This window comes from Reyranella sp., from assembly GCF_004297405.1.
Classification (GTDB): domain Bacteria; phylum Pseudomonadota; class Alphaproteobacteria; order Reyranellales; family Reyranellaceae; genus Reyranella.
The window spans coordinates 54678-276786 of sequence record NZ_SCVC01000011.1; the positions used below are offsets into that span (position 1 = coordinate 54678).

Here is a 222109-nt window from a genome sequence, read left to right on the forward strand (position 1 = left end):
ACGAGATCCTGCGCAACATCGTAGCCGAGCGCGTGCTGGGCATGCCTGCCGACATTCGCGTCGACAAGGACATCCCGTTCAATCAACTCGGTAAAAAGTAGTTAGCGACCTCCTCCCCTTCGCGGAGCCCGCGAAGGGGAGGTGCCTCGTCCTGCGAGGGCGGAGGGGTCATGGGGCCGCTAGCCTCGACAGTCTCGTCTATTCTGAACCGTGCGGGCTCCCGCGCTTGATTACAAGCGCTGCCGCCCGCCAGCGCCTATGAAGGCGCTATCTCTGCTTCAGCGCCCAGTCGGTGTACTTCTTCGCCTGGGCCTGGGTGTCGGCGTAGTACTTCGCATACGTCGCACCGACCATCGGCTTCAGCGCCAAGCCGACAGCATCCATCTTCTGCTTCATCTCGGGGCTTTCGATCGCCTTCAGGAAGGCGGTCTCCACGACCTTGATCACATCGGCCGGCGTGCCCTTGGGCGCGCCGACGCCACGGGTCGATGAGGAGATGACCGTCGCCATGCCTAGTTCCTTGGTGCAGGGCACGTCGGGCAGGAACTTCGAGCGCTCGACATCGGTGACGGCAAGGCCGCGGACTTCTCCCGACAGCACGCGCTTGAAGACGCCGCCGACATTGTCGAAGGCGCAATCAACATGGCCCCCCATCACGCCGGTGAGCTGCTGTGCGCCGCCATCGAAATGGACGATGCGGAATTCGCACTTGGCCGCCTCCTGCACCATCAGGATGGCGAGGTGGTCATCGCTCAGGATACCGGTGGTGCAGGCGCTGATCTTGCCGGGTGCCTTCTTCGCCGCGTCGACCAGATCGGCCAGCGTCTTGTAGGGGCTGTCGCCCTTGACCCAGATCAGGCCGGGATCGAGCACCTGGTTCACGATGGGAATGAAACTGTCGATGTTGAACGCTGCCTTGCGCTCGGGATCGAGAGTGATGGTGTTGAGGCCGGGTAGGTTGAGGAAGCCCAGCGTATAGCCGTCGGGCTTGGCACGAGCGATTTCGGTGAAGCCGAGCTGGCCACCGGCGCCGCCTTTGTTGACCACCGTGATCGGCTGGCCGAGATCCTTCTCGGCGGCGGCCGCCAGGATGCGCGCACCGACGTCGGTGCTGCCGCCCGCGGGAAAGGCCACGATCAACTGCACCGCCCTGCGCGGATAGTTTTGGGCCCGAGCAGGGCTCGCGATGGCGGCGGCGGCTGAAGCAGTAAGCAGAGTACGACGGCGAATGAACATGGTTTCCTCCCTTTGCTTTATTCGGCTGCTTTACTCGACGTCGCTCTCCCTGAGAGGAGAGAGCGAACGGGGCTTGAAGATGAGAAAGCCGATCACGATCACCGGCACCACCAGCATCGCCAACGCCAGCGGCCGGTCGAGGAAGATGGCGAAGCTGCCGCCGGAAATCTCCAGGGTCGTGCGCAGCGACTTCTCCATCATCGGCCCCAGGATCAACGCCAAGATGGCTGGCGCGATCGGGAAGTCGAGCTTGCGCAGCAGGTAGCCTAGGATGCCGAAGCCTAGCATCACCCAGACATCGAACAGGCTCTGCTTCAGCCCGTAGGCACCGATCACGCAGAAGATCAGGATGCCGGTGCACATGTAGCTGAAGGGTACCTTCAGCAGCTTGGCCCACAGTCCGACCAACGGCAGGTTGAGTACCAGCAGCAGGGCATTGCCGATGAAGAAGCTCGCAATCACCGTCCAGACGAGGGCTGGCTGCTCGGTGAACAAGAACGGACCTGGTGTGATGCCATTGATGATGAAGGCACCCATCAACACCGCGATGGTGGGCGAGCTTGGAATGCCCAACGCCAGTAGCGGGACCATGGCGGCATTGGCATAGGCATTGTTGGCGGTCTCGGCGGTCGCGACGCCTTCGATGGCGCCCTTGCCGAACCGTTCGGGCGTCTTGGAGATCCGCTTCTCCAGCACGTAGGCCATGAAGGTCGGCACGATGGCGCCAACGCCGGGGATCAGGCCCAGCACGAAACCCACGACGGTGCCGCGGCCGATCGCTCCAGCGGATTGGCGGCATTCCTTGGCCGTCGGCAGCCAGGTCTTGAGTTCGGCATTGATCATATGCGTCTGGCGCTTCTCCGCGGCGAGCAGCAGTTCGGCTATGCCGAACAGGCCCATGACGACGGGCACGAAGCCGATGCCGTCGTAGAATTCCTCGACGCCGAAGGTGAATCGCGGCGCGCCGCGCACCGGATCGACGCCGATCATCGCCAGCAAAAGGCCGATTACCGTCATTAGCAACGCGGCCAGCATGTTGTTGCCGGCGAGACCGACGACCAGGCAGAGCCCCGCCACCATGAGCGCAAAGAACTCGGCTGGCCCGAACTTCAGGGCCAGCGACGCGAGCGGCATGGCGACCGCGACCAGCGCGACAGTAGCGAGCGTGCCGCCGACGAAGGAGCCGATGGCCGCGATCCCTAGTGCAGAACCGGCACGGCCCTGTCGCGCCATCTGATGGCCGTCAATACAGGTCACGACTGAGGCGGCTTCGCCCGGCACGTTGATCAGCACCGAGGTGATGGTGCCGCCATACATGGCGCCGTAGTAGATGGCGCAGAGCATAATGATGGCGCCGGTGGCATCGAGGCTGAAGGTGAGCGGGATCAGGATGGCTGTTCCCGCGGCCGGTCCCAGCCCTGGCAGCACGCCGATCAGGGTGCCCAGCATGCAGCCGGCGAAGGCAAAGAGCAGATTGTTAAGCGAGAGGGCTGCGGCGAAGCCGTGGAGCAGATGTGTCAGTGCCTCCATGGTCTAGAACTCCAGCCAGCCGGTGGGCAGCAGCACATCGAGCCAGGTGGTGAAGACATAGTAGACGCCGAAGCTCCCCAGCACCGCGAACAGGGCGATCGCCCACCAGCGGCGCTCGCCGAGGGCGATCACCAGCGCGGCGTTGAAGACCAGCATCGTGATCCTGAAGCCCACGACGGCCATGGCGACGGTCGCGGCCGCCAGCAGCGCGACGATGGCGAGCCAACGCAGCGCGCCCGGACCATGCGGCAGGATACGGGTTTCGTCGTCCGAGGGATCGCGGGGCTCGCGTGCCGTCGCGATCAACAGCGCCACGGCGAGAACGATGCCGATCAGCGCCAGCCAGAACGGAAAGAAGCCGGGGCCGGGGCCGAGGCGATCCGTCAACGACAGAAGCAGAGATTGCCAGAGCGCGAACAGGCAGAATGCCAGCATCGCACCCGTCGCGATAAGCCGACCCTGGCGCATGCCGGTTGGCCCTCCCTGTTTTCTTTCCTTGTTCTGAAGGGCAGCATAGCCGCAAACAGGTCGGCGGCAAGTCGCTGTCCGATGGGAGGAAAGGTTCGATGAACAGGCTTGATGGTAAAGTAGCGTTTCTGTCAGGGGCCGCACGCGGCATCGGTGGGGCGGCGGCGACACTGATGGCAAGCGTCGGCGCCAAGGTGGTGATCGGCGATGTGCTGGAGGAACGCGGCCGCCAGACGGTGCGCGAGATCGAAGCGGCCGGCGGGCAGGCGACCTTCGTGCCGCTCGACGTCACGCAGGAGGCGAGCTGGGCGGCCGCTCTGGATACAACGGTGAAGCAATATGGCGGGCTCGACATCCTGGTGAACAATGCCGGCATCTTTGTCGGCAAGGGCGTCGAGGATGCCTCGATGGATGATTGGCACCGGCTGGTCGCTGTCAATCTGACGGGCGTGGTACTGGGCACGCGCGCGGCGCTGCCACACCTCAAGGCGCGCGCCAAAGACAGTCCGCACGGTTCGGCGATCGTCAATCTCGCCTCGGTCGCCGGCCTGGTCGGTTCGCAGATCGACCCGCTCTATTCGCTGACCAAAGGTGGCGTCACCTTGTTCACCAAGTCGACGGCGCTGGAGTTCGGCCGCAAGGGCTATCGCGTCCGCGTGAACTCGATCCATCCCGGTGTTATCGACACCGACATGGGCCAGCAGACCTTCGCCATGCGTGCCCAGGCGCTCGGGACCAACGACACCGAGGCCACACGCAAGCTCTCGACCACCATGCACCCGATCGGCCGACTGGGCGTGGCCGATGACATCGCCAAGGGCATCGTCTTCCTGGCCTCGGACGATGCCGGCTTCATGACCGGCGCGGGTCTCGTCGTCGATGGCGGGTATACCGCTCAGTAGCTGTCAGAAGATCCCGGCGGCCAGTCCGGCCGCCATCGCCGCGCCGAGCTCCTCGCATTGCTCGACGAAGGCGGGTTGCCAGGGGCCCTTGCAGATCAGGGGCTCCTGGACGGCGCGCCAGCGCAAGCCGGTAACGATGGTCTCGACGCCGCGCCGCGTGCCAGTGCCATCGCTGCCGGCGCGGATATAGAGCGCGTAGGGCAGGCCCTGCGTCCGCTCCAGACAAGGGTTGTAGCTGCGGTCGAAGAAGTCCTTTAGCGCGCCGCTCATGTAGCCGAGGTTTTCCGTGGTGCCGAGGATGACGGCCTGCGCTACCAGCACATCGTCGGGCCCGGCCTCTAGCGGCGCCACGACCCGGACGTTGAGGCCCGTTTCGCTCAGCGCGCCGCGTTCCACGGCCTGCCGCAGGGAAAGGGTGTTCTCCGACGGCGCGTGCGCCACAATGAGCAGCCTTTTCGACATGGAGGGGGTTTTACCCCGAGACGCGCCGACATGCTCAAGAAACTCCTGATTGCCAATCGCGGCGAGATCGCCATCCGCATCGCCCAAGCCGCCGCCGAGCTCGGTATCGCCACCGTCGGCATCCATTCGGAGGACGATGCAACGTCGCTCCATGTGCGGCGCGTTGATGACGTCCAAGCCCTGAAGGGGCGAGGAGCGGCGGCCTACCTCGACATCGCCGGCGTCATCGCAGCCGCGAAGGCGGCGGGCTGCGACTCGGTGCATCCCGGTTACGGCTTCCTGTCGGAGAATGCTGCATTCGCGAAGGCTTGCGCCCAAGCCGGCTTGGTCTTCGTCGGTCCGACGCCCGAGCAGCTCGACCTCTTCGGCGACAAGGCGCAAGCCCGCGCCCATGCGATCAAGACATTGGTTCCCTTGTTGCCCGGCACGGACGGCGCCGCCGATCTCGCGGGCGTTCGTGCGTTCTTCGAGAAGCACGCGAAATCGGGGGTGATGATCAAGGCCATCGCCGGCGGTGGCGGGCGTGGCATGCGGCCGGTGCGTCAGGCGGGCGAGATTTCCGAAGCCTTCGAGCGCTGCGCCGCCGAAGCGAAATCCGCCTTTGGCAATCCGGCACTCTATGCCGAGCGGTTGATCGACCGTGCGCGCCACATCGAGGTGCAGATCGTGGGCGATGGCGAGGGCGGCATCGTGGCCCTCGGCGAACGCGACTGCACGGTGCAGCGCCGCAACCAGAAGATCGTCGAGCTGGCGCCCAGCCCGCATCTCAGTGCCACGCTGCGCTTACGGATCGTCGATGCGGCGATCGCCATGGCGAAGGCCGTGAAGTATCGCAGCCTCGGCACCTTCGAGTTTTTGGTCGACGATGCAGCGCAGGAATTCTTCTTCATCGAAGCCAACCCACGACTGCAGGTCGAGCACACCGTCACCGAGGAGGTCTATGGTGTCGATCTGGTGAAGGCGCAGCTTCGTCTTGCTGCCGGAACAAAGCTGGCGGAAACCGGCCTCGCGGCGGCGACGCCCCGGGGGCATGCGATCCAGCTTCGCATCAACATGGAGACCATGACCGCCGACGGTTCGGCAAAGCCAGGCGGCGGCACACTCACTGCTTTCGAGCCGCCGTCAGGGCCAGGCGTTCGCGTCGACACCTACGGCTATGCCGGCTACCGCACCAATCCCAACTTCGATTCGCTGCTGGCCAAGGTCATCGTGCATGCACCGTCGCCTGACTTCGGCGATGCGCTGACGCGGGCAGAGCGGGCGCTGGCGGCCTTCCGGCTGGAAGGCGCGCCGTCGAACATCGCCTTCCTGCGGGCTCTGATCGCCCATCCCGATTTCCGCGCCGACAAGGTCTACACGCGCTTCGTCGACGACCATGCCGGCGCGCTGATCGAAGCGGCCGCGAAGCAGAAGGGTGGCCTCTACTTCGAGCCCGCAGCGACCAGCGCCGCTCCGTCGGGACGTCAGGCAGGGGCACGGGTCGACAGTGTCGATCCACTGGCCGTGCTGGCGTTCGGCAAGGCCCGCGCCGACACGGCGGCGTCGGGCGATGCCGGCAGCGATGCGCCCGAGGGAACGGTTGCCGTGCCGGCGCCGATGCAGGGCACGATTGTCAGCATCGCGGTGAGGGAAGGCGATGCCGTGGCGGCCGGTCAGGCGCTGCTGATCATGGACGCCATGAAGATGCAGCACGAGATCAGGAGCCCCGCGCGCGGCTATGTTTGGCGTATTGCCGTCGAGGCGGGCGAGACGATCTACGAAGGCCATTCGCTGCTCTTCGTCGAGGAAGCCGATGTCGAGGTGAAGGGCGCGGCCGCCGAGGAGAAGATCGACCTCGACCATATCCGGCCGGACCTTGGCGAATATCTCGAACGCCGGGCCATGACGCTCGACGAGAAGCGGCCCGATGCCGTGGAGCGCCGACGCAAGACCAACCAGCGTACGGCTCGCCAGAACCTCGACGATCTGGTCGATCCCAACAGCTTCGTCGAATACGGCGCCTTTGCCATCGCGAGCCAGCGCTCGCGGCGCACGATCGAGGACCTGATCGAAAAGACGCCGGCCGACGGTCTGATCACCGGCATCGGCCGGGTCAACGGCTCGCTGTTCGGGCCGGAGCGCAGCCGGGTCGCGGTGGCGCACTACGATTACACGGTGCTGGCGGGAACGCAGGGCAAGAACAACCACCATAAGAAGGACCGGCTGTTCGAGATCGTGGAGAAGCAGCGCATCCCGCTGGTGTTCTTCACCGAGGGCGGTGGTGGCCGGCCGGGCGACATCGACGTGCAATCGGTTGCAGGCCTCAACACGATGGCCTTCCACATCTTTGGACGGTTGAGCGGCGTGGCGCCGCTGGTCGGCATCAACTCCGGCCGCTGTTTCGCTGGCAATGCGGCAATCCTGGGCTGCTGCGACGTAGTGATTGCTACGAAGAACTCCTCGATTGGCATGGGTGGCCCGGCGATGATCGAAGGCGGCAATCTCGGAGTCTTCTCACCCGAGGAAGTGGGGCCGATGTCGGTCCAGGTACCCAATGGCGTGGTCGATATCGCTGTCGAGGACGAGGCGGAGGCCGTCGCCGTCGCCAAGCAATATCTCTCCTACTTCCAGGGATCGTTGCCAGAGTGGCGGGCGGCCGACCAGCGTCTGCTGCGTCGCGCCATCCCCGAGAACCGGTTGCGCGTCTACGATGTGCGCGACGTCATCGCCACGCTCTGCGACGAAGGCTCTGTACTGGAGCTGCGCCGCGCCTTCGGGCCGGGCATGGTGACGGCCTTTGCCCGCATCGAAGGCAAGCCGCTGGGTATCGTCGCCAACAATCCGGTGCATCTCGCGGGTGCGATCGACAGCGACGGCTCGGATAAGGCCGCCCGCTTCCTGCAGCTTTGCGACGCCTACGACATCCCGATCCTATTCCTCTGCGACACGCCCGGCATGATGGTAGGCCCCGAGATCGAGAAGACCGCGCTGGTGCGTCATTGCTCGCGCCTGTTCGTGACCGGCGCCAACCTCACCGTGCCGTTCGGCACCATCGTCCTGCGCAAGGCCTATGGGCTGGGTGCCCAGGCGATGGCAGGCGGTTCGTTCCATGCGCCGGCCTTTGCACTCTCCTGGCCGACCGGCGAGTTCGGCGGCATGGGCCTCGAAGGCGCGGTGAAGCTCGGCTATCGCAAGGAACTCGAAGCGGTGACCGATCCGGCTGAACGCCGCGCCCTGTTCGACGAGATGGTCGCGGCGGCCTATGCCCGCGGCAAGGCGCTGAGCACGGCGACCTATTTCGAGATCGACGAGGTGATCGACCCTGCCGATTCCCGCCGCTGGATCACCACTGCACTCCTATCGGCCGAGCGGCCACCAGCTACCGGCCACAAGAAGCGACCGAACATCGATACCTGGTGAGACCGGCCGCGCGTCAGCCGGTCTCGATCTCGCCACTGTCGGGCGGCGGCGGCGTCGGCTTTGTCGGCACCCGCCGCGGGCGGCTGAGCTTCACCGCAAGGCCACGCATCGTCACATAGAAGACCGGCGTGAAGATCAGGCCGAAGCCGGTCACTCCGAGCATGCCGAAGAACACCGTCGTTCCCAGCGACTGGCGCATCTCGGCGCCCGCGCCTGCGGCGATGGCGAGAGGCACCACGCCCAGGATGAAGGCGAAGGAGGTCATCAGGATCGGCCGCAGCCTCGTGCGGGCCGCCTGGACGGCGGCGTCGAAGCGGGTCGCCCCTTCGGCTTCGGCCTGGCGGGCGAACTCGACGATCAGGATCGCGTTCTTGGCGGCGAGCCCAATCAGCACCACGAAGCCGACCTGCGCCAGGATATTGACCTCCAGGCCGCGCATCAGAAGGCCGCTGACGCCTGCCAGCAGGCACATGGGCACGATCAGGATGACGGCGAGCGGCAGCGACCAGCTTTCGTACTGCGCCGCCAGCAGCAGGAAGACGAAGACCACCGACGCCGCAAAGACCAGCAGGCCGGTATTGCCCACCAGCTTCTCCTGGTAGGCGAGCTCGGTCCATTCGAAGCCGAAACCGTCGGGCAGGCGGTCGGCCGCGAGCTTCTCCATGGTGACCAGCGCATAGCCGGTCGAGTAGCCGGGCAGGGTGGTGCCCTGCAACTCGGCTGCCGGGAAGAGGTTGTAGCGCGGCACGCGATAGGCGCCGGTGATGTCCTGGAAGGTGGTCACTGCGCCGATCGGCACCATCCGTCCGGCACCATTGCGGGTCTTGTAGTTGGCGATATCGCTGATCGACTGCCGGAACGCGCCGTCGGCCTGCGCCGTGACGCGATAGGTGCGTCCGAGATAGTTGAACTCGTTGACGAAGACCGAGCCGAGATAGACTTCGAGCGCTTCGAAGACATTGTCGGCCGAGACGCCCAGGATCTCCGTCTTCACGCGGTCGATGTCGGCATAGAGCTTGGGCGTGCGCGTGTTGAACAGGGAGAAGACCCCGGTGAGGCCGGGCGTCTGGTTGGCGGCGGTGACCAGATCCGTCGTCGCGGCCTCGAGCTCGGGTAACCCGCGGCCGCGCTTGTCCTGCACCATCATCTTGAAGCCGCCAGCATTGCCGATGCCGCGTACCGGCGGCGGCGGGATGACGATGATGAAGGCTTCTTCGACGGTGCTGAGCTTCGTGCGCAGATTGGCCAGAACCTTGTCGGCTGACAGCCCCTTGGGAATGCGGTCGGAGAAGGGCGCCAGGGTCGCGAAGATAGCACCGGCGTTCGGCGCCGAAGTGAAGGTCGCACCGTCGAGGCCGGTGAAGGGTACGGCGTGTATCACTCCTTCGGTCTCGAGCAACGTCTTCGTCACCTTGCGCACCACGGCGTCGGTGCGGTCCAGCGACGCGCCGGGCGGCAACTGGATCACGGTGATCAGGTAACCCTGGTCCTGGGCCGGGATGAAGCCGGTGGGAGCCCGGACGAACTGCCAGCCGGTCAGCGCGATCAGCACGGCATAGAGGCCGAGGAAGATCAGGCTGCGGCGCACGAATAGGCCGGTCCAGCGGCCGTAGCCGTTCGAGAGGCGTTCGAAGCCGGTGTTGAATGCCCGGAAGAAGGCGGCAATCCAGCGTGCGATGAAGAAGCGGCTGGCACTGGCATGCTCGTCGTGCGGCTTGAACAGTAGGGCGCAAAGGGCCGGGCTGAGCGTCAGTGAGACGATGCAGGAGATGATCGTGGCCGAAGCGATGGTGACGGCAAACTGGCGGAAGAACTGACCGGTGATGCCGGTGATGAAAGCCGCCGGAATGAAAACCGCCGAGAGCACCAGGGCGATGGCGACCAGTGCTCCGCCGACCTCGTCCATGGTCTCGTGGGCGGCTGCGCGCGGCGACAGGCCTTCGCGCATGTTGCGCTCGACATTCTCGACCACGACGATGGCGTCATCGACCACGATGCCGATCGCCAGCACCAGGCCGAACAGCGAGAGATTGTTCAGCGAGAAGCCGGCGGCGGCCATGACCGCCAGGGTGCCGATCAGCGACACCGGAATGGCGATGATCGGGATCAGCGAAGCCCGCCAGCTCTGCAGGAACAGGATGACCACGAGAACGACCAGGACCACCGCCTCGAACATCGTCTTGTAGACCTCGTCCACCGACTGGGCGATGAACTCGGTCGGGTCGTAGACGATGTCGTACTGCAGCCCGGCGGGGAACGACGCCGACAGCTCGTGCATCGCCGTCTTCAGGCGCGCCGCCGTAGCGAGTGCATTGGAGCCTGGCCGCTGGAAGATCAACATCGGTACGGCTGTGCGCTCGTCGAGATAGGCGTTGGAAGTGTAGTCCTGGGCGCCGAGTTCGACCCGGCCGATGTCGCGGATGCGAGTGACCCGGCCGTCGGGGTCGGTGCGCACGATGATGTTGGCGAACTGCCGGGGATCGGTCAGCCGGCCGAGCGTTTCGACATTGATCGAGAAGGCGCGCGGCTTCGGAACGGGCGGCTGGTTGAGGACGCCGGACGCCACCTGCACGTTCTGCGCCCTGAGTGCCGCCAAGACTTCCCCGGCTGTGAGATTGCGGGCCGCGACCTTCTCCGGATCGAGCCAGATGCGCATCGAATAGTCACGGGCACCGCGGGTCTGCACGTCGCCGACGCCGTCGAGGCGCGCCAGCACGTCCTTCACCTGCAGAGTCACGTAGTTGGAGATATAGAGCTGGTCGCGCGAGCCGTCCGGCGAACTGAGATGGATCACCATCATCAGGTCCGGTGAGTTCTTGCGCACCGTGATGCCAAGCCGACGCACCTCTTCCGGCAGGCGCGGCTCGGCCACGGCGGCGCGGTTTTGGACCAGCACCTGCGCGATGTCGAGATCGGTGCCGAGTGCGAAGGTGATGGTGAGCGTCAGCTTGCCGTCGGCAGTCGCCTGCGACGTCATGTAGAGCATGTTCTCGACGCCGTTGATCTCCTGCTCGAGCGGCGTTGCGACCGTTTCGCTGACAACCTGGGCCGAGGCGCCGGGATAGGTCGCGCTGATCACGATCGTCGGCGGCGCGATCTCGGGATACTGCGCCACGGGAAGGGAAAAGTAGGAGATTCCACCGACCAGGGTGATGAGGATCGACACGACCATCGCGAGGACCGGTCGGTCGATGAACAGGTGTGACAGCTTCATGACCGGCGGGGCCTAGTCGGTCTGGGGCTCGGTCTCGATCGTGCCCGGCTTCGGCGCCACCTTGGCACCGGGCCGCGCCCGCATCAGGCCGTTGATGACAATCTTGTCGGTCGGCTGCAGGCCCGAGCGCACGATGCGCAGGCCCTCATAGCTCGGTCCCGGACGGATGATCTTCGGGACGATCACGTTCTCGTCGTTGACGGTGAGCACGATCTTGCGTGACTGGTCGGTGACGACGGCGGCATCCGGGATCAGAATCGCCTGGTAGGGCTCGGAACCTGGAATGCGGATGCGGCCGAACTGGCCTGGCGTGAACAGGAGATTCGGATTGGCGAAGACCGCGCGCACACGGATCGTTCCCGACAGGCGATCCACTTGGTTTTCGACGAAGTTCATGCGGCCCTCGTGCGGCCAGCCTTTCTCGTCGGTGAGGTGGAGCGAGACGGCCACGGTATTGTCGCGCGTCGAGCGCATCAGCCCCTTGGCACTGGCGCGCTGGTAGGCGAGGTAGTCGGCCTCGCTCATGTCGAAGTTGAAGTAGATCGGGTCGAGCGAGACGATCGTCGTCAGCAGGGTCGCCGCCCCGCCGTCACCGCCGCTGATCAGGTTGCCGATGCTCACCTGATGGCGGCTGATGCGGCCTGTGATCGGCGCGGTGATACGGGTGAACTCGACATTGAGCTCGGCGGTGCGGATGGCGGCCTTGGCGGCTTCGACGGACGCCGTGGCGACCTTGAGGTCCGAGACGCGCTGGTCATACGCGCTGGCAGGCTCGAAGTCGCGCTTGCGCAACTCGGCGGAGCGATTGAGCTGGGCCTGCGCCAGGCCGACCTGGGCCTCGGCCTGGCCGAGCTGCGCCCGCATCGAGGCCAGCGCCGCCTCGTAGGGGCGCGGATCGATCACGAACAGCAGGTCGCCTTTCTTGACGGTCTGACCGTCTTGAAAGTGGATTTCCGTCAGGTAACCGGCAACGCGCGCACGGATCTCGACGAAGTCGACGGCCTGAAACTGGCCGGTGAACTGATCCCACTCGACGATTTCTTTCTGCAGCGGCGGGCTGATCGTGACCGTCGGCACAGCGGGTGGTGTCGTTTGCGCTGCCGCAGGGCCGCTCGCGGCAATTGCTGCGGCCGCCAGGGCCGTCCAGAACCGCAGTCGCCATGCGCTGCGGGCCTCGCCAAAGTCAGGCATGGTCGCAAACTCCAACCATTGACGATGGGCCGACGATACACCCCGAGGTGCCGTCGTCACCGTCTAAAGTTTTCGTGAGCGACTATCTTCACAAGCTCCGCGAAGTTGGCTTTCCAATTCGCGGACGTTTTTTCCGAGTTCGTGCGTGCCCTTCCTCCCCGGATGACGGGGGAGGAAAGGGGCAATTAACGCTACTGCGCGATCCAGAATGTGTCGGGCTGGTAGAGGCCGATATATCCGCCCGGATCCCAGGCGTAGTAGCCTTCCTTGGGCACGTTGCGAACCTTCGGGCCGACCACGATGGGCTGGCGGATGCCGTTCACCGTGCCGATCGAGAAGACCTCGTCGGCATTGGTCTGGAGGATCTTCTCCCACGCCTTGCGCCGGTCTTCGGGCGTCGCACCGGTCTCCCATTCCTTCACGTAGTCGAGCAGCTTGCAGGCCGATTCCATGTCGCACTTCTCGCCCTGCCGGCCCTTCGACTCGACGAACATGCCCCAGCGCGACCATTGCAGGCCGCCCAGCATGGTTGGCGCGAACTCCTTGGGGCTGGTGTTGACCGTCGGCACCGCGGTCACGGCGCCGGCGAAGGCGGTCATCACCGCTTCACCCGAGAAGGTCCGAAGCCGGAAGTTCTCGCGTGTCTGCGGCTTGGTCAGCATCTTGATGCCGATTTTCTTCCAGTTGTCGGCGATCAGGGCCAGCGCGTCGGCATCCTCCGTCTCCTCGCTGGCATGTTCGACGACGATGGTCGCAGGCCTTCCGTCGGGCAGCAGGCGAATGCCCTGGCTGTCCTTCTTGGTGAGGCCGATCTCGTCCAGGAGCTTGTTGGCGAGCTTCGGATCGTAGTTCGCCCACTTGGTCGCGTACTCCGGCTTGAACAGCTCGGAGCGCGGCATGATCGTGTTGTTGGAGGGCTTGGCGAGGCCGATATAGACGACCTGGTTCAGCTCGTCGCGATCGATGGCGAGAGACAGGGCTCGGCGGAAGCGCACATCGCGCATCAGCTTGCGCCACTCCTCGTCGTTGGCCGTCAGGTTGGGGTAGAGCGCGATCTGCGAGCCCGACCCGGATTCCCAGAGGCGGACGTTCACGCCGGAGGTCTGAGCGCTCTTCTGGAGGAAGGTGTAGTCACGCATGTTGAGGTAGCGTGGCTGCAGGTCGGCTTCACCGAGTCCGGCCTTGGCGGGCACGAGGTTGGCGGCGGCAACCGTGAAGATCACGCGGTCGACATAGGGGAGCTGCTGCCCCTTGGCGTCGATGCGGTGATAGAAGGGGTTGCGCAGATAGACGAAGCGCTGCGCCGGCGATGCCGTAGTGTTGACCCACGGGTTGAGCGTCGGCAGGTCGGGATTGTCGTTGGCATACATCACGTCGAGGCGCTTGTAGACTTGGACCCAGCTCTGCTGGCCGCCCTTGGCCGCCTTCAGGATCTCCGCCTCGGGCGTGTACTTGGTGTGGAATTTCTTGAGGTAGTGCGCTGGCCGGAACAGGAAGAGCGGCGCGGCGCGTGCCTGGCTTTCGATGAAGTAGGGGTTGGGTTTTTCCCAGGTGTACTTGATCGTCAGCGGATCAATGATCTCGACCTTGGGGGGCTTGCCGTCGACCAGCAGCTCGACCGACGGACCAGAGCCCGAGAGTTCCTTGTTGTTGGCGACGTCCTCCCAGAAGAAGCGGAAGTCTTCGGTGGTGAAGGGCTCGCCATCCGACCATCTGTGGCCGGCGCGCAGCTTGAAGGTGAATTCCCGCCCATCCTTGTCCTCGTAGCTCTCGAGGATGTCGGGCTTCAGCTTGAACTTGTCGTCGTGAATGATGAGGCGCGTGTAGCTGTAGATCGTCATCAGGCGCGTGTCGCGCGCACTGGCGACCAGCATGTTGAGCTGGCCACCCTGCTGGCCCGGCCCGTCACCGCCGGCAAATTGCGTGACCACCCAGGGCTGCTGGGGAATGCGCTTGCCGATCGGGGGGAGAGCGCCCGATTTCACCTGGTCGGCAAGCATCGGGGTTTCCCTGAGCTCCGGCAGCGGATCGGCAGCCAAAGCAGGGCCTGCCATCCAGCCGAACAGGAGTGCCGTCGTCAGTGCGCGTCTTTTCATCATCAGCCTCACCTTTGCCCTTGTTTGTACGCGGGCTCTTCTTGTGGGTTCCGCCGAGCGGATGCCCTATGACGATCAAATCGCTGAAAGCCGCTATCGTCAATGCCAGCGGCCTTTATTGGCCGCTGTCCGTGACGTCTCGTTGACGCACCGCACCGGACGCGCAAGAAAACGCCAATCGGCTTTGGATCGGGGGAAAGATGGCGAGCGGCCTTGAGAGTGAATTCGTAACGCTGCACGAGATCGTCAAAGCAGCCAAAATCCGCCTCAATCCCAACATCTGGGACTATCTGATCGGCGGGACGGAGACCGAAACGACGCTGCGGCGCAACCGGATGGCGTTGGACTCCATTGCTTTCAAGCCGCGCGTACTGCGCGATGTTTCGACAATCGATCCGTCGTCGGAAATCTTCGGTCGTAAGATCCGGCTGCCGGTGATGCTGGCCCCGGTGGGCTCGCTGGAATCCTTCGAGCCCGGCGGTGGCATCACCGTGGCCAAGGGCGGCGGTGCAGCAAATGTGCCAATGCTGATCAGCTCGGTGACAACGCTCAAGCTCGAGGACATCGTGAAGGGCGGCGCTGCGCCCAAGATCTACCAACTCTACGTCCGTGGTGACGATGCCTGGGTCGCAGACCGAGTGAAGCAGGCGATGGATGCGGGATACGATGCCTTCTGCATCACCGTCGACACGCAGGTCTACAGCCGGCGCGAGCGCGACATCGCCAAGCGCTTTGTGAAGTCGTGGCGCACGTCGGCCACAGGCCAGGATTATCAGGCGTCCTTCTCGTGGAAGAACTTCACGGCGGTGCGGGAGAAGTTTCCCGACGTGAAATTCATGCTGAAGGGCATCGGCACCGGAGAGGATGCCGAGATCGCCTGCCAGCATGGTGTCTGGTCCGTCTATTGCTCGAACCATGGCGGTCGCCAACTCGACCATGGTCGCGGCTCGGCCGAGGTGCTGCCGGAGATCGTCGAGGCCGTGGCCGGCCGCGCCAAGATCGCGGTCGACGGTTCCTTCAGCCGAGGCAGCGATATCGTGAAGGCGATCTGCATGGGCGCCGATTGGGTCGGGCTCGGTCGGCTCTATTGCTATGGCCTCGCGGCTGCAGGCGCGGCCGGCATCGAGCGCGTGATCGAACTTCTCGAGGAAGAGATGAAGGAGGTGATGGGCCTGCTGGGCGTCACCTCCCTGTCACAGCTCGACAAGAGCTACATCAGCCGCGGTATGCCGACCAACATGCCTGGCGTGCACAGTGCCTTCCCGCTGCTGAACCTTCGCGACGAAGGTTACTGATCGAAGTCAGTTGTAAGACGGTCACCAAAAAATTCACAGATGCTGCGGACGTCGCAATGAATCCGTAGCCGAGCGTGACTATGGAGTCCGCCTGCGAGTGACGTAGGCGGCCGGCAATCGAAATCACCCGCTGATCTTTTTCACTGCCCAGTTGCAGCGCGATGACGCGCGCCTTCATCAGCGGAGGTTTCGTCCAGATGTCCACCACGTACCATTCGTTGGCTTCGGGTCCGCTTACGCAAAACTGGTCCAGTCTCGGCCAGATCACCAGCAACGACAGTTGGGCGGGCGTTCCGAGTATCACGGGGTATCTTGGTGACACCGACGCGGCCTCGCCCACGGGCGTTGATCCACGCACGTTGACCGGCGCCGCGCTGGGCGCGATCGACGTCATCGCCAATCAGAGCAATCCCAATACCTTGACCAGCGGCGGCGTCGCCGAGTTCGAGATCACCGATCCAACGGTAGCGTTGAATGGCTCCGGCACGGCCGACGCGCCATCGTTGGTGCTCTACCTCGATGCCAGCGGCCGCCAGGACGTTCGCGTGCAGTTCAACGCCCGCGATGTCGACGGCAGCACGGACGATGCGCAGCAGCAGGTCAATGTGCAGTACCGCATCGGCTCGTCCGGTGCTTGGACCAACGTGCCGGGCGGCTATCTCGCGGATGCGACGACCGTGAATGCTGCGAATCAGGTGACGGCAATCGACGTCACCTTGCCGGCCGCGGCCAACAACCAGCCGCAGGTCGAAGTCCGCATCCTGTCGACCAATGCGCTCGGCAACGACGAATGGGTCGGCATCGACGATATCAACGTCTCGAGCGCCACCTTCACCGGCGGCGCGGACGTGACGGCGCCGACGCTCACCTCGTCCAATCCGGTTGACAACGCCACCGGCATCGCCGCCTCTGCCGATATCGTACTCACCTTCAACGAGGCGGTGAAAGCCGGCACCGGTGACATCACGGTCACCGACGGGGCGGGCGACGTGCGTGTCATCACCCTGGGGGCGATCGATCCCGACGGTACGGTCACGATCAACGGCACGCAGGTCGCGATCGACCTCGCGACGAACCTAGCGAGCAACAAGGCCTACGACGTGGTCGTTGCTGCTGGCGCGATCAAGGACGCTGCCGGCAATAACTTCGCGGGCATCGCCCTCGACGCGCTCGATTTCACGACCGCGGCCGCGGTGCCGCTGACCGCTATTGGCGCCATCCAGGGCGCCGGCCACACCTCGGCTCTGGTCGGCAATACGGTCGCCACGCAAGGTGTCGTGACGGCGATCGACAGCAACGGCTTCTACATTCAGGACGCCACGGGCGACGGCAATGCGGCCACGTCCGACGCCATCTTCGTCTTCACCAGTGGTGCGCCCACCGTGACGCTCGGCCATCTGGTGAAGGTCACGGGCAAGGTGAGCGAGTTCACCGACCCTGCCGCTGCGCCCGGCAGCCTGTCGATCACGCAGCTCACCGCCCCGGTGATCGAGGGTAAGGGCGTGGGTCCTGCGATCGTCGCCACGCAGATCGGCGGCTCGGCCGGCCTCAAGCCGCCAACCTCGAACCTCGATGATGATGGCCTCACGACCTTCGATCCGGTCAACGATGGCATCGACTTCTTCGAAAGCCTCGAAGGCATGCTGGTCACGGTGAAGACGCCGGTCGCGGTCAGCCCGACCAACAGCTTCGGCGAGATCTACACCATCGTCGACAACGACGATAATCCAGCCAACGGGCTGAACACCAACAGCCCGACGGAGCGCGGCGGTGTTGGTATCTCGGGCGGCGCCACGTCGTTCGGCAACACCAACACGGTGGGTGGCGATTTCAACCCCGAGCGCATCCAGATCGACGACGACAGCGGCATCTTCGCCGCCGCGAGTCCGTTGGTCAGCGTCGGCGCCAAGCTGAGCGACGTCACGGGTGTGGTGAGCTACGGCTTCGGCAACTACGAGATTTCGCCGACCCAGGCCTACACTGTGACCGCGCCGAGTGCGCTCACCGCCGAGGTGACGACCTTGGTGGGCAGCGCGCAGCGTCTCACCATCGGCAACTACAACGTCGAGAATCTCGACCCCGGCGACGGCGCCGCCAAGTTCAACGCCTTGGCGCAGCAGATCGTCACCAATCTCAAGGCGCCGGACATTCTTTCGTTGCAGGAGGTGCAGGACAACAACGGCGCCACGAACGACACTGTGATCTCGGCGGCAACCACCCTGCAGATGTTGGTCGATGCGATCAAGACGGCATCGGGCGGTGCTGTCCAGTATGCCTTCCAGGACAATCCGTTCATCGGCGACGACCTGAACGGCGGTGAGCCGGGCGGCAATATCCGCAACGCCTTCCTCTATCGTGTGGATCGCGGCGTCGATCTGATCGAGTCCTCACTGCGCACCATCGACGCCAACGGTGCGCCCACCACGGCCGTCGGCGGCAACGGCGCGGCCGGCCATCCATTCAATGCCTCGCGCCCACCCCTGGTCGCTGACTTCACCTTCAACGGTCAGATCGTCACCGTCATCGACAACCATTTCTCGTCGAAGGGCGGCAGCGGCGCGCTCATGGGCACGCAGCCCCCGATCAACGGCGCCGAACCGGCACGTGCCGCCCAGGCGCAAGCGGTCAACACGTTCGTCGACTCGCTCCTCGCCACCAATTTGGCTGCCAAGGTCGTGGTGGCGGGCGATCTCAACGAGTTCGAATTCGAAGAGCCGATGCAGGTGCTCGCCGGCAAGGCGACCTATCTCGACGGCCCGGATGCCGACTCGGTGCCGGAGTTCACGGCGGGTGGCACGGCCGTGCTCAGCTCTCTGTCCGACATGCTGCCGGTCAACCAGCGCTACGACTACGTGTTCGACGGCAGTTCGCAGTCGCTCGACCAGATGTACGTCACCAACGCCGCGCGTGCTGGCGCGCAATACGACATCGTCCACATCAATGCCGAGTTCGCCAACCAAGCCAGCGACCATGACGCGCTGGTCGGGAGTTTTGATATGTCGACACCGATTTCAACCACACCGACCGGCGCGATCGATATCGCGGTCAAGGGTTCCTTGACCCTGGCCGGCGCGGAAATCTCGGCCTTCGATGCGGCGAGCGGCCGGCTGTTTACGACCTCGAACGCGGGCCTGCAGGTCGTCAACCTGGCCAATCCCGCGGCCCCCAGCCTGATCGCCACGGTGGACTTCAAGACCCTGGGCTTTGCCACCACCGACGTCACGAGCGTGACCGTCAAGGACGGCATCGTCGCCGTCGCCCTGCCTGCCGCCGACAAGACGCAGCCGGGCAAGGTCGTCTTCCTCAAGGCCTCGGACCATACGCTGCTGGGTTCGGTCGCGGTCGGCGCGTTGCCCGACATGGTGACCTTCACGCCCGATGGCAAGAAGGTCCTGGTCGCCAACGAGGGCGAGATCGATGCGTCGGGTGCCGACGCGCCGGGCTCGGTCAGCATCATCGACATCTCGGGCGGTGTTGCTGCTGCCACGGTGCAGACGGCGACCTTCGACAGCTTCAATGGCCAGGAAGCGGCCCTGCGAGCGGCCGGCGTGCGTATTTTCGACGGCAAGTCGGTTTCGATGGATGTCGAACCGGAGTACATCGCGATCTCGCCGGATGGCACTACGGCCATGGTGACCCTGCAGGAAGCCAATGCCGTAGCCATCCTCGATATCGCGACGGCAACGTTCACCAAGATCGTGCCGCTTGGTCTCAAGGACTGGAACGGCCTGCAGCTCGACATCAGCGATCGGGACGGCGCGGGCGGCACGGCCTCGACGAAGCTCGTGTCCGACTCGCATCTCTTCGGCATGTACATGCCTGACGCCATCGCCAGCTATCGGGCGGGCGGCCAGACCTACTATGTCATGGCCAACGAGGGCGACGATCGCGACGACTTCCTGAACCCCGACGAGACCATCCGCGTCAGCTCCAGCTCGTACGATCTCGACAACGCCCTGTTCCCCAACGAAGCCGCGCTGAAGGATCAGGCGGCGCTTGGCCGCCATACCGTCTCCAACTCGCCGGGCCTGCGCGGTGATACGGACGGTGATGGCGACATCGACCAGATCCTGACCTATGGCGGACGTTCCTTCTCGATCGTCGACCAGCAGGGCAATCGCGTGTTCGACAGCGGCGATGCGATCGAGCGCATCATCGTGGAGAAATTCCCGGCGCTGTTCGACGATACGCGCAGCGACAACAAGGGCGCCGAGCCGGAAGGCCTCACGATCGGTTCGGTGGGCGGTACGACCTACGCCTTCGTGGCCCTCGAGCGGTCCAATGTGACGCTTGCCTTCGACATCACCAATCCGGCGAACGTCACCTATGCAGGTGCAGCACGGAACGCCAGCGACGTGAGCCCGGAGGGTCTGCTGTTCATCCCGGCGGCCCAGTCACCCAGCGGCAAGGATCTGCTGGTCTCCAGCAACGAGGTCAGCAACAACATCACCGTGTTCGAGCTCGCGGCCAAGGCGCCGGCGCCGGCTTTCACCCTGCAGCTCCTGCATCTTTCCGACGGTGAGGCGGGCCTCCTGGCCGGTGACACCGCGCCTAACCTGGCGGCTCTGGTCGATGCTTTCGACGGCACCTACACCAACACGCTGATCCTGTCCGGTGGCGACAATTTCCTGCCGGGTCCCTTCATCAATGCCGGCACCGACCCCTCGCTCAATGCGGTGGCCGGCATCGGCGCGACGGCGGCCGGCCGTCCCGACATCGCGATCCTGAACGCCCTCGGCGTCGAGACCTCGACCATCGGCAATCACGAGTTCGACATGGGGTCGACGGCGTTCCGCGACGCTTTCACGCCGTCGGGCGCCTGGGGCGGTGCGTTGTTCCCGTACCTCTCCTCGAACCTCGACTTCTCCGGCGACAGCGCGCTCAACCCGCGCTTTACCAACACCTTGGACGGCGGCACGGGAACCCTGGTCGCGGAAGCCAGCACCCTGAAAGGTCGCATCGCGCCGGCGGCGATCGTGACCGAAGGAGGCCAGAAAATCGGCATCGTCGGCGCCACGACTCAAATCATCGAGTCGATTTCCTCACCCAATGGCACCGAGGTGAAGGGCTTCCCGACCGGGCCCGGCGCCAATGGCGAAGTCGACAACATGGATCTGCTGGCGGCGCAGCTTCAGCCGATCATCAACGAACTGATCGCCGAGGGCGTCAACAAGATCGTCCTGACGTCGCATCTGCAGCAGATCCAGAACGAGCAGCTTCTCGCGACCAAGCTGCAGGGCGTCGACATCATCCTCTCAGCGGGATCGAACACCCGGTTAGGTGACGCCGACGACCAAGCGGCGACCTTCCCCGGCCACGAGCCGACCTTCGCCAACACCTATCCCATCGTTACCCAGGGCACCGACGGTAAGACGACGGTGATCGTCAACACCGACGGCGAATACACCTATCTTGGTCGCCTCGTCGTCGACTTCGACGCCAATGGCGACATCATCCTGGGCAGCCTGGCTGCCAACACCGCGGTCAACGGTGCCTATGCTTCGACGGCGGCTAATGTCGCCAAGGCCTGGGGCGTCACCGAGGCCCAGTTGGCGACGACGGCCTTTGCCGACGGCACCAAGGGCGATCAGGTGCGCGACATCACCCAGGCGGTCGATGCGGTGATCTCGTCCAAGGACGGCAACGTCTTTGGCTTCACCGGTGTCTACCTCGAGGGCGAGCGGGCTTTCATTCGGTCCCAGGAGACCAACCTCGGCAGCCTGTCGGCCGATACCGGCATCTACGCCCTGCAGAAGATCCTGGGCGACGCCGCTGACGGCCAGTTCATCGTTGGCCTGCGCAACGGTGGTGGTGTCCGCGCCCAGATCGGTTCCGTCGATGATGACGGCAACAAGGTGGCGCCGATCGCCAACACTGACGCCAACAAGCCTACCGGTGGCGTGTCGCAGCTCGATGTCGAGAACGCGCTGCGCTTCGACAACAAGCTGATGGCCTTCGACACCACTGCTGCCGGCCTCAAGTCCATCCTGGAGCACGGCGTCGCGGCCGGCGCCAACCAGGGCCGCTTTGGTCAGGTCGGCGGCCTCCGCTTCTCCTACGATCCCGACAATGCCGCGGGCTCCAAGGTGACCAGCGTCTCCTTGGTCGACAAAAACGGCGTCGTGATCGCGAAGCTCGTCGAGAACGGTACTGTGTTGGCCGATGCGCCCGCAACGATCACGGTGTCGACCACGGCCTTCACCGCCAATGGCGGCGACGGCTATCCCATCAAGGCCAACGGCAGCAACTTCCGCTTCCTGTTGACCGACGGCACCTTGGGGCTGCCGGTCGACGAAGCGCTCGACTTCACGGTTGCAGCGAACGTGCCGGCCAACGCGATGGGTGAGCAGGCCGGCTTCCAGGCCTATATGGCGGCCAAACACGGTTCGGCTGCGACGGCCTTCGATATGGCTGACACGAGCGAGGCGCTGGATATCCGCATCGAGAACCTCAATGTCCGGTCCGACGGCGTCTTCGGAGCGTCGGGCACGGCCACGGACGGCAACGATACGGTTGCGGGAACCCTGGCCGCTGACACGCTGAGCGGTGGTGCCGGCAACGACCGGATCAGCGGCGGTGCCGGTGCCGATTTGATCGACCTCGGGCTCGGGGCCGACATTCTTCGCGACAAGCTCGCCGACCTGCACGGCGACAAGATCGCGGGCTACGGTCTTGCCGATACACTCGACATCGACGGTTCCCTCGTGGGCCGCTCAAGCCTCGGCGTTACGAAGACGGCAGGTGGGGCGACCCTCAATGCCGGCAGCTCGACGTTCGAGATGAGTGGTGACTTCACCGGTGGCGACTTTATGGCGGTGGCCCGCGGCACCGGCGTCGATGCCCACACGGTGGTGACCTTCGAAAACTTCCTGCCGACCTTGCGGGAAGGCGCCCGGGTCAATCCGGCCGCGATCAACGGTGTCGCCAACGAGTCGTTCCTCGTCGGCGACGGCGCGGTCCGCTTCTCGGTGGAGATGAAGTCCGCGGTTTCGGCGCACAGCAATACGCTCGGCACCTACAAGGTGGCGGCGGACGGCACGATCTCCGATGTCCGTATCGTGTTCTCCAACACGTTGGCGACATCGGCCGGCACGACGGTCGACCTGGGTACGGCGGCAAGCAACCAGAAGGTCGGCTTCTTCCTGATCCAGGATGGGTTCGACGTCTATGGCAGCTTGCCGAACAACCTGTCGTTCGTGGTCCCAGGCACCAGCACGGCGGCGGATATCGACACTGGCCTGCCGCCGGCACTGCTGAGCGCGACGCGCGGCGAGTTGACCAGCGCACCGATCTTCCATTCCTTCTCGACGCTGAACCCGGGCGATGCCAACCAGGTCCTGTCGGGCACCTCGGCGGGTGGCCGCGAACTGCTGATGGGTTTCGAGGATCTGCCCAGCGCCACCGGCGACAACGACTTCCAGGACGTCGTGTTCAGCATCAAGGTGAACAACGACGGCTTGTTCGTCATCTAGTCCGACGGCACCGAGAAATCAGGGAGAGGCTCAGCCTCTCCCGATGAACGGCATCTTGGTCGCCATCACGGTCATGAACTGCACGTTGGCGTCGAGCGGCAGGCTGTCCATATAGACGATGGCCTGGGCAACCGCGTCGACGTCCATACGCGGCTCTGCGATGGTCGTGCCGTTGGGCTGCAGCACGCCCTTGGTCATGCGCTCGGTCATCGGCGTCACGGCATTGCCGATATCGATCTGGCCGCAGGCGATGTCGTAGGCGCGGCCGTCGAGCGAGGTCGACTTGGTGAGGCCGGTGATGGCGTGTTTGGTCGAGGTATAGGCCACCGAGAACGGCCGCGGCGCATGGGCGGAAATCGAGCCGTTGTTGATGATGCGGCCGCCCCGTGGCGTCTGGTCCTTCATGATCTTCATCGCTTCCTGCGTGCACAGGAACGGGCCCGTCAGGTTGGCGGCGACGACGCTCAGCCAGGTTTCGTAGGGCAGCTCCTCGAGCGGAACGGGCGGCGCGCCGCCACCGGCATTGTTGAACACCAGGTCGAGGCGGCCCCAGGTCTCCTTGACCTTGGCGAACAGCGCCACGATGTCGTCGCGCTTGGCAACGTCGGTCGGGACCGCGAGTGCATTGGATGTGTTGTTGCCGGCCATCTTCGCCGTCTCGTCCAGCGCATCCTTGCGCCGGCCGGCAAGCGCCACCTTGTAGCCGTTCTTCAACAGGGCGAGCGCCGAGGCGCGGCCAATGCCGCTGCCTGCGCCGGTGACGACTGCAATCTTTCCGCTCATGGATTCGTTCCTCCTCGAAGGAGCGGACCGTAGCAGACCTGCGCACTACGGTTGAAGCGCAGCTTTGGCCGTCGCAGAGTTGCACCATGCATCGCCGTTCCTTCGTCGCTGGAATGGGGGCCGCCGGGATCGGCGGTCTCTGGCTGCCAGCCGCCGCGCGTGCCGAGCTGCCATTGGCGGACGATCCCTTCGCATTGGGCGTCGCCTCCGGTCGCCCGATGCCGGGCTCCGTCGTCTTGTGGACGCGGCTGATCGCGGCGGGCGAGCCCGGCGAGCAGCTCAGCGCGCCGATCCCCGTCGATTGGGCGATCGCCGAAGACGAGGCGATGCAGCGCATCGTCGGGCGTGGTCAGGCCATCGCCGAAGCGCGCTGGGCTCACTCGGTTCATGTCGAGGCAGGCGATCTGAAGCCGAGCCGTCCCTACTGGTATCGCTTCACCGTGCGCGGCAAGGCCAGTCCTGTTGCCCGTACGCGCACTGCGCCGGATGCCAGCGAGCGCCTGGCAGCACTCCGTTTCGTTTTTGCCTCCTGCCAGCAATACGAGCAGGGTTACTACACGGCGTTCCGCCATATGGCCGCGGAGGACGCCGCGTTCGTCCTCCATCTCGGCGACTACATCTACGAGAAATCCTGGGGCCGCGAGCTGGTACGCCATCACGAGGGCGGGCGTACGACGACGCTCGACGAATATCGCAACCGCTACGCCCAGTACAAATCCGACCGCGACCTGCAGGCCGCGCATGCGGCCTTTCCGTGGATCGTCACCTGGGACGATCACGAGGTCGACGACGACTACACCGACGATATCTCTCCTCAGGAACCCAGCCGCGAGCGTTTCCTGGCGCAGCGTGCGGCGGCCTATCAGGCGTTCTGGGAGCATATGCCGTTGCCGCTGTCGTTCCGGCCGCAGGGACCGTCGCTGCGTCTCTACGATCGCTACCGCTTCGGCGATCTCGCGGAGCTCTATGTGCTCGACGAGCGGCAGTATCGCTCGCACCATGCCTGTCGCGCTGCGCTGCCGCGCAACAAGGTGATGCGCGAGTGTGCCGAACGCCTCGAGCCGGCGCGCACCATGCTGGGGGCAGCGCAGGAGACGTGGCTCGCCGACGGCCTGGCCCGAGGCTCGACAAGATGGAACGTGATTGCGCAGCAGACCCTGATGGCCCAGGTCGATCGCGGTGAGGGAGAGCATCGCGCCTTCTGGCATGATGGCTGGGACGGTTATGCGCCGGCCCGGCAACGCCTGCTCGATGCCGTGGCGGCATCGTCGGTGCGCGACACGCTGGTGGCGAGCGGCGACGTTCATTCCTTCTGGGCCGCCGATCTCAAGCGCAACTTCGATGCCGCGGACGCGCCGACAATCGCGACGAAGTTCGTCGGCGGCTCGATCACGTCCCAGGGGCCGTCACCGGCGCGCGTGAAGGCGCTGCTGGCCAGGAATCCCGACCTTCGCTACGGCCTCGGTGGACGTCACGGCTACACCCAGGTGGCGCTGGCGCCCAAGGCGGCCACAGTCTCGTTCCGTGTGGTCGATACGGTGAAGGAGCCGACGTCCGGCATCGCCACGATCCAGAGCTTCACCGTCGAAGCCGGCCGCCCGGGTGTGAGTGCGCCTTAGCCAGAGGTCGAGAGCGCCAACCTTGTTGCGGGGCTCCACACTTGCGCGTCAGGGGGCTGGCGCGGCAGGGTGCCTGTCACTTCGCTTGAGGAGGGGACGTGGCCAAGGACAAGCCTGATGTTGCGCGCCTGGTCGATGAGGCCGCCAAGGCGATCGGCTTGCCGATTGCGCCCGAGTATCGAGCGAACGTGATCCTGAACGTCGAGCGTTCGATTACGATCGCTCAGCCGTTGCTCGACGTGGAACTCGACGACGAGCTGACGCCCGCGCCGGTGTATCGGCCATGAGCGATCTGCTGTCGAAAGCGGCAACCGCGGGCGAGATCGCGCGTGCGGTCGCGACCCGCAAGGTAAAGGCCTCCGCCGTCATCGCGGCCGCGTTGGAACGCATCGAGGCGGCCGAGCCGACGGTCAATGCCTTCACCGACATCGTGGCCGAGCGGGCGAAGAAGCGTGCGGCCGAGATCGACGCCAGCAAACATCATGGGCCACTCGCCGGCGTGCCCTTCGCAGTGAAGAACCTGTTCGACATCGAAGGCCTGCCGACCCGTGCCGGCTCCAAGATCAATGTCGATGGCCCGAAGGCCGTCCGCGACGGCGCGCTGATCCGCAAGCTCGAAGCGGCTGGAGCGATCCTGGTGGGCGGCCTCAACATGGGCGAATACGCCTACGACTTCACCGGCGAGAACGCCCACTACGGACCCTCGCGCAATCCGCGGGACCCCTCGCGCATGACCGGCGGCTCGTCGGGCGGGTCGGGCGCTGCCGTGGCGGCCGGCGAGGTGCCGTTGTCGCTGGGCTCCGACACCAATGGCTCGATCCGCGTGCCGTCTTCGTTGTGCGGACTGTTCGGCCTGAAGCCGACCTATGGGCGGCTGAGCCGCGCCGGGTCGTTTCCCTTCGTCGATTCCTTGGATCACCTGGGGCCGATCGCACGCTCGACCGAGGATCTGGCGCTGTCATTCGACGCCATGCAGGGGCCCGATCCCGACGACCCGGTCTGTACCCATATGCCCGCCGATCCGACGCTGCCGCATCTCGGCGAGGGCCTGGAAGGGCTGCGCATCGCCATTGCCGGCGACTACTTTGCGAAGGGCGGCGAGCCTGAGGCCTTCGAGGCCGTGGCGACAGTGGCTAAGGCGTTGGATGCCGATAAGACCGTCGTGCTGCCGCAAGCGGCGGCGGCGCGGGCGGCAGCCTATGTGATCACCGCCATGGAAGGCGCGCAGCTCCACCTGCCGCGATTGAAAGCGCGTCCGCAGGATTTCGATCCCGATACGCGCGAGCGCTTCATGGCGGGCGCCCTGCTGCCGGGCTCGTGGTACGTAAAGGCGCAGCGCTTCCGCCGGCATTACCGCGCCAATGTGCTGAAGCTCTTCAGCGAGGTCGACATCGTGCTGGCGCCGGCGACGCCCTGCACCGCGCCCAAGCTCGGTCAGATCATGATGACGCTGGGCGGCGTCGAGCTGCCGGTGCGGGCCAGTCTCGGCCTGTTCACACAGCCGATCTCCTTCATCGGCTTGCCCGTCGTGATGGTGCCCCTGCAGCGCCGCCGCGGCCTGCCGATCGGCGTCCAGCTCATCGCCCGACCCTATAACGAGAAGGCTGCCCTGCGCGTCGCGGCCTTCCTGGAAAAGCAAGGTGTCGCCAGCGCGCCGCCCGCCTGAGGAGGCACTTCTGCGACGTCGGTTTGCAGGCGAGCCACACTTGGATGCGCACGCCTGACGGCTGGCGTATCGTGGCAATGCACGTCTCGCTTCTCGGTGAGACGACGCCCGATGAAGAGCTGGGGATGCCTTGAAACTTCTTCTCACTCATGTGCCTCAGGCGCGGCGGCAGTATTATGGTCCACGGGCGCTCAAGCGGCTGCAGGAGCTGGTCGACGTCGTGTTGCACGAAGGCGATGCGCCGCTCGATTCCGCTGGCGTGATCGCCATGGCGCGCGGTACGGCCTTCATCATTGCCGATCGCTCCACACCGGTGCCTGCCGAGGTCTTTGCCGGCCTGCCGGGACTCAAGGTCGTGATGCGCAGCGCCATCGACATCCGCAACATCGACGTAGCGGCAGCATCAGCGGCCGGCGTGCTGGTCACCCATGCCGAAGCAGGCTTCGTGAAGTCAGTGGTCGAGCTGACCCTGGGGTTCCTGGTCGATCTTTCACGCGGCATCTCGCGTGCTGCGGCGGACTATCACGCGGACCGGATGCCCGAGATCAAGGTCGGCCGGCAGTTGAGCGGTGCCACCGCAGGCATCATCGGCTATGGCCGCATCGCACGCGATCTCGCGCCGTTGTTGGCCCAGATGGGCATGACGGTGCTGATCGCCGATCCCTATGCCCAGGTCGACGACCGACGTTTCCAGAAGCTGCCTCAGGATGAGCTGTTGGCGGGTGCCGATTACGTGATCTGCCTCGCCATCGCCAATGAGGAGACCGAGAACCTCCTGGGCGCGGCGGCGTTCGCACGCATGAAGCCGGACGCCTTCTTCATCAACATGTCGCGCGGCAACCTGGTGGACGAGGCGGCGCTCGCGCGGGTGTTGGAAGAGGGCCGGATCGCCGGCGCCGCCATGGATGTCGGTCGCGCACCGGACCAGATGCCCTCGCCGGAGCTGGCGCGTCTGCCCAATGTCATCGCCACGCCGCATATCGGTGGCCTGACGCCACCCGCCAGCGAAAGCCAGGCGATGGATACCGTCCGGCAGGTCGAGGCGCTGGTGAAGGGCGAGGTGCCGCCGGGCGCGGTCAATCTCGCGAACTGGTCACGGCGGGGTTGAAAAGCCCTGCCAGAGGGCCATGTGCGCTACATGCGCACGCCCAAGGACCTGATCGCCGTTCATGTGCCTGCCGAGGATCTGGGTGACTATAACCTCACCCAGTGCGGCTGGTATGCCATGGACGATGGCGACCACGTCATCCTCGGGCCCTTCGAAAGCCTCGCCCAGTGCGACCGCGCGATCCGCGATCGGCTTCAGGCCACGAAGGACGTCTAGCCGCCCCTTAGTTCGCTGGTCTTAGTTCCCCGGCCCGCGTTCCATCGAGAAGGGCTGCCAGCGCAGCAGGCTGGACTTCTCCAGCACCATGGGATTGACGCAGGCGCGCGGCCACTTGCCGCCGAGCACCAGCGACAGCTCCGCGCCAACGCGGCGCTTGCGGGCGAGGTCGAAGCGGTTCGAGGCCGAGGCGACGTGCGCCGTCAGGATCACATTGTCCATCCCGAGCAGCGGATTGTTGTGGCCGACCGGCTCGGTCTCCAGCACGTCGAGGCCGGCGCCGGCGATCCAGCCTTCCTGCAGCGCCTTGATCATGGCGGCCTCGTCGACGGTCGAGCCACGGCCGGTGTTCACGAACAGCGACGTCTTCTTCATCAGGCGGAAGTTGCGCTCCTTCATCATGTGGTGCGCGTCCTTGGTGCCGGGCGCGTGCATGCTGACGATGTCGGAGCGCTGCAGCAGCTCGTCATAGCCGACCGGCTGCACGCCGTACTCGGACATGACCAGCTCCTCGATATAGGGATCGTAGGCCAGCATCTGGAAGCCGAAGGGCGCCGCGCGCTTGGCGACGGCGCGGGCGACATGGCCGAAGGAGATGAAGCCTAAGGTCATGCCCATGAGGCGCGGGAACTCGTAGAGCATCGGCCGCGCCTTGGCCCAATCACCCTTGCGCACCATCTGGTCCTGCACGACCAGCCGCCGCCAGCTCGCCAGGATCAGGGTCATGGCGTGGTCGGCCACTTCCTCGATGAAGGTGTCGGGCACGTTGGTGACCGGAATGCCGAGCTTGGTCGCGACATCGACATCGACCGAATCGACGCCGACGCTGCCCAGCGACACAACTTTCAGCTTCTTGCCAGCCTCGATCACCTTGGCGGTGATGCGTGGGCGGCCCTTGCCGTAGATCGCGTCGGCGTCGACCACTGCCTTGGCAAGATCGTCCTCGCTGCCCGAAACCTCGACGATTTCCGCGCCGATCCCCGCCAGAGTCTCCATTTCCAGGGAATGGTCCGAACTTCCTGGGCCGGTCGTCACGATCTTGAAACGCGCCACGTGTTGTCTCCTCGGTCGATTTGACGGCACTCTAGCGCAATCACGCGCCCTTCCAACCTCGGTGATCTTGAAATGCCTGCGCCCAAGAACGTTTTGCTCATCGTCGTCGACCAGTGGCGTGGTCTGATGCTGCCCAAGCTGGGCGCAGACTATCTGAAGCTGCCCAACATCGACCGGCTGTGCGCCGAGGGCGTGACGTTCCGCAATCATTTCACCCAGGCAGTCCCCTGTGGACCGGCACGCGCGAGCCTCCTGACCGGTCAGTACGTGATGAATCATCGCGCGGTGCAGAACACCATTCCGCTATCGCTGCGCTTCACTAACCTCGCCCACGAACTGCGGCGTGGCGGCTACGACCCGGCACTGGTGGGCTACACCACCACCACGCCCGATCCGCGCCACACCGCACCCAGCGATCCGCGCTTCTTCGTGCTGGGCGACATCATGGACGGCTTCCATTCTGTCGGTGCTTTCGAGAATCGCGACGCTTACTTTGGCTGGGTGGCAGGGCAGGGCTTCGAGCTGCCGAAGAACCGCGACGATGTCTGGCTGCCGCAAGGCGCGCCGGGCGCCGGTGCCACTGATCGGCCGGCAGTGATCCCCAAGGAACTGTCGGACACGGCCTGGTTCACCGAGCGTGGCCTCACCTATCTGCGCGGTCGCGCCGGCAAGCCGTGGTTCCTGCATCTCGGATACTACCGGCCGCACCCACCGTTCATCGCGCCGGCACCCTACAATGCGATGTACCGGCCGGAAGACATGCCGAAAGTGGTGCGCGCGGCGTCGCCTGCCGAAGAAGCGAAGCAGAACGCGCTGCTCGCCTACTATGTGAACAACATCAACCAGGCGAGCTTCTTCCAGGACGGCAAGGCGAAAGGCTCGGCGATGAGCGAGGCCGAAGTTGCGCAGATGCGCGCGACTTACTGCGGGCTCATGACCGAGATCGACGATCACCTCGGGCGCGTCTTCGACTACTTGAAAGAAACCGGTCAATGGGACGACACGCTGATCATCTTCACCTGCGACCACGGCGAACAGCTCGGTGATCATCACCTCCTGGGCAAGATCGGCTACTTCGACGAGTCCTACCGTATCCCCATGATCGTGCGCGATCCGCGGGCCGAAGCGAACGGCGCGCGCGGCAGCATCGTCGAGCGCTTCACCGAGACCATCGACACCATGCCGACCATCCTCGAATGGCTGGACCTGCCGGTGCCGCGCCAGTGCGACGGCCACTCGCTGTTGCCTTTCTGCGAAGGCGTGACGCCGGCCGATTGGCGCACCGAGGTGCACTACGAGTTCGACTTCCGCGACCTGCATTACTCCAAGCCGGAAACGGCGCTCGGCCTGTCGATGGACAAGTGTGCACTGGCGGTCGTGCAGGACGAGGCCTTCAAGTATGTGCATTTCGCGGCTTTGCCGCCGCTCCTGTTCGACCTGAAGAAGGATCCCGGCCAGTTCGTGAACTGCGCCACCGATCCTGCCTATGCCGCCATTGTCGCCGAGTATGCGCGCAAGATGCTCGACTGGCGGCTGGGTTACGCCGAACGCACGCTGACCGGCTATCGCGCCACGCCCAAAGGGCTGGAGGTCCGCGCGGCCTAGGCGGCCTGCAGAGCGGGCTGTAAGCTGGGCGGATGAAAGAGGAAACGTATCGCAGGCCCGCGCCGGGCCAAGATCATCCGCCCAACGATTCCCCTGGCTACAAGTCGACCGCGCGGCGCGCCCCGAGCCGTCCCGCGGTCGTGCTGCCGCACAGCCTGTCGGAGATCACCGGTCCGTCGCAGCGTGCGGCGCGGTTGGATTCGGGGGAGAACGACCTGACGCGCCAGCGCATGGGCGAACCGCTCGGTGAGCGCATCATCGTGCAGGGCCGCGTCCTCGATCAGGATGGCAAGCCGGTGCCCGAGGCGCTGGTCGAGATCTGGCAGTGCAATGCTGCCGGTCGCTATCACCATCCCGGCGACCAGCACGATGCGCCGCTCGATCCGAATTTCTACGGCGGTGGTCGCGTCCGCGCCGATGCCGACGGCGCGTACAAATTCGTGACCATCAAACCCGGCGCCTACCCCTGGAAGAATCACCACAATGCCTGGCGTCCGGCGCATATCCACTTCTCGCTGTTCGGGCCGGCCTTCGCCACGCGCCTGATCACGCAGATGTATTTCCCCAGCGATCCGCTGCTGTCTTTCGATCCGATCTACAATTCGGTGCCTGAGGGCGCACGGGCGCGCCTGCAGGCGGCCTTCGACATGGAGGCGACGCAGCCGGAATGGGCGCTGGCCTATCGCTTCGACATCGTGCTGCGCGGGCGCAATGCCACGCCGATGGAGAATGTATGAGCCGCGCGCTGACACCGTCGCAGACGATCGGTCCTTTCTATTTCGGCACGATCATCAATGCCTATCGTCAGGACCTCGCGTCTCAGGGCGTTGCCGGCGAGCGGCTGCAGATCGAACTCAGCCTCCATGACGCCGATGGCGCGATCGTGCCCGACGGCCTGTTCGAGATCTGGCAGGCCAACAGCCACGGCCGCTACGACCATCCCGATGACCGCCGCAACCTGCCGCTCGATCCGGGCTTCGACGGTTTCGGCCGCGCCTCGACCGACACCACGGGCCGCGCGACGTTCAGCACCATCAAGCCCGGTCGGGTGCCGTGGCCAGCGGGTGGCCTGCAGGCGCCGCACATCAATGTCTCGGTGTTCGCGCGCGGTGTGCTCAACCGGCTGGCGACGCGGCTCTACTTCGAGGGCGATCCCGAGCTTGCCGAGGATCCCGTGCTGAAGTTGGTCGAATCTACGCGTCGCGCCACGTTGATTGCCAAACGCGACGCCTCGGGAATCTGGCGATTGCCCATCCATCTGGGCGGAGCGCACGAAACCGTCTTCTTCGACTGCTGAGCGCATGGCCGGGCATCTCGTCACGGCGCTGGGCGCTTCGGCGGCAACGGCGGAAGCCTTCTCCGACCTCGCAACCTTGCGTCACATGCTGCGCTTCGAGGCGGCACTCGCAGACGCTGCGGCGAAGGCGGGGCTCATTCCCAAACGCGCCGCCGTCGTTATCGCCAAGGCCTGCGATCCGTCACTCTACGATCCGGTTTCGCTGGCGGCAGCCGCACGCCGCAGCGCCACACTCACGGTGCCGTTGGTCAAGGCGCTGACGGAGGAGGTCGCCAAGCGCGACGCCGCCGCAGCGGGCTATGTCCATTGGGGCGCCACCAGCCAGGACGTCATCGACACGGCGATGGTGCTGCAGCTCGGCGAGGCGCTGCCACCGCTGCTCAAGGCAGCCGACGGCATCGTTGGATCGTTTGCGAAGCTCGCAAAAGAGCATCGCGCGACGCCGATGCTCGGCCGCACGCTGTTGCAGCCCGCGACGCCACTGGCGTTGGGCCAGAAGATCGCCGGCTGGGCCTCTGATATCGATCGTGCCAAGCGTCGTCTTGCATTGAGCTTCGCCGAAACCCAGGTCCTGCAGTTCGGCGGCGCCTCGGGCAGCCTCACGGCCCTGGGTCGCGACGCCGAGCCCGTCATGAAGGCGCTGGCCAAGGCGCTGAAGCTTGCACTGCCGCCGGGTCCCTGGTTCACGCAACGTGTGCGCGTCGCGGCCCTGGCACAGGATTGCGCGCTCCTGGTCGGCACACTGGCCAAGGCGTCACGCGACATCTCGTTGATGATGCAGATCGAGGTGGGTGAGGCGGCGGAGCCTGCGGGGCCGGGCCGTGGTGGCTCTTCGACCATGCCGCACAAGCGCAATCCCGTGGGCGCGGCGCTCGTTTTGTCGGCTGCCACACGAGCACCGATGCTGGCGGCGGCAATCGTTGCGGGGCTCCCTCAGGAGCATGAACGCGCGTTGGGTGGCTGGCAGGCTGAATGGCCCACCATCGCTACCCTCGTCGAGACTCTGGGTTCGGCGGTCGAGGCGATGGCCGAGGTTGCCGAAGGCCTCACAATCGATCCTGATGCCCTGCAGGCCAACATGGATGCCGCCGAAGCCGCCGTGCTAGCCGAACGCGCAACCTTTCTGCTCGCCCGGAAGATCGGCAAGCAGAAGGCCGGTGCGCTGGTCGAGAAGGCTTTGGCTCAAGGCGGTTCGTTCGTCGAGGCGCTTGGCCAGCTCGACAAGGAGCTGGCCGATGAAGCTGCTCTGTTGGGGTACTCCCCGAAGTTCGTCGATCGCCAGCTGGCGGATCTGAAGCGGAAGCGTTAGTTTATTGGCGGCCGACAAGGCGGCCACCAGTCCGCGGAAAGGGCCCAGCCCGCCTGATCATCATGCCACTGGTCATTCGACCTTTCCTGCCCGCGAGCGGACGCCGGGCATTCGGGAAAGGGAGAATCATGTCCGTCACCGACAGCACCCATCGCGCGCTTCCGGAGCGCCCCTCCAAAGAACATCTGCGTAAGCAGGCCAAGCGATTGGCCAAGGACGAATCACTCGGCCTTGCCGCTGCGCAGCGACGTCTGGCGCACGAGTACGGTTCCGCCAATTGGGCCGACCTGCTGCGGCGTGTCGATGAGGCCGCGCCGCTGTCGCCTCTCGGTGCGGCTGCGCGCGCCGGCGATGTGGCCGCTGTTCGACGGCTGCTCGAAGAAGGGCACGCTGCCGACGGTGACGGTAGCGATCGCGGGACGCCGCTCTGGCAGGCTTGTGCCAGCAGAGCTTCCGACGAGGCGCGGCTCGCCATTGTCGACGCGTTGCTGACGGCGGGTGCCAATCCGCGTGACGATTCGGCCGGCGAGGCGGCGTTGCATGCCGCAGCGGCACGCGGGCCGCTGGCGCTGGTCGAGCGGCTGATCGTGGGCAATGCGCTGGAGTGGCAGGCGGATGCCAAGGGCCGGCAGCCGCTTGCGGTGGCGAAGCACGGCAAGGCTGTCGACAAGGCCGCGATCGTCCAATTGCTTGACCGTTCCCTGATTGCCGATCCGTCGTTCCGGGCGGCGGTGAAGGCGCTGCAGAAGGGTGATGCGGTGGAACTCGCGCGACGGCTCGATGCCGAGCCGCGCCTGCTGCGCGAGCGTATCCTCGGCCCGGAGGTCTATCGCCGGGCCAGCCGTCACCAGTATTTCCGCGATCCCAAGCTCTTCTGGTTCATCGCCAACAACCCGACTCTGATGAAGCGCATGCCGGCCAACATGGTCGAGGTGGCCGAAATCATGATCGTGCGCGGTGTCGACAAGGCTGATCTCGACTATGCGCTGGAGCTGGTCATGACCAGCGCTCCGGCGCGTGAGCAGGGCCTGCAGATGGCGTTGATCGACTGCCTGATGCGGGCGGGCGCTACGCCGACGTCGCGGTCGATCGACATGACGCTCGCGCATTGGGAACTCGAACCGGTGCAGGCGTTGCTCGATGCGGGCTTGCCGATGACAGCGGCCATTGCCGCCGCACTCGGCCGGACGGAGTCGCTGCCGGCGTTGCTGCGTGAGGCATCACCCGCGGAAGTGCAACGCGCGCTGGGCCTTGCAGTGATCAACCGCCAGCTTGAAGCGGCACGGATGGCACTCGACGCTGGTGCCGATCCCAATGTCTTCCTGCCGGTGCATTCGCACAGCCTGCCGATGCACCAGGCCGCCGGTGACGACAATGTCGAGATGATGGAGCTGCTGATCGCCCGCGGCGCGCGTCACGACCTCCCCGACAAACTGTGGGGTGGCATTCCGCTCGGCTGGGCGATCCACGGCGGCCATGCGCGGGCGCGTGCCTACCTGGAGAAGCTAGCGGCCCGGGAGGCTTAGCCCGGCGCCGATCCCTGCGTGCCGACGTAGACGGCGTAGAGCGACTGGCTGGCGGCCATGAACAGCCGGTTGCGCTTCGGGCCACCGAAGCAAACGTTGCCGCACACTTCGGGCAGTCGAATGCGACCGAGCAGCTTGCCCTCCGGTGACCAGACGGTCACGCCGCTGTAGCCAAGGGCGCGACCGGCGTTGCTGGAGCACCAGAGGTTGCCGTCGACGTCGGTGCGCAGCCCGTCGGGTCCGCACTTGATGCCGTCGATCATGCAGTCGGTGAAGACCTTGCCGTTGCTGACCTTGTTGTCGGCGCCGACGTCGAACACGAAGACCTCGCCCTTGCCGCCGGGGCCGGTGTCGCCCGGCCCCTTGCCAGTGCTGGCGACGTAGAGCTTCTTGTGATCCGGCGAGAAGCAGAGGCCGTTGGGATCGGGCACCTGTTGCTCGGTGATGACGAGGTCGATCCGGCCGCTCGGATCGATGCGATAGCAGTTGGTCGGCAGCTCACGCTTCATCGAGCCCATGCCCGGCGGTTGACCCAGGGTTGGCTTCAGCCGGCCGGCCGTATTGCTAGGACCGCCTGCCATGTCGGGCGTGCCTTCGTAAAGCTGGCCGCCATAAGGCGGGTCGGTGAACCAGTAGCTGCCGTCGGGATGCGGTACGACATCGTTGGGTGAGTTGAGGCGCTTGCCTTCATAACTGTCCGCCAACACCGTCGCCGAACCATCGAGCTCGTAGCGTACGACGCGCCGCGTCAGGTGCTCGCAGGAAAGTTGGCGGCCCTGGAAGTCGAAGGTGTTGCCGTTGCTGTTGTTGGACGGCAGGCGGAACACGCTCACCCGGTCGTCGTCCTCGAGCCAGCGCAGCTGCCGGTTGTTGGGAATGTCGCTCCAGACGAGATAGCGCCCTTGGGCATTCCACGCCGGGCCTTCCGACCAGAGCGCGCCGGTCCACAGCCGCTTGATGGCCGTGTTCGGTTGGGTAATGGCATTGAAAGCCGGGTCGACCGTGATGACGTCGGGATCGCGGAAGTAGGTCGTCGGCGCACCGTTGGGACCGAAGTCGCGCGGCGGTGTGGTGATGGTGGTGGCGGGCGCTGCGGGTGTTGCGGCCGGCGCTTGCGCCAGAGCGAGGCCTGGGGCCAAGGCCATTGTGCCAATGCCCGTCGCGCCGGCTGCTTTGATCAGGCCGCGACGTGACAGGTCGCAAGCGCGTGCGTGCTGCGTCATGAGCGTTCTCCTCCGAGACTTTGTTCTTTGCTCTCTAGGCAACGCGACTCTACGCAAGGCGAAGGCTAGGCCCGGCTACATCGGCTCACAACATGCGCGGATGCAACTCTCGGGACCTCAAACGTACGTGACCTTCACGATCTCGATCTCTTCCTCGCCGCCGGGCGTCCGCATCCGCACGACGTCGCCTTCGTGGGCGCGCAGGAGGGCGCGGGCGATGGGGGAGATCCAGCTCACGTGGCCGCGGCCGGGATCGACCTCGTCGACACCCACGATCTTCACCGTGCGCTCCTCGTCGCGGGCGTTGGCATAGATCACCGTGGCGCCGAAGAACACCTGGTCGGTCTTGGGCCGCTTGGCCGGATCGACCACCTCGGAGCGTTCCAGACGCTTGCTGAGGAAACGGATGCGGCGGTCGATCTCGCGCAGGCGCTTCTTGCCGTAGAGATAGTCGCCGTTCTCCGAGCGATCGCCGTTGGCCGCCGCCCACGACACGACCTGCACGACCTCCGGCCGCTCCTTGCGCATGAGGGTCATCAGCTCCTCGCGCATGCGGCTGAAGCCGTCGGGAGTCATGTAGTTCTTGGCGCCGGCTGGCAGACCGCCGACATCGTCGGGCAGGTCGTCCTCGTCGTCGCCGTCGCTTTCCTTGGTGAAGGCCTTGCTCATTTCGGTCCTTAATCTATCAAGTCGGGGCGGATGAAAACCAGCTCCTCCCGCTCTCCTTTGCAGCGTGCGTCCGGCGAAAGCCGCGTCGTCTTCGAACGGCGCGACGGCCAGACGCGGCTCGCTGACCTCTATCAACGCGATCCCTGCCGGGTTTTGTTCCCGGTGCCGGAGCCGGGCGAACCGCCGCAGGCCGTGATGATCACGACTTCGGGCGGCGTCACCGACGGCGATTCTCTCGCGATGGCGGTCGAGATCGGCCCCGACGCCGAGGCGGTCGCCACGACCCAGGCGGCGGAGAAGATTTACCGCGCCGCCAAGGGCGGTGGCCATTGCGGCATCGACGTCCGGCTGGCTGTTGCTGCAGGGGCCACGCTGGAGTGGCTGCCGCAGGAGACCATCGTCTTTGAGCGCGCGCGCTTGAAGCGCAGGACCGTCGCGGAGGTGGCCGAGGGCGGTGTGCTGCTCGCCTGCGAAATGGTGGTGCTGGGCCGCGGTGCGTCCGGCGAGCGCTTTACCTCGGGCTTGCTGCTCGACTCCTGGTCGGTGCGGCGGGCTGGCCGGCTGGTTTGGACAGATACTTTGCGCGTCGAGGGCGAGACACCGGATGGCGCAGGCTTCGGTGCGGCCAATGCGCTGGCGACCGTCATCGGCGTTTGGGAGGAACCGCAACAGCGTTTCGAGGAAGCCCGCGCCTTGCTGGACGCTGCAGATGAAGTGCGTGCCGGCGTCACCCTGGTGAACGGTATCCTCGTCGCGCGTCTGCTGGGTGAGGCGACGGCCGTGCGCGCCGCGACTATCCGCTTTCTCACCGCGTTTCGCGGACGACGTCTGCCGCGCGTTTGGCATGTTTGATGCAACTCTTTGACGAAATGGATGCCGCGCTATAGTCCGGCCCAGCCGCCAGGGGGAAACGGTCGATGAATCTGACGCCACGTGAGAAAGACAAGCTTCTGGTGGCCATGGCGGCCGTTGTGGCGCGCCGCCGTCTCGAGCGCGGCGTGAAGCTCAACTACCCCGAGGCCGTGGCCCTCATCACCGATTTCGTCGTCGAAGGCGCGCGCGATGGCCGATCGGTCGCCGACCTGATGCGTGACGGTGCTCATGTGATCGGCCGCGCCCAGGTGATGGAGGGTGTCGCCGACATGCTGGCGGAAATCCAGGTCGAGGCGACCTTTCCCGACGGCACCAAGCTCGTCACCGTCCACGCCCCGATCCGCTGAGGAGAGACGCCATGATCCCCGGTGAAATCCTCGCGAGCAAAGGCGAGCTGGAACTCAACAAGGGCCGCAACCCGATCACCATCGAAGTGGCCAATACCGGCGACCGGCCGATCCAGGTCGGCAGCCACTACCATTTCTTCGAGACCAACGACGCGCTGAAGTTCGATCGCAAGCGTGCCAAGGGCATGCGGCTCGACATTGCTGCCGGGACCGCCGTTCGCTTCGAGCCCGGCCAGTCGCGCACGGTGCGGCTCACGCCCTATCTCGGCGGCCGCGAAAGCCACGGTTTCCAGGGCAGGGTCGGTGGCAAGCTGGGCCCTATCGCCAAGGTCGGCCCGTCGAACGAGGGCCCGACGCGCATCTCGCGCTCGGCCTATGTCCATATGTTCGGCCCGACTGTCGGCGACAAGGTACGGCTCGCCGATACCGACCTCTTCATCGAGGTGGAGAAGGACCACACGACCTACGGCGAGGAAGTGAAGTTCGGTGGCGGCAAGGTGATCCGCGACGGCATGGGCCAGAGCCAGCGCACGCGCGCCCAGGGTGCCGTCGACACGGTGATCACCAATGCGCTGATCCTCGATCATTGGGGCGTCGTGAAAGCCGACATCGGCCTCAAGGGCGGGTTGATCGTGGCCATCGGCAAGGCCGGCAATCCCGATATCCAGCCGGGCGTGGACATCGTCATCGGTCCCGGCACCGAGGCGATCGCGGGCGAAGGCAAGATCGTCACAGCGGGTGGCATCGACTGCCATATCCACTTCATCTGTCCGCAGCAGGTCGACGACGCGCTCTACAGCGGCGTCACCACCATGATGGGCGGCGGCACCGGCCCCGCGCATGGCACGCTCGCTACCACGGTGACGCCGGGCCCGTGGCACATGGGCCGTATGCTGCAGGCCGCCGAAGGCCTGCCGATGAATCTCGGCTTTTTCGGCAAGGGCAACACCTCAAAGCCCGCCGGGATCAAGGAGCAGGTCGAGGCGGGGGCCTGCGGGCTGAAGCTGCACGAGGATTGGGGCACCACGCCCGCCGCCATCGACAATTGCCTGTCCGTGGCCGACCGCATGGACGTGCAGGTCGCGATCCACACCGACACGCTGAACGAGTCGGGCTTCGTCGAGACGACACGCGCTGCTTTCAAGGGCCGCACCATCGCGACCTTCCACACCGAAGGTGCAGGTGGCGGCCACGCGCCGGACATCATTCGCCTTGCCGGCGAGAAGAACGTGCTGCCGTCCTCGACCAACCCGACGATGCCCTACACGGTGAACACCGTGGACGAGCATCTCGACATGCTGATGGTCTGCCACCATCTCGACGCCGCCATTCCCGAGGATGTGGCCTTCGCCGAGAGCCGTATCCGCAAGGAGACGATCGCGGCCGAAGACATCCTCCACGACATGGGCGCCTTCTCGATGATGTCGTCCGACAGCCAGGCCATGGGCCGGGTTGGCGAGGTCGTGATCCGCACCTGGCAGACCGCCGACAAGATGAAGAAGCAGCGTGGGCGCCTCAAGGAAGAGAACGGTGACAACGACAATGTCCGCGCCAAGCGCTACATCGCCAAGTACACCATCAACCCCGCGATCACGCATGGCATTTCCAAGCATGTGGGTTCGGTCGAAGTCGGCAAGCGCGCCGATCTGGTGATCTGGTCGCCGGCCTTCTTCGGCGCCAAGCCCGACATGGTGCTGCTCGGCGGCTCGATCGTGGCGGCACCGATGGGCGATCCCAATGCGTCGATCCCGACGCCGCAGCCTGTGCATTACCGGCCGATGTTCGGCGCCCTCGGCCGCAGCCTGATCGTCAGCCCGGCATTGTTCGTCTCGCAGGCGGCCATCGCCAAGGGCGTGGCGAAGAAGTGGGGCCTGAGCCGGCCGATGCTGCCGGTGAAGGGCACGCGCAAGATCGGCAAAAAGCACATGATTCACAATTCGCTCTGTCCGAAGATCGAGGTCGATCCCGAGACCTACGAGGTGAGGGCCGACGGCGAACTCCTGACGTGTGAACCCGCCACGTCGCTTCCCTTGGCGCAACGCTACTTTCTCTTCTGACCATGAAACGAGCCATCGACGTCGTACGTGCCGGTCATTGGCCGGCGCCGGAGCGCATCGACACCGTGACCCTGCTGTTCGACGACCGGTATCGTCGGCGCCTGCGCATGCTGGGCGACGGCGGGCTCGACTTCCTGCTCGATCTGGTCGAGCCGGTCGTTCTGCATACCGGCGACGGGCTGCAATTGGAGGAAGGGGGCTTCGTCGAGGTGAAGGCGGCGGAAGAGGATCTCGTCGAGGTGCGCGGCCGCGATGCTGCAGCCTTCGCGCGGATCGCCTGGCATCTCGGCAATCGCCATCTGCCGACGCAGATCGATCACGACCGCCTTCTGATTCGCGACGATCACGTCATCGTCGACATGCTGAGGGGGCTGGGCGCTGAGGTACGCAAGGTGCGCGTGCCCTTCGATCCCGAGGGCGGTGCCTACGGCCAGCACAATCATGATACCGGTCATCGCCATGGCGAACTGCATCCGGAGCGCCATGGCTAGGGATCCGCTTTATCGGTTGCTGGCCTGGCTGTCGCCGGCCTATCCGATCGGTGCCTTCAGCTATAGCCACGGTGTCGAGACTGCCATCGAAGAAGGCTTCATCAGGGATCGGGCGTCGCTGATCGCCTGGCTGCGCAGCGTCGTGGCCGAGGGAACGGGGCGGGTCGATGGTGCATTGTTCGCTGCGGCCTGGCGTGCCGCGAGCGAGAAAGATTGGGTGGCGTTCGACACCATTGCCGAACGCGCAGCGGCTTGGCGCGGCACGTCGGAAATGGCGCTGGAATCGCGCCAGCAGGGCGGCTCGTTCTTGTCGATCACGCGCACCGCCTGGCCGCACGCTGAACTCGATGCGGCGGATCTACGATTGCACGGGGAGATCGCGCTGCCTGTCGCAGTGGCGCTGGCCGCCGCGGTGCATGCAATTCCGCTGGAGGCGGCTCTTGGCGGCTATCTGCATGCCTTCGCGGCCAACCTGATTTCGGCTGCCGTACGTGCAGTTCCGCTCGGGCAGAGCGATGGACAAAGGGCGCTTGCGGCTTTGGAGAATACGGTGAATGAAACGGTCGCGGCGGCGCTGGCGGTCGAGTCGCTGGACGAGGTCGGCACGGCGACGCCCTTGCTCGATTGGTGCTCGCTGCGGCACGAAACACAGTACACGAGGCTTTTTCGCTCATGACAATGTTCTTGGCTTTGCTGTTGACCATGGGCGTCGGCGCCATTGCTGTGGTGCACGCCATGTGGGGCACGGGCAGCCATTGGCCTGAGGAGAGCGAGGAAGCGCTCGTCCGCAGCGTCGTGGGCGATGGCCGGCGCCGCATGCCGCCGGCCTGGCAGTGTTTCGCCATAGCGCTGGTGCTGACTGTGATGGCCCTTTGGCCCTGGTATGCGTTGGGCCGGATGACCGATCCGCGCGTTTTGGCCGGCACCTACGTGATCGCCGGCATCTTCATCGCCCGCTGCGTGGCAGGCTACAGCATGCGCTGGAAGAGCCATTTCACGGTCGAGCCCTTCGCCACCCGAAACAGGAAGTATTATTCGCCCTACTGCTTGCTGATGGGCGTAGGATACATCGCCCTCGCGGCCGGAGAACTCGACCTATGAGCGTGCGCGGTCCCTTGAGAGTTGGTGTCGGCGGTCCCGTGGGATCGGGCAAGACCGCGCTGGTCGAGCGGCTGTGCAAGCGGATGCGCGAGGCCTACGACATCGCCGTCGTCACCAACGATATCTACACCAAGGAAGATGCCGAGTTCCTGACCCGCGCCGGGGCCTTGGCGCCGGATCGCATCGTTGGCGTCGAGACGGGAGGCTGCCCGCATACGGCAATCCGCGAGGATGCTTCGATCAATCTCGCCGCGGTCTCCGACATCGTGCGCAAGTGGCCGAAGCTCGAGATCGTCTTCGTCGAGTCCGGCGGCGACAATCTCGCCGCGACTTTCTCGCCTGAGCTGGCCGATATCACCATCTACGTCATCGACGTTGCGGCCGGCGAGAAGATCCCGCGCAAGGGTGGGCCGGGCATCACGCGGTCGGATCTGCTGGTCATCAACAAGATCGACCTGGCGCCGCTCGTCGGTGCCAATCTCGATGTGATGGACCGCGACGCCCGCAAGATGCGCGGCCAGCGGCCATTCCTCTTCTCCAATCTCAAGGAAAACAAGGGGGTCGACGATATCGCGGCCTTCGTCGTACGACAGGGCGGCCTGCCGGCGCGTCCCCTCACCTGAAGCGTTCAAATCGAAGCGGTGTACCCATGACCAGGATCGTCTCTCTCATCGTCCTCCTTTGCGCAGCCGCCAGCCCGGCTTTGGCTCATCCGGGCCACGACACGTCGGGCTTTGCCCACCCCTTCACAGGCTGGGACCATCTGCTGGCCATGGTGGGCGTGGGCCTGTGGGCCTCGCTGCTGTCGGCCAAGCGCCCCGCTGCCGCCTACCTGGTTCCTTCGGCCTTCGTCATCATGATGCTTCTCGGGGCAGCTGCCGGATTCGCAGGCATAAAACTGCCTCTCGTTGAGGCGGCGATCGCCGTTTCGGTGTTGGTCCTGGGCGCTCTGGTCGTCGGTGCAGTTCGTATGCCATTGGCGGCCGCCATGGCGGTGGTCGGTCTGTTCGCCATCTTCCATGGCTACGCCCATGCCTTCGAGGCGCCGTCGGTCGGCACCGGCGGGTTCATCCTGGGCTTCACGGCGGCGACCATCCTGCTCCACGCCATCGGCTTGGGACTCGGCTGGGTTGCACGGAGGGCAGTCGGCGACCTGGGATTGCGGGCACTCGGCGGCGCGGTCATGGCTGGTGGTGCGCTGGCCCTGATCGCCAACTGAGCCTTTCAACAGGCCGCTTTCCGAGTTTGGCACGACTTTCGCTTTCCTGATCTTCGGCGGGGAGATTCCGTCGGGAAGATCAAGGAGAGCGGGATGAACTTGGGAACGATCATGCGGACGGGCCTCGTGGCCGCCGGCCTGTTGGCCAGCGCCGCGACTGGCGCGCTCGCGCAAGGGGCACCGCCGATCAAGGTCGGCATTCTGCATTCACTGTCCGGCACGATGGCGATCAGCGAGACGACCCTGAAGGACGTCATGCTGATGCTGATCGAAGAGCAGAATAAGAAGGGCGGCGTTCTCGGCCGCAAGCTCGAAGCGGTCGTCGTCGACCCGGCCTCGAATTGGCCGTTGTTCGCCGAAAAGGCCCGCGAGCTCCTGCAGAAAGACAAGGTCGCGGCGGTGTTCGGCTGCTGGACCTCGGTCAGCCGCAAGTCGGTGCTGCCGGTGTTCGAGGAGCTGAACGGCATCCTCTTCTACCCGGTCCAGTACGAGGGTGAGGAAAGCTCGCGCAACGTGTTCTACACCGGCGCGGCTCCCAACCAGCAGGCGATCCCGGCCGTCGACTATCTGATGGCCAACGAGAAGGTGCAGCGCTGGGTTCTCGCCGGCACCGACTACGTCTATCCGCGCACGACCAACAAGATTCTCGAAGCCTATCTCAAGTCCAAGGGCGTCGCGCAGGAAGACATCCTGATCAACTACACGCCGTTCGGTCACTCCGACTGGCAGTCGATCGTCGCCGACATCAAGAAGTTCGGCTCGGCCGGCAAGAAGACCGCCGTGGTCTCGACCATCAACGGTGACGCCAACGTCCCGTTCTACAAGGAACTCGGCAACCAGGGCATCAAGGCCAAGGACATCCCGGTCGTCGCCTTCTCGGTCGGCGAGGAAGAGCTGGCCGGCATCGACACCAAGCCGCTGATCGGCCATCTCGCCGCCTGGAACTACTTCCAGTCGGTGAAGGACCCGACCAACGAGGCCTTCATCAAGACCTGGCAGACCTTCACCAAGAACCCCAAGCGGGTGACCAACGATCCGATGGAAGCCCATGTAATCGGCTTCAATATGTGGATCGAGGCGGTGAAGAAGGCGGGCACCACCGACTCCGACGCCGTCATCGATGCGATGATCGGCGTGTCGGTGCCCAACCTGACGGGTGGCTATTCGGCCATGTTGCCGAACCATCACATCACCAAGCCGGTTCTGATCGGCGAGATCCAGGGCAACGGTCAGTTCGACGTCGTCTCGCAGACCAACGGCCTGGTGCTGGGTGACGAGTGGTCCGACTACCTGCCGGACTCGAAGGACCTGATCTCCGATTGGCGCAAGCCGATGAACTGCGGCAACTTCAATGTCGCCACAGGAAAGTGCGGCGGTAAGGGCAAGTAGGTCCCCGCGCCGCAGTCGTTAAGTTGCAACCCACAGGGGCGGGGCGACTTTCGAGTCGCCCCGTTCTCACCTCCGGGCAAGTTTTCAAACCTATGTTTCTTTTGCGCTCGCTCGCGGTGCTGTGTTCTGCGCTGGCTTCGCTGACGATTGCCGTCACCGCTCTGGCCGCAGACCTTCAGTCCCTCGTGACCAACCTCACGGCCGGCAGCTTCGGCGATCGCGAGACCGCGATCGGCGCGCTCGCCACCTCGGGCGACGCCCGCGCCGCGCCCATTCTGGAAGCGCTGGGTGCTGGCCAGCTTTATATTCGCACCTCCGACAAGCTGGTCGTTATCGGCAAGCCCAGCGGCAACCAGGTCGCGCTTACCGAGGCCGTGTCGGGCAAGGCCGCAGGCACGGTGGCCGAATCCGAGTTGGAGAGGGTCAGGGTCAACAATCGCCTGCGCGGCATCATCGAGGCGGCCGTCGGCTCGCTCACCCTCATGAGCCCCGATGCGCGCGTCCGCCGTGGCGCGGCCGACTCCCTTTTCAAGCGGCCCGAACCCGCCGCTCTCGCTCCACTCGACGCAGCCATTGCCGGCGAGAAGGACGCGCGCGTGAAGCAGGCCTTCGCTGAAGCGCGAGCCGCCGTCGTGCTCGCCTCCGATGCGACGGTGCAGCAGAAGATCGAGGCGATCGGCATCGTGCGCGACCGCGGCGATCGCGAGGCGCTGAGCGTCCTGCAGGGCGCGGCCAACAACGCCAAGGAACCCGAGGTCAAGGCGGCTGCGGTTGCTGCTGCCGAAACGGTGCGCCAGACGCTGGCCGCCTGGGAGGCGGCGCAGAATGTCTGGTACGGCATCTCGCTCGGGTCGGTACTGCTGCTGGCGGCCATCGGGCTTGCCATCACCTTTGGCACCATGGGCGTCATCAACATGGCGCATGGTGAGATGGTGATGCTGGGTGCCTACACGACCTTCGTGGTGCAGGAGATCATTCGCACCTCGGCGCCACACCTGTTCGACACGTCGCTCCTGATCGCCTTGCCGCTGGCCTTCCTGGTGGCGGGCGGCGTCGGCATCCTGATCGAACGCGGCATCATCCGCTTTCTCTACGGCCGGCCGCTCGACACGCTGCTCGCGACCTGGGGCCTGTCGCTGGTGCTGCAGCAGGCCGTGCGTTCGATCTTCGGGTCGAGCAACCGCGAGGTCGGCGCGCCGTCCTGGATGTCGGGCGCCTTCCAGGTCGGCCAGATCAACGTGACCTATGGCCGGTTGTGGATCGTGATCTTCTCGCTGGTGGTCTTCGCCGCCCTGATCCTGCTGCTGCGCAAGACGTCGCTCGGCCTTTACATGCGCGCGGTCACGCAGAACCGACCGATGGCCTCGGCCGTCGGCATCCGCACACCGCGAGTCGATGCGCTCACTTTCGGCCTGGGCTCAGGCATTGCGGGCTTGGCCGGCGTGGCGCTGAGCCAGATCGACAATGTCAGTCCCAACCTCGGCCAGGGTTACATCATCGACTCCTTCATGGTCGTGGTGTTCGGCGGCGTCGGCAATCTCTTCGGCACCCTGATCGGTGCGTTGACCCTGGGTGTCGTCAACAAGTTCCTCGAACCCTATGCCGGCGCGGTCCTGGGCAAGATCCTGGTGCTGGTCTTCATCATCCTGTTCATCCAGCGCCGTCCGCGCGGCCTGTTCGCGTTGAAGGGCCGCTCAGTCGAATGATCACGCGCTTCCTCTGGCAGGGCATGGGACCGGGCCTGCGCCTCTTCACCTTGCTGGTGCTGGCGGTCGGTATCCTGCTGCCGCTCGCCAACCAGTTCCTGCCGGCCAGCAGCCAGTTCCACGTCCCGGCCTGGGTACTGCAGCTCATCGGCAAGTATCTCTGCTACGCGCTGCTGGCGCTGGCGGTCGATCTGGTCTGGGGCTTCTGCGGCATCCTTTCGCTGGGCCACGGCGCCTTCTTCGCGCTGGGCGGCTACTGCATGGGCATGTACCTGATGCGCCAGATCGGCAGCCGCGGCGTCTACGGCAATCCGCTGCTGCCCGACTTCATGGTGTTCCTGAACTACAAGCAGCTCCCCTGGTTCTGGCACGGCTTCGATCAGTTCTGGTTCGCCGCCATCATGATCCTGCTGGTGCCGAGCGTGCTCGCCTTCGCGCTGGGCTGGTTCGCCTTCCGCAGCCGCGTCACCGGCGTCTATCTCTCGATCATCACCCAGGCGATGACCTTCGCGCTGATGCTGGCCTTCTTCCGCAACGACATGGGGCTGGGCGGCAACAACGGCATGACCGACTTCAAGGAGATCCTGGGCTTCCCGGTGCAGGCCGACGGCACGCGCGCTGCCCTGTGCTTCGCCTCCGCGCTGGCGCTGGCGATAGGTCTGGTGATTTCCGCCGCCATCGTCGGCTCGCGCTTCGGCAAGGCACTGACGGCGGTGCGCGATGCCGAGAGCCGCATGCGCTTCCTGGGCTATCGGGTCGAAGGCTTCAAGCTCTTCGTCTTCGTGCTGTCGGCCGCCATGTCAGGTGTCGCCGGCGCGCTCTACGTGCCGCAGGTGGGCATCATCAACCCCAGCGAGTTCGCGCCGGGCAATTCGATTGAGGCCGTGCTCTGGGTGGCGGTCGGCGGGCGTGGCACGCTCATCGGGCCGGTGATCGGCGCCTTCCTGGTCAATTTCGGTAAGACCTGGCTCACTGGCGCGCTGCCCGAATTCTGGCTGTTCGCGCTGGGTGCGCTGTTCATTGTCGTTACCCTGCTGCTGCCCAAGGGCATCATGGGTCTGTGGGGCCAGATCCGGGACCGCTCGCAGGCACGCAAGGCCAAGGCAGGGGCGCCGGCATGAGAAGCACTTCCGCGCTGCTCTATCTCAGCGGCGTCACCGTCTCCTTCGACGGCTTCAAGGCGCTGAACAATCTCTCGTTGCTGGTCGAGCCCGGCGAGATGCGCGCCATCATCGGCCCCAACGGTGCGGGCAAGACCACGATGATGGATGTCATCACCGGCAAGACGCGACCCGACGAGGGCGAAGTGGTATTCGACGGCAAGTCCGACCTCACCAAACTCGACGAGGCCGACATCGCCACCTTGGGCATTGGCCGCAAGTTCCAGAAGCCTACCGTGTTCGAGACCCACACCGTGCGCGACAATCTCCTGCTGGCGCTGTCGGGCATCAGGAGCTGGTACAAGCTCCTGCTTGCGGCACCTACGAAAGCCGAGAAGGACCGGCTCGACGAGATCCTGACCATCATCCGTATGACCGACCAGCAGCACATGCCGGCGGCGCGGTTGAGCCACGGCCAGAAGCAATGGCTGGAGATCGGCATGCTGCTGGCGCAGGACCCGAAGCTCCTGCTGGTCGACGAGCCGGTGGCCGGCATGACCGACGTCGAAACCGAAACCACCGCGCAGGTGTTGCGCGAGATCAACCGCAGCCATTCCGTTGTCGTGGTCGAGCATGACATGAGCTTCGTGCGCGCGCTGGGCGTCAAGGTGACGGTGCTGCACGAAGGCTCGATGCTGGCCGAAGGCACGCTCGACCAGGTGAGCGCCGATCCGCGCGTCGTCGAAGTCTATTTGGGGCGCTAACCGATGCTCGCGGTCGAGAACGTCAACCTCTACTACGGCGCTGCGCAGGCGCTGCGCGGCGTGTCGCTCAAGGCCGCCATCGGCCGTGTGACCTGCCTACTGGGGCGCAACGGTGTCGGCAAGACCAGTCTCCTGCGCGCCATCAGCGGTCTTCAGCCGATCGCGTCGGGCTCGATCTCGCTCGACGGGCAAGAAGTCTCGAAGCTGCCGCCCTACGACCGCGCCCGGCGCGGCGTGGCGCTGGTGCCGCAGGGGCGCGAGATCTTTCCGCTCCTGACGGTGAAGGAAAATCTCGAAACCGGCTTTGCGCCGGTCAGCCGCGAGCACAAGAAGATACCGGACGAGGTGTTCGAGCTCTTTCCCGTGCTGCAATCCATGTTGAAGCGCCGCGGCGGCGACCTCTCGGGCGGACAGCAGCAGCAGCTCGCCATCGGCCGGGCACTTACCATGCGGCCGAAGCTGCTGGTGCTCGACGAACCGACCGAAGGCATCCAGCCGTCCGTCATCAAGGATATTGGCCGCGCCATCACCTTCCTGCGTCAGCGCGGCGACATGGCGATCCTGCTGGTCGAACAGTATCTCGACTTCGCGCAGGAACTTGCCGACGATTTCGCCGTCATGGACCGCGGCGAAGTCGTGATGTCCGGCACCCGCGAGACCTTCGACGCGGAAGCCGTGCGCCGTCACATGACGGTCTAGGCTGGTGTTTGAGCGCCTCGCACGAGCCGGCCCGGCCGCTCGCCGGTCAGCTCGTCGTTCTGCATCGTCTCGACACCCGCGTTGAACGTGTGCCGGTAACCCGAGGCGCGCTGGATCAGGCGACGCCCGCCGGCTGGCAAGTCGTAGACGACTTCGGGCCGCTTCAGCGTCAGGGCATCGAAGTCGATCACGTTGATGTCGGCCTTGTGGCCGGGTGCCAGCAGGCCGCGATCCATCAGGCCATAGGCTTCGGCCGTGCCGCGCGTCTGCTTGGCAATCAGGAATTCGAGGCCGAGCTTTGGCCCGCGCGTGCGGTCACGGCCCCACAGGGTCAACAGCGACGTCGGCGAGGAGGCATCGCAGATCACGCCGACATGGGCGCCGCCATCTGCCACGCCCAGCACCGTTGCGGGATCGGTGATCATCTCGTGCACGACGTCGAGGCTGCCATAGGCGTAGTTCTCGAACGGCAGCATCAGCAGGCCCTTGCCGTCGTGCGCCATCATCTCGTCCAGCGCCACGGCCTGCGGGGTGCGCCCGCTGCGCTCGGCGATCGCGGCGATCGAATTCTTGGCATCGGGTTCGTAGTCCGGCCGCTCGCCGATCGGGAACATCTTGTGGAACGACTCGGCCATGAAAGCGCGTGGGCCGCCGCCGGGTGGCGTTTCGACCAGTCGCCGCCGCAGGTCGGCATCCGCCACGAGGCGCTGGTAGCGCGCCTGGGGTGAAAGCTGGCGCATTTCCAGCCACGCCGGATGCGCAGCAAAAGGATGTGCCGTCGTCTCGAGGCCCATGATCACGCCGATCGGCCGCGAGCCTACCTGGGCATTGGCCATACGGCCCGCCTGACGCACGCCATGGATCTGGTCGAGTGTCTCACGCCATAGCTTCGGCTGCGCATCGACCTGGACCAGCAGGCAGGAGAGGGGCCGGCCGGCCAGCTTGGCGGCGGCTTCCAGCGCCTCGAACTCGCCGGGTCCGAAATCGGAATTGACCTGCAGCACGCCGCGACCTGCACGCTTCATGCCTTGGGCGATGCCCAGCAGCTCCGCTTCGCGGGCGCTGAGCGAGGGCGTGAAGCGGCCGTCGCGCGCCTTGTGCTTGGTGGTGCGCGATGTGGTGAAGCCCATGGCGCCGGCATGCAGCGCTTCCTCGGTGAGCTTCGCCATCTCCTCGATCTCGTGCTCGGTCGGCACCTCGGCATGATCGGCGCCGCGATCGCCCATCACATAGAAGCGCAGGGCGCCGTGCGGGAGCTGGGCAGCAACATCGACAGCGCGGTCCATCGAGGCCAGCGCATCGAGATAGTCGGAGAAGGACTCCCAGTTGAACTTCACGCCTTCGCTGAGAACGGTGCCGGGGATGTCCTCGACGCCTTCCATCAGGTTGATGAGGTAGCCCGACGCGCCGGGCCGCACCGGTGCGAAGCCGACGCCGCAATTGCCGAACACGGTCGTCGTGACGCCGTGCCACGAGGAAGGTGTGACGAACGGGTCCCACGTCGCCTGTCCATCGTAGTGCGTGTGGATGTCGACGAAGCCCGGCGCCACGACCAGTCCGGCGGCATCGATCTCGCGTTTGCCGGCGCCGAGCTTCGGCCCGACCGCAGCGATGCGGCCCTCTTGCACTGCAACATCGGCGATCCGGCGCGGTGCGCCCGATCCATCGATCACGATTCCGTTTCGGATGACGAGGTCAAACATGGACGAAGGATAGGCCGGGGCACATACGGCAGTCTATGTTTGGCGCCCTGAAAGCCATCCCGTTCGGGAGATCGACCTTTGCAGAAACCGCTCCTCTTCTCGCCACTGAAGCTGCGTGGAGTCACCGCGCCGAACCGCTGTGTGGTTTCTCCCATGGTCCAGTTCCGCGCGACGGACGGATTGGTGAACGATTTCCATCTCGTTCATCTCGGCAAGTTTGCATTGGGCAAGTTCGGCATCGTCTTCACCGAGAATTGCGCGGTCGAGCCGCGCGGGCGGGTCACGCAGGGTGATCTCGGCCTGTGGGACGACAACCAGATCGCAAGTCACAAGCGGCTCACCGCCTTCATCAAGGGTGAGGGAGCATTGGCGGCGACGCAGATCACGCATTCCGGCCGCAAGGGCTCGACGCCGCGCACGTTCGACAAGCCGGGCGAACTCGGCCCGCCGGGCGCGGGTTGGAAGAAGTGGGAAGTGGTCGGCCCGACCGATCTTCCTGCTGCCGATGGCTGGCTGAAGCCACGCGCTTTGTCGGCGGCGGAGATCGAGGAGCTGGTCGCGAAGTTTGCCGCTGCGGCGAAGCGTGCTGATGCGGCGGGTTATGACGTGCTCGAAATCCATGGGGCGCACGGCTATCTGCTGGCGCAGTTCCTGTCGTCGATCAGCAACACGCGCAACGACAAGTACGGCGGCGATCGCGCCGGCCGTATGCGCTTTCCACTCGATGTTGTGCGCGCCGTGCGCCAGGTGTGGCCCGAGAACAAACCACTGTTCGTCCGCGTCTCCGCGGTCGATGGCGGCGGTGGTTGGGATGTCGATGATACCGTTGCCTTCGCGCAGGAGCTGAAGGCACTCGGCGTCGATGTCGTCGATTGCTCCTCCGGCGGCATCGCGGGCGCGGCGACGGCCGCAGGCGTGAAGCGCGGCCTGGGCTTTCAGGTGCCGTTCGCGTCGGCGGTCAAGAAGCAGGCTGGCATCTCGACCATGGCCGTAGGCCTGATCCTCGACGGCCCGCAGGCCGAGGCGATCCTGCAGGAAGGCGATGCCGACCTGATCGCGATCGGACGGCAGGCACTCTACGAGCCCTTCTGGGCTTTGCACGCGGCGCAGGCACTGGGCTGCGATCCCGACTTCGATATGTGGACACCGGAATACGGCTGGTGGCTGGAGAAGCGTGAACACACGCTCGGACGCAAATAAACAAACAAGACACGGAAACGCAAAATGACAGGCATTCTTGCCGGCCTTCGCATCGTCGAAGGGTCGGCCTTCATCGCCGCGCCTCTGGGCGGCATGACACTGGCGCAACTCGGCGCCGACGTGATCCGCTTCGACGATATCAACGGCGGCCTCGACAATGATCGCTGGCCGATCACGAAAGACGGCCGCTCGATCTATTGGGCGGGCCTCAACAAGGGCAAGCGCTCCATCGCCGTCGATCTGCGTAACCCGAAGGGCCGCGAGCTTCTCACCGCACTGATCACCGCTCCGGGCGAAGGGGCGGGCATCTTCACCACCAACATGCCGGCGCGCGGTTGGCTCGCCTACGAGGAGCTGGCGAAGAAGCGTGCCGATCTGATCGCGCTCAACATCGTGGGTGCACGCGATGGCAGCGCACATGTCGACTATACGGTGAACGCCATCACCGGCTTTCCCATGGTGACGGGGCCCGTCGATCATGCGGAACCGGTGAACGCCGTGGCGCCGCCATGGGATCTGGCCACAGCTTACGCAGGCGCCATGGCGATCCTCGCGGCCGAACGGCACCGCCGCCTGACCGGGCAGGGCCAGCGCATCGTCCTGCCGCTGCAGGACATGGCGCTCGCGGCAACTTCGGCACTGGGCTACATCGGCGAAGCGGTGGTCAACGAAGTCGACCGCCCGCGCTTCGGTAACGAAATTTTCGGCACCTTCGGCCGCGACTTCCGCACCAAGGACGACCGGTTCGTCATGATCTGCATCTTCTCCGACCGCCATGTCGATGCACTGGCCAGTGCCGGAGGCTTCAAGCAGGCTTTTGCGACAATCGAGAAGGACACCGGCTTCGATCTCAAGAGCGACGCCGGCCGCTGGCATGCGCGCGATCGGCTGTGTGCCGTGATCGAGCCCTGGGTCGCTCGTCACACGGCGGAAGAGGTGGGTGCGGCCCTCAAGAAAGCCGGCGCGCTCTGGGCACCCTACAAGACCTTCCGCGAACTGGCGGCGGATCGCGAGGCCGTGCTCGACAATCCGATGTTCACGATCCTCGACCAGCCGGGCATCGGCCGCTATCCCGTCGCGGCCTCGCCTCTGCAGTTCGGCGCCGTGCCACGCCAGCCGCCGAAGACGGCGCCGGTGCTGGGCCAGCATACGGACGAGATTCTTTCGGGTATCCTCAGTCTGCCGGGCCACGAGATCGCCCGCCTGCATGACGAGAAGGTAGTGGGTGGACCAAGATAGGATTCTCATTGCCGGTGGCGGCATCGGCGGCCTGGCTGCTGCACTGGCACTGGCCCAGAAGGGTATTCCCTCTCTGGTCTTGGAGCGGTCATCCCGCTTCGGCGAGATCGGCGCCGGTATTCAGCTTGGCCCCAACGCCTTTCATTGCTTCGATAGATTGGGCGTTGGCCCCGCGGCGCGCGGCATGGCGGTCTATATCGACTCGCTGCGTCTCATGGATGCGATGGCCGACGGCGAAATCTGTCATATCGACCTCGGAGAGAAGTTCCGTACCCGCTTCGGCAATCCCTACGCCGTCGTCCATCGCGGCGACCTGCATGGTGTGTTGCTGCAGGGCTGTCGCGACCACGCGCTGATCGATCTCAAATCGGGCGCAGAGGTCACAGGCTACGATCAGGATGACAAAGGTGTCGTCGCGAAGCTCGCCCATGGTGAAGCCGTGAGCGGCCGTGCGTTGATAGGCGCCGACGGGCTCTGGTCGAACGTCCGCCGACAGGTCGTGGGCGACATCCCGCCGCGTGTCTCGGGGCATACCACCTACCGTTCGGTGATCCCGACGGAACAGATGGCGGAGGATCTGCGCTGGAACGCCGCCACCCTATGGGCCGGTCCGAAGTGCCACATCGTCCACTATCCGCTTTCCGGGTGGAAGGTGTTCAACCTCGTCGTCACCTACCACAACCATGCGCCCGAGCCGGTCGCCGGCAAGCCCGTGCCGGTCGAAGAGGTGCGCAAGGGTTTCACCCATGTCTGCGAACGGGCGCAGGAGATCATCCGCCATGGCAAGGACTGGCACATGTGGGTGCTGTGCGATCGCGATCCCGTCGAGCGGTGGATCGATGGCCGGGTGGCGCTGCTGGGCGATGCTGCGCACCCCATGATGCAATACATGGCGCAGGGCGCCTGCATGGCGATGGAAGATGCGGTGTGCCTGGCCGATTCGCTGTCGAAGACGCAGGCCCTCGAGGCCGGGCTTACGACCTATCGCGACCGCCGCATTCTGCGCACCGCGCGCGTTCAGCTCATGTCGCGTGCGATGGGCGATCACGTCTATCACCCCGATGGACCGCATGCGGCACTGCGCAATGCGATGATGAGTGCCAAGAGCCAGGACCAGTGGCTCGATACGCTCGACTGGCTCTATGGCGGCAACGGGCTCGACTGAGGCGACTTTTTCCGTAGGATGCGCCGCCGGAGGGAGCCCCGCGCATGCGACACCTATTCTTCGTCCTGGCCTTGCTGTGCACCGCGCTGAGCGCGGGCATCTTCTACGCCTTCTCGACCATCGTCATGCCGGGTCTCGACCTCGGCGGTGCGCTCTCGGCGATCCATACGATGCAGGGCATCAACACCGTCGTGCGCAACGCCCTGTTCGCTGCAGTGTTCTTCGGTGCGCTGGTCCTGCCTCTGCTGGCCGCTCTCGGCGCGCGCTCGGCCGGGCATCGCGGCGCGGCCCGGCTCGCCTTCTTGGCAGCTCTCATTCAGGCGATCGCAGTGATCGGCGTCACCTTGCAGGTGAACGTTCCCCTCAACGAGACGCTCGCGACCGTGGCGGCAAGCGAGGCGACGGCGGGCGGCACGTGGCGTGAGTTCTCTGGTCCGTGGACCGCGTGGAACCATGCACGCACCATCGGGGCGATCCTGGCGTTCCTCAGCCTGCAGGCGGCGTGGGCGCTCGATCTGACATCCACGGGCAGCGGCCGGCGTCACAGCGGGCTGCGCTAGCCGTCGCGTTCGAGGGGACGCCTTCGTCTATTCGACGAAGGCTTTCTCCACGACGAACTCTCCCGGCGTCGTCTGGCTGCCTTCCTCTAGGCCGCGCTCTTCCAGCAGGGTTCGAATATCGAGCAGCATTTGCACGCTGCCGCAGAGCATGAAGCGGTCCGTATCCTTGTGGATGGGCGGCAGGCCGACATCCTGCGCCAAGCCGCCCTCGGCGATGAGATGGGAGATGCGGCCGCGATGATCGAACGGCTCGCGGGTCACCGTCGGGTAGTAGACCAGTTGCTGGCGGATGGTTTCGCCCAGGATCTCGTCGGCCGGCAGCGTGTCGGCAATCCACGACCGGTAGGCGAGGTCGCGCACGAAGCGGCAGCCATGGACCAGGATCACCTTCTCGAAGCGTTCGTAGACTTCGGGGTCCTGGACGACGCTGAGGAAGGGCGCGAGGCCGGTGCCGGTGCCCAGCAGATAGAGGTTCCTGCCAGGCAGCAGGCTGTCCAGCAGCAAGGTTCCGGTCGCCTTGTTGCCGACCAGGATGGGATCGCCCGGCGTGACATGCTTCAGGCGGGAGGTCAGCCGGCCGTCGGCGACCTTGATGGAGAAGAATTCGAGTTCGTCGTGATAGTTGGGGCTGGCGATCGAGTAGGCACGCACCAGCGGCTTGCCCTCCACCTGCAGCCCGATCATGGCGAACTGACCGCAGGCGAAGCGGAAGCCCTTGTCGCGGGTGGTTCGGAAGCTGAACAATTCGTCGGTCCAATGATGGACCGACAGGACAGTCTCGTTTCTAAACGCACTCACTGCAGCCAGCTCCCGACGCGATGGCGGGCGGCCCTATGTCCCGCTGGCTACAGACCTACGGAATTGCGAGTAATTCGCAATAGCAATTGTGTCGCAGGCACTACGCCGGCGCCGGGATGTTTGCCGCCTTGATGACCTTGCGCCACCGCACCGTCTCGTCCGCCAGCCGCTTCGTGTAGGCCTCCGGCGTGCCGCCGGTCGGGATGTAGCCCATTGACGCCAGCCGCTCCTGTACGGCCGGGACCTTCAGCGCCGCGTTGATGGCGGCGTTGTAGTAGGCGATGACGTCGGGCGCGGTGCCGGCGGTCGTCGCGACGCCGAAGTACACGGCCGCCTCGAGGTCGGGCATGCCGAGTTCGCTGGCAGTCGGAACGCTCGACACGTTGGCCACCCGCTTCTGCGCGCCGCAGATCAGGCCGCGCATCGTGCCGGCATTGATCTGGGCGTCGACCGGCATGGTGACGTCGACGAACACCTGGGTATGGCCGGCGACGGTATCGCGCAGGGCCTCGGCCGCGGCTTTGTAGGGAATGTGCTGGAGCTTGCCGCCGGCCTTCGTGCTGATCAGCTCGCCCCAGAGATGCGGCAGGCCGCCGGAGCTCGACGTCGCATAATGCACGGGACCTGGCTGCGCCTTCACCCACTCGAGGAACTCGGGGAAGGTCTTGGCCGGATGCTTGGCATTGACGGCCAGCACGCAGGGGATGTCGGCGAGCTGCGAGACCATCGCGAGCTCCTTCTGCGGATCGATCTGCAGCGGGATGTCGAAGGCAGGCAGCAGGGCTGCCGTCGTCGTCAGGAGCAGCAGGCTCGTGCCGTCGGGCTTGCTCTTGGCGACATTCGCCATGCCGATCATGGTGCCGCCGCCCGGCCGGTTCTCGACGATGATCGACTTGCCGAGGTCGGTCGCCATGCGCTCCGCCAGGACGCGCGCCGACGTATCGGTCGAGCCGCCGGGGCCGTAGGGAACGACGAGGCGGATCTGGTTGGCCGAGACCTGTGCGGACGCAAGGGTCGGCAGGGCGGTGGCGGCGAGGGCGCCGGTCACGAGGGTACGACGGGTAAACATGAAGCTTCCTCCCTTTCTTTGAGACTGATTTACGAGCCCCTTAGTCAGCCACAGGAATGGCGGCAAGATGGCTTTATGTACCTCGTATCGCCAGCCGAACGCCGGGACAGGAATTAATGACCCCGTGGGCAATGTTGCCTTCGGCCCATGACCGCCCTATCTCCTCTCCATGAGGGATCCTGTCTCCTCTTCGCAGCTCGCTGACATCATCGATCAGGCGCGGGGACGCGTGCCGGCAGATCTGGTCGTCAAATCGGTCGGCATTCTCGACCTGACCTCGGGCGAGGTCGCCGTGGGCGACATAGCGATCGCAGGCGATCGCATCGTGGGCATCCACGAGACCTACCAGGGCGCCACAGAGATCGACGGGCGTGGGTTGGTCGCCGTGCCGGGCTTCATCGACAGCCATGTTCATTGCGAGTCGACGCTGGTGCCGCCGCTGGAGTTCGACCGCTGCGTAACGCCGCGCGGTACGACGACGGCGATCTGCGATCCCCATGAAATCTGTAACGTGCTGGGCCTTACCGGTCTGAAATACTTTCTGGAATGTGCCGCCGTCACGGTGATGGACTTGCGAGTCCAACTTTCGTCGTGCGTGCCAGCGACCCACCTGGAGACATCGGGTGCACGGCTGGAGGCGGAAGACCTGCTGCCCTTCAAACATCATCCCAAGGTGCTGGGGCTGGCCGAGTTCATGAACGTGCCGGGCGTGCTGAACAAGGATCCGGCTGTTCTGGCGAAGCTCGCGGCTTTCTCCGATGTGCAGATAGACGGCCATTCGCCATTGCTCTCCTCCTACGATCTCAACGCTTACATCGCAGCAGGCGTGCGCAACTGTCACGAGACGACCTCGGCCGCGGAGGCGCGCGAGAAGCTTGCCAAGGGCATGCAGGTGCTGGTGCGCGAGGGCACGGTCTCCAAGGATCTCGCGGCCCTTTCCGAGCTGATCACGACGGAGCGTGCGCCGTTCCTCGCCCTCTGCACCGACGATCGCAACCCGCTCGATATCGCCGAGGAAGGCCATATCGACTACTTGATCCGCGCCGCCATCGGCCGCGGTGTACGGCCGCTCGATGCCTATCGCGCCGCGACCTGGTCGGCGGCACGGCACTTCGGCCTGTTCGATCGCGGGTTGGTCGCGCCGGGACAGCGCGCCGATATCGTGCTGCTGGAGGACCTCGCGACCTGCAAGGTCCATTCGGTGATCTGCCGTGGGGCGCCGGTGACGCCGGATCGCTTCAGGACACGACCGGATGTGACGCCGGTCGGGCTCGATTCGGTAAAGCTCAGACCTGTGACGGCGGCGACCTTCCACGTTCTGGCTGGCGCGGGCGCCTCGCCCCCAGTGATCGGCATCAGGCCAGGCCAGATCCTGACGGACCGGCTAGATGTCGAGGTGGTTCGACGCGGCGACGCCTTCGTGGCGGACGTTGACCGCGATGTGCTCAAGGTCGCCGTGCTCGGCCGCCACAACGATCATGGCAATGTCGGCCGCGGCTTCGTCAAAGGCTTCGGGTTGAAGCGTGGCGCCATCGCTTCATCGGTCGGACATGACAGTCACAATATCTGCGTCATCGGCTGCGACGACCGCGACATGGAAACGGCGGTGAATCGGCTGATCGAACTGCGCGGTGGCTTCGCGGCTGCGGCCAACGGCAAGGTCGTGGCCGAGCTGGCATTGCCCATTGCCGGCCTGATGAGCGAACTGCCGTTCGAAGAGGTCGAGCAGGGGCTGCGCCGGCTGCGTGCCGCGGTCCGCGCGCTGGGTACCGAACTGCATGAACCGTTCCTGCAAATGGCCTTCCTGCCGCTGCCGGTGATCCCGCATCTCAGGATCACCGACAAAGGCCTGGTCGACGTAGACCGCTTCGAACTGGTCGGCTGATTGTTCGGGAGGCAGTGATGAAGCCTCGATTGATCCTTCTCATCGGCCTGGTGGCGATACTGCCTGGTTGCCAGAGCATCACCTATCAGAAAGCCGGGGCGACGCCCGAACAGATCGAGGCGGACACCAAGGTGTGCCGGGAGTACCAGCAACGCCGCCTGATCTCGATGGGCGGCGACTATGTCGAGAACATGGATCGCGACGAATTCGAGAAGCCGTGCATGGAAGCGCGCGGCTACCGGCAGGTCATGGTGCCGAGCGGCACCATGACGACGCGTTAGCCAACTTACTTGTCGAGCCAGATCTCTTCGAAGCGCGAACCGTTGTAGAGGCTGTTCACCATCGGCGCGTAGCCCTTCACATAGGGGTGCCAGCAGGTGCCTGCCGCGTTCCACATGATGACCGGTCGTGCGCCGTCTTCGAGCAGTTTGCGGTCGATGTCCCAGACGATCTTCTTGCGCTTCTCGACATCGCGCTCGGCCGATTGCGCGGTGAACAGCTTCTCGATCTCGGGGCTGCAGTAGCCGGTGTAGTTGCGCTCTGACTTGCAGGCATAGTTCTCGAAGTAGTTCTGGTCGGGATCGTCCACGCCGTTGCCGGTGGTGTTGAGGCCGATCGCATAATCCTTGCGGGCGACCTTGGCGTACCAGATGGCAGTATCGACGAGGTCGAGTTCACCCTCGAAATACACTTCCTTGAGCTGGTCGATCAGGATGACTGCCGGATCACGATAGAGCAGGTGATTGCGGGTCGAGACCTTGAGCTTCAGCTTGTTGTCGGGCCCATAGCCCAGCTTCTTCATGATCTCGCGGCCTTCGGCACGGTTCTTTTCAACATCCGGCCCGTAGCCCGCGATCTGGTCGTACATCTCCTTGGGCAGGCCCCAGACGCCGTTAGGCGCGGGCTCCATGACGCCGCCGACGTCGGATTGACCTTGGGTGATGATGTCGATGAAGGCCTTGCGGTCGAGGCTGAGCAACATGGCGCGGCGAACATCGGGATTGTCGAACGGCGGCGCGTCGCGGTTCAGGATCAGGTTGGTGTTGTTGTTCATCGCCGCGACCTTGCAGACTGCGTTTGCCGACTGCGCCTTCACGTCCTTGATCAGAGGAATGGTGACGCCGTAAGGCGAGGACATGTCATATCGGCCCGACACGAATCCCAGGATTGCCGTGCCGCGGGCCGGCACGATCGAGATCTCGATGCCGTCGAGATAGGGTTTACCCTTCTTGAAATAGTCCGTGTTGCGGGTGAGCTTGATGCCCTCCTTCTGCTTGAATTCGACGAGCTTGAAGGGGCCCGTGCCCACGGGCTTGGTGCGCATCTGCGCCGTCGGCACATGGCAGGAATAGACCGGGCTGTAACCCGAGGCGAGCAGCACCAGGAATGAGGGTTGCGGTTGGCCGAGATGAAAGGTGACTTCACGGTCACCGTTGGTCGTGACCTTGTCGAGATTCCAGTACCATGAGGCGCGCGGGTTCTTGCGCAGCTTCTGGGTCTCGCTCTTGCCGGTCAGCATGTCCCAGGTGCACTTGACGTCGGCGGCGGTGAAGGGCTTACCGTCGTGCCACTTGGCGTTGCCGACCAGTTTGAAGGTGAGGTCCTTGCCGTCGGCACTCCAGCTCCAGCTTTCGGCAAGATCGGGGCGAATGGACTCCAGACTGTTCTGCGGAACTTGCTGATCGAACAGCACCAGGTTGTTGTAGAGACCCATGAACGGCACGACGGTCGAGGTCGTCGCCTCTTCGTGGATCGACGCGCTGGGCGGATTGTCCTGGAAGTACATCTTCATCACGCCGCCGCTCTTCTGCGCGAGCGCCGGCGTCGCCATCAAGCCGAGTGCTGCGACAGCACCGAGCACACCACAAATACGCATGTTGTTCCTCCCTGCTTGCGTCGGCGGCGAAGGTGACGCGGCAGGGAGGAGGCGTCGAGAGGCAGCTTCCGGCTAGCGGATCATTGCGCGCAGTTTTGAGGATAGCAGGTCCGCAGCGAGAACAAGGATCAGGATCACGATCACACACGCGGCGGTGTCTTCGTAGGCAAAGAGCTTCATCGAACTGATCAACTCGAAGCCGATGCCCCCCGCACCCACCATGCCCAGCACCGTGGAGACGCGGATGTTGGTTTCGAAACGATAGAGCACGACACCGATCCAGGCGGGCAGCACCTGCGGCAGCACGCCGAACACGATGCGCTGCAAGGTGCCGGCACCAGCGGCGCGCAACGCGTCGAGCGGGCCTTCGTCGATCTCCTCGATCGCTTCGGCGAAGAACTTGCCCAGCATGCCTGCGCCGTGAATGGCGATGGCCAGCACGCCGGCGAAGGGGCCGAGACCGACTGCAGCCACGAAGATCAACGCGAGGATGATCTCGTTGATGCCACGCATCACGTTCAGCACCTGACGTAACCCATGGAACACCCAGGCATAGGGCGATAGGTTTCGCGCGGCGAAGAAGCAGACCGGCAGGGCGAGCACGATGCCGAGCAGGGTGCCCCACAGGGCGATCTGAACGGTTTCGACGGCCGGTCGCACCAGCTTCTGCATGAAAGCGAAGTTGGGCGGCAGCATGCGGCTGATGAAATCACCAATCCATGGCAGGCCACCGATCAGGCCGGACACGCTGAGGTGTGTGCCGACGGCTGCCCACCACAACACGGCGAGCGAAAGACCGAGGATAGGAACAAGGATCCACCAGCCGAGCGGTCCACGCGGCTTGTTGACGACGAACTGCAGAGTGCCGATCGACATGGTCAGGCCCTCCCTTCACTGGCGGCCTGGGTGATGACGGCTTCGGCGGCGGCGCGCCGGCGCTCGGTGAGACGCTGTGCGGCATCGAGGACGTTGGGGTCGTCGAGGCCGGGATAGATGCTGCGGATCACCTCGCCGCTCACGCCGGCCGGCGCGCCGTCGTACACGACCTCGCCACCAGAAAGCCCGACGACACGCTCGGCGAACTCCAGCGCATAGTCGATCTGGTGCAGGTTGCAGAGCACGGCGATGTTGGAATCCTTGCAGCTCTTCTTGAGATAGGTGAGCACCGTGCGCGAGGTCTTGGGATCGAGACTCGCGACCGGCTCGTCGGCCAGCATGAACTTGGGCTGCTGGGCCAGGGCGCGGGCGATGCCGACTCGCTGCTGTTCGCCGCCCGACAGGGCATCCGCCCGGCTTCGCGCTTTGTGCGACATCGCCACCTGCTCGAGGCAGTGCAGGGCGATCTTCACGTCGGCTTCAGGGAAGAGCTGCAGACTGCTCAGTACAGGTGAGAGATCGGCCATGCGGCCCACCAGCACATTCTTCAGCACGGAGAGCCGCTTCACGAGGTTGTGCTGCTGGAAGATCATGGCAACGTTGCGCCGGAGCAGGCGCAGGTCGCGGCGGTTGGAGGAAAGCGAGGTGCCGTCGACCAGGATGTCGCCGGCGGTCGGTTCGATCAGGCGGTTGATGCAGCGGAGCAAGGTCGACTTGCCCGCTCCCGACGGACCCAGCACGACGACGAACTCGCCGGGCCGGATCGACAGGCTGACATCGCGCAGCGCCTGATGTTCGCCGTAGGACTTGGCCAGTCCGCGGATTTCGATCATGTGCCGATCTCCCGCGCTTATTTCTGCTTCTTGAGATCGATGTTGGCGAGCTTGGCGGTCTCGCGCACGACGTCGTAGGCTTGATCGTTGGTTTCCTTGAAGCCGTTCAGCTTGCCCTGGTCGGACCAGTTGAGGTCCTTGATGCCAAGGAAGGCGGCTTTCACCTTGGCCTTCATCTCGGGAGAGAGGTCCTTGCGCCACACCATGGGCGACTCGGGGATCGGCGGGGAACGCCACACAACTTCGATCTGGTCGGCCTTGATATGGCCTTTGGCGATGGCGGCATCGAGGATGCGATCGGCGATCGTCGCGGCATCGACCTTTCCGTTGGCGACGGCCAGGGCATTGGCGTCATGGGCGCCGGTGAAGATCACTGTCTTGAAGTCGCGCTTTGGGTCGATGCCTGCCTTAATCAGGCCGGCCAGTGGAAAGGCGTAGCCCGACGTCGAAGCGGGATCGACGAAGGCGAAGTTCTTGCCCTTGAGGTCATCGAGCTTTTTGATGCCGCTCGATTTCAGCGCGATGATCTGGCTGTGATAGTAGGTGCGGCCCGCCTTGGCCGTCTCGGCGATGGCGAAGGCCTCGACCGGCGTCACTGTGGTGGCGAGCACATAGGAGAACGGGCCGAGATAGGCAATGTCGAGGTGCTTGGCGCGCAATGCTTCGATGACGCCGTTGTAATCCGTGGCGACGAAGCCCTGTACCTTGAGGCCGGAATTCTTCTCGACCGCGTCGAGGATGTCCTTGCTCTGCGCCAGCATGGCGCGCGAATCCTCGGAAGGGATCAGTCCTACCTTGAGGACTTGCTGGGCGTGGGCGCCACCACTGCCGGCCAAGGAGCCGGCGAGGAGTGAACTGGCGGAAAGGAACCCGAACTTGCGACGCGTGATCCTGATCATTGCTTGTTTCCTCCTTAAGTCTTTTCTTTGCTTTGTTTACGCGGCCATTGCGGCCAACAGCGCCTCCCGGCGTCCGATGAAGTTGCGTCCACGCTCGCCGGCGAGCGCGTGATCGACGAGGGCTGTCCAGTCCCTGGCGGCGATGCCGTGATCGGTGGCGTGTGTCGACACGCCGAGCTTTTCCAATGTTGCTTCGAGGCGCGCGGCGCCGGCCTGCAGGTTGGGACCAAAGATGTTCTTCAGCGCCGCGTCGCAGGCCGGATCGCAGCCGGCAACGGCGCGCATCACCATGGGCAGGCTGAAGGAGCAGGCGATGCCGTGCGGCACGCCGTGATGCAGCGTCAGATGATAGGAGAGCGAATGGGCGAGCGAGGTCTTGGTGTTGGAGAAAGCGAGCCCGGCGAACAGGCTGGCGCGTGACAGCCTCGATCGCAGTTCGGTGTCGCGCAGATTGTCGGCCAGGGCGGGCAGGGCCTCCAGCACCTCGCGGGCGGCCCGCTCGGCGAGTGCGGTCGAGACCGGGTTGGCGTTGACGTTCCAGATGCTTTCCAGCGCATGGCTGAGTGCATCGAGTCCGGTGCTGATGGTGATGCCGCGGGGCAGGCCGACCGTCAGCAAGGGATCGACCAATGCGACCTCAGGGTAGAGGCTGGGGCGCGCGAGCGAATACTTCTTTTTTGCCTCGGTATCCCAGACCGTTGCCCAGCTCGTGACCTCGCTGCCGGTTCCCGATGTCGTCGGAATGGCAATGATCGGCGTGGTGCCGAGCGCTTCGCCGCCCTTGCCCGTTTCGAGGAAGGTACGGACGCGGGAGAAGTCTCCCAACGCAGCGGCGAGTACCTTGGCGGCGTCGATGACCGAGCCTCCACCCAGAGCGACGATCGTCTCGATGGGCTTCTTCGCGGCCGCATAAAGCCGGCAGGACTCGGTGAGGCCGATGAAGTCGGGGTTGGGGCCGATGTTGCGGACCAGCGCCACCGGCTCGCCGGCAAGTGCGGTGAGGCGGCGGGTCAGGTCGGCGAAGGTGCTGCCGCCATTGGCGTCGTCATAGGTGACGAGGCAATAGGACCGTCCGGCCAGGACCTGACCGATGCTGTCGAACGCACCTGCGCCGAACTTCACGTCGACCGGATTACGGTAGCGCCACATCCGCGCCTCTCCCGAGATTTCTTGTTCCTTGGTGGACAATCCTCGGGCTCGACCTCACATTTATCCAATTCAAACGAATTCGATCCGGCATTGAGAAAATCAATATGAGGCACACTCAACTCCGATCCTTCCACGCCGTGGCCCAGCGTATGAGCTTCACCGTCGCGGCCCGCGAACTCGGTGTCAGCCAGCCCACCATCACCACGCAGGTGAAGTCGCTGGAGCAGGAGTTCGGCGTCGAGTTGTTCGTCCGCCGCGGTCGCCGCATCGAACTCACGGAAACAGGCGACGGTTTGCTCGATATCACGCGGCGGCTGTTCGCCGACGAGAAGGAGGCGGCCGACTATCTCAATGAGACACGCGGCCTCAAGACGGGGCATCTGCGTGTCGGCGCGGTGGGGCCCTATCACGTCACCGATATGCTGGCCGCCTTCAATGCCCGCTATCCGGGGATCTACGTCTCCGTGACCGTCGGCAACTCACGCGACACGTTGCGCGACCTGCTGGACTATCGCACCGATGTCGCGGTGCTGGCACATGTCGATCCCGACGCCCGCCTCGTCGCGATTCCGTACCGTCAGCATCGCGTCGTGGTGATGTGCCCAATCGACCACGAGTTTGCCAGCCGACGCTCGATCCGCGCGCGTGACATGGAGGGGCAGAAATTGATCGTCCGTGAGGCCGGCTCGACCACGCGCCGGGCCTTCGACCAGGCAATGCGCGAAAAGGATGTGCGGCCAAAGGTGGTGATGGAGATCGGCAGCCGCGAATCAATCCGTGAAGCGGTGGCCAAGGGCATCGGCCTCGGTGTCGTTTCCGAGATGGAATTCATCCCCGATCCGCGCATCCGGGCGCTGCAGGTATCAGATGCGGAGATCTACACCTATGCCCATGTCGTGCATCTGCGCGAACGGCAGAATGCACGTCTGGTTCGGGCCTTCCTCGCGGAGCTGAGTGGCCTTCTGGCGGTCAGCCCCGGCGCACGCTCGCGCCGCCGTCCACCGGCAACGTCACGCCGGTGATGAAGTTGGCCTCGTCGGAGGCCAGGAACAGCGCAGCGTTGGCGACATCCCAACCGGTGCCCATTTTCTTGCGCAGCGGCACCTTGGAATCGCGCTCTGCCTCGACCTCGGCGCGGGGCTTCTTGAATTCGCGGGCCCGCGTGTCGACGGCCATCGGCGTGTTCATCAGGCCGGGCAGGATGACGTTGGCCCGGATGCCGTACTGGGCGTTCTGATAGGCAAGCTGCTCGGTGAAAGCGACCATCGCGGCCTTGGTCGCCTTGTAGGCGACATAGGGATAGGTCGTGATCACGGCCATCGAAGAGATGTTGATGATGGCGCCGCTCTCCTGCTTGCGCATGATCGGCAACACATGCTTGGCGGCAAAGATGCAGCTCTTGAGATTGATCGCCGTGCAGCGGTCGAACGCCTCTTCGGAGATGTCGCCCAGCTCGGCATCGCCGCCCGACAGCGAGACACCGACATTGTTGTGCAGGATGTCGATGCGGCCCCAGCGCTGATGGGCATCGGCGATCATGTTCTTGATGTCGCCTTCCTTGGTGACATCGGCCCTGAACGCTTCCGCAATACCCTGGCCCTGGCGAATCAGGTCGACGGTTTCCTGCGCCGACGCGAGATTGTGATCGACGCACAGCACCTTGGCGCCTTCACGCGCGAAGGTGAGGGCAGTGGCGCGGCCATTGCCCATGCCTTCGCCCGGGCTCTGTCCGGCGCCGACGACGATGGCGACGCGATCCTTGAGGCGCATGTCACTTCACTCCGGGAATTGGGTACTGCTTCAGCACTTCCTTGTACTGAGGCTCGTTGTCGATCTGCAAGGTGGCGAGCACCCGCACGACCGCGCAGTAGAAGGCGATGGTGAGCACGAGGTCGGTCATATGCTCGTTGGAGAGATCCTTCTTGATCTCGGCAAAGGTGGCGTCGGACATGGCGAGGTCCTTCACCATCTCGCGGGCGCCCTTCAGGATCGCCTTTGCCAGCGGCTCGAGCTTGCTGGGCTTGCCTTCGGTCTCGGACATCAGGCCCTGAATGTCCTCGTCGGTGACGCCGAATTCCTTGCCGATCTTCACGTGATGGGTGAATTCGTACTCCGACTTCTCCATCCAGCCGACCTGCAGGATGGCGAGCTCACGCAGCCGCGGGTCGAGCTTGCTCTTGAAGCGGATGAAACCGCCCATGCCATTGAAGGCGCGCGCCATGTCGGGTGAGTTCACCAGCAACTTATGCAGGTTGGTGTTGCGCTTCAGCATGTCGCGATATTCGGGCGCGACTTGATCGGCCTCCAGATAGGGCAGGCGGGCCATCGATGTTTCCCTCGGTTGTCAGTGGTCTTGTGAATCGCGCTCCGGACCCTGCAGGGTCACGCCGCCGTCGACGGTCAGCACCTGGCCGGTGATGTAGCGGGCATGCGCCGACAGCAGGAAGCGCACGGCATGGCCGACGTCCCAGCCCGTGCCCTCGGTCTTCAGCACTGACGCCCTGGCACGCTGGCTCCGCGCTGCATCGCTCATGCCGCGGGCATAGACCATGGGCGTATACATCGGGCCGGGGCAGATGCAGTTGACGCGGATATTGTCCTTGCCGTGATCGACCGCCATCGCCTTGGTCAACCCGATCACGGCGGCCTTCGACGTGGTGTAGGTCGTGAGACCGCGCGGCCGCAGCGCGGAGATCGAGGAGATATTGACGATCGAGCCACCCTTGGCGGTCTTGATCATCGCGGGAATCGCGTGCTTGGAGACCAGGAACATCGTTTCGACGTTGATCTGCATGACGCGGCGATACTCTTCGGGCTTCTCGTCCACGACCGAACCACGGCTGCCGATGCCGATATTGTTGTCGAGAAAGTCGAGGCGGCCCCAGTGATCGACCGCGGCGTCGACCAGCCGCTTGCACTCCACCTCCTGGGTCATGTCGCCAGCGAACGCGGCAGCGTGGCCGCCCTCGGCCTTGATCATCTCGACCGTGCGTTCCGCGAGCTTCAGCTCCCGGTCGGCCACCAGCACATGCGCGCCTGAGCGTGCCAGCAGAATGGCGGCGGCACGGCCATTGCCGATGCCGTCGCCTGCGGCACCACCGCCGGAGATGATTGCGACCTTGCCGGACAGGCCGGCATCGTCCTCGGGACCCTTCATCGCATTCTCCTCACGGCAATCCGGCGCCGGGCACATCGACCCGCATGGTTTCGATCCGGCCGTCGCGCTTGTCGGCGATGGCGGGTCCGCTGCCGCTGTTGGTGACGACGAACAGGGTGCGCCGATCCTGGCCGCCCAGCATGCAAGCATAGGCCGCGCGCGCCCCGAGATCGAGGTCGTGGGTGACCTTGCCGCCTTCCAGGACGCGGATCATGTGATGAGTGAAGGCACCGGTGACCCAGATACCGCCCTCGGCATCGAGGCAGATGCCATCGGGATTGCAGTTGGGTGTTTCCGCCCAGACGCGGCGGTTCGAGAGCGAGCCGTCGGGGGCGATGTCGAAGGCCGTCAGGCGCTTGGCGAAGGTTTCGCCGATGATCATCGTCTTGCCGTCGGGCGTGATGACGGTGCCGTTGGGGAACATCAGACCGTCGGCCGCCTGGTGCACCGAGCGATCGGGATCGACGCGCACGAGCACGGCGGCGCGCGGCTCCTCGCCGGCATGGCGGTCGAAGCCGAAATTGCCGACATAGGCACGGCCCTTGGCATCGACGATCATGTCGTTGCAATGACCCGTGGCGAGCGGCTTGAGCTCGGCTTCGACCGAGAGATTGCCATCGGCGAAGCGCATCAGCCGACGATCGGTCATGCTGACGATCAGCATCGTGCCGTCCGGCCGCCAGCCGAGGCCGGATGGCCGGCCCGGCACTTCGACGATGGTTTCGGCATTGCCGGCTTCGTCGACGGTCCGGACCTGATGGACATAGAAATCGGAGAACCACAGCTTGCCGTCACGCCAGCGCGGTCCTTCGCCGAAGCTGAGCCCGACGAGAAGAGGCTCGAGCTTCATCGTTGTTCATCCCATTCGAGCCGGAAGGCATTGCCCTCGGGTTTGACGTAACCCGCATTGGCGCCCGGGAAATGGGCGGGGCAGAGGAGGGCGTTGCTCTCGACGCAATCCTCCAGGAGCGTGCGGCGCGAGCGTGCGGACATGTCCTGGTCCCAGCAGAACTGGCTCGACCAGTCTGGGTGATAAACTTGGATCGGATGATGCATGATATCGCCCGAGAAGGTCGCCGTACGTCCATCGTCCTTCAGGTTGATCGCGATCGAGCCCGGTGTGTGGCCGGGATAGTCCTTGATGGTGAGCAGCGGGTCGGGCTGGTGATCGCTCTCGATCATCACCGCCTTGCCGGCCTCGACGATCGGCAGCACCGAATCGTCGAACGAGCCATCGTTCACCTTGCCTTCGCCCTGCGTGCCACGCTCGGTTTCCCAGTGCGCGTACTCGCGCTTGGCAAACAGATACTTTGCATTGGGAAAGGTGGGCACCCAGCGGCCGTTCTCGAGCTTGGTGTTCCAGCCGACATGGTCGACATGCAGGTGCGTACACATCACGAAGTCGACCGACTCCGGTGCGCAACCACAGGCGCGTAAGCGGTTGAGGAACGGCGTATCGAGCTTGTTCCAGCCGGGATTGTGCCGCTGCTTGTCGTTGCCGAGGCAGGTATCGATCAGGATAGTGTGGCGGCCGGTCTTCACGATCCAGGTGTGGACCGATCCGACAAGGCGATCGGAGCCTGCCTCGACATGCGTTGGCACCATCCAGTGCTTCTGCACGTCGAAGGCCTGCTGGTCGAACTTGGGAAACATGCGGTTGGGACGAAAGCCCGCCGCACACAACTCCTCGACTTTCTCGATGGTGGCTCCGCCGATCCTGCGAACGGTCATTGCGTGGCTTCCTCCCCTAGAACGTGACGACGCTGCGGATCGACTCTCCCTTGTGCATCAGGTCGAAAGCGTCGTTGATCTTCTCGACCGGCATGGTGTGGGTGATGAGCGAATCGATGTCTATTTTTCCGTCCATGTACCAGTCGACGATCTTCGGAACGTCGCGGCGGCCTTTGGCGCCGCCGAATGCCGTGCCCATCCAGTGACGGCCTGTCACGAGCTGGAACGGCCGCGTCGAAATCTCCTGGCCGGCGCCCGCGACGCCGATGATCACCGATTTGCCCCAGCCACGATGGCAGCACTCCAGTGCCTGGCGCATCAGTTTAGTGCTGCCGACGCATTCGAAGCTGTAGTCGGCACCGCCGTCGGTCAGCTCGACGAGATGCGCCACCAGATCCTTGCCACCGAGGTCGTTGGGATTGACGAAGTGCGTCATGCCGAACTTGCGGCCGAGCGCTTCGCGTGCCGGGTTGAGATCGACGCCCACGATCATGTTGGCGCCGACCATGCGCGCGCCCTGCAGCACGTTGAGGCCGATGCCACCCAGGCCGAACACCACGACATTCGCGCCGGGTTCGACCTTGGCCGTGTTGATCACAGCGCCGATGCCGGTCGTGACACCGCAGCCGATGTAGCAAACCTTGTCGAACGGCGCGTCGGGCCGGATCTTGGCGAGCGCGATCTCGGGCAGCACCGTGTAGTTCGAGAAGGTCGAGCAGCCCATATAGTGGTGGATCTTCTTGCCCTTGATCGAAAAGCGGCTCGAGCCGTCGGGCATCACACCCTGGCCCTGTGTCGACCGGATCGCGGTGCAGAGGTTGGTCTTGCCGGAGAGGCAGGATTTACAGGCGCGGCATTCCGGCGTGTAGAGCGGGATCACGTGGTCGCCCTTCTTGAGCGACACGATGCCAGGACCGACATCGACGACGACGCCTGCGCCCTCGTGGCCGAAGATCACCGGGAACAGGCCTTCGGGATCGCCGCCGGATCTCGTGAACTCGTCGGTGTGGCAGACGCCGGACGCCTTGATCTCGACCAGTACCTCGCCGAACTTCGGGCCTTCGAGGTCGACGGTTTCGATCTCAAGAGTCTTGCCGGCCTCGTAACAGACCGCTGCTTTTGTCTTCACGCTGAACTCCCCGTGCTGTGGCGCGAAGCCTAGAGCAGGGGGGCGGTCCTAGTCTATGCCGTGGCACGATCGGCGAGCACGCGCGCCATTTCAGACTTCGCCTCGCGATACTGCGTGATTAGGCGCCGGCAGAGCTCCGCAGTCGTCGGCACGTCCTCGATATTCCCGACGCCGTGGCCGGCCGTGTAGATATCTTTCCAGCGCTTCTTGTTCTCCCGCGAGTCGACGATCTTGCCGGGAAGCGTCGTGCGCAGCACGTCGAGGTCGATGCCGGCGGCGAGTAGGCTCGGCGTCAGCCAATTGGCCGGCGCGCCGTCGATCGACGCGGTGAGAAAAACATCGGTGGCGCACGTGTTCAGGATCATGTCCTTGTGCGCCTGTGCCGCCATCGCTTCGCTGGTCGCGATGAAGCGCGTTCCGATATAGGCGAGGTCGGCGCCCATCGCTTCGGCGGCCAGCACGTCGCGGCCCGTGGTCTGGCCACCTGCCAGCACCACGGCAAAGCTGTCACCCAGCTGCCGCACTTCGTTCATCAGTGCGAAGGGATTGATCGTGCCGGTATGGCCGCCGGCGCCGCCAGCGACAGCGATGACGCCATCGACTCCTGCCTCCAACGCCTTCTCGGCATGACGCCGGTTGGCGATATCGTGCAGCGCAACGGCGCCCCAACCATGAATGCGTTTGATCGCGTCGCCCGGAGCGCCCTTGGACGTCAGCACGACGGGCACTTTGTATTTCTCGACCAATTCGAGATCGCCCGGATAGCGCGGGTTGGAGGCGTGCACGACGAGGTTCACCGCCCAGGGCGCGGGCTGTCGGCCGGCATCCTCGAGACGTTTCATGCCCTCGACCATCTCGTCGAGCCAATGCTGGAATTCCTCGCGGCTGCGGGTGCCGTGCGCGGGAAAGCTTCCCATGATGCCTTCGCCGCAACAGGCGAGCGCCAGGGCAGGGTTGGATACGAGGAACATCGGGGCGGCAATGGCGGGGATCGCCATGCGCTCCATCAATCTCTGTACGTCAGCGCGTGGCATGGTCGATCTGGTGCGGTTTGTGCTTCCGCCTTGCGGCAGTTGTGGTGGCAGTCATTTCACTCGTCTCGGCACATGGTGGCCTGTGCTAGGGTCGCGGTCCACGGAGGACTTCATGGTACAGACCGGCAATCATAAGGGGCTCACATTCGGCATCTTCCTGGCGCCGTTCCATCGCGTGGGCGAGAATCCGACGCTCGCGATGGCGCGCGACATGGAGTTGATCGAGTGGATCGACGAGCTGGGCTTCGACGAAGCCTGGATCGGTGAGCACCACTCCGCCGGTTGGGAAACCATCGCGTCGCCAGAAGTGTTCATCGGCGCCGCCATCGAGCGCACGCGGTACATCCGGCTGGGCTCGGGCGTGACCAGCCTGCCGTATCACCACCCGCTGATGGTGGCGAACCGCTTCGTGCAGCTCGATCACATGTCGCGCGGCCGCACCATGCTGGGCTGCGGCCCAGGCGCGCTGCCATCCGATGCCTACATGATGGGCATCGAACCCTCGACGCAGCGGCCGCGCATGGAAGAGGCGCTGGCAGCCATCATGGCGCTGCTGAAGTGCGAGGAGCCGGTCACCATGAAGACCGACTGGTTCGAGCTGAAGGAAGCGCGACTGCATCTCGCGCCCTACAGTTATCCGCATTTCCCGATCGCCTGTGCCAGCACCATCACGCCCTCGGGCATGATCGCTGCCGGCAAGCACGGGCTCGGCGTGCTGTCGATCGGCGCTGGTATTCCCGGCGGACCTGAGATGCTCGGCAAGCAGTGGGGCATCTACGAGGAGACGGCGGCCAAGCACGGCCAGACGGCCGATCGCGGCAAGTGGCGCGTCGTGGTGAATGCCCATATTGCCGAGGACGACGAGCAGGCGCTGCGCGAAGTCCACACCGGTGAGCGTCGCGAGACCGTGACCTACTTCGAGGACACGCTTGGCCGCCCGCCGGGCCGCGCCGACGATCCGTTACGTGACGGCGTGAAGATGGGCACGACCCTGGTCGGTAGCCCCGACACGGTCGCCAAGGGCATCGAGCGACTGCTCGGCTTCTCCAATGGCGGGTTCGGTGGCGTGCTGTTCCGTGCCCACGAATGGGCGACGCGCGAGCAGACGATGCGCTCCTATGAACTCTTCGCGCGCTATGTGATGCCGCGCTTCCAGGGTTCGCTCGACACGATCGTCAATTCGAACCAGTGGGCCAAGGACAACCGCAAGGGTATCTTTGGTCCCAACGTGGCCGCCGTGAAGAAAGCCTTCACCGATGCCGGCCGCGAGGCACCGGAAGAGTTCCGCGCCCGCACACCCGGCGCGCGCGACGTGGCCAACGACTGATCGTTGTTCCTAACGAAGGCTAGAACGTCTTCTTGTCGCCGGGGTTCATCTCCAGAACCTCGGTGGAAGTCTGGCCCAAGGCCGCCTTGTATTCGGCTGGCGTTCCGCGGAGGAACGGGTTGGTTCCGTAGTGGACCGGCAGCGCCATCTTGGGCTTCAGCATTTCCTTGGTGGCGTAGGCGGCATCCTTGGGGCTCATGACGAAATGGCCGCCGATCGGGATCAGGATCAGGTCCGGCTTGTAGTAGTCGCCGATCAGCTTCATGTCGCCGAACAGGCCGGTGTCGCCCATTTGGTAGATCTTGAAGCCATTCTCGAGTTCGATGATGAAGCCCACGGGTTCGCCGGCCGCATAGACCGTGTCTTTGCCAGTGGCCGGATCTTTCAGCACCATCTCCGATGAATGCTCGGCATGGACCTGGGTGATCTTCACGCCGGGGAAGGGCTCGATCGTGCCCGACTTGTTCATGCGCGGCCCCAGGTTGGCCGGCAGGACGCCCAGGGTCGTGAGGGTCTGGTTGAGGCCCGCAGGTGCCCACATCGGCACATTGTGCTTCTTGGCGAGTTCCACTGCGTCGCCGAGATGATCGCCGTGGCCGTGCGTCACCAGGATCAGGTCGACCTTACCCAACGCATCGAGGTTCTTGAGCTCTTGCGGCGTCTTCGGATTCGCCATGATCCAGGGATCGATCATGATCACCTTGCCGCCCGCCGTGGTGAGCTTGAAGGCGGACTGGCCGAACCATTGCAGCTCGGGCTTGCCTTGGGCGTGTGCGGCGCTGAACCACAGGCTTGCACCGAGGATGAAGGCGATGAGACGGACCATCGTGGTTCTCCCTGACTTTATTTTGCAAAGCCTAACATGGTTCTTCAGGGCGGAAGTTGTCGCTTTTCCGTGAGCCGCTCCTCGGCCACGATGCAGCGCAGCATAAAAGAGGAGAAAGCCCGCCGATGAGCATCAAGGGCAAAGCGTATATTGCCGGCATCTACGAACATCCGACGCGCCTTGCGAAGGATCTCTCGCTGGCCCAGATCCACGCGGAAGTGGCCAAGGGCGCGCTGGAGGATGCAGGTCTCACCAAGGACGATGTCGACGGTTATTTCTGTGCCGGTGACGCGCCGGGTCTCGGCCCGATGTCGATGGTCGAGTACATGGGCCTCAAGGTCCGCCACGTCGATTCGACCGACACTGGCGGGTCGTCCTATGTGCTCCATGTCGGCCACGCCGCCGAGGCGATCGCCGCGGGCAAATGCAAGGTGGCGCTGATCACGCTCGCCGGCCGGCCGCGCGCCGAAGGCATGGCAACTGGCACCGTGCCGCGCAGCCGCGGCGGCACGCCGACGCCCGATGAGCCCTTCGAGTTCCCCTACGGGCCGACCGTCGTGAACATGTACGCGATGTGCGCCATGCGCCACATGCACGAATTCGGTACGACCTCCGAGCAGCTTGCCTGGATCAAAGTCGCCGCTTCGCACCATGCGCAGTACAACCCGCATGCCCTCCTGAAGGACGTGGTCACGGTCGAAGACGTCGTGAACTCGCCGATGATCTCCGACCCGCTGCACCGGCTCGACTGCTGCGTCATCACCGACGGTGGTGGCGCGATCGTGGTCGTGGCGCCGGAGATCGCGGCCAAGCTCAAGCAGCCGAAGATCAAGCTGCTGGGCGCGTCTGAGTTCATCAAAACCCAGATGGGCGGCAAGGTCGATCTCACCTATTCGGGTGCGCGCTTCACCGGCGCGGCGGCCTTCGCCGAGGCAGGCGTGAAGCCCGCCGACATCAAGTACGCCTCGATCTACGACAGCTTCACCATCACGGTGCTGATGCAGCTCGAGGATCTCGGCTTCTGCGAGAAGGGCCAGGGCGGCCGTTTCGTGGCCGACGGCAACCTGATCTCGGGCACCGGCAAGCTGCCGTTCAACACCGACGGCGGCGGGCTCTGCTCCAACCATCCCGCCAACCGCGGCGGTCTCACCAAGGTCCTGGAGGCAGTGCGCCAGCTCCGCGGCGAAGCGCACCCCAAGGTGCAGGTGAAGAACTGCGACCTCGCCATCGCGCACGGCACCGGCGGTTCGCTCGGCCTGCGCCACGGCAGCGCCACCGTCATTCTGGAAAGGGAGTAAGTCATGGCCGACACCAAAGAGCGCAAGTTGCCGGCCCCGGCGATTAGCCCCGAGACGCAGGCCTATTGGGATGCGGCAGGTAAGGGCAAGCTGCTGGTGAAGAAGTGCACGGCCTGCGGCGAGGCGCATCACTATCCGCGGCCTATCTGCCCATTCTGCTTCAGCGACAAGACCGAATGGACCGAAGCTTCGGGCAAGGGCACGATCTACTCCTTCAGCGTCATGCGCCGCGCGCCGGTGCCTTACGCCATGGCCTATGTGACCCTGGCCGAGGGCCCCCGCATGGTGACGAACATCGTCGATTGCGACTTCGACAAGCTGAAGTGCGATCAGCCGGTGAAGCTGGTCTTCAAGCCGACCGATGGCGGCCCGCCGCTGCCGATGTTCACGCCGGCCTGACCGGCAGAGCCGCGACCGCGTCGACGAGTTCGGCGCGGTCCGAGGCAACCGCAAAGACGTAGCGATCGGGCCGCAGTATTGCGGCCCTTTTGCTGTGGAGAGACAACCAGTCCAGGCCGACGTCCGGCAGCAGCACGGCATCGGTCTGCAGGCCGTCGAGCAACGTCGCTTCGCCGACGACGGCGAAGCATTGGCCGATCGCTTCGTCCATCAATTGGCCGTCACTGAGACGAGGTTGCGGGAAGATGGTGCCGACGGGCGGCGGTGCATCGAGGCGACAGCCAGGCCCCAGTTGCGGCTGCGGATAGTCGAACATTTCCACGCCTGCCTCGAAGCGACGATCGCGCGCGCGGGCTGCCTCGTGATCGGTCTCCTGTAGTACCGCGCCCAGGCGCACGGCGAGTTCGATGAAAGTGCGGACATGCGGCAGCCGCTCGCTTTCGTAAGAATCGAGCAGCGCATCGGAGACGCCGTCTTTCACCACGGCCGTAAGCTTCCAGGCAAGGTTGGCGGCATCGCGCAGACCGGCGCACATACCCTGGCCAAGGAAGGGCGGCGTTTGATGGCACGCATCGCCCGCCAGCAGCAGACGGCCTCTGCGCCAGCCTTCCTGAACGACCGAATGGAACGTGTAGACGGCGGCGCGTTCCGGTCGGGCGTCCGCTGGCCCCAGCCAGCGCGTGATCATCGGCCAGAAGAGGTCGGGCTCGATCACACGGGCAGGATCGTCGCCCGGCATCAGCATGATCTCCCAGCGCCGGCGAAGACCACCGGGCGCGGCGCCGACATTGACGATCGTCATCGGCCGCGCCGGATCGCAGAGTTGTACTGAATAGTCGGGCAGGCTGCGCACGCGGGGTGAATTTGGATCGCAGATGAGATCGACGACCAGCCAGGGCTGATGCAGGCCGAGATCGACCCGGCGGCTGCCGATGGCGCGACGCACCAGCGAGCGCGCGCCGTCGCAGCCGACGATATAGCGCGCCTCTAGTTCATCGACAGATCCGACGTCGTGCCCCAGGTGAACCCGCACATTGGAAAAACGGGTCAGCCCGTCGCGCAGAATTCGTTCGAGTTCGGGTTGATGGAAGTACCAGTTGCCGGCCCAGCCATGCGGACCGGGTCCGTCGATGCCGCGCCGGACCATGAGCGTCCGACCTTCGGCGTTGACGAAATGCATGCCTTTCGACGAGGGGCGAGCCGCGGCGGCGATCCGATCGGCAAGTCCTGCCGCCTGAAAGGTGCGCATGATCTCGCCGTCGAAATGCACGGCGCGCGGCAAGGGATAGATCTCGCGCTCGCGGTCGAAGATATCGACCGCGAGTCCTTCTTGGCCCAGCAGGTTGGCCAGCAGGGCGCCGACCGGCCCGCAGCCGACGATGGCGACGTCGGTCAGGAGTTGAGCACTTCCCACACCCGCTCGGGCGTGGCCGGCATGTTGATGTGACGACCACCCAGCGCATCGACGATGGCGTTCATCACCGAAGGCAGGGAGCCCGCGCAGCCCGCTTCGCCGCATCCCTTGGCGCCGAGCACGTTGGTCTTGGCCGGCACCGAGTGATAGTCGACCTGGAAGAAGGGCGTATCGGAGGCACGCGGCAGGGCGTAGTCGGTGAAGCTGCCGGTAAGTGGCTGGCCTTCTTCGCTGTAGACCACGTGCTCGAACATGGCCTGACCGATGCCTTGCACCACGCCACCATGGCTCTGGCCTTCGACCAGCAGCGGATTGATGACGGTGCCGAAGTCGCCGACCATCGTGTACTTCACGACCTCGATGACGCCGGTATCGGGGTCGATCTCGACTTCCGCGACATGTGTGCCGTTGGGAAAAGCCGAGGGCGCTGACTCGTGAACATGGCTGACGTTGAGCGTGTCGGGCACACCCTCGGGCAGCACCATGCCGCCGCGCAGCTTTTCGGCCAGCTCCATGATGCCGATGCCGCGGTCGGTGCCGACGATGGTGAAGCGGCCCGTCTTGAACTCGATGTCGACCGCCGAGGCTTCGAGCGCGACGCCCGCGATCTGCTTGCCCTTGTCGATCACCTTGTCCGACGCTTCGACGATCGCCGCGCCCGACGCCATGATCGACTTGGAGCCGCCGGTGCCACCGCCTGCGATCAGCAGGTCGCTGTCACCCTGGATCAGCTTGATCCGATGGAACGGCACGCCGAGCTTCTCGGTCAACACCTGGGCGAAGGCCGACCAATGGCCCTGGCCGTAGTCGAGCGTGCCGGTGATGATCGAGACATCGCCGTTCGGCTCGAAGCGGATGCCGCCCATTTCGTTGGTGGGTGGCGCCGTCACTTCGAGATAGTCGCCGATGCCCAGTCCACGCAGCTTGCCGCGCGCCGTGCTCTCGGCCTTGCGGGCCGAGAAACCTGCGACGTCAGCCAGCTCCAGCGCCTTGTCGAGCAGGATGGTGAATTCGCCGCTGTCGTAGGTCGTGCCCGATGCTGTCTTGTAGGGCATCTCCTCCGGGCGGATATGGTTGCGGCGGCGCATCTCGACCTGGTCAATACCCATCTCGCGGGCGGCCGTGTCGATCAGCCGTTCCATGAAATAGTTGGCCTCCGGTCGCCCGGCGCCACGATAGGCGCCGACTGACGAGGTATGTGTAAAGACGACCTTGGTGGAGACCTCGATCAACGGCGTGCGGTAGATCGCGGCGAGATTGCGGGTGACGCCCATCGACCCCATCGCGGCACCGACATTGGCGAGATAGGCGCCGAGATTGGCGTAGCCCGAGAGCCGGACCGCGAGGAAGTGGCCATCCTTGTCGAGCGCCAGCTCGGCATCGAAGTCATGATCGCGGCCATGCTGGTCACTGAGGAAGGCGCCGCTGCGATCGTCGGTCCACTTGACCGGCCGGCCGAGCAGCTTGGAGGCGTGGAACAAGCCGGCATACTCCGGATAGGGCGAGCCCTTCATGCCGAACGAGCCGCCGACATTGCCGGTGAGGATGCGCATCTGCGCCGGCTTGATGTTCAGCAGCGCAGCCATCTGGTTCTTGAGGCCGAACGCGCCCTGATTGCCGGCGTAGAGCGTGTAGCGATCGGTCTTGGCATCGTAGTGGCCAGTCGCCGAACGTGGCTCCATGGCGCAGACGACGATGCGGTTGCTGATCAAGCGCAGGCGCGTGATGTGGGCGGCCCTGGCAAAGGCCTCGTCGACTTTGCCTGTGTCGCCATAGTGGAAGTCGACGCCGATGTTGCCCGGCACGTCGTCGAACACCAATGGCGCGCCAGGTTGTGCGGCGGTGCGCGCGTCGGTGACAGCCGGCAGCGATTCGATGTCGACCACCACCGCCTCAGCAGCATCGCGCGCTTGCGCCGGTGTTTCGGCGACAACAAAGGCCACTGGATCACCGACGAAGCGCACCTTGTCGGTGGCGAGCGACGGGCGCACCGGAGTCTTCATGGGGGAGCCGTCGCGATTGGGCACGGGCAGCACCGTCTTCAGCGTGCCGTAGCCTGCAGCCTCGAGATCCGCGCCCGTCCAGACACCGAGTACACCCGGCATCGTCTTGGCCTCGGAGATATCGATACCCTTGATCAGCCCGTGTGCCACCTGGCTGCGCACCATCGCGCAATAGGCCAGACCTTCGAGCTTGATATCGTCGCTGTAACGACCCTGGCCCTGCAGCAGGATCGGGTCTTCCTGGCGCGGCACGGGCTGGCCGACGCCGAATTTCATCAAATTGAGAGAGTCGGCGGCAAGAGGCGCGTTCATGGGTATCCGCTGGAAAGGAGGGAAATTTCCCGCCGATCATAGCGCAGGACCCCGGGGCGTGTGCTAGTCATTGCTGCCATGTCGAACCTTGCGTCGAACCTCGATCCCGTCACCCTGACCGTCATTCAGAACGGCCTGATCCAGGTCTGCAATGAAATGGACCTTGCTTTCGTGCGCGCGGCCTTTTCGCCGGTGATCTCGGAAGGCATGGATCGCTCCGATGGCATCTACGATGCCGCCGATGGCGCGCTTATTGCACAAGGCGAACTGGGCCTGCCGGTCTTCGTCGGCACGATGCAGTTCTCCACGCGCGCCGTGATCGAACGCGTGAAGAGTCACTATGCCGGCAAGGTCGAGCTGGGTGACATTTTCATCGTCAATGATCCCTATCTCGGCGGCACGCACCTGATGGATGTGCGGTTCGTGAAGCCGTTTTTCTACAAGGGCGAACTCTTCGCCTGGTTGGCCAATACAGGTCACTGGCCTGATGTCGGCGGCATGGTGCCCGGTGGCTTTTCGGCGAGCGCGACTGAAGTCGAGCAGGAGGGGCTGCGCCTCCCGCCGGTGAAGTTCTTCAAGAAGGGTGAGATGGATCAGGAGATCCTGTCGATCATCCTGTCCAACATTCGCATCGCCGATCAGCGCATCGGTGACATCAAGGCTCAGGCTGCCGCACTCAGCACGGGCGAGCAACGATTGACCGATCTCGTCGACCGCTACGGCGCCGCTGTCGTGAAAGCTGCGATTGCCGAGATGCGCCATCGCGCGGAGCGGCAGATGCGCGCCAAGATCGCCGGCATTCCTGACGGCATCTATGAAGGCACTTCCCAGGTCGACAGCGATGGCGTGGTCGATGAGCCGCTGACGATCTGCATGAAGATCACCAAGAGGGGCGAGGATCTAACCTTCGACATGACGGGATCGAGCCCGCCCTGCCGCGGTCCGATGAACAGCGTCATCGCCACGACCAAGTCGGCGATCTATCTCGCGGTGAAACACATCTTCCCCGACGTGCCGATCAATGCCGGCACCTTCGAGCCGCTGCACATCATCGAGCCGGAAGGCACATTCCTTTACGCAAAGTATCCGCGACCGGTGTCGGGGTGTGCCGCCGAGGTGAGCCAACGCATAGCCGAGGCGGTCTTTGCGGCACTCACCAAGGCCATTCCTGATCTATTGTTCGCCGCACCTGCCGGTACCTCGGGCAATCTCGGCATTGGCGGCTACGATCCCGAGCGCCAGCGCAACTACATCATGTATCTCTTCACGGGCGGCGGTTACGGCGGTTTCCAGGGCGGCGATGGACTCAGCAATGGCTGCTCGACCATCGGTATCTCCAAGATGCCGCCTGTCGAAGTACTGGAGCAGTTCTATCCTGTGCTGTTCGAGGAATTCTCCCTGCGCGAAGGCTCGGGCGGCGCCGGGGAGTTTCGCGGCGGCTTCGGCATCAATTACGCGATCAAGCTGCGCCGCGGCGAGGCGCGTGTCTCGATGGTGATGGATCACGGCCGCACCGGCCCGCAGGGCGTACTGGGCGGCAAGGATGGCGGTACGAACACCGTGTTGATCGAACAGAGCGGAGTGAGCTACCGGCCGCCGCACCTCTCTAAGGATCAGGATATCGAAATTGGCATCGGCGACGTGGTGCGTGTCTCTACGCCGGGCGGCGGCGGCTACGGCGATCCGGCGCGCCGTGCGCCGGCTGCCATCGTTCGTGACGTCGCCCGCGGCTACTACACGGAAGCCGAAGCGCGCGGAAAATTCGGCCAGGCGCACGCCGCAGAATGACCCAGTTCAGGCGTTCGTTCCTCGCGCTGCCGGCGCTGCTGGCGGCTGGTGACGCTGCCGCGCAGCTCGCGACCTGGTATCCACTCGAAGGCGCCGACAAGTCGTTCTTCGTCGAGATGCCTGGCGCACCGATATACAAGATCCTCGACACGGCATCGCCCGGTGGCACGCCGTTCGCCTATCACTCCTACAGTCTCGAATATCGGCGCCTTTCCTTCGTGGCGCAGACCGCGCTCTATCCTGCCGATGTCGATGTGCGTCAGCCCAGGCTCAATCTCCAATCCGTACTCGACGATCGCGCGCAGCGCCTGGCAGGCGGCAAGTGGACCCAGGTCGACTGGAAATCCCTGCAGGGCGCACCGGCCGTCGAATCGACCGGGCCGCTGGCCGGTGGCAATGCGCTGCGGCAGCTCGTTGTGTTGAAAGGCCGTCGCTACGTGTCGCTGGGCTACATGGCGCCGGCCGACGCCATGCGGGCGCCGGAGGCCGAACGTTTCTTCCGCTCATTGAGACTGCTGTCATGACATTGCCGCGTATTCACATCCTGGCACTGGGTGGAACCATTGCCACACGCCCAGATGCTTCCGGCGCCATGCAGATGGGGTTAGGTGCCGACGATCTGGTGGCCGCTGTTCCGCTGCTCGCCCAGCTCGCGGATATCCGCGCCGAGACGGTATCGCGCGTCGGCAGCCATTCGCTGTCGTTCGATCAGCTTCATGCGCTCGCGGCGAAGATCAAGGCGCTCGATGTCGATGGCGTGATTGTCACGCAAGGCACCGACACGCTCGAGGAAACGGGCTTCCTGCTCGACCTGCTGGTCGAACGCGACATCCCCGTGATCGTGACGGCGGCGATGCGCAATCCCGCGCTGACCTCGCCCGACGGTCCCGGCAATCTGCTGGCGGCCGTGCGCGTGGCCTGTGATCCCTGGGTGCGTGCCCATGCCAAGGCGCTGGGCGTGATCGCCGTGATGCTGGACGAAGTCTATGCCGCGAGCGACGTGCTGAAGATCCATCCGACGCGGCTGAATGCTTTTGCTTCACCACAGACAGGGCCGCTGGCGGCGCTGGTCGAGGATCGCGTGGTGCCGCTGTCGCTGCCCGTGCGTGCACCGGTCGAAGCCGCCCGCAGGCGGCTCGGCGCGTTGACCGATATCGGTCGAGAACAGCCCGTGGCCTTGCTGTGGATGGCGCTCGACGAGCCGGGCTATCTTCTGGAGGTATTGGTCGATCACCGCGACCAGCTCGGCTATCGCGGCATCGTGCTGGCGGCAATGGGCGGGGGGCATGTGCCAGAACGGATTGCGCCGCTGCTTACGCAACTCGCCGAGATCGTGCCGGTGGTCGTGTCGCCGCGCGCGGGTGGCGGGCCGCTGTTGCAGCAGACCTATGGCGGGCCGAGTTCGGAGATCGCTTTACGCAAGGCCGGGCTCATCTGGGGCGGGCGTCTCAATCCCCTGAAGGCGCGCGTGCTGCTTGAGACCTGCCTGCGCGCCGGCCTGGACCGGCCGGCGATCGTCGACGTCTTCGACGCCTGGGCTTAGGGCCGCGGGACTAGACGCGCGCCTGCTTCGCTTCGGCGAAGCCGTGCATGCCCATATGCCACTGCAGCGCGACGATCGTGCCTTTGATCGGCTGCAGGAGGCCGACGGACAGGCCGATTACCAGCGGCGTCCATACGATGGCGTGTAGCCAGTAGGACGGCATGTAAGCGATCTCTATGAACATCGCGAGCGGCACGATCAGGTGGCCGACCAGGAAGATCGTCAGATAGGCGGGGAAGTCGTCGGCGCGATGATGGTGCAGGTCCTCGCCGCAGACATTGCAGCGGTCGGCAACCTTCACGAAGGCGCGAAACAGGCGGCCCTCGCCGCAGGCCGGGCAGCGTCCGCGAAAGCCGCGCCACAGATAGAGACCGCCTTTGCCGGGCATTTTGTCCTCCTCCAGTTCGGTGTCTTGTATGTCCATACGGATGGGCATACATTCAAGCCTGTGTAGGAGAATTGTATGGATTGGAACCCTACAATCGACATTGCGGACGGGCCAGTTTATGAGGGCATCGTCGAAGCCCTGGATCGGGATATCACGTCGGGTCGCCTTCATCGGGGGCAGCGCCTGCCGACCCATCGCGCGCTGGCGCGGACCTTGGGGGTCGATCTCACCACGGTTACGCGCGCCTATAACGAAGCGCGACGGCGCGGCCTGACCGACGCTAGGGTTGGGCAGGGCACATTCGTGGCGGAGAGCCGGTCGCGGCCGGCGCGGGCCGCCGCTGGCATCGCCATCGATCTTTCGATGAACCTGCCGCCGCAGCCGATCGAGGCCGATCTCGAAGGCCGCATCGCGCGCGGGCTTGCGGCACTCCAGCACGACCATGGCTTCTCCGAATTCCTGAACTACCAGTATGCCGGCGGCAGCGACGCGGACCGGAGCACGGCGGCGCAATGGTTGCGTCGCCGCGTGCGCACGTCCGAGGCCGACAGGCTGCTGGTGGCGCCGGGAACGCAGACAGCGCTCACGGCTCTACTGCTTGCAACGACGAGCCCTGGCGATGTCGTGCTCGTCGATCGGCTCACGTATCCGGGATTCAAAACGGCGGCGGCAGCACTCGGTGTGCGCCTGGTCGGTGTCGAAGCAGACGAGGAGGGGATGATCCCGGAGGCGTTGGCGGAAGCCGCCCAACGTCATCGCGCGAAGGCCGTCTATCTCATCCCGACCATGCACAATCCGACGGCGGTCACCATCGGATCGTCCCGCCGTGAAGCGCTCGCCGCGACAATCCGCCGATACGACCTTCTGCTCTTCGAAGATGATGCCTATGGCAGCTTCGATCCGAAGGTGCAGCCGATCGCCGTGCTGATCCCGGAACGCAGTTATCTCGCCGTGAGCCTGTCCAAGTGCATCGCGCCGGGCCTGCGTGTGTCGTTTCTGCTGACGCCGGATCGTGCGGCGGCAGCCGCACTTGCCAATGCGATGCGCACAGTGGTGCAGATGCCGGTGCCCATGATGGTCGCGTTGGTCATGCGTTGGCTTGTGGACGGAAGCGCCGACGCGATCGTGTCGGCTGTCGCGACCGAAGCTGCGGCGAGGCAGCGGCTGGCAGCAAAGGCGCTTTCAGGGTACAATTATCGCGCGCATCCCAAAGGGCTTCACGTCTGGTTGGCGCTGCCCCCGGCATGGACCCGAGCGGAGTTCGCCGCGCATATACAGCGACAGGGGCTTGCCGTGGTCACCAGCGACAGCTTCAGCGTCGACGACCATCCCGAACACGCCATTCGCATCGCGCTCGGTGCGGCACGCAGCCGCTCTGACCTCGTCGTCGCTCTTGATCTGTTGACGACAGCATTGCGCTCACCGACTTATGCGTCGCGCATCGTCTGAGGCGATCTACCGCCAAGGAGAACATCATGTTCGAATCCTTCGATGCAGTCTTTCTCGCAAGACTGCAGTTCGCCTTCACGGTGTCGTTCCATTTCATCTTTCCGTCATTCTCGATCGGACTTGCGAGCTATCTGGCGGTACTTGAAGCGCTGTGGCTGTGGACGGGCCGCTCGGTCTATCTCGACCTCTTCAAATACTGGCTGAAGATTTTCGCGCTCACCTTCGGCATGGGCGTCGTGTCGGGCATCGTCATGTCCTACCAGTTCGGCACCAACTGGTCGGTCTTCTCCGACAAGGCGGGGCCGGTGATCGGGCCGCTGATGGCTTACGAGGTGCTGACAGCCTTCTTCCTCGAGGCAGGATTCCTGGGCGTCATGCTGTTCGGCATGAACAGGGTCGGCAAGTCACTGCATTTCACGGCCACGCTCGCGGTCGCGGTGGGCACGTTCATCTCCGCTTTTTGGATTCTGTCGGCCAATAGCTGGATGCAGACGCCGACTGGCCATGCGATCAGCGCTTCCGGCCAGTTCGTGCCGGAGGACTGGTGGGCCATCATCTTCAATCCGTCCTTCCCCTATCGTCTCGTCCATACGGTGTTCGCGGCCTATCTGACGACGGCATTGGTGGTTGGTGGCGTTGGAGCGTGGCACCTCCTGCGTGAGCGTACCAATGAAGGCGCACGCGTCATGTTCTCCATGGCGATGGGCATGATTACCGTCGTCGCGCCGTTGCAGATCTTCGCGGGCGATCAGCACGGGCTGAACACGCTGGAGCATCAGCCAGTCAAAGTCATGGCCATGGAGGGCCACTTCAAGAACTACCCTGATGGCGCGCCGCTGGTACTGTTCGGCTGGCCCGATCAGGCAGCGGGCGAGATGAAGTACTCGGTGGAGATTCCGAAAGCGTCGTCGCTGATCCTGAAGCACGCCTGGGATGCGCCGCTCAAGGGGTTCGAATCGGTCGATCGCAAGGATTGGCCACCAATAGCCGTCGTGTTCTGGTCCTTCCGCATCATGGTCGGCCTCGGCATGCTGATGCTGGCGCTGGCTGCCTACAGCCTGCTCGCGCGTGTCCGTAAGCGGCTTTACGACTGGACCTGGCTGCATCGCTTCGCTCTCGCCATGGGACCGGCTGGGTTCGTGGCCGTGATCGCAGGTTGGGTGACGACCGAGGTCGGACGCCAGCCCTTCACGGTCTATGGGCTGCTGCGTACGGTCGATTCCGCTTCGCCACTCGCTGCGCCAGCCGTCGGTGCGTCGCTGCTGGCCTTCGTCGTCGTTTACTTCATCGTCTTCGGTGCAGGCGTCTATTACATCCTGAAGCTGATGAGCCATTCGCCCCATCGCGGCGAGGAGGGGCCGGAGCGTGGCCAGCCGGTGCGCGCTGCTGGTATCACGCCGGCACCCGCGGTTGCTGAATCGATTGCCGGCGGCAAGGAGGCCTGATCATGATCCTCGGTCTCGATCTACCCACCATCTGGGCCTTCATCATCGCCTTCGCGATCTTCGCCTATGTCGTGATGGACGGCTTCGATCTCGGCATCGGCATCCTGTTCCCGGTGCTGCCTGTGGGCCGCGAACGCGACAGCGCCATGAACTCGATCGCGCCTGTCTGGGACGGCAATGAAACCTGGCTGGTTCTCGGCGGCGGCGGCTTGATGGCGGCCTTTCCGCTGGCTTACGGCATGATCCTGTCGGCGCTCTATGCGCCGATCATCGCCATGCTGCTGGCGCTGATCTTCCGCGGGGTCGCCTTCGAGTTCCGCTGGCGCGATCCCGGCCATCGTGCAGCCTGGGATTTTGCTTTCAGCCTCGGCTCGATCGTCGCGACCTTCGCGCAGGGCGTCACCCTGGGCGCGCTGCTCCAGGGCATTGCCGTCGAAGGCCGCGGTTATGTCGGCGGCTGGTTCGACTGGCTGACACCGTTCAGTATCCTGGTCGGCGTGAGTCTGGTGATCGGCTATGCCCTGCTGGGCGCGACCTGGCTGATCATGAAAAGTGAGGATTCTCTACAGGCACGTTGCTATCGGCTGGCCTTCGGACTCGGTGTAGGCGTGATCCTCGCCATGGCGGCCGTGAGTGCGGCGACACCGTTCCTGCGCGAAGCCTATTGGCAGCGCTGGTTCGCCTGGCCGCAGGTGCTGTTCACCGCGCAGGTACCTTTGCTGGTCGCCATCGCCACGGTCGTCTTTTTCTGGAGCCTGAAGCGGCTGCACCACTACACGCCGTTTCTGGTATCGCTGGGATTGTTTGCGCTGGGCCTCATCGGCCTCGGCATCAGCCTCTTCCCTTATGTGGTGCCGCCAGTCGTTACCATTTGGGATGCGGCGGCTCCGGCCTCCAGCTTGAAGTTCATGCTGGTCGGCGCGGTGATCATGGTGCCGATCATCCTTGCCTACACCGGTTATTCCTATTGGGTGTTCCGCGGCAAGACCGGCCATGAGGGCTATCACTGATGCCGGCGCCACGGCAGTGGCTGTGGTTCGTCGGTCTCTGGGTAGCCGGGGTCGGCGCCACGGCGCTCGTCGGCTACGCGATCAAGCTCTGGCTGAAGTAGCGTGCTCTAGGTCGTGCGGCGGGTCGGCCGGCAATTGAAAGCGACCGGAGCGCCGGCGATGGGCTTCAGCACGGCGGCTTCATCGCGGCCGCTCCACTCGAAGCTCGAGTCGGCATAGCGAAAGCCTTGCCCAGTGGCCTGATATTCGAGCCGCCAGGTCTTGTCGCCCTGGGTTACGGAGGCGCGGTTACGGGCATAGACCACGGTCACTTCCTTGCGACCGTCGCAAAGATAGGCAATGCCGGTGGGTGTCGCTTCATCGGGCGCGGGACGCGGGATCGTGGTCGTCACCGGCTGTTGCTGGCTTGTGCATCCAGCCACCAGAATCATCACGGCAATCGACAGACGCTTCATCGTGCGCTTTCCTCCTGCGGCGGGACCATACGCAAATCGCCGAGGAGACGGAATGCCCCTGTTCAAACTGCGCGACGGCGCCGACCTCTACTACGAGCAACAAGGTAGCGGCCCGCCGCTGTTTCTGGTTCCAGGCCTCGGCGGCGATAGCCGTTGGTGGGGCGAAAACGTCGCAGAACTTGCCCGCCGGTTCACAGTGGTCGTGCACGATCATCGGGGCACCGGCCGCAGCACCTTGTCGAAAATTTCCTACAGCGTCAGTCAGATGGCCGACGACGCGCTGCAGCTCATCGAGGGGCTGGGTTACGACAAGGTCCATTGGTGTGGTCATTCGACCGGCGGCGCGATGGGGCAGGTGCTGGCGATCGAGCATCCGGGGCGTATCGACCGCCTGGTGTTGAGCGCCACCTGGGCCAAGACCGATGCATTTTTCCGCCGGCTGTTCGACGTGCGTTCCCTGATGCTGAGGGAACTGGGACCGCTGGCCTATCTCAAGTCGAGTGCCTTGGCGCTCAACATGCCGTCCTGGGTGCGCGACCACGATGCCGACCTGGCCGCAGCCGAGGCCAAAGCTCAGGACACCATCCCTATCCCCGAGATCGTGCTGTCCCGAATTGCCGCTATCGTCGCGCACGACAAGCGTGAGCAGTTGCAAAAATTGCAGGCGCCGACGCTTGCGATCTGCGCCCGCGACGACACGGTGACGCCGCTCTACTTCACCGAGGAGCTGGTGCGGCTGATCCCTGGCGCGCGGGCCTATGTGCTGCCGGACGGCGGCCATGCATATCCGAACGTGCATGGCGGCGAATTTCGTCGTGTAATGACCTCCTTCCTGCTGGAGTCCTGACGCCTATGAAGATCGAACCGCAGATTGCCGCCGCCACTGCCGAGCTGACCGCCATCCGGCGTGATATCCACGCCCACCCTGAGCTCGGTTTCGAGGAGGAGCGGACCAGCACCATCGTGGCGCAGAAGCTGAAGGAATGGGGCTGCGAGGTCACGACCGGCATCGGCAAGACCGGCGTCGTCGGCACGATCCGCGTCGGCAACAATCCGCGCGCCATTGGTCTCAGGGCCGATATGGACGCACTGCCGATGGACGAGCACAACACCTTCGATCATCGCAGCCGTCACGCCGGTCGGATGCATGCCTGCGGTCACGATGGCCATACGGCGATGCTGCTGGGGGCCGCCAAGTATCTCTCCGCTACCCGCAACTTCGACGGCACCGTGCACTTCATCTTTCAGCCCGCCGAGGAAGGTCGCGGTGGGGCCGAAGCGATGGTGAAGGACGGGCTTTTCCAGAAGTTTCCCTGCGAGATCATCTTCGGCATGCACAACAGGCCGAAGCTCGATGTCGGCAAGTTCGCGATCCGCTCCGGCCCGCAGATGGCGGGTGGTGGCCTGTTCGACATCCACATCACCGGCAAGGGCGCGCACGGGGCGCGGCCCGAGAGTGGCATCGATCCGGTGATCATTGCGACCCAGATCATCTCGGCCTTGCAGAGCGTGGTCTCGCGCAACGTATCGCCGCTCGATTCGGCGGTGATCTCGGTGACCCAGATGCACGCTGGTGACGCTTATAACGTGATCCCGCAGGAGGCGGTCCTGCGTGGCACCATCCGCGCCTTCCGTAAGGAGACGATGGCGCTGGTCAAGGAGCGCATCGAGACGATCTCGACCGGTATCGCCAAGACCCTGGGCGGCACGGCCAAGGCCGATGTACGGGTTGTCTTCCCGCCGCTGGTGAACGATCCGAACGCCGTGAAGTTCATCGCCGACGTTGCAGCCGAGATCGTGGGCCCGGAGAACATGAACCGCGAAGGCCCCTATGTGATGGCCTCCGAGGATTTCTCCTACATGCTCGAGCAGGTGCCGGGCGCCTTCATCAACATCGGCAACGGTGGCGGTGAAGGAGGTTGCGAAGTGCACAATCCAGGCTACGACTTCAACGACGAGGCACTCACCCTGGGCTCGACCCTGTGGGCGCGCGTGGTCGAGAAGCGACTGGCCAAGGACGCGCGTTGAGCGAGCAGAATAATCACTGGCTGCTGCGGGATCTGCCGTATGCAGCCATGTTGGCCCTGGCAGTCGGTGGCATCGTGCTCTCGGGATTCCGCGGGCTCACGACCTATTACTACTGGATGGCGTTGGCGCCGGTGTATGGCTTCGCCTGCATCCTGTCGGGTTGGCGAAAGATCGACCAGACCTCGGAGCACGTTCGCCTTGTCGTGACCCAGGCGCTGCATTGGCTCGCCTTTCTCGGGGCCATGTCGCTGATGTTCATGCCGGAGGTTCGCGGCGTCGTGAACGACAATGCGATGAGTCTCGCGCTTCTGATCCTGCTGGCGCTGGGCACTTTCGTGGCAGGCGTGCATGCCCGGGTCTGGCGCATCTGCCTTGTCGGCGCGTTCCTGGCGCTTGCCGTGCCGGTAGTGGCCTGGGTCCAGGATTCGGCGATGTTCCTGTTGGTCGCCAGCATTCTGGTCATCGTGGTCGCCGCGGCGTTCCTGTGGCTGTGGCGTCGTGAGAAGGGCGGGGCATGAGCAGCCGTCCGACGGTCATCGTCTGGAGCGACTACATCAGCCCCTACGCCTTCGTCGCCAAAGCCTGGGCGTATGCGCTCGAGGCGGACTACGACCTCACGCTCGACTGGCGACCCTATACGCTCGACATCGCCTCGTTCCAGGGATCGGTCGAGCAGCGCGATCCGCATCACTGGCGACGGGTGCGCTATGCCTACATGGACGCACGGCGCTTCGCCAACAAACAGGGGCTGACCCTGATGGGGCCGAAGAAGATCTTTTATGCTCGGCCCGTCAACGCCGGCATGCTCTATGCCCAGAAGCACGGCGTATTCCGGGCCTACAATGATCAAGCCTTCGAGCGCTTCTGGCGTCGCGATCTCGATCCTGAAAGCGTTGAGGCCGTCGGTGTTCTGCTCCAGCAGTGTGGTGCGCCGAGTGGCTTCGCGGCGTTTTACGCAGGCGAAGGTGGGACCGAGCACGACAAGTTGCGTACCGAGGCCGAAGCCTCGGGCATCTTCGGCGTGCCGTCCTTCGTCTTCGACGGTGAGCTGTTCTGGGGCGGCGACCGCGTTTTCCTGCTGCGCGAGCGGCTGGACGAAAAAGGTGTCGCCCGCCGCCGCAGCAGATAGCGCGAGTTCAGCTCGGTGGGCGGTCGAGTGTGCGTTCGACCCGCTCATGCAGGTTCTTGACCTCGCCACGCTGCTTGCGCGTCTTCTCCTTGATCAGGCGCTTGGCCCGCCGGAAGGCATCGTTGACGGCGAACACGGGATCGGCAAACCGCGAGTCGGCCTGTGGCGTGTGATCGACATTTATGTCGATGTTGCCCGGCAGCACGAGATGGATGTTGATGCTGTAGAGGTTGCTGGTGCGATGGTGGCGGTCGGGCACCTGCACGACGACCTGACATGACGTCAGCCGGCCATGCAGCCGTTCCAGCGCGTCGAGGTGCTCGGAGATCAGGTTGGTCAGCGCCTCGCTGGGCGTGCTGCCCTGAAAGCTGATCCGTACGGGTGTTTCCATTGGAGCCCTCCGCTGCTTGATCACTCCCCCGTGGGGATGAACGTAGCATGACAGTGGGAGGTTGCGGACTCCAGTATCGGCTTAGACGACGCGTCTGTTAGTCGCCCACCGCGACGGCCGTGGCGCGGTCGGGACTGGCCGGCTGCACGGTACGGTGGCTCACCATGCGGTGATGGAGGGTGCGAATAGTGTCGCTGCCCCGCGTAAGACAGAGCCAGGGAAAAAGACCGTGAACGAAGCAGGCCAGCGCGCCGACCAGCATGCGGCCGCCGAAGCCGAAGGCCATGCCCATATGCTGCAGGTAGGTCTCGTTGACCGAGGCGGGATGGTCGGTGAAGCGCTGTAACATGGGAGGAATTCTACCGTTCGCAGCGGGAAACGGCTTGCTACCTTTCCGCCAAAACCGGCAAACTAGAGAATGTCATTCTCATAGAAAGCCAATGGCCGCGAAATTTTCACTCGATTCCTTCGACAAGAAGATTCTGGATTGCCTACAGGAAAGTGCCGACATGCCGCTGGCCGAGGTTGCTCGTCACGTCGGCCTGTCGACCACACCATGCTGGCGGCGGATCAATCGGTTACAGGAAGCAGGTATCGTGCGGGCGCGGGTCGCGCTGCTCGATCGCAAGGCCGTGAATGCCGGGGTAACGGTCTTCGTTGCGGTCCGGACGTCACAACACAGTGCTCAGTGGCTCGCCCGCTTCGCCAAGGCTATCGCCTCGTTTCCCGAGGTGATGGACTGCTATCGCATGAGTGGTGAGATCGACTATCTCATCCGCCTCGCTCTGCCCGACATCGAGGCCTACGACGCCTTCTACAAACGTCTGATTGCCAAGGTCGAGCTGTCAGACGTTACCTCGATGTTTGCCATGGAGGAGATCAAGTCCACCACGCGGCTCCCGCTCAACTACCTCCCCTAGCGTCCCGGGGCGACGGCCTTTAGGATCGCGCCCGTTCGCACGGCAAGATTGCAGGGGAAACGATGACTACGGGCAAAAACCGCAAGAAAGTACTGATTGTCGGCCGCATGCCGCAGGCCGGGATCGACGTGCTGAAGAAGCGTGACGATGTCGACTACGAAGTCCTGACCGACGACACGGTGCCGAGCCTGCATCCCAAGCTGAAGGATGCCAACGCGGTGACCCTGGGCGCGACGCCCTTCCGCCAGGCCGAGCTCGATGTCTCGCCGGGCATGATGGTGGTGGCCCGTCTCGGCGTCGGTTTCGACGCCGTCGAGATTCCGGCGCTGAACAAGCGCAAGATCCCGCTGATGACCACCGGCATCGCCAACTCCGTCTCGGTGGCCGAGCATGCGATGTACATGCTTCTGGCCTCGGCGCGCCTGGTGAAGAAGTACGACCGCTTCGTGCGCGAAAAGGGCTGGGGCCAGCGCCTCTCCGACCTGCCGGCCGATCTTTCGGGCAAATCGATCCTGGTGGTCGGCATGGGCCGTATCGGCTCGCGCACGGTGAAGCGCTGTGTGGCGTTCGAAATGGACGTTTCCGTGCTCGATCCGAACATCTCCGAAGCGGAGATCAAGAAGGCCGGGGCCACGAAGGTCACCGATCTCAAGGCCATCTTGCCCAAGGTCGATTTCGTGTCGGTCCATTGCCCCAAGGCGCCGGAGACTGTGAACATGTTCAACGCCGAGACACTCGGCCTCATGAAGCCCGAGGCGTTCCTGGTAAACACCGCGCGCGGCGGCATCGTGAACGAGGATGCCCTCTACACGGCGCTCTCGACCGGCAAGCTGCGCGGCGCGGGTCTCGACGTGCTCGACAAGGAGCCGCCGGATCCCAGCAACAAGCTGTTCGGTCTGGAAAATGTGATCTTCAGCCCGCACATGGCCGGCGTCACCAAGGAAGCGAGCGATCGCATGGCCGTCACCGCCGTCGAGAATATCCTCAGTGTCTTCGATGGCCGGCCAAACGCTGCCAACATCGTGAACAAAGAGATATTGGGCTGACGCCGGACCTAGTCCGGAAGCAGATCCTCGATCTCGGCATCGGTCGGAAAGCGACCGGTGTCGCGGCGGGTGTATTTCAGCTCACCATCGACGGTGACGTCGAACTGGCCGGATTTGCCGGGGCGTAGCTCGATGTCGGCCATGCCCAGCTTCTCGAGGCGTTCCCTCACACGGAGGGCTTGCGGCTTGTAGCCTCAAGCGCCGCAATATTCGATCAGCACTTTCATCCGTCGAAGGTGGGAGCTTAAGCTGCTGCCGGCAAGGGGGAGATTTCGATGAAGTACGGACCGCTCGGCCGCTCGGGCCTGATCGTCAGCAGGATCTGCCTCGGTGGCAATTCCTGGGGGGCTAAGGGCCGTCGCGGCTGGGGTAAGTTCGACGAGACCGAGGCGCCGGCCTACTTCAAGCGTGCTCTCGATGTCGGCATCACCTTCTTCGACACGGCGGACACCTACAATTTCGGCCGATCCGAGGAGATCATGGGCGCCACGCTCATGAAGATGACGAAGCGCGAGGAGATCGTGCTCTCGACCAAGGTCGGCATCCGGATGAGCGGCGTCGCCAACGACGTAGGCACTGGCCGCAAGCATCTGATGGCGTCGGTCGATGCCCAGCTCAAGCGTCTGCAGACCGACTATATCGACGTTTATCAAGTCCACCGCCTCGATCCGCACACGCCGATCGAGGAAACCATGTACTCGCTCGACCAGATCGTGCGCTCCGGCAAGGTGCGCTACATCGGCGGTTCGACCATGCCGGCCTACAAGTTTGCGCAGATGGTGATGGTGGCTGACTGGAAGGGCTATGCAAGGCCGATTGCCATGCAGAATCTCTACAACCTCATCCAGCGTGAGGAGGAGCGGGAGATGAACCGGCTTTGCCACGAGCAGGGTGTCGGCCTCATCCCCTATTCACCACTGGCGCGCGGGTTCCTGGCTGGCAATCGCAGCAAGGAAGGCGGGGGCAGCACCGAGCGCTCGAAGAACGATACGGTGGTGCAGGCCGGCACTTATCGCGACAGCGACTGGGAAGTCGTGAAGCGCCTGAAGAAGATCGCCAAAGCCAAGGATGCGACGCCTGCCCAGGTGGCGCTCGCGTGGCTGTTGCACAAGCCCTACATGGGCGCGCCGATCATCGGCGCGACCGGGCTGGACCAGCTCACTTCGGCCGCGAAGTCGACCGACATCGTGCTGACCGCCGAGGAGTGCAAGGCGCTCGAAGAGCCCTATCAGTTCCGGGTGTCGCCGGAGAGCTGACTGCGCCGGGCGATCGCCGCCGAGAACCAGAAGGCCAGCAGCGGCAGGAACACGGCGGCCGCCCAGAAGACGGGCGGTGCACCCCAGCGATCGACGATCGGCGCGGCGATGGGCACGCCGATCGCCTGACCGACGAACAGACAGAGCGCGAAGAGAGCCATGCCGGCGCCACGGGCCTCCGGTGCCATCTGCGTACCGTTGGTCTGCAGCGTGTTGTGCAGCATGTAGAACGACACGCCCGAAACGACGATGGCGGCGAACTCGACCTCGGCGGTCGGTGCGAGCGCCATCGCGGCAAAGGCGATGCCGAGGCCAGCTCCACCCCAAGTACAAAGCCCGCGTTCGCCCAGTATGCGCACGAGATGGTGGGCCACCATGACGTAGAGGAAGCCACCGGCGCCGAAGGCCGCGACGGCGAGGCCGATCGCTGCGAAGCCCATGTCGAAACGCTGATGCAGGTCGGCGCCGACGAAGGTGAAGGCTCCCCAGAAGACGCCGCCTTCCAGGGCAACGACGATGATGACGGTGAGAGCCCAGGGCCGTCGCAGGACACGGAACATCTGTCCTATCATCGACCCCTGGGTGCGTTCGGTCCGCCGGGCGATCTCTGGCCGCGCGCGCATGACGGCGAACAGGGCGACGCCTGCCATGACATAGATGGCGGCCAGCACCCAGAAGACCGAGCGCCAGCCCAGCCAGTCGCCGATCGCACCGCCCAGCGCCGCGCCTGTCATCAGGCCGAGGGTCTGGCCGGTGAGGAAGCGGGCCAGCGTGGCCTGGCGCTTCTCGTAGCTCACATTGTCGCCCACCCAGGCGATGGCGAGCGGGATGATGGCGGAGCCAGTTACGCCGGTCAGGAAGCGCGCCAGGGTGAGCATGTCCAGCGAGCCTGCAACGGCGCTGAGGAGGCAGCAGGCAGCCGCGCCGATGCAGGCGATGGCAACTACCGGCATCTTGCCGTAGCGGTCGCCGAAGGGGCCATGCACCAGCACGAATACGCCGTTGGCGAACAGGAAGGCCGTAGCGGCGATCGAGGCTTCGCCCACCGTGACGCCAAAACTGGCAGACAACTGCACCAGCAGGGGGTCGATGACGCGCATGTTGGCCGCTGAAGCGAAGGCCGCCACCGACAATAGGACGATCGCGAGCGGCGGGGCGGCCGTTGGGGCGGCGGGGGCAGACATCGGCTGCGGGCTTAGCGGTTCGGCTTCGTAAAGGAAAGGTCTCTTGGCCGTTGGCAGCAATGTCTTATGGTTAGGAGATGATGGAAGAACTCCTCGTCCTCGCCCGCGATCCACATGCCTGGGCCGCTTTGGCCACCCTGGTGATCATGGAAGTCGTGCTGGGCATCGACAACCTGATCTTCATCTCGATCCTGACCAACAAGCTGCCGGAGGAAAAGAGATCGAGCACCCGGCGGATTGGCATCGGTCTTGCCGTATTCCTGCGGCTCGGCCTGTTGAGCGGCGTCGCTTTCATCGTGCAGCTTACGACGCCGATATTCTCCCTGTTCGGTCATGGTTTTTCCTGGCGTGACCTGATCCTGATCGCAGGTGGCCTGTTCCTGATCTACAAGGCGACCAGCGAGATTCACGACCATGTCACGGCCGAGGAAGAGCGCGAAGCCGACGCCGATACTGGCGGTACGGTTGTCCGCGCGACGGTCGCCGGTGTCATCGGCCAGATCCTGATCCTCGACCTGGTCTTCTCGCTCGACAGCATCATCACTGCGGTCGGCATGACCGACGACATTCCGATCATGGTGATCGCGGTCGTCATTGCGGTCGGGATGATGCTGCTCGCGGCCGATCCGCTGGCGCGCTTCATTGGCCACAATCCCACGATCGTGATGCTGGCACTGGGGTTCCTGCTGATGATCGGTGCCACGCTGATTGCCGACGGCATGGGCGTCCATGTACCCAAGGGCTACATCTACGCCGCCATGGCTTTCTCGGGGTTGATCGAGGCCCTGAACATGCTGGCGCGACGTGCGCAGCGCAGGCGTCCGCTGCGCAAACGCCCCCGCTGACGGCACGCTGACAGACCGAGCGGCGACGCGCTAAGCTCGCCGCATGAAGCTCGAGAATCGTATTGCCATCGTGACGGGAGCCGCGTCGGGCATCGGCGCCGCTTCCGCCCGTCTGTTCGCCGCCGAGGGTGCCCGTGTGGCGCTGGTCGATCTCGACGAGGCCGGCATCCTCGATGTCGCGGCGGAAATCGAAAGCGAGGGTGGCCATGCGCTTGCCATCGCCGCCGATGTCAGCCGTGCGGAGCAGGTGCGAGGTGGCGTTGCCCATGTCATGGAGCAGTGGGGCCGGATCGATGTGTTGATGACAGCGGCCGGTGTTTCATTGGGCGGCACGGTCGACACCGTCGACGAGGCCACCTGGGACCGCACCTTCGACATCAACGTCAAGGGCACCTATCTCTGGATCCATCATGCCATCCAGCCGATGATTGCTGCCGGTTCGGGCGCGATCGTCACGGTGGGATCGCAGCTCGCGCAGTCGAGCCCGGGCCGCAACGCCGCCTATGTCGCTTCCAAAGGCGCCATCGCTTCTTTCACCAAGACCATGGCGGTCGACCATGCGGCGCAGGGTATCCGCGTCAACGCGTTGATGCCGGGTGTCATCGATACGCCTATGCCGGTCCGTTCGCTGAAGCGCTACGCCGACCCCGAGGCGATGCGTGCCTTCTGGAAGCAGCGTCACCCGATGGGCCGCATCGGCAAGCCGGAGGAAGTGGCTCGCGCCGCGCTCTTCCTGGCAAGCGACGACTCGTCCTTTGTCACCGGCACGCTGCTGTTCATCGACGGCGGCTGGACGGCGCACTGATGCCCCGGAAGCTCTCTGCCCAACAGATCGCCCAGTACGAACGCGACGGCTATGTCTGTCCCGTCGATGCTTTTTCGACGGAGCGGACGTGCGCCTGGCGTGACAGGCTCGAGGCCTTCGAGCGGGCACAGGGCCAGAAAATGACGCGCGGCCACAACTTCAAGCCGCATCTCCTCTTCCCCTGGGTCGACGAGATCGTGCACGCGCCCGAGGTGCTGGATGCCGTGGAGGATCTGATCGGACCCGATATCCGGCTGTTCCATCTCACGGTGTGGCCCAAAGACGCCGGCTCCGGTGCCTATGTGAGCTGGCACCAGGACGCGACATATTTTGCGCTGGAGCCGGCCTGTCATGTCACCGCGTGGGTGGCGCTCACCGACGCGCCTGTCGAGGCGGGTTGCATGGAGGTCGTGCCGGGCTCGCACAAGCTCGGCCAGCTCCCGCACGCGGAGATGCAGGATCCCGAAAACCTGTTGTCGCGCGGTCAGGAACTGGCGGTCGACGTCGATCGTATGAAGACAGCCTTCATGCCGGTGAAGGCGGGCCAGTTCTCGCTGCACCATACGCATCTCGTCCACAATTCACGGCCCAACCGATCCAACGATCGGCGCATCGGGCTCGGCATCAGCTATATCCCGACCTGGGCGCGCTGCACTTCGGCCACCCGGGTGACAGCGATGCTGGTGCGTGGCGAGGACAAGTACCGGCACTTCGACGACGAGCGTCGTCCGACGCAGGAAGCTGGCGCGGAAGAACGCGCTTTCCATGCCGACGCCGTCGCGCGCTTCCGGGCCATGAACGCCAATGAAACCGAGAACAAAGTAGCGGTCGTCAAGAGGTAGCCATGCACACGATTCGTCTGCCGTATCACGACCGCTACGCCTATTCGCCCATCACTGAACGCAAAGACTATTCTTGGCCCGAGGGTAAACGGCTGGCCGTCTATCTCGGCCTCAACATCGAGCATTTTGCGTTTGGAGCGGGCGAGGGACATCTGCTCACGGTCGCCAATCCGCCGCCTGATCCGCGAACCTTTGCCTGGCGCGACTACGGTAACCGCGTCGGTGTGTGGCGCTGCCTCGACCTGTTCGACGAACTCAATCTGCCGGCCGCGCATTTGATCAACACCACTGTGTTCGACTATGCGCCGCAGATCGTCGATGCCCTGAAGGCGCGCGGCGATGAATTCATTGGGCATGGCCGCACCAATGCCGAACGGCATGGCCATATGTGGGAGGCCGACGAGAAGCGCTTCCTCGAAGAAGTACGCGACGCCATCGAGAAGGCGAGCGGCAAGCGGCCCCGTGGCTGGATGGCGCCCTGGATGGCTTCGACGCGCTGGACGCCGGATCTCCTCAAGGAGGTGGGCTTCGACTTCCTGATGGACTGGCCCGCCGACGACCAACCGCTCTGGATGAAGACACGCTCGGGCCCGCTGATGAGCGTGCCCTATCCGATCGAAATCAACGACAGCCCGCAGGTACTGGTGCGCCACCACACGCCCGAACAGTTCCGCGACTTCATCATCGGCCAGTTCGAGGAGCTGCTGCACCAGTCGGCCAAGCAGCCGCTGGTCTGCGGCATTGCCCTGCACACGATGATCGTGGGGCAGCCCTATCGGCTGCGCATGCTGCGCGAGGCGCTGCAGCACATCGCCAACCACCCGCAGAAGGACAAGGTCTGGTTCACCCGGCCCTCGGACATCTACGATCATTGCGCGGCGTTGCCCAAAGGCACGATGGTGCCGCCGCCGGCCTAGACCCTACTCGGGGCTGACGATGACGCCCAGCTGTTCGAGAAGTTCCGTTTGCTGGCTCTCGCCGATCATCAGCCCGGCATAGCCGGAGAGCACGACGAGGTTCAGTCCGGAAATCGTCGTGCCCCGAAGATCGGCGCGGGTCAGGTTGGCTCGTTCCCATTCGACCTTTTCGAGTGAGCAATCGCGCAGGATCGCGTCGGTGAGATTGACGTCGAACAGGGCTGTGTCGAGAAACTTGCAGGTCTGGAACTTGCAGGTTTCGAGCGACACGCCGGAGAAGTCGGTGAAGGTGAAGTTGCAAGCCTCGAAACGTGCCCGCGTGATGATCACCCGCTTCGAGACGGCCTTGGTGAACGTGGAAGCGTGAAAGCGCACCCCGCGGAAGCTGCACTCCCTGGCCCGGAAGTCGTGCATGTCGCAGCGTTCGAACGCGCCGACCGCGAAGTTGCACTTCTCCGCTTCGACGTCCCGCAGATCGCAGAAGGCGAAGGTGCATCCCTTCTTCTGGTCGGTGTCGAAAAAGCTGGTGGCCTGAAACCGGGCGCCGGGGAACTTGCAACTGGCAAACCGGCCGGGTGAAAAGCGGCAATCCTTGAACTGCGCCCCGGAAAAATCGGCGCCGCGGATGGCCGGCAGGTCGAAGGTGCAGCCCTCGAAGCGGCACTCCGAGAGGTCGAGGTCGTCGAATGTTACCTCGGAGGTAAAGGCCACTCCCTGGAAGGCGCGGTCCGTCGCCGCCACGTCCGTCAGCTCGTCCTGGCGAAGCGGCTTGCGTGCAGGATCGGCATTTGTCATCGGAAAGTCCTCATCGAGGGGCTGTCTTTGTAGCGGCTTCGGCTATGTTCGTCCTGCTTCTGCGTGGAGTGTCCTGTCGATGAATTCCCTGCCGCTCGCCGGGTGGCTGGCCCAGGCGGGCCTGCGCAACATGCCGCTGGAGGACATGATCGATGGCTTCGGTCGCCGCCTGAACGAGGCTGGCCTGGAGGTCGAACGCCTTTTCGTTGGCATGAACACGCTGCATCCCATGATGCGGGCGCGCAGTCTGATCTGGGATCGCGGCCATCAGGTCACCAGGCATTTCGAGTTTGCGCATGAGGAGATCGATTCGCTTCTGGTCCGGCAGAGCCCGTTCGCGGCTATGCTGCGCGACGGTCTGACCGAACAGCACTACCGGTTCGATACGGGGGCCGACGTGCCCAACTTGCCGGTTTTCGAGGAACTGCGCGCTGCGGGAACAACCGAATGGATGGGCTGGGTCCTGCCGTTCGGTGAGCTTTCGCCACGGATCGGCGGCGCGACCGACGTCGAGCATGCCGAGTCGGCATGGCTGGTGGTTTCTGCAGCGACGAGACGGCCGGGCGGCTATCGCATGGAGGATGCCGCTGAGCTCAGGCAGGCGGTTCCCGTCTTCGCCGTCGCCGCGAAGGCTGCGACAGCGCGGGCCATCAGCCATGGCCTGCTGGCGGCCTATCTCGGCAACGATCCGGCGAGCCGCGTGCTGGCCGGCACCGTGCTACGCGGCGAGGTCCAGAGTGTCGAGGCGGTGCTGCTTCTCGCCGATCTGCAGGGCTTCACCGCGCTCGCCGATACGATGCCCGGTCGAGACCTGATCCTGCTGCTCGACGATTATTTCGGCTGCATGGTCCAGCCGGTCGTCAGGCATGGCGGCGAGGTGCTGAAATTCATGGGCGACGGGTTGCTGGCGGCCTTCGGCGTCGTGCTCGACCAGCGTGCCGCCGTCTGCGCCGATGCGCTGGAAGCGGCGACCGAAGCGCTGGCGCTCATCGAGCGGATAAATAGGGGCCGGCGCACAGACGGCCAGTCGGCTGCTGGGCTCGATGTCTCGCTGCATATCGGCAAGGTGCTCTACGGCAATGTCGGCAGCGATACGCGGCTCGACTTCACGGTGATCGGCCCCGCCGTCAACGAAGCGTCGCGCATCGAGGCGCTATGCCAACCGCTCGGCCGCCCGCTCCTGATGTCGCGGGCCTTCGCCGAGGCCGCGACCTCGAGCCGTGACCGGCTGGTCTCGCTCGGCCATCATCGCCTGCGTGGCGTTCGCGAGGAGACCGAGCTGTTCGGTCTTGCCTGATCTTTACTTGCCGTACACAGCGCTTTCGAAGGCGTAGAACAGCGGCAGTGACTTCACGTCGGCGAAGGGCAGGATCTGCGTGATGTAGACGCCGCCGACGCCCTTCTTCTGGTCGATCCAGTAGTAGGTGTTGGCAAGGCCGGCCCAGGCGAGCCCACCGGCGGAGCGGCCGGTTGGTGCTTCCTCATTGTTGATCATGAAGGAGAGGCCCCACTGCTTGTCGAGGCCGGGGAAGAATTCGGCATCGTTCGAGAAGGGGGGCGCCGCTGTCTTCAGCAAGGTCACGCGCGACTCGCCCATGGCATTCTTCGACATGGTCGCCACGGTCTCGGGCTTCATCACGGCCTTGCCGTTGTCCGCCTTGCCCTCGTTCAGCATCATGCGCACGAACTTGAGATAGTCGCCGGCCGTCGAATAGAGACCACCGCCACCCATCTCGAACTCCGGCTCCTGCGGGATTTCCAGCGCCGGATCGGCCGTCAGCGCGCCGTCGGGGCCACGGTGATGGATCTTGGCCATCCGCTTGCGCATGCCGTCGGAGATATGGAAGGCCGTGTCGTTCATGCCGAGCGGGCCCAGCAGATCGTCGCGCAGCACCTGGCCGAGCTTCTTGCCGGCCGCTGCCTCAACCATCTTGCCCGCCCAGTCGATGTTGATGCCGTAGTACCAGCGCTCACCCGGATCGAAGAGCAGCGGCGTGGTCAGTGCCTTGTCCTGGCAGGAGATGATTCCCGGCACGCCCTCGCTCTCCTGATATTTAGCGAGATCGGCATTCCAAATGTCGTAACCGAAACCCGCCGTGTGGGTGAGCAGGTGGCGCAAGGTGATGTCGCGCTTGGCCTTGCGCATCTTGGGCTTGCCGCCGGAATCGAAGCCTTCGAGCACACTCACGTCGCCAAGGGCAGGCAGGACAGCCTTGGCTGGTGTGTCGAGGCCTAGTTTGCCGCGTTCGACCTGCTGCATGGCAGCGGCGCCGGTCACCGCCTTGGTCATGGAAGCGATCCAGCCGACGGTATCGGGCGTCATCTCGGCGGCGTCGCCCAGCACGCGCTTGCCGAAGCCGCCTTCGTAGGTCTGTCCCTTGCGGTCGGTCGCGACGGCCACCACGCCGGGTACGTCGCCCCTGGCGACCGCCTCTTTCAGAACTTTGTCAGCCTGTGCCTTCATGGCGTTTCCTCCTCTTGAACTCAGCCCCCGTAGAGATAGTTCGGCAGCCAGAGCGTCATGCCCGGCCACACGTACATGATCACCATGCAAACGATGACGATCAGCATGTAGGGCATCATGCCGCCAAATATTTGGTTGATCGTCACATGCGGCGGCGACACGCCCTTGAGATAGAAAGCCGACATCGCGACTGGCGGCGACAGGAACGCGGCCTGGAGGTTCACGAACACCAGGGTGCCCCACAGGATCGGGTCGATGTTGTAGTGCTTCAGGAGCGGCAGGAAGATCGGCACGAAGATGATGATGATCTCCGTCCATTCCAGCGGCCAACCCAATATGAAGATGATGGCCTGCGACAGGATCATGAACTGAAGCGGCGTCAGGTTGAGCGACAGCGCCCAGCGTTCGACGAGTCCCTGGCCGCCGAGAATAGCGAAGACAGCCGAGAAGAGCGCGGAGCCGACGAACAGCCAGCAGACCATTGCCGTCGTCTTGGCGGTCAGGAACACGGCCTCCTTGGTGCGCTTCCAGTCGAGCGTGCGAGCCTGGAAGGCAAGCAGGAAGGCGCCGGCGGCGCCGACGGCGGCCGACTCGGTGGCTGTCGTGATACCGAACAGGATCACTGCCAGCACGACCGCGGTCAGGATGCCGAGCGGCATGACCGAAGCGGTAAGGAGCTTCAGCACGGTGAAACGTGCTGCATCCATACGCCAGTAGTAGCGCAACACCGCGAGCAAGGTCAGCGCGGCGATGATGGCGAACCAGATGTAGAAAGCGTTCGATGGGCCGGCCTCGCCAGGCGCTGCTTCCGCAACGGCGGCCGCGCCACCGAGGGGCTGCAGCCCGGCCGCTTCCGGCGCATCGATGGTCTTCTTGTGGATGACAACGTACCACCAGGCGCCGCCCAGCGTGACTGCTGCCACCAGCAGGGGCACCAGCGCCACGACGAAGTTATAGGCGATGCCGAGATAGCCCAGCGGCTTGCCGTCTGCCTCGATGCCCCGTCCGCGAGCCGGTGCGATCAGCGCCCGGGCGAGACCGACCAGCATGTTGCGCGAATAGGCCGCCTGCAGGCGCTCGACCCAGCTCGGCACCGGTACCCTTGTCTGTTCTTCGGGCAGCTTGGGGGCAACGCGGGGATTGATCGTGGCCCAGCCCAGGACATAGACGAGATAGAGAAGCGCCAGGAAGAAGCCGGGGAACATCGCCGCCGCGTAGAGCTTGACGACCGACTGGCCGGCCACCGCGGCGTAGACGATGATCATCACCGAGGGCGGGATCAGAATGCCCAGGGTGCCACCGGCCGTGATGACGCCCGCGGCGAGCTTCACGTCATAGCCAGCTCGCAGCATGGGATTCATGGCGATGACGCCCATCAGGACCACGACGGCGCCGACGAGGCCGCTGGCGATGCCCCAGAAGGTGCAAACGATCAGCGTTGCCACGGCAAGCGCCGCCGGTACGCGGCGGAAGGCGAGCTGGATCGAATAGAACATCTTGTCGACGAGCGCGCCGCGTTCCATCACGTAGCCCATCAGCACGAAGAGCGGGATGGAGATCAGCACGTCGTTGGTCATGGCGCCGTAGGTGCGCTGGACCATCAGGGCGAACACCTTGTTGTCGGCCCAGGACTGCGTGGGATCGTAGAAGGCGATGAAGCCGAAGAAGATGCCCAGTCCCATCAGGGTGAAGGCCGTCGCGAAGCCCATCATGATCACGACCACGATGAGACCCAGCATCAGCAGGCCGAGGGCGGGATCGCTCATATCTTGTTGTCTCCGCCCATGCCGCGCTGGCGTGCCGCTTCGTCGATCTGTGCCGCCCGTGCGATGGCGAGCTGGCGGGCGTCGTCGTCGACATACTCCGAGTGGGCGAGCTGCTCCTCGACGACGTCGATCTCGCTCACGTCCTTCAGCCGTGCCGGCCAGACACCGGTCTTCAGGCAGACGATGCAACGCACCACTTCGGCGACGCCCTGCAGCAGCACGAACGCGCCGGCAATCGGGATGATGGTCTTGAAGTGATAGACCGGCGGTCCATCGGCAGTGACGTTGGAGTGCTCGCGAATGCGCCAGGAATCACCGGCATATTCCCAGCCGGCGTAGAGGAGGGCGGCGATGCCGGGAAAGAAGAAGACGAAGTAGAGGATCAGGTCGAGCGTCGCCTGGGTGCGTGGCCGCATCGAGCTGTAGAGGAAGTCGCCGCGTACGTGGGCGTTCTGCGCCAACGCATAGGCGCCGCACAGCATGAACAACGAGCCGTAGAGCATGTTGTTGAGGTCGAAGATCCAGGCAGTCGGCGCATTGAGGATGTAACGCTTGAAAACTTCGAGGCAGACCACGGCCATCAGCGCAATGATCAGCCAGGCGGCCGCCTTGCCGACCCAGGTGCTGATGCCGTCGATGGTGTGCAGGAAGCGTTCGACCGTCATGCAAGACACTATAGTTCAAATGGGCGAGGCACCGTCCGGTTCTCCGGGCGGTGCCCCGCAATTTCAGTCGGTCTGGCCTAGAGCCGGATCGGCTTGGCCTGCGGGCCGAAATAGTGGTCGAATGCCATCCTGCGGTTGACCACCGTATCCTGCTCCCACTGCGTCGCGCGCTTAGCGAACGCGACCTGAGACTGCGCGATTTCCTTGAACAGCGCGTTCTCCGCCGACTTCTTGGCGACCACGTCGTCATAGACCTCGAGCTGGCGCTTCAGCACGGCATCGGGCGTCTTGTAGAAGCGGACCTTGTCCTTGGTCTGCAGTTCCACATAGTCCTTTGAATAGCGGTCGATCGCCTTCCATTGCATGTCCTGCGAGGCAGCTTCCACGCCGTTGGCGATGATCGCCCGCAGCTTCTCCGGCAGGGCGTTGTACTTGTCCTTGTTGAACATGATCTCGAACTGCTCGGCGTTCTGATGGTAGCTCTGCAGCATGCAGATCTTCGACACGTCGGCGAAGCCCAGGAGGCGGTCCGACGAGGCGTTGTTGAATTCCGCCGCGTCGAGCAGGCCGCGATCCATCGCCGAGACGATTTCACCGCCGGGCAGCGCGTTGACCGCTGCGCCCATCCCCTGGAACACGTCGATCGAAATGCCGACAGTACGGAACTTCAGGCCCTGCAGGTCCTCGACCTTGGCAACCGGCTTCTTGAACCAGCCCAGCGGCTGTGTCGGCATCGGGCCATAGGGAAACGACACGACGTTGGCGCCGATCGAGGCGTAGAGCTTCTCGAGCAGTTCCTTGCCGCCGCCATACTTGTGCCAGGCCATCAGCATGTTGGCGTCCATGGCGTAGCCCGGACCCGAGCCCCACAGCGCCAGCGCCGTCTGCTTGCCGTAGTGATAGACCAGCACGCCGTGGCCACCATCGAGCGTGCCCTTCGACACGGCTTCGAGCAGGCCGAAGGCCGGCACGACGGCACCCGCGGGCAGGACCTCGATCTTGAGGTCACCGCCGGTCATGTCGTTAATCTTCTTGGCGAAGTCGAGGGCGAACTCGTGAAAGATGTCCTTGGATGGCCACGTACTCTGCCAACGCATGCTGATCGGCCCCTGCGCCTTGACGATTGCAGGGGCTGCAACGGTCGCTGCCGTTGCAACGGCGGCTCCCTTCAAAAACTTGCGGCGTGATTCCTCACCTTTAGACATTGGTTTCCTCCTGTGCTCGGCTTCTGCGTGCCGATGCATTGATGCAGTTAGGATGAACCTTTAGTTGAAGTTCTGTCTAGCTGAATCGCGGCGCGTCACATCATGGTGACGCGGTGAGGCCGACCGTTCGCAGCGCAAAGGCATAGACGATCGCCATCTCGTCGAGCCGGTTGAACCGCCCTGACGATCCGCCATGACCGGCGCCCATGTTGGTGCGCAGCAGGACCGGTCCACCGCCGATCATGGTGGCGCGTAGCCGGGCGACCCATTTGGCCGGTTCCCAGTAGGTGACGCGCGGATCGGTGAGCCCGGCCATGGCCAGAATTGCCGGATAGTCCCGGGCTGCAACATTGTCGTAGGGCGAATAGGAGAGGATGTAACGGAACGCCGCTTCGTCGGTGATGGGGTTGCCCCACTCGGGCCACTCCGGTGGCGTCAGCGGCAGCTTGTCGTCCAGCATCGTGTTCAGCACATCGACGAAGGGCACTTCGGCCACGATGCCGGCGAACAGTTCCCCAGCCCGGTTGGCGACCGCGCCCATCAGCATGCCGCCAGCGCTGCCACCGTGTCCGACGATGCGCTTGGCCGAGGTGTAGCCACCCACGATGAGTGCACGCCCGGCGGCGGCGAAATCGTCGAATGTGTTGGTCTTCTTCTCCCGCTTGCCGTCGAGATACCACGACCAACCCTTGTCAGAGCCGCCGCGGATATGGGCGATGGCATAGACGAAGCCGCGATCGACCAGCGACAGCCGGTTGGCCGAGAACGACGCCGGCATGGCCATGCCGTAGGAGCCGTAGCCATAGAGCAGCAGCGGCGCGCTGCCGTCCTTCTTGAAATCGCGGCGATGCAGGATCGACACCGGTACTTCTGCGCCATCGTGTGATCGCGCGAGGATGCGCGTCGTCGCGTAGTCGGCGGGATCATGACCAGAGGGGATCTGCTGGCGTTTGCGCAAGGTGCGCTCGCGGCTCGCCATATCGTAATCATAGACCTCGGCCGGCGTAGTCATCGACGAATAGACGAAGCGCAGCGTCGTCGTGTCGAACTCGAAGCCACCTGCCATGTCGAGAGAGTAGGCGGCTTCGTCGAAGGCGATGACATGCTCGCCGCCCCTGTCGAGTTCGCGGATCACGATCGAAGGCAGGGCGTTCGACCGCTCCAGCCGCACGAGATGGCCGGCGAACAGCTCCATGCCGAGGATGTAGACGCCAGGCCGGTGCGGGATCAGCTCCTGCCAGTTCGCGCGGCCGGGCATTGCGAGCGGCGCGGTGGCGATGCGGAAGTCGATGGCGTCGCCTTCGTTGGTGAGGATGAAGAGCTCCTCGCCACGATCGGCGACGCTGTAGCGAACACCTTTCTGTCGCGGCGCGATCAGGCGCGGCGTCGCGTCCGGTGTGGAGAGATCGAGCAGGTGCTGCTCGGTCGTGTCGTGGTCACCACCCGCGATCACGCAAAAGCGGCCGCTCGGGCTTTCCTCGATATGAGTGAACCAGCCGACGTCTTTCTCTTCGTAGACGAGGACATCGTCGTCCTGCGGCGTGCCGAGGCGATGGCGAAAGACCTTCAGCGGCCGGTGACTGTCGTCGACCTGGACGTAATAGAAGAACGAGGAGTCACGTCCCCAGACGATCCGGCCGCCGGTTTGTTCCAGCGTATCGGGCAGGTCTTCGCCGGTGTCCCAGCGGCGCACGCGCAGGGTGAAGAATTCGGAGCCGCGCAGGTCGGCGCTCCACGCGACGAGCCGATGGTCCGGTGAGTGGCGCGTGCCGCCGAACTTGAAATAGTCGGACGCCTTGGCCAGCGCGTCGCCATCGAGGATGGTCTGCATGTCGCCGCCGTTGCGCGCCGTGCGGCCGATCTGCTCGTGCTGGCCGCCCTCGCGGAACTTCCAGAGATAGGCGAAGGGACCGTCCGGTGTCGGCACGCCGGAATCGTCTTCCTTGATGCGGCCGCGCATCTCCGCGACCAGGACCTTCTGCAGGTCCTGAGTCGGGGCCAGCAGCGCTTCGGTGTACTGGTTCTCGGCCTCGAGATAGGCGCGGATGTCGGGATCGAGGAGCGACGGATCGCGCAGAACCTCCTGCCACTTCTCGTCCTTCAGCCAGGCATAGTCGTCTTCGACGGTGATCCCATGGAGGGCGCGCGGCGAGGGGCGCCGCGGCGCGATCGGCGGTTTGTTCATTCGTCTCTCAGGCGTAGTTGCCGGCTTTGGCAGGCGCTTTCACCGGCGCGGCGGCCTTGCCGTCGAGCAGGCCGCGCATTTCCGCACCCTTGCTGTCCCACCAGTCGGCCAGAATGCGGACATCCCAGCCGATGCAGAAATGCTTCACACCCATGTCGAGATACTTGCCGGCCTGGCTCGGGTCGCGCAGCTCGACTCGCGGATGGAGACCCTTCTTCAGTGCCGTTTCGATCGTCTTCTTCTCCGCGGCCAGAACTTCGGCGTCGGCATACTGACCGGTCTTGCCGATGCTCATGGAGAAGTCGGAGGCGCCGAACTGGACCATGTCGATCCCCGGCACCGAGAGGACGGCATCGAGATCGTCCACGCACGACTTCTTCTCGACCATGATGGCGATCACGACCTCGTCCAGCGCGTCGACATAGGCGGGCGTGCCGCCTTCCCGGACGGTGCCGACGTCGCGGCGCATGCCCACGCCCAGCCGTCCGCGGCCCCGCACGCCTTTGGCCATCGTCGTCTCGGCGCGCACGGCATCGACGGCGACCTTGGCATCCTCGACCGAGCGGATGTCGGCGAAGAGCACGCTCTGGAAGCCCGAGCCAATCGCCCTCATCGCCTGATGGGTATATTGCGTCTGCTCGATCTTGATCATGCCGGCCATGTTCATGAGCTCGAAGGCGCGGCCGAGATTGTCGAGATCGTGCATCGTGAACGGCGCATATTCGGCGGTGAACTCGACGTAATCGTATTGCTTGGAGTGACCGATCAGCTCCACCAGGGTCGGCCAGGCCGAGAGAATGTGCGTGCCGACGGTCGGCTCGCCGGCGTTGAGACGTTCACGAAGAATATTGCGACGCATGGCGTTTCCCCCGGGGCGGTTGTTCGCGCTAGTGTGGCACCTCGTGTAGGGGGAGTTCCATGTTTCCGTCGAAAGAAAATCTGACCATCTGTTTTGCACACGCAGCATACCGGATGATGGATCGGTTCGAGCTGCGCAAGACCGGCATCAAGTGCTTCGAGGTCCGTGCCTATGACGATCTGGTGAAGCGCATCGGCGAGGCCGACGTGGTGCTGGCCTCGGGCATGTGGAAGAACGACCTGATCCCGCATGCCGGCAAGCTGAAGTTCATCCAGTCCATCAGCTCGGGCATGGACCAGTATTCCAAGGAACTGCTTGGCGCCAAGGGCATCCGGCTGGCCAGCGCCGCCGGCGTCAATGCACGCGCCGTGGCCGAGCACGCCCTCGCGCTGATCCTGGCGATCGCGCGGCGCCTGCCTGAAGCGCGCGACAATCAGCGCAAGAAGGTCTGGCGCGGCATGCTGGGCGACCTGACGCAGCGCGAAGACGAACTCGGCGGCAAGACCCTGCTGGTGGTCGGCATGGGCCGCATCGGCAGCCACCTCGCCAAGCTCGCCAAGGCCTTCGACATGAAGGTGGTCGGCATCCGGCGCGATCCCAAGGCCGGCACCAACGGCGCCGATGAAATCCACGGCATGGGCGATCTCGTGAAGCTCGTCCCGCAGGCCGATTTCGTAGCGCTGACCTGCGCACTCACGCCGGAGACCACCGGCCTGATGAGCGCGGCGGCCTTTGCCGCCATGAAGCCGTCATCGGTGTTCGTCAACGTAGCGCGCGGCAAGGTCGCGGACGAAGAGGCTCTCATCAAGACGATGCAGGGCAACAAAATCTGGGCGGCGGCGCTCGATGTCACGGCCGACGAACCCCTGCCTACTGCGTCGCCGCTCTGGACCATGCCCAATGTCTTCATCACGCCGCACACGGCCGGTGAGACGCGGGCCTACGAAGACAATGTGCTCGATATTCTGATGGAAAACCTCGACCGCCTGTGGCGCGGCGAGAAGACCTTACGCAACCAGGTACTCTAGGGAGACAGGAAATGCCCGTAGCCGATCCGCATCGCGTCATCCTCACCGGCGAGAATCCGTTCCTGCGACTGAGTGAGAAGGATGGCGATCCCAACTCCACGGATGCGAGCTACTGGCGCATCCTGTTCTGTCCGGCCGGGCCGGGCCATGTGCTCTATCTCAAGAGCGAGATGACCGAGAACAAGTGGCGCATCTACTCCGACAACATCGCCATGGCGCGCTGGCTGCAGCAGACGGTGCAGGGCATGCTCAATGCCGAACTGAAGGATACCTCGATCCCGGTGATCGACGCCGACTTCAGCAAGGCCGGCGACCCGCGCTACTACTGGACCGAGTATGTCTCGGCCGCCGACGCCGAGATCTCGCTCACCTGGCACGATATCGGCGATCCGCTGCTGATCCACACCGAGCCCAACCAGGCGCCGAACCCCAGGCCCTACGGCGTCTGCACCGTGCTGGTGCCGGCGCTGTCCGGGCGGTTGACGCTGAACGGCCAACAGGCCCGCGGCAAACCCTGGCCGCGCGATCGTGAAGGCCGTCCTTTCAGCACCTCAGCGCTGGCCTTCTCGGAGAGCTGGACCGAGACGCGCTAACGCGCGGGAGCGAAGCCGTAGGCTTGGGCGAGCAGGGCATAGCTCTGCCGCCGCACCTCCTCGTCGTGCGTCCATGTCACGACGGCCATCTCGTCGACGCCGACCCGTTCCTTCAACTCTGTGATGCGGGCGGCGACTTCGGGGCCGGTACCGACGAAGGAATCCTTGCGGAACTGTTCGAGCTTGGCTTGCTCATAAGGCGCGAGCGTTTTCACGACGTTCGCCGCCTCGTTGGGCGACAGCAGCGGCCCCATCACGCCCTTGTCGCGCTGGATGCGCGAGAGGGCACGCGACGTGAAATGGTATTGCGCCTCGTCCATCGTCTCGGCCGCCAGCGCCCAGACGCAGAGGCCCGAGCGCGGCTCGGGGTGGCGGGCGCCGGGACGATAGCTGCGCTTGTAGAGATCGATCGCGCGTTCACCACCGGCGCCATCGCTGAAGAACCAGGCGTAGCAGTAGGGCAGGCCGAACAGCGCGGCGACCTGCGCGCCGTAATCGGAGCTGCCCAGGATCCAGACTTCCGGTGCCGTGTCGCCTTGCGGGAACGCCTTCACCGCGGCGAAGGGGTGACGATCAACCAGCGGCTCGTTGTGCACCCAGGCGATCAGGTCGCGCACATCGGCGGGAAAATGCTCGGGCCGTTCGTTGGCGGCGGGGTTCAGGGCGAAGGCCGTGCGGCCATCGGAGCCCGGCGCACGGCCGAGCCCGAGATCGATGCGGCCGGGCGCAAGAGCATCGAGCACGCGGAACACCTCGGCCACTTTGAACGGCGAGTAGTGCGGCAGCATGATGCCGGCGCTGCCGATGCGGATGCGTTCGGTCGTGGCGGCGATGGCCGCCATCACGATCTCCGGCGCCGTGCCGACGATGGTCGGATGATTGTGGTGCTCGGAGACCCAGAAGCGCTCGTAGCCCAGCGTCTCGCAATGCTGGGCCAGGGCAACGGTGTTGCGGATTGACTGGTCGTGCGGCCGTCCGGCGACGGCAATGGACTGGTCGAGGACGGAAAGACGGAACGGGCGGGACATCGACGGCAAAGTGGGGCGTCGATCCTATTCCGGCAAGGCCGAGATCATGTAGAGCGACTGGAGTTGTGGTGTCGGCTGCGCATTGACGCCGAAATTCTTGCTGAAGATCGTCGCGATCTCGCCGGAGCGGTAGATGCGGCTCAACGCACGATCCACCGCGAGGCGGAAATCACCATCGCCCAGCCGCATCGCCAGCGCGAAAGGCTCGATGCTGAGATAGGTGCTGGCGAGCAGGATGTGCGACGCATCCTTGTGATCCTTGATCATGGCCGTGAGCATCGCCTTGCCGGCGAAGTAGGCCGAAATCTCACCCTTTTCGAGGGCCGTCATCGCCTGCTGGAAATCCGTGAAGGGGACGATCTGGGCCTGGACGTGCACAGCGGCGAGGCTGCGCCGCAGCGCTTCCTCGGTCAGGGTGCCGGCGACCGCACCGACCTTCTTGCCACCGAGTTGCTGGATGTCGCGCGGGCCGTCGTTACGAATGGCGAAGCTGGTTCCGTCGACGAAAGTCGCGATCGAGAAATCAACCTGGGCACGCCGGTCCAACGTTTCGGTGAGCGAGTCGCAGAGCAGGTCGGCCTTGCTCTGGCGGATCGCATCGAGGCGGTTCTCCGTGGTGACGGGCACGAACTCGACCTTGATGCCGGGCTTCTTGAGCTGTTGGGCGAGGCTCTTGGCGACAGCCTCGCAGAGATCGACCATGAAGCCCTTGGGCTGCCCGTTAGCGGCTTTGTACGCGAAGGGTGCGGCATCCTCACGATAGGCGGCGCGCAGGACGCCGTTCTTGGCGATATCGTCGAGGGTACCAGCCCATGCGGTGCCTGTGGCCACGACAAGGCCCGACGCCAGCACAAGTCCGTTCAGCAACGCCTTCATGGATGATCCCCTCTCGATGAGGGGCAACAATCCGATATTCGATCCGTTGTGACCACTGGAAAACCGGAGAATCGCCATGCCTCGTCCCACGTCTCGTGTCGTCGGCATCGATCACATCTCAGTCCGGGTCAGCGATTACGAAAAATCGAAGAAATTCTACGCAGGCCTCTTTGCCTTCCTTGGCTTCGAGCTGTCGGAGGACTATGGCAGCACCATCGGTTGGACCAACGGCAAGACGCGCTTCTGGATCGCGACCGCCGAGGGGCGCAAGACACATCGCATCGGCGATGTCGGCTTTCACCATTACGCCTTCGAGCTGCGCAACCGGAAGGATGTCGATGCGCTGCAGGCCTATCTCGAAGGCCAGGGCGTGCGCATCGTCGATCCCGCCGGCGAATATTACGAGGATTACTATGCCGTCTTCTTCCTCGATCCCGATGGGCTGAAGCTCGAAGGCATGAAATACGGCGAGCTGACGGCCAAGCGTCGCCGGAAGCCCGCTTCCTCCAGGAAAAAGAAGGCGTAAATGCCGCTTATGGCGGCCTTGTCGCCTCCTGGGCTGCGCGCCAAACTCCCGGCCGTTTTCGTAACCGGAGGACCAACATGTCGACGACAGCGACCCAGACTAAGCCCCTTGCCCAGCCCTCCGGCACCTATCAACCCAAGGGCATGCTGATCGGCGGCAAGTGGGTCGGCAGCGCGTCGGGCCAGCGCATCGCCATCGAGAATCCTGGCAATCGCTCGCTCGTGGCCGAGGTGCCGCGCGCGGCGGCGGCCGATGTCGAGGCCGCGGTCGCGGCGGCCGACAAGGCCTTTCCGGCCTGGAAGAACGTCGTACCGCGCGAACGCGGCAAGCTGCTGCTCAAGATCGCAGAGGCCATGGAAGTGCGCTCCGAGGAGATGGCACGCACCATCGCGCTCGAGACCGGCAACGCGCTGCGCACCCAGGCGCGCGGCGAGGCCAAGCTCGCGGCCGACATTTTCCGCTACTTCGGTGGTCTCGCGTCAGAGCTCAAGGGCGAGACAGTGCCGCTCGGCGAACACGTGCTTTCCTACACGCGCCGCGAACCGATCGGCATCGTCGGCGCCATCATCCCGTGGAATGCGCCGGTCATGCTGGGCGCGCTCAAGATCGCTCCCGCGCTCTGCGCCGGCAACGTGCTGGTGATGAAGGCGGCCGAAGATGCACCGATGGGCGTGCTGCTGATGGCCGACATCTGCCAGGAATTCCTGCCGCCCGGCGTGCTGAACGTGGTGACCGGCTATGGCGAGGAATGCGGTGGTCCGCTCGCGAACCATCCCAAGGTACGCAAGCTCTCCTTCACTGGCTCGACCGACGTCGGCAAGGTGATCATGCGCGCCGCAGCCGAGCGCATCGTGCCGGTGTCGCTGGAACTCGGCGGCAAGAGCCCGTCGCTGGTCTATCCCGACGCCGACGAGGATTGGGCGGTCGACGGCATCATCAACGCCATGCGCTTCACGCGGCAGAGCCAGAGCTGCACGGCGGGCTCGCGCCTGTTTTTGCACGAGGACATTTTCGATTCCTTCCTCAAGAAGCTCGAGAAGAAGACTTCGGCCCTCAAGATCGGCGATCCGCTCGACGAGGCGAGCGACATCGGCACCATCATCAACAACAAGCAGTTCACCAAGGTCTGCAAGTATGTCGACGAGGGGCTGAAGCGGTCGGACGCCAAGCTGGTGTTCGGTGGCCTGCCGCCCAAGACCGGTCCGTTGAGCGAAGGCTACTTCGCCGTGCCGACCGTGTTCGCCGACCGCTCCAACGACTGGCGGTTGGCACGTGAAGAGATCTTCGGACCGGTGCTGGTGGCGATCCGCTGGAGCGACGAGGCCGAGGCGATCCGCATGGCCAACGACAGCCACTACGGCCTCGCAGCCTATGTGTGGACGCACGATATCGGCCGCGGCCTGCGCGCTGCGCACGCGATCGAATCGGGGTGGGTGCAGGTCAACCAGGGCGGCGGTCAGTCTCCCGGCATGTCCTACGGCGGCTTCAAGCAGAGCGGCCTCGGTCGCGAGTTCTCGCTCGAGGGCATGCTCGACAGCTTCACCCAGCGCAAGAGCGTGACGGTTAACCTGGCCGTCTGACGCGGTGAAGACTACGCCGGCACTTTGAGATGATGGTCGGTCGCGCCTTGATAGGCGTGACTGATCCGATAGAGCATAGCCTCGTCGAAGGGCCGCCCGATGAGCTGCAGGCCGATCGGCGCGCCGTTGCTGTCGAAACCGCAAGGCAACGACAGAGCCGGGATGCCGAGCGTGTTGAAGGGGCGGGTCAGTCCGGTGAAGCGCGCGACCATGGCGAGCGTCGCCGGCCCACCCGAGGCTTCGACATCTGTCTCTGCGATCGTCGGAATCGGGAAGGGGATGGCCGGCAACAACACTGCATCGACGTCGGTCATCGCAGTGCCAAGAAACTCGCGCACGAAGTGAGCGCGCAGGCGAAGGGCATCGATGTACTGCGTCGCCGGAATGAAGAAGCCCGCCTCCATGCGCGTGCGCACCTGGTTGGCGTACGGCTCGTTTGCTTCCATCCATGGCCGGTGCATGGCGGCAGCCTCCGACTTCACGATCACCTCCGCAGCGCGATAGAGCGCAGTGAAGTCGGGAATCTTCGCTGTCGATATTTTGGCACCCTGGTTTCCCAATGCGTCGGCGGCGGCTTGCACTGCGGCGCCGACCTGGGCGTCGATCGGCACGAGCGCTTCGGGCAGCGCCAATCCGATTTTGAGCCCGGAGACGCCACCCTGAAGCAGCCTCTCATAGTCCGGCACGGGCTTCTCGCTGGTCGTCGAATCGTCCGGATCATGACCGGCGATGACGGCCAGCACGCGTGCATTGTCGCGCGCCGTGCGGGTCAGCGGGCCGACATGGTCCAGGCTCCAGGAGCGGGCCAGCGCGCCGGCGCGACTCACCCGCCCGTAGGTCGCCTTCATCCCGACCACGCCGCAGGCGGCGGCCGGCAGCCGGATGGAGCCGCCGGTATCTGAACCCAACGCGCCATAGACCATGCGTGCGGCCACCGAGGCGCCGGAGCCGCTCGAACTGCCGCCTGTGATGCGCGTCGCGTCCCACGGATTGCGGCAATGGCCGTGATGAACATTGTGGCCGGTCGGACCCGCCGCGAACTCCGCCATGTTGAGGAAGCCCAGTTCGACGACGCCGGCTGCATCGAGCCGCTGCAACACGGTGGCTGTCGTGGGCGCCTGCCAATCGCGGCGGATGGCGCTGCCGCCGGTCGAGAGTTCGCCCTTGCGGTAGTACATGTCCTTGTGCGCCATGGGCACACCATGCAGCGCACTCCTCCGCTGGCCGGCCGCGATCTCCTTGTCCAGCGCCCGCGCCCGCTCCAGCGCCTTCTCTCCATTCAATCGAAGAAAGGCGTTGGTTTTCGGCTGCCAGGTCTCGATGCGGTCGAGGCACGCTTCGGTCGCCGCGACCGATGTCGTCTTTCCAGAGGCAATCGCATCGGCAACGGTGCTGAGATCCTGCAGGGCGAGATCACGGGCGCTCATTTCGCTTCCCGCGCCATCAGGCTCGCAAAGGCGGCGGGCTCATCGTCGAAAGCCAGGTATCTGGTCGCTGCTTCCCGCACGGCATCGTTCAGCACTTGCAGCTCGGCAGCGAGCTCGGCCAGGCGCTTGTCGTCGTACTTCAGTCCCTGAAGGCCGGACGCAATGCCGGCAACAGTGCGGGTTCTGTCGTCCATCCGCCTTCTCCTCAAAGCTTCAGCTTACGTTCGCCGAGCCGCGCGCGATCCTCTTCCGAGAAGGTCATGATCTTCCTGATCTTCTGGTCGAACTTCATGCCGACCGCTTCGGCGCAAGCAGCAAGCGTGCCGCTCTCGGTCTCGAACAGGAAATGCGTGAAGGTCAGGATCTTGTCGGTGAAGTCGGCGAGGCCGCTCATCGTCACCATCAGGTCGCCAGCACGCAAGGGGCGGCGATAGTGATTCAGCATCTCGACCACCACGGAACCCTCCTGGCGATCCTGCATCGCTGCGCGATCGAAGCCGAGATGGTTCCAGAGGACCGGCGCACCGTCCGAATAACGGCCGAACTGGTGGCGCGGCAGGAACTCGCCGTTCTCGTCGCATTCGTCGGGCGTGATCTGGGTACGACCGACCTCGATCAACCCGGTCTGCGAGGCGGTCGAGAGCGAAAGATCGGGCAAGTCGAGCTTGCCCACGCTGCGCGGCTTTGCGGCGGCGGGCAGTTCCACCCTAGCGGCTTCGGCGCGAGCGCGCACCTCGGCGGGCCAGGGCTCGGCCGCTGTGATGCGACGGCGGATCGTTGCCGCGATGTGGCCACCGGCGGGATTACGCACCTCGTGATAGGCGACGAGATGGCGTTCGCCGACTTCGACAGGCGCCGAATGAACCTCGACTGGTTCCACGACCCGGAACTCGCGTAGGTAGCGAACGTGATCGTCGACGACGCTGGTGGCGATGCCTGCCGCGCGCTGTGCCCGCGGTCCGAAGCCAAGGCTTGCCAGCAGATGGGACGACGCCTCGTGGCCGAACTCTGTGTAAAACTGGACATTCAGATGGTTGTTTTCATCGCACTGCCAGGTGTTCACGGCAGTGCTGAAAGTCGGGATCAGGCCAGGGCTCGACACGCTACGCTCTCTCTGCAGTCTGTGGATGACTGCTCAAATGGCCGAAAAAGCCCCAAGAATCGACATTTTTCGTGCATTCCGCCCTTGCGGGGGATCGATTCGTGGATAACCTTGGCCCGTCAACGCCGCCCTGGGGCGTCAGGAGGCCGTTGGCGAAACGAAAAATGCAAGGGACCCCTCAACATGGCTACCAAACCCTCAGTTCCTACCGTGCCGCTTTCGAAGGTCGCGGCTGAGCTCGCCGAGAAGACCGGCATGACCAAGAAGGACGCTACTGGCACCCTCGACGAGTTCGTCAGCCTGGTCGTGCGTCACCTGAAGAAGGGCAACAAGGTCCGCATCACGGGCCTCGGCATCCTCCAGGTCCGCCATCGTCCGGCGCGTATGGGCCGTAACCCGGCCACCGGCGAAGCGATCAAGATCAAGGCGTCGAAGAAGGTTGCCTTCCGCGTCGCGAAGGATCTCAAAGAAGCGATCTAACTCGTTCCTGACGGGGAAAGATCGGGCGGGTTTCGGCAATGCCGGACCCGCCCTTCTTTTTGTCTTCTGCCGCTTTCGCCCTCGTGAGGTCATCGCAGAGCGGCACCAGTCTCATGCTTTGGCAGGCGCGTCGCGGACTGGTCTAGTATAGCCGGAGCGCAGCGCAGTCCGGCATGAGCACCTTCATCTTCCTCAAGACAATTGTTCTTCTCAGCCTGCCGCCGGCATCGCTTGCGGTCGGGGTGGTGCTCTGGCTGTTGCTGACCCTCATCGGGTGGCGTCGGCTTGCTCACATCATTCTGGGTCTCGCCATTGCGCAGAACATCGTGATGTCGTTTCCGCCAGTGACCGACGCGCTGGTCGAATCGCTCGAAGCCAGGACACGCCGCATCGTGACGGCCTCGCCGGCCTGCTGCTACGACGCGATCGTCGTGTTGGGCGGTGCCGTCGCACCGGCAGCACCGCCGCAGTTGATGGAGCCGGATCTGACGGAGGCGGCCGACCGGGTCTGGCAGGCGGCGCGCTTCTACCATGCCGGCGTCGCTCCGACGGTCATCGTGAGCGGCGGTTCCTTGAACAACCAGCAGGGCGGGCCGGCGACCAGCGAAGCCGAAGCGATGCGCCGCTTCCTGATCGACCTCGGTGTGCCCGACAAGGCGATCGTCTCGGAAGGCCAGTCGCTCAACACCATCGAGAACATCCACAACGTGCGCGCCATCGTCAAAGATGGTCGTGTCCTCATCATCACCTCGGCATTCCATGTGCCGCGCGTGGCCGAGCTGTCGCAGCGGGCCAAGCTCGATGCGGCCTTCTACGGAACCGATTGGGGGCGGCCGGAAGAGCTGCGCGCCACCTGGGAGAACTGGATTCCAGATGTCGGATCGATGGCCTGGTCGGGTCGTGCGCTGCGCGAGCTCGTCGCACTTGCTTTCGATCGCCGCGGAGCGAGGCTCGAACCATGACTGTGTTCCGCCTCAACCGTCGCGCTGCACTGGGCTTCGCGGCTGCCGGGCCGCTGTTGTTGCCGCTTGCCTGGCGTTCCCGGGCGCAGACACGCGACAAGCTCGTCTTCCAGACGGACTGGCGGGCCCAGGCCGAGCATGGCGGCTACTATCAGGCGCTCGCGGCCGGCCTCTACGCCAAAGCCGGCATCGACTGCGATCTGCGGCAGGGCGGCCCGAGCCTCAACATCAGCCAGCTCCTGCTCAATGGCCGCGTCGACATGACCATGTCGAACAGCTTCGAAGCCTTCACCTACGTGCGCGAGGATGCGCCGTTCTTCACCATCGCCTCGATCTTCCAGAAGGATCCGCAGGTCCTGATCGGCCATCCCGATACCGGCTTCCACGATTTCGCGGATCTCAAGGGGCGCACTCTGCTGATCGGCAGCGGCGGCCGAGTGACCTACTGGCCTTACCTGCGCAAGAAGTACGACCTGCAGAACGAGCAGCTCCGGCCCTACACCTTCAACATGGCGCCCTACCTTGCCGACAAGAACGCCGTGCAGCAGGGATTCCTGTCGTCGGAACCCTATTCGATCGCCCAGGCGCTCGGTCGTGCGCCGCCGGTGCTGCTGATCGCCGACGCGGGATTCAGCGCTTACCAGACCACCATCGCCATTTCGCGCAAGCTGGCAGGCGAGAAGCGTGACCTGATCCAGCGCTTCGTCGATGCCACGCTCGTGGGCTGGGCGCAGTATCTCAAGGGCGGTCCGGCCATCGAGGCAGCCAATGCGCTGATCAAGAAGGCCAATCCCGAACAGACCGACGATCGAATCCAGTACGCCATCAAGGTGCTGAACGAACGCGGCATCGTCCTGTCGGGGGACGCGTTGACCGGCGGCATCGGCGCCATGAGCGACGCGCGCTGGAAGAGCTTTTATGAGTCGATGGTCGAGGTCGACGTCCTGCCTAGGGGGCTGGATATTGCCAAGGCTTACACGCTCGATTTCGTGAACAAGGGTATTGGAAAGCCGTAGGGCGAGGAGAGAGGCATGTTTCAAGTCAGTGAAGAGCACCAGATGCTGCGCGAGCTGGTGAAGAAGTTCGTGCGCAACGAACTGATGCCGCTCGAGAAGAATGTCCTGGATCGCTTCGCCACCGGCCAGCCGGCGTCGCTGTCCGACGGAGAGAACGACAAGCTCTTCAAGCAGTGCAAGGAACTCGGCCTGTGGGCACTCGATGTGCCCGAGGAAGCGGGTGGCGCCAACCTGCCGGCCGTGGCGCTGGTCGGGGTCAACGAGGAGCTGGGCTACACCTGCGTGCCCTTCACCTTCCCACCGGATTCGCCCAACCTGCACATGCTGCTGGCGACAGCCAATCCGGAACAGCGCAAGAAATATCTCGAACCCTATGCCGCGGGCCTCACCAGCTCCGCCATCGCCATCTCCGAGCCCGGCGCGGGTGGTGATCCGGCCGGGATGAAGACGAAGGCGGTGAAGGACGGCAACGACTGGGTGATCAACGGCCGCAAGATCTGGATCAGCCGTATCGCTAAGGCCGACTTCACCATCGTCATGGCCGTGACCGACTCCAATCTCGGGTCGCGCGGCGGCATCACCGCCTTCCTGGTCGACAAGGGCACGAAGGGCCTGGTCGTGGCACGGGCTATCCCGATGCTCGCTGGCCAGCGCACCTACGAGGTCGTGTTCGAGGATTGTCGTGTGCCCGAGACGCAGGTGCTTGGCCGCATCGGCGCGGGCTTCGCGCCCATGCAGCTTCGCCTCACGGTGCGGCGCCTGCAGATGGGCTCCTGGTGCATCGGCATGGCCCAGCGTGCGCTCGACATGTTGGTCGAGCATGCTAACCAGCGCGTGACCTTCGGGCAGAAGCTCGCCGACCGGCAGGCGATCCAGTGGTGGGTCGCCGACGCCGCCATGAAGCTGCACGCCTGCCGTCTCATGGTGATGGATGCGGCGGTCAAGCAGGATGAGGGCCGCGACGTGCGCATGGAGGCCTCGATGATCAAGGTCTATGCGACCGAGATGGCAACAGAAGTGATCGATCACGCCCAGCAGGCGTTCGGTGCCATGGGCGTTACACAGGAACTGCCGCTTTCGATGATGGCGCAGAAGGTGCGCACCATGCGCGTCTACGAGGGGCCGTCGGAAGTGCATCGCATGGTCATCGCCCGTCGCATCTTCGGCGGCCGCTGACAGGCAGCGGGCAGCGTTGACAGCAAAGGGGCCGCGGGCGGATCATTTCCGCCCGCATTCTGATCTGTACTCCCGGGAGCCGCCGCATGACCTATTCGCTCGATAGTTTCATCAAGGACGCGCAGGCCGCGCTCAAGGCCAACAACAATGCCGCCGGCCGCGAGCAGGTGCGCGTGCTGCTGGAGAAGCTGCTGACCAACAAGGCCTTCGTCGAGGAGGCTGTCGGGCCGGCCGCGCCGATCGGCGCGCGCAAGCTCTATGAGGACAAGGAACTCGGCTTCGTGGTGCTGGCGCACTGCAATCCCAAGGCGCACAAGAGCCCGCCGCACGATCACGGTGCCTCGTGGGCGGTCTATGGTCAGGCGGTCAATTACACCGACATGAGCGAATTCAAGCGGCTCGACGGTGGCGATGGCGCGGGCGATGCCAAGCTCGAGAAGGTGAAGAGCTATCGGCTGGAACCGGGCCATGCTGGCGTCTACGACGTCGGCGCCATCCATGCGATCGACTATCCTGAAGGCAGCCGCTTCGTGCGTGTCACCGGCCGCGATCTCGACTATGTGCGCCGGCTGAAGTTCGACACCGCTGCCGGCAAGGCCATCCCCATCGAGAGTGCGACGGCGGGCGCGGGCTGATTCTCACACATCGGCCACCGTTCGCTTGATTTTTCTGGCGTCGACCGGCGCGTCGCGAGGTTTCCTAGGCGGATGCTTTGCTGCGCCGGCGCGGGCCGTTCTTCTCACCCCAGACTTCCATCGCGTCGAGAAGCGGGCCAAGCGTCCAGCCCTTACGCGTGAACGAATATTCGACGTGTGGCGGGATCGTGTTGTGCACCGTGCGGGCCACGATGCCATCCTGCTCCAGCGCCCTTAACTGCAACGTCAGCATGCGCTGCGTTATGCCAGGAACGAGGCGGCGCAGTTCGTTGAATCGGCGCGGCTGATCCTTCAGGTGAAAAAGGATGGTCGGCTTCCAGCGCCCGCCGATCACCTCGACCGTCGCGGTCACTGCGCACCACGGGGCCTTGGAAGTAGCCATTGTCGATGCCTTTCGTGCCCGTCCGCATAACCATGCGTGACACTTAGTATAAAAAATGTGCGTACTTATGAAAAGTGTACCAGCGTGATAGCAGCGACCTCGTCACTCGTGGAGGTCTGCGATGTTGGTCATGATGGGAACGACGGGGCAGGTGGGCGGTGCTGCGCTCGAGGCCTTGAAGCAGCGTGGCATAGCGGTGCGGGCGATCGCGCGGGACGCTGAGCGGGCCAGGCATCTGGCCGGGCCGGGAATCGAGATCATGCGGGGTGAGGCGACCGATACCGCGAGTCTGGTCGCGGCGTTTCAGGGCGCCGAGGCCGCTTTCGTCATGCTGGTGCCATCGCTGCAGGCGGCCGACGTCCTGGCCGAGAGCCGGGCGGCCGTGCAATCGATTGCATCGGCCATCCGAACCGCAGGCGTGCCGCATGTCGTGGCGCTCTCCTCCGCCGGCGCCCATCTCGCCGAGGGCAATGGGATCGTACAGACGCTTCATGATTTCGAGCAGGGGCTGGCCGGTGCCGCTCCATCGCTCACCTTCCTGCGGCCCGGCGATTTCATGGAGAACTGGGCGGCGATGCTGCCAGCGGCGCGCGAGGCAGGCGTGTTGCCCTCCGCCAAGCTGCCGCTCAACGCGGCGGGCGAGACGGTATCGGCCATCGACGTCGGCCGCACGGTGGTCGAGCTGCTGCTCGATCCGCGCCCCGGCACGCGCATCGTCAATCTCGCGGGGCCGAAGGAATATTCACCGGCCGACGCCGCGGCGGCGCTGTCGGACCTTCTCGGCAAGCCGGTGGTGCCCGTGCCCTCATCCCGCGATGAGACGATCGCGGCGCTGCAGGCGTCCGGCGCCAGCGCGGATTATGCCGCCAAGCTCGCGGACCTTACCGATGCCGTCAACGCTGGCCGCATGGATGTGGGCGACGGCGAGACGCGACGCGGCACGATAACCCTCCAGGAGGCACTACGGCGCCTCACCTCGGCAGGCCAGTCATGATCAGCCAGGCGATCTATGTCGCTGCCTTCGTCGCCGTGATCGGCTGCGGGCTCGTCGCCGGCATCTTCTTCGCCTGCTCTTCGTTCGTGATGCCGGCGCTTGGTCGCATCCCGCCGGAGCAGGGCATCAACGCCATGCAGTCGATCAACATCGTGGTGCTCAACACGAGCTTCCTGTCGCTGTTCGTCGGCACGGGCGTGATCTGCCTGGCGCTGCTCGCGGGATCCTATGTCTGGTGGGAAGGCCCGAGCGGCAAGCTACTTCTGCTGGCGAGCTTGCTCTATCTCGTTGGCTGCTTCGGGGTGACGCGAGCTTTCAACATTCCGTTGAACGATGCCCTGGCCGCAGTGCGGCCAGCCACGCCGGAGGCGGCCGCCCTGTGGACCCACTATCTCGACCGGTGGACGACGTGGAACACGGTTCGCACCGTGGCGACCACCGCATCGATGGCTCTGTTCGTCGCCGCCCTTCTACTGAAGGCGTGACGCCGCCGCCTGGTTCGCTTCCAAACGCTTCTGCAGCATGGCTTGGATGCGCTCCTTCAGCCGCTTCACGCGCTCGGGGCCAGCCTTCTCGGGGCTGCCCGAATCGAAGGGCGGCTGCGGATCATATTCGAGCGTGAGCTGGATCGACTTGGCAATCTCTTCACCGGCCAGTTCGGCCGCCAACGTGAGGCCGAAATCGATACCGGCTGTGACGCCGCCGCCCGAGACGCGGTTGCGGTCTCGCACCACGCGCTCGGCGACGGGAGTCGCGCCGAAGGCCGTGAGGAACTCGCGCGACGACCAGTGACAGGCCGACTTGTAGCCCTTCAGCAGGCCGGCGGCACCGAGGACCAGCGAGCCGGTGCAAACCGACGTGACGTAGCGCGCCCCAGCGGCCTGCTTGCGCAGGAAGGACAGCGTCTCCTCGTCGGTCATCAGCGGTACCTGACCGCCGCCGCCTGGCACGCAGATCACGTCGAGCTGCGGGCAGTCGGCGAAAGTCGTCGTCGGCACGATCGAGAAGCCCGAATCCGTTGGCACGGGGGCCAGCGTCTTCCAGATCATGTGAAGCTTGGCATTGGGCACGCGGCAGAGGACCTGCGCGGGGCCGGTGGCGTCGAGCTGCGTGACGTCGGGAAAGAGAAGAATGCCGATATGGACCGTGTCTGTCATGTGCGTCTCCTGGTTCGGTTCGCACCATAGGCTTTGAAGAGACTGGCAGAAATGTCAAATATTGGTTATTTTCTGCCAATGACTCGACCACATCAAATCTCGCTGCTCGCCTACGAAGGCTGCCAGCTTCTCGACGTCACAGGACCTGCCGCGGTGTTCGGTGCGGCCAACGAGGGGCGCGACCGGCCTTTCTACGACGTACGGATCGTTTCGCCCGACGGTGGTGCCGTCACCACCAACTGCGGCGTTGCCGTGATGAGTCACCCAATCGGCGGCCGGCCGGATACGCTGCTGGTCGCCGGTGGCTCGCGTGGCCTGAAGGCGGCACTGGCGCGCGAGGACGTGCTGGCCTGGCTGCGCAAGGCGGCGCCCAAGGCCAAGCGCTTCGGCTCGGTCTGCACCGGCGCTTTCATGCTGGCGGCAGCGGGCCTGCTCGACGGCAAGCGGGTCGCGACGCACTGGGCGAGCTGCGAACGACTTGCCGACCGCTTTCCTGCACTGACGGTCGACGCCGATGCTCTCTATGTCGTCGACGGCAAGGTCTGGACATCGGCGGGCGTGACCACCGGCATCGACATGGCGCTGGCACTGGTCGAAGCCGATCTCGGCGCCGCGGCCGCCAACCTGATCGCCCGGCACTTCGTGCTCTACGCGCGGCGGCCGGGCTATCAATCGCAATTCAGTCCGCTGCTGCAGGCCCAGACGAATGCCGATGCGCCGTTCGCCGCACTGATCGACTGGATGCAGGACAATCTCGACAAGCCGCTCGATGTGCCGGCGCTCGCCCAGTGGGCTGGCCTGTCGGAACGCAGCTTCTATCGCAAGTTTACCGACGCTACGGGCAAGACCCCGGCACACTTCGTCGAGGGTCTGCGCCTTGATGCGGCGCGCACGCTCCTGGCCAAGGGGCTGCCGCTCAAGGCCATCGCCGGCCGCGTGGGCCTGCGGTCATCGGCGCGGCTTGGGCAGGCATTCGAGCGGCGCTTCGGCATGGCGCCGTCGCTCTTCCGCGAGATCCACGCTTCTCCTTAGTGACGTAGCCGGAGGCTGCCGATCACCAGGGCCGCCGCTGCAAAGCCGGCACTCAGCCAGATTGCGGCACGGGCGGCATCGGCGGCGGCTATGGCACCGCTGGAGAAATCGAACAGGCCGAAGATCAGCGCGACCAGCGCCGCACCCATCGTCTGACCCAAGGTGCGGGCCGAGGCGATGATGCCGCCGGCGCTGCCGCTTCGGTCGCGCGGCACGGCGTTCATCATCAGCCGATTGTTTGGCGCGGCGAAGATACCGAAACCCGCACCGCACAGGACCAGTCGCCACATGATGTTGGCGGCCGACGGATCGGGCGGCAGCAGGGCGGTGAGGATGAGGCCCGCCGTCATGCTGGTGAGCCCGATGGCGCCCAGGAAACCGGCATGGTGGCGGTCGGCGAGGCGACCGGCGATCGGTGCGATGCCGGCGAGGGCGAGCGGCCAGGCGGTCAAGAGGATGCCGGTGTCGGTAGCGTCGCGGCCCAGCACCGTGTGGAAGAAGAACGGCAGGCTAACGAAGGCCAAACCCTGCGCCGTGAAGGTGCAGGTCGAGGCGCTGATCGACAGCGAGAAGATCGGCCGGCGGAAAACATCAATCGGCATCATCGGATCGGGAAGCCGCGTCTGACGCCAGACGAAGAGCGTGCCGAGGATCGCGGCAGCCGCCAGTTCCGAGATGACCAGCAGATGCGAATGGCCATGCGCCATGCCGTCGATACCGAAGATCAGCAGCCCGAAGGTCGCGCCCGACATGATCGCCGACAACACGTCGAACGGCCGGTGCGTATGCGAGGTGTGCGGCAGGTACCGTTCCGACAGTATGAAGGCAATGACGCCCAGCGGCACATAGACGGCGAACAGGATCGGCCACGACGTGATCGAGAGCAGCGCGGCACCCAGGCTGGGCCCGGCCGCGAGAGAGGTCGCAACGACGGTGGTATTGAAGCCGAGGCCGCGGCCCAGCATGGCGCGCGGGTAGATCGAGCGCACGAGGGCAGGCTGGATCGCCATGATGGCGGCACCACCCAGCCCCTGGAAGGCGCGGGCGGCGATCAGCCAGGGCAGCGACGGCGCCAGTGCGCAGCCGATCGAGGCGATCGAGAACAGCACCAGCCCGACGCGATAGACATGACGATAGCCCACGATGTCGGCCAGCGCCGCCACAGGCAGCAGGGTCACCATCAAGGCGATCTGGCTGGCATTGACGATCCAGATCGAGCTTTCCGCCGAGATGCCGAGATCCTGCGCCATGTAGGGCAGCGCCAGGTTGGTCATCGAGTTGCTGAGCACCGACATCATCAGCCCAATGGTGATCGTCGCCACCGCGAGGATGCGCGGCAGCCCAGGGGGCATTCCGTCGGGAGCAGCCGGAGCTTGCGCCGGTTCGGCCATTCTTATTGCGGAACCGTCGGGGCGTCGCCGCCGATGGTCGTCCGCTGCATCAGTCGCTTGTGCTTGGTGGCGTCGTAATAAGTCGCGCGATGCAGGACGGCGCGGTTGTCCCACACGATCACGTCGCCTTCGCGCCAGGCGTGCGAGAGCATGAACTCCGGCTGCTCGGCACGCTGCGCCAGTTCCCAGAGGATCGCCTTGCCGATCGGCTCGGGCCAATCGACGATGTGGCCGGCATGGGCGCCGATATAGAGCGCCCGGCGGCCGTTGATCGGATTGTCGCGAAACAGGCGCTGCTTGACCGGCGGCAGTTCGGACAACGACTTGGCACTCAGGATTCCCTTCTGCACACGATCGCGCGAATGGGCGAGCGCATGTTCGGCGATTAGCGGATGGATCGTCGCCTGCAGGGCGGGCGGCAGCGCGTCCCACGCCGCGCGCATGCTGAGGAATTCGGTATTGCCACCTTCGGGCGGACAGATGCGCGCCGTCAGCACCGAGCAGAGCGAGGGGATGCGCTTGAAGGACGAGTCGGAGTGCCAGAAGTAGTTGGCCTTCTGGTAGATCATGCGCATGTCGTCGGGTGGGATCGGCTCGCCCGTCATGATGTCGAGGTTCGACTGGCGCGCGAACTTGGTGCCGGCGGCCGGGTTGGCGCTGCCCGTCGTCTCCAGCGGCCCGAAATTCTCGCTGAAGGCGATCTGCTTGTCGTCGTCCATTGGCTGGTCGCGGAAGAGGAGCACGGAATGCTCCTCGAAGGCGGCCCGGATCGGCCCGAACTCACGCGCCGAAAGCGGACGTGTGATGTCGATCCCTGAAACTTCCGCGCCGAACAGGGGGTGGAGCTTGCGGACTTCGATGCTGCTGGTGTTGCGCATGGCGCCTGCTTCCTTCGCCTAGTCGACAATCGCCTGATAGGTGAGCACGCGCAGTTCGCGGCGGATCGGATAGGTCGAGGAGGGCATGAGCTGCGTCAGCAGCACCACCGCCATATCCTCCGCCGGGTCGATCCAGAAGGCGGTCGACGCGGCGCCACCCCAGGCGAACTCGCCGGGCGTGCCGGCGATATAGGCCTTGGCCGGGTCGATCATCACCGAAAAGCCCAGCCCGAAGCCGATGCCGGTATAGGTCGATTCCGAGAAGCGTGGCGTGCCCATGTCGGCCATGTCGCCGTTCAAGTGATTCATGGTCATCAGCTCGACCGTCTTGCGGCCGAGCAGACGCACACCGTCGAGTTCACCCTTGTTCAGCATGAACTGGCAGAAGCGCAGATAATCGGCGGCCGTCGAAACCAGACCGCCACCGCCGGAGTTCACCTTGCGCGGCGCGAGGTAGCGGCTCTTGGTCGGATCGTCGATCAGGTCGAGCTTGCCGCCGGCACCGGCCGAGTAGTTGGCCGCGAAGCGGTCGTGCTTTTCCTTCGGCACATGGAAGTCGGTATCGATCATGCGAAGCGGATCGATGACCTTCTCCTTGAGGTATTTCTCGAAGGGCTGGCCGGAGATCACCTCGACCAGGTAGCCCAACACATCGGTCGCCACCGAATAGTTCCACGCCTTGCCAGGCTGCGCGATCAGGGGAATCGTCGCCAGCTTCTCGACGACCTGCTTGAGGCTGGTATCGGCGGTCTGGAAATCGACGCCGTCCTTGGCGCGGTAGGCAGCGTCGACCGGCGTGCTTTCCATGAAGCCATAGGTCAGGCCCGACGTATGGGTCAGCAGATCGCGGAAGTTGATCTCGCGCTCGGCCGGCACCGTTTCCATCTTGCCGCGGCTGCCGCCGACATAGACGCGCGGATTGGCGAAGGCGGGAATGAACTTCGAGATCGGATCGTCGAGCTGAAAGCGGCCTTCCTCGTAGAGCATCATGATTGCAGTCGAGGTGAGCGGCTTGGTCATCGAATAGATGCGGAAGATCGTGTCGGGCCGCATCGGCTTGTCGCGTGCAACATCCGCCTTGCCGTAGACCTCGGCGAAGGCGAGCTGGCCCTTGCGCATGACGCAGGTGACCATGCCGGCGAGTTTTCCGCTGTCGACCCACTGATGCATCCATGTCCGCACGCGATCGAGCCGCGCTGCGGAAAGTCCGACCTGTTCGGGGGTAACGAGCGGCAGCGTGTCCATGGCGATCCTCCTATGAGCCCCGCTAGACTAGCGCAGGACGCCAGGATTCAGACACGCAAAAGACAGGAGGGAGCAATGGCGAGATTGTGCGAAGGACGGGTGGCGATCGTGACCGGCGGTGCACGCGGTGTGGGCCGGGAACATTGCCTGATGCTGGCCGAGCATGGCGCCAAGGTGGTCGTGAACGACCTGGGCGGTGATCGCGCGGGCAAGGGCAACGATGTCGGCCCGGCGCAGCAGGTCGTGAACGAGATCAAGGCCAAGGGCGGCGAGGCCGTGGCCAATGGCGACGACGTCTCCGACTGGAACGGCGCCAAGAACATGATCGACCAGGCTGTCTCGGCTTTCGGCAAGCTTGATGCCATCGTGCTGAACGCCGGCATCCTGCGCGACCGCATGCTGGTCAACATGAGCGAGGACGAGTGGGATGCCGTCATCAAGGTGCATCTCAAGGGCACCTTCGCGCCAGCCCGCCACGCTGCTGCTTATTGGCGTGACCAGGCCAAGCTGAAGGGTGGCCCGGTCGATGCACGCATTGTCACCACCACGTCGGTCTCGGGCATCTACGGCAATATCGGTCAGACCAACTACGGTGCGGCCAAGGCGGGCATCGCTTCCTTCACCGTCATCGCTGCGCGCGAGCTCGGCCGCTACGGCATCACGGTCAATTCGATCTCGCCGTCGGCGTTCACGCGCATGACCGAGGATTTGCGCGAGTACACCGAGGAGGACAAGAAACGCCGCGATCCGAAGTGGATTGCGCCGGTCGCCACGTGGCTCGTCAGCGAAGACAGCCGCGAAGTCACGGGCCGCGTCTTCCAGGCGGGCAACGGCATCTTTGCGGTGGCCGAAGGCTGGCACAAAGGCCCCGAGGTCGAGCAGATCATGGACCCGCATCAGGCAGGCAAGGTGCTGGGCGAGATCGCCAAGAAGGCGCGCAAGAACGCCGGCATGAACGGTCTCGATCTCGACTAGAGCTTCGTGCCTCTCAGGCGGCGTGCTCCCGTAGGAGCGCGCTTGCCCAGTCGACGAACACCTGAAGTCGACGCGACAGATGGCGCCGGTGCGGATAGAGAATATGCACCGGCATCGGCGCCGCCCGGAGATGAGGCAGGACCTCGACGAGTTCGCCGGCCGCGAGGTGGCTGCGGACGTCGTAGAGGGGAATCTGGATCAGCCCCAGTCCGGCCAGGCAGCAGGCGATGTAGGCTTCGGCATTGTTCACGGTGATGCGTGTCGGTATCGGCCGCCTCCTGACCATGCCGTCTTCGAGCCATTCCCACTCTTCGATCCTACCGCTGGTCGGCGAGGCATAGCCAACGGCGACGTGGCGCTCGAGATCGTCGATCGTCTCCGGCGTGCCGTGCTTGTGCAGGTAAGACGGGCTTGCGCAGTTGCATAAGGTGATGTCGCCGACCTTGCGGGCGACGAGGCTCGAATCGCCCAACGGTCCAACGCGCACCGCGCAGTCGACACCTTCATGCACCAGGTCGATGGCGCGATCGGTGACACCCAGCTCCAGTTCGATCTCGGGATAGCGGCGGAAGAAATCGGGAAGCGCCGGCGCAAAGATCAGGCGGCCCATACGGCCCGGCACATTGACCGACAATCTGCCGGCGGGAAGGCTGGACGACTGCCGGAACAGGCCTTCGACCTCTTCATAATCGCCGAGGAGACGCTCGCAGCGTTCATAGAAGGCGATACCTTCCTGTGTCGGCGCCACGCGGCGCGTCGTGCGGGCGAGAAGCCGTGCGCCGATACGGGCCTCGAGTTCCTGGATGGCCATCGAGACCGACGAGCGCGGCATTTGCAGGGTTGCCGCCGCCTTGGTGAAGCTGCCGCACTGAACGATGCGGGCGAAGATTCGCAGGCTTTCGATGCGATCCATAACGCGGCCAATTGTTTGGTCTATCCGACAAGTGATGTCGGTTTTGGCCACTTTATTCCAATCAGATGAACGATCAAGTTGAGGTCATTCGTCCAGACAACGAAGGAGCCTCATCGATGGTCGACCACAGCCTCAAGGGCAAAACCGCACTGATCGCCGGCGGAGCCAAGAATCTGGGCGGCCTCATCGCCCGCGATCTGGCGGAACACGGCGCGAAGGCCGTCGCGGTTCACTACAACAGCGCCGCTAGCAAGGCAGAGGCGGACGCAACGGTCGCTGCCGTGCAGGCGGCCGGCGCCAAGGCGGTGGCGCTGCAGGCCAACCTCACCAGCGCGGGCGCGATGGAGAAGCTCTTTGCGGATGCCATTGCCGCTATCGGGCGTCCGGACATCGCCATCAACACCGTCGGCAAGGTGCTGAAGAAGCCGATCGTCGAGGTTTCCGAGGCAGAGTACGACGAGATGAGCGCGGTGAACGCAAAGTCGGCCTTCTTCTTCCTCAAGGAGGCCGGCAAGCACGTCAACGACAACGGCAAGATCTGCACGCTCGTCACGTCACTGCTCGGCGCCTTCACGCCGTTCTATGCGGCCTATGCAGGGACCAAGGCGCCGGTGGAGCATTTCACCCGGGCAGCCTCGAAGGAGTTCGGCGAGCGTGGCATCTCCGTGACGGCAATCGGCCCCGGCCCGATGGACACGCCCTTCTTCTATCCGGCCGAAGGGGCGGACGCGGTCGCCTATCACAAGACGGCGGCAGCTCTCTCGAAGTTTACCAAGACCGGCCTCACCCACATCGAGGACATCGTCCCCTATATCCGCTTCATGGTGTCCGATGGCTGGTGGATGACCGGCCAGACCATCCTGGTCAACGGCGGCTATACTACGAAGTAGAATGGTTCAGCTTCCCGTCGATCCCGCGCCGAGATCCTATCCGCCATTCGTCTCCCTGCTGCGTCGCTCGGCGCGACGATGGGGAGGCGTCGGCTCGGTCGTGGGCTTCGAGGCGATCGAAGCCTGGCTGCTGGGCAATGCCGCGGCAGAGGACGACACCCTGCCGTGCTTCGAAGAGCTCGTTTGGCGGCTGGTGACGGCCGGCCTGCCGCTCGACCGCGCCAGCCTGCATGTCGGGACCCTGCATCCGCAGGTCTACGGCTTCGCCTGGAACTGGAACGCCGCCGACGGCTTCTGCGACGAGGTCAAGGTCAGCGAAGACGCCCTGCAATCCGACGCCTATCGACGCAATCCGCTGGCCGGTGTCATCGAACGGGGGCAGGCCTATCGCGGCAAGACCACCGATCCCGAGGCGGTGGCGCGCCACCCGCTGATGGCCGAGCTGGCAGGACAAGGGATCGTCGAATACCTCGCACTGCCGCTCCGGGCCGGCGGCCGGTATCACAACGCTGCGACAGTCGCGACCTCGTGCGAGGGCGGTTTCTCCGATGCGCAACTGTCCGCGTTGCAGCGGGTCCTGAAGCTCTTCGCCCTGCATGTCGAGCGGCAGATCCAGCGGCGCATCGCGGGCAACGTGCTCGATACCTATCTCGGCGTGGCGGCCGGTGGTCGCGTGCTCGACGGCCTCATCAAGCGCGGCGCCGGCGAGCCGATTCAGTCTGTGATCTGGGTGTCGGACCTGCGCGGCTTCACCGACCTGTCGGAACGGCTGTCCGGGCCGGACATGATCACGCTGCTCAATGCCTACTTCGGATGCCTGGCCGGCGCCGTGCTCGACCATGGCGGGGAGGTGCTGAAGTTCATCGGTGATGGGCTCCTGGCCGTCTTCCCCTTCACGACCTTCGCGACGGAGCAGGCGGCGGCGCAGGCGGCTCTCGCTGCTGCCGAGCAGGCCTGCGCGGACCTGGAGCGGCTGAACGCGGCACCGCCGGCGGAGATCGCCGCCATCAAGGGCTGGCATCCGCTGCGTACCGGGATCGCCTTGCACGATGGCGAAGTGTTCTTCGGCAATGTCGGCGCCCCCGGACGCCTCGACTTCACCGTGATCGGCCGCGCCGTCAACGCGGCAAGCCGGGTCGAAGCCCTCAGCAAGTCGCTCGGGCGCACCATCCTCATCACCGAGACGGTCGCAGCCCGTCTCGACCGGCCGCTCGACGATCTCGGGCGACACCCGTTGCGCGGCGTGGCGCAGCCGGTCGCGATCTTCAGCCCTAAAGCATGATGTGTGGTTCTGCCGCCGTCCGTTCGCGCGTATGAGTTGAGATGGGACCGCGAACGGTCCCATCTCAACTCATACCGCCCTAGGCCCGCTTAGCGGAAAAGAACAGACTGCCTCCTTTCGCCGCTTGAGCAGGGCGGCCGGGCCGGGCATGTGTCTGATCGACTAGTGTGGGAGGTTCAAGATGAAGACCAAATTCAATCGTCGCTCCATTTTGGCGGCAAGCGCCGCTGCAGCTCTCGCGCCCGGCGCCGCGCTCTTTCCGGGCCAGGCCGGAGCGCAGGCATGGCCCAACAAGCCGATCCGCTGGGTCGTGCCTTACACGGCGGGCGGCCTCACCGATTCGGTGACGCGCCTCACCCTGGAGAAGACCAACGTCGGTCAGACCTTCGTGGTCGACAACAAGCCCGGTGCCAACTCGCTGATCGGTGCCGAAATCGTCGCGAATGCCCCACCCGATGGCTACACCTTCCTGACCGTCATTGCTGCCCATGCGGCGAACAAGACGCTCTACGAAGGCAAGCTGAAGTTCGATCCGGTGGCGAGCTTCGCGCCGGTGTCGCTGGTCGGCATCGCGCCGATCATGATCCTCGTCAGCAACGACATGCCGGTAAAGAGCGTCGGCGAGCTGATCGACTACGCCAAGAAGAACCCGGGCAAGATCTCGTTCGGCTCCTCGGGCGTGGGCGCGGCCGCCCATCTCTCGACGGAACTGATCATGCAGGTCACCGGCACCAAGATGGTGCATGTGCCGTACAAGGGCACGGCGCCGGCGCTGGCCGATCTGATGTCGGGCAACCTACAGCTCCTGCTCGACGTGCCGATCGGCACGATGAGTCAGGTGCGTGCCGGCAAGGTCCGGGCGCTCGCCATGATGTCGAAGGATCGCGTGCCGGGCGCCGAAGACATCCCAACCATCGTCGAGTCGGGCGGCCCGCTGATCGAATCCTCGAGCTGGGTGATGTTCATGGCGCCGGCCAACACGCCGAAGGACATCGTCGACAAGCTGGGTGCCGAAGTCGCCAAGGCCGTGAAGGACGAGGCGTTGCGCAAGCGGCTGGCCGAGCAGGCCGTGATCCCGGTCGGCGCGACGCCGGCGGAGACGGCGAAGTTCCTGAACGACGAAGTCGAGAAGTGGCGGAAGGTGATCACCACCGCCGGCGTGAAGATCGAAGCCTAAAGCCGTTCCCTTTCACAGGGAAACGGCGAACGTTCACGAAGCAGGCGGCGCCTTCTCGAGGAAGAAGGCGCCGGGGCGCGACAGCCGCTAGAAATCTGCGGTCAACGACAGCCTGAAAGTTTGCGGCGCTCCGACGCTGAGCGTGGTCGCCCCGAAGCCGCCTGCCCAGTAGTTGGTGTCGAAGAGATTTTCGACGTTGAAGCGAGCGACAAGGAGCTTTCCTTTGGCGCCGGGGTTCTCGAACGTATAACGAGCCCCGACATCGAAGCGCGTCCAGGCCGCCAGGCTGCGCCGAGGCCAGGTCGCATCGATGTACTGCGAGCCCGTGTAGACCATACGACCGTTGAGCGTGAGACCGGGCACGAACGGCAAGTCCCACTCGCCCGCCAGGCGTAGCTCGACGCTCGGGGCCATCGGCGCCGTCCAGCCATTCGTGACGCCGCCCTGGGTCTTGGTCAGGACAGCATCGAGAAACATCGCACCGCCCAGCAGGCGCACGCCTTCGATCGGTTCACCAAAGAAGTTGAGCTCGAGCCCCTGGTTGCGCTGCTCGCCGCCGAGATACTGCGTGTTGTTCGTGACGTTGGTCAGGATGCTCGGCTGGGTGATCTGGAAGAGGCTGGCCGTCGTGGTGAGCTTTCCCCAGTCGACCTTCACGCCGACCTCGAACTGCGTCGACACATAGGGAGCAAAGATCTCGCCGGCATTCGTGAAGGCCGGCCCGACGACGATGCCCTGCTGCAGGCCCTGAATGAAGTTGCCGTAGAGAGAGACATTGCTCCACGGCTTGACGACGAGCGCGACCGATGGCGTGAGCGCGCTCTGATCGTAGGTCGATGTCTGGGCGCCGGTGAGCACGTTGTAGTTGGTGGATCTGACCTGCTGCAGGCGGCCGCCGAGCGTGAGCTGGATGCGCTTGTCCGCCATCAACAGCGTGTCGGCGATTGCGAGGCTGGAGAGGGTGCTGGTCGCGGTCTTGTTGGCCGCGGGGTTCGCGAGATTTGGCCGCGCGACGATCAGCGGATCATAGATGGTCGTGGCATAGGCCGTGCCGTTGACCGCATTCGCTCCCTGGTCCTGCTGGAGCGTCGTGGCACTGAAGGCAAACTCGTGCCCGATCGGACCGGTATCGACCGTGCCGCGGATGCCTGCCTCGCCGGTCAGCCACGTCGAATAGATGTTCTGGGTCCGTGGCGTGGTCGTGGCGGCGCCGGACGCATTGTTGACGGCTACGTTGAACACGCCGAACTGTCCGTTGCGATAATCGTGTGCGCCGAACGTCGCGTAGGCGGTGATGCGCTCCGTCAGATCGAACTCACCCCTGACGATGCCGAAGATGTCCTTGCGTTCGTTGGTGCTCCACGGCTGTCCGCCGGGATTGCTGCGGGCGTCTGGCGCCCAGGGAACCGGAACATTGGCCCCCAAGGCGATGAACGGGATCAGTCCGTTGATGAACTGGTACTGGTAACCGAGATCGGCCGACAAGCGCACGCGCTCGCCGCGGAAATCCAGACCGAGAGTGGTCAAAGCCCTCTTGTCGCTGTTCCACTCCACGGCCGTTTGACCGGCGCGATAGACGCCGTTGAGCCGAACACCCACTTCCTTGTCTGGACCGACGCGGCGGCCGATATCGACATGGCCGCCGAACTGCGCCGTCGAATTATAGGATGCGGTGAACTGGGTCAGAGGATCGGGACCGGCGCGCTTGGCCACGAGATTGATCGTGCCGCCGACGGAACCGCCCGGCGGCATGCCGAACAGCATCGCGCTCGGCCCCTTGAGCACTTCGACTCGCTCGGCGAACTCGGGCATCACCGAGAGGTAGGGTGCCATGCCCTGCAATCCGCCGAGCATGGGCGAATCCAGAACGCTGAAGCCGCGGATGTACATGGCGTCGATGCCCGTGCTTCCGTCGGGATAGAACGATCTCACCGACGGATCGTCGATCAGGACATCTCGTATCGTCTTCGCCTGCTGGTCCTGCGCCTTCTTCGCCGTGTAGCTCGTCTGGTTGAAGGGGGTGTCCATCACGTCGCGATTGCCGAGCAGGCCGAGCTGGCTTCCCGTCGCGACCTGGCCGCCGGCATAGGGTGCCGGGATATTGTCGATCATCGCCTGCGACGGGACCGGATAACCCTGTACCTGCACGGGATCGAGCTGCAGCGTGGAGTCGCTGCTCTGACCTATGCGGTGCAGCGCGATCGTAGCGCCGCGCGATCCCGACCAGGAGAGGCCTGTCCCTGCGAGGAGCTGCTGCAGGGCAGCGTCGATCGTCATCGTGCCCTGTACGCCTTGCGTGGAGAGACCGCGTACCAGGGCGGCATCGGCGGTGATCTGCCGGCCGGATTGCTGACCGAACAACGGCAGGGCGCTGGCGAGTGATTGAGGAGGGATGTTGAACGTGCGTGTGTTCGCCGCTTGCGCCATCATCTGCGCCGAAGGCGGTGGCTCCTGCGCATGAGTTGTTGCTGTGTTTGCCGCTAAGGCAGCCAGAAGCGTCGACGCTCCCGCAACTACGCGGAAGCGCATCGCTCGAATGCGCATCTTCGTCACGCCAGACTCCATTCCCCAAGACTCAGAGCTGGCGCGATACGGCGGCGGCTCGCCCGGGAAAGGCGTCGCGTTGCTGCTCCCTTATCGATGCAACGACGTGGCTGCGCGAAATTCTAAAAATTCTTCGCGAGCCCTACGAACCGGAGACAACAAGGACCCACAGCGTGACACGGCGCACTTTCGCACCGTGAGCGCGCGCCATGCCGCGCAGTGCCTCTTCGGGGTCATCGAGATTGTAGGCTCCCGTGATGCGCAGATCACCGAGCGCGTCGTCAGTCAGGATGATGGCGCCTCCCCAATAACGGCGAAGCTCTTCGACGGCGTCCCGCAGGCTTCGATCCTGTGCGAGGAGCTGGCCCTGTCGCCAGCCGGCGATCAAATGCGGAGGCTCGTCCGCACGACGGATTTCGCCTTTACGCAGAACCTTCACCGATTGGCCGGCTTCGAGTCGCTCGGTTGCGGTGAATGCGCCCTCCGAGGCGCCAACCTGTACGACGCCCTCCTGCACGGCGACGCTGACGCCGCCTGACTCCCAACGGACGTCGAAACTGGTGCCGACCACCAAAGCCTGGACGTCACCTGCGACGACGCGGAACGGGCGCGCCTTGTCCGGTTTGACCTGGAAGAAGGCTTCGCCCTGCAGCAGCCGCACGCGCCGCTCGCCAGCCTCATAGGAAACCGCGATGGCGCTGGCGGGGGCCAGCGTCACTTCGCTGCCATCCTGCAATTCGAGATGACGCAATGCGGCCGTGCCCGTCGTGTAGTCGGACCGGAGTTGCACGAGCGCCGCGGGCGCGACCACAAGAGCGAGCGCTGCGGCGACAGCCGTCCCCATCGTGGCAAGCAGCCAACGCCGTTTCAGCGCATCGATTATCCCGGCAGCCCATACCGCTTGCGTCCGTGCTGCCCCGCGCTGTCCGGCCACGAAGGGACGCCACTTGTCGGCGTGGGCCGGGGTCGTCGCGGCCACCATGCCGGAGACATGACGGGTCGTCGCCCATGCCGCCTCGTTCAGCGGGCTCGCGGCGCGCCAGACCTCGAAGCGACGGCGTAGATTGTCGTCGCCAGGGTCCTCCTGCAGCAGGATGAGCCACTCGGTGGCCTCTCGGGAGGCGAGCTGCCGTGCCTGATCCGCCGTGTCCGCCGTTTCCTCCATCCCTTCCTCTTCGAGCCTCTTCTGGCGGAGTCCTATCTTGGTAACGATCCAGTCGCCTAGGATTCTTGAAATAGTTCAGGGCCATCCCAGGCGGTGTTTGCAGTGCTGCAACGCATCCGTCACCAGCACCTGGGCCAGTGGCAGGGAGATGCCGAGGAAGGCCGCGATCTCCCGCAGCTTGCAGCCACCGAACCGATGCATTTCGAAGGCGATCCGCGTGCGCTCCGGCAACTCGGCCAGGGCCTCGTCGAGCAGACGCAGTTCATCGCGATAGAGCGCGACGGCTTCCGGCGTCGATGGACTGTCAAGCGACACCGCCACATCGAGATCGAGCTTGGCGAAGATCTTGTCCTCGCGCGCGCCGCGGCGGCGTCCGTCGACCGCCAGATTGCGCACGATCCTGTAGAGGTAGGCGAGTGGTTCGCCGAGAAGCCGCTGGCGGGCAACCTCGTCGAAACGCAGCCAGGCTTCCTGGACCAGATCCTCCGCCTGCGCACGCGAGCCGACGATGCTGGTGGCGTAGTCGACCAGGGATCGGCGGTGCGCGATGAACAGGGATGTAGTGTCGAACGGCAAGGCAGGTGGACGTTAACGTAATTGCGAACCGTTCGCAATTGGATCTGCGGCGATCTTCAAGAGGAGCGAAACTGCGGCGTGAAGATCGATGCCTCTGGCGTGGGTCGATCCCCCGGGGCTGCAGTGTAGAGTCGTTCGGCAGTTCTTTGACGTGGCGTAGAATTTGCCTGAACCTCCGTGATGGCGCGATGCCGCCGAGGAGGATGGACTGTGCAAGGTTTGGTACGCCGAAGTCTGACCGCCGCTATCGCAACGCTGGCTGTAACGTGGCCGCTCGCAGCCATCGCACAAAGCACGCCGACGACGTTGCGCGCGGTGATGCATTCCGATCTCAAGGTCATCGATCCGATCTGGGTGTCGGCGCAGATCGCGCGAACGCACGGCTATCTGGTCTACGATACGCTGTTTGCGCTCGACGCCGACATGAAGGCGCAGCCCCAGATGGTCGACAGCTACAAGGTCAGCGACGACAAGCTCACCTACACCTTCGTCCTGCGTGATGGCCTGCAGTGGCACGATGGAAGGCCTGTTCTTGCGGCAGACTGCGTCCAATCGATCAAGCGCTGGGCCGAGCGCGACGGCGTCGGGCAGCGCCTGATGCAGGCCACCAAGGATCTCGAGGCCGTCGACGACAAGACGTTCCGCCTGACCCTCAAGGAGCCGTACGGCTTCGTCATCGAGTCGTTCGCCAAGCCCGGCAGCACGGCGCCCTTTATGATGCCCAAGCGCATCGCCGACACGCCGGGCACGCAACAGATACGCGACGCGACGGGATCGGGGCCCTTCATCTTCAAGGCCGACGAGTGGAAGCCGGGCGAGAAGGTCGTCTACGTCAAGAATCCCAACTACAAGCCGCGCGCCGAACCGCCGTCCGGGCTGGCGGGCGGCAAGGTCCCGAAAATCGACCGCATCGAATGGCTCGTGATGCCCGACGTGCAGACGGCGGTAAATGCGCTGCAGAACAACGAGATCGACGTCATCGAAGCGCTGCCACCCGACCTGCTGCCGATGCTGCAGGCCAACAAGTCGATCGTCTATCAGCGCGGCAAGTATCCCGGACAGTACACGTTCCGCCTCAACTGGCTGCATCCGCCCTTCGACAATCCGAAGATCCGCGAGGCTGCGGGCTATGCCATCGACCAGAAGCCCTTCCTCGATGCGCAGGTCGGCGACGAGAAATTCTATCAGGTGTGCAAGGCCTACTTCATCTGCGGCACGCCGCTCGCCACCACGGAAGGCATGGACGGCCGTCTGGAGGGCAACGTCGCCAAGGCGCGCGAACTCCTCAAGGCGGCAGGCTACGATGGAACGCCGGTCGTACTGATGCGGACGACCGATCTGGCGGCGCTCGTCAATCTCGCGCCTGTCGCCAAGGCGCAGCTCGAGAAGGCCGGTTTCAAGGTCGACATGCAATCGGCGGACTGGCAGACCACGGTCAGTCGGACGAACAAGCGGGATGCGCCGGCCAATGGCGGCTGGAACCTCTTCCTCACGAGCTGGGGTGCACTCGACTCCTCGAACCCGATCGTGTCGCAAAATCTCAACGCGTCATGTGAGAAGGCGACGCCGGGCTGGCCTTGCGACAAGAAGCTGGAGGAGCTGCGCGACCAGTTCGCGCGTGCGCCGGATCTTGAGCAGCAGAAGAAGATCGCGACGGAGATCCAGGTCCGTGCCGCGACCTTGGGCACGCATTATCCGCTCGGTGAGTGGTACGGCATGATGGTCCATCGCACCAACAGCAAGGGCTGGCTGCCGCCCATGAGCGCGATGCTGTTCTGGAATGCCGAGAAAACCGGGCCTTGATGCTTTGAGAAGATGCCATTGCGGCGCCGGTTCCCCGGCGCCGCAATGCTTTGCTCAGTTCGCGGCGAAGCAATAGAGCAGGCCGGCGCCGCCGGTGGCCACCAGCGAAGCGGCGTCGCACGCCCGCGACGGGTGCGAGGTGTTCCACGACTTCGACGCCTCGTCGTCGCGCAGCCCCATGCGGTCGGAATGGCCGACCATGGCATTGCCTTCGCCACTCTTGGTCCAGTTACCGCACGTCATGTCTTTGTCGGGCGGGAAGGCGGTACCGTTGGCCTGCGTGCCGGTCAGGATGTCGTGCTGGTTCACCGTGTAGAGCCGGCTCGGGATCAGGCGGCCGGTCTCGGCGACGACGGTCTCGGCCGCGATCTTGTTGTTGGGCGAGTGCAGGTCATCGACGCTGGTCGCGATCTGGACTCCTTTGGCATTGACCCATGGGCCTTTGCCGATGCGATCGCGTGCGTTGACCGCCGTCGCACCGCCCACCGCCTGCGTGCTGAGATAGGCACGCCATGTCTTGGCACCGGCGCCGGCTTTGGCTGCCAGGGTCTGGCAGTGGCGGTCGGCACCTTCGAGGCCACCATAGTTGGCGCCCTGCGGTCCGCCGACGCTGGTGACGAAGAAGGTCATCTCAGGAAACTGCGGCGGAGGCTGTTGGGCATAGGCTGAGGCGGCCAGCATCATCGTTGCCCCGGCCATCCCTGCCAGCGCGTGTCTGGTAAGTGTCATCGTTCTCTCCCTAGGCTTCTTGCTTGATTGACGCGGCTATCCTCGCGTCGCCTGGAGGAGAATCCCAAGTCACTTTCCCGTGGGTGGAGACAGGCCGGTCAAAGGAGAGGCGGCGGCCCGGCCATGGCGAGGGCGTTCTGGCCGAACAGGGCGCCCAGGATGTCGGGCGAGAACATGACATGCGCTTTCGCGGCATGGGCGTCACGGAACAGGCGCTGCATGGTGCCGCTGAGATAGAGACCGCTGGAGCCCTAGACCGTCATCAGAATATTCACGGCTTCGAGGCAAAGGCGCACCGAGAAGAACGCGTCGCGGCGGTAACGCAGCTCGTCCTCGTGCCGAGGCTCGCGGCCGGCGCGCGCTATCTCCATCGCGTGCGAGCAGACCGCTCGCATCATCATCTCCGCCGTGTCGATGTGTGCACCAGCCTTGGCCACCTTGATCTGGACGGTCACGCTGGCGCCGACCGGCTGCCCGGTGGTCGTGGCATTGCGTTTGCGCGCCGAGCCCGGGTGAGGTTTGCCATTCAGCGCCCACGCCGTGAGCGTGCGGTACTCCGGCACGAACAGGTTTCTGGTTGCGACATCCTTGGAGCCTGTGCCGGAGAGACCGACGGCATGCCAAGTGTCGATGATCTCGTATTGCGAGCGATGGACGAGCGCGAAGCGCTGATCGACCGGTGGGCCGTCGTCGCGCTCGCGCACAATGAAGGCCAGCATGTTCCAGTCGGAATTGTCGACGCCGGAGGAAAGCGGCCAGCGGCCAGAGACCTCGTAGCCGCCATCGACCTTGCGGCCGCGGCCGGCGGGGAAGGCGAGCGACGTGGCGATCAGCGTGTCGCGCGAGATGTCCCAGATCTCTTCCTGCGCCGCGGGCTGGTAGTAACCCAGCATCCAATGATGGCTGGCGAGATTGCCGAGGTTCCAGGCGGTCGAGGGACAGACGCGGGCGATCGCAGCGCATGTGTCGACGATAATGCCGACATCGAGATCGGCGCCGCCGACACGGGGAGGTTGGAGCATGCGGCAGAGGCCGGTGCGGTGGAGGTCGCGCTCGGTCTCGTCGGCAGAGTCGCCGACTTCGACCAGCCAACGGCCTGTTGCATGCGCATCCTTGTCCTCCCCGGGCGCTGCCTTGTTCTTGCCTCTAACGATGCGTGGCACCTGCCGGTCGGTCAAATAGCGGCATCCCCGCGTCGTTGTGCCGCCGTGGTCCATTCGTTCAAACACTTCCTCTGCAATCGACGGCGTCCTTGCGATGTCGATTGCAAAATCCTCGTTCTGTGCCGCTCTCCACCCAGACTTGTCCGGTACTTCACCAAGTCCGCAATCGAAGTCTACAAACAGGCCGACAGTCCTTGTGCAACCTCAAGGCTTTACTCGTTCGATGCGGTGGCGTTTGCTGCGCCCATGATCTCGCCTCTAAGTCTGGCGAACGGCCTCACGCTTCTGTTCGCTCTGCTCTGCCTCTGGACGTCTGCATCGCAGTCGCGCGGTGGCATAACGACTTTGGGTCGGTTGGCATTGCCGGGGGGCTTCTCCGTCATCGTCGCCCTCATGCTTCTGGCGAGTGTCTTCGAGACGAGCATCTTCCACGACGTGCTGTGGCTCGCGTCTTTCGTCGTCGGCTCGTTCCTCGGTCGTCGACGGGGCTGGGCGTTGCCGGTGCGCACCGACAAGACGACGGGACTCCTCTGGTTGCCGCGCACGATCGACGGCGTTGTCGCCTCGCTGATACTTGTCGCGGCGATGTCCATCGACTTCATCTCGGCGTTAGCCGGTGAGTTGATCGTCGAGCCGGCGTACATCGCGGCAATCAGCGCCCTGTGCGGCGGCTTCCTCGGCTACCGCGTCCTGGTGATCGCCCTGCGCAGCATCCGCCCCGGTGGCGGCCCGTCTGAGCTTTCCCGCCTGGCGTGACTTCTCCGACGTGCTTCAGCACTATGATCGGACACCCATCAAACAGGTGAACGATGTCGTTGAAGATCGAACGCGTGGATCATCTCGTTCTGAGCTGCCGGGATGTCGAGGCCACGGCCGACTGGTATCAGCGTGTCCTGGGCATGACCAAGCAGGTCTATGGACGAGAGCAGCGTATCGCGCTCTTCTTCGGCAACCAGAAGATCAATGTTCGCCCCACGGGCGACGAGAGCTGGGTGACATCCAAGGTCGACATACCCGGCGCGCTCGACCTGTGCTTCGTGACCACATCATCGCCGGTTGAAACGATTGCCCACTTCGAGGCGTGCGGCGTGAAGGTTGTCGAAGGTCCGACAACCCGCTCAGGTGCATTGGGTTCGTTCGTCTCGGTCTACTGCCACGATCCGGAAGGCAATCTGATTGAAGTCTCGTCCTACCCCGAGGCTTCGAACTAGAGTCCCTTCAGCGTCTCCACGACCTTCGCCTGCGGCCAGGTCCAGCCGCTCGCGCTTTCGTAGGCACGCATCGCCTGCAGGACGACATGATCGGCACGCGGGGCACCGATGATCTGCAGACCGACGGGGAGACCGGCCTTGGTGAGGCCTGCCGGCATCGACGCGGCGGGCTGGCCCGTGAGGTTGCACGGCAAGGTGTAGGGCGCGCCCTTGGTCCAGCGCGGAAACGCTTCTGAATTATAGAGCGTGTCGACCGGTGGCCCGGCGGTCGGCGCCACCGGCGCCAGCAGCAGATCGTACTGGCGGTGCCATAGAGCGAGATCGCGCGCCAGCTTGCTCTTGGCTTCGTAGCTCTTGGCATAGTCGGCCAGCGTGATGGCGAGGCCCTTCTCGGCGGCGGCGCGGAAGCCGGGGTCGAGCTTGCCATGGAGCTGCGTCGGGATCTGGCGGAAGCGGGTCGCGAAGCTGCCGATCCACAGCGGCTCGAAAGACAACTGCAACGGATCGATCAACGGACCGACATCCTCGACATGGGCGCCGAGGTCCTCGAAGCGTTTCGCGGCGGCGGCAACGAGATCGCGCACTTCGGGGTCGGCCTTCACATGGCCGAAGTCGAGGCTGAGGCCGATCTTCCAGCCGCGCACGCCGGCCTCGAGGCCGACCGTATAGTCGCGCGGCTCGGCGGGCAGCGATCGCCAGTCCCGCGCATCGGGTCCCGCCGTGATGTTCAGCGCCATGGCGGTGTCGAGCACGGTACGCGACAGCACGCCCTGGCTAATCACGTCGGCGAAGGGAGCATCGGCGGGATACTGCGGGATGCGTCCGAACGACGGCTTGAGACCGACCAGACCGGTATGGCCGGCGGGAATGCGGATCGAGCCGCCGCCATCGTTACCGTGGTTGAAAGGATTGATACCGGCGGCGGTGAGTGACGAGGCACCGCCCGACGAACCACCCGGCGAGTGCTCGAGATTCCATGGGCTACGGGTCGTGCCCTGCAGCGGCGAGTCGGTCAGCGCCTTCCAGCCGAACTCCGGCGTGGTGCTTTTCCCCAGCAAGATCATGCCGGCCGACTGCAACCTTTCGGCGACCGGGGCGCTCTCCTTGACCGGGGTTTCGTCGGTGGCGTGCGAGCCGTAGCGCGTCGGCCAGCCCTTCACGTTGGTGGTGTCCTTGATCGTCGTTGGGACGCCATCGAAGGGAGAAAGAGGCTGATTCTTCTGCCAGCGCGCTTCCGAAGCTGCTGCCGCAGCCTTGGCGCCAGCCTCGTCGATCATGACGAAGGCATTGAGATGAGGTTGCAGCTTCGCTGCACGAACCAGCATTGCGTCGATGACTTCGACAGGTGAAGCCTCCCGGCGCTGATAAAGTTTTGAGAGTTCCGCTGCGGAAAGCCAGTCAAATGATCGTTCAGACATGCGTATTTGGTCGGTTCTCGACGGTGTGTGGATGTTTCAAATTAGGGGGGCTTACGCAGTGTCGACTCTGATTTCTCGCAAGTCGAGAGCGTATTGGAGAGTGCGTGATGGAAACGATTACTGCTCTGGTCGCGGCCGGAGCTGCCCTCGGGCTTAGTTATATGATCGGCCGGTCGCTTACGGCCTCGACGCTTCTCGTCGCCCTCGGTGGCTTCGCGAGCGGCTTGGGTTTCGCCGTTCTCTTCTTCGTTCTTGCGGTGACCGTCGGCCATCTGGTGCCGGGTGTCTTCGAGCCATGGTTCGTCGGCGTCCACTTCATCGGGCTGGCTGTTATCGGGCCGATCCTTGGCGCGACTGTCGCGACCCTCGCACACCGTCACGTCGAGCGCGTCGACGCGGCCCGCCTGCCGTTCTAAGGCGGCGTCCCGGGCCTGCCATTCCTGGCAGGCATTCTTACACTCGAAATCTGCACCTTTCCCGCGCCTATCCGGCAACGCTAAGCTCGCGTCGAAGGGGGAGGGACCATGACCGAGGTGAAACTCGGCGCCGGCACGGCCGTGCGCATCGAGGAAAGCTACGAGCCCAACTTCGAAGCCAAGACGTTCTTTCCCGACTGGGATCCGGCCGTCGTGCAGCGCCATCGCGACTGGCTGTTGCCGGCGCATTACGACGAAGCGTCGGGCTGGCTGAAGCTCAGCGTCCATAGCTGGCTGCTGAAGGTCGACGGCAAGACCATCCTGATCGATACCTGTGTCGGCAATCACAAGCCGCGACCGCATCGGCCCAAGTGGCATCTCATGGAGACCAAATATCTCGAGCGGCTGAAGGCGTCCGGCGTCGAGCCCGATCAGGTCGACATGGTGATGTGCACTCACCTTCACGTCGATCATGTGGGCTGGAACACACGCCTCGACAACGGCCGTTGGGTGCCGACCTTCAAGAATGCCAAGTACGTCTTCAGCCGCGCCGACTACGATCACTATCTCAAGCTCGACAGCGATCCCAAGACCGGACCAGTCAACGCCGGCTCGTTCCGCGACTCGGTGCTGCCGGTGGTCGAAGCGGGTCTCACGCAGATGGTGGAGGGCGCGGCGCGCCTCGACGAGAACCTCGCGGTCGAACCGGCCCCCGGTCACACGCCCGGCACCATCGCCATCAAGTTCGAGTCGCGCGGTGAGAAGGCGCTATTCTGCGGTGACATCCTGCATCACGCCGTGCAGGTCTATCATCCCGAATGGAACAGCTTCGCCTGCGCCGACGCTGTCGGTGCACGCAAGAGCCGGCGCGAGGCACTGGAACATTGTGCCGGCAGCGGCGCACGCCTGATGCCTTGCCATTTCGGCGCGCCGTTCAGTTGCCATATCGACCACAAGGGCGACGGTTTCGTGCCGCGCTTCGACGCTGCCTTCTAAAAGGGGAAAAGAATGATCTACGAACTGCGTGTCTACAAATGCGTGCCGGGCCGTCTGCCGGCGTTGCTCAATCGCTTCGCCACCATCACGCTGAAGCTGTGGGACAAGCATGGCATCAAGCAGGCCGGCTTCTGGACAACCCTGGTCGGCGAGTCGAACCAGGAACTCTACTATCTGCTAGCCTGGGATTCGCTGGCCGACCGCGAGAAGAAGTGGAACGCCTTCGCGGCCGATCCTGATTGGCTGGCCAAGCGCGCCGAGACCGAGAAGGACGGCGCCATCGTCGCCAATGTCTCCAACCAGTTCCTGTCACCGACGGCGTTCTCGTCAGTGAAGTAGCTATCTGCCTTGAGGCCCGCGTCCTTCGCGAGGCGGGCCCAAAGTCCTCCTTGCGGCGGCCAGCGCCCCATGACGATGGTGCGACGGATCGGCTTGACCGTGTGGCAAGTATGCTAGGCTTTGCGGATCAAGGGAGGAAATGAAATGCAAAGAAGAACATTCGTGGGCGCGGGCAGCGCCGCGCTCGCAGCTCTCGCCGCCGGCCCGGCATTCGCTCAGAAGATCACCGGCGATGTGCGTTTCCTGTGCGGCTTCGCACCGGGCGGCACGGCCGATCTCCTGTCGCGCATCCTCGCGGAGGCGGTCGGGCCGGAAGTTGGCCAGAAGGTGATCGTCGACACCAAGACGGGCGCCAGCGGCTTCATTGCCAACGAGACGATCGCCAATGCGCCGCCGGATGGCCGCACGATCGGACTGGCTGCCATGGCAGCGCTCTGCGTGGCGCCGGTGATGCCGGGGCAGAAGCTGCCGATCAACGTCGATACCGACCTCACGCCGATCGCCAACGTCGCCGGCGTCTACAACATGCTGGTCGTCGGCAAGCACATGCAATATCGCACCGTGCCGGAGATCATCGACTTCGCGAAGAAGAATCCAGGCAAGCTCACCTATGCGTCGGCGGGCAACGGCACGTCGCAGCATCTGGCGGGCGAACTCTTCAAGAAGATGGCCGGCGTCAACATCCTGCACGTGCCCTATCGCGGTGGTGCGCCCGCCATCCAGGACATGATCGCGGGCAATTGCGACATGATGTTCGGCAACATGCCGGAGTTCCTGGGCCAGATCGGCGGTGGCGGCCTGATCCCGGTGGCCTTCGGGTCGCCGCGGCCCTCGCCACTCTTTCCCAACCTGCCGCTGATCTCGAAGTTCCTGCCGGGCTTCGAGGTGGTGAACTGGTTCGGCGTCTTCGGCTCCAAGGGCCTGCCGGCCGACCTGACCGACCTCTGGAACAAGGCGCTGCGTGCGGCCGTTGCCAAGCCGGAGGTGCAGAAGCGCTTTGTCGACAGCGGCATGGATACCGTGATCGGCTCGCCGGCCGAGTTCAAAACCACGATCATGGCCGATCGCAAGAAGTGGGCGGAGGTCATCAAGGAAGCGGGAATGCGCGCCGACTGAAGCGGCGATCTGAACTGGCAGGGAGGGCGGCTCTTTCCTCGACTCCGGTCCGGCGGGCTGGTAGCACTAAGTTGTCAGACAACTAGGCAACTCATGAGGAAACGATGAGACGCGTTCTGGCGGGCGTTGTCGCTGCGGCGATTGCCCTCTCTGCCGTTCCGGGCTTCGCCCAGGAAAAACTCACCGTGTGGTGGGTCAAGGGTTTCTACAAGTCCGAGGACGAAGCGCTCTACGCCGCGATCAAGAAGTTCGAGCAGAAGACCGGCGTGAAGGTCGACCTGTCGCAATATGCCGTGCAGGACATGAACGCCAAGTCGGTGGCCGCGCTCGAATCCGGCACGCCGCCGGACGTCGCTTATTCCGACACCTACGACGTGCAGACCGCCGGCAAGTGGGCGTTCGACGGCAAGCTCGAGGACATCACCGACATCATCGAGCCGATGAAGGACCGCTTCGCTCCGGTCACCATCGAGACGGCCTACCTCTACAACGACAAGACCAAGAAGAAGGCCTATTACGGCTTCGCCCTGAAGCAGCAGACGCTGCACATCCAGTATTGGAAGGACATGCTGGGTCAGGCCGGCTTCAAGGAAAACGACATCCCCGGCACGTGGAAGGAGTACTGGTCCTTCTGGTGTGAAAAGGTTCAGCCGGCCGTGCGCAAGGCCACGGGGCAGCGGGTCTATGGCATCGGCAGCCCGATGGGCGTCGAGTCGACCGACTCCTTCCAGTCGTTCCTGAGCTGGGTCGATGCCTACAACGTCAAGCTGGTCGACGATTCGGGCAAGGTCCTGGTCGATGATCCCAAGGTGCGCCAGGGCCTGATCGCGGCACTCAAGGATTATACCGACGTCTATGTGAAGGGCTGCACACCACCGTCGTCGACGACCTGGAAGGATCCCGACAACAATGTCGCCTTCCACAACCGCACGACGGTGATGACGCACAACTACACGATCTCGATCGCCGCCAAGTGGCTGGACGATGCCAACAACGAGGCGCTCACGCCCGAGCAGCGTGCGGCTGGCCGCAAGGCCTACGACGAGCTGATTGCCACCTCGGGCTTCCCCAAGAAGCCGGATGGTTCGCCGATGGTCTATCGTACGGCCGTCAAGGTCGGCGTGATCTTCCAGGACTCCAAGAACAAGGCGCGGGCGCGCGAGTTCCTGAAGTTCCTGTTCGAGGAGGATAACCTCCGCCCCTACGTCGAAGGCGCGCTGGGTCGCTGGTTCCCGGTTACCAAAGCCGGCCAGGAGAGCCCGTTCTGGCAGGCCGACCGCCATCGGAAGGCCGTCTACGACCAGTTCAAGGCAGGCACGCTGCCCTTTGAGTTCACCAAGAACTACAAGTTCACCATTCTCAATAACGAGAATGTGTGGGCCAAGGCGATGAACCGCGTGGTCAGCGAGAAGGTGCCGGTCGAGAAGGCAGTCGACGAGATGATCGCCCGCATCAAGGAAGTGACCAAGTAGGCCCTGCCGCCCAGAGTAGGCGTATGACAGCGTCCGTGATCGACACGCCGGCCCGCCGGGAGAAATCCCGATGGGCCGGCTTTGCGCTGTCCGAGCGGCAGACCTGGGGCCTGCTCTTCGTGGCGCCCTATATCGCAATCTTCGTGGGCTTCGTGCTGTTTCCGGTCGGCTACAGTTTCTGGCTGGCGCGCAGCCCGCGCCTCTATGTCGAGCTCGCCAACGATCCGATCTTCCTGCGCACGGTCATCAACACCTTTGTCTTCCTGGTGGTGGCGATCAACGTGAAGATGGCGGTCGCGTTGTTCCTGTCGGGTTTCTTCACGCATCCGCGCTGGTGGGTGAAGGTGCTGGCGGTGCTCTTCGTGCTGCCATGGGCGGTGCCGTCGATCCCGACCATTCTCTCGATACGCTTCATGCTCAATCCCGAATGGGGCGTCATCAACCAGCTCATCTTCAAGCTGACTGCCGAGGACGGCCCCAACTGGCTGAACGATCCGACGCTCGCGCTGACACTGTCCATGCTGGTGCACATCTGGAAGTCGCTGCCGTTCTGGACCCTGATCCTGCTGGCAGGCCGACTCGCGATCCCGCACGAACTCTACGAGGCTGCTGCGGTCGACGGCGCCGGCGCCTGGCATCGCTTCCGCTTCATCACCTGGCCGTCGATGAGCACGCTCTACGTCACCTGTACGCTGCTTTCGATGATCTTCACGGTGGGCGACTTCAACAGCGTCTACCTGCTGACGGGCGGAGGCCCGGCTGATCTCACGCATGTGCTGGCCACACTTGGCATCCGCTATCTGCGGCTCGATCAGGTCGGCCTCGCCATGGCGTCGATCGTCTGCGCCCTGCCGTTGATCCTGCCGCTGGTCTATTTCATGATGAAGCGGCTGTCTCGATGAGCCCGCGCAAACTCCTGCGCAACATCGGCCTCGAAGCGGGATTGCTGCTGATCGGCATTCCGGTCCTGCTATGGACCTTGATCCCGATCTACCACATGTTCCTGTTCGCGATTTCGCCCAAGGACGCGGCCTTTTCGGGCCAGCTCTGGCCGACCAATCCGACCCTGCGCAACTTCGAGATGGTCTTCGCCCAGAAGCACCACTTCCTCTATCACTTCTGGCTGCAGATGTTTAACTCGCTGATCATCTCGATCGGCACCGCAGCCATCACGCTGTTCGTCGCGACGGCAGCGGCGTTTGCGATCAGCCGCCTGCGCATGAAGGGTGGTCGTCTGGTGATGAACCTGGCGCTCCTGACCTACTTCATCCCGGCCGCCTTCCTGGCGGTGCCGATGTACAAGACCATGGGCATGTACGGGCTGCTCAACAACGACTGGGCGCTGGTGCTGGCGATGGCGACCATCGCCTCGCCCTATGCCATCTGGATCCTGCGCCAGGCGTCGGACAAGCTGCCGGTCGAGCTCGACGAGGCCGCGATGATCGACGGCGCCTCGCCGTTCCAGCTCTTTCGCATGATCTATCTGCCGCTGATGGTGCCGTCGTTGATTGCCGTCGGCACCTATGCGTTGCTGCTGGCATGGAACGAGTATCTCTACGCGTTCCTATTGCTGTCGAAGGACACTGCGATCACCCTGCCGGTGGCGCTGGGCAACTTCCTCTCGGCCGACGATTCGCCTTGGGAACTGCTGATGACGGCGGGTTTCCTCTACGCCCTGCCGCCGGCCGCGATCTACTACGCCTTCCGCAAGTACATGTCCTCCGGCCTCACGGCCGGAGCGGTGAAGGGGTAGCGGTCGGGACTGCGCCCAGACGGGCCGCCAGCCGCTGCTTGTCGGCTTCGGGCCGGATGAACAGCAGGCCGATCAGCCCGCCCACGATCAGCAACCCGCCCAGGATGACGAAGCCGTGCTCGTAGCCGGCCTGGCGGCTGGTTGCTTCCTGGATGATGCGGCCCATCGCCCAGGGTGCGATCACGCCGGCCGACGTGTAGATCGAGGTCACGATGGCCAGCATGGCGGCGCGCTGCCCGTGCGGCGTCAGCTCGCTCACGATCATCGGCGTGACGACATAGATCGTGCTGCCGATTGCGCTGCCGATGACCAGCAGCGCGACCTTGATGCCCGGGTCCGTCGTGACGGCGATGAAGGGCAGTATGCAGCCCCCCAGGATGACCGTGGCGGCGGGGAAGATGCCACGGCTGATACGGCTCGACACGCCGCTCTTCTTGAGGCGCTGGGAGTACCAGCCGCCGGTCAGGACGACTGTCATGCCGAAGAGCCACGGCAGGATGAACAGGTTGCCGCCCATCGTCTGGCTGTAACCCAGACCGTCGACCAGATAGGCCGTGAACCAGGTGAGGCCGAGCGCCAGGCCCCAGTAGCTCGCGAAGGCCGCACAGCAGGCCGCGACGATGCTGGGGCAGGAGAGGAGGTGGCGGTAGGATACATGCTCGCCGCCGTCTGCCGCGCCATGCACCGGCGGGTCCACCAGCGTGCCTTCGCGGCCGAAGATCAGCCACAGCCCTGCCCAGAGCAGGCCGACGATGCCCAGCGCGCCGAACGCCCAATGCCAGGAGTAGTTCACGATGATGAAGTTGAGCGCCGGCACGGCCACGATGACGCCGAGCGCCGAGCCTTGGGCCACGATGGCGGTCGGCACGCCGCGCAGCGAGTCGGGAAACCACTTGTAGAGCGCATGCACGGCGACCGGACCGGCCGGGCCTTCACCGGCGCCGAGCAGGATGCGGCAGACGAGTAGCGTCTGGAATGTCGCGCTCATCATGATCGGGAACTGCACCAGCGACCAGATGATCGCCATGCCGAATAGCATGTGACGCGTCTGTACGCGGTTGGCGAGGAAGCCGCCGACCACGCCGGCAACGGCGAACAGGAAGAAGAACGAGGAGCCCAGCAGGCCGAACTGATCCGGCGTGAGCTTCAGCTCTTCCATGATCGGCTTGGCGGCCAGGCCGACGACGACCTTGTCGGCGAAATTAATCAGCATGAAGAGGAAGACGAGGGCAGTGATGCCCCAGGCGCCCTTGAGGGGCCGATCCTGAACTGTCACGTGGCGTTACTCCCGACACCGCCCGCTTGCATCGGGCTTATGCTCATCAGACGTGACGGCAGAAGGTCCGTCAAGGAAATGACAGTTGCGTCATGCTTCACGCAAGGAAAAGGGGCGCCCCGTTGGAGGCGCCCCTTCCGTCTCGTCTTTCAGAGGATCAGCCCTTCACGAACGGGCACTTGCCATCCTTCATCGGGCGATAGGCTTCGTTGCCCGGCACGGTAGCGATCAGCTTGTAGATGTCGTCCTTGCTCTTGGACTCGGCCGGTGTCTTGACCTGGAACAGGTACATGTCGCGCTCCAGGCGGCCATCCTCGCGCAGCTTGCCGTTCTTGGTCATGACGTCGTTGACGGGGATTTCCCGCATCTTCGCCATGACGGCCTTCGCCTCGTCGGTGCCGGCAGCCTGCACGGCCTTGAGATAATGCAAGGTCGAGCTGTAGACGCCGACCGTCAGCATGCTGGGGATCTTGTCCTTCTTGGCGCGAAAGCGCTTGGTCCAGGCGCGGGTCTCGTCGTTGAGATCCCAGTAGAACGACTCGGTGAGCACCAGGCCCTGCGCCACCGGCAGGGTGAGCGCCGCGACGTCTGTCGAGAAGACGAGGAGACCGGCCAGGCGCTGGCCGCCCTTGGTGATGCCGAACTCACCCGCCTGCTTGATCGAGTTGATCGTGTCCTGGCCCGCATTGGCGAGGCCGATGACCTTGGCCTTCGAAGCCTGGGCCTGCAGCAGGAACGAGGAGAAGTCCTGCGTGCTGAGCGGATGCCTGACGCCACCCAGTACCTTGCCGCCGGCCGCCTGCACGACTGCGGTGACGTCGCGCTCGAGTGCGTGACCGAAAGCGTAGTCGGCGGTGAGGAAGTACCACGAGTCGCCGCCGTCCTTCACGACCGCGCCGCCCGTCACCTTGGCCAGCGAGTAGGTGTCGTACACCCAGTGTGCGCCGGTCTCCGAGCACGACGGGCCGGTGAGGTCGGCCGAGGCGGCGCCGGTGTTGATGTCGATCATGCCCTTTTCCTGGGCAATCTTGCGCACGGCCAGCGCGACCGACGAAGTGCCGATGCCGGTGATCATCTTGACGCCATCGACGTCGTACCATTTGCGGGCGATCGCGGCGCCGACGTCGGGCTTGGTCTGATGATCGGCCTGCAGGATCTCGATCGGCCGGCCGAGAACCTTGCCGCCGAAATCGTCGATCGCCATCTGCATCGCTTCGACTTCGCCCTGTGTGAGGTCGCCATAGACGCCGGAGAAGCCTTCCATCACGCCGATCTTGAGGGGTGCAGGCGCCTGCGCCTGCGCGACGGCGACGAGGCCGGCAACGGTTGCGGCAATGGCTGCCGTCACCACGCCGGCATACCGGATGGTTGTACCAAAACGCATAGTCTTCATTCCTCCCTGATGCGGTTCTCCCCGCAGAAGGCCGAAACCTTAGCGTCGGTCCGATGAGCGCGCCAGAAGGATCAACCTTGCGCGAACGGGACAGGCTAGCATCAAGGTGACGGTATGATTGCACCGCGACGACTGACGACGGTCCAGCTCTGCGTCTCATTGCGCACCGGAAAGTAGTCGGCGAGATAAGCGCCGTATCGGGCGCGTGCGGCGGCGGTTCCCGGGCTGTAACTGGAGAATTTCGGGATCAGCACATGGTCGACATCGGCGAACAACGCTTTGGCCGGTTGCATCGGCATGCCGGCGCCCGACCACAAGGTCTCGCCCTTTGGCGGCGGCCAGCCGAGCATGAACGGGAGTGGGTTGACCTGATCGAGTACGACAACGCCGCCCGGCCGATAACGAGGGCCGGCCAGCAAGGCGGCAGCTTCCATGATCGTCTCGACATACTCGTACTGCGAGAGTTCGTAGCGAGGATGGATCGCCCGCGCTCGATTGAGCAGTGGCGCCTTTGCTTCGCCTTTGGCAAAGGCCGCCAGCAACCCTTCGCGCTCCGCAGGCACGGCGAATCCGCGCAGGTTGGTGCTGTCGACCACTGACAGGCATTGCTCGCAGTCGGTCTTGAGGTGATAGCCCGCCAGACTGAGAGCCGACGAGCCCATCGACAGCAACGGAAAGGCCAGGAGTGCCGCGAGCAGTAGCGGTGTCGTGCGTTGCTGGCGCAACTGATGGACGAAGAGAAAGGCGATTACGACAGCGAGCGGCATGCCGTGCGGTTGGGCGTTCTGCGTCAGCAGGAAGGCGCCGGCCGCCAGCAGGAAGGCCGTAGCCAAGGGAAGCCGCAGCGGAGCGCGGCCGTTCCACCACATCCATGCCGCGATGACCAGGGCCACGACATAAGGCGCATAGCTGTCGCCATAGGCGAAGAAGTTCATCAGGTGGTTGTCGAGACTGTCGCGCACGCCGCCGGCCTGCACCGCGCCCAGGACATCGGCCAAATAGGCGTGATTGTAGGGCGCGACTGCATTCAAGGCCGCAGCGCCACCGACCGCCAGCCATATCCACCACCGGTCGCGAATGTGCGGGGAGACCAAAAGGGCGACCCCAACGGCCCCGAGTCCGACGGCGAAGTAGGTCACCTTGAGGTAGTACATTGTGACCAACAGAAGTCCACCAGCCACCGCTTCAATCCAGTCACCACGGCGTCCGATGCGCGGCGGTACGAAGAGAAGTAGAGAGAGGATCGCGATCGCACCCCACCCGTACCGGTTGTACGACATAGCAAAGGAATAAGCAGTCGGCAGATCGCCGACATTCGCCGGCCTCAAGGCGAGCAGGCACACGAAGACCACGAAGATTACGGCAGGCAGCAGGGGCAGACGCCGCCACGCAACGATCACAGCCGTGATGAAGAGGAACGATGTGATGATGGCCACGCCGACCAGAAAGGCGTGCGGTGTCGGCCCGACGATCGAGAAGCCCAGGGCCGTCAGAACGAAGTTCAGTTCGCCAACCGGATCGTGGAAATCGACGTGCGCCACATGGCCGTAATGCAGGTGCCACGCCCCCGAGAGATTGAACAGGAGATCCCAGCTCATCTCGCGCGACAGCAGCCGATCGGGTGACAGCAGCGCCCAGGCAGCGGCAATGACCGGAACCGCCGCCACGACCGTGAGTCTGGCGAGCGACGTGTCGCCCGTCATCAGAGTCGCTGCAACCTCGTCTGCTGGCGTGTGCAGGGAGGTCGCCTCGCGCTTGCTCGCGACGAGGTTGTCCATCGTCCTGGTTGATCCCTCACCCGTATATCTGCCTATCACGCAGGCAGTGAGAGAGACCGTGATCATTCTGAGGCGAGGGGCACCAGCCGGCCGCTGGACAGGCCGTGGCAATTCCGTGTTATAGGCAGCTTACCGGGAGGACTGGTGAAAGAAGAAACAATTCTAGAGGCCGAAGGTCTCACTAAAGAGTTTAAGGGCTTTGTTGCCGTCAAGAATGTCCGCTTGCGCGTGCGTCGTCACACGATTCACGCGCTGATCGGACCGAATGGCGCGGGCAAGACCACGTGCTTCAATCTGCTGACGCACTTCCTGTCTCCGACGGCAGGGCAGATCCACTTCAACGGACGGAACATTACCGGCAGCTCGCCGGCCGCGATCGCGCGGATGGGGCTGGCGCGGTCGTTCCAGATCTCCGCGGTGTTTCCGCATCTGTCGGTGCGCGAGAACGTGCGCGTCGCTTTGCAGCGCAAGCTCGGCAACTCCTTCTATTTCTGGCGCTCCGAGCGGGTCCTGAACAACCTCGATGCGCGCGCTCTCGAGCTGGTCGAAGCGGTGGGTCTCAGCGCTTTCGCTGAATTGCCCGCCGTGGAATTGCCCTATGGCCGCAAGCGCGCGCTCGAGATCGCCACGACCCTGGCGCTCGAACCCGAGATGATGCTGCTCGACGAGCCGATGGCCGGCCTCGGCCAGGAGGACATCAAGCGCATCGCGGCCCTGATCAGAACTGTCGCGAAGGACCGCACGGTCCTGATGGTCGAGCACAACATGTCCGTGGTCGCCGATCTCTCCGACACCATCACTGTGCTGGCGCGCGGCGAAGTGCTGGCCGAGGGACCTTACGCCTCGGTCTCGAAGGACCCGGCCGTGGTCGAGGCTTACGTTGGTACCGGTCATGGCTGAGACACTTCTGAAGGTCGCCGGCCTGCAATCCTGGTACGGCGAGTCGCACATCCTGCACGGCGTCGATTTCGAGATCCGCCGCGGCGAGCTCGTGACCCTGCTTGGGCGCAACGGCGCCGGCAAGACCACGACGCTGAAGTCCATCATGGGCATCGTGGAGAAGCGCACCGGCTCGATCACCTTCGAGGGCCAGGAGACGGTGGGCCAACCCTCCGACAAGATCGCGCGCCGTGGCATCGCCTATTGCCCCGAGGAGCGCGGCATCTTCTCGAGTCTGAACGTTGATGAGAATCTCAGCTTGCCACCGGTCGTGAAGCCGGGCGGCCTGAGCATCGAGGAAATCTACACGCTCTTCCCAAACCTCCTCGAGCGGCGGCGCAGCCAGGGCACCAAACTGTCGGGCGGTGAGCAGCAGATGCTGGCCATCGGCCGTATCCTGCGGACCGGCGCCGATCTCCTGCTGCTCGACGAACCGACGGAAGGTCTGGCACCCGTCATCGTTCAGCGCATCGGCGAGATCATCCGCCAACTCAAAACGCGGGGCTTCACGATCCTGCTGGTCGAGCAGAACTTCCACTTCGCCGCCACCATCGCCGATCGCCACTATGTGATGGAAGATGGCCGCGTCGTCGACACGGTCGTCGCCAGCGACGTCCAGCAGAGCATCGGCAAGCTGCAAGCCTATCTGGGAGTGTAGGGACTTCATGTTCGAACTTCTCGGCATTCCGCCCCAGGCACTGTTCGGTCAGCTCCTGCTCGGCCTTATCAACGGCGCCTTCTACGCCATGCTCAGTCTCGGCCTTGCCGTGATCTTCGGCATGTTGAACGTCATCAACTTCACGCACGGCGCCCAGTACATGATGGGCGCCTTCGCCGCGTGGCTGTTGCTCGGTTACCTCGATGTGCCGTTCTGGGCCTCGCTGGTGCTGGCGCCGGTGATCGTCGGTCTGATCGGCATCGTGCTCGAGAAGCTGCTGCTGAAACGCATCTACCATCTCGACCATCTCTACGGCTTCCTGCTGACCTTCGGCATGGCACTGGTCATCGAGGGCCTGTTCCAGCTCCAGTGGGGATCGTCGGGTGCGCCTTATCCCAACCCGATCCCGGGCGGCTACAATCTCGGCTTCATGTTCCTGCCGACCTATCGCGGCTTTGTCGTCCTGGCAGCACTCGTGATCTGCCTCGTCACCTGGTACGGCATCGAACGCACCAAGCTCGGCGCCTACCTTCGGGCGGCTACCGAGAATCCAACCCTGGTGCGCGCCTTCGGCATCAACGTGCCGCGCCTGATCACCCTGACCTATGGTCTGGGCGTTGCGCTTGCCGCTCTCGCGGGTGTGCTCGCTGCACCCATCCAGCAGGTCTCGGCGCTGATGGGCACCAACCTCGTGCTGGTGGTCTTTGCGGTCGTGGTGATCGGCGGCATGGGCTCGATCATGGGCTCGATCGTCACGGGCTTCGGGCTCGGCATGATCGAAGGCCTGACCAAGGTCTTCTATCCGCCGGCCTCCAATACGGTGATCTTCGTCGTCATGGCGATCGTGCTGCTGGTCAAGCCGGCTGGCCTTTTTGGACAGACCAAATGACCTCGCAGCGTATCGGTTACGCCATCCTGATCATCCTGGCGCTGGTCGCTCCGGCGTTCGCCTATCCCGTCTTCCTGATGAAGGCGCTGTGCTTCGCGCTTTTCGCCTGTGCCTTCAACCTGCTGCTGGGCTATGCCGGCCTCATGAGCTTCGGCCATGCCATGTTCTTCGGCATGGCGGGCTACTTCTACGGCCATGTCGTCAAGGCCTGGGACATGCCACCCGAAGTCGGCCTGCTGGCCGGCGTGCTCGGTGCGGCAGCGCTCGGCCTCGTGACCGGCGCGCTCGCCATCCGGCGCCAGGGCATCTACTTCGCGATGATCACGCTCGCCTTCGCGCAGATGGTCTACTTCTTCTGCGTGCAGGCGCCGTTTACCGGCGGCGAGGACGGGCTGCAGGGCATTCCGCGCAAGGCGTTGCTGGGCGGGCTGATCCCGACCAAGAACGACTTGGTCCTCTACTATGTCGTGCTGACGATCTTCCTGTTCGGATACGGCGCGATCTACCGCTTCATCCATTCGCCGTTCGGTCAGGTGCTGAAGGCGATCCGCGACAACGAACAGCGTGCCGTATCGCTGGGCTACGAGGCGGATCGCTACAAGCTGCTGGCCTTCGTCCTCTCGGCGGCGCTGGCCGGTCTGGCCGGCGCCACCAAGGCGCTGGTGCAGCAGTTCGCCACTCTGACCGACGTTGCCGCCTCGACCTCCGGTGAGGTCGTGCTGATGGCTCTGGTCGGTGGCCTCGGCACCATCATCGGGCCGGTGGTCGGCGCCTTCATCATCATCACGATGCAGAACTATCTGGCGGGCTTCGGCCAGTTCGTGCTGGTGATCCAGGGCGCCATCTTCGTCGTGATCGTGCTGGCCTTCCGCAAGGGCGTGGTGGGCGAGTTCGCGGAATGGTGGAGACGGCGACGCACGGCCAGCTCGCGCTGAGGTGATTGCCCTGCGGGTCGTGAACAGGGAGACGCGATGACGGGCACGCGACTGCCGGGTTTCGTGCGCTTGGTCCTGTTCGCGCCCTTCGTGTTTGTGATTTTCGTGCCGTGATCGCGTAGGGCCCACGACCCTTGCCCACGGGCGGCATTCGGGCCAAGAACGAGGCGGTTACCAAGGGGAAACATCCGATATGACCGAGCTTTCCGACGACCAGCTTTTCGCCGAACTGCGCAAGATCGACACGCCGACCATCACCAACGTCGTCGCGACCTATCCGAAGAATCCCCTCTGCCTCGGCCTCTACAATCCGTGGACCGAGAACTGGTACACCGACACGTCGATCCGCTGCATGTATCCCGAGATGGGCGCCATCATCGGCTACGCCGTGACCTGCGTTTACGGCCTGCCCGATCCGAACTATTCCGGCCGGCTCTCCTTCATGGACGTGGTTGATGCGCTCGACGCCATGAAGAAGCCGACGATCCTGGTCATCCAGCAGAAGTGGCCGCCCGAGCTGATGAACAAGGCGGGCCTCGCCGGCGAGATGATGACGACCTCGATGCAGGCCGTGGGTTGCGTCGGTCTGCTGTCCAACGGCCCGTCGCGCGATGTCGATGCCATCCGCCGCATGAAGTTCCAGATGCTGCTGAGCGGCGTTACGGCGGGCCACGGCGAGATGGCGGTGCAGTCGGTCAACGCGCCGGTCTCGGTCGGCGGCATGGACGTGGCACCGGGCGAGCTGATCCATATGGACGAGAACGGCGCCGTGAAGTTCCCGGCCCAGCATGCCCGTGCCGTGCTGAAGAACGCGCAGGCGATGCTGGCCGACGAAGCCGACAAGCTCGAGAAGATGCGCAAGGCCAAGTCGGCTGCGGAGATCCGCGCCATCAACTCCGGTGGCACTTACGGCGCGAAGAAGGGATAAGGTTCCGCTGGTGAGCACGACCGTCGCCGAGCCGCGTCCAACACGCTGGGGGCTGGCGGCCAAGCTGTTCGCCGTCCTGCTGCTGCTGGGCGTCGTGGCGGTCCTGATCACCAGCGTTCTGGGCTACATGCGTGCCCGCGAGGCACTGGAGAAGGTGATCTTCGATCAGCTCACCTCGGCGCGCGAGACCAAGGCGCACCAGGTCGAGGCTTACTTCCGCACGATCCGCAGCGAGATGCGCCTGCTCGCGGCCTCCAAGATGGTCGTGGATGCCATGAAGGGCTTCCGCGAGGCCGTCGACGAGCTGGACCGGCAGGACGTGCCTGCGGACACCCGGGAGAAGGTGCTGGGCTGGTACAACAATGACTACATGCCGATGGTGCGCCGCGTCCTGAACAAGGACGTGCCGGTCGACGATTTCCTGCCGGTGGGCGCCGCGCCGTACTTCCTGCAGAAACTCTACATTGTCGATAACCCGCATCCCGCAGCACGGCGCAAGCTGATGGACGATGCCGGCGACGGCAGCACCTACAGCAAAATCCATGCGACCTATCACCCGCTGATGCGAACGGCGGCGGCGACGCTCGGCTTCTTCGATTACCTGATGGTCGATCCGCGCAGTGGCCGGGTCATCTACAGCGTCGACAAGGAGGCCGACTTCGCGACGTCTTTGCGGGCCGGCCCCTATCGCAATTCCAACATCGCGTCGGCGGCATCCCGTTGTGCCGGTGCGCCTGATCCGTCGGCGACTTGTCTGGACGATTTCGCGCCCTACCTGCCGGCGGACGGCATACCCGCGGCCTTCATGGCGGCGCCCGTGATCGATCAGGGCGCAGTCATTGGCGTGCTGGTGGCGCAACTGTCGATCGACGAGCTCGACGATATCGTAACCGGCGGGCGGCGCTGGCGGCACGAGGGATTAGGCGCGACTGGCGAAGCCTATCTGGTCGGGCCCGACTTTCTGGTGCGATCGAGTGGCCGCAACTTCTTCGAGAACCGCGACCTCTACTTCTCGGAGCTGAAGGCCGGAGGTGCTTCCGACGAGGACATTGCCAACATCCGTCGCTACGGCACGCCGATCCTGCATCAGCATGCCGACACCACGGCGACGCGCGCCGCGATCGGCGGCGTCGAAGGGGTGGGGGAGGTCATCGGCTATCGCGGCATTCCCACCTTGGCCTCTTGGGGACCAGTCAAGATCAGCGGCGTGAACTGGGCTCTGGTCGTCAAGATCGACAGCGCCGAGGCCTTCGCGCCGATCTACCGGCTGGAGCGTGCCCTCCTGGTGGTCGGCGCCGTCGCGCTCCTGGTGGTGCTGATCACGGCCGCCTGGCTGTCGCGCTCGCTGCTGGGGCCGCTGCGTGACCTGACCGCCGGCGTGCGGCGCTTCGCAGCCGGTGACTATGGCGCCCACGTGCCGGTGCGTTCGCGCGACGAGATCGGCCAGCTCTGCCTTGCCTTCAACGGCATGATCGACGAGCTGCACGAGAAGAACCAGCTCATCGAAGCCAAGAACCGCGAGAACGAGGAGCTGCTGCTCAACGTGCTGCCGGCGCCCATCGCCAACCGCCTGCGCGGTGGCGAGCAGGGCATTGCCGACGGCTTTGCCGAAGTCTCGGTCGCCTTCGCCGATCTGGTGGGTTTCACCGCTCTCTCGTCTGACATGCCTCCAGCGGAAGTGGTGACGCTGTTGAACGGCCTGTTCACGCGCTTCGACATGGCGGCCAGTGAAATCGGCATCGAGAAGATCAAGACGGTGGGCGATGCCTATATGGCGGTGTGTGGTCTGCCCGTGCCGGCGGCCGATCACGCCGAGCGCATGGTGCGCATGGCCATCCGCATGGTCCACATCACGCGCGAGCACGCCATGGAGCATGGCGTCTCCATGCGGCTGCGCGTCGGCATCAACAGCGGGCCTGTCGTTGCCGGCGTCATCGGCAAGAGCAAGTACATCTACGATCTCTGGGGCGACACGGTAAACCTGGCGAGCCGCATGGAGTCCGGCGGCATTCCGGACTCGATCCAGGTGACGCGCCCCGTCTACGAGGCGCTGAAGGACAAGTTCGCCTTCGAGTCGCGTGGCACCATCGAGGTCAAGGGCAAGGGCGGCGTCGAGGCCTGGGTGCTGCGGCTCTAGGCTCTGCGATGCAGGGCCGGTTGCGGTGTCACGAGCAGCTTGTCGATACGCGTGCCGTCAATGTCGACGACCTCGAAGCGCCACAAGCCGTGACTGAACGACTCGCCGATCCGGGGCAGGCGCTTCATCCGGTCGAGAACAAAGCCCGCAACTGTGTGATAGCGATGATCCGGCGGCAGGAGAATGCCGAGCCGCTCGCCGAGCTCGTCGACCGGACAGCTGCCGTCGATCAGCAACGAGCCGTCGTCGCGCACGGTGAAATTCGGTTCTTCACGTTCTTCAATGTCCGCGACGACCGTCTTCAGAATGTCGCCCTCGGAGACGATGCCCTCGACGCTGCCGTGTTCGTCGACGACGATCACGAGGTTGAGCGGTGACTGGCGCAACTGCTCGACGACGTCGATTGCCCCCAGTCGGTCGCTGACCACAGGAACGGGTTGCACGAGCAGGCGTACCGCGTCTACGCCGCCGTCCATCAGTGCGACGAGCGCGGCGCGTACGGGGATCGCGCCGACGACCTCATCGATATCGCCATTTGCCGCCAGGATCCGGGCGTGGCGAGACGCGCGGATTGCCTGGCGAATCGTTTCATCGTCATCCTGCAGGTCGAGCCATTCGATGTCCGGCCGTGGAGTCATCACGCCGCGCACCGAACGGTCGGCGAGCCGCATGACGCGCGAGATCATCGACCGCTCTTCCGGCTCGACGACGCCCGACCGCTCGGCCTCGTCGATCATCGTCTTGATCTCCTCGTCGGTGACGCCCGCCTCGCGCGGACGACTCTGGCCGAGCAAGCGCAACCCAAGTCGTGCCGAGACATCGAGCAGAATTACGACCGGCGCGGCACCCCTCGCCAGGATCTGCATTGGTCGTGCGACGATTGCCGCGACTTGTTCGGCGTTGCGCATGCCGATCTGCTTCGGCACCAGCTCGCCCAGCACGACCGAAAGATACGTAATCATCACGACCACTGCGACATAGGCCACCGGTTCGGCGATGCGGGTCGGCACGTCCTGGCTTTCGAGCCACGCGTCGCCGCGTTCGGCGATCGTGGCACCGCTGAAGGCTCCGGCGACGATGCCGACGAGCGTAATGCCGATCTGGACTGCCGACAGCATACGGCCCGGCTCGCGCATGAGGTCGAGTGCGACGCCGGCTCCACGCGATCCCGAACGCACCATTTGCTCCAGCAACGGCCTCTTGGCTGAAACCAGCGCCAGTTCAGACATCGCCAGAAGGCCATTGACGACAATCAATCCAGCGACAATAGCCAGTTCGACGGCAAGCATGTTCACCCCGTGTGAATTTGCTACTATAGACGAAGCCAAGCGTCGAACGGAGAATGCCGTTCGACGGTCGCACCTGTTGGAGGTGCCGTCGGCAACGCGTCGCAACGATACTTGCGCTCGTGGACGCCGATTCGTTTACGGGCCGGTCAGGATCTGGTCGCGATGGTCGCGGCTGTCATGCCGCCGCGACGTACTCGAAATCCAGCCAGCGATAATTATCGGAACTGAAACCGAAATCGAGGATCGTGCGGAGCTGGGCAGGAGCCAGGCGCGCGCGGATCTTGTCGGCATCGTACCACTCGGCCCAGGGCGTGCGATCGCCGTCAGTCATCTTCCCCCATTTGTCGAAGGCCGGCGATCCCTCCTTGGCCCAGCGCTCCTTGGGATAGACCAGCTCGAGCCAGCGGCCACCGACTTTCAGTTTCTTCAGGACGTTGAGGCATTCCTCGCGCGCGATATCGAACGGCACATGGTGGATGGAACCGCAGGCGAGGACGGCGTCGAATTGGCCGTCGAGCTTGTCGAAGGAAAGATCCGACCCGATGAGATGCGTCGTGACCTTGAGCCCTTTCAACACCGCGATCCGCTCGATCATCGCGAGATTGTCGGCGGCAATATCGGCGAAGGTCCAGTGCGCGCCCTGGCTGGCGAAGCGCAGACCGTCCAGGCCGAGGCCCGAACCCAGTTCGAGTACGCGCCGGCCGTTGGTGAAGTCGCGGTAGAGCGGTCCGATCCAGCCGATCACGCCGGACGCCCTGGTGGCGGCCATGCCATCCCAGAACGACAGCAGCTCGGCATCGGGAAGCTTCAGGAGATCGCTGCTGTAACGCCGGCCGTCGATGTCGTCACCACCGGGCACTTCGCGCCACTTCTCGCGGTGAGCTGCTAGAACATCCACGTGTCACCTCAATCTATTCGTCATTTGGACCGAGCGGCGCCTGTCGTCAGGAGCGGCGGAACGGCGTCAACAATTCGGCCAGCCAATGCTTCGGCGGTGGCGGTGGGGCAGGTTCTTCAGGCGGTGCAGGTGGTTGATCGAACCGCACCGTTCTCATGTAGGGGCTGTCGCCATCCTTGGTGTCCGACCACATGACCCACCACTGGCATTTGGCGCAGACCTTGCCGAGCTCGCTGTCGGGGTCTTCGTACATGTCGCACAGCCGGTCATAGGCTTCCTGTAGCGACGTATCGGCGATGTTGGGCAGCCATGACGTATCGGCTTCGTGCGACTGCACCATCATGGCGCAGCAGGGCGTAATCTGGCCGGACGGCAGCACATAGAGCTGGATGTGGCAGTCGTTGCGCTTCTCCGGCACGAAGAAGAGGTTCCGGAACTTCAGCACGTCGTAATACTCGGCGTGGAAGTGAACTGCATCGACGCGGTCCGACCAGAACTCGGCGAACTCCTCCAGCCGGGCGCGCGTGTCGCCGATCAGGATGCAGTTCACCTCGACGTTGATCTCTGGGATCTGCTCCTTGCGGCGGCGCAGATAGGCGATGGTGTCCAATACGCGGTCGAGATCGCCGCCGCGGCGGATCTTGGCGTAGGCGCGCGGCTCGATATGGTCGACGCTGAAGCGGAACTCGCGAACGCCCATCGCCAGCATTTCCTCGAGCCGCTCCGGCGGCATCGACTGGCCATGGCTCAGCACATTGACGGGATGGCCGAGATCGACGGCCTTGTGGACGTGGTCGAGAGCGTGCGGATCCTGGAAGAAGTCGCCGGTGGCGGCGAAGTGGACTTTCTGACCGGCCGGAATATCGCGCAGACCCTTCTCGATCAGTTCAGGCGCCAGGGTCTTCGCCTTCTTGGTCGCGTTCGGTCCGTTGAAATGACAGAAGACGCAGCTCAGCTCGCAGGTCTCGGTCGTTGCGAAGCCGGCGAAGTCGAGTTCGGCACGGCGGTCAGCCTTGGGGACGAACGGCGCCGTGGTGATCTGGTCGAGCTTTTCAGCCTCGGCAACCCGAGGAGACTTGGGCGCAGTCGCTATGGAAGCGTCGGACATCGTCCTCCGGTGATTCGTTGACGAATTCGGGGAGCAGGCTCACGCAAGAAATTTGAACACGCGTTCTACCTTTTTGTCCGCCACTTCAGCCGGTCGTGTCAATGACCGGCCCTTGCGTCACGATTACGGTCTGCTTGGTCAGATTTGTGACGTTGCCGAAGGAAATGGCAGCTCACGCCGCTTCGCATTGGCCGGAGCCATTGAAGAGATCGCGACCGATCGTGCGGGCGGTCTCCAGAAGGGAAACCGGATCCCGCGTTTCCGAATCGAACAGGAACTCCGATGTCGCAACGGAGGCGCCGCAATAGTCGAAGATCCCATGATCGATCTGGGTTTTCATGGCGCCGGAATAACCATGCCGCTCGAAGGTTCCTGCGTCGGTGCCGGCGACACCGAGCAGATGAACGCGGAGGTGGCGAAGCTTCTTCACCACCTTGCCCTCTGGCGCGTATTCGTAGGCCCAGCCGTTGCTGAAGACGCGATCGATCCACCCCTTGAGGATCGCCGGCATCGACCACCAGTAGACCGGATAGACCAGCACCAGGTCGGTGGCGCGGTCGATCCGTTCCTGCTCCGCAATGACATCGGCGGGAGGCGCCGTATCCTTGTGATAGGCGGCGAAGTCGGCCGCGCTGAACCTGGGGTCGAAAGCTTCCGCCGTAAGGTCAGCGATCTCGAAGGAATGCCCGGTCTCGGAAATACCCTCGGCGATTTTGGTGGCGACGCTGCGGCTGAGCGATTTGGGGGCAGGGTGCGCGACAACGACGAGAGCGTGCATGGCAGGGCTCCTTCCAACTCATTGCAGATGAGGGGCGATTGCTATATACTTTTAGTAAGTTACCTTTGGTATATTAAACTGTCAAGCGCCGTGCCAAAAATTCCGTCTCCGCAGCCGCGCCGCCGCCTGTCACGGGAGGAAAGGCAGCGCCAACTTCTGGACGTTGCGTGGCGGCTGGTTCGGGAAGAGGGCACGGACGCCCTGACGCTGGGACGACTCGCCGAGCAGGCGGGAGTCACGAAGCCCGTCGTTTACGATCATTTCGTCACTCGTCCGGGGCTGCTGGCAGCGCTTTATCGGGAGTACGACGCACGTCAGACGGCGTTGATGGATGCCGCGATCCAGGCGAGCGAACCGACCCTGCCGGGCCGGGCTTCGGTCATCGCATCGTCCTGTGTCGATTGCGTACTCCTGCAGGGCCGTGAAATCCCCGGCGTGATCGCCGCCCTCACCAGCTCGCCGGAGCTCGAGAAGATCAAGCGCGAGTGTGAAGTGGCCATCATGGAGAAGTGCCGGATCGCTCTGACGCCCTTCGCCAAAACCGGCGCTATCGCGCCCGCCGGTCTTTGGGCGATGTTCGGTGCGACCGAAGCCCTGTGCTACGCCGCCGCGACCGGGGAAATTACGGCTGACGAGGCGAAGAACGAACTCTTCGAAATCATCGTCGCGATGGTCGACAGGGGCGCACGCGACACCTGACGCTTGGGCGAAGGCTGCCTTAACTGTCGAAAAAATTCTGAAGCACGATGTCGATTTCCGTGAAGCTCGTTCGTCGTTCCAATATCGGGCCGATAAGGCCGGCCTAGACGAGGAGACAGACGATGCGTGTGATGGTGCTCGTGAAGGCGACCGAAGACAGCGAAAAGGGCTTTTCCCCCACGCCCGAATCTCTCGCGATGCTCGAGGCGATGGGCAAATTTAACGAGGAGCTGGTCAAGGCCGGCATCATGCAGGCCGGCGAAGGCCTCAAACCCTCCTCGCAGGGCAAGCGTATTGCGTTCGATGGTCCCGGCCGCACGGTTATCGACGGGCCTTTCGCCCAGACCCGCGAACTGGTCGCCGGCTTTTGGCTCTGGGAAGTCAAGGACATGGATGAGGCGGTCGCCTGGGTGAAGCGCTGCCCCAATCCCATGTTGGGACCGAGCGAGATCGAAATCCGGCCGCTGTATGAGATGGCCGACTTTCAATGAGAATCTGGCACGGGATGTCACCGAGACTCAGCCACGGCCAGTTCCGGGCTTTGTACCAATCTCATTCATGAGCCTGCTACATAGGTGCATGCGAGATTATCCCACTAATCGCCGCCATACGGCCCGTTAGCTTCAAGAGACCCGCTCGGAGGTCTCATGAAGTCCCTTCTGTCCGCGTTCGCTGTCCTTGCTCTTTTCTTCACGCCCGCCGTTTACGCCCAGCAGCCGACGCCGCCGTCGCCCGACGATGTCCGCAAGGTCGCTCCCGCGCTTGAAGCGTACCGTCAGGCGCGCCTATTCGACGATCTCTGGAAACGGCCAGAGCTCTCGGCCCGCGACCGCAGCCTCGTCACGATCGCGGCGCTGATCGCGCGCAACCAGACGATTGAGCTGCCTTTCTATGTTGAACGCGCGCTCGACAGCGGCGTGAAGCCTGCGGAAATCTCCGAAGCCATCGTGCATCTCAATTTCTATGCTGGCTCCTCGAACGCGATGGCGGCCGTCGCGGCCGCAAAGGATGTGTTCGCACGACGCGGCATTACACCGGCGCAGCTACCGGCCGCTGCGCCGCCCAAGCTGCCGCTCGACGAGAAGGGAGAAGCGGATCGCGCCCAGCGGGTCGGCCAGCAGTTTGGCGCCGTCTCGCCAGGCTTGGTGCACTACACGACCGATATCCTGTTTCGCGATCTCTGGCTTCGTCCGGACTTTGCGCCGCGCGACCGCAGCCTGGTGACTGTGAGCGCCCTCGTCGCCAACGGGCAAGTGGGACAGATCCCCTATCACTTGGGTCGCGCCATGGATAACGGGTTAACGCAATCACAGGCGGGCGAGGTGCTGACCCAGCTCGCCTTCTATGCCGGCTGGCCCGCCAGCTTTTCAGCGATCCCTGTCTTCAAGGACGTGTTTGAGAAGCGGCCGAAGTAGATGAAGCGGATCATCGTTGTCGCACTCCTTGGAGCCGTCTGGTTCGTCGTGGCTGCAGCGGTTGCCTGGCAGGTGCAAGCCTCGGCTGATTCTGTGAGGTTCCCCGATAACTTTGCCGACGGAGTCCTCTACACCACAGTGACGCGCGGAAACTTGAAAGAGGAGATCTGGACCAGCCGCGCCACCATCGACGCCGTGAAGGCGGGTCACCCTATTCCGAGCGGTACGGTGATCACTCTGGTCGATTTTCGCGACGGCAAACTCTTCCGCTACGTCGTGATGGAGAAGCGCGCCGGGTGGGGAGGGCAGTACCCGCCGGACAGGCGCAATGGCGAGTGGGAGTATCAGGCATTCAACGCAGACCGCACGGTGAACACTGCCAAGAACCTCGATCGATGCTTTGCCTGCCACAAACCGCGCGCGGCGCAGGACTTCGTGCATACCTTCGAGCAGATGAAGACTGCGAATTGAGCCCATTCACCCGCGATGCCGCAGTGCCTCGACAAACAGGGAGAAGGCGCGCGAGGGTTGGCGACGACTGGGATAGTAGAGGTGATAACCTGCAAACGGCGGGCACCAATCGGTCAGCACGCGCTTGAGCCTGCCCTTGGCGATGTGCAGCATAGCCACCGTCTCCGGCACGTAGGCTAGGCCGAACCCTGCCAGCGCCCCGTTCAGCATATGTGGCGTGCCGGTGAAGGTGAGCTGCCCCTCGACGCGCACGCGCACCTCGCGGCCAGCCTTCTCGAATTCCCAGGCATAGAGCCCGCCATGGGTGCGCAGACGCAGGTTGATGCAGTCGTGGTCGACCAACTCCTGCGGCGTACGCGGTGCGCTGCGTCCCTTAAAGTAGGCCGGCGCGCCGACTACCGCCATCCGCGTGTCTGCGCTGATGCGGACCGCGATCATGTCTTTCGCCACCTGTTCGCCGCCGCGCACGCCCGCGTCGAACCGCTCCGCCACGATGTCGGTCAGCCCATAGTCGCTCACGATCTCGACCCTGATGTCCGGATACTTCTTCAGGAAGGGCACCAGCTTCGGCCAGATCACCGTGTCGGCCACGACGTCGACCGCCGTGATGCGGATCGTGCCGGCCGGTTTGTCGCGGAAGGCGCTCAGCGCCTCCAGCTCGGCCTCGATCTCCTGCAGCCGCGGTTCGACCGTGCGCAGCAGGGTCTCGCCCGCCTCTGTCGGCGCCACGCTGCGTGTCGTGCGGGTCAGCAGGCGCACCGCCAGCCGCTCCTCCAGTGCGCGGATCGTATGGCTGAGCGCCGATTGCGAGAGGCCGAGCCGTGCCGCGGCGCGGGTGAAGCTGCGCTCGCGCGCGACGACCGAGAAGGCGTGCAGATCGTCGAGGATCTTGCGGTCCATGTCGGCACTCTATTCATGAGCCGGGCTCATAAGTCCATATGGCTCTTATCGACTAATCACCGAAGCACTCAGTCGATAGATGTCGTGTGCGCTACCAAATCAAGGATCCGTCATGAAACTCCTCGTCGCGACCCTCGCCACCACCATTGCCTCGCTGCTACCACTCGCCGCTGGCGCGCAGACGGCCGCCATCCTCGAGATCAAGCGCAACGGCAGCCAGCCTTCGGGCAAAGGGCCGGCGGACTTCTTCACCGGCACCGTCCGCGTCGATCCGCTGTTCCAACAGGAAGCGCCTTGGCAATCGCGCGGCGGTACCGTCACCTTCGAGCCCGGCGCACGCACGGCCTGGCACACCCATCCGCTAGGCCAGGTTCTGGTCGTGACTGCGGGCGCCGGCCGCGTGCAGCGCGAAGGCGGCCCCGTGCAGGCGATCGGCCCGGGCGACGTAGTCTGGATACCGGCCGGCGTGAAACACTGGCACGGCGCGGCGCCGACCACCGCCATGACCCACATCGCGATCACCGAGGCCAAAGACGGCAAGGTGGTCGAATGGATGGAGAAAGTGACGGACGAGCAGTACGCACCAGCGCGTTAAGTCCCCGAAAGGAGTCCGCAACAGGGACCTTGAAAGCCCGAGACCCCAATTGTCCCGTAACTCAGTTGGATAGAGCGGCGGTTTGCTAAACCGCTACTCATATCCGCCCTTTGGTCGATGCCAATGAACTCGCAAGCCGCGATGGCGACGACTCCGCTCGATAAGTCGCCGATCAACGTGACCTCGACGAGGGCGGAGAATGACGCCTGTCGGCTGAAACATCTCGGAAACGCGCGTGTCAGAAACGTGCCCAACGGGCCCGCATGTTGCTGCGCCGTTCTGCGTGAACATGCGCACTCGGTGGATAACACCCGAGTCGTGTTCTTCGATATTTCAATGAGTTAGTGGCGGACCCGGCGAGATTCGAACTCACGACCTCTGCCTTCGGAGGGCAGCGCTCTATCCAGCTGAGCTACGGGTCCAATGCGGCCGGAACATAGCGGAGGGGTCTCGACCACGCAACGCGGGCCTTTTGGCAGGTTGGACGTGATACCGGCCTTGGCGACGGACGGCGATTGAGCGACAGTCCGGCCATAACGAGCAACACTTCTGGGGGAAATGCCATGTCGGGATACAATCGACGCGATTTTGTCCGTGCATCAGGTATGGCCACTGCGCTTGCCACGTTGGGTCTCGCCGCTCGGGCCGGGGCGCAGGGCGCCGCGCCACTCGAGACCGTGCGTATCATCACCGGTTTCCCGCCGGGCGGCACGTCCGACACGCTGTGCCGGCGCGTCGCCGAAGGGCTGCGTGGCACGAGCTACACCAAGGTTGCGCTGGTCGAGAATAAACCCGGAGCGGGCGGGCAGATCGCCGTGCAGTCCATGAAGGGCGCCGCGACCGACGGCAGCGTGATCCTTCAGACGCCGGCCTCGATGCTGATGATCTACCCGCACATCTACAGGAACCTGGCCTACAACGCCTTCACCGATGTCACGCCGGTATCGCTCGCCTGCACCTTCGATTTCGGCTTCTGCGTCGGGCCGGCCGTGCCGGACAGCGTGAAGACCATCCCGGAGTTCCTGGCCTGGTGCAAGGCGAACCCCGACAAGGCGAACTATGGCTCGCCGGCGGCCGGTTCGGTGCCGCATTTCATCGGCGTGCTGCTGGGGCAGGCGGCCGGCGTCGAGCTGAAGCACGTCGCCTATCGCGGCACGCAACCCGCCGTCCAGGACCTGGTCGGCGGTCAGATCCAGGCGGTCTCAGGCCCGGTCGGTGAGTTCACCCAGCAGGCCAATGCCGGCAAGATCCGCTTCCTCGGCGTGTCGGGCGGCGCGCGCAGCCGCTTCGCGCCGAACGTGCCGACCTTTGCCGAGCAGGGTTACAAAGACCTCGTCTTCTCCGAGTGGTTCGGCTTCTTCGCGCCGGGCGGCACGGGTGCGCCCGTGGTGGAGCGCGCCAATGCTGTCCTGCGCACGGCGCTGGCGCAGAAGGATGTCGTCGATGGGCTCAGCGTGATGGGCCTCGAAGCCAAGTCCTCGACGCCGGCGGAATTGGCGACACTCCTGAAGGAGAGCTACGACCGCTGGGGACCGATCGTGAAGAAGATCGGCTTCACCGCCGACTCCTGATCTCGTTCACCCGCGCTTATGGAACTGTGAGCCGCCATAGGATTGGTCGGTCGGCACGATCTCCATGTAGCTCACATCCATGCGCTGCGGGGCGCCCAGCACGAACATGATGGCTTCGGCGATGTCGGCGGGCAGCAGGGTTTCGAAGCCGTCGTAGAACATGCGACGGCTTTCCTCCTGGCTCTGCGCCAGCACGAGATGCGCGCCGGTCTCGACACGGCCGGGAGAGATTTCGCTCACACGTACGCCCGAGCCATGGAGGTCGAGACGCAGCGTGTTGCTGAGATTATGAATGGCGGCTTTTGTCATCGCGTAGACCGGCATGCCGGAGAGGGGCCAGGTGCCGGAGGTCGAGCCGAGATTGACGATATGGCCGAGCCCGCGTGCCTTCATGCCGGGCACCACGGCGGCCAGGCAATTCAGCGTGCCGCGCAGGTTCACGTCCAGCAGCGCATCGATGTCATCGGGCGCGGTCTCCCACGATGCCGTCGCGCGGACCAGGGCCGAGGCGTTGTTGATCAGCACGTCGGCATCCAGCGAGCCGAGCGCGCTCATCACCGCGTCGCGATGCGTGATGTCGAGCGCCATCGGCCGGCACCCCGTCTCGTTGGCCAGCGCCACGAGATCGTCGGCGGAACGGGCTACGGCGTAGACTTCGAGGCCGCCGACCCGCAGCTCTCTCACCGTCGCCGCGCCGATGCCGCGACTTGCGCCCGTGACGATGGCAGTGCGATAGCGATCCAGAGACAGAGGCTCCTCCTTGGTGCGGCGCCAACGGCCGCCTAAACTTCCACCATAGCGTATCGACAGCGGGGAACGATCATGGCCAAGAAACTCTTTCCGGACGGCACCGAGGTCGCGGGCTTCTATGTCCGCACGATCCGGAGCGGTCCTTTCGTCTTCGTGTCCGGGACGACCTCGCTCGACTCCAAAGGGCGCGTGCAGGGCAAGGATGCCGCGCAGCAGACGACAATCACCATGCGCAAGATCGAAGCCGGTCTGAAATCAGCCGGCGCACGCCTGTCAGACCTCACGCGCACGACGATCTACGTCACTGACATTCGCGACATGACGGCCGTCAGCAAAGCGTTGGGCAAGGCGCTCAAGGGCTCTGTCGTCGTCTCGACCCTGGTGGCGGTCAGCGCGCTCGCCGTGCCGGGCCTGCTGGTCGAGATTGAGGCGACAGCCGTCGTCGATCGCTGAAGCCCATCAAGCCGGCGGGTAGGGAATTCTGTTGCGCTGGAGGAGGTTCTCCAGCGTCTTGATGCCTTGCTGATAGCGGCCCTTCTGGCAGTCGATGCCGGCGCCGAGTCGCAGCATGTCCGGCCCGCCGGAGCCTTCGCTGCGCCGCGTGTTGTACTTGTCGAAGAGCGCCCCCAGCTCGGCGCAACGTGCTGCAAGCTGTTCGTTGGTCTGCTGTGCATTTGCCGGAGCCGGCAACCAGACAAGAACGGCAAGGATCGATAGGAAACAGGCACGGCGGTGTCGCGTCATGGTTGAAGTATAGGCCACAACCTCCGCCGCCTTGAACCTGCGGATAGCCACGATGTACTGTCATTTTATCGTCCGACAACCGGACAAACGGGGGGTAAGCATGGTTTCTCGATCGACGGTTCGGTTGGCGCTGGCTGTTGGCCTTGCGGCATTGGCGACGGCCTGCGCGGTGGCCAAGAGCACGCCCGGCGAAGATCCACGGAGCGGGACTAACGCCTCGATGATCACCTGGGCCGACGGCAAGGAAGCCATCGCCATCACTTGCAACGAGCCGGGCGGCTGCCAGACGCGCGCGGTCGCGATGTGCAATCGCACCAACGGCGACTACACCGTGCTCAAGATGGAGAACATGCCGACGCGCGGCGATCTTGGTACCGTCCGCGGTGCGGCATCGGCTGTCGTGCGCTGCGGCAGGTAACGACGATCGGCGTCGATCAACGGCTGCGGCGCGATCCCCAGGCCGTCGCCATCTTTGGCTGAGACGAGGTTGCCTCGGCGCCCGAAGGCAGGGCGGCCTCGTGATCGGCGATCCAGGCCGCGACGTCGGCGGCCACGGTCGGCCCGGCCTTGTCGCGCATCAGCAGGTGATAGCCGTCCTTATAGAAGGCGAGCTTGGAATCGGTGCGCGGTGGCATGGTCTCGATGGCGGCCCGTACCGGCTCCTGCGGCACGATGCGATCGCCGAGACCGTGCATCATGAGATAGGGAAGCCGGACGTGGCCGGCGGCGACGCTCGCATCGTCCATCAGGTTGATCAGCCCGTAGGCCATGTCGAGTCGCGTCTGACGCAGAATCATCGGGTCGTTGCGCAGCTTCTCCAGGGTCTTGGGATTGTCGGTCGGCTTGTAGTCGATCGAAGTAGGACCCGAAGGCATCCAGGGGATCGTGTGGCCGAAGAACCAGAGGCCCGCGCTCGCCATCGGCCCGAAGGTCTCGCGCGAGCGCAGGGCCGTCGCCGACAGGATCAACCCGTCGGCTTCGACACCGCGATCTGCGGCGACCAGCACGACGGCGCCGCCCATGCTTTCGCCTGCAAGGTAGAACGGCACGCCGGGGTACTTGGCGCGCAGCAGCGCCGTCACGGCCTTGGCATCGTCGACCAATGTGTCGGTGCCGGGCCAGCGACCGCGCGTCGGGCTGCCGCCGAAGCCGCGTTGGTCATAGGCATAGGTCGTGATGCCGTCCTTGGCCCAGATCTTCGCGGGCTCTTCCCACGCATTCCGATAGTCGCCGAAGCCGTGCAAACCCAGGATCACCGCAGTGGGCGCGCCGTTTGCCGCAGGCCAGGTCGAGAGCGGTAGCGCCGTGCCGTCGGCCGCGACATAACGGTTTCCGGTCAGCTTTGGCGCCTGCACCGTGCCGCCCGCCGGAACGACGGTCGGGGCACAGGCGGAAAGCATGACCGAAACGGCGACGGCGGCTATCATGCGCCGGCGCAAAAGGAGTGGGATTGTGACTGAGCCGTTTGAAGTCATCACTGTCGATACTGACCGCGTCGCCTGCGATGGCGGTGGCGGCGCGTTGGGCCATCCTAAAGTGTATCTCAACCTCGGCTCGGAGGGGCATGTCGAGTGCCCTTATTGTAGCCGGCTGTACAAGTTGCGCGAAGGCGCGCATCCCGCGCACGCTCACTAGGACCGACCCATGAAACAGCTCGGCGAAGGCTGGAACTGGCGCGATCTCAAGATCGGCGACAAATTCACCACCTATGGCCGGACCCTCTTCGAGGCCGACCTTCTGAATTTCGTGACGCTTTGCGGCTTTTCCGAGGAGCTGTTCACCAACAAGGAATACATCAAGGAGCACGCCCCCATGCGCGGCGGGCATCCCGTCCCGGGTGCGCTGGTCTATTCCATGGCCGAGGGTCTGGTGATTCCGACCACCCTGCAGGGATCGGGGCTGGCCTTCCTGTCGATGGGTTTCGACATCAAGGGGCCGACGTACGTGAACGACACGATCCACGTCGAGATCGAGGTCACCGAGATCAAGCCGACGTCCAAGGATCCCTCGCGGGCGCTGGTCCGGACGACCAATCTGGTGAAGAACCAGAAGGGTGAGACCGTGCTGATCTACACGCCGCTGCGCATGATGCAGGGCCGCTGATGGCCAAGGTTGCCGTCGAGAAGGAAGGCACGACCACGATCGTCTCGATCGATCGCTTCGCGGAGGCGCGCAACGCGGTCGATCCCGAGACGGCGATCCTGCTGCGCGAGGCCTTTCTCGCCTTCGACGCCGACGAGTCGCAGTCCGTTGCCATCCTGACCGGCCGCGGCGGCACCTTCTGCGCCGGCTACGATCTCAAGGTCGCGGCCAGCCGCGAAAGTCCCTCGGCCTTTGATCCGGCCGGTCCCGGCCCCATGGGGCCGACGCGGCATCTTCTGTCCAAGCCGGTGATCGCCGCCGTCGAAGGTTACGCCGTAGCAGGCGGCCTCGAACTCGCGCTGTGGTGCGATATGCGTGTCGCTTCCGAGAGCGCCAAGTTCGGTGTGTTCTGCCGGCGCTGGGGCGTGCCGCTGATCGATGGCGGCACGGTGCGCCTGCCGCGCCTCGTTGGCCATAGCCGCGCCCTCGACATGATCCTGACCGGCCGAGAGGTCGGCGCCCGCGAGGCCTTCGACTGGGGGCTGGCCAACCGATTGGCACCTGAGGGGCAGGCACTCACCGAAGCCAAGGCGCTGGCTAATGTGCTGGCGAAGTTTCCGCAGACCTGCCTGCGCTCGGATCGCCAATCGTCCTACGAACAATGGGCGCTCGATCTGCCGGCGGCGCTCATCAACGAGGCGCGGCGCGGGATGCCGGCGTTGCAGGCGGAGACACGCAAGGGCGCTGCCCGATTTGCTGCCGGCAAAGGACGCGGCGGCGATTTCGGAGAAATCTGATGAGCCTGCCGACCGACGCGGAGATCGCGCAGTACCGTAGCGACGGCGCTATTTGCCTGCGCGGCGCTTTCTCGCTCGACTGGATCGAACGGCTGCGTGCGGCGGTCGATGCCGACATGGCGGCGCCGGGGCCGATGGTCCGCATCAATACACCCAAGGATGCACCAGGGCTGTTCTTCGTCGATTTCCAGCTCTGGCAACGCCATCCCGACGCACGTTCTTTCGTCTACGAATCGCCGGCACGCGAGATCGCGGCGCGTCTGATGGGCTCGGACGAGGTCGTCTACTATCACGACCATCTTCTGGTGAAGGAGCCGGGCACGCAGGAGCGCACGCCGTGGCACCATGATCAGCCCTACTATCCGATCGATGGTGAGCAGATCGTCTCGCTGTGGCTGCCGCTCGATCCCGTCGACCGGGCAACCTGTGTCGAATATGTGAAGGGCTCGCATCGCTGGGGCCGCTGGTTCCAGCCCAAGTTTTTCAAGCAGGGCGGCGTCGATCTCGCCGTGCAGGACAGCCGCTTCGAGCCGCTGCCCGACCTCGATGCTGAACGTGACCGGCACGAGTTCCTCGCCTGGGACATGAAGCCGGGCGACGTCATCGCCTTCCATGCGCTGACGCTTCATGGCGCCTCGGGCAACCGTTCGACCTCGCGCCGTCGTCGTGCCTGGGCGACGCGCTGGTGCGGCGACGACGCGCGCTACGCCACGCGTGTCGGCCAGATCTCGCCACCGCTCGAAGGCCACGGCCTGAAGCCGGGCGATAAGCTTGAGTGTGAGACTTTTCCAAAGGTCTGGCCGCAGTGAACGAACTGTTCGTGTTTGCCGGCGTAATCGCGCTGGCGTCGGTGTCGCCTGGCCCGAATGTCGTCCTAGTCGTCGATCACAGCTTGAGCTTCGGTGTGCGGCGCGTTGCCCCCACCATCCTCGGCAACATCTCGCTGCTGTTCCTGGTGGCACTTGCTGCGGCACTGGGCGTCGCTGCGCTGCTACTCGCGATGCCGGGCCTGTATGACGGCTTGCGGCTCGCGGGCGCAGCCTATCTCGTCTTCCTCGGCATGCGCGCGCTGCGCAACGCCTGGCGATTGCGGGGCGATGCCATCATCGGCGCACCGGCCACCGAGGTGAGCGCGCTACGTCGATACCTCCAAGCCTTCTTCGTGAGCGCGACCAATCTGCAGTCCGTGTTTTTCCTGGCGGCGCTGTTTCCCAACTTCGTGCACCACGATCAGCCGCTCGCGCCGCAATTCTTTGTGTTGTTCTCCGTGCTCATTCTGGTGGTGGGTTCAGTGCACTTCGCCTACGCGCTGTCTGCGGCCGCGATTCAGTCCCGCGTTGGCGACCGCCGCTTTCGGCGGTCGATTCAAGCGGTATCGGGCCTGGCGATGCTAGGCTTCGGAACGGCGATCGCCGCCAGCGTCCTGCGCCGTTAGCGGCTCTACGGAACGAGCACGGCCTTGCCGACGACGGTGCGTTCCTCGATCAGCTTGAAGCCTTTGATCCAGTCCGCGAGATCGTAGGTCGCGGCGACCGTGGCCTTGAGCTTGCCTTCGACGAACCAACGGGTCAGGTCCTTCTGGGCATCGGCCACCATCGCGCGGCGCGCGGCGAGGGCTGCTTCTTCCTTGGGCGAGGGCTTTCCCTTACCGCCCCAGCCGTTCCAGTAACCGTAGTAGAAGCCGATCACCGTCACGTTCTTGACCAGAAGGATGTTGGCCGGAATCTGCGGGATGGTGCCGCTGGCGAAGCCCATCGGGATGATGCGACCTTCGGGCGCCACGCAGCGCAGCGAAGCGTCGAACGCCGAACCGCCGACCGGATCGTAGATCACATCGGCGCCGCGTCCGCCTGTCAGCTCCAGCACCTTGGTGCGCAGGTCTTCTGAGCGGTAGTCGATCAGGTGGTCAGCGCCGGCCTCTTGCGCAGCCTTGAGCTTGTCAGGGCCGCCCGCGCTCGCGATCACGACGGCGCCCATCGCCTTGCCGACTTCGATGCCGGTGAGGCCCGAGCCGCCGCCCGCGCCGTGTACCAGCAGCACTTCGCCGGGCTGAAGGGCTGCCTTCCACTTCAGCGCGCCATAGGCGGTGGGATAGAGCGTCGGGAAGTTGGTCGCCTCGGCGTAGGGCAACTGCTCAGGAATCGGGATCAGGTTGGCCGCGGTCGCGATGGCATACTCGGCAAAGCCGCCCTGGCTGACGCCGGTGGCGATGCGGTCACCGACCGCGACGTTGCTGACGCCTTCGCCCAGAGCCACGACATGACCCGCGAGTTCGTTGCCCGGTACGTACGGCAGCGCCGGCTTGTTCTGATGCTTGCCCTGCACACCCAGCATCGCGGCGAAGCTCACGCCGGCAGCGCGCACGCGCACCAGCACCTCGCCGGCCTTCGGCACAGGCTGCGGGATGTCCTCGATCTTGAGATCGTCGATCGGACCATAGGCATGACAGACCAGCGCCCGCATCTTCACTTCCTTTATTCCTGCGCTACTTCTTGAACTGGCCGTGCCGGCCTTCGCCCTTGGCGAAGCGCGCTGCACCGCTTTGCGATTCCTGCCGCCGCGCTTCCAGCGACAGCTCCATCTCGCGCTGGATCGCGGCCGCCTCGTCGCGGTCGAAGCTCTCGTAGGCTGACTGGCGGTCCGACGTCATGGCGATGGGCGGGAAGCCCGCGATCTGAAGGGCGAGCTTCTCCGCCTCGGCGCGTGTCGTGCCACGGGCCACCTTGCGTGTGGCCAACCCGATGGTGATGGCTTCGTCGGCACCGACGGCACGGCCGGTCAGCAGCATGTCCATGGCGCGGCCCTGGCCCACGATGCGCGGCAGGCGCACGGTGGTGCCATCGCTCATCGGCACGCCCCAGCGGCGCGAGAACACACCGAAGGACGCGGTCTCATCGACGATGCGGATATCGCAGAACAGCGCGACACCCAGCCCTCCGGCGCAGGCATGGCCTTCGATGGCGGCAATCACCGGCTTGGCAAGTGGCGCGCGCAACGGCCCATCGGCGCTGCCGGCCCACGGGAAATAGTCCGTGCCGCCGCCCAGCTCCTTGAGGTCGGCACCGGCACAGAAGGCACCGCCGGCGCCCGTCAGGACGGCCACCTTTGCCTGCGGGTCGGCCTCGAAAGCGCGCAGCGCATCGGCAAGCCCGTGCGCGGCCTCATTGTCGAGGGCGTTCTTGGCTTGCGGCCGATTGATGGTGATCGTCGTGACCGGACCCTGGGCCTCGACCACGATTTTGGAGGTGCTCATGACACCGTCTTATCTAACGGTCGCGAGTTCGTCTTCAAGCTGGGCGTTGGACCGCCTCGGTGTGCGGAAGTACCACCAGTTTTTCTGTGCGGTCCATTTCTCCTTGCGCGCCGTGCCGTGGCCCCAGACGCAGCGCTTGAAGTCGCGCGTCGCCGATATGAAGACCCTGTCGGCTTCGTCGAGCTTCAGCGCGTGATCACCCATCTCCTCGCGGCTGAACATGGGCAGCGCCTCGAGGATCAGTTCGCGCACGTCGACGTCGTTCAGCCAGTTGTCGAGGTCGAAATTGTAACCCTGCCGCTCGAGATCGGCCGTGAAGGTCGTCCACTGGTCGATCAATTCGCAGAGGTCGGCCACGTCGGGCGGACCGGGAGGCGGGGGAGGGTTCACTCGCGACCTCGCTCGGCCTGCCGGCGATAGTATCGCTCGCCGTCGTTCGGCTTGAAGAAGGTACGGATCACGCCATTGGGATTGAAGGCGATGAACGCACCTGTCTGTTTGTCGAAACGGGTCGTCACACCGTCGGTGCGCACCGTCTCCAGGATCGGCCCGCCGACGCGCGCATCGCGCAGGAGCTGCGCCTGCCGCAGGTAGTCCTGCTTGGTGATGCGGCCGAACTCCGCGCCATGCTTCTCGAAATGGTCCTCGAGCCGTCGCGAGTCGGCGAAACCGACGCTGGCGCCCCAGCCGCCCGTGCTGGACGCGGGTTCGCGCGCTTCTGTGACGGTGGTGTTGCGCGCAGCCTCTCCAGCGCTGCGGTCACTGACCTGGAACCAGTAGAGAAAGATCGCGACCGCCGCCAAGGCCGCCGTCAGGAGACGACGCCACGGCAGGCCGCCGGTGCGGACATTCATTTTGCTATTGTGCGCCACCCTTGAACCACCGCGCAATCATCCGCCGTTCGGCGTCGGTGATGTGCGTCAGGTTGCCGGGGGGCATGACCCGCGAGGCCGCAGCCTGCTGGTTGATGGCAGCGGCCATGGCGTGGATCTGCGACGGCGTCTCCAGGAGGATGCCCTTGGGTGGCGCCACGAAGCCTTCCTGCGTGGGCTTGGCGGAATGGCAGGAGACGCAACGCGCCTGGATGATGGGCTGGACCTGGTCGAAGGCGACCGGGCCGCCACCATCGGCGCTCGGTCGTGGCAGGGCGAGCAGGGCGGTGAAGGCAATGAACACGAACCCCGACGCCAGCACCAACGGATTGGCGTTGCCCTTGTGGCGCTGCACGAACCAGACGCGGATCAGCGCGCCAGCTACCGAGATCAGGATCAGCAGCACCCAGTTCCACTCGTGGCCGTAGAGGCCGGCATAGTGGTTGCTGATCATCGTGAACAGCACAGGCAGGGTGAAATAGGTGTTGTGGACCGAGCGCTGGCGGCCCATCAGGCCGTACTTCGGATCGAGCGGCCGGCCTTCTTCCTTGGCCTTCACCATTTCGCGCTGGCCTGGAATGATCACGAAATAGACGTTGAGCACCATGATCGTGCCCAGCATCGCGCCGAAATGGATGTAGGCGCCGCGGCCGGAAAAGATGTGACAGAGCGCCCAGGCCGAGGCGATGCAATAGAGGAACAGCAGCCCGCCCAGGACGGCATCGTCCTGGCCCAGGGCCGACCGGCAGAGCCAGTCGTAGACCAGCCAGCCCAGCACCAGGAACCCCAACCCGATGGCGATCGCGGCAGGCTTGCTGAGTTCCATCACCGAGGGGTCGATCAGGGCAACTTCCGCACCGTAGTAATAGACGAGGCACAGCAGGAAGAAGCCGGTGATCAGGGTCGTGTAGGCTTCCCACTTGAACCAGTGCAGTTCCGGCGGCAGGCGCTCGGGGGCCAGGGCAAATTTCTTGGCCGTGTAGAAACCGCCGCCATGGACGGCCCAGACTTCGCCGCCGATGCCCTTGGCGACATCGGCCGGGTCGAGCGGCTTGTGCAGGTGGTTGTCCAGCCAGATGAAGTAGAAAGACGCCCCGATCCAGGCAATGCCCACGATCATGTGAGCCCAGCGCAGCAGTAGATTCAGCCAATCGACGATAAACGCAGCGTCCATGCTTCCTCGTAGCGCCTTGCCGGGCGGGGCCTCAAGGCGGTAAATCGCCCCTTCGCAGTGATTCGAACGATTTCAAGGGGAAATGCAATGACGGCTCTGGACCTTCCGGCGGGTGTTTCGATCGACGGCGCGATCAAGCCCGGCTTCGAAAAGGTGCTCACCAAGGAGGCTGTCGAATTCCTTGCCGACCTGCAGCGCAAGTTCAACGACCGCCGCGAGGAGTTGCTGGCGGCCCGCGTCGAGCGCCAGAAGCGGCTCGATGCTGGCGAAAAGCCGGACTTCCTGCCGGAGACGGCGAAGATCCGCGAGAGCGACTGGACGGTGGCGCCGCTGCCCCAGGACATTCTGGATCGCCGCGTCGAGATCACCGGACCAGTCGATCGCAAGATGATCATCAATGCGCTGAACTGCGGCGCCAACGTCTTCATGGCCGACTTCGAGGATGCCTCGACGCCGACCTGGGCCAACATGGTCGAGGGCCAGTACAATCTCGCCGACGCGGTGCGCCGCCAGATCGACTATGTTGATCCCAACAGCGGCAAGGCCTACAAGCTGAACGACAAGACCGCCGTGCTGTTCGTCCGGCCGCGCGGCTGGCACCTGCTCGAGAAGCACGTCACGGTCGACGGCAAGCCGATGTCGGGCTCGCTGTTCGATTTCGGTCTCTACTTCTTCCATAACGCCAAGGAAGCGCTGTCGCGCGGCACTGGCCCGTACTTCTACCTGCCGAAGATGGAGAGCCATCTCGAGGCGCGGCTGTGGAACGACGTGTTCGTCCATGCGCAGGACGCGCTCGGCGTGCCGCAGAAGTCAATCAAGGCCACCGTGCTGATCGAGACTATCCTCGCTACCTTCGAGATGGACGAGATCCTGTGGGAGCTGAAGGACCACTCGGCTGGCCTCAACTGCGGCCGCTGGGACTACATCTTCTCCTTCATCAAGAAGTTCCGTGAACAGGAGTGGGCGGTGCTGCCGGATCGCGGCACGGTCGGCATGACCTCGCACTTCCTGCGCTCGTACAGCCAGCTCGTCATTAAGACCTGCCATCGCCGCGAGGTGCATGCGATGGGCGGCATGGCGGCGCAGATTCCGATCAAGAACGATCCAAAGGCCAACGACGAGGCGATGGGCCGCGTGCACGCCGACAAGAAGCGTGAGGCTGGTGACGGCCATGACGGCACTTGGGTTGCGCATCCGGGCCTCGTGCCGATCGCCAAGGCCGAGTTCGATGCGGTGATGAAGGAAGCCAACCAGATTGCGCGTAAGCGCCAGGACGTGAACGTCACGCCGGCCGACCTGATCCAGATGCCGTCGGGTCCCAAGACCGAGGCGGGACTGCGCCAGAATGTGGCCGTGGGCATCGGCTACGTCGAAGCCTGGCTGCGCGGCATCGGTTGCGTGCCGCTGTTCAACCTGATGGAAGACGCTGCCACCGCCGAGATCAGCCGCGCACAGGTCTGGCAGTGGGTGCGCCACAACCAGAAGCTCGACGACGGTCGTGCCATCACCAAGGAGCTCGTGCGCGAGATCGTGCGCGAGGAGAACGACAAGGTGAAGGCCCAGATGGGCGAGGAGAACTACGCCAAGGGCCGTTACGAAGACGCGGCCCAGCTCATGATCGACCTGGTCGAGCAGCCGCAGTTCTACGAATTCCTGACCCTGCCGGCGTACGATCGCATCATCGCCGACGAGAAAGCTGCGGCCTGAGGGACAGACGATGGTCAACAACGTTTACGACGTCACTTCGGCCGGCAAGGCGGATGCACCGGCGATCGGGGCACCGGGTCGTCCCTGGCTCACCTACGCGGGCCTCAAGAAACTCACGGACGACACGCTCGCCACCTTGAACGGTGTCGGCATCGGCCGTGGCGATCGCGTCGCCATGGTCGTCCACAACGGCCCGGAGATGGCGGCCTCGTTCATCGCCGTGGCCTCGGGCACGACGTCGGCGCCGCTCAATCCGGCCTATCGCGATGAAGAGTTCGAGTTCTACCTCGAAGATCTCAAGCCCAAGGCCGTGATCGTGCAGCAGGGCATGGACAGTCCGGTACGTGCGGTTGCCAGCAAGGTCGGCGTGCCGATTGTCGAGCTGGTGCCGACGGCTGATGCGCCCGCGGGCACTTTCACGCTCGACGTCTCGGCCCTGAAGCCTGCCAAGGCGGCCAAGCCCGGAACGTCGACGGGCGAGGAGATCGCTCTGGTGCTGCATACGTCCGGCACGACGGCGCGGCCCAAGATCGTGCCGCTATCGACGGCGAACCTCGCTGCCTCGGCGCGCCACATTGGAAAGTCGCTGGCGCTCACACCGGCCGACCGCTGCCTCAACATCATGCCGCTGTTCCATATCCACGGCCTGATCGCGGCAACCCTGTCGTCGCTGGGCGCCGGCGCTTCGGTGTCGTGCGCGCCGGGCTTCAATGCGCTGCGCTTCTTCGCCTGGCTCGAGGAAGTGAAGCCCACCTGGTACACGGCCGTGCCGACCATGCATCAGGCGATCCTGGGTCGCCTGCGCAGCCATGTCGAAGCGGCCAAGGCCGCCAAGCTGCGCTTCATCCGGTCCTCGTCGGCCTCGCTGCCGCCACAGGTCATGGCCGAGCTCGAGGCGGCGTTCGGCTGCCCGGTGATCGAGGCTTACGGCATGACCGAGGCCAGCCATCAGATGGCGTCGAACGCGCTGCCGCCGGGCAAGCGCAAGCCGGGCGCGGTCGGCCTGGCGGCTGGTCCGCAGATCGCCATCATGGACGATGCCGGCAACATGCTGCCGCAGGGCACAATCGGCGAAGTCGTGATCCAGGGGCCGAACGTGACGGCGGGCTATGACAACAACCCGGATGCCAACCTCAAGGCCTTTGCCAATGGCTGGTTCCGCACGGGTGACCAGGGCCGCTTCGACGAGGACGGGTACCTGTTCCTCACCGGCCGGCTGAAGGAGATCATCAACCGCGGCGGCGAGAAGATCAGCCCGATCGAGATCGACGTCATCCTGATGGATCACCCGGCGGTCGAGCAGTGCGTGACCTTCGCCATCCCGCATCCCAAGCTGGGGGAAGAGGTGGGCGCCGTCGTCGTGCTGCGTAGTGGCATCGAATGCACGGAGCGCGAGCTGCGCGACTTCGTGGCCAAACACGTCGCCGACTTCAAGGTGCCGCGCAAGGTCGTGTTCGTGGCCGAGATCCCCAAGGGTGCGACCGGCAAGCTGCAGCGCATCGGCCTTGCCGCCAAGCTTGGCCTCGGCGAAGTGACGGCCTGAAGGAGCGCGCGTGACCTCGATCTGCGTTTTCGGTGCCGGCGCCATCGGCGGTCTGATGGCGGCCAAGCTCGAGATGGCCGGCACGCCGGTCACCGTCGTGGCGCGCGGACCGCATGGCGATGCCCTGCGGACCAAAGGCCTGACCCTCCTGAGCGAGGGGCAGGAGACCGTCACGCGCCCGCGTGTGGCGACCGATCCGAAGGAGATCGGTCCGCAGGACTATCTGGTGCTGACGCTCAAGGCGCATTCGCTGTTGCCGGCAATGGCGCAGCTCAAGCCTTTGATTGGACCTAACACGACCATCGTGGCGGCCATCAACGGCGTGCCCTGGTGGTACACTTACAAGCTCGGTGGTGACTTTGACGGCCGGCGCATCGAGTCGGTCGATCCCGAGGGCAAGCTCACGGCAGACCTGCCGCCATCGCAGGTATTGGGCAGCATCGTTTATCCGGCAGCCGACGTGGTCGAGCCGGGTGTAGTCGAGCATACCTATGGTGATCGCTTCTCCCTCGGTGAGCCCGACGGCAGCCGCAGCGAACGCGCGACCAGATTGTCGGAACTGCTGATCAAGGCGGGCTTCAAGGCGCCGGTGCGGCCGCGCATCCGCGACGAGCTGTGGGTCAAGCTCTGGGGCAACATGGCGTTCAATCCGCTGAGTGCGCTTACCACGGCGACCTTGGACCGGTTGATCGCCGAACCCGGTACGCATGCCGTTTGCCGCGCGCTCATGGTCGAGGGGCAGCAGGTCGCCGAGAAGCTTGGTGTGAAGTTTGCCATCGGCGTCGACAAGCGCATCGCGGGCGGCGCCGAGGTCGGCGCGCACAAGACGTCCATGCTGCAGGACCTCGAACGCGGCCGCCCACTCGAAATCGAGGCGCTGTTGGGCGCCGTGGTGGAGATGGCCGAGTGGGTCGGCGTCGACATGCCGATCGGCCGGACCGTTCTGGCGCTGGTGCGCCAGCGCGCAGCGATGCGCTGAGAGGAGGCTGGCATGGACGAGAAGATCGATCTCGTCTTCGATCCCGACAACGAGCGCGCGGCCACCTATGTGCGCGACCGCCTCTCGATGTTCAATTCGAGCCAGACGGGAAAATCCGATTACTATCCCTGCTATATCTTCCTGAAGGGCGAGAAGAACGAAACCCTTGGCGGGCTGCTGGGCTACGTCTGGGCCGACTGGCTGTTCGTCTCCATCCTATGGGTCGACGAGGCACTGCGCGGCAAAGGCCATGCGACGCGCTTGATGGATGCCGCTGAGGATTATGCCCGCTATCGCAACTGCCATTCCGCGTATCTCGACACGCATTCATTCCAGGCTCGGCCGTTCTACGAGAGGCGCGGCTACGAACTCTTCGCCACGCTCGACGACTTCCCGTCCGGCCACCAGAAATTCTTCCTGAAGAAGACGTTGGCAAAGTAACGAGAGGCGAAAGCCTCTCGACGCTTCACTCCGCGCCCTGAAGCTCGGCGCGCACGGCCGCCGAGGAGTGCGCGAAGAGAAGCCGGGCGCCGGCTTCGGCTGCGCCTGCATCGCCAGAGCTGATCGCACGCTCGATGGCTCGCCAATCCTTGGCGGCTTCCCGGCGTCGCTCAGCCTTGAGAAAGCTCGTGGCGCGTCCCCGGATCATGCGCCAGCTGCTGATCTCCGAAAGATGTTCGTACAGCGCCGGCAGTCGGCCATTGCCGCTCGCGGCGATGAGCAGAGTCTGAGCCGCGACGGAACGCTCCGAGAAGACCTGCGCGGGTGTCTCGGAATCGGCGGCAAGCCGCTCCATCTCGTCCGTGAGTTCCGCCAGCCTCTCGCGCGGCGCCGCGGGATCGAGCGCGCAATTGCGTGCGGCGATCGCGAGCAGGGCCGCCCGGATCTCGAACAGGTGGAAGACATCGTCCTTCGCGAAGGGCGCCACGCGCGCGCCGAAGCGCGGGATCTGCTCGACGTAGCCGAGCTTGGCCAGGGCGATCAGGGCTTCGCGTACCGTGGCACGGCTCACGGCGTGCTGCTCCGCCAGGGCGAACTCCTTCAGCCGCTCACCGGCCGGGAGGCGGCCGGACATGATGTCCTCGAGGATCCTCTCGGCCAGGAGCTCGGGGAGCGATTTGACGGCTTTGCCGAGGGGAATCGGCGCTTGTGGGGCGGTGGGGGACACGGCGCGACCCTATCACAATTTGTCAGATTGATTATTGTCAGACAATCGACAATCGGCAATAGTGCGGTAACTGAAGGAGGAACGCATGAGCACGCTTCAGGTGAAGCCGATCGGCTACGCGCTGGGGGCCGAAGTCACCGGTGTGGATTTGCGCCGGCCGCTCGAGCCGGCCTTGAAGGACGCCATCAACGACGCTTGGCTGCGCCACCTGGTGCTGGTGTTTCCAGGCCAGGACCTCTCCACGAACGAGCAGATCGCCTTCTCGCGATGCTTCGGCGATCTCGACAAGCACGAGTTCCAGCCGCGTTACACGCACCCCGACCATCGCGAGATCCTGCTGGTCACCAACAAGCTCATCGACGGCAAGCCCTCGGACACCCGCAATACCGGCCGCAACTGGCACACGGACCTGACCTTCACGTCGCGGCCGGCAAAGGGCGCGCTGCTGCTGTGCCGGGAGAAACCGCCGGTGGGTGGCGACACGATGTTCGCCAACATGTATCTCGCCTACGAGACGCTGAGCCAGCGCATGCGCGCCTTCATCGACGACATGGAGGCGATCCATGACGCGTCGCTGGTCAAGGGGCTGGAGCAGCGCGATCCGGAGAAGGTCGCGGATATGAAGCGCCGCAACCCGCCGGTGGCACACAAGGTCGTCCAGACCCACCCGGAGACCGGCCGCAGGTCCTTGCTGGTTGGTCAGCGCATCCGCGGCATCATTGGCCTGTCCGATGCGGAGAGTGCGGCACTCCTGGGCTTCCTGAACGAACACGCGGAGTCGCCGGAGTTCATCTATCGCCACCGCTGGACCGTCAACGATCTGGTGATGTGGGACAATCGATGCACGCAACACATCGCCTTGCCCGATTTCGACCAGCGCCAGCCGCGCCTGATGCTGCGCTGCTCGCTCCAGGGTGAGGTGACCGGCCGCGTCCTCGAACCGGCGGCTGCGCGCACTGACGATCGCGAAGCGTTGATGCAGATGCTCGCGGCCGTGGCCTGAAAAACAAGAACCGGAGGAAACACATGACGACGAGACGTGGGCTCACGCAGGGCCTGATGGCGACTGCCGCCGCTTTGGCCGGTGGCCGCTCAGCCTTCGCGACGCCCGACTATCCGACCAAGCAGGTCAAGGTGATCGCGCCGTTTGCGCCCGGTGCCGCCACCGACACCTGCGCGCGCATCGTCGCGCAGCGGCTGGGCGAGCGGTGGGGCAAACCCGTCATCGTCGAGAACAAGGTTGGGGCGTCCGGGTCCATTGGCGCCGCGGCGGTCGCTCAAGCGGCTCCCGATGGCCACACGCTGTTGCTGGGCACGATCGGCACGAGCGCCACCAACGCGCATCTCATGCCCAACATGCCCTACGACACGTTGAACGACTTCACGCCGATCAGCCTTTTCGCGACGGTCGCCATGCTCGTCGTCGTTCACCCCAGTCAGCCAATCCATTCGATTGCCGAGCTGATCGCCTATGCGCAGAAGAATCCCGGCCGTCTCAACTGTGGCACCGCGGGCATCGGCTCATCGCCACATCTCGCGGCGCTGTTGTTCGAAAGCCTGGCCAAGGTGCGCTTCGAGCATGTGGCCTATGCCGGTGTTGCGCCCATGATCCCCGACATCCTGCAGAATCGCGTGAATGTCTCCTTGGGCGATGCGAGTTCCTTCCTGCCTCATGTCCGCAGCGGAGCGTTGAGAGCGATCGGCGTCACGACCGCGACACGCTTCGAAGGCCTTCCGGACGTGCCGACGGTCGCCGAAGCCGGGGTGAAAGGCTACGAGGCTTCGGCCTGGTACGGCGTGCTGGGGCCAGCCAAGTTGCTACCGGCCGTCGTCGCCAAACTCAGCGGTGATGTCGCGGCGATTGCACGGATGCCGGAGGTCAAACAGCAGCTCGCGCCGCTTGCCGCCACGACCGTGGGCAGCACGTCCGACGAATTCGCAGTGTTCATCCGCGCCGAATACGATCGGTGGGGAAAGCTGATCCGCGACAGTGGCGTGCAGGTGAAGAAGCCAAGCTAGGGCTTATCTCGCGCCCAGGTCTTTCAGCTTCTTGTCCACCGACAGCAGGTCCCACCAGCTTTGCCGCTTGCTGGCGGGCGTGCGCAGCAGATAGGCGGGATGGAAGGTCGGCAGCGTTGGCACCTCGGTGCCGTCGTCGAGCCGCAGCGTCGTCCACTTGCCGCGCAGGCGCGTGATGCCCTCGGTCGTGTCGAGCACGGCCTTCACGGCCGTGCCGCCGGCCAGCACCAGGAGCTTTGGCCGCGCGAGTTCGATATGGCGGCGTGTGAAGGCAAGGCAGATCGCCTGCTCGGCCAAGGTCGGCGTGCGGTTGCCGGGCGGCCGCCAGAAGAGAATGTTGGTGATATAGAGGTCGCGCTCTCGGCTCATGCCGATGGCATCGAACATGCGATCCATGAGCTGGCCGCTCACGCCGACGAACGGCTTGCCCAGCCGGTCCTCGTCGGCCCCCGGCGCCTCGCCCACGATCATCACTGGCGAACCGATGACGCCGTCGGCGAACACCGTGTTCTTGGCGGTGCGCTTCAGCGCGCAGCCTTCGAAGGCGCGCACTGCCGCTTCGAGTTCGGCGATGCTGGTGGCCTTGCGCGCGACCTCGCGGGCGTCTTCTACGAGCTGCGGCGATTCGAGCGGCACAGGCGCGCGCGGAGGCAGGGGTGCCGTCGGGCGGATCGGTGTCGGCGCTGCAGGCGTTGCACCTGGCGCGACCATGGGGGTGACGGAGGCTGTAACGGCGACGGGCGAAGGCAAGGCAAAGCGGTCGACCGCCTCCTCGCCAATCGCCTCGTCGAGACCCTGGTCGACGTACCAGCGCAGCAGCGCTGCTGCGGCATCGGGTGCCAGGGAGAGATCGCTCATGAAAGACGCTTCAGGAAGGCCCCGAGGATCGGCGCCCACAGGGCGGCATCGGCGTGGCTCGCCATATGGCCCTTGTTGGAGGGCAGCTCCACATAGGTGACGTCGATGCCGGCCTTGCGCATGTCGCTGACATAGGCGGGCGACAGGGCGATGTCGAACAGCTTGTCGGTCGGAGACTGCACATAGAGCACCTTGGTGCCCTTGAGCTTGTCGTAGTCGCCGGTGATGTCGATGGTGCCGATGGCCCGGCGCAGCGCGACCATCGAGTGGCCGTCGTAGATCCTCGACCAGGCTTGGGCATTGGCGCGGATCGCCGCCTCGCGGGCCTTGGGATCGGGCATGGTCTCGGCCAGGATCTCGTTCTGGCCGTAGTTCATCAGCGTCTCGAAGCGGATCTCTTCGAGAGTGCGGGCGATGCCGCCATTCTCGTAATACCAGCCGCCATTCCAGTTGGGATCCGAGGCCAGCCGCTTCTGCAGGCTCTCCAGCCGATCCAGCCCGCCCGGCGAGCGTGGCGCTGTCACCGAAGGGACGATCGCCTTCATGAAGCCGGGATAGGAGGCGGCCCACTGAAACGACTGGAAGCCGCCCATCGAGGGGCCGATCACCGCCACCAGGCTCTTCAGTCCGAGCGAATCGACCAGGAGCTTCTGGCTGCCGACGATGTCCCGCATGGTGATGTCGGGAAAGGTCGGGCCGTAGGGCTTGCCGGTGCGCGGATCGGTGCTGTTGGGGCCCGTGCTGCCGTGCGCCGAGCCCAGCGCGTTCACGGAGACGACGAAATAACGGTCGGTGTCGACCGCCTTGCCGGGGCCGATCAGGCCGTCGAACCAGCCGGCGGAACCCTCGGGGACGCCACGTCCCTGCTTGCCGGGTGTGTTTTTGCCTGCTGCGTGATGGCTCGACGTGTAGCCATGCACGACCAGAATAGCGTTGTCCTTGGCCGGCGAGAGCGTTCCGTACGTTTCGTACGCAAGCTCAAGGATGGGCAAAGTCTGGCCACTTTCGAGGCGATAATCGCGTGCAGAGAAGATCTTGCTCTCGATACCGGTCAACTCTGCCACGGGAATTCCCCCTCTCAGCGGGTGGCGATCCTGCCCCCGACAGGCTATCTAGAATCGAAGGATTGCCGCCCAACAGGCGCGCGTCCATCAGGAAAAGGCACTGCAGAGCGAGACAGGTATGACGCGCGAGGCGATGGAATATGACGTTGTGATCGTGGGCGGCGGTCCGGCCGGGCTGTCGGCGGCGATCCGCCTGAAGCAGCTCGCGGCAGAGCGCAATCACGAAGTGTCGGTTTGCCTGATCGAGAAGGGCTCGGAAATCGGCGCCCATATCCTCTCGGGCGCTGTGGTCGATCCGATCGGTCTGAACGAACTCATTCCCGACTGGAAGGAGAAGGGCGCGCCGCTCGAGACCCAGGTCACCGACGACCAGTTCCTGTTCTTCACCAAGAGCGGTTCCTACCGTTTCCCCAATTTCCTGCTGCCGCGGCTGATGAACAACCACGGCAACTACATCGTGAGCCTGGGCGACGTCTGCCGCTGGCTCGGTCAGCAGGCCGAGGCACTGGGCGTCGAGATCTATCCGGGCTTTGCCGCCGCCGAGGTCCTCTACAACGAAGACGGCTCGGTGAAGGGCGTCGCCACCGGCGACATGGGCGTCGCCAAGGACGGCACCCACAAGGACAGCTACACGCCGGGCATGGAACTGCATGCCAAGTACACGCTGATCGGCGAGGGCGTGCGTGGTTCGCTGGCCAAGCAGCTCATGGCCAAGTTCGATCTGCGCGATGGCGTCGATCCGCAGAAGTTCGGTATCGGCATCAAGGAACTCTGGCAGGTCGATCCTGCCAACTTCCGCAAGGGCCTGGTCGTGCATTCGCAGGGCTGGCCGCTGTCGGAGACCGGCAGCTCGGGCGGCTCGTTCATGTATCACTTTGGCGACAATCTCGTTGCCATCGGCCTCGTGGTGCATCTGTCCTACGAGAATCCCTATCTCTCACCGTTCGACGAGTTCCAGCGCTTCAAGACGCATCCCGATGTCGCCAAGTACCTGAAGGGTGGCAAGCGTTTGGTCTACGGCTCGCGCGCCATCAACGAAGGCGGCGTGCAGTCGGTGCCGAAGCTCACCTTCCCGGGTGGCGCGCTGATCGGCTGCTCCGCCGGCTTCGTCAACGTGCCACGCATCAAGGGCAGCCATAATGCCGTGAAGAGCGGCATGCTGGCGGCCGAAGCGGCCTTCGAAGCACTGGCGGCGGGCAAGACCGGCGGCGACGAGCTGATCGCCTATCCGGTGAAGCTCAAGGCGTCGTGGATCTGGAAGGATCTCGACAAGGTACGTAACGTGAAGCCCGCGCTGAAGTGGGGCACGACGCTCGGTACGCTCTATGGCGGCATGGACATGTGGCTGCACGATCTCGGCATCCGCTTGCCGTGGACCCTGCGCCATCACAAGGCAGATCATGAAACTCTGCGACCGGCGAGCGAGTTCCAGCCGATCCAGTATCCCAAGCCTGACGGTGTGCTTTCCTTCGACAAGCTCTCCTCGGTGTTCCTGTCGAACACCAATCACGAGGAGGACCAGCCGGTTCACCTGAAGTTGCGCGATCCCTCGATCCCGATCGCGGTCAACCTGCCGCTTTATGCCGAGCCGGCACAACGCTATTGCCCGGCCGGCGTCTACGAGGTGGTGACGGCCGACAACGGCCAGCCGCGCTTCCAGATCAACGCGCAGAACTGCGTGCACTGCAAGACGTGTGACATCAAGGATCCCGCGCAGAATATCGACTGGTCCGTGCCCGAAGGAGGCGGCGGGCCTAACTATCCCAACATGTGAGACGCATGCGACGCATTCCCCTCGTGCTGCTCTCAGCAGCGCTGCTATCCGTTCTCCCGCTCGCGGGCCAGGCCCAACAGGGCAACCGGCCGCAAGCTAAGCCGTCGCAGACTCAACCCGGTGTCCGGCTCCAACCGACCTCGCTGGCGGGCCGCTACCTGGCCGCTCGCGTCGGCGAACAGGATCACGACTACGACATCGCTTCCGATCAGATGGATCAGGCGCTGGCGCTGACGCCCAACGATCCGGAAATGATCTACGCGGCCTTCCGGTTGCGCGTGTATGCCGGCCGCATCGATCAGGCCGCGCAGCTCGCGCCGGCAGTCCTTGCGACGCGTCCGGGGGACGGTTTCGCCAACCTGGTGCTGGCCGTCGAGGCGATCAAGAAGGGCGACTATCGCGGTGCCGAGCGGCAATTGGGCCGCATCGGTGCCGAGAATCAGCTCGGCGCGCTGCGTGAGTATGTGATGGCCTGGCTGAAGGCCGGCGAGAAGGATTTTCCTGCAGCCCGTTCCTATCTCGCGCGCCTGAAGCCTGCCGCAGGCGAGCGGGCCGAAGCGCCGGCTTTGGTCATCGAGGCGCAGATCGACGAGCTGGCCGGCGACAAGGCCGCGGCCGAAGCGAAGTACCGCCGAGCCTCGACGCTCGATCGTAATGGCCTGCGCACCACGATCGCCGTGGCCGAGGGCTTGCGCCGGCTTGGCAAGGATGCCGATGCACGCGAGTTGCTGAAGACCTATGGCGAAAAGTACAGCGACGCCGTCGTCGTCGATGCGCTGATCGCGCCCAACGCGCCGATGCCCAAGCCGCCGTCGCCGGCGTCCGGTATTGCCGAAATCCTGTTCGATATCGGCGGCATCCTGGCGGCGGATCAACGCAACCAGCGCACCGATCTGGCGCTGATCTTCTACCAGCTCGCCACCAGCCTGAAGCCCGATCAGGACTTCGCCTGGCTGATGATTGCGGGCCTCTACGAGCAGTTCAATCAGGTCCCGAAGGCTGTCACGGCGCTGGGCAAGATCGGACCGAACTCGCCGCTCTACTGGCAGGCGCGGCTGCGCACGGCGGCGCTCGATGCGCAGGAAGACAAGCTCGACCAGGCGGTCAGCCGGTTGCGCGCCCTGGTGGCGGAGAAGCCCAACCGCATCGACGCCGCGCTCACCCTGGCCGACCTGCTGCGCACCAAGGAACGCTATGCCGACGCCGTCGCTGCCTACGACACGGCGATCTCGCGCATGCGCAAGCCCGAAGAGCGTCACTGGCAGGTCTACTTCGGTCGCGGCATTGCGCTGGAGCGCACCAAGCAGTGGCCAAAGGCCGAGCTCGACATGAAGAAGGCGCTCGAGCTCTCGCCCGAGCAGCCCTATGTGCTGAACTATCTCGGCTATAGCTGGATCGACCAGGGGATGAAGCTCGAGGAAGGCATGAAGATGCTGGAGCGGGCGACTGAACTCAGGCCCGACGACGGATCGATCACCGACAGCGTTGGTTGGGCCTTCTACCGGCTTGGTCAATACGACAAGGCCGTTGACTGGCTGGAACGGGCCACGGAGCAGAAGGGCGAGGACCCGACGATCGCCGAGCATCTCGGCGATGCCTATTGGCATGTCGGTCGCCGGCGCGAGGCGCGCTTTCAGTGGGAGCGCGCCCTGCACCAGAAGCCCGACAAGGATCGCCTGCCGATCATCCAGGACAAGCTGGCGAACGGGCTGAGCCCGGGTAACGATAAGCCGACCGTCTACGAGAAGGCCGCCGATTCCAAGCAGGGCGGCTGATCGCGCAGTGCCGCTGGCTCGGGCAAAGGTCAATCTCTGGCTGAATGTCGTCGGTCGAAGAGCCGACGGCTATCACCTGCTCGATTCTCTGGTTGCCTTCACCGATCTTGCCGACGAACTCGATGTGAGCGCCGCCTCCGACCTGTCTCTGGAGATCGTAGGTCCCGGCGCTGCTGCGCTCCAGGAAGAAGCCGACAATCTCGTTCTGAAGGCCGCGCGTCGGTTGGCAGGGCGTGCCGGTTTGGCGCCGCGCGCCGCGCTCCGTCTCACCAAACGCATTCCCGTCGCGGCCGGAGTGGGCGGTGGCTCGGCCGATGCGGCGGCGGCGCTGCTGGCGCTGGTCGATCATTGGCGTGTGGCGATGCCCCAGGAAGAGTTGTTCGAACTGGCGGCCGAACTCGGCGCCGATGTGCCCATGTGCCTGGCCGGCCGGGCAGCGCTTGTTTCCGGCGTCGGGGAACGACTGGAGCCGGCGCCGCGTCTGCCTGCCTGTGCGATCCTGCTGGTCAATCCGGGAGTGCCCTTGCCGACGCCGCAGGTCTTCGCCGCGCGCCAAGGGGCCTTTTCGGCCGAGAGGGCGGCACCCACGGCGTGGCCTGATCTCGCTGCATTCGGCCGTGAGCTCGCCGCACGCGGCAATGATCTCACCGAGGCAGCCATCTCCTTGCGGCCCGAGATTGCGGAGATCCTGCAAGCCCTTCAGCACAGCGACAGCATTGTTCACGCCGCTATGAGCGGGAGTGGCGCCACCTGCTTCGGTCTCTACGCAACCATCGACGCAGCGCGGCGTGCAGAGGCAGAGTTGCCGCCGTCATGGTGGCGACATGCCGGTCAGCTCGTTACGGGCTGACGTTTAAGGCTTGGTAGGCGTCGCCGATCGACGCCGTTCTTTCAGCGACTCGAACAGCGCCTTGCTGGGCTCGCCGGTGATCCTGAGGCCCGCCGCCTTCTCATAGTCGCGGATCGCCGTGCGGGTCAGCGGTCCCATGATGCCGTCCGGCGTGTCGCGCAACAGATTGAGCTCGACCAGAAGCATCTGCACCATCTTGACCTGATCTACTGGCACCGTCGGCCAGGTCGCATCGGCCGGCAATGTCGGCCGCACGATATCGATCGAAGTCGGCGGCGGCGGCGGTGGCTCGGGCTTGCCGATATCGATGATGCTGGCTTGCTGCTCGACCGGAGGGGCAGCCTTGGGTTCAGCCGCGAGAGCCTGCGCCTTCTCTTCGGTTTTTGCCTCCGCCTTTGGTGGAAGCGGCAACGGCGAGTTGGCGACGACGTCACGGTTGGCCAGCGCCGTGCGCATCGCGACGTACAATTCCTTGCTGGGCTCGCCGGTCTCGCGCATTCCCGCACCTTTCTGGAAGGTACGAATCGCGGTGCGGGTCATCGGTCCGATTGCGCCGTCTGGCGGGTCACGCAGGAGCTTGAGGTCGAACAAGACCTGCTGAGTGGCCCGTACCTGTTCGTTGGCGGCTTGCGGCCAGCCGGGCGGATCGACATTGGCGATTTGCGGCGCCGTCGGCGCCGGCCCACTGGATTGTGGGAGTGAGGCAGGCTTGGGTGGTTGCAGGGCCTCGACGATCTGCTTGAACTCGTCCTGGCCGACCTGCTGTGCGCGCTCCAGTTCGCCTGGCGTGAGGAGACGTTGCAAAGTTTGCGCCCGCTGCCCCGAGGTCTTGGAGAGCGGCGTTTCCTCGCCCTTGTTCATCTGGCGGTCGAGTTCGGAAGCGATGGTGAACCAGGCCAGAGCGGCTGCTTGGTCCTTCGGTGCGGCATCGCCGCGTTCGTAGATGTCGCCCAGGGTGAACATCGAAGCGACCATGCCCTGGCGTGTCGCCGAGCGCAGCAGCTCGACGGCTTCCTTGCCGTTGCGCGCGGCGCCCTTGCCGTCGCGCAGCAGCAAAGCGAGGTTGTGCTTGGCCATCGGCATGTCGGCATCGACGGCCTTGCGATACCACTCGATGGCTTTGCTGGAGTCGCGTTCGACGACGAAGCCGCGCTCGTACATCACGCCAACGTTGAAGGCCGCCTGCGCCGAGCCCGCTTGTGCCGCCCTCAGCAGCCAACCGGCGCCGGCCTGAGCATCCTTGGTGACGCCTACGCCCTGCAGCAGCCGGCGCGCCAGTTCTTCCATGGCCAGGATTTCGTTGCCCTCGGCCCTGGTCCGCAACTCGCGGATCGGCATTGCTTCCCAGTCCGTCTTCGCGTCGGCGGGCTTCAACTCGGCAGCCTTCGCGTCGACAGGCTTCGTTTCCTCGGCCTTTGCGTCGACGATCTTCACGTCGACAAGGGTCGCGTTGTCGAAGTCGGCGCTGGTCGGCGGTGGCGGTGCACTAAGCGGCGGATCGACCTTGGCTACTGCTTCAGGCGGCGCGCTCGAGGCGGTCTGAGCCGGATCCGCGGCCTTTGCGGCAACGGGCGACGCCGCGTCGTTCGCCAGCCGCGTCAGCCAGGCGCCGCCTGTGGCTGCAGCCACGAGCACGACGGCGACCCCCGCCAAGACGGCGGGTCGCTTCAGGGTCGCAAAGGGGGAGGGCCGGTCGGTGCTTCCGGTCATCGTCTGAGAATAGCCTAGACTGGCCGCTGCAGAGAAGGCATGGCGCGATGTCGCACAATGATCAGCGCGGTCAGCAAAAGCACCGCGCCGGCCTGATGTGCAGTGGCGATGCCGATACTGACGCCGGTCAGGATCGTGGCAATTCCGAGGCCAAGCTGCAGGAATGCCATCATGGCCGCCATCATCGTCTCGGGCCGCGGCGCGCGCCAGGCCATCACGAGCACCCCCAACACCAGGAGCTTGGCCAGCCAGCGATGGATGAACTGGATGGTCGTGCCGTTCTCGAAGAGGTTGATCCACCAGGGTGAAAGATCGAACAGGCCGGGCGGGATCCAGTGACCCGACATGGTCGGGAAGGTGTTGTGGGCGGCGCCGGCACGCAGCCCCGCCATGAACGCGCCCCAGGTCAGTACGACGAACAGGAAGCCGATGAGAGCCGTGGCCTTGCGCCGCGTCTTGGCATCGTCCTGGCGCGCCGCCTGCGGCCCCAGTTCGAGGATCAGCCAGACCGTGTAGGCATAGAGGGTGATGGCCAGCAGGAGATGGGCCGCCAGGCGGTAGTGGCTGACCGCCGGCCGATCGACCAGGCCCGACGCCACCATGGCCCAGCCAAGCGCGCCCTGCAGTCCACCGGCCACCAGCAGCGCGAGAAGTCTCGGCTTCAGATGCGCGTTGAGGGCACCCCGCCACCAGAACCAGGCGAGCGGCAAGGCGAAGACGACACCGATGAGCCGTCCCCACACACGGTGGATGTACTCCAGCCAGAAGATCTCTTTGAATTCGCCGACGGTGAAAGAATGATTCACCAATCGTCCCTGCGGTGAGGAAAGATACTTCTGCAGCTCTGCCTGCCAGGCTGTATCGGAAAGCGGCGGCAGCCAGCCGGTGACGGGTCGCCACTCGACCATCGACAGGCCGGACTCGGTGAGGCGCGTGAGCGCGCCAATCACGATCATGAAGAAGATCATCGCCGCAACGACGATCAGCCAATTGCGCACGGAGGGAGGGACGGGCTGCATCGAGGCGGACCATGCGTGAAGCGGGCTACGCCGTCATCTGGCATTAATGTCGCTAATCGGCGGCATGACTTGCGATGCCTTGCGCTTCCGGGGCACCTTGTTTAACGGTTCGTGCACGAACTGTTTTCCTCGCCCTATCCGGATACACGGTAATGATCGCGTCCCCGCTGGCCCCGCCGGTCACCTTCGGGCTCAGCTTCAATGACTTCTACGATCGCGAGGGACTGAGCCGTCTCGATGCTGCGTTCGTCACCTGGCTGAGCGAAGCCAACGTCGATATCCATGCACGCCTGATGGCGGCACGCGCTGCGCCGGAAGGGTTGGCAGCCAAAGACGAATCGAATTTGCTGATCGAGCTGGCGCGGCCACTCGAGGATTTCATCGGCACCCTGTTTGGGGTCGGCGAAGAGGTCGCTGCCCTGCGCGGTCGCCACAGCCGCTTGGCGCCGCTCTATGATTGCAAGCGGCTCTTTGTGCAGCGCTACGTCACGCGCGCCATCAAGCCCGATGCCGCGGCGGCACTCGACGGTGCGACCGTCACCGCGAACGTCAAATTGGCCGTCGATCTTTCTGCTGGATTGGAGGAGTGGGAACTCGCCTTCGCGCTCGCGGTTCGCGATCTCGTCGGCGCCGAGTTCAAGGTCGAGACGCCGACGCCCGAGATCACGGCCTTTGCGGAGTATGCCGCCTGGGCGTTGCATCATCCCGAGGGCAAGAAGCGCCATCACGACGGGCCGCTGTTCAAGGTGCCGCACAAGCTCGACTTCGAGCATCTCGTGCCGATCGAGACCGAGACGGTCGATGGCGTCATCCGCATGAAGCTGCCGCGGCCACTGCTACGGCATCGCGAGGGGTTTGCGCTCACCGACCAGGGCTTCGACCTCGTGCGCGCCCTCGACCATGCGAACTACTGCATCTGGTGCCACAACCAGGGCAAGGATAGCTGCTCTCGGGGGCTGCGGGATCGCAAGACCGGCGCGTTCCAGAAGTCGCCCTTCGGCGTCACCCTCGCAGGGTGCCCGCTCGAGGAAAAGATTTCGGAGATGAACCTCCTGAAGGCGGAGGGCTTCTCGGTCGGCGCGCTGGCGATCGCCGCGGTCGACAATCCTCTGCTGGCGGCGACCGGCCACCGCATCTGCAACGACTGCATGAAGGCCTGCATCTATCAGAAGCAGGAACCGGTCGACATCCCGCAGATCGAGACCCGCACCTTGAAGGACGTGCTCGGTCTGCCCTGGGGCTTCGAGATCTACTCCCTGCTGACGCGGTGGAATCCGCTCAATCTGCGCCGCCCGATTCCGCGTCCCGCGACGGGGCGCACCGTGCTGGTCGTCGGCCTGGGACCGGCCGGTTTCAATCTTGCCCATCATCTGATGAACGACGGCCATACGGTGGTCGGCATCGACGGGCTCAAGATCGAGCCGTTACCCGAAGCGCAATCCGGGGTGGCGATGGATGGCACGCGCGTCGGGTTCCAGGCGGTGAAGGACGTCGCGGCCTTGCGCGAAAATCTCGGTGAGCGGGCGATGGCAGGCTTCGGCGGCGTCGCCGAGTACGGCATCACCGTGCGCTGGGACAAGAACTACCTGAAGATGGTGCGGCTCCTGCTGGAGCGGCGCGCCGAGTTCTCGATGTTCGGCGGCGTGCGCTTCGGCGGCACGGTGACGGTCGAAAGCGCTTTCGCCATGGGCTTCGACCATATCGCGCTCTGTGCCGGCGCGGGCAAGCCAACCGTGCTCGATCTGCCGAACGGCCTGGCGCGCGGCGTGCGTGCGGCGTCGGATTTCCTGATGGCGCTGCAGCTCACGGGCGCGGCCAAGAAAGAATCCATCGCCAACCTGCAGATCCGCTTGCCGGTGGTGGTCATCGGCGGCGGCCTGACCGCCATCGACACGGCAACCGAATCGCTCGCCTATTATCCGCTGCAGGTCGAGAAGTTCCTGGCACGGCATGAAGCGCTGGTCGCCGAGCGCGGCGAAGCGGCGGTGCAGGGCAACTGGTCACCGGAAGAGCGCGAGATCGCCGACGAGTTCATAGCGCACGCCAAGGCGATCCGTGCCGAGCGCGAGGCGGCGGCCCGCGAAGGCCGCGAGCCTGCGATCGCCAAGCTGGTGAATGGCTGGGGCGGCGTGGCGCTGGTCTATCGCCGCCGTCTGATCGATTCACCGTCCTACACGCTGAACCACGAGGAAGTGCTGAAGGCGCTCGAGGAAGACATCCGCTTCGTCGAAGGCCTCTCGCCAGTCGCGGTCGAAGTCGATGCTGTCGGTCAGGCCAAGGCGCTGAAGGTGGCGGGCGAGCAGAACGGCGCCAAGGTCGAGGCGACTCTGCCGGCGCGCACTATCCTGGTGGCGGCCGGCACGCAGCCCAACACCGTGCTGGCGCGTGAAGATGCGACGCATGCTTTCATCGACGGCAAGTACTTCCGCGCCCTCGACGAGGAGGGAAATCCCGCCACACCCGAGCGCGTCGCCAAGCCTGCCGAGGTGCGGGTGCTGATGTACCGCCATGCCGACAACCGCTTCATGTCGTTCTTCGGCGACCTGCATCCGTCCTTCGCCGGCAATGTTGTGAAGGCGATGGGCGGCGCCAAGCAGGGCTATCCGGTGCTGACGCGCGCGATGACGGCACTGCCGGCACCCAAGCGTACGCCGGCCGAAATCCTGGGCGAGGCCAATCGGGAGTGGCGTGCCCGCGTCGTTCGCGTCGATCGGCTGACACCCACTATCGTCGAGGTCGTCGTCGAAGCGCCGGCGGCGGCGCGCAATTTCGAGCCCGGCCAGTTCTATCGCCTGCAGAACTACGAGGCGCGGTCGCTGCAAAGCGAAGGCACACTGCTCACCATGGAAGGTCTGGCGCTGACCGGCGCGTGGGTCGACAAGGACAAGGGCCTGCTGTCGCTGATCGCGCTGGAGATGGGCGGCTCGTCCGATCTCTGCGCAATGCTGAAGCCCGGCGAACCTGTGATCGTCATGGGCCCGACCGGTGCGCCGACAGAGATCGAACCGGGCGAAACGGTTGTCCTTGTTGGCGGCGGCCTGGGCAATGCCGTTCTGTTTTCGATCGGCCAGGCTTTCCGCAAGGCCGGCAGCAAGGTGCTCTACTTCGCGGGCTACAAGCGGGTCATCGACCGTTACAAGGTCGAAGAGATCGAAGCGGCGGCCGATGTCGTAATTTGGTGCTGCGACGAGGAGCCGGGCTTCACGCCGGGCCGGCCGCAGGACAAGGCGCTGGTCGCCAACATCGTCGAAGCGATGCGCCGCTACGCATCAGGTGAACTCGGCGACCAGCCGATCCCCTACAATGCGGCGGACCGTATCGTCGCCATCGGCTCCGACGGCATGATGAACGCGGTGCGGCTGGCGCGGCACAATGCGCTGAAGCCGTTCCTCAAAGCCGATCATCGTGCGCTGGGTTCGATCAACTCCCCCATGCAATGCATGATGAAGGAGATCTGCGCCCAGTGCCTGCAGCTCCATAAGGACCCGGTGACCGGCAAGGAGAGTGTCGTCTTCTCCTGCTTCAATCAGGATCAGGAGCTCGACCGTGTCGACTTCGCCGGTCTTCGCCAACGGCTGCGCCAGAACTCCGTGCAGGAGAAGATCGGCGCGCTCTGGATCGACCGCTCGCTGAGGAAAATCGGCGCACGCTAGGGCGTGCGCACGAACCTGAACAGTACCTTGTCCTGGCTGTAGTAGCGCAGCTGGTCGACCACCTTCGGGAAATAGTCGCTGCCCACCGTCACCGGCATGAAAGCATCGAGGTCGAGCGGGCGAACGCCCACGGTGAAGCCTGCTTCCGAGAAAGCCTTCGCGACGCTGTCGAGCGAATGATCGTAGATCGGGATCGACGAGCTCTCGCTGATCAGCTTGCGCCAGCGCGACCACACGGCACTGTCCTTGTGGCAGCCCATGGCGGCGATATAGGCGCCACCGGGTCGAAGGGCGGCCTTCATGTCGGCGGCGTGCGCGGCGAGATCGGGTAGCAGGTAGAGCACTTCATGGCTGAAGGCGAAGTCGAAGGGGCTGCCGAGCGCGGCAGCGCTGTGGCCGACCTTGTAGTCGATTGGGCGATGGCCTTTCAGCAGCTCGGCGCGCGCCACCGATTCGCGGGCGATGTCGATGCCGATGGCGGAGCGAAAGGGATGCCGATCGTAGAGCATGCGCAGGAAGCCGCCTTGGTTGCAGCCGTAATCGAGGACTGCCGAGTTGTGCAGGCTGCCATGGATGGCGACGTCGATCATGCGTCGCCAGATCGGCGCATGGGCGGCGCCCATCGCCTCTTCGTCGGCGGGATTGCGGTTCCAGGTGTGAATCGTGCCGTAGGCCGGGGAGGGTCGTTGCATCGCTTCCTCCTGATGAGGAAGCCAGTCTATCACGCCCGCGCGCGCCAGGGGTGAACGAGCAGCGGGCCGGCGATCAGGCTGCCGAAGGCGATCATGCCGATGGCGATCGCCGTGAACACGCCGTGCAAGCCCCAATCCAGACTTTCGATCATGAACCAGCCGCCGACTGTGGCAATACAAAGACGGGCGATGCCGGCGAAGAACGGCGCGGTCATCCGGCCCGCGCCCTGACTTGCGAAGGAAAGCGTCATGCCCACGCCGAACAGGCAATAGAACGGCGCCACGTGCGTGACATAGGCGACAGTGGCCGCGATCACCTGCGGATCGTTTGTGAAGAGCCTCGCCCAGCCTTCGGGCACGATCGCCACGATCCAGCCGAAGAGACCGATGCCGAGACCCGCGACGAGGCTGCCGGTCCAGGCGGCCCGCACAGCGCGCCGCCAGTCATTGGCGCCGGCCGCCACGCCGACCAGGGTGGTGAGGCCCGAACCGATACCGAAGGCCAGCGGCACCAGCATGAATTCCAGCCGCACGCCGATGCCGTAGCCTGCGAGCGCAGCCACGCCGAACCGGCCGACCAGACCTGTCACCAGCATGGCGGTGAGGTTGGCGGTGAAGGCGGAGAAGGAGGCGATCAGGCCGACGCGCAGGATGTCCCAGAAGAGACGACCTTGCAGGGAGAGGCCGCCGAGTGCCGGCACGAACCCCAGCTTGCCGCCCCACAGGGCGCGCGCCTGCAGCAGGGCGGAGACGGCCGACGTCACCAGCGAGGAGAGTGCCGGTCCCGCCATGCCGAGGCCCGGCCAGTCGCCGATGCCCAGCGCCAGCACATAGGAGAGCGGCACCTGGGCAATCGAGGAGAAGAGCATGTAGCGGCCGGGTGTTGCGGCATCGCCGCCGCCACGCAGCAGCGCCGACAGAAAGAAGTTCGCCCAGATGAGCAGCGAGCCAGAGAAGAGCACATGCGAGTAGGTGAGCGCATGGTCGAGCGACCGGCCTTCACCGCCCAGCAGGCGATAAAGCGTCGGCGCCACGGTCCAGGCGAGCAGGGTGAAGAGGAGGGCGAGCACTGTCCCCAGCGCCAGGGCATGCAGCACCAGCGAGCGCGCATCGTCGCGTCGGCCGGCGCCCATGGCGCGCGCCATGGCGGCTGCCACGCCACCCCCCATGCCGCCCGCCGCCATCATCGTCATCATCATCATGAGCGGGAAGACGAGGGCGAAACCCGCCAGCGCATCCGTGCCCAGCCGGCCGAAGATGAAGGTCTCGGCGATGGCGACGAAAGTCTGCGCGATCATCACGGCCGTGGTCGGCGCCGAGAGTTTCCAGAGGCTGGAGCCGATCGGCGCAGTCAGGAGAGGGTGGGACAGGGGAGGCTCCAGATTATGTGCATATGCACCATATCAGCCCGCGCCCTCCTGTCACCTGACAAACCCTGCGGGCATCATTAGCTTTTGGCCATGACAGACAAGGAACGCCCGCTCGCCAAGCCCTCCGTCCAGGTCGAGAACGATCGTGTGATCGTAACGGAATGGCGCTTTCCGCCCGGCAGTCACACGGGCTGGCATCGCCACAATCACGACTACGTCGTGGTCCCGATAACGACGGGGGAACTGCACATCTTCGACGGCAAGGCGACCGTACCGGCGCCGCTCCGGGCCGGGGTTTCCTATTCCCGGCAGATCGGGGTCGAGCACGACGTCATCAACCCCAATGATTTCGAGTTCGTCTTCGTGGAAATCGAGCTCAAGGCCTGACCGACCCGCGCGGCTGCCCCGCGCCTGGTCGCATTGACTTGGGGCCTCCCCGGGCTCATATGAGGTCCGCCCAGCGGTCCGGCACGAACTCGAGCCCTTTGAGACCGCCCCCAGAGTCCAGCGGAACAATGGACTAAGTTACGGAAAATAAATGAGTTTTGAGAGTTTGGGGCTGAGTGCCCCGGTACTGCAGGCAGTGTCTGAAAAGGGCTATACCCAGCCCACCCCGATCCAGGAAAAAGCCATCCCCATCGTCCTGATGGGTCGTGACATCCTCGGATGCGCCCAGACGGGCACAGGCAAGACTGCCTCCTTCGTCCTCCCGATGATCGATATCCTCGCCGAGGGCCGCGCCAAGTCGCGCATGCCGCGATCGCTCATCCTGGAGCCGACGCGCGAACTCGCCGCCCAGGTGGCCGAAAACTTCGAAATCTACGGCAAGAACCACAAGCTCAACATGGCGCTGCTGATTGGCGGCGTGAGCTTCGAGGACCAGGAACGGGCCCTCGAGCGTGGTGTCGACGTGCTGATCGCCACGCCGGGCCGCCTGCTCGACCATTTCGAGCGTGGCAAGGTTCTGCTGAACGACGTCAAGGTGCTGGTGATCGACGAAGCCGATCGCATGCTCGACATGGGGTTCATCCCCGACGTCGAGCGCATTGTCGGCCTGCTCTCGCCGATGCGTCAGACCCTGTTCTTCTCGGCGACCATGCCGCCGGAGATCAAGCGCCTGGCCGACCGCTTCCTCAGCAACCCGAAGGAAGTGACCGTCTCGGCGCCGGCATCGACCGGCAAGAACATCGTGCAGGGCCTCGCGGTCGTGCCCGAAGAAGACAAGCGCGAGGCGCTGCGTCGGCTGATCAAGGATCAGGACATCAAGAACGCCATCGTCTTCTGCAATCGCAAGCGCGATGTGGCGATTCTTCAAGGTTCGCTCAAGAAGCACGGCTTCAATGCCGGTGCGCTGCATGGCGACATGAGCCAGCCCGCGCGTATGGAGACGCTGGAGAAATTCAAGCAGGGCGAGATCCAGATCCTGGTCGCGTCCGACGTTGCGGCTCGCGGCCTCGACATCGTCGCCATGAGCCACGTGTTCAACTTCGACGTGCCGTTCTCGCCGGAGGATTACGTTCACCGTATCGGCCGCACCGGCCGCGCCGGAAACAGTGGCCATTCCTTCACCCTGGCGTCGCCTGCCGAAGGGAGCCTGGTTGAGGCTATCGAAAAGCTGATTGGCGCCGAGATCCCGCGCGTCGAAGTGCCGGGCATGGACGCCGTTGCGTTCGATCCGTCCGAGGGCCGTGGCCGTCGTGGCCGCGGACGTGGACGGACCGCCGGCGGTGGCCGTGGTGGCCGCAGCGGTGAACGCGCTCCGCGCGCGCCCCGCGCCGAGCGCGAACCGAAGCCAGTCGAGGCCGAAGTGCAGGCAGAGCGTGCGCCGCGTCCGGAGCGTACACCGCGTCCGGAGCGCGCCGAGCGTCCCCATCGCGAACCTCGCCAGGAACCGCGGCAGGAGGCTCGTCATGAGCCTCGGCATGAAGCTCGTGAGCCCCGCGAACCTCGCAGCGAGGGCCGTGCTCACCGTGAGCGCCGGCCGGAGCGTCGCGATCGTCCGCACCGCAACGATCGCCATGATCGTGACGAGGCCGTGCCGATGGGGCTCGGCGATCACGTCCCGGCTTTCCTCGCTCGCCCGACGCGCTAGAGTGTGCGCCGCTGGAGCGGAGGCACATGCAGACTATTTTTGTCATGGTGAAGTGCGAACTCGGTAAGGCCTACGAGGTCGCCGACGACGCTGTGAACATCGAACAGGTATCGGAGGTCTATTCGACCTCCGGCCAGTACGATCTACTAATGAAGTGCTATCTCGACGAGAAGACCGATATCGGTCACTTCGTCACCAGCCACATCCAGACGCTGCGGGGCGTGAAGGACACCTTCACCCTCATCACCTTCAAGGCCTTTTCCTGAGTACGGCCGTTCCGCGACGGCATCTCCCGAGGGGCGAGGATTTCCTGCTCCTCCCGCCGTCGATCCAGCCCTACGCCTACCGCATGGTCGACAGCCTGTTCGCCCATCGCGTGATCCGCCGCGGTGATCGTCCGCGCGAGCTGCCGCGCGGCGAGGAGATCGCGCCGGTTTATCAGGCCGACGGCAGCGATCACGATCTCGGCTCCTTCATGGATCGCAACAGGATCGTGGGCGTTCTGGTGATCCGCGACGGCAAGATCGTTCTGGAACGCTACGGGCTTGGCCTCGGCGAACATGATCGCTGGTCGACCATGTCGACCGTGAAGTCGATGACGGCCATGCTGGTGGGCGCCGCAATCCACGACGGCGCCATTGGTTCGATCGACGACCCACTCACGCGCTACTTGCCGGCGCTCGCGGGCTCCGCCTACGAGGGCGTGACCCTGCGTCATGTCATGACCATGTCGTCCGGCGTGCGCTGGACCGAGGTCTATCCCGATCGTAGCTCCGACGTGAACCGCTACAGCAAGTCGCTGGCCGACAAGGTGCCGGGCGGCGTCCTCAAGCTGATGGCCTCGCTGCCGCGCGCCAATCCGCCGGGCAGCACCTTTCTCTACAATTCCGGCGATACCTATCTGCTGGGGGCAGCTCTCACCAAGGCCGTCGGCAAGCCGCTGGCCGACTACATGTCCGAGAAGGTCTGGCAGCCGGCCGGCATGGAATGCGATGCCTTCTACACAGTGGAAAGCGACGGTGGTCAGGAGATCGGCGGCAGTCGGGCCGGCATGGTCCTGCGCGACTTCGGCCGCTTCGGGCAGTTCGTCCTCGACGATGGCGTGATCGCGGGCAAACGTGTGCTGGCTGAAGGCTGGGTCGATGCCGCCGCGACGCCAGCCTTCGCCGTGCCCGCGCCGCCGGTCCTCGATATCACCCACTATGGCTATAGCTGGTGGCTCGGTGACGGCGTGATGGCGGCACTCGGCCATGCCGGCCAGCGCATCGACGTCTTCCGCAAGGAGCGGCTGGTCGTCGTGACTCTCGCCGCATTCCCGCAACCGCCCTATGTGTCGACGACAGATCATGATCGTCGTGCTGAGGTGGTGGCCTTCACGAACGCCGTCAGGCGCATCGGGGCTGGAACCTGACCGGCAGCGGCGGCCAGGCGGTTCTCGCCCTCTGGGTCGATATCGATCCGGCGGACGATGCCTTCTTTGAGAACTGGCACAGCCGCGAGCATATGCAGGAGAGGGTGGGTTGTCCTGGCTGGCTACGCGGCAGCCGCTTCAAGGCCGTGACGAAATCAGGCCGCTATCTCCTGTTCTACGATGCCGAGACGGCGGACGCCTACGAGAGCGACGTCTACTACGCGCGCCTGCGCTCGCCGACGGAAATGAGCCGCGCGATCTTCCCGAAGTTCCGCGATACCTGGCGCACCGTCTGCACGGTCGAGCGCCGGTTGGGCGACGGGATCGCTGCTGCTGTGCTGACCTTGCGCCTCGGCGCCAACGATCCCGTGCCATTCGAGGCACTGGCCGCCCTTGCGCCTGCCCGGCTCGATCTGCTGCAGGGCCACAAATCCGTCGGCCAGGCGCATACGACGGAGAAGGATTTGCGGCCCGCACCCGACCGGCAGATCGAACGGGCGATCGTTGCCTTCTTCTGGTCGGTCGAAGATGCAGAAAAGGCGCGTGCTGCACACGCGCCTTCTGCTGAAGTCTTTGCTCTTCGCCACACCGTGTCGAAGAGCGACCTTGGCCAGTGATCGAGGCTAGTTGATCAGCCCGTAGAACTTACCGGCGTTGGTGCAGGTGATCATCTTGACCTGCTCCTCCGGCACCTCGGCGAACTGCTCCTTGATGTACTTCTCGGAGTGCGGCCACACACCGTCGCCGTGCGGGTAGTCGGAGCCCCACATCAGGCTCTCCGCACCCATGTCGTCGATCAGCTTGGCGCCGATGCGGTCGAACTGGAAGGTCGCCTTGCACTGGCGGCGCCAGTAGTCGCTGGGCTTCATCTTCAGTCCGAGGTCGGTGAAGCGGTCCTCCCATTCGAAGTCCATGCGGTCGAGCGCATAGGGAATCCAGCCGCAGCCGCTTTCGCCGAAGGCGATGCGGACATTGGGGTAACGCTCCAGCACGTTGGCCGCGATGATGGCGGCCAGGATGTTCACCAGGTTCATCTGGAAGCCGGAGACGACGGTGAAGAACACCGAACGGCCGACCCGGCCGGGGTGCTTGCTGATCGTGTCGGGCGGTACGGCGGGGAAGGTGTGGAAGTGCAGCGGCAGTTGCACGTCGTTGACCGCCTTCCACAGTGGCTCCCACATTGGATGCCACATCGGCTCCATGTCCCAGGAGCAGGAGAGTTCCAGTCCGCGCAGCCCCATCTTGGCGGCGCGATGGACCTCCTTCACTGCGGCATCGATGTCGCCATAGGGCAGGCAGGCGAGGCCGATGTGCCGGTCGGGATAATGGCTGCAGAAGTCCTTCAGCCAGTCGTTGTAGATGCGCAGCATCTCGTTCGACGCATCCTTGTCGTTCAGTCGGCTCGATGCGCCCAGGATGCCGTAGATCACTTCAGCATCGACGCCGTCGCGATCGAGATCCTTGATGCGCAGGTGCGGATCGGAAACGCGGCGAATGTCCTTGGCGCCGTCGGCGTAGAGGCCTGTCTCGGCCATGATGTCGACGCGATGATGCTTGCCGGGAACATACTTGGCGCCCGCGGGGCCAACGCCGTTCTTGAAGCCGAAGGTAGCGCCGTTCCGGGCCGTCCACTTCGGGCCGTCATCGGTCTCCACGACGTACGGCATGCGATCCTTCATGTCGCGCGGCGCCATCGACGTGAACAGGTCCGGCGGCATCCAGGGTAGATCGAGGTGGCAATCGGCCGATATGCGCTTGTACTGCATGGCGTTGGCTCCCTTTTGCGTCCTTGGATTTCCTGATCGAATTATGCGCCACCTGACAGAGCGAGCAATGGCCGTTCGTTTCGCGTATCGGCAGGTCACCGCAGCGCGGGATTGCCCATGCGATAGAGGACATGTGGGCGGAGGGCGTCGCCTACCGGTACCGTCGCGTCTTCGAAATCGTCTGCGGACGATCGCGTCATGCCAAGCTTCTCCATCAACTGGCGTGAAGGTGTGTTGATGGTCGAGGTGTAGGCCACCACCTCCTTCGCCTGCAGCGCCGACCAAGCGTGAGCGATGCAGGCCGAGGCCGCTTCGAAGGCGTAGCCGCGCCGCCAGTTGGGACGGCCGAGGATCCAGCCGACCTCCATCTCCGGCGCGCCCGGCACTTCGGGGCCGGGCTTGGAGAGGCCGAGCCCACCGACCAGGCCGCCATCTTCGCGCCGCTCGACGGCGACGAAACCGAACCCATGTAGGTCGAGGTGTTCGGCACAGCGGTCGATCAGCTCGTCCGACTGGGCGCGCGACAGGATCGAGGGGAAGTAGTAGCGCCGGACCTCGGCATCGGCATTGATCGCCGCGAAGGCCGCCCGATCGCGGTCTTCCCAGGGACGGAGCAGCAGTCGCGAAGTTTCCAGGTGCATCCAGTTACAGCAGGCTTGTTGAAAATCCCGGAACAGTCTAGCCCTGATGGCGCAAGGAGTGCTGGATGACTGCGGAAACGGCCGCCCGTCTCGAAGGGGATTTCGATTACATCGTCGTCGGTGCCGGCTCGGCTGGCTGCGTGATGGCGAACCGGCTTTCGGCCAATTCGAAGTCGCGCGTCCTGCTGCTGGAAGCTGGCGGCAAGGACAACTGGATCTGGTTCCACATTCCGGTGGGTTATCTCTATGCCATGGGCAATCCGCGGGCCGACTGGTTGTTCCAGACGGAGAAGGAGCCGGGGCTCAACGGTCGAGCACTCAACTATCCGCGTGGCAAGGTGATCGGCGGCTGCTCGGCGATCAACGGCATGATCTCCATGCGCGGCCAGGCGCAGGATTACGACCACTGGCGGCAACTCGGCCTCACCGGCTGGGGCTGGGACGATGTGGCGCCGGTCTTCAGACGGCTCGACGGGCACTTCCTCGGCGACACCGAGCATCATGGTGGCAGCGGCGAATGGCGCGTCGAGCAGATGCGCGTGAAGTGGGACGTGCTGGACGCCATTACCAAGGCCGCGACGGAAATGGGCGTGCCGGCGACGCAGGACTTCAACACCGGCGACAACGAAGGCGTCGGCTACTTCCACGTCAATCAGAAGCGCGGGCTGCGCATGTCGGTCGCCACCGCCTTCCTGAAGCCTGTGCTCAACCGCCCGAACCTGCGGCTGGAAACGGGCGTGCTGGTCGAGAAGATCATCTTCGAGGGCAAGCGCGCCGTCGGCGTACAATTCCGCCAGGGCGGGAAGCTCGTCGAGGCGCGAGCCAAGGGCGAGGTCGTGCTCTCGGCGGGTGCCATCGGCTCCCCGCAGATCCTGCAGCTCTCGGGCGTCGGCGCGGCCGACTGGCTGACGGAGCTTGGCATTGCCACATTGCACGACAGGCCAGGTGTCGGCCGCAACCTGCAGGACCATCTGCAACAGCGCGCCATCTTCAAGGTGACGGGCGTCAAGACGTTGAACGCGACCTATCATTCGCTGATCGGCCGTGCCTTCATGGGCATGGAATATGCATTGTTCCGCTCGGGCCCGCTCACGATGGCGCCCTCCCAGCTCGGCATCTTCACGAAGTCTTCGCCCGATCACGAACGCGCCAACATCGAGTTCCATGTGCAGCCGCTTTCGCTCGACAAGTTCGGTGAGCCGCTCCATCGCTTCCCCGCCATCACCGTCAGCGCCTGCAATCTGCGGCCGACATCACGCGGCACCGTCCGTCTGCGCTCGGGCGATCCTGCGGCCAAGCCGGTCATCGCACCCAACTATCTTTCGACGCCGGAGGATCGGCGCGTGGCGGCCGATGCGATCCGCGTCACGCGTCGGCTGATGAAGCAACCCGCGATGCAGGTCTACCGGCCGGAAGAGTATCTGCCGGGGCCGAGCATCGGTGACGACGAGGCCTCGCTCGCCAAGGCGGCCGGCGATATCGGCACCACGATTTTCCATCCTGTCGGGACGGCGAAGATGGGCTTGCCCTCCGATCCGATGACGGTAGTGGATGATAGGCTGCGGGTCATCGGTCTCGAAAGACTACGGGTGGTCGATGCATCGGTGATGCCGACGATCACCTCGGGCAACACCAACACGCCAACGATCATGATCGCCGACAAGGCTGCGCAAATGATGATTGAGGAAGGACGTTAGAATATGCGTAAACGGATACTCGGACTGTTCGCGGCACTGGCGCTTTCGACGCCGGTAGCAGCCCCGGTGACGGCGATCGCCCAGCAGCCCAAGACCCTGCGGGCGGTCATGCATTCGGATCTCAAGATCCTGGATCCGATCTGGACCACGGCCTTCATCGTGCGCAACCACGGCTACATGGTCTACGACACGCTGTTTGCGCTGGACAGCAACCTGAAGATCCAGCCGCAGATGGTCGACACGTGGAAGATGAGCGACGACAAGCTCACCTGGACCTTCACCCTGCGTGACGGACTCGAATTCCATGACGGCCAGCCGGTCACGTCCGACGACGTGATTGCTTCGCTGAAGCGCTGGGCGGCCCGTGATTCGCTGGGCCAGATCCTGTGGGCCAAGGTCGCCGAAGCCAAGGCCGTCGATCCCAAGACCTTCCAGCTCGTGCTGAAGGCGCCGACCGGCATCGTGCTGCAGGCGCTGGCCAAGCCTTCGGGCAATCCGTTCATCATGCCGAAGCGGGTCGCGGAAACCGACCCCAGCAAGCAGATCGACGACTATGTCGGCTCAGGGCCGTTCATCTTCAAGAAGGACGAATGGAAGCCCGGTGACAAGACGGTCTACGTCAAGAATCCCAAGTACAAGCCGCGCGCCGAGCCGGCGTCGGGGCTGGCCGGCGGCAAGATCGCCAAGGTCGATCGCGTCGAGTGGGTGGCGATGCCCGACCAGCAGACCGCGGTCAACGCGCTGCAGGCCGGTGAGATCGACATCATCGAGCAGCCCCAGCACGATCTCTATCCGATCCTGAAGAACGACAAGAACATCGCACTGGTCACCACCAACAAGTGGGGCAACCAGTACATCTACCGCTTCAACCAGCTCCACAAGCCGTTCGACAATCCCAAGAACCGGCAGGCGATGCTCTATGCGTTGAACCAGAAGGACTTCCTCGAAGGCGTGATCGGCGACCCCGACTACTACAAGCTCTGCAAGGCGATGTTCGTCTGTGGCGGCCCCTACGAGACGGCCGCAGGCTTCGAGGACAAGTACGGCAGCGATTTCGCCAAGGCGAAAGAACTCCTGAAGGCAGGCGGCTACGACGGTACGCCCGTCGTGCTGCTGCATTCGACCGACCTCTACGTTCTGACCAACATGGCGCCGATCGCCAAGTCGTTGATGGAGAAGGCTGGCCTCAAGGTCGACATGCAGTCGATGGACTGGCAGACCCTGGTTGCCCGCCGCGCCAAGAAGGACGCGCCGGACAAAGGTGGCTGGAACATCCTGATCACCTCGACCAGCAGCGTCGACTCGCTCGACCCGGTGAATTCGAGCTTCATCAGTGCGAGCTGCGACAAGGCGTGGTTCGGCTGGCCCTGCGACGAGGAGATCACACGGCTGCGTCAGGCCTTCGCCGACGAGACGGACGAGGCCAAGCGCAAGGAGCTCGTCGAGAAGATTCAGCTCCGCGCCGCCGAAGTACCGACGCACGCCGTGCTCGGCCAGTACACCGGAGCGATGGGAACCCGCAAGAACATCAGCGGCAACGTCACTTCGCCCGTGCCGGTGTTCTGGAACGTCGAGAAGAAGTAGCGAACGCTTCTCCGGTAGCGCTTGCCAATACCTACCTCCATGGCAGACGATGCATGTCGTCTGCAAATAGGGAGGCGGGTAATGCGCAAGCGTGTACTTGGCTTAGCAGTAGCGTGCGTACTCGGCGTAGCATCAGGCGTCGTCGGGAGTGTTCAGGCGCAAACGACTCTGAGGGTGGTCAACCACTCCGATCTCAAGATCCTCGATCCGATCTGGACGACGGCCTACATCGTCCGCAACCACGGCTACATGATCTACGACACGCTGTTCGCGCTGGACGGCAATCTCGAGGTCAAGCCGCAGATGGTCGATACGTGGAAGGTGAGCGACGACAAGCTCACCTGGACCTTCGCCTTGCGCGACGGTCTCGAATTCCACGATGGCACGCCGGTCACGTCGGCTGACGTCATCCCCTCGCTCAAGCGTTGGGCGGTGCGTGATCCGCTGGGCCAGATGCTCTGGACCAAAGTGGTCGATGTCAAAGCGATCGACCCCAAGACCTTCCAGATCGTGCTGAAGGCACCGACCGGCATCATGCTGCAGGCACTGGGCAAGCCCTCGGGCAACCCTTTCATCATGCCGAAGAAGGTCGCCGAGACAGACCCCGGCAAGCAGATCGACGAGTACACCGGCTCTGGTCCTTTCATCTTCAAGAAGGAGGAATGGAAGCCCGGCGACAAGACGGTCTACGTCAAGAACCCCAAGTACAAGCCACGCGCCGAGCCGGCATCGGGGCTGGCCGGCGGCAAGATCGCCAAGGTCGATCGCGTCGAATGGGTCGCCATGCCGGACCAGCAGACCGTGGTGAACGCCCTGATCAGGGGCGAGATCGACATGATCGAAAGCCCGCAGCACGACCTGTTCAAGGTCATGGAGGCCGATCCCAACATCAAGCTGGAAAACCTGAACAAGTGGGGCAACCAGTACATCTTCCGCTTCAACCAGCTCTTCAAGCCGTTCGATAACGCCAAGATCCGGCAAGCTGTCATCACCGCCTTCAACCAGAAGGACTTCCTCGACGGCGTGATCGGTGATCCCAAGTACTACAAAGTCTGCAAGGCGATGTTCATGTGCGACACGCCCTATGCCACTACCAAGGGCATGGAAGCGATGTACGACAGCAACTTCGCCAAGGCGAAGGAGCTTCTGAAGGAAGGCGGCTATGACGGCACTCCCGTGGTTCTGATGCACTCCACCGACCTTTACGTGCTGACGAACCTTGCGCCGGTCGCCAAGTCGCTGATGGAACGGGCCGGTATCAAGGTCGATATGCAGTCGATGGATTGGCAGACCTTGGTCAGCCGCCGCGCCCGCAAGGACCCGCCGGACAAGGGCGGCTGGAATGCCTTCCTGACCTCGTCGGCCGCCGTCGACATCGTCGATCCGCTGGCCAACACCTACATCAACGCTGTGGGTGAGAATGCCTGGTTCGGCTGGCCGAAGGACGACGAGCTTCTACGGTTGCGCGCCGCCTTCGCCGACGAGACCGACCCGGCCAAGCAGAAGGAACTGGCCACCGCCATGCAGGTGCGCGTGTCGGAAAATCCGACGCACGGCTATGTCGGCCAATGGTACGCGCCGGTGGCATTGCGCAAGAACGTGACCGGCAATCTCATCTCGCCGGTCACGATTTTCTGGAACATCGAAAAGAAGTGACGGGGCCTATCGCGCCTTGAAGTTGAACTCCGCACCCGACCGGATGCCGGTCGGCCAGCGGGCGGTCACGGTCTTGAGCTTGGTGTAGAAGCGCACGCCTTCCATGCCGTAGATGCCGTGATCGCCGAACACCGAGGCCTTCCAGCCGCCGAAGCTGTGATAGGCCACGGGCACCGGGATCGGCACGTTGATGCCGACCATGCCTATCTTCACGTTGCTGGCGAAGGCGCGGGCGGCATCGCCGTCGCGGGTGAAGATCGCCGTGCCGTTGCCATAGGCGTGGTCGTTTACCAGCTTTACGGCATCGTCGAAGGTCTTGGAGCGCACGACCGAGAGCACGGGTCCGAAGATCTCGTCCTTGTAGATCGTCATGTCTGGCGTCACCTGGTCGAATAGGCAACCGCCCATGAAGTTGCCGTTCTCGTAGCCCTGCAGCTTCAGCCCGCGGCCATCGACCACCAGCTTGGCGCCTTCCTTCACGCCCTGGTCGACATAGCCCATCACCTTGTCGCGATGCTGGCGCGTCACGAGCGGACCCATCTCCGACTGCGGATCGAGGCCCGGTCCGACCTTGAGGGTCTGGACACGGGGCGCCAGCTTTTCGATCAGCCGGTCTCCGACATCGCCCACTGCGACAGCCACCGAGATCGCCATGCAGCGCTGGCCGGCGGCGCCATAGGCTGCTCCCATCAGGGCATCGGCCGTCTGGTCGAGGTCGGCATCGGGCATCACCACCATGTGGTTCTTGGCGCCGCACAGCGCTTGCACGCGCTTATTCTGCTGCGTGCCGGTGTGATAGACGTACTCGCCGATCGCAGTCGAGCCGACGAAGGAGATCGCCGGCACATCGGGATGCTTCAGCAGCGCATCGACCGCGACCTTGTCGCCATTCAGCACCTGGAAGATGCCGGCCGGCGCGCCCGCCTCGGCATAGAGCTCAGCCAGCAGCATGGGCGCGCTGGGGTCCTTCTCCGAGGGCTTCAGGATGAAGGCGTTGCCTGTGGCCACGGCCATGGCGCCCATCCAGCAGGGAATCATGATCGGGAAGTTGAACGGCGTGATGCCTGCCACCACGCCGAGCGGCTGGCGGATCGACCAGGTGTCCATGTCCGACGCGACCTGCTCGGAGAAATCACCACGCAGGTGATGGGCGATGCCGCAGGCGAATTCGACGACTTCGAGGCCGCGTCCGACTTCGCCCTTGGCGTCGTCGAAGGTTTTGCCGTGCTCGAGCGACAGGTGCCGCGCCAGATCGTCGAGGCGCTTTTCGATCAATCCCTTGAGGTTGAACATGACCCGTTGACGGCGCATCGGCGGGGTCGCAGCCCAGGCCAATTGCGCCTTCTTGGCGATCTGTACGGCGGCGTCAATCTCCTCGACCGAGGCGAAGGCTACCTTGGCGGTGATCTCGCCGGTCGCGGGGTTCGTGATATCGCCGGTGCGGCCGCTCTTCCCCGCCACCAGCTTGTTGTCGACATAGTGCCCAATGCTCGCGACCATCGTTTCCTCCGCTCAATCGCTGGCGTTTTAGCATGGAACCGACGCGAACGAGGATGAGCTATCCTAGGGATAGACCCTAGGCATGGACTGACTCATGGACTGCACAGGCCTCTCGTTCGGTCTGGATCGTCGCGTGCTCGATCTTGAACCGGTCATGGAGAATGGCCGCGACACTGCGCCGAACGGTTTCGGCTTCGGCGCCTTCGGCCAGCACGACATGCGCCGAGAGGCTGACATCGTTGCTGCTCATCGACCAGACGTGGAGGTCGTGCACGCTGGCAACACCCGGTGCGCCCGCCATGGCCGCCCTGATGTCAGCCAGCTTCAAATGCGCCGGCACGCCCTCGAGTAGGATCTGCGTCGTATCCTTCAGCAGGGTCCAGGTGCGCGGCAGCACCCAGAGGCCAATGGCGATGGCGACGATGGCGTCCACCCAGGTCCAACCCGTCGCCATGATGATCAGCGCCGCACCAACCACCCCGGCCGATCCCAGCATGTCGGCCCAGACTTCGAGATAGGCGCCTTTGACGTTGAGGCTCTGGTCTTTGCCCGCCGACAGGAGACGCATGGCGATGAGGTTGACGACCAGGCCCGCCACGGCAATGACCAGCATGCCGCCCGATTCGACGGGCTGCGCGACCATCAGGCGGCTGATGCCTTCCCAGAGTACGAAGGCCGCGACGGCGAACAGCAGCAGGGCGTTGAAGGCCGCTGCCAGGATCTCGAAGCGGCGGTAGCCGAAGGTCCGGCTCTCGTCGGCCGGTCGCTGTCCGATCTTCACGGCGGTCAGCGCGATCGCCAGTGCTGCGGCGTCGGTGAACATGTGTGCAGCATCGGAGAGCAACGCGAGGCTGTTGAACAGGTAGGCGCCGACCAACTCGACGATCAGGAAGGTGCCGGTGAGGGCGAGCGCTATGCCCAGCATCTTGCTGTTGGCGCCGGCCGCATGGTTGTGAGAATGGCCGCTATGGCTATGACCGGCATGATCGTGGCCTGCGGACATCCGACTCTCCTGGTGACGCGAGGTGACAGTTTGATGACAAGTGGACGCGCGCGCAATCATACACGGAGCGTCCAGTAAGCAGGGCGATAGTCTAGGCGCGGCCTCGTTCGATGGCTGCGCGCAAGGCGTCCAGGCCGACCTGCATCTCCTGGATGATCTCCTCGAGATCGACCGCATTGGCCGATTCGGCAGCGCGAGCGGCGCGATTGGCCCTGGTTTCGACATCCTTTGCGGCACTTCGGATGTAGAGGGGCAGGTCGGGCGCTTGCGCTAGCATCGACATCCGCTGGATCTGCAGCAACAGATCGCGATGGAATTCGAGCTTCATGGGCGCTTCGACGATCTGCCGGCCGGTCGCGTCCAGCCTGTCCACCAACTCTTGCAGCTCAAACAGCATCGGACCCTCGCGGCAATGCCACGAGACCATGTCCACCTTTCTCGCTGCAGTTTTATGACGCTCGCTGCGCTGCGCATATTTTTCGGTGACAGCGAAAGCAACGCGTGCAGTGCATACCGAGTATTGGCCGAGGCGAGTATTTCTCGCTCGCCTACTCTACAAATACGGGCAAGCTACCTAGAGCAGCCGTGCACGGGGAACACCGCCTTGGAGTACGACGACGAATTTCGGCGAACGACCCAGGACGCCTACGAACGCGAACTCGATCGTATGGAGCGCGCCGGTCGTCCTCTGACCAAACAGGAAGCGTCATTCCTCTATGCCGTGCACAGTGCGCTCCTGCTCGGTAACTACGGGTTGGCGGAGCGCATGCTCTCGACCTATCGCGGGAAACGGCCGAGACACTGGGTCTCCGATTGGCTGGCGCGGCCGGCGCCCGAAGATGTGACCGTGGCCGGGCTGCGCACCGTGCTGGCCGACATCAAGCTCAAGAAATAGCTGAAATCTCAAAGGCCCACGCCATCCCCTATGGCATGTTTCGACCTGCAGTTTACTCGTCCAGCGAGGGCTAGTACGGTCTGCCCCATCAGGGGAGTAACCGTTATGAAAGTATTCGCCAGCGCCGTTTCGGCGGCTTTTCTCGTTGTCGCCTCGTCTGCCGGGGCTCAGCAGCTCGCTCCCAGCCCGACGCTCGATGCGATCAAGGCGCGCGGCCATATCGAATGCGGCGTGCATCTCGGCCTGCCGGGCTTCTCCTTCGCCAACGACAAGGGCGAGTGGACAGGCCTCGACGTCGACTACTGCCGGTCGCTGGCCGCGGCCGTCCTGGGTGATGCGACCAAGGTCAAGTTCACGCCCACTTCCGTGCAACAACGCTGGGCTGTGTTGCAATCTGGCCAGGTCGACCTCCTGTCGCGCAACACGACGATCACCTTCTCGCGCAATGCCACGCTCGGGGTGAACTTCCAGGGCATCAACTTCTACGAGGGCCAGACCTTCGTGGTGCGGACCAAGGCCAAGGTCGCCGCGGTGAAGGATCTCGCCGATGCCACGATCTGCGTCGCCGCCGGTTCGACCGAGGAGAAGATGGCGGCCGACTGGTTCCGCGAGCGCAACCTCAAGGTCACGGTCATCAACTTCCAGAAGAACGACGACGCCATCTCGGCCTACGACCAGGGCCGCTGCGATGCCTACACGGCAGGCATCGGCGCGCTCGCCGGCCAGCGCATCAAGTTCAAGAACCCGGAAGAGCATCAGATCCTGTCCGAGATCATCTCCAACGATCCGCAGGGACCGGTGACGCGCTGGGGTGACGAGCGCTGGCAGCTCATCGTGCGCTGGGTGCTGAACGGCACCATCGCTGCCGAAGCCCTGGGCGTCACCTCAAAGAACGTCGACGAAATGAAGGCCAAGTCGACCAACTCGGAAGTCCGCCGTCTGCTGGGCGTCGAAGGCAAGTTCGGCGAGATGATGGGCATCTCCAACGACTGGATGTTCAACGCCATCAAGCAGGTCGGTAACTACGGCGAAAGCTACGAGCGCACGGTCGGCATGGGCTCGCCGCTCAAGCTGCCACGTGGCGCCAATCAGCTCTGGACCAAGGGTGGGCTTCTGTTCACACCGCCATTCCAGTGATCCGCTTCCTACGCGACCGCAAGGTACGCGACTACTTCTGGCAGGGCCTAGCGACGGTCGGGTTGCTGGCCGTCATCTGGTTCTTCGTGCAGAACGCCTCGGAGAACATGCTGAAAGCCGGCATGGCGACCGGCTTCCAGTTCCTGTGGCGTGATTCCGGCATCGAAGTGCCGTTCAACCTGACGGGCTACAAGCCGTCCGACACGATCCTGGCGCTGCTGTGGACCGGCATCGTCAACACCATCCTGGTGTCGGTGGTGTCGATCGCCGTGGCGACGGTGATCGGCTTCAGCGTCGGCCTGCTGCGCCTGTCGCGCAATTGGCTGCTGTCGAGCCTGGCCGGCTTCTACATCGAGTTCGTGCGCAACATCCCGCTGCTGTTCTTCGTGTTGTTCTGGTACTTCGGCGTTCTCGCTGCCCTGCCGACGCCGCGCGAGAGCCTGGGCCTTTTCGATGCCGTGTTCCTGAACCGGCGTGGCCTCTCCATTCCGACCCCCAACGATCTCGCAGGCTTCAGGATTGCGGTCGTCGTAACGCTTGTGCTGATCGCGGTTCAGTTCGGACTGTCGCGCTGGGCACGCGCCCGGCAGGCCCGTACCGGTCGGGATTTTCCGCTGTGGGCGGTGGGCTTCGTGTTATGCGGCGCCTTGCCATTGGCGGCCTTCGTGGCGGCCGGCTTCACCACGTCCTGGGATGTGCCGACCCTGCGTGGCTTCAACTATCGCGGCGGTTTCGTGCTGGTGCCGGAGTTCGTCGCATTGTTTGCGGCGCTCTCGACCTACACGGCAGGCTTCATCGCCGAGGTCGTGCGCGGCGGTATCCAGTCGGTGCGGCAGGGCCAGCTCGACGCCGGGCGGGCGCTCGGCCTCAGCCCCGGGCGCGTTGTGCGGCTGGTGGTGATCCCGCAAGCCATGCCGGTGATCATCCCGCCGATCACCAGCCAGTATCTCAACCTGATCAAGAATTCCTCGTTCGGCGCGGCCATTGCCTATCCCGACATCGTGTCGGTGTTCATGGGCTCGGCCCTTGTCGCCACCGGGCAGGCGGTCGAGATCATCGCCATTACGCTGGCGATCTACCTCGCGCTCAGCCTTTTCGTGTCGTTGTTTATGAATTGGTACAACGCGCGCCACAAGCTGGTGACGCGATGAGGCTCAACGACCTCCCGCGCATCCTCCCGCCCTGGGCCGAGACGCTTCGGCAACGACTGTTCGCCACGCCCCTCGACGCGCTGGCGACATTGGTTTGCCTCTACATCATCTGGCGCGTTTCCGTGCCGCTGATCGAATGGCTGCTGATCGACGCGACCTGGAACGGCACGACGCGCGAGGATTGCCGCAGTTCCGGCGCCTGCTGGGTCTTCATTCGCGCCCGCTTCGGCCAGTTCATGTACGGCCAGTATCCTCTAGCCGAACGCTGGCGGGTCGATCTGCTGGGCTTGTTGATTGTTGGCGCAGCCATAGCGCTCTCCTGGCGCGGCCTGCCACGGCGCAAGGAGGCATCGATCCTCGCCCTGATCGTGCTGCCACCGCTGGGGATCTGGCTGCTCTACGGCGGTTGGGGCCTCAAGCTGGTCGAGACACGCGAGTGGGGTGGCCTGATGCTGACCCTGTTCCTGGCGATCTATGCCGGCCTGATCGCGGTACCGCTCGGAATCCTGCTGGCACTGGGACGCCGCTCACGCCTGCCGCTGATCCGTTTCGCCTCGATCGTCTTCATCGAATTTTGGCGCGGCGTGCCGATCATCACCGTGATCTTCCTGGCTTCGCTGCTGTTGCCGCTGATCATGCCGACCGGCTTTAATGTCGACCGATTGGCTCGCGCCGTCATCGGGCTTGCCTTCGTCATTGCAGCCTACATGGCCGAAGCGGTGCGAGGCGGTCTGCAGGCGCTACCCGACGGGCAGGCCGAAGCGTCACAGGCGCTTGGTCTCGGCTACTGGCGGACCATGCGGCTGATCGTGCTGCCGCAGGCGCTGCGCATTTCCCTGCCAGCCATGACCAACGAGTTCATCGCGCTGTTCAAGAACACGACACTGGTCCTGATCGTCTCGATCTTCGACCTGCTGGGTATCGCCCAGGCGGCACTCGCCGATCCGGCCTGGGTCGGCATGAACATGGAGGCCTATGTTTTCGCGGGGGCGATCTACTGGTTCTCCTGCTTCGGCCTCTCGCAATGGAGCCGCCTCAAGGAGAAGCGCCTGCAGGCCGCTTATGGCCGCTAGGCGCTTCTATCCAGGGATCAGAACCCGGCCTTGTCGATCAGGAATGCCTTGAACGTGATGATGTCACTGGGCTTGCCGGTCCTGGTGCAATGATCGGCAAATTCCTTCGGGGTGATCGCGACCATCTTGATGGTGTGTCGCCGGGCGCGCCATTCCGCCATCCGCGCGGCCTCGCGCAGATGCCAATCGGAATAGCTCGAGGCCGGATAGTGTTTAACGGTGCGCTGAAACACTTCATGATCGTTCGCCGTGACCTTGGCGAAATACTGTATGGCCATGCCGGCGGGTCTCCCTAGGATTGCGGCCCGCGCGTTTGTACCCGTCAAAGAGATGATTTTCTATGCCCCTGCCGCTATGCGTCGCGTAATCGTTCTGACGATTTTTGCTGCCGTCCTGAGTCTTTGTCTCGCTGCAGTAGGAGTGGCAGAGGCCCAGACCGTCCAGGATATCGAACAGGCCTGGCGCGGCTGGATGACCAAGCAGCAGCGCTCGACAGGCGGATTGGTCGTGGTCCATGGAGGCCGGCCGGTGCATTCGGCCCAGATGGGCCGGCTGGCGGCCGGCGCGCCGGTGCCGCTGGCGAGCCTGTCCAAGGCGGTGACCGGTGTTTGTATCGCCTCTCTGATCGACCGCGGCCGGTTTAGTTTCGACACGCGCGTGGCTGAGGCGCTGGCCAAGACTCTGGTTCGCGTCGGACCGCCTGCCGATCCGCGCCTGCTGCAGGTGACGATCGGCGAACTGCTTGCCCACCGTGCGGGCTTCGACGGCAAGAACGACGCGACGTCGGGAGCGTTCGGCAACTACCTGCGGACTCATACCGCGCGGGAAACTGCATTCGATGCCCAACTGAAATGGGTGATTGCCCAGCGGCTGCCCCTGCAACCCGACACGAAATACGCCTACTCGAATGCAGCCTATCTGATGTTGGGCGCGATCATCGAGGAAGCGACGGGCCAGTCTTATGAAGCCTTCTGTCGGCAAACTGTGCTGGTGCCGTTGGGCGCGCGCGACGCGGAACTCGATCCGGCGTGGCGCATTCTCGCGAGCTATGGCGGCTGGCGCATGCCGTTGGCCGACTATGGCCGCTTCTATCAGGCCTTCGCTGTCGACAATCCCGCGATCGGCCCCGTGGCGCGGCGTTGGATGATGCAGCCGCCTTTCGCAGATAACGAACGTGCCGCCACGCATTACGGACTCGGCACCTTCGTTCGGCCGACCCGGCAGGGCGGTGGTAATTTCTGGCACTGGGGCCGCTGGACCTACACGACGAACAAGAGCTTCGACGGACCGTTGCGCATTTCCTATTCGACCTTCGCGGTCCGGATCGGCGCCCTCGACGTCAACATGGTGGTCTATCTCGAGCCCGGCCTTCAGGGCGGACCAGCGCATGGCGAACTCGACCGCCTCCTGGGCGACGCCGCACGCGCGGTCACGCGCTGGCCGTAGTCGTTAGGCTGCGAAGCGGCGCAGGACCTCGCCGGGACGTGCCTTGGGATCGGCACAGAAGCCCTTTTCGTCGGCGGCCTTGGTGCCGTTGATCCAGACACCATGCAAGCCCACGGCCGAGGCCGTGAGCCGCGCTGCGCCCGCCGGCAGGTCATGGGCGCGGCGCTTGGGGCCGCGCGCCACTGTGGTGGGATCGAACAGCATCAGGTCGGCGGCATAGCCTTCGCGCAGGAGGCCGCGGCCTTCGATGCCGAACAGCTTGGCAGGCTGGCCGGTGAGGCGGTGCACCGCCTGCGGCAGGTCGAGCACGCCAAGATCGCGGCTCCAATGGCCCATCAAGTGCAGGCCAAAACCGGCATCGCAGAAGAAGGTGAGATGCGCGCCCGCGTCACTCAGCGAGATATGCGTATTGGGATCGGCCAGGATCTTGCCGACGGCCGCATCGTCGTTGTGCAGGAGCTGCGCCACGAACATCGTGTCGAGTTTTTCCGACAGAGCGAAGTCCAGGATGAAGTCGAGCGGATCCTTGCCTGCCTGCTTTGCCAGCACGTCGAGGGTCGCGCCTTCGAGGGCGCGGTTCTCGGCTTTTGCCGTCTCGACAACGAAGAGCTTATTCCATTCGCTGTTGAACAGCAGCCGGCCGCGCTTGGCTTCCAGTTCGGCGCGCACCGAGGCACGCCACGCGGGATCGCGGTAGATCTTCTCGAGCTCAGCGGGATCGTGGGCGGCCATC

212 protein-coding genes, 1 tRNA gene and 2 pseudogenes (2 of these 215 only partly in view) are annotated in these 222109 nt (G+C 64.5%); 125 read left to right on the plus strand and 90 right to left on the minus strand.

What is annotated here, in order from left to right:
• Positions 1-101, plus strand: partial view of an acyl-CoA dehydrogenase family protein gene (locus EPO50_RS08135; RefSeq protein ID WP_296342775.1) — the 3' portion only. 1123 nt of this gene lie to the left of the window's left edge; the window shows 101 of its 1224 coding nt (coding positions 1124-1224); the start codon falls outside the window, past its left edge; the stop codon is at positions 99-101.
• A 166-nt stretch (positions 102-267) separates the two neighbouring features.
• Here the strand turns inward: EPO50_RS08135 and EPO50_RS08140 are convergent, their stop codons facing one another.
• From EPO50_RS08140 to EPO50_RS08150, 3 genes are read right to left on the minus strand one after another with little or no spacing between them, the layout of a single operon-like run.
• The gene (locus EPO50_RS08140; RefSeq protein WP_296342777.1) at positions 268-1236 is read right to left on the minus strand and encodes a tripartite tricarboxylate transporter substrate binding protein; all 969 of its coding nucleotides are present in this window, start codon (positions 1234-1236) and stop codon (positions 268-270) included.
• Positions 1237-1266: 30 nt separating this feature from the next.
• Positions 1267-2766 (minus strand): tripartite tricarboxylate transporter permease, encoded by a 1500-nt coding sequence (locus tag EPO50_RS08145; protein WP_296342779.1) that lies wholly within the window; start codon positions 2764-2766, stop codon positions 1267-1269.
• A 3-nt stretch (positions 2767-2769) separates the two neighbouring features.
• Positions 2770-3234: a tripartite tricarboxylate transporter TctB family protein gene (locus EPO50_RS08150; protein ID WP_296342781.1), complete on the minus strand. Its 465-nt coding sequence runs from the start codon at positions 3232-3234 to the stop codon at positions 2770-2772.
• A 98-nt stretch (positions 3235-3332) separates the two neighbouring features.
• On the opposite strand from EPO50_RS08150, the gene EPO50_RS08155 reads away from it, so the two are divergent.
• A complete protein-coding gene (locus EPO50_RS08155; protein WP_296342783.1) occupies positions 3333-4136 on the plus strand; it encodes a glucose 1-dehydrogenase in 804 nt (267 codons plus the stop codon).
• 3 nt (positions 4137-4139) lie between these two features.
• Here the strand turns inward: EPO50_RS08155 and EPO50_RS08160 are convergent, their stop codons facing one another.
• Positions 4140-4598 carry a flavodoxin family protein gene (locus EPO50_RS08160; protein ID WP_296342785.1) on the minus strand — a complete coding sequence of 153 codons (459 nt, stop codon included), beginning with the start codon at positions 4596-4598 and terminating at the stop codon, positions 4140-4142.
• A gap of 30 nt (positions 4599-4628) precedes the next feature.
• Between EPO50_RS08160 and EPO50_RS08165 the strand changes: the two genes are divergently transcribed.
• The gene (locus EPO50_RS08165; protein WP_296342787.1) at positions 4629-7997 is read left to right on the plus strand and encodes a carboxyl transferase domain-containing protein; all 3369 of its coding nucleotides are present in this window, start codon (positions 4629-4631) and stop codon (positions 7995-7997) included.
• A 13-nt stretch (positions 7998-8010) separates the two neighbouring features.
• Here EPO50_RS08165 and EPO50_RS08170 read toward each other — a convergent pair whose 3' ends face one another.
• The 3 genes from EPO50_RS08170 to EPO50_RS08180 form a co-directional block, all read right to left on the minus strand.
• On the minus strand, positions 8011-11211 hold the full coding sequence (locus EPO50_RS08170; RefSeq protein WP_296342790.1) for an efflux RND transporter permease subunit: 3201 nt from the start codon (positions 11209-11211) through the stop codon (positions 8011-8013).
• Positions 11212-11223: 12 nt separating this feature from the next.
• Positions 11224-12402: an efflux RND transporter periplasmic adaptor subunit gene (locus tag EPO50_RS08175; protein WP_296342791.1), complete on the minus strand. Its 1179-nt coding sequence runs from the start codon at positions 12400-12402 to the stop codon at positions 11224-11226.
• Between the two features lie 191 nt (positions 12403-12593).
• The gene (locus tag EPO50_RS08180; RefSeq protein WP_296342793.1) at positions 12594-14501 is read right to left on the minus strand and encodes an ABC transporter substrate-binding protein; all 1908 of its coding nucleotides are present in this window, start codon (positions 14499-14501) and stop codon (positions 12594-12596) included.
• A gap of 197 nt (positions 14502-14698) precedes the next feature.
• Between EPO50_RS08180 and EPO50_RS08185 the strand changes: the two genes are divergently transcribed.
• Positions 14699-15793 carry an alpha-hydroxy acid oxidase gene (locus EPO50_RS08185; protein WP_296342795.1) on the plus strand — a complete coding sequence of 365 codons (1095 nt, stop codon included), beginning with the start codon at positions 14699-14701 and terminating at the stop codon, positions 15791-15793.
• A 197-nt stretch (positions 15794-15990) separates the two neighbouring features.
• Entirely contained in the window at positions 15991-23265 is a 7275-nt protein-coding gene (locus tag EPO50_RS08190; protein ID WP_296342797.1) for a choice-of-anchor I family protein, read from the plus strand.
• A 30-nt stretch (positions 23266-23295) separates the two neighbouring features.
• On the opposite strand, the gene EPO50_RS08195 is transcribed toward EPO50_RS08190, so the two are convergent.
• Positions 23296-24048 (minus strand): SDR family oxidoreductase, encoded by a 753-nt coding sequence (locus EPO50_RS08195; RefSeq protein WP_296342799.1) that lies wholly within the window; start codon positions 24046-24048, stop codon positions 23296-23298.
• 86 nt (positions 24049-24134) lie between these two features.
• On the opposite strand from EPO50_RS08195, the gene EPO50_RS08200 reads away from it, so the two are divergent.
• The 6 genes from EPO50_RS08200 to EPO50_RS08225 all read left to right on the plus strand — a co-directional run bounded on the left by EPO50_RS08200 (position 24135) and on the right by EPO50_RS08225 (position 28657).
• A complete protein-coding gene (locus EPO50_RS08200; RefSeq protein WP_296342800.1) occupies positions 24135-25667 on the plus strand; it encodes an alkaline phosphatase D family protein in 1533 nt (510 codons plus the stop codon).
• A 98-nt stretch (positions 25668-25765) separates the two neighbouring features.
• Positions 25766-25954, plus strand: coding sequence for a DUF4089 domain-containing protein (locus EPO50_RS08205; protein WP_296342802.1), 189 nt, complete (start codon positions 25766-25768; stop codon positions 25952-25954).
• Complete coding sequence (locus EPO50_RS08210) at positions 25951-27333, plus strand: AtzE family amidohydrolase (RefSeq protein ID WP_296342804.1); 1383 nt, start codon at positions 25951-25953, stop codon at positions 27331-27333. Before EPO50_RS08205 ends, EPO50_RS08210 begins: the two co-directional genes overlap by 4 nt.
• A gap of 23 nt (positions 27334-27356) precedes the next feature.
• Positions 27357-27467, plus strand: a complete 111-nt coding sequence (locus EPO50_RS08215; protein WP_296342805.1) for an AtzH-like domain-containing protein — start codon at positions 27357-27359, stop codon at positions 27465-27467.
• The gene (locus EPO50_RS08220) at positions 27464-28441 is read left to right on the plus strand and encodes an NAD(P)-dependent oxidoreductase (RefSeq protein WP_296342807.1); all 978 of its coding nucleotides are present in this window, start codon (positions 27464-27466) and stop codon (positions 28439-28441) included. Before EPO50_RS08215 ends, EPO50_RS08220 begins: the two co-directional genes overlap by 4 nt.
• Positions 28442-28471: 30 nt before the next feature.
• A complete protein-coding gene (locus EPO50_RS08225; RefSeq protein ID WP_296342808.1) occupies positions 28472-28657 on the plus strand; it encodes a hypothetical protein in 186 nt (61 codons plus the stop codon).
• Between the two features lie 21 nt (positions 28658-28678).
• Here EPO50_RS08225 and EPO50_RS08230 read toward each other — a convergent pair whose 3' ends face one another.
• Positions 28679-29710 carry a C-terminal binding protein gene (locus EPO50_RS08230; protein ID WP_296342810.1) on the minus strand — a complete coding sequence of 344 codons (1032 nt, stop codon included), beginning with the start codon at positions 29708-29710 and terminating at the stop codon, positions 28679-28681.
• A gap of 72 nt (positions 29711-29782) precedes the next feature.
• Here EPO50_RS08230 and pehA point away from each other — a divergent pair, with 72 nt between their 5' ends.
• From pehA to EPO50_RS08255, 5 genes are all read left to right on the plus strand, one after another.
• Positions 29783-31315 carry a phosphoric/sulfuric ester hydrolase PehA gene (gene pehA, locus EPO50_RS08235; RefSeq protein ID WP_296342812.1) on the plus strand — a complete coding sequence of 511 codons (1533 nt, stop codon included), beginning with the start codon at positions 29783-29785 and terminating at the stop codon, positions 31313-31315.
• Between the two features lie 32 nt (positions 31316-31347).
• Positions 31348-32052 carry a protocatechuate 3,4-dioxygenase subunit beta gene (gene pcaH, locus EPO50_RS08240; protein ID WP_296342813.1) on the plus strand — a complete coding sequence of 235 codons (705 nt, stop codon included), beginning with the start codon at positions 31348-31350 and terminating at the stop codon, positions 32050-32052.
• Positions 32049-32612: a protocatechuate 3,4-dioxygenase subunit alpha gene (gene pcaG / locus EPO50_RS08245; protein WP_296342815.1), complete on the plus strand. Its 564-nt coding sequence runs from the start codon at positions 32049-32051 to the stop codon at positions 32610-32612. The genes pcaH and pcaG overlap by 4 nt, the downstream gene beginning before the upstream one ends.
• Before the next feature lie 4 nt (positions 32613-32616).
• Positions 32617-33921 carry a 3-carboxy-cis,cis-muconate cycloisomerase gene (gene pcaB / locus EPO50_RS08250; protein ID WP_296342817.1) on the plus strand — a complete coding sequence of 435 codons (1305 nt, stop codon included), beginning with the start codon at positions 32617-32619 and terminating at the stop codon, positions 33919-33921.
• 128 nt (positions 33922-34049) lie between these two features.
• On the plus strand, positions 34050-35447 hold the full coding sequence (locus EPO50_RS08255) for a hypothetical protein (RefSeq protein WP_296342819.1): 1398 nt from the start codon (positions 34050-34052) through the stop codon (positions 35445-35447).
• Here EPO50_RS08255 and EPO50_RS08260 read toward each other — a convergent pair.
• Positions 35444-36592, minus strand: coding sequence for an SMP-30/gluconolactonase/LRE family protein (locus EPO50_RS08260; RefSeq protein WP_296343393.1), 1149 nt, complete (start codon positions 36590-36592; stop codon positions 35444-35446). The genes EPO50_RS08255 and EPO50_RS08260 overlap by 4 nt on opposite strands.
• A 195-nt stretch (positions 36593-36787) precedes the next feature.
• Positions 36788-37339, minus strand: a complete 552-nt coding sequence (gene greB, locus EPO50_RS08265; RefSeq protein WP_296342821.1) for a transcription elongation factor GreB — start codon at positions 37337-37339, stop codon at positions 36788-36790.
• Positions 37340-37369: 30 nt separating this feature from the next.
• Between greB and EPO50_RS08270 the strand changes: the two genes are divergently transcribed.
• From EPO50_RS08270 to urtE, 13 genes are all read left to right on the plus strand, one after another.
• The gene (locus tag EPO50_RS08270; RefSeq protein WP_296342823.1) at positions 37370-38191 is read left to right on the plus strand and encodes an urease accessory protein UreD; all 822 of its coding nucleotides are present in this window, start codon (positions 37370-37372) and stop codon (positions 38189-38191) included.
• A gap of 65 nt (positions 38192-38256) precedes the next feature.
• On the plus strand, positions 38257-38559 hold the full coding sequence (locus EPO50_RS08275) for an urease subunit gamma (protein ID WP_296342825.1): 303 nt from the start codon (positions 38257-38259) through the stop codon (positions 38557-38559).
• Between the two features lie 11 nt (positions 38560-38570).
• Complete coding sequence (ureC, locus tag EPO50_RS08280; protein WP_296342827.1) at positions 38571-40616, plus strand: urease subunit alpha; 2046 nt, start codon at positions 38571-38573, stop codon at positions 40614-40616.
• Positions 40617-40618: 2 nt separating this feature from the next.
• Positions 40619-41107: an urease accessory protein UreE gene (locus EPO50_RS08285; protein WP_296342829.1), complete on the plus strand. Its 489-nt coding sequence runs from the start codon at positions 40619-40621 to the stop codon at positions 41105-41107.
• Complete coding sequence (locus EPO50_RS08290) at positions 41100-41783, plus strand: urease accessory protein UreF (protein WP_296342831.1); 684 nt, start codon at positions 41100-41102, stop codon at positions 41781-41783. Before EPO50_RS08285 ends, EPO50_RS08290 begins: the two co-directional genes overlap by 8 nt.
• Positions 41780-42208 (plus strand): DUF3995 domain-containing protein, encoded by a 429-nt coding sequence (locus tag EPO50_RS08295; protein ID WP_296342832.1) that lies wholly within the window; start codon positions 41780-41782, stop codon positions 42206-42208. The genes EPO50_RS08290 and EPO50_RS08295 overlap by 4 nt, the downstream gene beginning before the upstream one ends.
• Entirely contained in the window at positions 42205-42831 is a 627-nt protein-coding gene (gene ureG / locus EPO50_RS08300) for an urease accessory protein UreG (RefSeq protein WP_296342834.1), read from the plus strand. Before EPO50_RS08295 ends, ureG begins: the two co-directional genes overlap by 4 nt.
• 26 nt (positions 42832-42857) lie before the next feature.
• The gene (locus tag EPO50_RS08305) at positions 42858-43427 is read left to right on the plus strand and encodes a HupE/UreJ family protein (RefSeq protein WP_296342836.1); all 570 of its coding nucleotides are present in this window, start codon (positions 42858-42860) and stop codon (positions 43425-43427) included.
• A gap of 93 nt (positions 43428-43520) precedes the next feature.
• Positions 43521-44816, plus strand: a complete 1296-nt coding sequence (urtA, locus tag EPO50_RS08310; RefSeq protein ID WP_296342837.1) for an urea ABC transporter substrate-binding protein — start codon at positions 43521-43523, stop codon at positions 44814-44816.
• A gap of 92 nt (positions 44817-44908) precedes the next feature.
• Positions 44909-46522: an urea ABC transporter permease subunit UrtB gene (gene urtB, locus EPO50_RS08315; protein WP_296342839.1), complete on the plus strand. Its 1614-nt coding sequence runs from the start codon at positions 44909-44911 to the stop codon at positions 46520-46522.
• On the plus strand, positions 46519-47643 hold the full coding sequence (gene urtC, locus EPO50_RS08320; protein WP_296342841.1) for an urea ABC transporter permease subunit UrtC: 1125 nt from the start codon (positions 46519-46521) through the stop codon (positions 47641-47643). Before urtB ends, urtC begins: the two co-directional genes overlap by 4 nt.
• Positions 47640-48386, plus strand: a complete 747-nt coding sequence (urtD, locus tag EPO50_RS08325; protein ID WP_296342844.1) for an urea ABC transporter ATP-binding protein UrtD — start codon at positions 47640-47642, stop codon at positions 48384-48386. Before urtC ends, urtD begins: the two co-directional genes overlap by 4 nt.
• Positions 48387-48389: 3 nt before the next feature.
• Positions 48390-49085 (plus strand): urea ABC transporter ATP-binding subunit UrtE, encoded by a 696-nt coding sequence (gene urtE, locus EPO50_RS08330; RefSeq protein ID WP_296342846.1) that lies wholly within the window; start codon positions 48390-48392, stop codon positions 49083-49085.
• Here the strand turns inward: urtE and EPO50_RS08335 are convergent.
• On the minus strand, positions 49082-50788 hold the full coding sequence (locus tag EPO50_RS08335; RefSeq protein ID WP_296342848.1) for an amidohydrolase family protein: 1707 nt from the start codon (positions 50786-50788) through the stop codon (positions 49082-49084). The genes urtE and EPO50_RS08335 overlap by 4 nt on opposite strands.
• 78 nt (positions 50789-50866) lie before the next feature.
• On the opposite strand from EPO50_RS08335, the gene EPO50_RS08340 reads away from it, so the two are divergent.
• From EPO50_RS08340 to EPO50_RS08355, 4 genes are read left to right on the plus strand one after another with little or no spacing between them, the layout of a single operon-like run.
• Positions 50867-51988 (plus strand): NADH:flavin oxidoreductase/NADH oxidase, encoded by a 1122-nt coding sequence (locus EPO50_RS08340; RefSeq protein ID WP_296342851.1) that lies wholly within the window; start codon positions 50867-50869, stop codon positions 51986-51988.
• A 24-nt stretch (positions 51989-52012) separates the two neighbouring features.
• On the plus strand, positions 52013-53227 hold the full coding sequence (locus EPO50_RS08345; protein ID WP_296342853.1) for a CoA transferase: 1215 nt from the start codon (positions 52013-52015) through the stop codon (positions 53225-53227).
• Positions 53214-54392 carry a 3-hydroxybenzoate 6-monooxygenase gene (locus EPO50_RS08350; protein ID WP_296342855.1) on the plus strand — a complete coding sequence of 393 codons (1179 nt, stop codon included), beginning with the start codon at positions 53214-53216 and terminating at the stop codon, positions 54390-54392. The genes EPO50_RS08345 and EPO50_RS08350 overlap by 14 nt, the downstream gene beginning before the upstream one ends.
• A gap of 44 nt (positions 54393-54436) precedes the next feature.
• Positions 54437-54952 (plus strand): DUF1772 domain-containing protein, encoded by a 516-nt coding sequence (locus EPO50_RS08355; protein ID WP_296342857.1) that lies wholly within the window; start codon positions 54437-54439, stop codon positions 54950-54952.
• 27 nt (positions 54953-54979) lie between these two features.
• Here EPO50_RS08355 and EPO50_RS08360 read toward each other — a convergent pair whose 3' ends face one another.
• Both EPO50_RS08360 and EPO50_RS08365 read right to left on the minus strand, forming a co-directional pair.
• Positions 54980-55750: a ferredoxin--NADP reductase gene (locus EPO50_RS08360; RefSeq protein ID WP_296342858.1), complete on the minus strand. Its 771-nt coding sequence runs from the start codon at positions 55748-55750 to the stop codon at positions 54980-54982.
• Between the two features lie 100 nt (positions 55751-55850).
• On the minus strand, positions 55851-56819 hold the full coding sequence (locus EPO50_RS08365; RefSeq protein ID WP_296342860.1) for a tripartite tricarboxylate transporter substrate binding protein: 969 nt from the start codon (positions 56817-56819) through the stop codon (positions 55851-55853).
• A 169-nt stretch (positions 56820-56988) separates the two neighbouring features.
• On the opposite strand from EPO50_RS08365, the gene ade reads away from it, so the two are divergent.
• Together ade and EPO50_RS08375 are read left to right on the plus strand one after the other, a co-directional pair.
• Positions 56989-58704, plus strand: coding sequence for an adenine deaminase (gene ade, locus EPO50_RS08370; RefSeq protein WP_296342862.1), 1716 nt, complete (start codon positions 56989-56991; stop codon positions 58702-58704).
• Between the two features lie 17 nt (positions 58705-58721).
• On the plus strand, positions 58722-58985 hold the full coding sequence (locus EPO50_RS08375; protein WP_296342864.1) for a hypothetical protein: 264 nt from the start codon (positions 58722-58724) through the stop codon (positions 58983-58985).
• Between the two features lie 5 nt (positions 58986-58990).
• On the opposite strand, the gene EPO50_RS08380 is transcribed toward EPO50_RS08375, so the two are convergent.
• The 5 genes from EPO50_RS08380 to psrA all read right to left on the minus strand — a co-directional run bounded on the left by EPO50_RS08380 (position 58991) and on the right by psrA (position 64337).
• A complete protein-coding gene (locus EPO50_RS08380) occupies positions 58991-60580 on the minus strand; it encodes an ABC transporter substrate-binding protein (protein WP_296342866.1) in 1590 nt (529 codons plus the stop codon).
• Between the two features lie 72 nt (positions 60581-60652).
• Positions 60653-61456 (minus strand): phosphonate ABC transporter, permease protein PhnE, encoded by an 804-nt coding sequence (phnE, locus tag EPO50_RS08385; protein WP_296342868.1) that lies wholly within the window; start codon positions 61454-61456, stop codon positions 60653-60655.
• A 2-nt stretch (positions 61457-61458) separates the two neighbouring features.
• Positions 61459-62289, minus strand: a complete 831-nt coding sequence (gene phnC, locus EPO50_RS08390) for a phosphonate ABC transporter ATP-binding protein (RefSeq protein WP_296342870.1) — start codon at positions 62287-62289, stop codon at positions 61459-61461.
• A 17-nt stretch (positions 62290-62306) separates the two neighbouring features.
• Positions 62307-63188, minus strand: coding sequence for a phosphonate ABC transporter substrate-binding protein (gene phnD, locus EPO50_RS08395; protein ID WP_296342872.1), 882 nt, complete (start codon positions 63186-63188; stop codon positions 62307-62309).
• A 36-nt stretch (positions 63189-63224) separates the two neighbouring features.
• Positions 63225-64337 (minus strand): iron-containing alcohol dehydrogenase PsrA, encoded by a 1113-nt coding sequence (gene psrA / locus EPO50_RS08400; protein ID WP_296342874.1) that lies wholly within the window; start codon positions 64335-64337, stop codon positions 63225-63227.
• 104 nt (positions 64338-64441) lie between these two features.
• Between psrA and EPO50_RS08405 the strand changes: the two genes are divergently transcribed.
• Positions 64442-65359: a LysR substrate-binding domain-containing protein gene (locus EPO50_RS08405; RefSeq protein WP_296342877.1), complete on the plus strand. Its 918-nt coding sequence runs from the start codon at positions 64442-64444 to the stop codon at positions 65357-65359.
• Here EPO50_RS08405 and EPO50_RS08410 read toward each other — a convergent pair.
• Genes EPO50_RS08410 through EPO50_RS08440 form a run of 7 tightly spaced genes read right to left on the minus strand, consistent with a single transcriptional unit; the run spans position 65307 to position 71352 of the window.
• On the minus strand, positions 65307-66107 hold the full coding sequence (locus tag EPO50_RS08410) for an SDR family NAD(P)-dependent oxidoreductase (RefSeq protein ID WP_296342879.1): 801 nt from the start codon (positions 66105-66107) through the stop codon (positions 65307-65309). The genes EPO50_RS08405 and EPO50_RS08410 overlap by 53 nt on opposite strands.
• A 1-nt stretch (position 66108) precedes the next feature.
• Complete coding sequence (locus tag EPO50_RS08415) at positions 66109-66663, minus strand: carboxymuconolactone decarboxylase family protein (RefSeq protein WP_296342882.1); 555 nt, start codon at positions 66661-66663, stop codon at positions 66109-66111.
• Positions 66664-66681: 18 nt separating this feature from the next.
• Entirely contained in the window at positions 66682-67494 is an 813-nt protein-coding gene (locus EPO50_RS08420) for an SDR family NAD(P)-dependent oxidoreductase (RefSeq protein ID WP_296342883.1), read from the minus strand.
• A gap of 10 nt (positions 67495-67504) precedes the next feature.
• Positions 67505-68344 (minus strand): SMP-30/gluconolactonase/LRE family protein, encoded by an 840-nt coding sequence (locus EPO50_RS08425; protein ID WP_296342885.1) that lies wholly within the window; start codon positions 68342-68344, stop codon positions 67505-67507.
• A complete protein-coding gene (locus EPO50_RS08430) occupies positions 68341-69225 on the minus strand; it encodes an MBL fold metallo-hydrolase (RefSeq protein ID WP_296342887.1) in 885 nt (294 codons plus the stop codon). The genes EPO50_RS08425 and EPO50_RS08430 overlap by 4 nt, the downstream gene beginning before the upstream one ends.
• Before the next feature lie 16 nt (positions 69226-69241).
• Positions 69242-70354 carry an S-(hydroxymethyl)glutathione dehydrogenase/class III alcohol dehydrogenase gene (locus EPO50_RS08435; RefSeq protein WP_296342890.1) on the minus strand — a complete coding sequence of 371 codons (1113 nt, stop codon included), beginning with the start codon at positions 70352-70354 and terminating at the stop codon, positions 69242-69244.
• Between the two features lie 53 nt (positions 70355-70407).
• Positions 70408-71352 carry a nitronate monooxygenase family protein gene (locus EPO50_RS08440; protein ID WP_296342892.1) on the minus strand — a complete coding sequence of 315 codons (945 nt, stop codon included), beginning with the start codon at positions 71350-71352 and terminating at the stop codon, positions 70408-70410.
• Between the two features lie 148 nt (positions 71353-71500).
• Here EPO50_RS08440 and EPO50_RS08445 point away from each other — a divergent pair, with 148 nt between their 5' ends.
• Complete coding sequence (locus tag EPO50_RS08445; RefSeq protein WP_296342894.1) at positions 71501-72715, plus strand: LLM class flavin-dependent oxidoreductase; 1215 nt, start codon at positions 71501-71503, stop codon at positions 72713-72715.
• A 19-nt stretch (positions 72716-72734) separates the two neighbouring features.
• Here the strand turns inward: EPO50_RS08445 and EPO50_RS08450 are convergent, their stop codons facing one another.
• Positions 72735-73541, minus strand: a complete 807-nt coding sequence (locus EPO50_RS08450; RefSeq protein ID WP_296342896.1) for a metal-dependent hydrolase — start codon at positions 73539-73541, stop codon at positions 72735-72737.
• 125 nt (positions 73542-73666) lie between these two features.
• On the opposite strand from EPO50_RS08450, the gene EPO50_RS08455 reads away from it, so the two are divergent.
• Both EPO50_RS08455 and EPO50_RS08460 read left to right on the plus strand, forming a co-directional pair.
• Positions 73667-74839, plus strand: a complete 1173-nt coding sequence (locus EPO50_RS08455; RefSeq protein ID WP_296342898.1) for a thiolase domain-containing protein — start codon at positions 73667-73669, stop codon at positions 74837-74839.
• A gap of 3 nt (positions 74840-74842) precedes the next feature.
• Positions 74843-75238, plus strand: a complete 396-nt coding sequence (locus EPO50_RS08460) for a Zn-ribbon domain-containing OB-fold protein (RefSeq protein ID WP_296342899.1) — start codon at positions 74843-74845, stop codon at positions 75236-75238.
• On the opposite strand, the gene EPO50_RS08465 is transcribed toward EPO50_RS08460, so the two are convergent.
• Positions 75225-76652 carry a bifunctional 3-(3-hydroxy-phenyl)propionate/3-hydroxycinnamic acid hydroxylase gene (locus EPO50_RS08465; protein WP_296342902.1) on the minus strand — a complete coding sequence of 476 codons (1428 nt, stop codon included), beginning with the start codon at positions 76650-76652 and terminating at the stop codon, positions 75225-75227. The two genes, EPO50_RS08460 and EPO50_RS08465, sit on opposite strands and share 14 nt — an antisense overlap.
• Positions 76631-78931, minus strand: a complete 2301-nt coding sequence (locus EPO50_RS08470) for a xanthine dehydrogenase family protein molybdopterin-binding subunit (protein WP_296342904.1) — start codon at positions 78929-78931, stop codon at positions 76631-76633. The genes EPO50_RS08465 and EPO50_RS08470 overlap by 22 nt, the downstream gene beginning before the upstream one ends.
• Positions 78932-79045: 114 nt before the next feature.
• Here EPO50_RS08470 and EPO50_RS08475 point away from each other — a divergent pair, with 114 nt between their 5' ends.
• The 3 genes from EPO50_RS08475 to EPO50_RS08485 are packed head-to-tail and all read left to right on the plus strand — an operon-like array spanning position 79046 to position 82298.
• On the plus strand, positions 79046-80755 hold the full coding sequence (locus EPO50_RS08475) for a hydantoinase B/oxoprolinase family protein (RefSeq protein WP_296342906.1): 1710 nt from the start codon (positions 79046-79048) through the stop codon (positions 80753-80755).
• Positions 80752-81279 (plus strand): hypothetical protein, encoded by a 528-nt coding sequence (locus EPO50_RS08480; protein ID WP_296342908.1) that lies wholly within the window; start codon positions 80752-80754, stop codon positions 81277-81279. The genes EPO50_RS08475 and EPO50_RS08480 overlap by 4 nt, the downstream gene beginning before the upstream one ends.
• Positions 81276-82298, plus strand: a complete 1023-nt coding sequence (locus EPO50_RS08485) for an asparaginase (RefSeq protein WP_296342910.1) — start codon at positions 81276-81278, stop codon at positions 82296-82298. The genes EPO50_RS08480 and EPO50_RS08485 overlap by 4 nt, the downstream gene beginning before the upstream one ends.
• A gap of 10 nt (positions 82299-82308) precedes the next feature.
• On the opposite strand, the gene EPO50_RS08490 is transcribed toward EPO50_RS08485, so the two are convergent.
• Positions 82309-82686, minus strand: coding sequence for a DUF983 domain-containing protein (locus EPO50_RS08490; protein ID WP_296342912.1), 378 nt, complete (start codon positions 82684-82686; stop codon positions 82309-82311).
• A 75-nt stretch (positions 82687-82761) separates the two neighbouring features.
• On the opposite strand from EPO50_RS08490, the gene EPO50_RS08495 reads away from it, so the two are divergent.
• The 3 genes from EPO50_RS08495 to cydB are packed head-to-tail and all read left to right on the plus strand — an operon-like array spanning position 82762 to position 86590.
• A complete protein-coding gene (locus EPO50_RS08495; protein WP_296342914.1) occupies positions 82762-84135 on the plus strand; it encodes a PLP-dependent aminotransferase family protein in 1374 nt (457 codons plus the stop codon).
• 26 nt (positions 84136-84161) lie between these two features.
• Positions 84162-85580: a cytochrome ubiquinol oxidase subunit I gene (locus EPO50_RS08500; protein ID WP_296342916.1), complete on the plus strand. Its 1419-nt coding sequence runs from the start codon at positions 84162-84164 to the stop codon at positions 85578-85580.
• Positions 85581-85582: 2 nt separating this feature from the next.
• Positions 85583-86590 carry a cytochrome d ubiquinol oxidase subunit II gene (gene cydB / locus EPO50_RS08505; protein WP_296342917.1) on the plus strand — a complete coding sequence of 336 codons (1008 nt, stop codon included), beginning with the start codon at positions 85583-85585 and terminating at the stop codon, positions 86588-86590.
• A 107-nt stretch (positions 86591-86697) separates the two neighbouring features.
• Here cydB and EPO50_RS08510 read toward each other — a convergent pair whose 3' ends face one another.
• Complete coding sequence (locus EPO50_RS08510) at positions 86698-87045, minus strand: MliC family protein (protein WP_296342919.1); 348 nt, start codon at positions 87043-87045, stop codon at positions 86698-86700.
• A gap of 52 nt (positions 87046-87097) precedes the next feature.
• Here EPO50_RS08510 and EPO50_RS08515 point away from each other — a divergent pair, with 52 nt between their 5' ends.
• From EPO50_RS08515 to EPO50_RS08530, 4 genes are read left to right on the plus strand one after another with little or no spacing between them, the layout of a single operon-like run.
• The gene (locus EPO50_RS08515; protein ID WP_296342921.1) at positions 87098-87892 is read left to right on the plus strand and encodes an alpha/beta fold hydrolase; all 795 of its coding nucleotides are present in this window, start codon (positions 87098-87100) and stop codon (positions 87890-87892) included.
• Between the two features lie 5 nt (positions 87893-87897).
• Complete coding sequence (locus tag EPO50_RS08520; RefSeq protein ID WP_296342923.1) at positions 87898-89073, plus strand: M20 aminoacylase family protein; 1176 nt, start codon at positions 87898-87900, stop codon at positions 89071-89073.
• The gene (locus EPO50_RS08525; RefSeq protein WP_296342925.1) at positions 89070-89591 is read left to right on the plus strand and encodes a hypothetical protein; all 522 of its coding nucleotides are present in this window, start codon (positions 89070-89072) and stop codon (positions 89589-89591) included. The genes EPO50_RS08520 and EPO50_RS08525 overlap by 4 nt, the downstream gene beginning before the upstream one ends.
• Positions 89588-90202, plus strand: coding sequence for a DsbA family protein (locus EPO50_RS08530; RefSeq protein WP_296342926.1), 615 nt, complete (start codon positions 89588-89590; stop codon positions 90200-90202). The genes EPO50_RS08525 and EPO50_RS08530 overlap by 4 nt, the downstream gene beginning before the upstream one ends.
• 7 nt (positions 90203-90209) lie before the next feature.
• Here the strand turns inward: EPO50_RS08530 and EPO50_RS08535 are convergent, their stop codons facing one another.
• Together EPO50_RS08535 and EPO50_RS08540 are read right to left on the minus strand one after the other, a co-directional pair.
• On the minus strand, positions 90210-90593 hold the full coding sequence (locus tag EPO50_RS08535) for an HPF/RaiA family ribosome-associated protein (protein WP_296342928.1): 384 nt from the start codon (positions 90591-90593) through the stop codon (positions 90210-90212).
• A 97-nt stretch (positions 90594-90690) separates the two neighbouring features.
• Complete coding sequence (locus EPO50_RS08540) at positions 90691-90942, minus strand: DUF6356 family protein (protein ID WP_296342930.1); 252 nt, start codon at positions 90940-90942, stop codon at positions 90691-90693.
• A gap of 91 nt (positions 90943-91033) precedes the next feature.
• Between EPO50_RS08540 and EPO50_RS08545 the strand changes: the two genes are divergently transcribed.
• Positions 91034-91513 carry an Lrp/AsnC family transcriptional regulator gene (locus EPO50_RS08545; RefSeq protein ID WP_296342932.1) on the plus strand — a complete coding sequence of 160 codons (480 nt, stop codon included), beginning with the start codon at positions 91034-91036 and terminating at the stop codon, positions 91511-91513.
• A 62-nt stretch (positions 91514-91575) separates the two neighbouring features.
• Positions 91576-92559: a hydroxyacid dehydrogenase gene (locus tag EPO50_RS08550; protein ID WP_296342934.1), complete on the plus strand. Its 984-nt coding sequence runs from the start codon at positions 91576-91578 to the stop codon at positions 92557-92559.
• 8 nt (positions 92560-92567) lie between these two features.
• Here EPO50_RS08550 and EPO50_RS08555 read toward each other — a convergent pair.
• A pseudogene (locus tag EPO50_RS08555) lies at positions 92568-92738 on the minus strand (Rdx family protein); the annotation flags it as partial.
• A gap of 96 nt (positions 92739-92834) precedes the next feature.
• On the opposite strand from EPO50_RS08555, the gene EPO50_RS08560 reads away from it, so the two are divergent.
• Complete coding sequence (locus EPO50_RS08560; protein ID WP_296342937.1) at positions 92835-93815, plus strand: aldo/keto reductase; 981 nt, start codon at positions 92835-92837, stop codon at positions 93813-93815.
• On the opposite strand, the gene EPO50_RS08565 is transcribed toward EPO50_RS08560, so the two are convergent.
• On the minus strand, positions 93788-94999 hold the full coding sequence (locus EPO50_RS08565; RefSeq protein ID WP_296342939.1) for an MFS transporter: 1212 nt from the start codon (positions 94997-94999) through the stop codon (positions 93788-93790). The two genes, EPO50_RS08560 and EPO50_RS08565, sit on opposite strands and share 28 nt — an antisense overlap.
• Positions 95000-95079: 80 nt before the next feature.
• Between EPO50_RS08565 and EPO50_RS08570 the strand changes: the two genes are divergently transcribed.
• Genes EPO50_RS08570 through EPO50_RS08585 form a run of 4 tightly spaced genes read left to right on the plus strand, consistent with a single transcriptional unit; the run spans position 95080 to position 98408 of the window.
• On the plus strand, positions 95080-95844 hold the full coding sequence (locus tag EPO50_RS08570; RefSeq protein WP_296343395.1) for a TerC family protein: 765 nt from the start codon (positions 95080-95082) through the stop codon (positions 95842-95844).
• A gap of 43 nt (positions 95845-95887) precedes the next feature.
• Positions 95888-96649 (plus strand): SDR family oxidoreductase, encoded by a 762-nt coding sequence (locus tag EPO50_RS08575; RefSeq protein ID WP_296342941.1) that lies wholly within the window; start codon positions 95888-95890, stop codon positions 96647-96649.
• Positions 96649-97491: a phytanoyl-CoA dioxygenase family protein gene (locus tag EPO50_RS08580; RefSeq protein WP_296342943.1), complete on the plus strand. Its 843-nt coding sequence runs from the start codon at positions 96649-96651 to the stop codon at positions 97489-97491. Before EPO50_RS08575 ends, EPO50_RS08580 begins: the two co-directional genes overlap by 1 nt.
• 2 nt (positions 97492-97493) lie before the next feature.
• Positions 97494-98408, plus strand: coding sequence for a polysaccharide deacetylase family protein (locus EPO50_RS08585; protein WP_296342945.1), 915 nt, complete (start codon positions 97494-97496; stop codon positions 98406-98408).
• Positions 98409-98411: 3 nt separating this feature from the next.
• Here EPO50_RS08585 and EPO50_RS08590 read toward each other — a convergent pair whose 3' ends face one another.
• Entirely contained in the window at positions 98412-99203 is a 792-nt protein-coding gene (locus EPO50_RS08590) for a pentapeptide repeat-containing protein (protein WP_296342946.1), read from the minus strand.
• Between the two features lie 79 nt (positions 99204-99282).
• On the opposite strand from EPO50_RS08590, the gene EPO50_RS08595 reads away from it, so the two are divergent.
• A complete protein-coding gene (locus tag EPO50_RS08595) occupies positions 99283-100500 on the plus strand; it encodes an adenylate/guanylate cyclase domain-containing protein (protein ID WP_296342949.1) in 1218 nt (405 codons plus the stop codon).
• 3 nt (positions 100501-100503) lie between these two features.
• On the opposite strand, the gene EPO50_RS08600 is transcribed toward EPO50_RS08595, so the two are convergent.
• From EPO50_RS08600 to EPO50_RS08625, 6 genes are all read right to left on the minus strand, one after another.
• Positions 100504-101667 carry a serine hydrolase gene (locus EPO50_RS08600; protein ID WP_296342951.1) on the minus strand — a complete coding sequence of 388 codons (1164 nt, stop codon included), beginning with the start codon at positions 101665-101667 and terminating at the stop codon, positions 100504-100506.
• Positions 101668-101687: 20 nt separating this feature from the next.
• On the minus strand, positions 101688-103433 hold the full coding sequence (locus EPO50_RS08605; RefSeq protein WP_296342952.1) for a TRAP transporter large permease subunit: 1746 nt from the start codon (positions 103431-103433) through the stop codon (positions 101688-101690).
• Positions 103430-104098, minus strand: a complete 669-nt coding sequence (locus tag EPO50_RS08610; RefSeq protein ID WP_296342953.1) for a TRAP transporter small permease subunit — start codon at positions 104096-104098, stop codon at positions 103430-103432. The genes EPO50_RS08605 and EPO50_RS08610 overlap by 4 nt, the downstream gene beginning before the upstream one ends.
• Before the next feature lie 77 nt (positions 104099-104175).
• Positions 104176-105303, minus strand: coding sequence for a TRAP transporter substrate-binding protein (locus EPO50_RS08615; RefSeq protein WP_296342955.1), 1128 nt, complete (start codon positions 105301-105303; stop codon positions 104176-104178).
• Positions 105304-105403: 100 nt separating this feature from the next.
• Positions 105404-107488: a S9 family peptidase gene (locus tag EPO50_RS08620; protein ID WP_296342957.1), complete on the minus strand. Its 2085-nt coding sequence runs from the start codon at positions 107486-107488 to the stop codon at positions 105404-105406.
• 7 nt (positions 107489-107495) lie between these two features.
• Positions 107496-108347 carry an aldolase/citrate lyase family protein gene (locus EPO50_RS08625; RefSeq protein ID WP_296342960.1) on the minus strand — a complete coding sequence of 284 codons (852 nt, stop codon included), beginning with the start codon at positions 108345-108347 and terminating at the stop codon, positions 107496-107498.
• A gap of 113 nt (positions 108348-108460) precedes the next feature.
• On the opposite strand from EPO50_RS08625, the gene EPO50_RS08630 reads away from it, so the two are divergent.
• Positions 108461-109375, plus strand: a complete 915-nt coding sequence (locus EPO50_RS08630) for a D-2-hydroxyacid dehydrogenase (protein WP_296342961.1) — start codon at positions 108461-108463, stop codon at positions 109373-109375.
• An 11-nt stretch (positions 109376-109386) separates the two neighbouring features.
• Positions 109387-109968 carry a hypothetical protein gene (locus tag EPO50_RS08635; protein ID WP_296342963.1) on the plus strand — a complete coding sequence of 194 codons (582 nt, stop codon included), beginning with the start codon at positions 109387-109389 and terminating at the stop codon, positions 109966-109968.
• Here the strand turns inward: EPO50_RS08635 and EPO50_RS08640 are convergent.
• Positions 109965-110996 (minus strand): LLM class flavin-dependent oxidoreductase, encoded by a 1032-nt coding sequence (locus tag EPO50_RS08640; RefSeq protein ID WP_296342965.1) that lies wholly within the window; start codon positions 110994-110996, stop codon positions 109965-109967. The two genes, EPO50_RS08635 and EPO50_RS08640, sit on opposite strands and share 4 nt — an antisense overlap.
• A 24-nt stretch (positions 110997-111020) precedes the next feature.
• Complete coding sequence (locus EPO50_RS08645) at positions 111021-111872, minus strand: amino acid ABC transporter substrate-binding protein (RefSeq protein WP_296342966.1); 852 nt, start codon at positions 111870-111872, stop codon at positions 111021-111023.
• A gap of 76 nt (positions 111873-111948) precedes the next feature.
• Between EPO50_RS08645 and EPO50_RS08650 the strand changes: the two genes are divergently transcribed.
• Together EPO50_RS08650 and EPO50_RS08655 are read left to right on the plus strand one after the other, a co-directional pair.
• A complete protein-coding gene (locus EPO50_RS08650; RefSeq protein WP_296342968.1) occupies positions 111949-112398 on the plus strand; it encodes a VOC family protein in 450 nt (149 codons plus the stop codon).
• 77 nt (positions 112399-112475) lie between these two features.
• On the plus strand, positions 112476-113978 hold the full coding sequence (locus EPO50_RS08655) for an aldehyde dehydrogenase family protein (protein WP_296342970.1): 1503 nt from the start codon (positions 112476-112478) through the stop codon (positions 113976-113978).
• Positions 113979-113989: 11 nt separating this feature from the next.
• Here the strand turns inward: EPO50_RS08655 and EPO50_RS08660 are convergent, their stop codons facing one another.
• Genes EPO50_RS08660 through EPO50_RS08670 form a run of 3 tightly spaced genes read right to left on the minus strand, consistent with a single transcriptional unit; the run spans position 113990 to position 116507 of the window.
• Complete coding sequence (locus tag EPO50_RS08660) at positions 113990-115405, minus strand: amidase (RefSeq protein ID WP_296342972.1); 1416 nt, start codon at positions 115403-115405, stop codon at positions 113990-113992.
• Entirely contained in the window at positions 115402-115599 is a 198-nt protein-coding gene (locus tag EPO50_RS08665; RefSeq protein WP_296342974.1) for a hypothetical protein, read from the minus strand. The genes EPO50_RS08660 and EPO50_RS08665 overlap by 4 nt, the downstream gene beginning before the upstream one ends.
• Before the next feature lie 11 nt (positions 115600-115610).
• Complete coding sequence (locus EPO50_RS08670) at positions 115611-116507, minus strand: thioesterase family protein (RefSeq protein WP_296342976.1); 897 nt, start codon at positions 116505-116507, stop codon at positions 115611-115613.
• A 183-nt stretch (positions 116508-116690) separates the two neighbouring features.
• Between EPO50_RS08670 and EPO50_RS08675 the strand changes: the two genes are divergently transcribed.
• From EPO50_RS08675 to EPO50_RS08695, 5 genes are all read left to right on the plus strand, one after another.
• A complete protein-coding gene (locus tag EPO50_RS08675) occupies positions 116691-116987 on the plus strand; it encodes an HU family DNA-binding protein (protein ID WP_296342978.1) in 297 nt (98 codons plus the stop codon).
• 173 nt (positions 116988-117160) lie between these two features.
• Complete coding sequence (locus tag EPO50_RS08680) at positions 117161-117949, plus strand: YdcF family protein (RefSeq protein WP_296342980.1); 789 nt, start codon at positions 117161-117163, stop codon at positions 117947-117949.
• Positions 117946-118965 carry an ABC transporter substrate-binding protein gene (locus EPO50_RS08685; RefSeq protein WP_296342981.1) on the plus strand — a complete coding sequence of 340 codons (1020 nt, stop codon included), beginning with the start codon at positions 117946-117948 and terminating at the stop codon, positions 118963-118965. Before EPO50_RS08680 ends, EPO50_RS08685 begins: the two co-directional genes overlap by 4 nt.
• A gap of 15 nt (positions 118966-118980) precedes the next feature.
• The gene (locus tag EPO50_RS08690; RefSeq protein WP_296342983.1) at positions 118981-120141 is read left to right on the plus strand and encodes an acyl-CoA dehydrogenase family protein; all 1161 of its coding nucleotides are present in this window, start codon (positions 118981-118983) and stop codon (positions 120139-120141) included.
• A gap of 86 nt (positions 120142-120227) precedes the next feature.
• Positions 120228-120776: a hypothetical protein gene (locus tag EPO50_RS08695; RefSeq protein ID WP_296342985.1), complete on the plus strand. Its 549-nt coding sequence runs from the start codon at positions 120228-120230 to the stop codon at positions 120774-120776.
• A gap of 64 nt (positions 120777-120840) precedes the next feature.
• Here EPO50_RS08695 and EPO50_RS08700 read toward each other — a convergent pair whose 3' ends face one another.
• Positions 120841-121149 (minus strand): helix-turn-helix domain-containing protein, encoded by a 309-nt coding sequence (locus EPO50_RS08700; protein WP_296342987.1) that lies wholly within the window; start codon positions 121147-121149, stop codon positions 120841-120843.
• Positions 121150-121300: 151 nt separating this feature from the next.
• Between EPO50_RS08700 and EPO50_RS08705 the strand changes: the two genes are divergently transcribed.
• Both EPO50_RS08705 and EPO50_RS08710 read left to right on the plus strand, forming a co-directional pair.
• A complete protein-coding gene (locus tag EPO50_RS08705) occupies positions 121301-122173 on the plus strand; it encodes an NmrA family NAD(P)-binding protein (protein WP_296342989.1) in 873 nt (290 codons plus the stop codon).
• The gene (locus tag EPO50_RS08710; protein ID WP_296342991.1) at positions 122170-122658 is read left to right on the plus strand and encodes a DUF1772 domain-containing protein; all 489 of its coding nucleotides are present in this window, start codon (positions 122170-122172) and stop codon (positions 122656-122658) included. The genes EPO50_RS08705 and EPO50_RS08710 overlap by 4 nt, the downstream gene beginning before the upstream one ends.
• Here EPO50_RS08710 and EPO50_RS08715 read toward each other — a convergent pair.
• Entirely contained in the window at positions 122644-123330 is a 687-nt protein-coding gene (locus tag EPO50_RS08715) for a DJ-1/PfpI family protein (RefSeq protein ID WP_296342993.1), read from the minus strand. The genes EPO50_RS08710 and EPO50_RS08715 overlap by 15 nt on opposite strands.
• A 78-nt stretch (positions 123331-123408) precedes the next feature.
• Between EPO50_RS08715 and EPO50_RS08720 the strand changes: the two genes are divergently transcribed.
• Positions 123409-124362, plus strand: coding sequence for a GlxA family transcriptional regulator (locus tag EPO50_RS08720; protein ID WP_296342995.1), 954 nt, complete (start codon positions 123409-123411; stop codon positions 124360-124362).
• Here EPO50_RS08720 and EPO50_RS08725 read toward each other — a convergent pair.
• From EPO50_RS08725 to EPO50_RS08735, 3 genes are read right to left on the minus strand one after another with little or no spacing between them, the layout of a single operon-like run.
• Positions 124359-125753, minus strand: a complete 1395-nt coding sequence (locus EPO50_RS08725) for an MFS transporter (RefSeq protein WP_296342997.1) — start codon at positions 125751-125753, stop codon at positions 124359-124361. The genes EPO50_RS08720 and EPO50_RS08725 overlap by 4 nt on opposite strands.
• Positions 125754-125755: 2 nt before the next feature.
• Complete coding sequence (locus EPO50_RS08730) at positions 125756-126631, minus strand: TauD/TfdA family dioxygenase (RefSeq protein WP_296343001.1); 876 nt, start codon at positions 126629-126631, stop codon at positions 125756-125758.
• A gap of 18 nt (positions 126632-126649) precedes the next feature.
• Positions 126650-127876 (minus strand): serine hydrolase, encoded by a 1227-nt coding sequence (locus tag EPO50_RS08735; RefSeq protein WP_296343003.1) that lies wholly within the window; start codon positions 127874-127876, stop codon positions 126650-126652.
• 75 nt (positions 127877-127951) lie between these two features.
• Here EPO50_RS08735 and EPO50_RS08740 point away from each other — a divergent pair, with 75 nt between their 5' ends.
• Positions 127952-128851, plus strand: a complete 900-nt coding sequence (locus tag EPO50_RS08740; RefSeq protein ID WP_296343005.1) for an SDR family NAD(P)-dependent oxidoreductase — start codon at positions 127952-127954, stop codon at positions 128849-128851.
• Between the two features lie 13 nt (positions 128852-128864).
• On the opposite strand, the gene EPO50_RS08745 is transcribed toward EPO50_RS08740, so the two are convergent.
• Positions 128865-129764, minus strand: coding sequence for a LysR family transcriptional regulator (locus tag EPO50_RS08745; RefSeq protein ID WP_296343006.1), 900 nt, complete (start codon positions 129762-129764; stop codon positions 128865-128867).
• 116 nt (positions 129765-129880) lie between these two features.
• Between EPO50_RS08745 and EPO50_RS08750 the strand changes: the two genes are divergently transcribed.
• The 3 genes from EPO50_RS08750 (at position 129881) to EPO50_RS08760 (ending at position 133113) form a co-directional block, all read left to right on the plus strand.
• On the plus strand, positions 129881-130654 hold the full coding sequence (locus EPO50_RS08750) for an SDR family oxidoreductase (RefSeq protein ID WP_296343009.1): 774 nt from the start codon (positions 129881-129883) through the stop codon (positions 130652-130654).
• A 1-nt stretch (position 130655) separates the two neighbouring features.
• Complete coding sequence (locus EPO50_RS08755; RefSeq protein ID WP_296343011.1) at positions 130656-131936, plus strand: adenylate/guanylate cyclase domain-containing protein; 1281 nt, start codon at positions 130656-130658, stop codon at positions 131934-131936.
• A 181-nt stretch (positions 131937-132117) separates the two neighbouring features.
• Complete coding sequence (locus EPO50_RS08760; RefSeq protein WP_296343013.1) at positions 132118-133113, plus strand: tripartite tricarboxylate transporter substrate binding protein; 996 nt, start codon at positions 132118-132120, stop codon at positions 133111-133113.
• A gap of 87 nt (positions 133114-133200) precedes the next feature.
• Here the strand turns inward: EPO50_RS08760 and EPO50_RS08765 are convergent, their stop codons facing one another.
• From EPO50_RS08765 to EPO50_RS08775, 3 genes are all read right to left on the minus strand, one after another.
• Complete coding sequence (locus tag EPO50_RS08765; protein WP_296343015.1) at positions 133201-135540, minus strand: TonB-dependent receptor; 2340 nt, start codon at positions 135538-135540, stop codon at positions 133201-133203.
• A gap of 259 nt (positions 135541-135799) precedes the next feature.
• Positions 135800-136822 carry a FecR domain-containing protein gene (locus EPO50_RS08770; RefSeq protein ID WP_296343017.1) on the minus strand — a complete coding sequence of 341 codons (1023 nt, stop codon included), beginning with the start codon at positions 136820-136822 and terminating at the stop codon, positions 135800-135802.
• A 75-nt stretch (positions 136823-136897) separates the two neighbouring features.
• Positions 136898-137398, minus strand: coding sequence for a sigma-70 family RNA polymerase sigma factor (locus tag EPO50_RS08775; RefSeq protein WP_296343019.1), 501 nt, complete (start codon positions 137396-137398; stop codon positions 136898-136900).
• 210 nt (positions 137399-137608) lie between these two features.
• Here EPO50_RS08775 and EPO50_RS08780 point away from each other — a divergent pair, with 210 nt between their 5' ends.
• The gene (locus EPO50_RS08780) at positions 137609-139201 is read left to right on the plus strand and encodes an ABC transporter substrate-binding protein (protein WP_296343021.1); all 1593 of its coding nucleotides are present in this window, start codon (positions 137609-137611) and stop codon (positions 139199-139201) included.
• Positions 139202-139255: 54 nt separating this feature from the next.
• Here the strand turns inward: EPO50_RS08780 and EPO50_RS08785 are convergent, their stop codons facing one another.
• Positions 139256-139885 carry a lectin gene (locus EPO50_RS08785; RefSeq protein ID WP_296343397.1) on the minus strand — a complete coding sequence of 210 codons (630 nt, stop codon included), beginning with the start codon at positions 139883-139885 and terminating at the stop codon, positions 139256-139258.
• Positions 139886-140028: 143 nt separating this feature from the next.
• Positions 140029-141147, minus strand: a pseudogene (locus EPO50_RS31525) (acyl-CoA dehydrogenase).
• Positions 141148-141339: 192 nt separating this feature from the next.
• Here EPO50_RS31525 and EPO50_RS08795 point away from each other — a divergent pair.
• Complete coding sequence (locus EPO50_RS08795; protein WP_296343022.1) at positions 141340-141849, plus strand: hypothetical protein; 510 nt, start codon at positions 141340-141342, stop codon at positions 141847-141849.
• Between the two features lie 53 nt (positions 141850-141902).
• Complete coding sequence (locus EPO50_RS08800) at positions 141903-142304, plus strand: VOC family protein (protein WP_296343024.1); 402 nt, start codon at positions 141903-141905, stop codon at positions 142302-142304.
• Here EPO50_RS08800 and EPO50_RS08805 read toward each other — a convergent pair.
• Entirely contained in the window at positions 142301-143722 is a 1422-nt protein-coding gene (locus EPO50_RS08805) for an amidase family protein (RefSeq protein ID WP_296343026.1), read from the minus strand. The genes EPO50_RS08800 and EPO50_RS08805 overlap by 4 nt on opposite strands.
• 107 nt (positions 143723-143829) lie before the next feature.
• Between EPO50_RS08805 and EPO50_RS08810 the strand changes: the two genes are divergently transcribed.
• From EPO50_RS08810 to EPO50_RS08840, 7 genes are all read left to right on the plus strand, one after another.
• Positions 143830-144138, plus strand: a complete 309-nt coding sequence (locus EPO50_RS08810; protein ID WP_296343028.1) for a hypothetical protein — start codon at positions 143830-143832, stop codon at positions 144136-144138.
• A gap of 108 nt (positions 144139-144246) precedes the next feature.
• Positions 144247-145134, plus strand: a complete 888-nt coding sequence (locus EPO50_RS08815; protein WP_296343030.1) for an MBL fold metallo-hydrolase — start codon at positions 144247-144249, stop codon at positions 145132-145134.
• Between the two features lie 12 nt (positions 145135-145146).
• Positions 145147-145473, plus strand: coding sequence for an NIPSNAP family protein (locus EPO50_RS08820; protein WP_296343032.1), 327 nt, complete (start codon positions 145147-145149; stop codon positions 145471-145473).
• Positions 145474-145617: 144 nt separating this feature from the next.
• On the plus strand, positions 145618-146589 hold the full coding sequence (locus EPO50_RS08825) for a tripartite tricarboxylate transporter substrate binding protein (RefSeq protein WP_296343034.1): 972 nt from the start codon (positions 145618-145620) through the stop codon (positions 146587-146589).
• Between the two features lie 104 nt (positions 146590-146693).
• Positions 146694-148061: an ABC transporter substrate-binding protein gene (locus EPO50_RS08830; RefSeq protein WP_296343036.1), complete on the plus strand. Its 1368-nt coding sequence runs from the start codon at positions 146694-146696 to the stop codon at positions 148059-148061.
• 23 nt (positions 148062-148084) lie between these two features.
• Positions 148085-148963, plus strand: coding sequence for a carbohydrate ABC transporter permease (locus EPO50_RS08835; RefSeq protein WP_296343038.1), 879 nt, complete (start codon positions 148085-148087; stop codon positions 148961-148963).
• Positions 148960-149814 (plus strand): carbohydrate ABC transporter permease, encoded by an 855-nt coding sequence (locus tag EPO50_RS08840; RefSeq protein ID WP_296343039.1) that lies wholly within the window; start codon positions 148960-148962, stop codon positions 149812-149814. The genes EPO50_RS08835 and EPO50_RS08840 overlap by 4 nt, the downstream gene beginning before the upstream one ends.
• Here EPO50_RS08840 and EPO50_RS08845 read toward each other — a convergent pair.
• The 3 genes from EPO50_RS08845 to EPO50_RS08855 all read right to left on the minus strand — a co-directional run bounded on the left by EPO50_RS08845 (position 149789) and on the right by EPO50_RS08855 (position 154261).
• Positions 149789-151090: an MFS transporter gene (locus EPO50_RS08845; protein ID WP_296343041.1), complete on the minus strand. Its 1302-nt coding sequence runs from the start codon at positions 151088-151090 to the stop codon at positions 149789-149791. The genes EPO50_RS08840 and EPO50_RS08845 overlap by 26 nt on opposite strands.
• Before the next feature lie 157 nt (positions 151091-151247).
• On the minus strand, positions 151248-152474 hold the full coding sequence (locus tag EPO50_RS08850) for an ABC transporter substrate-binding protein (RefSeq protein WP_296343043.1): 1227 nt from the start codon (positions 152472-152474) through the stop codon (positions 151248-151250).
• Positions 152475-152584: 110 nt separating this feature from the next.
• Positions 152585-154261 carry a hypothetical protein gene (locus EPO50_RS08855; protein WP_296343047.1) on the minus strand — a complete coding sequence of 559 codons (1677 nt, stop codon included), beginning with the start codon at positions 154259-154261 and terminating at the stop codon, positions 152585-152587.
• A gap of 144 nt (positions 154262-154405) precedes the next feature.
• On the opposite strand from EPO50_RS08855, the gene EPO50_RS08860 reads away from it, so the two are divergent.
• The 6 genes from EPO50_RS08860 (at position 154406) to EPO50_RS08885 (ending at position 160747) form a co-directional block, all read left to right on the plus strand.
• A complete protein-coding gene (locus EPO50_RS08860) occupies positions 154406-155161 on the plus strand; it encodes an ABC transporter ATP-binding protein (protein WP_296343049.1) in 756 nt (251 codons plus the stop codon).
• Positions 155154-155858, plus strand: a complete 705-nt coding sequence (locus EPO50_RS08865; RefSeq protein WP_296343051.1) for an ABC transporter ATP-binding protein — start codon at positions 155154-155156, stop codon at positions 155856-155858. Before EPO50_RS08860 ends, EPO50_RS08865 begins: the two co-directional genes overlap by 8 nt.
• A 7-nt stretch (positions 155859-155865) precedes the next feature.
• Positions 155866-156747 (plus strand): branched-chain amino acid ABC transporter permease, encoded by an 882-nt coding sequence (locus EPO50_RS08870; RefSeq protein WP_296343053.1) that lies wholly within the window; start codon positions 155866-155868, stop codon positions 156745-156747.
• Entirely contained in the window at positions 156744-157682 is a 939-nt protein-coding gene (locus EPO50_RS08875) for a branched-chain amino acid ABC transporter permease (RefSeq protein ID WP_296343055.1), read from the plus strand. The genes EPO50_RS08870 and EPO50_RS08875 overlap by 4 nt, the downstream gene beginning before the upstream one ends.
• Before the next feature lie 193 nt (positions 157683-157875).
• Positions 157876-158610, plus strand: a complete 735-nt coding sequence (locus tag EPO50_RS08880) for an RraA family protein (protein WP_296343057.1) — start codon at positions 157876-157878, stop codon at positions 158608-158610.
• 52 nt (positions 158611-158662) lie between these two features.
• On the plus strand, positions 158663-160747 hold the full coding sequence (locus tag EPO50_RS08885; RefSeq protein WP_296343399.1) for an adenylate/guanylate cyclase domain-containing protein: 2085 nt from the start codon (positions 158663-158665) through the stop codon (positions 160745-160747).
• Here EPO50_RS08885 and EPO50_RS08890 read toward each other — a convergent pair.
• The 4 genes from EPO50_RS08890 to EPO50_RS08905 all read right to left on the minus strand — a co-directional run bounded on the left by EPO50_RS08890 (position 160744) and on the right by EPO50_RS08905 (position 164820).
• Positions 160744-162036, minus strand: coding sequence for a hemolysin family protein (locus tag EPO50_RS08890; protein WP_296343400.1), 1293 nt, complete (start codon positions 162034-162036; stop codon positions 160744-160746). The two genes, EPO50_RS08885 and EPO50_RS08890, sit on opposite strands and share 4 nt — an antisense overlap.
• Before the next feature lie 175 nt (positions 162037-162211).
• Positions 162212-162934, minus strand: a complete 723-nt coding sequence (locus EPO50_RS08895) for a class I SAM-dependent methyltransferase (protein WP_296343059.1) — start codon at positions 162932-162934, stop codon at positions 162212-162214.
• A gap of 46 nt (positions 162935-162980) precedes the next feature.
• Positions 162981-164042, minus strand: coding sequence for a radical SAM protein (locus EPO50_RS08900; RefSeq protein WP_296343061.1), 1062 nt, complete (start codon positions 164040-164042; stop codon positions 162981-162983).
• A 172-nt stretch (positions 164043-164214) separates the two neighbouring features.
• A complete protein-coding gene (locus EPO50_RS08905) occupies positions 164215-164820 on the minus strand; it encodes an NAD(P)H-dependent oxidoreductase (RefSeq protein ID WP_296343063.1) in 606 nt (201 codons plus the stop codon).
• On the opposite strand from EPO50_RS08905, the gene EPO50_RS08910 reads away from it, so the two are divergent.
• The 4 genes from EPO50_RS08910 to EPO50_RS08925 all read left to right on the plus strand — a co-directional run bounded on the left by EPO50_RS08910 (position 164794) and on the right by EPO50_RS08925 (position 167405).
• Entirely contained in the window at positions 164794-165519 is a 726-nt protein-coding gene (locus EPO50_RS08910; protein WP_296343064.1) for a TetR/AcrR family transcriptional regulator, read from the plus strand. The genes EPO50_RS08905 and EPO50_RS08910 overlap by 27 nt on opposite strands.
• 122 nt (positions 165520-165641) lie before the next feature.
• Positions 165642-166010: a YciI family protein gene (locus EPO50_RS08915; RefSeq protein ID WP_296343066.1), complete on the plus strand. Its 369-nt coding sequence runs from the start codon at positions 165642-165644 to the stop codon at positions 166008-166010.
• A gap of 156 nt (positions 166011-166166) precedes the next feature.
• A complete protein-coding gene (locus EPO50_RS08920) occupies positions 166167-166934 on the plus strand; it encodes a carboxymuconolactone decarboxylase family protein (RefSeq protein WP_296343068.1) in 768 nt (255 codons plus the stop codon).
• A complete protein-coding gene (locus tag EPO50_RS08925) occupies positions 166935-167405 on the plus strand; it encodes a cytochrome P460 family protein (RefSeq protein WP_296343070.1) in 471 nt (156 codons plus the stop codon).
• A gap of 6 nt (positions 167406-167411) precedes the next feature.
• On the opposite strand, the gene EPO50_RS08930 is transcribed toward EPO50_RS08925, so the two are convergent.
• Positions 167412-168305, minus strand: coding sequence for a LysR family transcriptional regulator (locus EPO50_RS08930; protein WP_296343073.1), 894 nt, complete (start codon positions 168303-168305; stop codon positions 167412-167414).
• 112 nt (positions 168306-168417) lie between these two features.
• Between EPO50_RS08930 and EPO50_RS08935 the strand changes: the two genes are divergently transcribed.
• Positions 168418-168900, plus strand: coding sequence for a cupin domain-containing protein (locus EPO50_RS08935; protein ID WP_296343075.1), 483 nt, complete (start codon positions 168418-168420; stop codon positions 168898-168900).
• A gap of 345 nt (positions 168901-169245) precedes the next feature.
• Here EPO50_RS08935 and EPO50_RS08940 read toward each other — a convergent pair.
• Positions 169246-169322, minus strand: a tRNA-Arg gene (locus tag EPO50_RS08940).
• 183 nt (positions 169323-169505) lie between these two features.
• On the opposite strand from EPO50_RS08940, the gene EPO50_RS08945 reads away from it, so the two are divergent.
• Positions 169506-170471, plus strand: coding sequence for a Bug family tripartite tricarboxylate transporter substrate binding protein (locus tag EPO50_RS08945; RefSeq protein WP_296343077.1), 966 nt, complete (start codon positions 169506-169508; stop codon positions 170469-170471).
• A gap of 6 nt (positions 170472-170477) precedes the next feature.
• On the opposite strand, the gene EPO50_RS08950 is transcribed toward EPO50_RS08945, so the two are convergent.
• Entirely contained in the window at positions 170478-171221 is a 744-nt protein-coding gene (locus EPO50_RS08950) for an SDR family oxidoreductase (RefSeq protein WP_367268037.1), read from the minus strand.
• A gap of 72 nt (positions 171222-171293) precedes the next feature.
• Between EPO50_RS08950 and EPO50_RS08955 the strand changes: the two genes are divergently transcribed.
• Complete coding sequence (locus EPO50_RS08955; protein ID WP_296343079.1) at positions 171294-171674, plus strand: Rid family hydrolase; 381 nt, start codon at positions 171294-171296, stop codon at positions 171672-171674.
• Between the two features lie 6 nt (positions 171675-171680).
• Here the strand turns inward: EPO50_RS08955 and EPO50_RS08960 are convergent, their stop codons facing one another.
• Positions 171681-171965 (minus strand): hypothetical protein, encoded by a 285-nt coding sequence (locus EPO50_RS08960; protein WP_296343080.1) that lies wholly within the window; start codon positions 171963-171965, stop codon positions 171681-171683.
• 100 nt (positions 171966-172065) lie between these two features.
• Here EPO50_RS08960 and EPO50_RS08965 point away from each other — a divergent pair, with 100 nt between their 5' ends.
• Positions 172066-172383, plus strand: a complete 318-nt coding sequence (locus EPO50_RS08965) for a hypothetical protein (RefSeq protein WP_296343082.1) — start codon at positions 172066-172068, stop codon at positions 172381-172383.
• Between the two features lie 16 nt (positions 172384-172399).
• On the opposite strand, the gene EPO50_RS08970 is transcribed toward EPO50_RS08965, so the two are convergent.
• Positions 172400-173365 (minus strand): alpha/beta hydrolase, encoded by a 966-nt coding sequence (locus EPO50_RS08970; RefSeq protein ID WP_296343083.1) that lies wholly within the window; start codon positions 173363-173365, stop codon positions 172400-172402.
• On the opposite strand from EPO50_RS08970, the gene EPO50_RS08975 reads away from it, so the two are divergent.
• From EPO50_RS08975 to EPO50_RS08995, 5 genes are read left to right on the plus strand one after another with little or no spacing between them, the layout of a single operon-like run.
• Positions 173364-173600, plus strand: coding sequence for a zinc-finger domain-containing protein (locus tag EPO50_RS08975; protein WP_296343084.1), 237 nt, complete (start codon positions 173364-173366; stop codon positions 173598-173600). The two genes, EPO50_RS08970 and EPO50_RS08975, sit on opposite strands and share 2 nt — an antisense overlap.
• Before the next feature lie 9 nt (positions 173601-173609).
• A complete protein-coding gene (locus EPO50_RS08980) occupies positions 173610-174068 on the plus strand; it encodes a hypothetical protein (protein ID WP_020697615.1) in 459 nt (152 codons plus the stop codon).
• On the plus strand, positions 174068-174844 hold the full coding sequence (locus tag EPO50_RS08985; RefSeq protein WP_296343088.1) for a crotonase/enoyl-CoA hydratase family protein: 777 nt from the start codon (positions 174068-174070) through the stop codon (positions 174842-174844). The genes EPO50_RS08980 and EPO50_RS08985 overlap by 1 nt, the downstream gene beginning before the upstream one ends.
• Positions 174844-175653 carry a phytanoyl-CoA dioxygenase family protein gene (locus tag EPO50_RS08990; protein ID WP_296343089.1) on the plus strand — a complete coding sequence of 270 codons (810 nt, stop codon included), beginning with the start codon at positions 174844-174846 and terminating at the stop codon, positions 175651-175653. The genes EPO50_RS08985 and EPO50_RS08990 overlap by 1 nt, the downstream gene beginning before the upstream one ends.
• Positions 175650-176279 carry a LysE family translocator gene (locus EPO50_RS08995; RefSeq protein WP_296343092.1) on the plus strand — a complete coding sequence of 210 codons (630 nt, stop codon included), beginning with the start codon at positions 175650-175652 and terminating at the stop codon, positions 176277-176279. The genes EPO50_RS08990 and EPO50_RS08995 overlap by 4 nt, the downstream gene beginning before the upstream one ends.
• Positions 176280-176284: 5 nt before the next feature.
• Here EPO50_RS08995 and EPO50_RS09000 read toward each other — a convergent pair whose 3' ends face one another.
• From EPO50_RS09000 to EPO50_RS09020, 5 genes are read right to left on the minus strand one after another with little or no spacing between them, the layout of a single operon-like run.
• Positions 176285-177307, minus strand: a complete 1023-nt coding sequence (locus EPO50_RS09000) for an NADPH:quinone oxidoreductase family protein (RefSeq protein WP_296343095.1) — start codon at positions 177305-177307, stop codon at positions 176285-176287.
• A 22-nt stretch (positions 177308-177329) separates the two neighbouring features.
• Positions 177330-178097, minus strand: a complete 768-nt coding sequence (locus EPO50_RS09005; RefSeq protein ID WP_296343096.1) for a crotonase/enoyl-CoA hydratase family protein — start codon at positions 178095-178097, stop codon at positions 177330-177332.
• A 9-nt stretch (positions 178098-178106) separates the two neighbouring features.
• Positions 178107-178487 (minus strand): hypothetical protein, encoded by a 381-nt coding sequence (locus EPO50_RS09010; RefSeq protein WP_296343098.1) that lies wholly within the window; start codon positions 178485-178487, stop codon positions 178107-178109.
• Entirely contained in the window at positions 178484-178951 is a 468-nt protein-coding gene (locus EPO50_RS09015; protein WP_296343100.1) for a hypothetical protein, read from the minus strand. The genes EPO50_RS09010 and EPO50_RS09015 overlap by 4 nt, the downstream gene beginning before the upstream one ends.
• Before the next feature lie 4 nt (positions 178952-178955).
• Positions 178956-180143, minus strand: a complete 1188-nt coding sequence (locus EPO50_RS09020; RefSeq protein WP_296343102.1) for a urate hydroxylase PuuD — start codon at positions 180141-180143, stop codon at positions 178956-178958.
• Between the two features lie 87 nt (positions 180144-180230).
• Between EPO50_RS09020 and aceB the strand changes: the two genes are divergently transcribed.
• Genes aceB through EPO50_RS09040 form a run of 4 tightly spaced genes read left to right on the plus strand, consistent with a single transcriptional unit; the run spans position 180231 to position 184813 of the window.
• On the plus strand, positions 180231-181850 hold the full coding sequence (aceB, locus tag EPO50_RS09025) for a malate synthase A (protein ID WP_296343104.1): 1620 nt from the start codon (positions 180231-180233) through the stop codon (positions 181848-181850).
• Positions 181851-181860: 10 nt separating this feature from the next.
• Positions 181861-183393 carry an acyl--CoA ligase gene (locus tag EPO50_RS09030; protein WP_296343106.1) on the plus strand — a complete coding sequence of 511 codons (1533 nt, stop codon included), beginning with the start codon at positions 181861-181863 and terminating at the stop codon, positions 183391-183393.
• Positions 183394-183403: 10 nt separating this feature from the next.
• Entirely contained in the window at positions 183404-184372 is a 969-nt protein-coding gene (locus EPO50_RS09035; protein WP_296343108.1) for a 2-dehydropantoate 2-reductase, read from the plus strand.
• Positions 184373-184384: 12 nt separating this feature from the next.
• Positions 184385-184813: an N-acetyltransferase gene (locus tag EPO50_RS09040; RefSeq protein WP_296343110.1), complete on the plus strand. Its 429-nt coding sequence runs from the start codon at positions 184385-184387 to the stop codon at positions 184811-184813.
• Between the two features lie 25 nt (positions 184814-184838).
• Here the strand turns inward: EPO50_RS09040 and EPO50_RS09045 are convergent, their stop codons facing one another.
• On the minus strand, positions 184839-185540 hold the full coding sequence (locus EPO50_RS09045) for a GntR family transcriptional regulator (RefSeq protein ID WP_296343112.1): 702 nt from the start codon (positions 185538-185540) through the stop codon (positions 184839-184841).
• An 85-nt stretch (positions 185541-185625) separates the two neighbouring features.
• On the opposite strand from EPO50_RS09045, the gene EPO50_RS09050 reads away from it, so the two are divergent.
• Both EPO50_RS09050 and EPO50_RS09055 read left to right on the plus strand, forming a co-directional pair.
• Complete coding sequence (locus tag EPO50_RS09050) at positions 185626-186543, plus strand: TauD/TfdA family dioxygenase (protein ID WP_296343114.1); 918 nt, start codon at positions 185626-185628, stop codon at positions 186541-186543.
• A gap of 23 nt (positions 186544-186566) precedes the next feature.
• Positions 186567-187559, plus strand: a complete 993-nt coding sequence (locus tag EPO50_RS09055; protein WP_296343116.1) for a tripartite tricarboxylate transporter substrate binding protein — start codon at positions 186567-186569, stop codon at positions 187557-187559.
• A gap of 3 nt (positions 187560-187562) precedes the next feature.
• Here EPO50_RS09055 and EPO50_RS09060 read toward each other — a convergent pair whose 3' ends face one another.
• Entirely contained in the window at positions 187563-188417 is an 855-nt protein-coding gene (locus tag EPO50_RS09060; protein ID WP_296343118.1) for a uracil-DNA glycosylase family protein, read from the minus strand.
• Positions 188414-189481: an alpha/beta fold hydrolase gene (locus EPO50_RS09065; RefSeq protein ID WP_296343120.1), complete on the minus strand. Its 1068-nt coding sequence runs from the start codon at positions 189479-189481 to the stop codon at positions 188414-188416. The genes EPO50_RS09060 and EPO50_RS09065 overlap by 4 nt, the downstream gene beginning before the upstream one ends.
• A gap of 118 nt (positions 189482-189599) precedes the next feature.
• Between EPO50_RS09065 and EPO50_RS09070 the strand changes: the two genes are divergently transcribed.
• Genes EPO50_RS09070 through EPO50_RS09080 form a run of 3 tightly spaced genes read left to right on the plus strand, consistent with a single transcriptional unit; the run spans position 189600 to position 193880 of the window.
• Complete coding sequence (locus EPO50_RS09070) at positions 189600-191255, plus strand: electron transfer flavoprotein-ubiquinone oxidoreductase (protein WP_296343122.1); 1656 nt, start codon at positions 189600-189602, stop codon at positions 191253-191255.
• Positions 191256-191260: 5 nt separating this feature from the next.
• Positions 191261-193030 carry a tetratricopeptide repeat protein gene (locus EPO50_RS09075; protein WP_296343124.1) on the plus strand — a complete coding sequence of 590 codons (1770 nt, stop codon included), beginning with the start codon at positions 191261-191263 and terminating at the stop codon, positions 193028-193030.
• Between the two features lie 7 nt (positions 193031-193037).
• On the plus strand, positions 193038-193880 hold the full coding sequence (locus tag EPO50_RS09080; protein WP_296343126.1) for a 4-(cytidine 5'-diphospho)-2-C-methyl-D-erythritol kinase: 843 nt from the start codon (positions 193038-193040) through the stop codon (positions 193878-193880).
• A gap of 3 nt (positions 193881-193883) precedes the next feature.
• On the opposite strand, the gene EPO50_RS09085 is transcribed toward EPO50_RS09080, so the two are convergent.
• Both EPO50_RS09085 and EPO50_RS09090 read right to left on the minus strand, forming a co-directional pair.
• The gene (locus EPO50_RS09085; RefSeq protein WP_296343128.1) at positions 193884-195590 is read right to left on the minus strand and encodes an SEL1-like repeat protein; all 1707 of its coding nucleotides are present in this window, start codon (positions 195588-195590) and stop codon (positions 193884-193886) included.
• Between the two features lie 14 nt (positions 195591-195604).
• Positions 195605-196609: a COX15/CtaA family protein gene (locus tag EPO50_RS09090; protein WP_296343130.1), complete on the minus strand. Its 1005-nt coding sequence runs from the start codon at positions 196607-196609 to the stop codon at positions 195605-195607.
• Positions 196610-196761: 152 nt separating this feature from the next.
• Between EPO50_RS09090 and EPO50_RS09095 the strand changes: the two genes are divergently transcribed.
• Entirely contained in the window at positions 196762-200262 is a 3501-nt protein-coding gene (locus EPO50_RS09095) for an FAD-dependent oxidoreductase (protein ID WP_296343131.1), read from the plus strand.
• Here the strand turns inward: EPO50_RS09095 and EPO50_RS09100 are convergent.
• Together EPO50_RS09100 and EPO50_RS09105 are read right to left on the minus strand one after the other, a co-directional pair.
• Entirely contained in the window at positions 200259-200954 is a 696-nt protein-coding gene (locus EPO50_RS09100; RefSeq protein ID WP_296343133.1) for a bifunctional 2-polyprenyl-6-hydroxyphenol methylase/3-demethylubiquinol 3-O-methyltransferase UbiG, read from the minus strand. The genes EPO50_RS09095 and EPO50_RS09100 overlap by 4 nt on opposite strands.
• Before the next feature lie 29 nt (positions 200955-200983).
• Positions 200984-202255 carry an MATE family efflux transporter gene (locus EPO50_RS09105; protein WP_296343135.1) on the minus strand — a complete coding sequence of 424 codons (1272 nt, stop codon included), beginning with the start codon at positions 202253-202255 and terminating at the stop codon, positions 200984-200986.
• Between the two features lie 159 nt (positions 202256-202414).
• On the opposite strand from EPO50_RS09105, the gene EPO50_RS09110 reads away from it, so the two are divergent.
• The 5 genes from EPO50_RS09110 (at position 202415) to EPO50_RS09130 (ending at position 206444) form a co-directional block, all read left to right on the plus strand.
• Positions 202415-202711 (plus strand): cupin domain-containing protein, encoded by a 297-nt coding sequence (locus tag EPO50_RS09110; RefSeq protein WP_296343137.1) that lies wholly within the window; start codon positions 202415-202417, stop codon positions 202709-202711.
• 151 nt (positions 202712-202862) lie between these two features.
• Entirely contained in the window at positions 202863-204416 is a 1554-nt protein-coding gene (locus tag EPO50_RS09115) for a DEAD/DEAH box helicase (protein ID WP_296343139.1), read from the plus strand.
• Positions 204417-204442: 26 nt separating this feature from the next.
• Positions 204443-204682, plus strand: coding sequence for an Lrp/AsnC ligand binding domain-containing protein (locus EPO50_RS09120; protein ID WP_020697587.1), 240 nt, complete (start codon positions 204443-204445; stop codon positions 204680-204682).
• Positions 204683-204765: 83 nt separating this feature from the next.
• The gene (locus tag EPO50_RS09125; protein WP_296343142.1) at positions 204766-205827 is read left to right on the plus strand and encodes a serine hydrolase; all 1062 of its coding nucleotides are present in this window, start codon (positions 204766-204768) and stop codon (positions 205825-205827) included.
• 92 nt (positions 205828-205919) lie between these two features.
• The gene (locus EPO50_RS09130) at positions 205920-206444 is read left to right on the plus strand and encodes a hypothetical protein (RefSeq protein WP_296343144.1); all 525 of its coding nucleotides are present in this window, start codon (positions 205920-205922) and stop codon (positions 206442-206444) included.
• A 6-nt stretch (positions 206445-206450) separates the two neighbouring features.
• Here EPO50_RS09130 and EPO50_RS09135 read toward each other — a convergent pair whose 3' ends face one another.
• On the minus strand, positions 206451-207593 hold the full coding sequence (locus tag EPO50_RS09135; RefSeq protein ID WP_296343146.1) for an amidohydrolase family protein: 1143 nt from the start codon (positions 207591-207593) through the stop codon (positions 206451-206453).
• Positions 207594-207688: 95 nt separating this feature from the next.
• Complete coding sequence (locus EPO50_RS09140; protein ID WP_296343148.1) at positions 207689-208234, minus strand: GNAT family N-acetyltransferase; 546 nt, start codon at positions 208232-208234, stop codon at positions 207689-207691.
• A gap of 65 nt (positions 208235-208299) precedes the next feature.
• Between EPO50_RS09140 and EPO50_RS09145 the strand changes: the two genes are divergently transcribed.
• The 3 genes from EPO50_RS09145 to EPO50_RS09155 all read left to right on the plus strand — a co-directional run bounded on the left by EPO50_RS09145 (position 208300) and on the right by EPO50_RS09155 (position 213171).
• Positions 208300-209931 carry a GMC family oxidoreductase gene (locus EPO50_RS09145; protein ID WP_296343150.1) on the plus strand — a complete coding sequence of 544 codons (1632 nt, stop codon included), beginning with the start codon at positions 208300-208302 and terminating at the stop codon, positions 209929-209931.
• A 3-nt stretch (positions 209932-209934) separates the two neighbouring features.
• Positions 209935-211515: an ABC transporter substrate-binding protein gene (locus EPO50_RS09150; protein WP_296343151.1), complete on the plus strand. Its 1581-nt coding sequence runs from the start codon at positions 209935-209937 to the stop codon at positions 211513-211515.
• A gap of 174 nt (positions 211516-211689) precedes the next feature.
• The gene (locus tag EPO50_RS09155) at positions 211690-213171 is read left to right on the plus strand and encodes an ABC transporter substrate-binding protein (protein ID WP_296343153.1); all 1482 of its coding nucleotides are present in this window, start codon (positions 211690-211692) and stop codon (positions 213169-213171) included.
• Between the two features lie 6 nt (positions 213172-213177).
• Here the strand turns inward: EPO50_RS09155 and EPO50_RS09160 are convergent, their stop codons facing one another.
• The 3 genes from EPO50_RS09160 to EPO50_RS09170 form a co-directional block, all read right to left on the minus strand.
• Positions 213178-214671 carry a CoA-acylating methylmalonate-semialdehyde dehydrogenase gene (locus tag EPO50_RS09160; RefSeq protein ID WP_296343154.1) on the minus strand — a complete coding sequence of 498 codons (1494 nt, stop codon included), beginning with the start codon at positions 214669-214671 and terminating at the stop codon, positions 213178-213180.
• A 76-nt stretch (positions 214672-214747) separates the two neighbouring features.
• Positions 214748-215596: a cation diffusion facilitator family transporter gene (locus EPO50_RS09165; RefSeq protein WP_296343404.1), complete on the minus strand. Its 849-nt coding sequence runs from the start codon at positions 215594-215596 to the stop codon at positions 214748-214750.
• A gap of 169 nt (positions 215597-215765) precedes the next feature.
• Positions 215766-216071, minus strand: a complete 306-nt coding sequence (locus tag EPO50_RS09170) for a hypothetical protein (RefSeq protein ID WP_296343156.1) — start codon at positions 216069-216071, stop codon at positions 215766-215768.
• A 207-nt stretch (positions 216072-216278) separates the two neighbouring features.
• Here EPO50_RS09170 and EPO50_RS09175 point away from each other — a divergent pair, with 207 nt between their 5' ends.
• The 4 genes from EPO50_RS09175 (at position 216279) to EPO50_RS09190 (ending at position 219930) form a co-directional block, all read left to right on the plus strand.
• On the plus strand, positions 216279-216569 hold the full coding sequence (locus EPO50_RS09175) for a hypothetical protein (RefSeq protein WP_296343158.1): 291 nt from the start codon (positions 216279-216281) through the stop codon (positions 216567-216569).
• Positions 216570-216674: 105 nt separating this feature from the next.
• Complete coding sequence (locus tag EPO50_RS09180; RefSeq protein ID WP_296343160.1) at positions 216675-217706, plus strand: amino acid ABC transporter substrate-binding protein; 1032 nt, start codon at positions 216675-216677, stop codon at positions 217704-217706.
• Complete coding sequence (locus EPO50_RS09185; RefSeq protein WP_296343161.1) at positions 217703-218857, plus strand: ABC transporter permease subunit; 1155 nt, start codon at positions 217703-217705, stop codon at positions 218855-218857. The genes EPO50_RS09180 and EPO50_RS09185 overlap by 4 nt, the downstream gene beginning before the upstream one ends.
• Entirely contained in the window at positions 218854-219930 is a 1077-nt protein-coding gene (locus EPO50_RS09190) for an amino acid ABC transporter permease (RefSeq protein WP_296343163.1), read from the plus strand. The genes EPO50_RS09185 and EPO50_RS09190 overlap by 4 nt, the downstream gene beginning before the upstream one ends.
• 17 nt (positions 219931-219947) lie before the next feature.
• Here EPO50_RS09190 and EPO50_RS09195 read toward each other — a convergent pair whose 3' ends face one another.
• Entirely contained in the window at positions 219948-220208 is a 261-nt protein-coding gene (locus EPO50_RS09195; RefSeq protein ID WP_296343164.1) for a hypothetical protein, read from the minus strand.
• A gap of 76 nt (positions 220209-220284) precedes the next feature.
• On the opposite strand from EPO50_RS09195, the gene EPO50_RS09200 reads away from it, so the two are divergent.
• A complete protein-coding gene (locus EPO50_RS09200) occupies positions 220285-221376 on the plus strand; it encodes a serine hydrolase (protein ID WP_296343166.1) in 1092 nt (363 codons plus the stop codon).
• A gap of 3 nt (positions 221377-221379) precedes the next feature.
• On the opposite strand, the gene EPO50_RS09205 is transcribed toward EPO50_RS09200, so the two are convergent.
• Positions 221380-222109 carry the 3' end of an amidohydrolase family protein gene (locus tag EPO50_RS09205; protein WP_296343168.1) on the minus strand. 956 nt of this gene lie beyond the right edge of the window, so the window shows 730 of its 1686 coding nt (coding positions 957-1686); its start codon lies beyond the right edge, outside the window — the gene reads right to left on this strand; its stop codon occupies positions 221380-221382.

What these genes read in the sequence shown, in the direction of transcription:
- EPO50_RS08140 (WP_296342777.1), bottom strand. Translation starts at nt 1,236, where the DNA reads ATGTTCATTCGCCGTCGTACTCTGCTTACTGCTTCAGCCGCCGCCGCC.
- EPO50_RS08145 (WP_296342779.1), bottom strand. Translation starts at nt 2,766, where the DNA reads ATGGAGGCACTGACACATCTGCTCCACGGCTTCGCCGCAGCCCTCTCG.
- EPO50_RS08150 (WP_296342781.1), bottom strand. Translation starts at nt 3,234, where the DNA reads ATGCGCCAGGGTCGGCTTATCGCGACGGGTGCGATGCTGGCATTCTGC.
- EPO50_RS08155 (WP_296342783.1), top strand. Translation starts at nt 3,333, where the DNA reads ATGAACAGGCTTGATGGTAAAGTAGCGTTTCTGTCAGGGGCCGCACGC.
- EPO50_RS08160 (WP_296342785.1), bottom strand. Translation starts at nt 4,598, where the DNA reads ATGTCGAAAAGGCTGCTCATTGTGGCGCACGCGCCGTCGGAGAACACC.
- EPO50_RS08165 (WP_296342787.1), top strand. Translation starts at nt 4,629, where the DNA reads ATGCTCAAGAAACTCCTGATTGCCAATCGCGGCGAGATCGCCATCCGC.
- EPO50_RS08170 (WP_296342790.1), bottom strand. Translation starts at nt 11,211, where the DNA reads ATGAAGCTGTCACACCTGTTCATCGACCGACCGGTCCTCGCGATGGTC.
- EPO50_RS08175 (WP_296342791.1), bottom strand. Translation starts at nt 12,402, where the DNA reads ATGCCTGACTTTGGCGAGGCCCGCAGCGCATGGCGACTGCGGTTCTGG.
- EPO50_RS08180 (WP_296342793.1), bottom strand. Translation starts at nt 14,501, where the DNA reads ATGATGAAAAGACGCGCACTGACGACGGCACTCCTGTTCGGCTGGATG.
- EPO50_RS08185 (WP_296342795.1), top strand. Translation starts at nt 14,699, where the DNA reads ATGGCGAGCGGCCTTGAGAGTGAATTCGTAACGCTGCACGAGATCGTC.
- EPO50_RS08190 (WP_296342797.1), top strand. Translation starts at nt 15,991, where the DNA reads ATGTCCACCACGTACCATTCGTTGGCTTCGGGTCCGCTTACGCAAAAC.
- EPO50_RS08195 (WP_296342799.1), bottom strand. Translation starts at nt 24,048, where the DNA reads ATGAGCGGAAAGATTGCAGTCGTCACCGGCGCAGGCAGCGGCATTGGC.
- EPO50_RS08200 (WP_296342800.1), top strand. Translation starts at nt 24,135, where the DNA reads ATGCATCGCCGTTCCTTCGTCGCTGGAATGGGGGCCGCCGGGATCGGC.
- EPO50_RS08210 (WP_296342804.1), top strand. Translation starts at nt 25,951, where the DNA reads ATGAGCGATCTGCTGTCGAAAGCGGCAACCGCGGGCGAGATCGCGCGT.
- EPO50_RS08225 (WP_296342808.1), top strand. Translation starts at nt 28,472, where the DNA reads ATGCGCACGCCCAAGGACCTGATCGCCGTTCATGTGCCTGCCGAGGAT.
- pehA (WP_296342812.1), top strand. Translation starts at nt 29,783, where the DNA reads ATGCCTGCGCCCAAGAACGTTTTGCTCATCGTCGTCGACCAGTGGCGT.
- pcaH (WP_296342813.1), top strand. Translation starts at nt 31,348, where the DNA reads ATGAAAGAGGAAACGTATCGCAGGCCCGCGCCGGGCCAAGATCATCCG.
- pcaG (WP_296342815.1), top strand. Translation starts at nt 32,049, where the DNA reads ATGAGCCGCGCGCTGACACCGTCGCAGACGATCGGTCCTTTCTATTTC.
- pcaB (WP_296342817.1), top strand. Translation starts at nt 32,617, where the DNA reads ATGGCCGGGCATCTCGTCACGGCGCTGGGCGCTTCGGCGGCAACGGCG.
- EPO50_RS08255 (WP_296342819.1), top strand. Translation starts at nt 34,050, where the DNA reads ATGTCCGTCACCGACAGCACCCATCGCGCGCTTCCGGAGCGCCCCTCC.
- EPO50_RS08260 (WP_296343393.1), bottom strand. Translation starts at nt 36,592, where the DNA reads ATGGCCTTGGCCCCAGGCCTCGCTCTGGCGCAAGCGCCGGCCGCAACA.
- greB (WP_296342821.1), bottom strand. Translation starts at nt 37,339, where the DNA reads ATGAGCAAGGCCTTCACCAAGGAAAGCGACGGCGACGACGAGGACGAC.
- EPO50_RS08270 (WP_296342823.1), top strand. Translation starts at nt 37,370, where the DNA reads ATGAAAACCAGCTCCTCCCGCTCTCCTTTGCAGCGTGCGTCCGGCGAA.
- EPO50_RS08275 (WP_296342825.1), top strand. Translation starts at nt 38,257, where the DNA reads ATGAATCTGACGCCACGTGAGAAAGACAAGCTTCTGGTGGCCATGGCG.
- ureC (WP_296342827.1), top strand. Translation starts at nt 38,571, where the DNA reads ATGATCCCCGGTGAAATCCTCGCGAGCAAAGGCGAGCTGGAACTCAAC.
- EPO50_RS08285 (WP_296342829.1), top strand. Translation starts at nt 40,619, where the DNA reads ATGAAACGAGCCATCGACGTCGTACGTGCCGGTCATTGGCCGGCGCCG.
- EPO50_RS08290 (WP_296342831.1), top strand. Translation starts at nt 41,100, where the DNA reads ATGGCTAGGGATCCGCTTTATCGGTTGCTGGCCTGGCTGTCGCCGGCC.
- EPO50_RS08295 (WP_296342832.1), top strand. Translation starts at nt 41,780, where the DNA reads ATGACAATGTTCTTGGCTTTGCTGTTGACCATGGGCGTCGGCGCCATT.
- ureG (WP_296342834.1), top strand. Translation starts at nt 42,205, where the DNA reads ATGAGCGTGCGCGGTCCCTTGAGAGTTGGTGTCGGCGGTCCCGTGGGA.
- EPO50_RS08305 (WP_296342836.1), top strand. Translation starts at nt 42,858, where the DNA reads ATGACCAGGATCGTCTCTCTCATCGTCCTCCTTTGCGCAGCCGCCAGC.
- urtA (WP_296342837.1), top strand. Translation starts at nt 43,521, where the DNA reads ATGAACTTGGGAACGATCATGCGGACGGGCCTCGTGGCCGCCGGCCTG.
- urtB (WP_296342839.1), top strand. Translation starts at nt 44,909, where the DNA reads ATGTTTCTTTTGCGCTCGCTCGCGGTGCTGTGTTCTGCGCTGGCTTCG.
- urtC (WP_296342841.1), top strand. Translation starts at nt 46,519, where the DNA reads ATGATCACGCGCTTCCTCTGGCAGGGCATGGGACCGGGCCTGCGCCTC.
- urtD (WP_296342844.1), top strand. Translation starts at nt 47,640, where the DNA reads ATGAGAAGCACTTCCGCGCTGCTCTATCTCAGCGGCGTCACCGTCTCC.
- urtE (WP_296342846.1), top strand. Translation starts at nt 48,390, where the DNA reads ATGCTCGCGGTCGAGAACGTCAACCTCTACTACGGCGCTGCGCAGGCG.
- EPO50_RS08335 (WP_296342848.1), bottom strand. Translation starts at nt 50,788, where the DNA reads ATGTTTGACCTCGTCATCCGAAACGGAATCGTGATCGATGGATCGGGC.
- EPO50_RS08345 (WP_296342853.1), top strand. Translation starts at nt 52,013, where the DNA reads ATGACAGGCATTCTTGCCGGCCTTCGCATCGTCGAAGGGTCGGCCTTC.
- EPO50_RS08355 (WP_296342857.1), top strand. Translation starts at nt 54,437, where the DNA reads ATGCGACACCTATTCTTCGTCCTGGCCTTGCTGTGCACCGCGCTGAGC.
- EPO50_RS08365 (WP_296342860.1), bottom strand. Translation starts at nt 56,819, where the DNA reads ATGTTTACCCGTCGTACCCTCGTGACCGGCGCCCTCGCCGCCACCGCC.
- ade (WP_296342862.1), top strand. Translation starts at nt 56,989, where the DNA reads ATGAGGGATCCTGTCTCCTCTTCGCAGCTCGCTGACATCATCGATCAG.
- EPO50_RS08375 (WP_296342864.1), top strand. Translation starts at nt 58,722, where the DNA reads ATGAAGCCTCGATTGATCCTTCTCATCGGCCTGGTGGCGATACTGCCT.
- EPO50_RS08380 (WP_296342866.1), bottom strand. Translation starts at nt 60,580, where the DNA reads ATGCGTATTTGTGGTGTGCTCGGTGCTGTCGCAGCACTCGGCTTGATG.
- phnE (WP_296342868.1), bottom strand. Translation starts at nt 61,456, where the DNA reads ATGTCGATCGGCACTCTGCAGTTCGTCGTCAACAAGCCGCGTGGACCG.
- phnC (WP_296342870.1), bottom strand. Translation starts at nt 62,289, where the DNA reads ATGATCGAAATCCGCGGACTGGCCAAGTCCTACGGCGAACATCAGGCG.
- phnD (WP_296342872.1), bottom strand. Translation starts at nt 63,188, where the DNA reads ATGATCAGGATCACGCGTCGCAAGTTCGGGTTCCTTTCCGCCAGTTCA.
- psrA (WP_296342874.1), bottom strand. Translation starts at nt 64,337, where the DNA reads ATGTGGCGCTACCGTAATCCGGTCGACGTGAAGTTCGGCGCAGGTGCG.
- EPO50_RS08405 (WP_296342877.1), top strand. Translation starts at nt 64,442, where the DNA reads ATGAGGCACACTCAACTCCGATCCTTCCACGCCGTGGCCCAGCGTATG.
- EPO50_RS08410 (WP_296342879.1), bottom strand. Translation starts at nt 66,107, where the DNA reads ATGCGCCTCAAGGATCGCGTCGCCATCGTCGTCGGCGCCGGACAGAGC.
- EPO50_RS08415 (WP_296342882.1), bottom strand. Translation starts at nt 66,663, where the DNA reads ATGGCCCGCCTGCCCTATCTGGAGGCCGATCAAGTCGCGCCCGAATAT.
- EPO50_RS08420 (WP_296342883.1), bottom strand. Translation starts at nt 67,494, where the DNA reads ATGAAGGGTCCCGAGGACGATGCCGGCCTGTCCGGCAAGGTCGCAATC.
- EPO50_RS08425 (WP_296342885.1), bottom strand. Translation starts at nt 68,344, where the DNA reads ATGAAGCTCGAGCCTCTTCTCGTCGGGCTCAGCTTCGGCGAAGGACCG.
- EPO50_RS08430 (WP_296342887.1), bottom strand. Translation starts at nt 69,225, where the DNA reads ATGACCGTTCGCAGGATCGGCGGAGCCACCATCGAGAAAGTCGAGGAG.
- EPO50_RS08440 (WP_296342892.1), bottom strand. Translation starts at nt 71,352, where the DNA reads ATGGCGATCCCCGCCATTGCCGCCCCGATGTTCCTCGTATCCAACCCT.
- EPO50_RS08445 (WP_296342894.1), top strand. Translation starts at nt 71,501, where the DNA reads ATGGTACAGACCGGCAATCATAAGGGGCTCACATTCGGCATCTTCCTG.
- EPO50_RS08450 (WP_296342896.1), bottom strand. Translation starts at nt 73,541, where the DNA reads ATGGTCCGTCTCATCGCCTTCATCCTCGGTGCAAGCCTGTGGTTCAGC.
- EPO50_RS08455 (WP_296342898.1), top strand. Translation starts at nt 73,667, where the DNA reads ATGAGCATCAAGGGCAAAGCGTATATTGCCGGCATCTACGAACATCCG.
- EPO50_RS08460 (WP_296342899.1), top strand. Translation starts at nt 74,843, where the DNA reads ATGGCCGACACCAAAGAGCGCAAGTTGCCGGCCCCGGCGATTAGCCCC.
- EPO50_RS08470 (WP_296342904.1), bottom strand. Translation starts at nt 78,931, where the DNA reads ATGAAATTCGGCGTCGGCCAGCCCGTGCCGCGCCAGGAAGACCCGATC.
- EPO50_RS08475 (WP_296342906.1), top strand. Translation starts at nt 79,046, where the DNA reads ATGTCGAACCTTGCGTCGAACCTCGATCCCGTCACCCTGACCGTCATT.
- EPO50_RS08480 (WP_296342908.1), top strand. Translation starts at nt 80,752, where the DNA reads ATGACCCAGTTCAGGCGTTCGTTCCTCGCGCTGCCGGCGCTGCTGGCG.
- EPO50_RS08485 (WP_296342910.1), top strand. Translation starts at nt 81,276, where the DNA reads ATGACATTGCCGCGTATTCACATCCTGGCACTGGGTGGAACCATTGCC.
- EPO50_RS08490 (WP_296342912.1), bottom strand. Translation starts at nt 82,686, where the DNA reads ATGCCCGGCAAAGGCGGTCTCTATCTGTGGCGCGGCTTTCGCGGACGC.
- EPO50_RS08495 (WP_296342914.1), top strand. Translation starts at nt 82,762, where the DNA reads ATGGATTGGAACCCTACAATCGACATTGCGGACGGGCCAGTTTATGAG.
- EPO50_RS08500 (WP_296342916.1), top strand. Translation starts at nt 84,162, where the DNA reads ATGTTCGAATCCTTCGATGCAGTCTTTCTCGCAAGACTGCAGTTCGCC.
- cydB (WP_296342917.1), top strand. Translation starts at nt 85,583, where the DNA reads ATGATCCTCGGTCTCGATCTACCCACCATCTGGGCCTTCATCATCGCC.
- EPO50_RS08510 (WP_296342919.1), bottom strand. Translation starts at nt 87,045, where the DNA reads ATGAAGCGTCTGTCGATTGCCGTGATGATTCTGGTGGCTGGATGCACA.
- EPO50_RS08515 (WP_296342921.1), top strand. Translation starts at nt 87,098, where the DNA reads ATGCCCCTGTTCAAACTGCGCGACGGCGCCGACCTCTACTACGAGCAA.
- EPO50_RS08520 (WP_296342923.1), top strand. Translation starts at nt 87,898, where the DNA reads ATGAAGATCGAACCGCAGATTGCCGCCGCCACTGCCGAGCTGACCGCC.
- EPO50_RS08530 (WP_296342926.1), top strand. Translation starts at nt 89,588, where the DNA reads ATGAGCAGCCGTCCGACGGTCATCGTCTGGAGCGACTACATCAGCCCC.
- EPO50_RS08535 (WP_296342928.1), bottom strand. Translation starts at nt 90,593, where the DNA reads ATGGAAACACCCGTACGGATCAGCTTTCAGGGCAGCACGCCCAGCGAG.
- EPO50_RS08540 (WP_296342930.1), bottom strand. Translation starts at nt 90,942, where the DNA reads ATGTTACAGCGCTTCACCGACCATCCCGCCTCGGTCAACGAGACCTAC.
- EPO50_RS08545 (WP_296342932.1), top strand. Translation starts at nt 91,034, where the DNA reads ATGGCCGCGAAATTTTCACTCGATTCCTTCGACAAGAAGATTCTGGAT.
- EPO50_RS08550 (WP_296342934.1), top strand. Translation starts at nt 91,576, where the DNA reads ATGACTACGGGCAAAAACCGCAAGAAAGTACTGATTGTCGGCCGCATG.
- EPO50_RS08560 (WP_296342937.1), top strand. Translation starts at nt 92,835, where the DNA reads ATGAAGTACGGACCGCTCGGCCGCTCGGGCCTGATCGTCAGCAGGATC.
- EPO50_RS08565 (WP_296342939.1), bottom strand. Translation starts at nt 94,999, where the DNA reads ATGTCTGCCCCCGCCGCCCCAACGGCCGCCCCGCCGCTCGCGATCGTC.
- EPO50_RS08570 (WP_296343395.1), top strand. Translation starts at nt 95,080, where the DNA reads ATGGAAGAACTCCTCGTCCTCGCCCGCGATCCACATGCCTGGGCCGCT.
- EPO50_RS08575 (WP_296342941.1), top strand. Translation starts at nt 95,888, where the DNA reads ATGAAGCTCGAGAATCGTATTGCCATCGTGACGGGAGCCGCGTCGGGC.
- EPO50_RS08580 (WP_296342943.1), top strand. Translation starts at nt 96,649, where the DNA reads ATGCCCCGGAAGCTCTCTGCCCAACAGATCGCCCAGTACGAACGCGAC.
- EPO50_RS08585 (WP_296342945.1), top strand. Translation starts at nt 97,494, where the DNA reads ATGCACACGATTCGTCTGCCGTATCACGACCGCTACGCCTATTCGCCC.
- EPO50_RS08590 (WP_296342946.1), bottom strand. Translation starts at nt 99,203, where the DNA reads ATGACAAATGCCGATCCTGCACGCAAGCCGCTTCGCCAGGACGAGCTG.
- EPO50_RS08595 (WP_296342949.1), top strand. Translation starts at nt 99,283, where the DNA reads ATGAATTCCCTGCCGCTCGCCGGGTGGCTGGCCCAGGCGGGCCTGCGC.
- EPO50_RS08600 (WP_296342951.1), bottom strand. Translation starts at nt 101,667, where the DNA reads ATGAAGGCACAGGCTGACAAAGTTCTGAAAGAGGCGGTCGCCAGGGGC.
- EPO50_RS08605 (WP_296342952.1), bottom strand. Translation starts at nt 103,433, where the DNA reads ATGAGCGATCCCGCCCTCGGCCTGCTGATGCTGGGTCTCATCGTGGTC.
- EPO50_RS08610 (WP_296342953.1), bottom strand. Translation starts at nt 104,098, where the DNA reads ATGACGGTCGAACGCTTCCTGCACACCATCGACGGCATCAGCACCTGG.
- EPO50_RS08615 (WP_296342955.1), bottom strand. Translation starts at nt 105,303, where the DNA reads ATGTCTAAAGGTGAGGAATCACGCCGCAAGTTTTTGAAGGGAGCCGCC.
- EPO50_RS08620 (WP_296342957.1), bottom strand. Translation starts at nt 107,488, where the DNA reads ATGAACAAACCGCCGATCGCGCCGCGGCGCCCCTCGCCGCGCGCCCTC.
- EPO50_RS08625 (WP_296342960.1), bottom strand. Translation starts at nt 108,347, where the DNA reads ATGCGTCGCAATATTCTTCGTGAACGTCTCAACGCCGGCGAGCCGACC.
- EPO50_RS08630 (WP_296342961.1), top strand. Translation starts at nt 108,461, where the DNA reads ATGATGGATCGGTTCGAGCTGCGCAAGACCGGCATCAAGTGCTTCGAG.
- EPO50_RS08635 (WP_296342963.1), top strand. Translation starts at nt 109,387, where the DNA reads ATGCCCGTAGCCGATCCGCATCGCGTCATCCTCACCGGCGAGAATCCG.
- EPO50_RS08640 (WP_296342965.1), bottom strand. Translation starts at nt 110,996, where the DNA reads ATGTCCCGCCCGTTCCGTCTTTCCGTCCTCGACCAGTCCATTGCCGTC.
- EPO50_RS08645 (WP_296342966.1), bottom strand. Translation starts at nt 111,872, where the DNA reads ATGAAGGCGTTGCTGAACGGACTTGTGCTGGCGTCGGGCCTTGTCGTG.
- EPO50_RS08650 (WP_296342968.1), top strand. Translation starts at nt 111,949, where the DNA reads ATGCCTCGTCCCACGTCTCGTGTCGTCGGCATCGATCACATCTCAGTC.
- EPO50_RS08655 (WP_296342970.1), top strand. Translation starts at nt 112,476, where the DNA reads ATGTCGACGACAGCGACCCAGACTAAGCCCCTTGCCCAGCCCTCCGGC.
- EPO50_RS08660 (WP_296342972.1), bottom strand. Translation starts at nt 115,405, where the DNA reads ATGAGCGCCCGTGATCTCGCCCTGCAGGATCTCAGCACCGTTGCCGAT.
- EPO50_RS08665 (WP_296342974.1), bottom strand. Translation starts at nt 115,599, where the DNA reads ATGGACGACAGAACCCGCACTGTTGCCGGCATTGCGTCCGGCCTTCAG.
- EPO50_RS08675 (WP_296342978.1), top strand. Translation starts at nt 116,691, where the DNA reads ATGGCTACCAAACCCTCAGTTCCTACCGTGCCGCTTTCGAAGGTCGCG.
- EPO50_RS08680 (WP_296342980.1), top strand. Translation starts at nt 117,161, where the DNA reads ATGAGCACCTTCATCTTCCTCAAGACAATTGTTCTTCTCAGCCTGCCG.
- EPO50_RS08685 (WP_296342981.1), top strand. Translation starts at nt 117,946, where the DNA reads ATGACTGTGTTCCGCCTCAACCGTCGCGCTGCACTGGGCTTCGCGGCT.
- EPO50_RS08690 (WP_296342983.1), top strand. Translation starts at nt 118,981, where the DNA reads ATGTTTCAAGTCAGTGAAGAGCACCAGATGCTGCGCGAGCTGGTGAAG.
- EPO50_RS08695 (WP_296342985.1), top strand. Translation starts at nt 120,228, where the DNA reads ATGACCTATTCGCTCGATAGTTTCATCAAGGACGCGCAGGCCGCGCTC.
- EPO50_RS08705 (WP_296342989.1), top strand. Translation starts at nt 121,301, where the DNA reads ATGTTGGTCATGATGGGAACGACGGGGCAGGTGGGCGGTGCTGCGCTC.
- EPO50_RS08710 (WP_296342991.1), top strand. Translation starts at nt 122,170, where the DNA reads ATGATCAGCCAGGCGATCTATGTCGCTGCCTTCGTCGCCGTGATCGGC.
- EPO50_RS08715 (WP_296342993.1), bottom strand. Translation starts at nt 123,330, where the DNA reads ATGACAGACACGGTCCATATCGGCATTCTTCTCTTTCCCGACGTCACG.
- EPO50_RS08720 (WP_296342995.1), top strand. Translation starts at nt 123,409, where the DNA reads ATGACTCGACCACATCAAATCTCGCTGCTCGCCTACGAAGGCTGCCAG.
- EPO50_RS08725 (WP_296342997.1), bottom strand. Translation starts at nt 125,753, where the DNA reads ATGGCCGAACCGGCGCAAGCTCCGGCTGCTCCCGACGGAATGCCCCCT.
- EPO50_RS08730 (WP_296343001.1), bottom strand. Translation starts at nt 126,631, where the DNA reads ATGCGCAACACCAGCAGCATCGAAGTCCGCAAGCTCCACCCCCTGTTC.
- EPO50_RS08735 (WP_296343003.1), bottom strand. Translation starts at nt 127,876, where the DNA reads ATGGACACGCTGCCGCTCGTTACCCCCGAACAGGTCGGACTTTCCGCA.
- EPO50_RS08740 (WP_296343005.1), top strand. Translation starts at nt 127,952, where the DNA reads ATGGCGAGATTGTGCGAAGGACGGGTGGCGATCGTGACCGGCGGTGCA.
- EPO50_RS08745 (WP_296343006.1), bottom strand. Translation starts at nt 129,764, where the DNA reads ATGGATCGCATCGAAAGCCTGCGAATCTTCGCCCGCATCGTTCAGTGC.
- EPO50_RS08750 (WP_296343009.1), top strand. Translation starts at nt 129,881, where the DNA reads ATGGTCGACCACAGCCTCAAGGGCAAAACCGCACTGATCGCCGGCGGA.
- EPO50_RS08755 (WP_296343011.1), top strand. Translation starts at nt 130,656, where the DNA reads ATGGTTCAGCTTCCCGTCGATCCCGCGCCGAGATCCTATCCGCCATTC.
- EPO50_RS08760 (WP_296343013.1), top strand. Translation starts at nt 132,118, where the DNA reads ATGAAGACCAAATTCAATCGTCGCTCCATTTTGGCGGCAAGCGCCGCT.
- EPO50_RS08765 (WP_296343015.1), bottom strand. Translation starts at nt 135,540, where the DNA reads ATGGCGCAAGCGGCGAACACACGCACGTTCAACATCCCTCCTCAATCA.
- EPO50_RS08770 (WP_296343017.1), bottom strand. Translation starts at nt 136,822, where the DNA reads ATGGAGGAAACGGCGGACACGGCGGATCAGGCACGGCAGCTCGCCTCC.
- EPO50_RS08785 (WP_296343397.1), bottom strand. Translation starts at nt 139,885, where the DNA reads ATGATGCTGGCCGCCTCAGCCTATGCCCAACAGCCTCCGCCGCAGTTT.
- EPO50_RS08795 (WP_296343022.1), top strand. Translation starts at nt 141,340, where the DNA reads ATGATCTCGCCTCTAAGTCTGGCGAACGGCCTCACGCTTCTGTTCGCT.
- EPO50_RS08800 (WP_296343024.1), top strand. Translation starts at nt 141,903, where the DNA reads ATGTCGTTGAAGATCGAACGCGTGGATCATCTCGTTCTGAGCTGCCGG.
- EPO50_RS08805 (WP_296343026.1), bottom strand. Translation starts at nt 143,722, where the DNA reads ATGTCTGAACGATCATTTGACTGGCTTTCCGCAGCGGAACTCTCAAAA.
- EPO50_RS08810 (WP_296343028.1), top strand. Translation starts at nt 143,830, where the DNA reads ATGGAAACGATTACTGCTCTGGTCGCGGCCGGAGCTGCCCTCGGGCTT.
- EPO50_RS08815 (WP_296343030.1), top strand. Translation starts at nt 144,247, where the DNA reads ATGACCGAGGTGAAACTCGGCGCCGGCACGGCCGTGCGCATCGAGGAA.
- EPO50_RS08820 (WP_296343032.1), top strand. Translation starts at nt 145,147, where the DNA reads ATGATCTACGAACTGCGTGTCTACAAATGCGTGCCGGGCCGTCTGCCG.
- EPO50_RS08825 (WP_296343034.1), top strand. Translation starts at nt 145,618, where the DNA reads ATGCAAAGAAGAACATTCGTGGGCGCGGGCAGCGCCGCGCTCGCAGCT.
- EPO50_RS08830 (WP_296343036.1), top strand. Translation starts at nt 146,694, where the DNA reads ATGAGACGCGTTCTGGCGGGCGTTGTCGCTGCGGCGATTGCCCTCTCT.
- EPO50_RS08835 (WP_296343038.1), top strand. Translation starts at nt 148,085, where the DNA reads ATGACAGCGTCCGTGATCGACACGCCGGCCCGCCGGGAGAAATCCCGA.
- EPO50_RS08840 (WP_296343039.1), top strand. Translation starts at nt 148,960, where the DNA reads ATGAGCCCGCGCAAACTCCTGCGCAACATCGGCCTCGAAGCGGGATTG.
- EPO50_RS08850 (WP_296343043.1), bottom strand. Translation starts at nt 152,474, where the DNA reads ATGCGTTTTGGTACAACCATCCGGTATGCCGGCGTGGTGACGGCAGCC.
- EPO50_RS08855 (WP_296343047.1), bottom strand. Translation starts at nt 154,261, where the DNA reads ATGGACAACCTCGTCGCGAGCAAGCGCGAGGCGACCTCCCTGCACACG.
- EPO50_RS08865 (WP_296343051.1), top strand. Translation starts at nt 155,154, where the DNA reads ATGGCTGAGACACTTCTGAAGGTCGCCGGCCTGCAATCCTGGTACGGC.
- EPO50_RS08870 (WP_296343053.1), top strand. Translation starts at nt 155,866, where the DNA reads ATGTTCGAACTTCTCGGCATTCCGCCCCAGGCACTGTTCGGTCAGCTC.
- EPO50_RS08875 (WP_296343055.1), top strand. Translation starts at nt 156,744, where the DNA reads ATGACCTCGCAGCGTATCGGTTACGCCATCCTGATCATCCTGGCGCTG.
- EPO50_RS08880 (WP_296343057.1), top strand. Translation starts at nt 157,876, where the DNA reads ATGACCGAGCTTTCCGACGACCAGCTTTTCGCCGAACTGCGCAAGATC.
- EPO50_RS08890 (WP_296343400.1), bottom strand. Translation starts at nt 162,036, where the DNA reads ATGCTTGCCGTCGAACTGGCTATTGTCGCTGGATTGATTGTCGTCAAT.
- EPO50_RS08900 (WP_296343061.1), bottom strand. Translation starts at nt 164,042, where the DNA reads ATGTCCGACGCTTCCATAGCGACTGCGCCCAAGTCTCCTCGGGTTGCC.
- EPO50_RS08905 (WP_296343063.1), bottom strand. Translation starts at nt 164,820, where the DNA reads ATGCACGCTCTCGTCGTTGTCGCGCACCCTGCCCCCAAATCGCTCAGC.
- EPO50_RS08915 (WP_296343066.1), top strand. Translation starts at nt 165,642, where the DNA reads ATGCGTGTGATGGTGCTCGTGAAGGCGACCGAAGACAGCGAAAAGGGC.
- EPO50_RS08920 (WP_296343068.1), top strand. Translation starts at nt 166,167, where the DNA reads ATGAAGTCCCTTCTGTCCGCGTTCGCTGTCCTTGCTCTTTTCTTCACG.
- EPO50_RS08925 (WP_296343070.1), top strand. Translation starts at nt 166,935, where the DNA reads ATGAAGCGGATCATCGTTGTCGCACTCCTTGGAGCCGTCTGGTTCGTC.
- EPO50_RS08930 (WP_296343073.1), bottom strand. Translation starts at nt 168,305, where the DNA reads ATGGACCGCAAGATCCTCGACGATCTGCACGCCTTCTCGGTCGTCGCG.
- EPO50_RS08935 (WP_296343075.1), top strand. Translation starts at nt 168,418, where the DNA reads ATGAAACTCCTCGTCGCGACCCTCGCCACCACCATTGCCTCGCTGCTA.
- EPO50_RS08945 (WP_296343077.1), top strand. Translation starts at nt 169,506, where the DNA reads ATGGCCACTGCGCTTGCCACGTTGGGTCTCGCCGCTCGGGCCGGGGCG.
- EPO50_RS08955 (WP_296343079.1), top strand. Translation starts at nt 171,294, where the DNA reads ATGGCCAAGAAACTCTTTCCGGACGGCACCGAGGTCGCGGGCTTCTAT.
- EPO50_RS08960 (WP_296343080.1), bottom strand. Translation starts at nt 171,965, where the DNA reads ATGACGCGACACCGCCGTGCCTGTTTCCTATCGATCCTTGCCGTTCTT.
- EPO50_RS08965 (WP_296343082.1), top strand. Translation starts at nt 172,066, where the DNA reads ATGGTTTCTCGATCGACGGTTCGGTTGGCGCTGGCTGTTGGCCTTGCG.
- EPO50_RS08975 (WP_296343084.1), top strand. Translation starts at nt 173,364, where the DNA reads ATGACCGAAACGGCGACGGCGGCTATCATGCGCCGGCGCAAAAGGAGT.
- EPO50_RS08970 (WP_296343083.1), bottom strand. Translation starts at nt 173,365, where the DNA reads ATGCTTTCCGCCTGTGCCCCGACCGTCGTTCCGGCGGGCGGCACGGTG.
- EPO50_RS08980 (WP_020697615.1), top strand. Translation starts at nt 173,610, where the DNA reads ATGAAACAGCTCGGCGAAGGCTGGAACTGGCGCGATCTCAAGATCGGC.
- EPO50_RS08985 (WP_296343088.1), top strand. Translation starts at nt 174,068, where the DNA reads ATGGCCAAGGTTGCCGTCGAGAAGGAAGGCACGACCACGATCGTCTCG.
- EPO50_RS08990 (WP_296343089.1), top strand. Translation starts at nt 174,844, where the DNA reads ATGAGCCTGCCGACCGACGCGGAGATCGCGCAGTACCGTAGCGACGGC.
- EPO50_RS09000 (WP_296343095.1), bottom strand. Translation starts at nt 177,307, where the DNA reads ATGCGGGCGCTGGTCTGTCATGCCTATGGTCCGATCGACGATCTCAAG.
- EPO50_RS09005 (WP_296343096.1), bottom strand. Translation starts at nt 178,097, where the DNA reads ATGAGCACCTCCAAAATCGTGGTCGAGGCCCAGGGTCCGGTCACGACG.
- EPO50_RS09015 (WP_296343100.1), bottom strand. Translation starts at nt 178,951, where the DNA reads ATGAATGTCCGCACCGGCGGCCTGCCGTGGCGTCGTCTCCTGACGGCG.
- EPO50_RS09020 (WP_296343102.1), bottom strand. Translation starts at nt 180,143, where the DNA reads ATGGACGCTGCGTTTATCGTCGATTGGCTGAATCTACTGCTGCGCTGG.
- aceB (WP_296343104.1), top strand. Translation starts at nt 180,231, where the DNA reads ATGACGGCTCTGGACCTTCCGGCGGGTGTTTCGATCGACGGCGCGATC.
- EPO50_RS09030 (WP_296343106.1), top strand. Translation starts at nt 181,861, where the DNA reads ATGGTCAACAACGTTTACGACGTCACTTCGGCCGGCAAGGCGGATGCA.
- EPO50_RS09040 (WP_296343110.1), top strand. Translation starts at nt 184,385, where the DNA reads ATGGACGAGAAGATCGATCTCGTCTTCGATCCCGACAACGAGCGCGCG.
- EPO50_RS09050 (WP_296343114.1), top strand. Translation starts at nt 185,626, where the DNA reads ATGAGCACGCTTCAGGTGAAGCCGATCGGCTACGCGCTGGGGGCCGAA.
- EPO50_RS09055 (WP_296343116.1), top strand. Translation starts at nt 186,567, where the DNA reads ATGACGACGAGACGTGGGCTCACGCAGGGCCTGATGGCGACTGCCGCC.
- EPO50_RS09060 (WP_296343118.1), bottom strand. Translation starts at nt 188,417, where the DNA reads ATGAGCGATCTCTCCCTGGCACCCGATGCCGCAGCAGCGCTGCTGCGC.
- EPO50_RS09070 (WP_296343122.1), top strand. Translation starts at nt 189,600, where the DNA reads ATGACGCGCGAGGCGATGGAATATGACGTTGTGATCGTGGGCGGCGGT.
- EPO50_RS09075 (WP_296343124.1), top strand. Translation starts at nt 191,261, where the DNA reads ATGCGACGCATTCCCCTCGTGCTGCTCTCAGCAGCGCTGCTATCCGTT.
- EPO50_RS09085 (WP_296343128.1), bottom strand. Translation starts at nt 195,590, where the DNA reads ATGACCGGAAGCACCGACCGGCCCTCCCCCTTTGCGACCCTGAAGCGA.
- EPO50_RS09090 (WP_296343130.1), bottom strand. Translation starts at nt 196,609, where the DNA reads ATGCAGCCCGTCCCTCCCTCCGTGCGCAATTGGCTGATCGTCGTTGCG.
- EPO50_RS09095 (WP_296343131.1), top strand. Translation starts at nt 196,762, where the DNA reads ATGATCGCGTCCCCGCTGGCCCCGCCGGTCACCTTCGGGCTCAGCTTC.
- EPO50_RS09100 (WP_296343133.1), bottom strand. Translation starts at nt 200,954, where the DNA reads ATGCAACGACCCTCCCCGGCCTACGGCACGATTCACACCTGGAACCGC.
- EPO50_RS09110 (WP_296343137.1), top strand. Translation starts at nt 202,415, where the DNA reads ATGACAGACAAGGAACGCCCGCTCGCCAAGCCCTCCGTCCAGGTCGAG.
- EPO50_RS09115 (WP_296343139.1), top strand. Translation starts at nt 202,863, where the DNA reads ATGAGTTTTGAGAGTTTGGGGCTGAGTGCCCCGGTACTGCAGGCAGTG.
- EPO50_RS09120 (WP_020697587.1), top strand. Translation starts at nt 204,443, where the DNA reads ATGCAGACTATTTTTGTCATGGTGAAGTGCGAACTCGGTAAGGCCTAC.
- EPO50_RS09125 (WP_296343142.1), top strand. Translation starts at nt 204,766, where the DNA reads ATGGTCGACAGCCTGTTCGCCCATCGCGTGATCCGCCGCGGTGATCGT.
- EPO50_RS09130 (WP_296343144.1), top strand. Translation starts at nt 205,920, where the DNA reads ATGCAGGAGAGGGTGGGTTGTCCTGGCTGGCTACGCGGCAGCCGCTTC.
- EPO50_RS09135 (WP_296343146.1), bottom strand. Translation starts at nt 207,593, where the DNA reads ATGCAGTACAAGCGCATATCGGCCGATTGCCACCTCGATCTACCCTGG.
- EPO50_RS09140 (WP_296343148.1), bottom strand. Translation starts at nt 208,234, where the DNA reads ATGCACCTGGAAACTTCGCGACTGCTGCTCCGTCCCTGGGAAGACCGC.
- EPO50_RS09145 (WP_296343150.1), top strand. Translation starts at nt 208,300, where the DNA reads ATGACTGCGGAAACGGCCGCCCGTCTCGAAGGGGATTTCGATTACATC.
- EPO50_RS09150 (WP_296343151.1), top strand. Translation starts at nt 209,935, where the DNA reads ATGCGTAAACGGATACTCGGACTGTTCGCGGCACTGGCGCTTTCGACG.
- EPO50_RS09160 (WP_296343154.1), bottom strand. Translation starts at nt 214,671, where the DNA reads ATGGTCGCGAGCATTGGGCACTATGTCGACAACAAGCTGGTGGCGGGG.
- EPO50_RS09165 (WP_296343404.1), bottom strand. Translation starts at nt 215,596, where the DNA reads ATGCTGGGCATAGCGCTCGCCCTCACCGGCACCTTCCTGATCGTCGAG.
- EPO50_RS09170 (WP_296343156.1), bottom strand. Translation starts at nt 216,071, where the DNA reads ATGCTGTTTGAGCTGCAAGAGTTGGTGGACAGGCTGGACGCGACCGGC.
- EPO50_RS09180 (WP_296343160.1), top strand. Translation starts at nt 216,675, where the DNA reads ATGAAAGTATTCGCCAGCGCCGTTTCGGCGGCTTTTCTCGTTGTCGCC.
- EPO50_RS09190 (WP_296343163.1), top strand. Translation starts at nt 218,854, where the DNA reads ATGAGGCTCAACGACCTCCCGCGCATCCTCCCGCCCTGGGCCGAGACG.
- EPO50_RS09195 (WP_296343164.1), bottom strand. Translation starts at nt 220,208, where the DNA reads ATGGCCATACAGTATTTCGCCAAGGTCACGGCGAACGATCATGAAGTG.
- EPO50_RS09200 (WP_296343166.1), top strand. Translation starts at nt 220,285, where the DNA reads ATGCGTCGCGTAATCGTTCTGACGATTTTTGCTGCCGTCCTGAGTCTT.